General features: G+C 66.3%; 181 protein-coding genes, 1 tRNA gene, 4 other RNA genes, 3 pseudogenes and 1 riboswitch (1 of these 190 only partly in view). Of the genes and pseudogenes, 80 read left to right on the top strand and 109 right to left on the bottom strand.

The features are described from left to right. Positions 1-110, bottom strand: partial view of a cytochrome P450 gene (locus tag DYQ94_RS04635; RefSeq protein WP_126966264.1) — the 5' end (the start) only. Its footprint begins 1,084 nt before the window's first position; the window shows 110 of its 1,194 coding nt (coding positions 1-110); the start codon lies at positions 108-110; the stop codon falls past the left edge of the window. Positions 111-556: 446 nt separating this feature from the next. Between DYQ94_RS04635 and ybaL the strand changes: the two genes are divergently transcribed. The 8 genes from ybaL (at position 557) to DYQ94_RS04595 (ending at position 12,849) form a co-directional block, all read left to right on the top strand. Continuing rightward, positions 557-2,254 carry a YbaL family putative K(+) efflux transporter gene (ybaL, locus tag DYQ94_RS04630; RefSeq protein WP_126966265.1) on the top strand — a complete coding sequence of 566 codons (1,698 nt, stop codon included), beginning with the start codon at positions 557-559 and terminating at the stop codon, positions 2,252-2,254. A gap of 215 nt (positions 2,255-2,469) precedes the next feature. After that, complete coding sequence (locus DYQ94_RS04625) at positions 2,470-3,231, top strand: HpcH/HpaI aldolase family protein (RefSeq protein ID WP_126966266.1); 762 nt, start codon at positions 2,470-2,472, stop codon at positions 3,229-3,231. Further along, the gene (locus DYQ94_RS04620; protein ID WP_126966267.1) at positions 3,232-5,364 is read left to right on the top strand and encodes a TonB-dependent receptor family protein; all 2,133 of its coding nucleotides are present in this window, start codon (positions 3,232-3,234) and stop codon (positions 5,362-5,364) included. Positions 5,365-5,597: 233 nt separating this feature from the next. Continuing rightward, on the top strand, positions 5,598-6,824 hold the full coding sequence (locus DYQ94_RS04615) for an ATP-grasp domain-containing protein (RefSeq protein WP_126966268.1): 1,227 nt from the start codon (positions 5,598-5,600) through the stop codon (positions 6,822-6,824). Further along, positions 6,821-8,623, top strand: a complete 1,803-nt coding sequence (locus DYQ94_RS04610) for an IucA/IucC family protein (RefSeq protein WP_126966269.1) — start codon at positions 6,821-6,823, stop codon at positions 8,621-8,623. Before DYQ94_RS04615 ends, DYQ94_RS04610 begins: the two co-directional genes overlap by 4 nt. Beyond that, positions 8,620-9,816 (top strand): MFS transporter, encoded by a 1,197-nt coding sequence (locus DYQ94_RS04605; RefSeq protein ID WP_102256030.1) that lies wholly within the window; start codon positions 8,620-8,622, stop codon positions 9,814-9,816. The genes DYQ94_RS04610 and DYQ94_RS04605 overlap by 4 nt, the downstream gene beginning before the upstream one ends. Further along, positions 9,794-11,563, top strand: coding sequence for an IucA/IucC family protein (locus DYQ94_RS04600; RefSeq protein WP_126966270.1), 1,770 nt, complete (start codon positions 9,794-9,796; stop codon positions 11,561-11,563). Before DYQ94_RS04605 ends, DYQ94_RS04600 begins: the two co-directional genes overlap by 23 nt. Next, a complete protein-coding gene (locus DYQ94_RS04595; RefSeq protein ID WP_160954772.1) occupies positions 11,560-12,849 on the top strand; it encodes a type III PLP-dependent enzyme in 1,290 nt (429 codons plus the stop codon). Before DYQ94_RS04600 ends, DYQ94_RS04595 begins: the two co-directional genes overlap by 4 nt. Here DYQ94_RS04595 and DYQ94_RS04590 read toward each other — a convergent pair. The 13 genes and pseudogenes from DYQ94_RS04590 to DYQ94_RS04530 all read right to left on the bottom strand — a co-directional run bounded on the left by DYQ94_RS04590 (position 12,753) and on the right by DYQ94_RS04530 (position 29,760). Then, positions 12,753-13,664 carry an AraC family transcriptional regulator gene (locus DYQ94_RS04590; protein ID WP_237474916.1) on the bottom strand — a complete coding sequence of 304 codons (912 nt, stop codon included), beginning with the start codon at positions 13,662-13,664 and terminating at the stop codon, positions 12,753-12,755. The two genes, DYQ94_RS04595 and DYQ94_RS04590, sit on opposite strands and share 97 nt — an antisense overlap. A gap of 76 nt (positions 13,665-13,740) precedes the next feature. Further along, positions 13,741-13,942 (bottom strand): annotated as a pseudogene (locus DYQ94_RS04585) (histidine phosphatase family protein); the annotation flags it as partial. After that, positions 13,939-14,985 (bottom strand): nicotinate-nucleotide--dimethylbenzimidazole phosphoribosyltransferase, encoded by a 1,047-nt coding sequence (gene cobT, locus DYQ94_RS04580; RefSeq protein ID WP_024940845.1) that lies wholly within the window; start codon positions 14,983-14,985, stop codon positions 13,939-13,941. The pseudogene DYQ94_RS04585 and the gene cobT, both read right to left, overlap by 4 nt. Further along, positions 14,982-15,132: pseudogene (locus tag DYQ94_RS04575) on the bottom strand (bifunctional adenosylcobinamide kinase/adenosylcobinamide-phosphate guanylyltransferase); the annotation flags it as partial. The pseudogene DYQ94_RS04575 and the gene cobT, both read right to left, overlap by 4 nt. A 44-nt stretch (positions 15,133-15,176) precedes the next feature. Continuing rightward, the gene (gene btuB, locus DYQ94_RS04570) at positions 15,177-17,054 is read right to left on the bottom strand and encodes a TonB-dependent vitamin B12 receptor (RefSeq protein WP_126966272.1); all 1,878 of its coding nucleotides are present in this window, start codon (positions 17,052-17,054) and stop codon (positions 15,177-15,179) included. Between the two features lie 116 nt (positions 17,055-17,170). Beyond that, positions 17,171-17,393: riboswitch (cobalamin riboswitch) on the bottom strand. 780 nt (positions 17,394-18,173) lie between these two features. Then, positions 18,174-19,460, bottom strand: a complete 1,287-nt coding sequence (locus DYQ94_RS04565) for an O-acetylhomoserine aminocarboxypropyltransferase/cysteine synthase family protein (protein WP_104568089.1) — start codon at positions 19,458-19,460, stop codon at positions 18,174-18,176. Positions 19,461-19,670: 210 nt separating this feature from the next. Continuing rightward, a complete protein-coding gene (clpB, locus tag DYQ94_RS04560) occupies positions 19,671-22,256 on the bottom strand; it encodes an ATP-dependent chaperone ClpB (RefSeq protein ID WP_024940653.1) in 2,586 nt (861 codons plus the stop codon). A gap of 198 nt (positions 22,257-22,454) precedes the next feature. Beyond that, on the bottom strand, positions 22,455-23,258 hold the full coding sequence (locus tag DYQ94_RS04555) for an ATP-binding cassette domain-containing protein (protein ID WP_160955276.1): 804 nt from the start codon (positions 23,256-23,258) through the stop codon (positions 22,455-22,457). Continuing rightward, positions 23,255-24,049, bottom strand: a complete 795-nt coding sequence (ssuC, locus tag DYQ94_RS04550) for an aliphatic sulfonate ABC transporter permease SsuC (protein ID WP_126966275.1) — start codon at positions 24,047-24,049, stop codon at positions 23,255-23,257. Before ssuC ends, DYQ94_RS04555 begins: the two co-directional genes overlap by 4 nt. Positions 24,050-24,176: 127 nt before the next feature. After that, the gene (locus tag DYQ94_RS04545; protein WP_184429073.1) at positions 24,177-25,160 is read right to left on the bottom strand and encodes an aliphatic sulfonate ABC transporter substrate-binding protein; all 984 of its coding nucleotides are present in this window, start codon (positions 25,158-25,160) and stop codon (positions 24,177-24,179) included. 11 nt (positions 25,161-25,171) lie between these two features. After that, positions 25,172-26,212 (bottom strand): L-glyceraldehyde 3-phosphate reductase, encoded by a 1,041-nt coding sequence (gene mgrA / locus DYQ94_RS04540; RefSeq protein WP_160955274.1) that lies wholly within the window; start codon positions 26,210-26,212, stop codon positions 25,172-25,174. A gap of 16 nt (positions 26,213-26,228) precedes the next feature. Continuing rightward, positions 26,229-27,557 carry an LLM class flavin-dependent oxidoreductase gene (locus tag DYQ94_RS04535; protein WP_160955273.1) on the bottom strand — a complete coding sequence of 443 codons (1,329 nt, stop codon included), beginning with the start codon at positions 27,555-27,557 and terminating at the stop codon, positions 26,229-26,231. 64 nt (positions 27,558-27,621) lie between these two features. Continuing rightward, complete coding sequence (locus DYQ94_RS04530; protein WP_160955277.1) at positions 27,622-29,760, bottom strand: TonB-dependent receptor; 2,139 nt, start codon at positions 29,758-29,760, stop codon at positions 27,622-27,624. Between the two features lie 390 nt (positions 29,761-30,150). Here DYQ94_RS04530 and DYQ94_RS04525 point away from each other — a divergent pair, with 390 nt between their 5' ends. Together DYQ94_RS04525 and DYQ94_RS04520 are read left to right on the top strand one after the other, a co-directional pair. Next, positions 30,151-30,459, top strand: a complete 309-nt coding sequence (locus tag DYQ94_RS04525; protein ID WP_039525859.1) for a GIY-YIG nuclease family protein — start codon at positions 30,151-30,153, stop codon at positions 30,457-30,459. 45 nt (positions 30,460-30,504) lie between these two features. Beyond that, on the top strand, positions 30,505-31,212 hold the full coding sequence (locus tag DYQ94_RS04520) for a glutathione S-transferase (protein ID WP_160955272.1): 708 nt from the start codon (positions 30,505-30,507) through the stop codon (positions 31,210-31,212). Positions 31,213-31,345: 133 nt separating this feature from the next. Here DYQ94_RS04520 and DYQ94_RS04515 read toward each other — a convergent pair whose 3' ends face one another. From DYQ94_RS04515 to DYQ94_RS04495, 5 genes are all read right to left on the bottom strand, one after another. Beyond that, complete coding sequence (locus tag DYQ94_RS04515; protein WP_160955271.1) at positions 31,346-32,161, bottom strand: DUF3014 domain-containing protein; 816 nt, start codon at positions 32,159-32,161, stop codon at positions 31,346-31,348. A gap of 823 nt (positions 32,162-32,984) precedes the next feature. Beyond that, complete coding sequence (locus DYQ94_RS04510; RefSeq protein ID WP_184429075.1) at positions 32,985-34,154, bottom strand: lysozyme inhibitor LprI family protein; 1,170 nt, start codon at positions 34,152-34,154, stop codon at positions 32,985-32,987. After that, entirely contained in the window at positions 34,151-35,752 is a 1,602-nt protein-coding gene (locus tag DYQ94_RS04505; protein ID WP_102251449.1) for a SulP family inorganic anion transporter, read from the bottom strand. Before DYQ94_RS04505 ends, DYQ94_RS04510 begins: the two co-directional genes overlap by 4 nt. A 135-nt stretch (positions 35,753-35,887) precedes the next feature. Beyond that, positions 35,888-36,805 (bottom strand): XAC2610-related protein, encoded by a 918-nt coding sequence (locus DYQ94_RS04500; RefSeq protein ID WP_425519421.1) that lies wholly within the window; start codon positions 36,803-36,805, stop codon positions 35,888-35,890. Continuing rightward, positions 36,772-37,245: a DUF3574 domain-containing protein gene (locus DYQ94_RS04495; RefSeq protein ID WP_160954846.1), complete on the bottom strand. Its 474-nt coding sequence runs from the start codon at positions 37,243-37,245 to the stop codon at positions 36,772-36,774. Before DYQ94_RS04495 ends, DYQ94_RS04500 begins: the two co-directional genes overlap by 34 nt. Positions 37,246-37,474: 229 nt before the next feature. Here DYQ94_RS04495 and DYQ94_RS04490 point away from each other — a divergent pair, with 229 nt between their 5' ends. The 6 genes from DYQ94_RS04490 to DYQ94_RS04465 all read left to right on the top strand — a co-directional run bounded on the left by DYQ94_RS04490 (position 37,475) and on the right by DYQ94_RS04465 (position 49,431). Further along, positions 37,475-39,910: a TonB-dependent receptor plug domain-containing protein gene (locus DYQ94_RS04490; RefSeq protein ID WP_039525848.1), complete on the top strand. Its 2,436-nt coding sequence runs from the start codon at positions 37,475-37,477 to the stop codon at positions 39,908-39,910. A gap of 127 nt (positions 39,911-40,037) precedes the next feature. Beyond that, positions 40,038-40,796 carry a trehalose-phosphatase gene (gene otsB / locus DYQ94_RS04485; protein ID WP_160954845.1) on the top strand — a complete coding sequence of 253 codons (759 nt, stop codon included), beginning with the start codon at positions 40,038-40,040 and terminating at the stop codon, positions 40,794-40,796. Between the two features lie 48 nt (positions 40,797-40,844). After that, on the top strand, positions 40,845-42,623 hold the full coding sequence (locus DYQ94_RS04480; RefSeq protein ID WP_104623789.1) for a glycoside hydrolase family 15 protein: 1,779 nt from the start codon (positions 40,845-40,847) through the stop codon (positions 42,621-42,623). After that, positions 42,620-43,987 (top strand): alpha,alpha-trehalose-phosphate synthase (UDP-forming), encoded by a 1,368-nt coding sequence (otsA, locus tag DYQ94_RS04475; RefSeq protein ID WP_024939412.1) that lies wholly within the window; start codon positions 42,620-42,622, stop codon positions 43,985-43,987. Before DYQ94_RS04480 ends, otsA begins: the two co-directional genes overlap by 4 nt. 610 nt (positions 43,988-44,597) lie before the next feature. After that, on the top strand, positions 44,598-47,036 hold the full coding sequence (locus DYQ94_RS04470) for a membrane-bound PQQ-dependent dehydrogenase, glucose/quinate/shikimate family (protein WP_184429107.1): 2,439 nt from the start codon (positions 44,598-44,600) through the stop codon (positions 47,034-47,036). Between the two features lie 526 nt (positions 47,037-47,562). Then, positions 47,563-49,431, top strand: a complete 1,869-nt coding sequence (locus DYQ94_RS04465; protein WP_160954843.1) for a methyl-accepting chemotaxis protein — start codon at positions 47,563-47,565, stop codon at positions 49,429-49,431. A 756-nt stretch (positions 49,432-50,187) separates the two neighbouring features. On the opposite strand, the gene DYQ94_RS04460 is transcribed toward DYQ94_RS04465, so the two are convergent. From DYQ94_RS04460 to rluD, 4 genes are all read right to left on the bottom strand, one after another. Beyond that, positions 50,188-50,613 carry a thiol-disulfide oxidoreductase DCC family protein gene (locus DYQ94_RS04460; protein ID WP_160954852.1) on the bottom strand — a complete coding sequence of 142 codons (426 nt, stop codon included), beginning with the start codon at positions 50,611-50,613 and terminating at the stop codon, positions 50,188-50,190. 70 nt (positions 50,614-50,683) lie between these two features. Continuing rightward, a complete protein-coding gene (locus DYQ94_RS04455) occupies positions 50,684-51,208 on the bottom strand; it encodes a DUF4166 domain-containing protein (RefSeq protein WP_184429109.1) in 525 nt (174 codons plus the stop codon). Between the two features lie 2 nt (positions 51,209-51,210). Further along, positions 51,211-52,026: a peptidoglycan editing factor PgeF gene (gene pgeF, locus DYQ94_RS04450; RefSeq protein WP_184429077.1), complete on the bottom strand. Its 816-nt coding sequence runs from the start codon at positions 52,024-52,026 to the stop codon at positions 51,211-51,213. Between the two features lies 1 nt (position 52,027). Beyond that, positions 52,028-53,023, bottom strand: a complete 996-nt coding sequence (gene rluD / locus DYQ94_RS04445; RefSeq protein ID WP_054592204.1) for a 23S rRNA pseudouridine(1911/1915/1917) synthase RluD — start codon at positions 53,021-53,023, stop codon at positions 52,028-52,030. Positions 53,024-53,143: 120 nt separating this feature from the next. Between rluD and DYQ94_RS04440 the strand changes: the two genes are divergently transcribed. After that, complete coding sequence (locus tag DYQ94_RS04440) at positions 53,144-54,025, top strand: outer membrane protein assembly factor BamD (RefSeq protein ID WP_024939405.1); 882 nt, start codon at positions 53,144-53,146, stop codon at positions 54,023-54,025. A 325-nt stretch (positions 54,026-54,350) separates the two neighbouring features. Next, a complete protein-coding gene (locus tag DYQ94_RS04435; protein ID WP_160954840.1) occupies positions 54,351-55,337 on the top strand; it encodes a glycoside hydrolase family protein in 987 nt (328 codons plus the stop codon). Positions 55,338-55,346: 9 nt separating this feature from the next. Here the strand turns inward: DYQ94_RS04435 and DYQ94_RS04430 are convergent, their stop codons facing one another. From DYQ94_RS04430 to DYQ94_RS04420, 3 genes are all read right to left on the bottom strand, one after another. Then, entirely contained in the window at positions 55,347-56,987 is a 1,641-nt protein-coding gene (locus DYQ94_RS04430; protein WP_160954839.1) for an NAD+ synthase, read from the bottom strand. Positions 56,988-57,189: 202 nt separating this feature from the next. Further along, positions 57,190-58,011, bottom strand: coding sequence for an MBL fold metallo-hydrolase (locus DYQ94_RS04425; RefSeq protein ID WP_237474924.1), 822 nt, complete (start codon positions 58,009-58,011; stop codon positions 57,190-57,192). A 213-nt stretch (positions 58,012-58,224) separates the two neighbouring features. Continuing rightward, a complete protein-coding gene (locus DYQ94_RS04420; protein WP_126966292.1) occupies positions 58,225-58,869 on the bottom strand; it encodes a DsbA family protein in 645 nt (214 codons plus the stop codon). An 80-nt stretch (positions 58,870-58,949) separates the two neighbouring features. On the opposite strand from DYQ94_RS04420, the gene DYQ94_RS04415 reads away from it, so the two are divergent. Beyond that, positions 58,950-59,891: a LysR family transcriptional regulator gene (locus DYQ94_RS04415; protein ID WP_126966293.1), complete on the top strand. Its 942-nt coding sequence runs from the start codon at positions 58,950-58,952 to the stop codon at positions 59,889-59,891. 205 nt (positions 59,892-60,096) lie between these two features. On the opposite strand, the gene sucD is transcribed toward DYQ94_RS04415, so the two are convergent. Further along, entirely contained in the window at positions 60,097-60,972 is an 876-nt protein-coding gene (gene sucD, locus DYQ94_RS04410; protein WP_011038208.1) for a succinate--CoA ligase subunit alpha, read from the bottom strand. 24 nt (positions 60,973-60,996) lie between these two features. Then, complete coding sequence (gene sucC, locus DYQ94_RS04405) at positions 60,997-62,166, bottom strand: ADP-forming succinate--CoA ligase subunit beta (protein ID WP_016901264.1); 1,170 nt, start codon at positions 62,164-62,166, stop codon at positions 60,997-60,999. A gap of 231 nt (positions 62,167-62,397) precedes the next feature. Here sucC and DYQ94_RS04400 point away from each other — a divergent pair, with 231 nt between their 5' ends. After that, positions 62,398-64,011: a sensor histidine kinase gene (locus DYQ94_RS04400; protein WP_104553676.1), complete on the top strand. Its 1,614-nt coding sequence runs from the start codon at positions 62,398-62,400 to the stop codon at positions 64,009-64,011. Between the two features lie 192 nt (positions 64,012-64,203). Then, the gene (locus tag DYQ94_RS04395; RefSeq protein WP_016901261.1) at positions 64,204-65,598 is read left to right on the top strand and encodes a sigma-54-dependent transcriptional regulator; all 1,395 of its coding nucleotides are present in this window, start codon (positions 64,204-64,206) and stop codon (positions 65,596-65,598) included. A 220-nt stretch (positions 65,599-65,818) separates the two neighbouring features. Here DYQ94_RS04395 and pilB read toward each other — a convergent pair whose 3' ends face one another. From pilB to DYQ94_RS04380, 3 genes are all read right to left on the bottom strand, one after another. Further along, positions 65,819-67,555 (bottom strand): type IV-A pilus assembly ATPase PilB, encoded by a 1,737-nt coding sequence (gene pilB, locus DYQ94_RS04390; protein WP_126966294.1) that lies wholly within the window; start codon positions 67,553-67,555, stop codon positions 65,819-65,821. 85 nt (positions 67,556-67,640) lie between these two features. After that, entirely contained in the window at positions 67,641-68,048 is a 408-nt protein-coding gene (locus DYQ94_RS04385) for a pilin (RefSeq protein ID WP_305803661.1), read from the bottom strand. Between the two features lie 138 nt (positions 68,049-68,186). Continuing rightward, entirely contained in the window at positions 68,187-68,639 is a 453-nt protein-coding gene (locus DYQ94_RS04380; protein WP_104600101.1) for a pilin, read from the bottom strand. Positions 68,640-68,992: 353 nt separating this feature from the next. On the opposite strand from DYQ94_RS04380, the gene DYQ94_RS04375 reads away from it, so the two are divergent. Genes DYQ94_RS04375 through DYQ94_RS04360 form a run of 4 tightly spaced genes read left to right on the top strand, consistent with a single transcriptional unit; the run spans position 68,993 to position 72,069 of the window. After that, positions 68,993-70,246, top strand: coding sequence for a type II secretion system F family protein (locus DYQ94_RS04375; RefSeq protein WP_104608920.1), 1,254 nt, complete (start codon positions 68,993-68,995; stop codon positions 70,244-70,246). A gap of 7 nt (positions 70,247-70,253) precedes the next feature. Further along, the gene (locus DYQ94_RS04370) at positions 70,254-71,117 is read left to right on the top strand and encodes a prepilin peptidase (RefSeq protein WP_016849610.1); all 864 of its coding nucleotides are present in this window, start codon (positions 70,254-70,256) and stop codon (positions 71,115-71,117) included. A 13-nt stretch (positions 71,118-71,130) separates the two neighbouring features. Further along, positions 71,131-71,754, top strand: coding sequence for a dephospho-CoA kinase (gene coaE / locus DYQ94_RS04365; protein WP_126966295.1), 624 nt, complete (start codon positions 71,131-71,133; stop codon positions 71,752-71,754). Between the two features lie 9 nt (positions 71,755-71,763). Further along, a complete protein-coding gene (locus DYQ94_RS04360) occupies positions 71,764-72,069 on the top strand; it encodes a SymE family type I addiction module toxin (RefSeq protein WP_425519005.1) in 306 nt (101 codons plus the stop codon). A gap of 44 nt (positions 72,070-72,113) precedes the next feature. Here the strand turns inward: DYQ94_RS04360 and DYQ94_RS04355 are convergent, their stop codons facing one another. The 4 genes from DYQ94_RS04355 to rimK all read right to left on the bottom strand — a co-directional run bounded on the left by DYQ94_RS04355 (position 72,114) and on the right by rimK (position 75,722). Then, entirely contained in the window at positions 72,114-73,448 is a 1,335-nt protein-coding gene (locus DYQ94_RS04355) for a sensor histidine kinase (protein WP_016904089.1), read from the bottom strand. Then, the gene (locus tag DYQ94_RS04350; protein ID WP_006448355.1) at positions 73,441-74,118 is read right to left on the bottom strand and encodes a response regulator transcription factor; all 678 of its coding nucleotides are present in this window, start codon (positions 74,116-74,118) and stop codon (positions 73,441-73,443) included. Before DYQ94_RS04350 ends, DYQ94_RS04355 begins: the two co-directional genes overlap by 8 nt. Before the next feature lie 31 nt (positions 74,119-74,149). Beyond that, the gene (locus DYQ94_RS04345; protein WP_202397473.1) at positions 74,150-74,620 is read right to left on the bottom strand and encodes a hypothetical protein; all 471 of its coding nucleotides are present in this window, start codon (positions 74,618-74,620) and stop codon (positions 74,150-74,152) included. 226 nt (positions 74,621-74,846) lie between these two features. Further along, on the bottom strand, positions 74,847-75,722 hold the full coding sequence (gene rimK / locus DYQ94_RS04340) for a 30S ribosomal protein S6--L-glutamate ligase (RefSeq protein ID WP_016904091.1): 876 nt from the start codon (positions 75,720-75,722) through the stop codon (positions 74,847-74,849). A 516-nt stretch (positions 75,723-76,238) separates the two neighbouring features. Between rimK and glgX the strand changes: the two genes are divergently transcribed. After that, positions 76,239-78,371, top strand: coding sequence for a glycogen debranching protein GlgX (gene glgX / locus DYQ94_RS04335; protein ID WP_065032736.1), 2,133 nt, complete (start codon positions 76,239-76,241; stop codon positions 78,369-78,371). 657 nt (positions 78,372-79,028) lie between these two features. Here glgX and DYQ94_RS04330 read toward each other — a convergent pair. From DYQ94_RS04330 to DYQ94_RS04315, 4 genes are all read right to left on the bottom strand, one after another. Continuing rightward, positions 79,029-79,421, bottom strand: a complete 393-nt coding sequence (locus tag DYQ94_RS04330; RefSeq protein WP_023904915.1) for an H-NS histone family protein — start codon at positions 79,419-79,421, stop codon at positions 79,029-79,031. Between the two features lie 88 nt (positions 79,422-79,509). Further along, complete coding sequence (locus tag DYQ94_RS04325; RefSeq protein WP_115042509.1) at positions 79,510-79,896, bottom strand: hypothetical protein; 387 nt, start codon at positions 79,894-79,896, stop codon at positions 79,510-79,512. Positions 79,897-80,305: 409 nt separating this feature from the next. Further along, positions 80,306-80,379, bottom strand: a tRNA-Gly gene (locus DYQ94_RS04320). Positions 80,380-80,483: 104 nt separating this feature from the next. Further along, a complete protein-coding gene (locus tag DYQ94_RS04315) occupies positions 80,484-82,301 on the bottom strand; it encodes an autotransporter outer membrane beta-barrel domain-containing protein (RefSeq protein ID WP_505414763.1) in 1,818 nt (605 codons plus the stop codon). Between the two features lie 157 nt (positions 82,302-82,458). Here DYQ94_RS04315 and thiS point away from each other — a divergent pair, with 157 nt between their 5' ends. The 4 genes from thiS to DYQ94_RS04295 all read left to right on the top strand — a co-directional run bounded on the left by thiS (position 82,459) and on the right by DYQ94_RS04295 (position 86,372). Continuing rightward, the gene (gene thiS, locus DYQ94_RS04310; protein WP_016903326.1) at positions 82,459-82,659 is read left to right on the top strand and encodes a sulfur carrier protein ThiS; all 201 of its coding nucleotides are present in this window, start codon (positions 82,459-82,461) and stop codon (positions 82,657-82,659) included. A gap of 49 nt (positions 82,660-82,708) precedes the next feature. After that, complete coding sequence (locus DYQ94_RS04305; protein WP_104593854.1) at positions 82,709-83,503, top strand: thiazole synthase; 795 nt, start codon at positions 82,709-82,711, stop codon at positions 83,501-83,503. A 173-nt stretch (positions 83,504-83,676) separates the two neighbouring features. Continuing rightward, positions 83,677-84,435 (top strand): tRNA (guanosine(46)-N7)-methyltransferase TrmB, encoded by a 759-nt coding sequence (gene trmB, locus DYQ94_RS04300; protein WP_126966296.1) that lies wholly within the window; start codon positions 83,677-83,679, stop codon positions 84,433-84,435. Between the two features lie 74 nt (positions 84,436-84,509). After that, positions 84,510-86,372, top strand: coding sequence for an SLC13 family permease (locus DYQ94_RS04295; RefSeq protein WP_024940321.1), 1,863 nt, complete (start codon positions 84,510-84,512; stop codon positions 86,370-86,372). Positions 86,373-86,391: 19 nt separating this feature from the next. On the opposite strand, the gene DYQ94_RS04290 is transcribed toward DYQ94_RS04295, so the two are convergent. Continuing rightward, positions 86,392-86,733 (bottom strand): Rieske (2Fe-2S) protein, encoded by a 342-nt coding sequence (locus tag DYQ94_RS04290; RefSeq protein ID WP_126966297.1) that lies wholly within the window; start codon positions 86,731-86,733, stop codon positions 86,392-86,394. 248 nt (positions 86,734-86,981) lie between these two features. Here DYQ94_RS04290 and DYQ94_RS04285 point away from each other — a divergent pair, with 248 nt between their 5' ends. From DYQ94_RS04285 to DYQ94_RS04265, 5 genes are all read left to right on the top strand, one after another. After that, on the top strand, positions 86,982-87,257 hold the full coding sequence (locus tag DYQ94_RS04285) for a hypothetical protein (RefSeq protein ID WP_053045694.1): 276 nt from the start codon (positions 86,982-86,984) through the stop codon (positions 87,255-87,257). 216 nt (positions 87,258-87,473) lie between these two features. Next, complete coding sequence (locus DYQ94_RS04280; protein ID WP_126966298.1) at positions 87,474-88,187, top strand: fumarylacetoacetate hydrolase family protein; 714 nt, start codon at positions 87,474-87,476, stop codon at positions 88,185-88,187. Positions 88,188-88,247: 60 nt separating this feature from the next. Continuing rightward, positions 88,248-88,679, top strand: a complete 432-nt coding sequence (gene mscL, locus DYQ94_RS04275) for a large-conductance mechanosensitive channel protein MscL (protein ID WP_024940317.1) — start codon at positions 88,248-88,250, stop codon at positions 88,677-88,679. Positions 88,680-88,788: 109 nt separating this feature from the next. Then, the gene (locus DYQ94_RS04270) at positions 88,789-90,207 is read left to right on the top strand and encodes a M28 family peptidase (RefSeq protein WP_126966299.1); all 1,419 of its coding nucleotides are present in this window, start codon (positions 88,789-88,791) and stop codon (positions 90,205-90,207) included. Between the two features lie 189 nt (positions 90,208-90,396). Then, the gene (locus tag DYQ94_RS04265; protein WP_039525778.1) at positions 90,397-91,449 is read left to right on the top strand and encodes a LacI family DNA-binding transcriptional regulator; all 1,053 of its coding nucleotides are present in this window, start codon (positions 90,397-90,399) and stop codon (positions 91,447-91,449) included. 236 nt (positions 91,450-91,685) lie between these two features. Here DYQ94_RS04265 and DYQ94_RS04260 read toward each other — a convergent pair whose 3' ends face one another. Together DYQ94_RS04260 and DYQ94_RS04255 are read right to left on the bottom strand one after the other, a co-directional pair. After that, the gene (locus tag DYQ94_RS04260) at positions 91,686-94,622 is read right to left on the bottom strand and encodes a TonB-dependent receptor (RefSeq protein ID WP_160954837.1); all 2,937 of its coding nucleotides are present in this window, start codon (positions 94,620-94,622) and stop codon (positions 91,686-91,688) included. Positions 94,623-94,763: 141 nt separating this feature from the next. Next, a complete protein-coding gene (locus DYQ94_RS04255; RefSeq protein ID WP_160954836.1) occupies positions 94,764-98,234 on the bottom strand; it encodes a glycosyl hydrolase 2 galactose-binding domain-containing protein in 3,471 nt (1,156 codons plus the stop codon). Between the two features lie 219 nt (positions 98,235-98,453). On the opposite strand from DYQ94_RS04255, the gene DYQ94_RS04250 reads away from it, so the two are divergent. Then, positions 98,454-100,418: a glycoside hydrolase family 97 protein gene (locus tag DYQ94_RS04250; protein WP_160954835.1), complete on the top strand. Its 1,965-nt coding sequence runs from the start codon at positions 98,454-98,456 to the stop codon at positions 100,416-100,418. A gap of 84 nt (positions 100,419-100,502) precedes the next feature. Here the strand turns inward: DYQ94_RS04250 and DYQ94_RS04245 are convergent, their stop codons facing one another. The 8 genes and pseudogenes from DYQ94_RS04245 to cysD form a co-directional block, all read right to left on the bottom strand. After that, positions 100,503-102,017 carry a carboxylesterase/lipase family protein gene (locus DYQ94_RS04245; RefSeq protein ID WP_160954834.1) on the bottom strand — a complete coding sequence of 505 codons (1,515 nt, stop codon included), beginning with the start codon at positions 102,015-102,017 and terminating at the stop codon, positions 100,503-100,505. Beyond that, positions 102,014-102,937, bottom strand: a complete 924-nt coding sequence (locus DYQ94_RS04240) for a TrmH family RNA methyltransferase (protein ID WP_126966304.1) — start codon at positions 102,935-102,937, stop codon at positions 102,014-102,016. Before DYQ94_RS04240 ends, DYQ94_RS04245 begins: the two co-directional genes overlap by 4 nt. 320 nt (positions 102,938-103,257) lie before the next feature. Beyond that, a pseudogene (locus DYQ94_RS04235) lies at positions 103,258-103,440 on the bottom strand (GNAT family N-acetyltransferase); the annotation flags it as partial. Between the two features lie 69 nt (positions 103,441-103,509). Continuing rightward, the gene (locus DYQ94_RS04230; protein ID WP_126966305.1) at positions 103,510-106,185 is read right to left on the bottom strand and encodes a M1 family metallopeptidase; all 2,676 of its coding nucleotides are present in this window, start codon (positions 106,183-106,185) and stop codon (positions 103,510-103,512) included. Between the two features lie 299 nt (positions 106,186-106,484). After that, positions 106,485-109,610, bottom strand: coding sequence for an efflux RND transporter permease subunit (locus DYQ94_RS04225; protein WP_024940307.1), 3,126 nt, complete (start codon positions 109,608-109,610; stop codon positions 106,485-106,487). Next, entirely contained in the window at positions 109,607-110,680 is a 1,074-nt protein-coding gene (locus tag DYQ94_RS04220; RefSeq protein WP_046344036.1) for an efflux RND transporter periplasmic adaptor subunit, read from the bottom strand. Before DYQ94_RS04220 ends, DYQ94_RS04225 begins: the two co-directional genes overlap by 4 nt. 260 nt (positions 110,681-110,940) lie before the next feature. Beyond that, positions 110,941-112,917: a sulfate adenylyltransferase subunit CysN gene (gene cysN / locus DYQ94_RS04215; RefSeq protein WP_160954833.1), complete on the bottom strand. Its 1,977-nt coding sequence runs from the start codon at positions 112,915-112,917 to the stop codon at positions 110,941-110,943. Continuing rightward, entirely contained in the window at positions 112,917-113,825 is a 909-nt protein-coding gene (cysD, locus tag DYQ94_RS04210) for a sulfate adenylyltransferase subunit CysD (protein ID WP_160954832.1), read from the bottom strand. Before cysD ends, cysN begins: the two co-directional genes overlap by 1 nt. A gap of 179 nt (positions 113,826-114,004) precedes the next feature. Between cysD and DYQ94_RS04205 the strand changes: the two genes are divergently transcribed. From DYQ94_RS04205 to DYQ94_RS04195, 3 genes are all read left to right on the top strand, one after another. Further along, positions 114,005-115,852 (top strand): assimilatory sulfite reductase (NADPH) flavoprotein subunit, encoded by a 1,848-nt coding sequence (locus DYQ94_RS04205; RefSeq protein ID WP_160954831.1) that lies wholly within the window; start codon positions 114,005-114,007, stop codon positions 115,850-115,852. A gap of 105 nt (positions 115,853-115,957) precedes the next feature. After that, entirely contained in the window at positions 115,958-117,679 is a 1,722-nt protein-coding gene (gene cysI, locus DYQ94_RS04200; RefSeq protein ID WP_160954830.1) for an assimilatory sulfite reductase (NADPH) hemoprotein subunit, read from the top strand. Next, the gene (locus tag DYQ94_RS04195; protein ID WP_024940721.1) at positions 117,676-118,401 is read left to right on the top strand and encodes a phosphoadenylyl-sulfate reductase; all 726 of its coding nucleotides are present in this window, start codon (positions 117,676-117,678) and stop codon (positions 118,399-118,401) included. Before cysI ends, DYQ94_RS04195 begins: the two co-directional genes overlap by 4 nt. Before the next feature lie 129 nt (positions 118,402-118,530). On the opposite strand, the gene DYQ94_RS04190 is transcribed toward DYQ94_RS04195, so the two are convergent. The 3 genes from DYQ94_RS04190 to DYQ94_RS04180 form a co-directional block, all read right to left on the bottom strand. Beyond that, positions 118,531-120,141 carry a PepSY-associated TM helix domain-containing protein gene (locus tag DYQ94_RS04190; protein ID WP_160954829.1) on the bottom strand — a complete coding sequence of 537 codons (1,611 nt, stop codon included), beginning with the start codon at positions 120,139-120,141 and terminating at the stop codon, positions 118,531-118,533. Beyond that, positions 120,141-122,144 carry a TonB-dependent receptor gene (locus tag DYQ94_RS04185; RefSeq protein WP_160954851.1) on the bottom strand — a complete coding sequence of 668 codons (2,004 nt, stop codon included), beginning with the start codon at positions 122,142-122,144 and terminating at the stop codon, positions 120,141-120,143. The genes DYQ94_RS04190 and DYQ94_RS04185 overlap by 1 nt, the downstream gene beginning before the upstream one ends. Before the next feature lie 195 nt (positions 122,145-122,339). Further along, positions 122,340-122,774, bottom strand: a complete 435-nt coding sequence (locus DYQ94_RS04180) for a DUF2946 family protein (protein ID WP_160954828.1) — start codon at positions 122,772-122,774, stop codon at positions 122,340-122,342. Positions 122,775-123,067: 293 nt separating this feature from the next. Between DYQ94_RS04180 and DYQ94_RS04175 the strand changes: the two genes are divergently transcribed. Beyond that, complete coding sequence (locus tag DYQ94_RS04175; protein ID WP_024938175.1) at positions 123,068-124,264, top strand: GAF domain-containing sensor histidine kinase; 1,197 nt, start codon at positions 123,068-123,070, stop codon at positions 124,262-124,264. Positions 124,265-124,800: 536 nt separating this feature from the next. On the opposite strand, the gene DYQ94_RS04170 is transcribed toward DYQ94_RS04175, so the two are convergent. Together DYQ94_RS04170 and DYQ94_RS04165 are read right to left on the bottom strand one after the other, a co-directional pair. Further along, entirely contained in the window at positions 124,801-125,082 is a 282-nt protein-coding gene (locus tag DYQ94_RS04170; RefSeq protein ID WP_104593870.1) for a hypothetical protein, read from the bottom strand. Positions 125,083-125,361: 279 nt separating this feature from the next. After that, the gene (locus tag DYQ94_RS04165; protein WP_024938173.1) at positions 125,362-126,345 is read right to left on the bottom strand and encodes a LysR family transcriptional regulator; all 984 of its coding nucleotides are present in this window, start codon (positions 126,343-126,345) and stop codon (positions 125,362-125,364) included. A 163-nt stretch (positions 126,346-126,508) separates the two neighbouring features. Between DYQ94_RS04165 and cobA the strand changes: the two genes are divergently transcribed. The 4 genes from cobA (at position 126,509) to DYQ94_RS04145 (ending at position 130,176) form a co-directional block, all read left to right on the top strand. Then, positions 126,509-127,714, top strand: coding sequence for a uroporphyrinogen-III C-methyltransferase (gene cobA, locus DYQ94_RS04160; RefSeq protein ID WP_160954827.1), 1,206 nt, complete (start codon positions 126,509-126,511; stop codon positions 127,712-127,714). Positions 127,715-127,730: 16 nt separating this feature from the next. Beyond that, positions 127,731-128,690, top strand: coding sequence for a cysteine synthase A (gene cysK / locus DYQ94_RS04155; RefSeq protein ID WP_016902280.1), 960 nt, complete (start codon positions 127,731-127,733; stop codon positions 128,688-128,690). Between the two features lie 240 nt (positions 128,691-128,930). Next, positions 128,931-129,437 (top strand): methyltransferase family protein, encoded by a 507-nt coding sequence (locus DYQ94_RS04150; RefSeq protein WP_104568064.1) that lies wholly within the window; start codon positions 128,931-128,933, stop codon positions 129,435-129,437. Between the two features lie 199 nt (positions 129,438-129,636). Further along, on the top strand, positions 129,637-130,176 hold the full coding sequence (locus tag DYQ94_RS04145; protein ID WP_024938170.1) for an O-acetyl-ADP-ribose deacetylase: 540 nt from the start codon (positions 129,637-129,639) through the stop codon (positions 130,174-130,176). A 162-nt stretch (positions 130,177-130,338) separates the two neighbouring features. On the opposite strand, the gene DYQ94_RS04140 is transcribed toward DYQ94_RS04145, so the two are convergent. The 7 genes from DYQ94_RS04140 to gap form a co-directional block, all read right to left on the bottom strand. Next, complete coding sequence (locus tag DYQ94_RS04140; protein WP_160954826.1) at positions 130,339-131,343, bottom strand: class I fructose-bisphosphate aldolase; 1,005 nt, start codon at positions 131,341-131,343, stop codon at positions 130,339-130,341. Between the two features lie 292 nt (positions 131,344-131,635). Continuing rightward, positions 131,636-133,102: a pyruvate kinase gene (pyk, locus tag DYQ94_RS04135; RefSeq protein WP_024938169.1), complete on the bottom strand. Its 1,467-nt coding sequence runs from the start codon at positions 133,100-133,102 to the stop codon at positions 131,636-131,638. A 343-nt stretch (positions 133,103-133,445) separates the two neighbouring features. Beyond that, on the bottom strand, positions 133,446-134,093 hold the full coding sequence (locus DYQ94_RS04130; RefSeq protein WP_054592162.1) for an HAD family hydrolase: 648 nt from the start codon (positions 134,091-134,093) through the stop codon (positions 133,446-133,448). Beyond that, positions 134,090-135,265 carry a phosphoglycerate kinase gene (locus DYQ94_RS04125; RefSeq protein ID WP_047127138.1) on the bottom strand — a complete coding sequence of 392 codons (1,176 nt, stop codon included), beginning with the start codon at positions 135,263-135,265 and terminating at the stop codon, positions 134,090-134,092. The genes DYQ94_RS04130 and DYQ94_RS04125 overlap by 4 nt, the downstream gene beginning before the upstream one ends. 322 nt (positions 135,266-135,587) lie before the next feature. Further along, positions 135,588-136,946, bottom strand: a complete 1,359-nt coding sequence (locus DYQ94_RS04120; protein ID WP_184429079.1) for a DUF3999 domain-containing protein — start codon at positions 136,944-136,946, stop codon at positions 135,588-135,590. Further along, on the bottom strand, positions 136,943-139,711 hold the full coding sequence (locus DYQ94_RS04115; RefSeq protein WP_425519425.1) for a DUF2339 domain-containing protein: 2,769 nt from the start codon (positions 139,709-139,711) through the stop codon (positions 136,943-136,945). Before DYQ94_RS04115 ends, DYQ94_RS04120 begins: the two co-directional genes overlap by 4 nt. A 426-nt stretch (positions 139,712-140,137) precedes the next feature. After that, entirely contained in the window at positions 140,138-141,139 is a 1,002-nt protein-coding gene (gene gap, locus DYQ94_RS04110; protein ID WP_016902270.1) for a type I glyceraldehyde-3-phosphate dehydrogenase, read from the bottom strand. 489 nt (positions 141,140-141,628) lie between these two features. Between gap and DYQ94_RS04105 the strand changes: the two genes are divergently transcribed. The 9 genes from DYQ94_RS04105 to DYQ94_RS04065 all read left to right on the top strand — a co-directional run bounded on the left by DYQ94_RS04105 (position 141,629) and on the right by DYQ94_RS04065 (position 148,301). Beyond that, on the top strand, positions 141,629-142,141 hold the full coding sequence (locus DYQ94_RS04105) for an SgcJ/EcaC family oxidoreductase (RefSeq protein ID WP_160954823.1): 513 nt from the start codon (positions 141,629-141,631) through the stop codon (positions 142,139-142,141). A 287-nt stretch (positions 142,142-142,428) separates the two neighbouring features. Then, the gene (locus DYQ94_RS04100; RefSeq protein WP_160954822.1) at positions 142,429-143,052 is read left to right on the top strand and encodes an OmpW/AlkL family protein; all 624 of its coding nucleotides are present in this window, start codon (positions 142,429-142,431) and stop codon (positions 143,050-143,052) included. Positions 143,053-143,171: 119 nt separating this feature from the next. Further along, entirely contained in the window at positions 143,172-143,786 is a 615-nt protein-coding gene (locus DYQ94_RS04095) for an OmpW/AlkL family protein (protein WP_160954821.1), read from the top strand. An 89-nt stretch (positions 143,787-143,875) separates the two neighbouring features. Further along, positions 143,876-144,691: a S1/P1 nuclease gene (locus tag DYQ94_RS04090; RefSeq protein ID WP_160954820.1), complete on the top strand. Its 816-nt coding sequence runs from the start codon at positions 143,876-143,878 to the stop codon at positions 144,689-144,691. 13 nt (positions 144,692-144,704) lie between these two features. Continuing rightward, entirely contained in the window at positions 144,705-145,529 is an 825-nt protein-coding gene (locus DYQ94_RS04085) for an MBL fold metallo-hydrolase (RefSeq protein ID WP_160954819.1), read from the top strand. A gap of 75 nt (positions 145,530-145,604) precedes the next feature. Continuing rightward, on the top strand, positions 145,605-146,381 hold the full coding sequence (gene modA / locus DYQ94_RS04080) for a molybdate ABC transporter substrate-binding protein (protein WP_160954818.1): 777 nt from the start codon (positions 145,605-145,607) through the stop codon (positions 146,379-146,381). 15 nt (positions 146,382-146,396) lie between these two features. Beyond that, positions 146,397-147,083: a molybdate ABC transporter permease subunit gene (modB, locus tag DYQ94_RS04075; protein WP_179465302.1), complete on the top strand. Its 687-nt coding sequence runs from the start codon at positions 146,397-146,399 to the stop codon at positions 147,081-147,083. Further along, entirely contained in the window at positions 147,083-147,697 is a 615-nt protein-coding gene (gene modC, locus DYQ94_RS04070; protein WP_016902262.1) for a molybdenum ABC transporter ATP-binding protein, read from the top strand. The genes modB and modC overlap by 1 nt, the downstream gene beginning before the upstream one ends. A gap of 46 nt (positions 147,698-147,743) precedes the next feature. Then, positions 147,744-148,301, top strand: a complete 558-nt coding sequence (locus DYQ94_RS04065; protein WP_102255951.1) for a flavin reductase family protein — start codon at positions 147,744-147,746, stop codon at positions 148,299-148,301. Positions 148,302-148,317: 16 nt separating this feature from the next. Here the strand turns inward: DYQ94_RS04065 and DYQ94_RS04060 are convergent, their stop codons facing one another. From DYQ94_RS04060 to DYQ94_RS04010, 11 genes are all read right to left on the bottom strand, one after another. Next, positions 148,318-148,911 carry a hypothetical protein gene (locus DYQ94_RS04060; RefSeq protein WP_104544009.1) on the bottom strand — a complete coding sequence of 198 codons (594 nt, stop codon included), beginning with the start codon at positions 148,909-148,911 and terminating at the stop codon, positions 148,318-148,320. Next, a non-coding RNA gene (locus DYQ94_RS04055) (sX9 sRNA) lies at positions 148,900-148,975 on the bottom strand. The genes DYQ94_RS04060 and DYQ94_RS04055 overlap by 12 nt, the downstream gene beginning before the upstream one ends. A gap of 70 nt (positions 148,976-149,045) precedes the next feature. Then, entirely contained in the window at positions 149,046-150,338 is a 1,293-nt protein-coding gene (locus DYQ94_RS04050; RefSeq protein ID WP_160954817.1) for a TonB family protein, read from the bottom strand. Further along, on the bottom strand, positions 150,328-150,696 hold the full coding sequence (locus DYQ94_RS04045) for a BlaI/MecI/CopY family transcriptional regulator (RefSeq protein ID WP_046344076.1): 369 nt from the start codon (positions 150,694-150,696) through the stop codon (positions 150,328-150,330). The genes DYQ94_RS04050 and DYQ94_RS04045 overlap by 11 nt, the downstream gene beginning before the upstream one ends. 100 nt (positions 150,697-150,796) lie before the next feature. After that, positions 150,797-152,158 (bottom strand): ATP-binding protein, encoded by a 1,362-nt coding sequence (locus DYQ94_RS04040; RefSeq protein ID WP_160954850.1) that lies wholly within the window; start codon positions 152,156-152,158, stop codon positions 150,797-150,799. 17 nt (positions 152,159-152,175) lie between these two features. Continuing rightward, positions 152,176-152,877: a response regulator transcription factor gene (locus DYQ94_RS04035; protein ID WP_046344078.1), complete on the bottom strand. Its 702-nt coding sequence runs from the start codon at positions 152,875-152,877 to the stop codon at positions 152,176-152,178. A gap of 22 nt (positions 152,878-152,899) precedes the next feature. Further along, positions 152,900-153,562: a tetratricopeptide repeat protein gene (locus DYQ94_RS04030; protein ID WP_054592152.1), complete on the bottom strand. Its 663-nt coding sequence runs from the start codon at positions 153,560-153,562 to the stop codon at positions 152,900-152,902. Beyond that, entirely contained in the window at positions 153,543-154,382 is an 840-nt protein-coding gene (locus tag DYQ94_RS04025; protein ID WP_102255948.1) for an SDR family oxidoreductase, read from the bottom strand. Before DYQ94_RS04025 ends, DYQ94_RS04030 begins: the two co-directional genes overlap by 20 nt. Next, positions 154,382-155,056, bottom strand: a complete 675-nt coding sequence (locus DYQ94_RS04020) for an iron-containing redox enzyme family protein (RefSeq protein ID WP_024938151.1) — start codon at positions 155,054-155,056, stop codon at positions 154,382-154,384. Before DYQ94_RS04020 ends, DYQ94_RS04025 begins: the two co-directional genes overlap by 1 nt. Further along, positions 155,053-156,552, bottom strand: coding sequence for an AMP-binding protein (locus tag DYQ94_RS04015; RefSeq protein ID WP_160954816.1), 1,500 nt, complete (start codon positions 156,550-156,552; stop codon positions 155,053-155,055). The genes DYQ94_RS04020 and DYQ94_RS04015 overlap by 4 nt, the downstream gene beginning before the upstream one ends. Then, positions 156,549-157,196 carry a thermostable hemolysin gene (locus tag DYQ94_RS04010; protein WP_064485040.1) on the bottom strand — a complete coding sequence of 216 codons (648 nt, stop codon included), beginning with the start codon at positions 157,194-157,196 and terminating at the stop codon, positions 156,549-156,551. Before DYQ94_RS04010 ends, DYQ94_RS04015 begins: the two co-directional genes overlap by 4 nt. 175 nt (positions 157,197-157,371) lie before the next feature. Between DYQ94_RS04010 and DYQ94_RS04005 the strand changes: the two genes are divergently transcribed. The 5 genes from DYQ94_RS04005 (at position 157,372) to DYQ94_RS03985 (ending at position 165,510) form a co-directional block, all read left to right on the top strand. After that, positions 157,372-159,330 (top strand): acetyl-CoA hydrolase/transferase C-terminal domain-containing protein, encoded by a 1,959-nt coding sequence (locus DYQ94_RS04005; protein ID WP_160954815.1) that lies wholly within the window; start codon positions 157,372-157,374, stop codon positions 159,328-159,330. Positions 159,331-159,461: 131 nt separating this feature from the next. Beyond that, positions 159,462-160,637 (top strand): phosphatidylinositol-specific phospholipase C1-like protein, encoded by a 1,176-nt coding sequence (locus DYQ94_RS04000; RefSeq protein ID WP_425519422.1) that lies wholly within the window; start codon positions 159,462-159,464, stop codon positions 160,635-160,637. A 134-nt stretch (positions 160,638-160,771) separates the two neighbouring features. After that, positions 160,772-163,486: a TonB-dependent receptor gene (locus DYQ94_RS03995; RefSeq protein WP_160954813.1), complete on the top strand. Its 2,715-nt coding sequence runs from the start codon at positions 160,772-160,774 to the stop codon at positions 163,484-163,486. A 363-nt stretch (positions 163,487-163,849) separates the two neighbouring features. Next, the gene (locus tag DYQ94_RS03990; RefSeq protein WP_184429111.1) at positions 163,850-164,779 is read left to right on the top strand and encodes a L,D-transpeptidase family protein; all 930 of its coding nucleotides are present in this window, start codon (positions 163,850-163,852) and stop codon (positions 164,777-164,779) included. A gap of 2 nt (positions 164,780-164,781) precedes the next feature. After that, a complete protein-coding gene (locus DYQ94_RS03985) occupies positions 164,782-165,510 on the top strand; it encodes a M23 family metallopeptidase (RefSeq protein WP_160954811.1) in 729 nt (242 codons plus the stop codon). A gap of 55 nt (positions 165,511-165,565) precedes the next feature. Here DYQ94_RS03985 and DYQ94_RS03980 read toward each other — a convergent pair whose 3' ends face one another. Further along, the gene (locus tag DYQ94_RS03980; protein ID WP_160954810.1) at positions 165,566-166,327 is read right to left on the bottom strand and encodes an SDR family NAD(P)-dependent oxidoreductase; all 762 of its coding nucleotides are present in this window, start codon (positions 166,325-166,327) and stop codon (positions 165,566-165,568) included. 98 nt (positions 166,328-166,425) lie between these two features. On the opposite strand from DYQ94_RS03980, the gene DYQ94_RS03975 reads away from it, so the two are divergent. Further along, positions 166,426-167,397 (top strand): LysR family transcriptional regulator, encoded by a 972-nt coding sequence (locus DYQ94_RS03975; protein ID WP_160954809.1) that lies wholly within the window; start codon positions 166,426-166,428, stop codon positions 167,395-167,397. 101 nt (positions 167,398-167,498) lie between these two features. On the opposite strand, the gene DYQ94_RS03970 is transcribed toward DYQ94_RS03975, so the two are convergent. The 15 genes from DYQ94_RS03970 to DYQ94_RS03900 all read right to left on the bottom strand — a co-directional run bounded on the left by DYQ94_RS03970 (position 167,499) and on the right by DYQ94_RS03900 (position 187,179). Further along, a complete protein-coding gene (locus DYQ94_RS03970; protein WP_255419554.1) occupies positions 167,499-167,627 on the bottom strand; it encodes a hypothetical protein in 129 nt (42 codons plus the stop codon). 61 nt (positions 167,628-167,688) lie between these two features. Continuing rightward, positions 167,689-169,875 carry a ferric-rhodotorulic acid/ferric-coprogen receptor FhuE gene (fhuE, locus tag DYQ94_RS03965; protein ID WP_160954808.1) on the bottom strand — a complete coding sequence of 729 codons (2,187 nt, stop codon included), beginning with the start codon at positions 169,873-169,875 and terminating at the stop codon, positions 167,689-167,691. Positions 169,876-170,335: 460 nt separating this feature from the next. Then, positions 170,336-172,336: a transketolase gene (gene tkt / locus DYQ94_RS03960; protein ID WP_043087982.1), complete on the bottom strand. Its 2,001-nt coding sequence runs from the start codon at positions 172,334-172,336 to the stop codon at positions 170,336-170,338. Positions 172,337-172,578: 242 nt separating this feature from the next. After that, entirely contained in the window at positions 172,579-173,859 is a 1,281-nt protein-coding gene (locus tag DYQ94_RS03955; RefSeq protein ID WP_102253528.1) for a dicarboxylate/amino acid:cation symporter, read from the bottom strand. Positions 173,860-174,823: 964 nt separating this feature from the next. Further along, positions 174,824-176,563 (bottom strand): BatD family protein, encoded by a 1,740-nt coding sequence (locus DYQ94_RS03950; protein WP_126966774.1) that lies wholly within the window; start codon positions 176,561-176,563, stop codon positions 174,824-174,826. Beyond that, a complete protein-coding gene (locus DYQ94_RS03945) occupies positions 176,560-178,413 on the bottom strand; it encodes a VWA domain-containing protein (RefSeq protein WP_160955208.1) in 1,854 nt (617 codons plus the stop codon). The genes DYQ94_RS03950 and DYQ94_RS03945 overlap by 4 nt, the downstream gene beginning before the upstream one ends. Continuing rightward, on the bottom strand, positions 178,410-179,417 hold the full coding sequence (locus DYQ94_RS03940) for a vWA domain-containing protein (RefSeq protein ID WP_126966772.1): 1,008 nt from the start codon (positions 179,415-179,417) through the stop codon (positions 178,410-178,412). Before DYQ94_RS03940 ends, DYQ94_RS03945 begins: the two co-directional genes overlap by 4 nt. Further along, positions 179,414-179,875, bottom strand: coding sequence for a DUF4381 domain-containing protein (locus DYQ94_RS03935; protein ID WP_126966771.1), 462 nt, complete (start codon positions 179,873-179,875; stop codon positions 179,414-179,416). The genes DYQ94_RS03940 and DYQ94_RS03935 overlap by 4 nt, the downstream gene beginning before the upstream one ends. A gap of 2 nt (positions 179,876-179,877) precedes the next feature. Beyond that, positions 179,878-180,840: a DUF58 domain-containing protein gene (locus DYQ94_RS03930; RefSeq protein ID WP_160955207.1), complete on the bottom strand. Its 963-nt coding sequence runs from the start codon at positions 180,838-180,840 to the stop codon at positions 179,878-179,880. A 22-nt stretch (positions 180,841-180,862) separates the two neighbouring features. Then, positions 180,863-181,882, bottom strand: a complete 1,020-nt coding sequence (locus DYQ94_RS03925) for an AAA family ATPase (protein ID WP_065032777.1) — start codon at positions 181,880-181,882, stop codon at positions 180,863-180,865. A 307-nt stretch (positions 181,883-182,189) separates the two neighbouring features. After that, positions 182,190-184,136, bottom strand: a complete 1,947-nt coding sequence (locus tag DYQ94_RS03920) for a type IV pilus secretin PilQ (protein ID WP_102251376.1) — start codon at positions 184,134-184,136, stop codon at positions 182,190-182,192. A 19-nt stretch (positions 184,137-184,155) separates the two neighbouring features. Beyond that, entirely contained in the window at positions 184,156-184,689 is a 534-nt protein-coding gene (locus tag DYQ94_RS03915) for a pilus assembly protein PilP (RefSeq protein WP_024938133.1), read from the bottom strand. Further along, on the bottom strand, positions 184,686-185,351 hold the full coding sequence (locus DYQ94_RS03910; protein WP_024938132.1) for a type IV pilus inner membrane component PilO: 666 nt from the start codon (positions 185,349-185,351) through the stop codon (positions 184,686-184,688). The genes DYQ94_RS03915 and DYQ94_RS03910 overlap by 4 nt, the downstream gene beginning before the upstream one ends. Next, the gene (locus DYQ94_RS03905) at positions 185,348-186,121 is read right to left on the bottom strand and encodes a PilN domain-containing protein (protein ID WP_024938131.1); all 774 of its coding nucleotides are present in this window, start codon (positions 186,119-186,121) and stop codon (positions 185,348-185,350) included. Before DYQ94_RS03905 ends, DYQ94_RS03910 begins: the two co-directional genes overlap by 4 nt. Continuing rightward, on the bottom strand, positions 186,121-187,179 hold the full coding sequence (locus tag DYQ94_RS03900; RefSeq protein WP_039423791.1) for a pilus assembly protein PilM: 1,059 nt from the start codon (positions 187,177-187,179) through the stop codon (positions 186,121-186,123). The genes DYQ94_RS03905 and DYQ94_RS03900 overlap by 1 nt, the downstream gene beginning before the upstream one ends. 214 nt (positions 187,180-187,393) lie before the next feature. On the opposite strand from DYQ94_RS03900, the gene DYQ94_RS03895 reads away from it, so the two are divergent. After that, a complete protein-coding gene (locus DYQ94_RS03895; RefSeq protein ID WP_160955206.1) occupies positions 187,394-189,811 on the top strand; it encodes a penicillin-binding protein 1A in 2,418 nt (805 codons plus the stop codon). Positions 189,812-190,033: 222 nt separating this feature from the next. Then, entirely contained in the window at positions 190,034-190,684 is a 651-nt protein-coding gene (locus tag DYQ94_RS03890; protein ID WP_065046260.1) for a hypothetical protein, read from the top strand. 102 nt (positions 190,685-190,786) lie between these two features. Here DYQ94_RS03890 and DYQ94_RS03885 read toward each other — a convergent pair whose 3' ends face one another. The 11 genes from DYQ94_RS03885 to kdgD all read right to left on the bottom strand — a co-directional run bounded on the left by DYQ94_RS03885 (position 190,787) and on the right by kdgD (position 205,158). Continuing rightward, the gene (locus DYQ94_RS03885) at positions 190,787-192,076 is read right to left on the bottom strand and encodes a citrate synthase (RefSeq protein WP_024938127.1); all 1,290 of its coding nucleotides are present in this window, start codon (positions 192,074-192,076) and stop codon (positions 190,787-190,789) included. 229 nt (positions 192,077-192,305) lie between these two features. Next, positions 192,306-192,548 (bottom strand): type B 50S ribosomal protein L31, encoded by a 243-nt coding sequence (locus tag DYQ94_RS03880; protein ID WP_024938126.1) that lies wholly within the window; start codon positions 192,546-192,548, stop codon positions 192,306-192,308. A 71-nt stretch (positions 192,549-192,619) separates the two neighbouring features. Beyond that, positions 192,620-193,558, bottom strand: a complete 939-nt coding sequence (locus tag DYQ94_RS03875) for a nucleoside hydrolase (protein ID WP_126966769.1) — start codon at positions 193,556-193,558, stop codon at positions 192,620-192,622. Between the two features lie 138 nt (positions 193,559-193,696). Next, complete coding sequence (gene recG, locus DYQ94_RS03870; protein WP_126966768.1) at positions 193,697-195,844, bottom strand: ATP-dependent DNA helicase RecG; 2,148 nt, start codon at positions 195,842-195,844, stop codon at positions 193,697-193,699. 29 nt (positions 195,845-195,873) lie between these two features. Next, on the bottom strand, positions 195,874-196,254 hold the full coding sequence (locus DYQ94_RS03865; RefSeq protein ID WP_126966767.1) for a RidA family protein: 381 nt from the start codon (positions 196,252-196,254) through the stop codon (positions 195,874-195,876). 610 nt (positions 196,255-196,864) lie between these two features. Next, positions 196,865-198,406, bottom strand: coding sequence for a galactarate dehydratase (gene garD / locus DYQ94_RS03860; protein WP_126966766.1), 1,542 nt, complete (start codon positions 198,404-198,406; stop codon positions 196,865-196,867). Between the two features lie 35 nt (positions 198,407-198,441). Beyond that, positions 198,442-199,713, bottom strand: a complete 1,272-nt coding sequence (locus tag DYQ94_RS03855) for an OprD family porin (RefSeq protein WP_104568040.1) — start codon at positions 199,711-199,713, stop codon at positions 198,442-198,444. A 76-nt stretch (positions 199,714-199,789) separates the two neighbouring features. Further along, complete coding sequence (gene gudD, locus DYQ94_RS03850; RefSeq protein WP_081008578.1) at positions 199,790-201,145, bottom strand: glucarate dehydratase; 1,356 nt, start codon at positions 201,143-201,145, stop codon at positions 199,790-199,792. 19 nt (positions 201,146-201,164) lie between these two features. After that, positions 201,165-202,544 carry an MFS transporter gene (locus tag DYQ94_RS03845; protein WP_046344127.1) on the bottom strand — a complete coding sequence of 460 codons (1,380 nt, stop codon included), beginning with the start codon at positions 202,542-202,544 and terminating at the stop codon, positions 201,165-201,167. 116 nt (positions 202,545-202,660) lie between these two features. Continuing rightward, complete coding sequence (locus tag DYQ94_RS03840) at positions 202,661-204,241, bottom strand: aldehyde dehydrogenase (NADP(+)) (RefSeq protein WP_046344128.1); 1,581 nt, start codon at positions 204,239-204,241, stop codon at positions 202,661-202,663. Continuing rightward, positions 204,241-205,158 (bottom strand): 5-dehydro-4-deoxyglucarate dehydratase, encoded by a 918-nt coding sequence (kdgD, locus tag DYQ94_RS03835; protein ID WP_104568037.1) that lies wholly within the window; start codon positions 205,156-205,158, stop codon positions 204,241-204,243. Before kdgD ends, DYQ94_RS03840 begins: the two co-directional genes overlap by 1 nt. A gap of 296 nt (positions 205,159-205,454) precedes the next feature. Between kdgD and DYQ94_RS03830 the strand changes: the two genes are divergently transcribed. Both DYQ94_RS03830 and DYQ94_RS03825 read left to right on the top strand, forming a co-directional pair. Continuing rightward, positions 205,455-206,324: a LysR family transcriptional regulator gene (locus DYQ94_RS03830; RefSeq protein WP_046344132.1), complete on the top strand. Its 870-nt coding sequence runs from the start codon at positions 205,455-205,457 to the stop codon at positions 206,322-206,324. 133 nt (positions 206,325-206,457) lie between these two features. Further along, a non-coding RNA gene (locus tag DYQ94_RS03825) (sX9 sRNA) lies at positions 206,458-206,534 on the top strand. 4 nt (positions 206,535-206,538) lie between these two features. Here the strand turns inward: DYQ94_RS03825 and DYQ94_RS03820 are convergent. From DYQ94_RS03820 to DYQ94_RS03805, 4 genes are all read right to left on the bottom strand, one after another. Next, positions 206,539-208,710: a RelA/SpoT family protein gene (locus DYQ94_RS03820; RefSeq protein ID WP_024938122.1), complete on the bottom strand. Its 2,172-nt coding sequence runs from the start codon at positions 208,708-208,710 to the stop codon at positions 206,539-206,541. Positions 208,711-208,837: 127 nt separating this feature from the next. Further along, positions 208,838-209,137 carry a DNA-directed RNA polymerase subunit omega gene (gene rpoZ / locus DYQ94_RS03815; RefSeq protein WP_002812428.1) on the bottom strand — a complete coding sequence of 100 codons (300 nt, stop codon included), beginning with the start codon at positions 209,135-209,137 and terminating at the stop codon, positions 208,838-208,840. A gap of 127 nt (positions 209,138-209,264) precedes the next feature. Then, positions 209,265-209,876 carry a guanylate kinase gene (gene gmk / locus DYQ94_RS03810; RefSeq protein ID WP_016903572.1) on the bottom strand — a complete coding sequence of 204 codons (612 nt, stop codon included), beginning with the start codon at positions 209,874-209,876 and terminating at the stop codon, positions 209,265-209,267. A 151-nt stretch (positions 209,877-210,027) separates the two neighbouring features. Then, positions 210,028-210,888, bottom strand: a complete 861-nt coding sequence (locus DYQ94_RS03805; RefSeq protein WP_046344146.1) for a YicC/YloC family endoribonuclease — start codon at positions 210,886-210,888, stop codon at positions 210,028-210,030. Positions 210,889-210,997: 109 nt separating this feature from the next. On the opposite strand from DYQ94_RS03805, the gene rph reads away from it, so the two are divergent. The 8 genes from rph to DYQ94_RS03765 all read left to right on the top strand — a co-directional run bounded on the left by rph (position 210,998) and on the right by DYQ94_RS03765 (position 218,687). Further along, positions 210,998-211,723 carry a ribonuclease PH gene (gene rph / locus DYQ94_RS03800; protein ID WP_024938119.1) on the top strand — a complete coding sequence of 242 codons (726 nt, stop codon included), beginning with the start codon at positions 210,998-211,000 and terminating at the stop codon, positions 211,721-211,723. Continuing rightward, positions 211,720-212,112 carry a VOC family protein gene (locus DYQ94_RS03795; protein ID WP_016903569.1) on the top strand — a complete coding sequence of 131 codons (393 nt, stop codon included), beginning with the start codon at positions 211,720-211,722 and terminating at the stop codon, positions 212,110-212,112. The genes rph and DYQ94_RS03795 overlap by 4 nt, the downstream gene beginning before the upstream one ends. Further along, positions 212,109-212,708, top strand: a complete 600-nt coding sequence (gene rdgB, locus DYQ94_RS03790) for an RdgB/HAM1 family non-canonical purine NTP pyrophosphatase (RefSeq protein WP_016903568.1) — start codon at positions 212,109-212,111, stop codon at positions 212,706-212,708. Before DYQ94_RS03795 ends, rdgB begins: the two co-directional genes overlap by 4 nt. A gap of 16 nt (positions 212,709-212,724) precedes the next feature. Continuing rightward, positions 212,725-213,882, top strand: a complete 1,158-nt coding sequence (hemW, locus tag DYQ94_RS03785) for a radical SAM family heme chaperone HemW (protein WP_126966765.1) — start codon at positions 212,725-212,727, stop codon at positions 213,880-213,882. A gap of 222 nt (positions 213,883-214,104) precedes the next feature. After that, positions 214,105-216,525: a DUF1631 domain-containing protein gene (locus tag DYQ94_RS03780; protein WP_160955205.1), complete on the top strand. Its 2,421-nt coding sequence runs from the start codon at positions 214,105-214,107 to the stop codon at positions 216,523-216,525. Then, entirely contained in the window at positions 216,522-216,869 is a 348-nt protein-coding gene (locus DYQ94_RS03775) for a PilZ domain-containing protein (RefSeq protein WP_024938115.1), read from the top strand. Before DYQ94_RS03780 ends, DYQ94_RS03775 begins: the two co-directional genes overlap by 4 nt. A 65-nt stretch (positions 216,870-216,934) precedes the next feature. Beyond that, a complete protein-coding gene (gene pepQ, locus DYQ94_RS03770; RefSeq protein ID WP_160955204.1) occupies positions 216,935-218,260 on the top strand; it encodes a Xaa-Pro dipeptidase in 1,326 nt (441 codons plus the stop codon). A gap of 28 nt (positions 218,261-218,288) precedes the next feature. Beyond that, complete coding sequence (locus tag DYQ94_RS03765) at positions 218,289-218,687, top strand: XVIPCD domain-containing protein (RefSeq protein WP_024938113.1); 399 nt, start codon at positions 218,289-218,291, stop codon at positions 218,685-218,687. A 177-nt stretch (positions 218,688-218,864) separates the two neighbouring features. On the opposite strand, the gene DYQ94_RS03760 is transcribed toward DYQ94_RS03765, so the two are convergent. Continuing rightward, a complete protein-coding gene (locus DYQ94_RS03760; RefSeq protein ID WP_160955203.1) occupies positions 218,865-220,205 on the bottom strand; it encodes an aminopeptidase P N-terminal domain-containing protein in 1,341 nt (446 codons plus the stop codon). 13 nt (positions 220,206-220,218) lie between these two features. Continuing rightward, entirely contained in the window at positions 220,219-220,761 is a 543-nt protein-coding gene (locus tag DYQ94_RS03755) for a YecA/YgfB family protein (protein WP_024938111.1), read from the bottom strand. 236 nt (positions 220,762-220,997) lie between these two features. On the opposite strand from DYQ94_RS03755, the gene DYQ94_RS03750 reads away from it, so the two are divergent. The 8 genes from DYQ94_RS03750 (at position 220,998) to DYQ94_RS03715 (ending at position 225,392) form a co-directional block, all read left to right on the top strand. Beyond that, positions 220,998-221,219 (top strand): TIGR02449 family protein, encoded by a 222-nt coding sequence (locus tag DYQ94_RS03750; RefSeq protein ID WP_024938110.1) that lies wholly within the window; start codon positions 220,998-221,000, stop codon positions 221,217-221,219. Further along, positions 221,216-221,515, top strand: a complete 300-nt coding sequence (locus DYQ94_RS03745) for a cell division protein ZapA (RefSeq protein ID WP_016903560.1) — start codon at positions 221,216-221,218, stop codon at positions 221,513-221,515. The genes DYQ94_RS03750 and DYQ94_RS03745 overlap by 4 nt, the downstream gene beginning before the upstream one ends. 96 nt (positions 221,516-221,611) lie before the next feature. After that, a non-coding RNA gene (gene ssrS / locus DYQ94_RS03740) (6S RNA) lies at positions 221,612-221,796 on the top strand. Positions 221,797-222,053: 257 nt separating this feature from the next. Then, complete coding sequence (locus DYQ94_RS03735; RefSeq protein ID WP_160955202.1) at positions 222,054-222,644, top strand: 5-formyltetrahydrofolate cyclo-ligase; 591 nt, start codon at positions 222,054-222,056, stop codon at positions 222,642-222,644. Then, positions 222,641-223,111, top strand: a complete 471-nt coding sequence (locus DYQ94_RS03730; protein ID WP_016903558.1) for an EVE domain-containing protein — start codon at positions 222,641-222,643, stop codon at positions 223,109-223,111. The genes DYQ94_RS03735 and DYQ94_RS03730 overlap by 4 nt, the downstream gene beginning before the upstream one ends. Before the next feature lie 98 nt (positions 223,112-223,209). After that, the gene (rpiA, locus tag DYQ94_RS03725; RefSeq protein WP_016903557.1) at positions 223,210-223,857 is read left to right on the top strand and encodes a ribose-5-phosphate isomerase RpiA; all 648 of its coding nucleotides are present in this window, start codon (positions 223,210-223,212) and stop codon (positions 223,855-223,857) included. Between the two features lie 163 nt (positions 223,858-224,020). Next, positions 224,021-224,470, top strand: coding sequence for a DUF192 domain-containing protein (locus DYQ94_RS03720; protein WP_046344162.1), 450 nt, complete (start codon positions 224,021-224,023; stop codon positions 224,468-224,470). Positions 224,471-224,510: 40 nt separating this feature from the next. After that, positions 224,511-225,392, top strand: coding sequence for a SirB1 family protein (locus tag DYQ94_RS03715; RefSeq protein WP_046344164.1), 882 nt, complete (start codon positions 224,511-224,513; stop codon positions 225,390-225,392). Positions 225,393-225,496: 104 nt separating this feature from the next. Here the strand turns inward: DYQ94_RS03715 and DYQ94_RS03710 are convergent. After that, positions 225,497-225,573, bottom strand: a non-coding RNA gene (locus DYQ94_RS03710) — sX9 sRNA. Between the two features lie 60 nt (positions 225,574-225,633). Continuing rightward, entirely contained in the window at positions 225,634-225,873 is a 240-nt protein-coding gene (locus DYQ94_RS03705) for a rubredoxin (protein WP_024938106.1), read from the bottom strand. 23 nt (positions 225,874-225,896) lie between these two features. Between DYQ94_RS03705 and thiE the strand changes: the two genes are divergently transcribed. Further along, positions 225,897-226,520: a thiamine phosphate synthase gene (gene thiE, locus DYQ94_RS03700; protein WP_126966761.1), complete on the top strand. Its 624-nt coding sequence runs from the start codon at positions 225,897-225,899 to the stop codon at positions 226,518-226,520. 688 nt (positions 226,521-227,208) lie between these two features. Here thiE and DYQ94_RS03695 read toward each other — a convergent pair. Beyond that, positions 227,209-230,385: a TonB-dependent receptor gene (locus DYQ94_RS03695; RefSeq protein WP_160955201.1), complete on the bottom strand. Its 3,177-nt coding sequence runs from the start codon at positions 230,383-230,385 to the stop codon at positions 227,209-227,211. Positions 230,386-230,686 lie beyond the last annotated feature (301 nt).

Raw genomic sequence — 230,686 nt, 5'->3', positions numbered from 1 at the left:
ATCAGCCGCCCGTCTGCCACCTGCACCAACGCGCCTTCGGCGCGCAGGCGCGCGTAGGTCGGATAGGGATCGTGCCGGAACTGGGGTGTTGCCAAATCGCTGAGATGCATGGCCTGGCTCGTGTGGCGTCACCCGCAACAGGGGCGATGCATGCGTGGGCCTGCCGAAGGACGCAGGCGCTCCACTGGTAGCCCGGATTGTCGGCCGGCGCCGCGCTGCGACCTTGCGCAGGGGCGAAGCGGTGTCGTCAATGTTGAATCGGCGTGCCGGACTTGCGCCCTGCGTCGCAACTCGCACGCGCACGTGCGAGCCACAGCGGTTTACGCGCGGCGTCTGACCCATGGATCGGCCTGCGCGCATGCGCGGCGTGTCGCATCGCGTTAATCAAGCGCTGTGTACTATGGGCGTCCGGCCAACCGGACCAGCAACGCGGTCCCGGTTCCCCCGCGCCGGACTCCAGCCATGACCACGCAATGCCCGCAGGCGACGCCCGGCGCAGTGCCGTTGGCTGGTCGCGCCCGCGACGCTCTCTCGGACACTCTCACAACGGATTGGAATGCATCACGACACCAGCCTCATCGACATCATCGCCGTCGGCCTCGCGGTCGCTTTCGTGCTGGGCACGCTCGCACAGAAAGTGAAACTCTCGCCGCTGGTCGGCTATCTGCTGGCCGGCGTCTGCGTCGGGCCGTTTACGCCGGGCTTCGTGGCCGACCAGACCATGGCCAACCAGCTGTCCGAGCTGGGCGTGATGCTGCTGATGTTCGGCGTGGGCCTGCACTTCTCGCTCGACGATCTGATGGAAGTGAAATGGATCGCCATTCCGGGCGCGTTGGCGCAGATCGTGGTCGCCACGCTGCTTGGCTGGGCGCTGGCCTGGAGCATGGGCTGGCCGTTGATGCATGGGCTGGTGTTCGGCCTGGCACTGTCGGTGGCCAGTACCGTGGTGCTGCTGCGTGCACTGGAAGAACGCCGCCTGCTGGAAACCCAGCGCGGCCGCATCGCGGTGGGCTGGCTGATCGTCGAAGACCTGGTGATGGTGATCGCGCTGGTGATGTTGCCGGCCCTGGCCGAGGTGCTGGGCACCGCCGCGCCGGCCGCGGCGCATGCCGGCGAATCCACCTCGCTGCTGGCCGCGCTGGGCCTGACACTGTTCAAGATGGTGGCGTTCGTGGCGGTGATGCTGGTGGTCGGGCGGCGGGTGATTCCGTGGTCGCTGGAAAAGGTCGCCGCCACCGGCTCGCGCGAGCTGTTCACCCTGGCCGTGCTCGGCATCGCGCTGGGCGTGGCGTTCCTGTCGGCCACGCTGTTCGGGGTGTCGTTCGCGCTGGGCGCGTTCTTCGCCGGCATGTTGCTGAAGGAATCCGAGCTCAGCCACAAGGCCGCCAGCGATTCGCTGCCGTTGCGCGATGCGTTCGCGGTGCTGTTCTTCGTCTCGGTGGGCATGCTGTTCGACCCGATGATCCTGGTCGAGCATCCGTGGCAGGTGCTGGCCACGTTCCTGACCGTGACCCTGGGCAAGTCGCTGGCCGCATTCGTGATCGTGCGTGCATTCGGCCACCCCACCGGCACCGCGCTGACCATTTCCACCAGCCTGGCGCAGATCGGCGAGTTCTCCTTCATCCTGGCCGGGCTGGGCGTGCAGCTGGCGATCCTGCCGGAAACCGGGCGCGACCTGATCCTGGCCGGCGCGCTGCTGTCGATCATCGCCAACCCGTTCCTGTTCTCGTGGCTGGACCGCTGGCAGGCCAGGCAGGCGCAGGACGCCCCGGCCGCGGCGGAGCCGGAACTACCGCCCGGCCCGCCGCTGCCGCTGGATGGCCATGCCATCGTGATCGGCTACGGCCGCGTCGGCAGCGCGCTGGCGCAGCTGCTGCGTAGCCGCGGCGTACCGGTGCTGGTGATCGACGACAACAGCGATCATGTGGCCAAGGCGCATGCGGCCGGCATTCCCGGTATCCGCGGCAGTGCGGCGGCCGACCGCGTGCTGGCCGAGGCCCGCCCGGAGCACGCCAAGATCGCGATCCTGGCGATCCCGCAGCCGCTGGAAGCCGGCGAGGCGCTGGCCAAGCTGCGCGCGATCAACCCCTCGCTGACGCTGCTGGCGCGCGCGCACAGCGACACCGAGGTCAAGCACCTGCTCGAACACGGCGCCGACGGTGCGGTGCTGGCCGAACGCGAGCTGGCCTATTCGCTGGCCGAGATGGTGATGTCCACCCCGCCGTATCGGGCATTGCGCGTACCGGCGTCGTAACCGCAAGGCGGGGTAGCGCAGCGCTGCAAGACACGAAAACCCGCCGGCAGCGCCTGCGGGTTTTTTGTTGCCCGCCGGTGCTTCAGTGCAGAACGGCTCGCAACCGCGCATTGATCGAACTGCGACCAGGGCACCGAAAACTGCCCACCAAATCCACTTGATAATCATTCCCATCCGGAGCAGGATGAGCGCCCGTTTCCTTGGCGGCCTCATCCATGACGTTTGCGGTTGGCGTTCTCAACGCAGTGCCAAGCGTGCAGTTGTGCGAGCTGCTGGGCCGCATCGGCTACGGCTTTGTGGTGCTCGACCTGGAACATGCGCTGCGCGCGCCGGACGAACTGGAACACGCCATCCGCGCCTGCGAGCTGTCGGGCTGCGAGGCCTGGGTGCGCGTGCCGGAGGTGGACGAAAAACTGATCGGCCGCGTGCTGGATGCCGGCGCGCGCGGGATCGTGATTCCACGCGCCGAATCGGCCGCGCAACTGGCCGATGCCATCGCCGCGGCACGGTTCCCGCCACTGGGCCGGCGCGGCATCACCGGCGGGCGCGTCACCGGCTTCGGCAATGTCGACCTGCCCACCTACATCGCGCAGGCCAATCGCGATATCCGCATCGTGCCGATGATCGAAAGTGCGGCCGGCATTGCGGCAGTACCCGAGCTGCTGGCGCTGCCCGGCGTGGCACTGGTGATGGAAGGCGCGCTGGATCTTGCGCTGGACCTGGGCCTGGGCCCGCAACCAACCCATCCACAGGTGTGGGAGCTGCTGCTGCAACTGCATGCGCACTGCGTTGCGGCCAACGTGCCGTTCTGCCCCAATCCGCGCACCGACGCGCAACGCGCGCACTGGCTGCAACAGCCGGACCTGCGCTGGCTGCTGGCGGGCGAAGACCGCGCGCTGATTCAACGCGCACTGCGCGGCCACCTGGCCAGCTTCTCCGCACCCACTCCACCACCCGCCTGCAGGAGCACGCCGTAGATGTCGACGTTCCGTTTCCACGCCCTGACCATCGCCATCGCTGCGGCCACGTGGGCCCTGCCGCCGTTGGCGTTCGCCACCGAGTCGCCGGATGCGGCAGCCACCGATGCGCAGACGCCGATCCGTGCGCTGGACACGATCCAGGTGCAAGGCAGCCTGCTCGGGCGTTCCAGGCCCGACGACGTGCAGCGCTATGCCGGCAGCCGCCAGGTGATCGACCGCGAGCAACTGCGCAATGGCGGCAACCGCTCGCTGGACGATGCCCTGCAGCGCGTGCCGGGCATCAAGATCTTCGACGAGACCGGCACCGGGGCGTTGCCGCAGCTGATGCTGCGCGGCCTGTACGAAAGCCGCAGCGGCCGCGTGCAGGTGCTGGAAGACGGCATTCCGCTGGCACTGGCGCCGTACGGGCAGACCAGCCTGTCGTTGTTTCCGGTGGGACTGAACCAGATCGACCGCATCGATATCGTGCGCGGTGGCGCGGCCGTGCAGTACGGGCCGAACAATGTCGGCGGGGTGATCAATCTGGTCAGCAAGGAGATCCCCAGCGAGTGGAGTACCACGCTGGCGCACAAGGTCACCGCCGGCGGCCAGGGCCAGTTCCTGCAGGACAGCGCGCTCAGCAGCGGCGGCTACCTCACCGACAACCTCGGCCTGCAGGTCGATGCCAATCGCACTTACGGCGAGTACTGGCGCGCGCACAGCGATACCGATATCAGCAATCTGCGCGTGCGTGCGGAGTGGTGGCTGGACGACACCAAGTTGCTCAAGGCCAGCGTGCAGCGCTATCTGGTCGACATGGATCTGGCCGGCGCGCTCAGCCCCGACGATTACCGGCGCGACCCGCGCCAGTCCACGCGCCCGCTGGACAGCTTCAATGGGCGTACCACGCGTGCGTCGTTGAGCTATGAGCAGTTGTTCGGAGACTGGGGCCCGTTGAAAGATGTTCGGTTGTCCTGGACCAATTTCAGCGCGCGCAGCAGCCGCAACTTCATCGTCGGCATGCGCCAGGCCGCCACCGAAACCTGGCGTTCGGACCTGCCGCCGCAACTGCGCCAGACCGCACCGCGCGACTTCCGCGTGGTCGGCAGCGAGCCGCGGCTGAGCTGGAGCATGGGCGATGCCGGTGGCGTGCGTCAGCAGTGGACCACCGGCGTGCGTGCGGTGCACGAGGACATCGATTTTTTGGTCGGCAATCTGCGCCTGCGCGATGGCCTGTTCACCAGCGTGCGTGACTGGCAGTTCGAAGACCGTGCCCTGGCCGCCTACGTCAGCAATGCCATCACCCTGCCCGACGAACGCCTGACCATCACCCCGGGCCTGCGCTACGAGCGGCTGGATTCGCGCTATTTCAATCGCGCCACCGGCCTGCGCACGCGCAACCAGACCCGCGATGTATTGCCGGGGTTGACGGTGGGTTTCCAGGCCAACGCAGAATGGTTCTTCTACGCGGACGGGCAGCGCTCGCTGCGAGCGCCGCAGGTCACCCAGATCATCTTCGGCAACAACCTGGATGCCGAACTGGCATGGAATTACGAAGCCGGCACGCGTTACCAGCCCAACGACCGCACCCGCATCCAGCTAGGTGCGTATCTGATCGATTTCGATCAGCAGATCCAGCTGGACAACACCACGCGCGTGTTCCGCAACCTCGGCAAGACCCGCCATCAAGGCGGCGAGCTGGAACTGCAATGGAGCCCGGAAAACCTGCGCGCGCTCACCCTCAACGCCGGTTATGCGTATCTGGATGCCAGCCAGGAATCGGGCGCATTCCGCGGGCTGCGCGTGCCCTACACCTCGCGCAACCAGATCATCCTGGGCGGCAACTACACGCTCGGTCACACCACTGTCGCACTGTCGAGCTACTACTTCAGCAAGGCCTACAGCGACGCGGCGAACACCGTGCAGGAGAACGCGATCGCCTCGGTCGGCGAGTTGCCGTCGTACTGGGTATGGAACACGCAGGTGAGCCATACGCTGTTCGAACGCGATGGACAAAAATTCAGCGCGTCGCTGGCGATCAACAACCTGTTCGATCGGCAGTACTGGTTCCGCGGTGTGGATACCAGCCCGTGGGGCCGCCAGGCCGCGCCGTCGCGCACCGTCACCGCCGGGCTGGAGTACACGTTTTAGGCCTTCGACCCGGCACATGCCGTAGCGACCGACGTACAGGGGCGTCGGTCGGCTGACGGCAACGGCGCTCGCGCTGGCGGGCGCCGCAGACAACACGGCGTGCATGACGCACGTCTCCCTGCCGCAGCATGCGGCATGCGATCACCGTATCGCAGGCCACCCAACGCCCCTGCGGCGCCAGGCAGCCCGTTTCAGTACCGGTTTTTCCACCGTCCTGTTGAACGAGAGCTGCCATGACTGCCACATCCGCTGCACCGTTGGTGATCCTCACCCATGTCTGCCATCCGGCCATCACCGAAGGCTTTCTTCCGGCCGCGCATGCGCTCGGCCTGCCGGTGTGGCTGCTGACCGACCACCGACTCGATCACCTCAGCCATTTCCGCGAGCATCCGGCGCATGCACCGCAACGGGTGATCGAATGCGATGTGTTCAATCCGCTCGGCGTGCTGGATGTACTGCACGATGCCGATGTATCGCCGCGCGCGGTGTTCAGCAACAGCGATCATCTGCAGACCAGCACCGCGCTGGTCGCAGCGGGTCTCGGCCTGCCCGGCAAGGACTGGCAGGTCTGCTATGCGGCCAAAAACAAGGCGGCGATGCGTCAGCGCCTGCGTGCGCGTGGGCTGCCGTCGCCGTGGTTCTGCACGCTGGCACCGGGCGCTGCATTGCCGGGCGATATTCCGTGGCCGGTGGTGGCCAAACCGCGCGAGGGCGTTGCCAGTCTGGACGTGCGCCACTGTGCAGATGCCGCGCAGTTGCAGGCCTATCTGGACGATGTGTGGCAGCGCCATCCGCAGCGCACCGTGCTGCTGGAAGGCATGCTGGAAGGGGCGCTGTTCACGCTGGAAACGCTGGGCAACGGCCACACGCTGCAGGCGCTGGGCGGCTTCAAGGTGCGCCTGTCGCCGCCGCCGCACTTCGTGGAATGCGAGGCGCAGTGGGATGCCCGCGTGGACACGCCGGTGATTGCGCAGGCGCTGCAACAGTTGCGCAGCTTCGGGGTCGGCTTCGGGCTGTGCCATAGCGAATTCATCCTCACCAGCGACGGCCCGGTGCTGGTGGAGATCAACTACCGCAGCATCGGCGACCGCCGCGAGTTCCTGCTCGACGACATGTTCGGCAGGCAATGGTTCACCGCCGCGCTGGCGCCGCATCTGGGCCTGCCGCTGCCGCAGCTGCGCTGCGATCGTGCCCATGCCTTGCTGCGTTACTACGTCGCCGAGCAGGACGGCGAGCTAGTGACCGCCAGCGAAGATCGCCGCCACCACGATGCGCACAGCGATGTGCAGTACCGGCGGATGCGCGCGCCCGGTGAACGCATCCGCCTGAGCCATTCCAACAAGGATTACCTGGGCGTGCTGAGCGCGGTGGCCAGCGATGCACAGGCCCTGCAACAGGCGGTGGTGCATGCCGAAGCGGGGCTGCAGTGGCGGATCGATGGCGCGGAGCTGCGCGCATGAGCAGTGCCGCCGACCAACGCTATATCGCCACCCGCATCATCGATGCCTGCCTGCGCGAGGATCTGCGCGGTATTGCCAGCCGCGGCAGCGCCGCAATACCCGAGGCAGGCGTGCTGGCGGCATGGACCGACCCCAGCCCGGTGGAGGGCTGGTGGCGCATCGCGCATCTGCCCGACGGCACGCTGTGGTTGCCGATCCATCGGCAGGGCTATCTTCAGGACATCAGCGCCTGCGGCGACAGCTGGATCGTGCAGGGCGCCGATGGCGCGCATGTCGAACGCGGTGCGCAGGCCTGGCTGCAACGCATGAGCGCGCAGCTGGACAGCGAGACGCAACAGCTGCATCGCGCCTACGCCGAAGAAGCCGAGTGCGCTGCCGCCCACCTGGGCCTGGCGCGCCAGGCCTACGACGCGCAGGCACCTGCGCTGCTCAACGCATTGCAGCATGCAGATGCGGCCGAGCGTGCATACCGCTGCGATCAACTGGCCAGCTATCGCGATCATCCGTTCTATCCCACCGCACGTGCCAAGGCCGGGCTGGATGCCTCGGAACTGCGCGATTACGCACCGGAATTCGCGCCCACCTTCGCGCTGCGCTGGCTGGCGGTTCCACGTGCGCAGGTCAGCTGCACCAGCGCGCCGCCAACCGAACTGTGGCCGGACTTCGCCACGCTGGGCCTGCCGCCCGCACTGGCCGACACGCATGTCGCCTGGCCGGTGCATCCGCTGGTGTGGGCGCGGCTGGAGCAGGACGGGTTTGCACTACCGCCAGGCACACTGCGCGCGCCGCAGGCCTGGCTGGAGGTGCGCCCCACCCTGTCGGTCCGCACGCTGGTGCCGCTGCAGCATCCGCAGCTGCATCTCAAGCTGCCGATTCCGATGCGCACGCTGGGCGCGCTCAATCTGCGCCTGATCAAGCCCTCCACGCTGTACGACGGCCACTGGCTGGAGCGCGCACTGCGGCGCATCGATGCGCTGGATCCGGCCCTGCGCGGCCGCTGCGTGTTCGTGGACGAATCGCATGGCGGGCATGTGGGACAGACCCGTCATCTGGCCTATCTGCTGCGGCGTTACCCACCGCTGGACGCCACCACGCTGGTGCCGGTGGCCGCGCTGTGCGCGCGGTTGCCCGATGGCCGGCCGATGGCGATCCATCTGGCCGAGCGCTTTGCACAGGGCGATCTGCTCGGCTGGTGGCGCGAGTACACCGAGCTGATGCTGGCGGTGCATTTGCGCCTGTGGCTGCGCTACGGCGTTGCGCTGGAAGCCAATCAGCAGAACAGCGTGCTGGTCTACGCCGATGGCCAGGCGACGCGGCTGCTGATGAAGGACAACGACGCCGCGCGTATCGCGATGCCGCAGTTGCGCGCGCAGCTGCCGGATCTGGACGCGTTGGGCCCGCTGCACGACGCGCGCATCGCGGTGGACCAGCCGCAGGCCCTGGCACAGATGTTCTGCACCATCGTGCTGCAACTGGATCTGCAGGCAGTGCTGGAAGGCCTGGCCGAATGGCAGCCGGCGCTGCGCGCGCCGCTGTACACGCAGTTGCAGACGCAGTTCGCCTTGACGCTGGCGCAGCTGGATGTCGATGGCATCGATACTGCTCCCGCACGTCGCCTGCTGGCCGCACCGCGGCTGCCGGTGAAGTACCTGCTCAGCGCCGGCAGCCTGCTCAGCAAGCAACTCACCGGTGCGAGCGACATCAACAAGTTCTACGGCGATAGCGCGCCCAATCCCTTCGGCGATGCCTTCGCTGGCGCGCAGCACAGGCCGCGTCGGCAGGCGGGTGCCCAGCGATGAAACGCATCCTGGGCCCGGTGCTGGCCGCGCATTACCTGGCCGCCTTCACCGCACTGGGCATGCCGCTGTTTCTGCCGCAGGTGCTCGCCGAACTGGCACCGTCTGCGGCGGTTGGCTGGAGCGGCGTGCTGTACGTGTTGCCGACGCTGTGCACCGCGTTGACGGCCGGCACCTGGGGGCGCCTGGCCGACCGCTATGGACGCAAGCGTTCGTTGCTGCGTGCACAGCTGGGGCTGGCGCTGGGCTTTGCGATCGCCGGCTTCGCGCCGTCGCTGAGCTGGCTGGTGATCGGCCTGATCGTGCAAGGCACCTGCGGCGGCTCGCTGGCGGCGGCCAATGCGTACCTGGCCAGCCAGCCGCAGGCCGGCCCGCTGGCGCGCGCGCTCGACTGGACGCAGTATTCGGCGCGCCTGGCGATGGTCAGCGCGCCCGCGTTGCTGGGCCTGGCCGTGGCGCTTGGCCCGGCGCAGTCGCTGTATCGCGCGCTTGCGCTGCTGCCGCTGCTGGCGTTCGCGCTGACCTGGCGTCTGCCCGCCGACCGGCCTGCGCCGCGGCCGACCGCGTCCCCTGCGCAGTCCACACCCTCCGGGCGCGCGGCTACGTCGGCGCCATCGGCGTCAGCACCGGCCAGCGCACTGTGGCCTGCGTTGCTGATCGCGCAGTTCCTGTTCTGCTTCGCGATGGTGGTGACCTTCCCCTACTTCATCCCGTATGCGCTGGCGCGCGGCGCCGGCCACGACGCGCTGGCTGGCCTGCTCTACAGCCTGCCGCACCTGGTCTATCTGGTGGTGTTGCCGTGGTGGCGGCGCGGCGATGGCGAGGCCTGGCTGGTGCCCGGCCTGGCGCTGTTCGCGCTGGCCTGCCTGTGGCAGGCGCTGCTGCACGACGCCATCGCATTGGCAGCGGCACGCCTGCTGTTCGGGTTCGGCATGTTGTTCGGCCTGCGTGGGCTCAACCGCAGCCTGGCGCTGCTCGCCAGCGGGCATGGCGCCGGGCGCCTGTTCGGCCGCTTCGATGCCTGCGGCAAATGGGCCGGCGTGTTCGCCGGTGCCGCTGCCGGTGCGCTGGCCCAGGCGGCCGGCCCTGCCACCCCCTTCCTGGCTGCCGCGCTGGCTGCGGCGGCCGCTGCGCTCACCGTTCTGGTGCGCTTCCCTTCGAGGAGATCCGCCGATGTCGCCGCACACGATGCATGACCCCTGGTACGACAGCATGGCCGACGCGCAGGCCTGCAGTTGCTGGTTGAACTGCTACCTGCGCGAGTTCGCGATTCCGCAGCGCGCAGCGGACTTCGATTACCGCGGGCTGGATCGCCCCGGCCCGCGCGTGGCCGAGCAGCGCTGGCTGCGGATCGATCTAGGCGACACCGGCGCGCTGTGCGTGCGCATCGCCTATGCCGATCGCCTGGGCCGCTGCCGCTTTGCCTCCACGCCGTTTCTCAAGAGCGCCGGCCAACCGTGGCAGAGCCTGGACGCGCATGCCTTGGCGCGTTGCCTGCTGCAGGCGCTGGGCAGCACGCAGGCGGTCAACCCGGAACTGCTCGCGCAAAGCGCCAACAGCGTGGCGATCACTGCCGCACTGCTGCGCCAGGCACAGGGCACCGCCGCGACCGGCGAGGCGATGATCGACGCCGAACAATCGATGCTGTGGGGGCATGCCTTGCATCCCACGCCCAAGAGCCGCGAAGGCGTCGATCTGGCGCAGGTGCTGGCCTGCGCGCCGGAAGCGCGCGCCGCGTTCCAGCTGTTCTGGTTCCGCATCGACCCACGGCTGCTGCGCATGCAGGGCCGCGATGTACGTGCCAGCCTGCGGCAGCTCTCCGGCGGCGAGGCGCTGTATCCCTGTCATCCGTGGGAAGCGCAGCGATTGCTCGACGACCCGCTGCTGCGCACACTGCAGGCGCGCGGGCTGATCGAGCCTGTTGGCATGCTCGGCGAGGCACTGCGGCCCACCTCGTCGGTGCGCACGCTGTACCACCCGGAACTGGAGTATTTCCTCAAGTGCTCGGTGCATGTGCGGTTGACCAACTGCGTGCGCAAGAACGCCTGGTACGAGCTGGAAAGTGCGGTCGCGCTCACCGAGCTGCTGGCACCGAGCTGGCGTGCGCTGGCCGTGCAGGTGCCGGGCTTCGATGTGATGCTGGAGCCGGCGGCCACCTCGCTGGAGGTCGCCCAGGTCGATCCCGCCTTGCACGACGCCGACCCGCTGGCGGCGCGTGGCCTGTCGGAGAGCTTCGGCATCCTGTACCGGCAGACCCTGCCCGCCGCGCAACGCGCGCGTTGGCAACCGCAGGTGGCCGCCGCGTTGTTCACCTGCGATGCGCAGGGCAATAGCGTGTGTGCGTCCAGGCTGCAGGCACTGGGCGGCGCGCAGATGGATCGCCACACCGCCACGCTGCTGTGGTTCCGCGCCTATGCCGGCTTGCTGCTGGACGGGGTGTGGAGTGCCTTGTTCCAGCACGGCATTGCGCTGGAACCGCACCTGCAGAACACCGTGATCGGGTTTGCCGATGGCTGGCCGACGCGAGTATGGATCCGCGACCTGGAAGGCACCAAGCTGCTCGCACATCACTGGCCCGCCACGCGCTTGCAGGGCGTGGGCGAACGCGCGCGGCAATCGCTGTACTACACGCCGGAACAGGGCTGGAATCGGGTGGCGTATTGCGCACTGGTCAACAACCTGGCCGAGGCGATCTTCCATCTGACCGAAGGCGATGCCGCGCTGGAAGCGCGCCTGTGGCAATGCGTGGGCGAGCTAGCCGCACGCTGGCAACAGCGCCATGGCCTGCAAGCCGCGCTGCAGGGCCTGCTCGACGGCGCGCCGCTGCCCGGCAAGAACAACCTGGGCACGCGGCTGTGGCAACGCGCCGATCGCCAATCCGATTACACCGCGCTGCCCAATCCGATTTCACGCATCGCAGCGGCACAGCGGGTGGCGGCATGAGCCTGCGCATCGATATGGACGCCGTGATGCAGGCATTGCCGGGCATCCGCGGCCAAAGCGATGGCCCGCTGTGCGCCTACGTTTACGACCTGCCCGCACTGGATGCGCACGCGGCCTGGATGCGCGCGCAACTGCCGGCCGACTGCGAGCTGTTCTACGCGGCAAAAGCCAATGCGGAGCCGCCGATCCTGCACACGCTCGCCCCGCACGTGGATGGTTTCGAGGCGGCCTCCGGCGGCGAACTGTCCTGGCTGCACACGCAACAACCCCGGGCTGCGTTGTTGTTCGGCGGCCCTGGCAAGCTCGATAGCGAACTGGCCCAGGCCGCCGCGCTGCCCGACTGCACCGTGCATGTGGAAAGCCTGGGCGAACTGGAACGCCTGGCCGCGATCGCGGCGCAGGCCGGCCGCTGCGTGCCGGTGTTCCTGCGCATGAACATCGCCGTGCCCGGCGCGCAGAGCACGCGCCTGATGATGGGCGGCCAGCCCTCGCCGTTCGGCCTGGACCCGGACGATCTGGACGCGGCGATCCAGCGGCTGCGTGCCAGCCCCTCGCTGCGATTGGAAGGCTTCCATTTCCATCTGATGTCGCACCAGCGCGATGCCGGCGCGCAGCTGCATCTGATCGCCGCCTACCTGCGCACCGTGCAGCAGTGGCGGCAGAGCTACGGACTCGGCCCGTTGCGGGTGAATGCAGGCGGCGGCTTCGGTGTGGATTATCTGGCGCCGGAATCGTCGTTCGACTGGGCCGGCTTCTGCGCCGGCTTGCCTGCCTTGCTACGCGAACACGGCCAGGCGCTGCGCCTGCGGCTGGAACCCGGGCGCTATGTCAGCGCCAGCTGCGGCTGGTATCTGATGGACGTGCTGGACCTCAAGCGCAGCCACGGCGCGTGGTTTGCGATCGCCCGCGGCGGCACCCACCACTTCCGCACCCCGGCCGCGCAAGGCCACGATCATCCGTTCCGTGTGTTGCGTGGCAGGCATGCGCCGGTGCTGCGCGACACCCCGGTCACCCTGGTCGGGCAGCTGTGCACGCCCAAGGACGTGCTGGCGCGCAACCAACCTGTCGCAGCGCTGGCGCCAGGCGACTGCCTGGCCTTCCCGCTGGCCGGCGCGTATGCGTGGAATATCTCGCACCAGCAGTTCCTGATGCATCCGCCGCCGCAGATGGTGTTCCTGCCGGTTGCGGCTCAGGCGGCGGCATCGGCGTGCGTCGCGGGCCGGACCGGCACACGGATGTCTGCACGCAACTCGGTTTCGTCCACTGTTTCGGGATCGTCCAGGTAGAGGTAATGCAGCGGCGCATCGCGCAGCACGTAGCCGCTGTCGGGCAGCCATTGCGCGAGCACGCGATCGAGCGCGTCTTCGATACCTGCATAAGAGCCCACATGGCGCAGCACCGCGTGCGCGCCGCCGTCGAGCTGGCGCAATTGCAACGGTGCGGGCGGCGACAGTGCAGGGTCGAAGACCATGCCGCATTCGAACAGATGCCGATGTGCCGGCACATCGCGGTGGTCGCTGAGCGGCAGGCCGATCAAGGCCTGCAGTTGTTCGATCGCACCGGCGCGCTCGGCCCAGGCCGCGATGCGGCCGAAGCCACGGTCCAGATCGTCGAAGGCGCCGCGCTGGCGCAGCACCACCACTTCCAGCGGATCGAGCATTTGCACCAGCACCTGCAAGGGTGCGCCTGACATCTGCGGCGGCAGCGAGGGCATGGCCAGCTGCTGCAATTTCTGTGCGCGCACCGCGGGCGCGTTGCGCAAGCTGCTCGGGCTGGCCTGCAACAGGCTGCGGAACGCGCGTGCCAGCGCCTGCGGGGTTTGATAACCCACCGCCAGCGCCACCTCGGTCACCGTGCTCGCCGACTCGCCCAGCAGATGCAGCGCATAACTCAGCCGCAGCCGCGCGATGGTCTGTCCCAGGGTTTCGCCGGCCAACGCGCGATAGACCCGATGGAAATGATGCGGCGACTGCTGCGCGACTGCCGCCAATGCGGCCAGGTCCGGCAGTGCTTCGCCGGCGCGGATGCTGGCCTGCAGATGTGCGACGACGCGCTCGACGCTGCGCTGGCGATTGAAGACGACCGAAGCGGCTGCTGGCATGGGGCGACTCCTGTTGGACAGCCCCAGCATCGCGCAGATCGGCTGGGCCTGCGGTCCCGATCTTGCGCAATGTCGCTGGCGCGTCCGGCTGCATACAACCCGGTGGCGAACCAGGTGCAGGTGTTACAGCGTCGAGGCCACCACCGCGTCCCATGCGCCGTCGGCGGTGGCCGCGCGCAGTTGCTGCCAACCAGTTAAGCGAGCGGGTCGTCGAGCTGACCGCGGTCGCTGCGCTGGCCGGTGTCGCCGTGCCACAGCAGGCTGATCTGCACACTCATGCGTCGGACACGCCGGCTTCGGCAAAGGTGGCCATGCCGTTGTGCAAGGCGCAGGCGTGACGCAGCAGCGGAATCGCCACCGCTGCGCCGCTGGCCTCGCCCAGCCGCAGGTCCAGTTGTAGCAACGGCTCGGCATCCAGTGCGCGCAGCAAGGCGGCATGGCCGCGCTCCTGCGAGCGATGGCCGAACAACAGCCATTCGCGCACGCCGCCATTGAGATGGGTGGCGACCAGCGCCGCGGCGGTGCTGATGAAGCCATCCACCAGCACCGGAATCCCCGCCTGCGCAGCGGCGATATAGGCACCGACCAGGGCGGCGATCTCGAAACCGCCCAGCCGGCGCAACCGCTCCAACGGAGTCGCAGCATCGGCATGCAGGGCCAGCGCACGGGTGATCACGGTGGCCTTGTGGGCGATGCCCTCGGCATCCAGCCCGGTGCCGGCGCCGGCCATCGCCTGCGGAAACTGCGACAGCAACGCGCAGCCCAACGCCGCGGCCGAGGTGGTGTTGCCGATGCCCATTTCGCCGCCGACAAACAGCTGCGTGTCGCAACTCTTTGCCTGGGCGACGCTTTCGGCGCCCGCGGCCAACGCGTCGCGCAACTGGGTGGAACTCATCGCCGGCTGCTCGCAGATGTTGGCACTGGCCGGGGCGATCCAAGCACGCCGCACCCGCGGCAACTCGCCCGGGTCGTTGACCACGCCGAGATTGACCACTTCCAGGCGCGCACCGAGCTCGCGCGCCAGCACCGCAATGGCGGCGCCACCGCGGGCGAAATTGCGCACCATCTCGCCGGTGACCGCCTGCGGAAACGCAGACACGCCCTCGGCGGCGACGCCATGGTCGGCGGCATACACCGCGATCCAGACCCGCTGCACAGTGGGGTGCTCATTGCGCTGCCAGGCCGCCAGTTGCACTGCCAGCTGTTCCAGCCGGCCCAGCGCGCCGTGCGGCTTGGTCAGTTGCTCCTGCCGCGCCAGCGCAGCCGCGCGCACGCGCGCGTCCGGCACCGCACAGGCACCATGGATCCAATCGCTTGTCACACCGCCTCTCCCGTCAGAACCATCGGCAAACCTGCCATCACCAGCACCACACGCTCGCACTGTAGCGCCAATGCCTGGTGCAGCCGGCCTGTCGACAAATCGAGGCGTGAGTTCGCCCAGCGGCACGACGCCCTGCCCCGCTTCGTTGCGCGCTCACCCCACAGTGCGCATGCCCGGCGCAACAGCCGCGCTTACTGCGCGGCCTGATAACGCAACGTCAGCAGATAATTGCGCCCGGGCTGCGCGTACCAGCGTGCGGTTTCGTACTGGCGATCGAACACGTTGTTGGCGGTGAGCGAGACCTTCCAGTCCGCAGTCACGGCATAGCTCACGCGCAGATCCAGCAACCCGTAACCGGCCAGCTGCTCGGTGTTGGCCAGATCGTCGAAGCGCTTGCCGGACCCGAACAGGCTCGCGCCGACGCCGAATGCACCGAAGCTGCGGTCCGCATCGATGCGCCCGCTCTGCCGCGCGCGCCGCGGCAACCAGTTGCCGTTGTTGACCTCGCCATCGGCCTGCGGCTGCAGCCAGGTCAAGGCGCTGCGTACGGTCCAGCCGGCCAGCTCGGTGTCGTAGCCGGCTTCCACGCCGCGGATGCGCGCCTGATCGATATTGTTCGGCTGCCCGAACGGATGCGCCGCATCCACCAACGACGCGTCGTAGGCGATCAGATCGTCGATGCGGGTCTGGAACGCGCTCACCGTCCAGGTGCCCCAGTCGTAGCTGCCGCGCAGGCCGAGCTCGGCGCTCTTGGAAGTTTCCGGCCCCAGCAACGGATTGCCGAAATCGGGGTAATACAACTCGTTGAAGGTGGGTGCCTTGAATGCGGTGCCGTAGCTGGCGGTCAGGCGCAGATGCTCGGCAACATCCCAGCCCCACAGCAGGCTGCCGGTGGTCTTGCCGCCGAACTGGCTGTTGTCGTTGCGACGCAGGCTGGCCTGCAAGGACTGCGCACCGAAGCTCTGTTGCCACTGCGCGAATGCGGCGCGGTCGATGCGGCTGTCGGCATCGTAATTGTCGCTGCTGGCGATGGCGTCGCGCTGCCAGTCGAAGCCGACCGTGAGCAGGCCCGCGCCGGCAGCGATATCGGCCTGCAACGCGCCCTGCTTGCGGCGGGTGTCATAGGTGGACAGATACGCGCCGTCGTAATACGCATCGCTGAAGTCGGAACTGCTGCCGACGCTGGCGGTGAGCTTGACCGCATCGGTGGGCGCGTAACGCACACGGCCACCGACCGCCTGCTGCACGCCCTTGGACAGGTTGCCGCCGAAGGCCGAGCCGTCGTATTCGTTGCGGCTTTGCGCGCGCAAGGCATGCACGTCGGCATCCCACTGGCGATTGAAGCGCCAGCCACCCTGCACGCTCAGCGAATCGTTGCGGTAGCCATCGCGATCCGGGTCGTAGTCGCTGGAGCTGGTGTCCAGATACGCGTTGATGCCATCGGTTTCGTCATGCACCGCGTTGGCCGAATACCAGCCGCCGCTTTCGCTCAGATCGCCTTCACTGCGCCCGGCCAGGCCCGCGCTATAGCGGCGCGCATTGTCGCTGCCGGCCGCCGCGCTGAAGGTGGGTACGAAGCGGCCTTGCGGGCGCCGGGTAAAGATCTGGATCACCCCGCCCAGCGCCTCGGAACCGTACAGGCTGGAGAACGGACCACGCACGATTTCGATGCGCTCGATCTGCTCGATCGGCAGATCCTGCAACGCCGCCCCGCCCGAGGTAGCCGAGCCGATGCGCACGCCATCGATCAGCACCACCACCTGATCGGACTCGGTGCCGCGCAGGAACAGCGAGGTCGGCTTGCCCGGGCCGCCGTTGTTGGCCAGCGCCACCCCGGCTTCGCCACGCAGCAGGTCCTGCAGCGAATTCACCTGGCGACGCTCGATCTGCGCGCGGTCGATCACGGTGACCGGCGCCAGCGTCTGGTCCTGGGTCTGCGCAGTACGCGAGGCGGTGACCACGACCTGGTCGAGATCGAGGGCGGCCTCGGCATGGGCCAGGGTGGCCACGCACACCGACAGCCCCACGGCCAGCACCGCACGACGCGGCAAAACGGAAGAAACGGACATCGACTGCTGCTCCTGGAACCGCGCCTACCCGCGCGGGGGCAATGGGGGCGGCAGGCAGCAACGGGCCAGGCGTCCAACGCGGCAGCGCCAGACGATCAAGGCCACGCCCACCGCGTGCCGGTTCAATCCCTCAGGCCGGTCTCCGGGCTCGCGAGTGGAAGCCTGCGCCTCCGATGCCGCGCCTTCCCATGCGACTGCAAAGTGGCGTGTTGCGGCATCTGACCTCGCCCACCGTTGCGGGGGCAGCTCCGGCATTGCAGTTCGCCAAGGCGATCCGCGCACCGGATTCCCGTTTAAACCACCGGCAAACCGGCAGTCACCTCAGGGGCGCGCATGGTAGCAGGATTGGTCAGAGGCGCTTCCGAGGTCTGTGGCAGGCGGCCAAGCGCAACGCGTCGCCACGCACCGGGGGGACCAACCCCTTCTCCCACCGGGAGAAGGTGGCGCGCAGCGCCGGATGAGGGTACGGAGCGAAGCCTCATGCCATGGATGGAAGCAGCATGCCGGGACTACCGGCATGGCCGCATGCCTGCCACCGAGCGTCATCTCGCACATGCGAGTGGGCTTCGCCCCCGTACCCTCACCCCAAGCCCCGCTCCACGCCCCGGCCCGCGCTTGCGGCGCGGGCGCTCCAAGGCACGCGCGCCCATGGCGCGCCAGCTGTGCCTCCTCGCCCCGACGGGAGAGGGGCTTCGGGCAACTTCGTCATGACCGCGTTCAGCATTTTTCGAAGTCGCGGCAACTCGAAGTCGCGGCAACAACGTGCCGAGGCGGCAGCGGGGCCGGGGATTGGCGGAGAGCGGCACAGGGATGTGCCGCGACGGCGAGTCAGACAGGATGTCTGCCGAGCCGAAGAGCCGATCCCCGGCCGCGCTGACGCCCTGACCGAAGCCAGAGACAGACGGCGTACTTGGCGGTGCCTGGAGAACCCGTACCCTCACCCCCCCCCCGCTCCGCGCCCCGGCCCGCGCTTGCGGCGCGGGCGCTCCAAGGCACGCGCGCCCATGGCGCGCCAGCTGTGCCTCCTCGCCCCGACGGGAGAGGGGCTAACCGTCTTCCGCAGGAGAGGGGCTAGCTCGTCCCTTCCCGCACTCCTGCTCAGTTCACGGCTATCAAACCTCACGCCCCCTGCAGCGCCTGCTCCAGATCCGCCAACAGATCGTCGATGTGCTCGATGCCGATCGACAGCCGCACCGTGTCTTCGCTGACCCCGGCATGTTCCAGTTCGGCCGGGCCCAGCTGACGGTGCGTGGTCGATGCCGGATGCGTTGCCAGCGACTTCGCATCGCCGATGTTCACCAGCCGCGTGAACAACTGCAGCGCATCCAGAAAACGCGCGCCGGCCGCGCGCCCGCCGGGCAGGCCGAAGGTCAGCACGCCCGAGCCATGCCCGCCCAGATACTTCTGCGCCAACGCATGCTCCGGATGATCCGGCAGCGCGGCGTAATTGACCCAGGCGACCCGCGGGTGCTGCTGCAGATACGTCGCAGTCGCCAGCGTGTTGGCATTGATGCGCTCCATCCGCAACGGCAGCGTTTCGATGCCTTGCAGGATCAGGAATGCGTTGAACGGCGACAGCGCCGCGCCGGTATTGCGCAGCGGCACCACGCGCGCACGGCCGATGTACGCCGCCTCGCCCAGCGCTTCGGTGTAGACCACGCCGTGATAGCTCACGTCCGGCTCGTTGAGGCGTGGAAACCGCTGCTTGTGCGCCGCCCACGGGAAGCGCCCGCTGTCCACGATCGCCCCGCCGATGCTGTTGCCATGGCCGCCCAGATACTTGGTCAGCGAGTGCACCACGATGTCGGCGCCGAAGTCGATCGGCCGCAGCAGCGACGGCGTGGCCACGGTATTGTCCACGATCAGCGGCACGCCATGCGCATGCGCCACCGCGGCCACGGCCTCGATATCGGTGATGTTGCCGCGCGGATTGCCGATCGACTCGACGAATACCGCCTTGGTACGTTCATCGATCAAGCCGGCAAACGCCTGCGGATCGCGATAATCGGCAAAGCGCGTGCTGATGCCGAACTGCGGCAAGGTGTGCGCGAACAGATTGTAGGTGCCGCCATATAAAGCACTGGAAGAGACAATGTTGTCGCCGGCCTCGGCGATGGTCTGGATCGCATAGGTCACCGCGGCCTGCCCGGAGGCCAGCGCCAATGCACCGATGCCGCCTTCCAGCGCAGCCACGCGCTGCTCCAGCACGGCGTTGGTTGGGTTCATGATGCGGCTGTAGATATTGCCCTGCACCTTGAGGTCGAACAGGTCCGCGCCATGCTGGGTATCGTCGAAGGCGTAGGCGACGGTCTGGTAGATCGGCACCGCCACCGCCCGCGTGGTGGGATCGGGCTGGTAGCCGCCGTGCACGGCGATGGTTTCGGGCTTCCACTGCGGATCGGTCATGGCGCGGCTCGCTCGGACAGGAGTGCCGACCATAGCCGGCCCTGCACGCGTGTCTGCAAACCAGCGGTGATGACCTTATGCCGCCGCGTTGTGAGCACGGACGATACGCCGCATGCGCCATCCCCCTCATGCAAACGGGCACTGCCTGCGCAGTGCCCGTTGCTTGCTTCAACCGCTGCCAGCGATGCGGCGCACAACCGGCGCCGCGTCTCAGCCCTTGCCAAACACCAGCCGCCCACCCTCGGCACGCACGCGCACGGTGTCGCCGCCGAGGTACTGGCCGGACAGGATCTGCTGGGCCAGCGGGTTTTCCACCTGCGACTGGATCGCACGCTTGAGCGGGCGGGCTCCATACACCGGATCAAAACCGACATTGCCCAGCAATTCCAGCGCGGCATCGTCCAGGTCCAGCTTGAGGCCGCGCTCGGACAGGCGTTTTTCCAGCCCATGCAACTGGATGCGCGCGATCGACTTGATCTGCGCCTTGTCGAGCGGATGGAACACCACGATGTCGTCGAGCCGGTTGATGAACTCCGGGCGGAAATGCGCCTGCACCACGCCCATCACCGCTGCCTTCATCTGCGTATAGGCCTCGGCACTGCCGTCGCCGGACAGCTCCTGGATCTGGTGCGAGCCCAGGTTGGAGGTCATCACGATGACGGTGTTGCGGAAGTCCACCGTGCGGCCCTGGCCATCGGTCAGGCGGCCGTCGTCGAGCACCTGCAGCAGGATGTTGAAGACATCGGCATGCGCCTTTTCCACCTCGTCCAGCAGGATCAGCGAATACGGGCGCCGCCGCACCGCCTCGGTCAGATAGCCGCCTTCCTCATAGCCCACATAGCCTGGAGGCGCGCCGATCAACCGCGAGACCGAATGCTTCTCCATGAACTCGCTCATGTCGATGCGAATCATCGCCTCGGTGCTGTCGAACAGGAAATCCGCCAGCGCCTTGCACAACTCGGTCTTGCCCACGCCGGTCGGGCCCAGGAACAGGAACGAGCCGCTCGGACGATTGGGATCGGACAGGCCTGCACGCGAACGCCGCACCGCGTCGGAGACGACCTTGATCGCCTCGTTCTGGCCGACCACGCGCTGGTGCAGCTCGTCTTCCATGCGCAGCAGCTTGTCGCGTTCGCCCTCGAGCATCTTGTTGACCGGGATACCGGTCCAGCGCGACACCACCTCGGCAATTTCCTCGGCGGTCACGCGGTCCTGCACCAGCTTGAAGTCGTGATGTTCGACCTCGTTGGCCAGCGCCATCTGCTTTTCCAGCTGCGGCAGCACGCCGTACTGGATCTCGCTCATCTTGGCGTAGTCCTGGCGCCGTTGCGCGGCTTCCAGCTCCAGCTTGGCGTGCTCGATCTGCTCCTTGACCTTGGTGGTGCCCTGCAGCGCGGCCTTTTCCGACTTCCACAACTCGTTGAGGTCGTAGAACTCGCGCTCGAGCTTGTCGATGTCGGTTTCCAGATCGGCCAGGCGCTGACGCGAGGCGTCGTCCTTTTCCTTCTTCAGCATCTCGCGCTGGATCTTGAGCTGAATCAGGCGGCGCTCCAGGCGATCGAGTTCTTCCGGCTTGGAGTCGATCTCCATGCGGATGCGCGATGCCGCCTCGTCCATCAGATCGATCGCCTTGTCCGGCAGCTGACGATCGGTGATGTAGCGGTTGGACAAGGTGGCGGCGGCAACGATCGCCGGGTCGGTGATCTCCACGCCGTGATGCACCGCGTAGCGCTCCTTCAGCCCACGCAGGATCGCGATGGTGTCTTCCACCGTCGGCTCGCCCACGAACACCTTCTGGAAGCGCCGCTCCAGCGCCGCGTCCTTTTCGATGTACTTGCGGTATTCGTCCAGTGTGGTGGCGCCGATGCAATGCAGCTCGCCGCGCGCCAGCGCCGGCTTGAGCATGTTGCCGGCGTCCATCGCGCCATCGGCCTTGCCGGCGCCGACCATGGTGTGCAGCTCGTCGATGAACAGGATGATCTGGCCTTCGTTCTTGGACAGGTCGCTGAGCACCGCCTTTAGCCGCTCTTCGAACTCGCCGCGGAACTTGGCGCCAGCGATCAGCGCGCCCATGTCCAGAGACAGCACGCGCTTGCCGCGCAGGCCTTCGGGCACTTCGCCATTGATGATGCGTTGCGCTAGGCCCTCGACAATCGCGGTCTTGCCCACGCCGGGCTCGCCGATCAGCACCGGGTTGTTCTTGGTGCGCCGCTGCAACACCTGGATGGTGCGGCGGATTTCTTCGTCGCGGCCGATCACCGGATCGAGCTTGCCGCTCTCCGCACGTGCGGTCAGGTCGATGGTGTATTTTTCCAGCGCCTGGCGTTGTTCCTCGGCGTTTTCCGATTGCACGGTCTCGCCGCCGCGCAGCTTGTCGATGGCGGCTTCGATCTTCTTCTTGTCGCCGCCGGCCGCGCGCAAGGCCACGCCCAGCGGGCTGGCATCGTCGGCGGCGGCCAGCACGAACCACTCGCTGGCGATGAAGGCATCGCCATGTTGCTGGGCCAATTTGTCGGTCTGGTTGAGCAGGCGGTTGAGATCGTTGCCGATCGACAGGTTGCCTTCCTGCCCGGAGACCTTGGGCAGCGTGTCCAGCGCCTCGCCCAGCCGCTCGCGCAGCAGCGGCACGTTGACGCCGGCCTGTGACAGCAGCGGGCGCGTGCTGCCGCCACTCTGGTCGAGCAAGGCGGCGAGCACGTGCACCGGCTCGATGATGTTGTGGTCGCGGCCCACGGCCAGCGACTGCGCGTCGGCCAGCGCCTGCTGGAACCGCGAGGTGAGCTTGTCCATCCGCATGGGGATAATCCTCTGAACTGGTGGCCGGCGACGCCGACGATACCGTGCAGATGCGGCTGCCGTGCGGGGTTTCAAGGTTTGGCGGCTGCGCAGGTGCCGATGCGGTGCAGCAGGATCGGCTCACACGCGGTGGCGCCTGGGCTGGGCGGTGTGGGCTCGCCCACTGGCCTGGACCACCCCAGGCCGACGGACATGTCGTTAGACGATCCGCCGCAGCGGCAGCGACGCAGGCGCCGCGGCAGGATTCTCCGCAGCCGCTGGCGCCGGCACGTACGATGCCCCCAGCAGACGCGACAGCACCTGCGCCTGGATTGCCGCCAGGGCCGGCGCGCCGGGGGCACGCGGATGCGGCACCGGCACCGGCAGGTCCAGGCCGACCTGGCCATGCTCGATCAGCACGATGCGATCGGCCAGCGCACTCGCCTCGGCCACATCGTGGGTCACCAGCACCAGGGTGAAGCCGTACTGCCGCCACAACTGCACGATCAGCTGCTGCATCTCGATGCGCGTCAACGCATCCAGTGCGCCCAGCGGTTCGTCTAGCAACAGCAGCCGCGGCCGATGTACCAGTGCGCGCGCCAGGGCCACGCGCTGGCGTTGACCGCCGGACAGCGCCGCCGGCCACTCACCACCGCGTGCACCCAGCCCCACCGCATCCAGCGCCGCCTGTGCCTGCACACGCCCGGCACGCCCCAGGCCCAGCGCCACGTTGTCGATCACGCGCTTCCACGGCAGCAGCCGCGCGTCCTGGAACATCAGCCGCACTGCATCGCGCTGCGCTGCCAGCGCTGCATGACCGCTGTCGACGGTGCCGGTATCGGCTGCTTCCAGCCCGGCGATCACGCGCAGCAAGGTGCTCTTGCCGCAGCCGCTGCGCCCGACCACCGCCACGCAGGCGCCAGGCGCGATCTCAAGGTCGACGCCACGCAAGACCTCGCTGTCGCCGTAGCGCTTGCCGATGCCGCGCAGGCTCAGCGGCAGGCCGGTGTCGGCCGCGCTCACCGGCGCAGCTCCGCACGCTGTTGCTGCGCCGGATGCCAGCCCAGCCACCAGGCTTCCAGCCCGCGTGCGGCCAGATCGGCCAGCTTGCCGAGCAGCGCGTACAGCACGATGGCCACCACCACGATGTCGGTCTGCAGAAACTCGCGTGCGTTGGTGGCCAGATAGCCGATGCCGGAACTGGCGGAAATGGTTTCGGCCACGATCAGGGTCAGCCACATCAGGCCCAACGCAAAGCGCAAGCCGACCAGAATCGACGGCAATGCGCCGGGCAACAACACATCGACAAACAGCTGCGGGCCGCGCAAGCCGTAATTGCGCGCCATCTCGATCAAGGCCGGGTCCACGCTGCGGATGCCATGGTAGGTATTGAGATAGATCGGGAAGAATGTGCCCAGCGCCACCAGGAACAGCTTGGCGCCCTCGTCGATCCCGAACCACAGGATCACCAGCGGAATCAGCGCCAGATGCGGCACGTTGCGCAGCATCTGCAAGGTGCTGTCGAGCAGGCGTTCGGCCATACGCGACACGCCGGTGAGCAGGCCCAGCGCAAACCCGATGCTACCGCCGATGGCCAGGCCCACCGCCGCACGCCAGCTGCTGATCGCCAGGTGTTGCCACAACTCGCCGGTTTGCACCAACGTCACTGCGGCACGCAATACCGCATCCGGTGCGGGCAGGATGCGCTGCGGCAACCAGCCGCCGGAGGCTGCGACCTGCCAGGCCACCAGCAAGGCCAGCGGCACTAGCCAGGGCACCAGCACGTTGCCTAATCGCTGCGAGCAGCGACTCATCGCGCAGCCTTGTTGGTTGGGCGATGCAGCGAAACAACGGCGTGCGCCTGCCCGCTCACGGGTGCTGAGCACGCGTTCTGGCCTGCGCATGCGCTACTGCTTGCGGGTGTAGTACTGCTGGCGTGCATCACTTGCCCACCGCCTGCTTGCCTGCCGCTGGCACCGCGGCAACCGCGGGCGCACGCCACACCGCCGGCGCCACCAGCACGCGTTTGGGCAGCAGGCGCTGCGCGTAGAACAGATCGGCAGTGGCCTGCTGCGCCTTGATGACCTCGGCGCTGAGCGGTTGCACGCTGGCTGGCGGGCGATGCGTCAGCGTGCGCTCGACCACCGCAGGCGACAGCCCGCTGACCTGCGCCAGCACCTTGATGCTGCCGGCGCGGTCGCGCTCCAGCAAGCCATCGGCCTGGTTGAGCTGCAGCATCACCTGCTGCACGAACGGACCCCACGCGGTGGCGTAGCGCCGCGAAGACAGAAAAAACCCGCCGGTCAATCCCAGCCCTTCGCCATTGGCCAGCAGGCGTGCGCTGCCATCCAGCGTCAATGCCGAATACCACGGGTCCCAGATCGCCCAGGCATCCACCTGCCCGGCCGCGAATGCCGCACGTGCGTTGGCCGGCGACAGATACAACGGCGTGATGTCGCGCATGCTCAGGCCGGACTTGGCCAACAACCGCAGCAGCAGGTTGTGCGCGCTGGAACCCTTCTGGAAGGCCACCCGCTTGCCCTTGAGGTCGGCCACGCGCCGCAGCGTGCTCTTGGCCGGCACCAGAATGGTCTCGGCCTTGGGCGTGGGCGGCACCCAGCCCACGTACAGCAGATCGGCACCGGCGGCCTGCGCGAACAATGGCGGAATATCGCCCGCACCGCCCAGGTCGATGCTGCCCACGTTCAAGGCTTCCAGCAGCTGCGGGCCGGCCGGAAACTCGACCCAGCTGATTCTGGTGCGCGGGAAGCGCTGCTCCAGCAACCGATGCTGCTTGGCCAGCACCAGGCTGGACACCGCTTTCTGATAGCCGATACGCAGCTGCGCCGGCTCGGCCGCCGCTGCGGGTTGCAGCCATGCGAGGCCGGACAACAGCAACGCAGCAATCAAAAAGCGGTAGCGCATCGGAGCGTTCCTCATTGCCAATCGGTGGACGGTTTTTCCCAGAGGTTGACGCCACCCTCGACCGCAAAGCGGTCGATCTCGGCCAACTCGTCCGCACTGAACGCGGGCGTCTGCAAGGCCGCGACGTTTTCGATCAACTGCTCCGGGCGGCTGGCGCCCAGCAATGCCGAGCTCACCCGCGGGTCGCGCAATACCCAGGCCAGGGCCAGCTGCGCCAGGCTCTGCCCACGCCGCTGCGCGATCGCATCCAGCCCGCGTGCGCGCTGCAGGTTGGCCTCGGCCAGATGTTCCGGCCGCAGCGAGTCGCCACCGGGACGATTCACGCGCGCATCGCTGGGTACGCCATTGAGGTACTTGCCGGTCAACAGGCCCTGCGCCAGTGGCGTGAATGCAATCACCCCGGCGCCGACCTCGTCGGTCGCATCGAACAGCTCATGCTCGGCCCAGCGATTGAACAGGTTATAGGCCGGCTGGTGGATCAGCAGCGGCACCTTCCACTCGCGCAGCAACCCGGCGATCTCCCGCGTGCGCGCCGCCGAATACGACGACACCCCCACGTACAGCGCCTTGCCCTGCTGCACCGCACTGGCCAATGCGCCGGCGGTCTCTTCCAGCGGCGTGTCCGCATCGAAGCGGTGCGAGTAGAAGATGTCCACGTAGTCCACGCCCAGCCGCTGCAGGCTCTGATCCAGGCTGGACAGCAGGTATTTGCGCGAACTGCCGCCCTGCCCGTACGGACCCGGCCACATGTCCCAGCCGGCCTTGGTGGAGAGGATCAATTCATCGCGATACGGCTTGAAGTCTTCACGCAGCAGGCGGCCGAAGTTGATTTCCGCGCTGCCATACGGCGGGCCGTAGTTGTTGGCCAGATCGAAATGGGTGATGCCCAGGTCGAAGGCGGTCCGCAGCAATGCGCGCTGCGTGTCGATCGGTGTGCTGTCGCCGAAGTTGTGCCACAGGCCCAGCGACAGCGCAGGCAGGACAAGGCCGCTGCGGCCGACACGGCGGTAGGCGATACGGTCGTAACGATCGGGATGTGCGAGATAGGTCATCAGGGTATCCGGTGAGTCAGCGTGTGCTGAAGCGATTGACGGGGCGTGCCAGCCCCAGATGATCGCGCAGGGTGCGCCCTGCATATTCACGCCGGAACAGTCCACGCCGCTGCAGCTCGGGCACCACGTGCGTGGCCACATCGGCCAGGCCGCCGGGCAGATGCGGCACCAGCACGTTGAAACCGTCCGCGGCCCCGCCTTCGAACCAGGCCTGCAGCTCGTCGGCAATCTGTGTCGGCGTGCCGATCAGGCTGTAGTGCCCGCGTCCGCCTGCGATGCGCCGACCGAGCTGGGCAATGCTCAGCTGCTCCTGTCCGGCCAGCTCGGTGAACAACTGCTGGCGGCTGCGCTGGCCGGTTTCGGTGAGCGGCAATTCCGGCAACGGGCCATCGGGCGGATAGCCGGACAGGTCGAAGTTGCCCAGCATGCGCGACAGCAGCGCGATGCCGACCTCCGGCTCCACCAGCTGCTGGAACTGCGCGAACTTGTCCTGCGCCTCGGCCTGGCTCTGCCCGACCACGATGAACACCCCCGGCATCACCTTCAACGCATCGCGCGCGCGCCCGAACTGCTCCAGCCGCCCCTTGATGTCGGCATAGAACGCCTGCGCCTTGGCCAGCGACGACTGCGCGGTGAACACCACCTCGGCGGTTTCCGCAGCCAGCGCGCGCCCGGGCTCGGACGAGCCGGCCTGCACCAGCACCGGATGCCCCTGCGGCGCACGCGCGATGTTGAGCGGGCCGCGGACCTGGAAGTGCGCGCCGCGATGATCCAGTACATGCAGTCGCGCCGGATCGTAGTGCACGCCCGCCGCGGTGTCGGCGATGAAGGCATCGTCGTCCCAGCTGTCCCACAGGCCCGCGACCACCTGCTGGAATTCGCGCGCCCGCGCATAACGCTCGGCATGCACGTAATGCGCGTCGCGGTTGAAGTTCAATGCTTCGTCGGCGGCATCGGACGTGACCAGATTCCAGCCGGCACGCCCACCGGACAGATGATCCAGCGAGGCGAACTTGCGCGCCACGTGATACGGCTCGTTGTAGCTGGTGGTCATGGTGGCGATCAGGCCGATGCGCTCGCTCACCACCGCCAACGCGCTCAGCAGCGTGAGCGGCTCGAACAGGCTGGAACGCGCCATCCGCGACGCCACCGGCCCACCAGCTGCAGCCAGGCTGTCGGCGACGAACACCGTATCGAACTTGGCGGCTTCGGCGATGCGCACCATCTCGCGATAATGGTCGAACACCAGCGGGTCGGCACTGGCCTGCGGGTGCCGCCACGCGGCCACGTGATGGCCGGTGGCCATCAGGAACGCACCGAGCGAGAGCTGCCGTGCAGCGCTCATCGCAGCCCACCGTGCGGTGCGCCTGCATTGCTCGAATCAGTATCAACAAACATCACGGACATCGTCAAAAATCCTTGTGCAGTTGCAGCCCGACATAGCGCTGGTCGTCGCGCGGCACCAGCCGGAACACGTTGCCGGTGGCATTGGCCAGCAACGGGGCGTATGAGCGGTCGCCGAGATTGCGGCCAAGCACCGCCACGCGCCAACCATGCACATCGTCGGCCAGTGCGATGCTGGCATTCCAGATCGCGTACGGTCCCTGGATGGTCTGCGGGGTCTGGCTGAGGTCGTACTGCACGCTGTCCTGCCAGCTCACGTCTCCGTTGAATTCCAGTGCCAGGCTGCCGCGCAGCGGCACCCGGTAACCGGCGCGCAGATTGCCCTTCCAGTCCGGCGAAAACGGCAACGGCCGGCCATCGACATTGCAGTTGGCCGCCGCTGCGGTGGGGCAGGCAAACCGCTGGATGCGCGCCTGCGTGTAGGCCAGCGAGGCGGCCAGGCTGAGCCGCTCGGTGGGCCGGTAGTCCAGATCCAGTTCCAGGCCCTGCGTGCGCACCTGCCCGGCGTTGATCAGGCGCGTCACCACCTGCCCGGCCACGGTGTCGAAGAAGTTGGCCTGGTAGTTGGCGTAGTCGGTATGGAACAGCGCCACGTTCGCACTGAGGCGATCGTCCAGGGCGCGCGCCTTCAGGCCCAGCTCCCAGGCATTGGAGGTCTCCGGTTTCAGCGCCGGCGTATCGCGCGGCTGCATGTTGAAGAACACGTTGTAGGCCGGGCCCTTGTAGCCGCGCGAATAGGTGATGTAACCGGTGGTCCGCGCATCAAAGTCGTATTGCAGGCCGGTGCGGCCGGACACGCCGTTTTCTGCGGTGCTGCCGCTGCTTGCGGTGGACGGCTGGATGCCGGTGACTGCGGTTGCCGAGCTGGACAGGCGCTGATGCCGGTAGTCGAGCGTGTCGCGGGTGAAGCGTGCGCCCAATAGCGCACGCAGATCCGGGCGCCAATGCCAGGTGGCCTCGCCGAAGGCGGCATAGGTTTCCGCGCGGGTGGCGTAATCGGCCACGCCCACGTTGCTGGCGGTCGGCGTCGTCACCGTGCGGCGGTAGGTTTCGTCGTTGCGCGCATGCAGGTAATACAGCCCGGCGACCGCCTCCACCGCACGGTCGCGCGGGGTCTGGATGCGCACTTCCTGCGAATACTGCGTGTAGCCCAGGTCGCCACGGTCGTGCAAGGACGGAAACGCCGCGCTGCGTTGCGCGGTGCGATCGCCATCCTGGAACTGGGTGTTGTCCCATTGCCGCCACGCGCTGATCGAGGTCAGCAGCGCATCGCCGAGCTGCTGGTCCAGCTGCAGCGAGGCGCCCTTGTTGATGTCGTCCAGATACGTGCGGTAATCGCTGTTGATCTGGCGGTTGTCGTCCCTGGCGACGACCGGTGCCAGCGCCGCGGCGAAGTCCGCACGCGTGCTGTCCACCACCACACCGCTGGGCGCGTCACTGTGCGATTGCAGGTAGTCGGCGAGCAGCGTCGCGTTCAAGTCCGGGTTCGGGCTCAGGTCCAGCCGCAAGCGCGCGCCGGCGCGCCGGTAGCCATTGACGGTCTGGCCGTCGGCCACGTTGCGCACGTTGCCGCCGTATTCGGCCCACAATGCCGACACGCTGGCCTTGAGCAGCTCCGGCACCAGCGTGCCGCCGACGCTGGCACGCACGCGGTCTTCTTCGCCGCCACCGAAGTGCGAGTAATCCACATAGCCGCCGAACAGCTCCGGCGCCGGGTTGCTGACGATATTGAGCACGCCGGCGGAGGCATTCTTGCCGAACAAGGTGCCCTGCGGCCCGCGCAGGACTTCGATGCGTTCGACATCGAGCAGGTCCAGCGTGGCCTGGCCCGGACGCCCCAGCACCACGCCGTCGATCACCGTCGCCACGCTGGGCTCGACGCCTGGCGAGGTGGAGATGGTGCCCACGCCACGCAGGAACAACGAGGTGTCCTTGTTGGAGGCACCGTTGCGAAAGCTCAGGCTGGGCACCAGCGCCGGCAGGTCGGCCACGCTGTTGCGGTTTTCGCGCTTCAGCGTCTCGCCCTGCACCACCGATACCGCCACCGGCACCTGCTGCAAGGTGGTTTCGCGGCGCGTGGCGGTCACGGTGACCGCGCCCAGGGTTTGCGCGGCGTGCTCCGGCGTCGCAGCAGCCTCGCCCATTTCATCGGCCAGCACCGGCGCACATGCCCACACCAGACTCCACGCCAGCACCTGCGGCCTGGCCAACCATCTCGAAGCAGCGAGGATCCTTGCAGGGGTCCGGTGTCGCGCAGGCATGTACGTCCTTTCGTGGCGTCGGCTGTCGTGCAGCAGCGTGGGGAGATTTTTTGCGAATTGGCCAGCGCCGTGCATGCACGGCGACCCGGCCGCAGCGCAGGCCGACACGGCGCTGCAATGCAGTAGCGCATGCTGTTTGCAGCGGCCGCGAGCGTCAAATAACCAATGTTTAGGTGGTTATTCACTCACGCGCCGCCGCGTGTCGACCACCCGTGCCCAGCGCTCGCCAAGATCTTCGCTGCACGACACCAGGCCAATGGCGATAATGGGCCCATGGATGCACCCAAGCCCTGGCACCTCTATCTGCTGCTGTGTCGCAACGGCAGCTATTACGCCGGCATCACCAACGATCTGGAGCGGCGCTTCCAGGCGCATCAGCGCGGCACCGGCGCGCGCTATACCCGCGCAAACCCGCCGCTGGAGCTGCTTGCCAGCCATCCGTATGCGGACCGCGCCGCCGCCTCGCGCGCAGAGTGGCAGCTCAAGCAGCAACCGCGCGCGCGCAAGCTGGCCTGGCTGCTGGCGCAGCCGCACGACGGCACCGGGTCACAGCCCGCTGACGCTTCGATCACGCCCGCCTAGCCGCGCGGTTTCTACGCTGTAGCGCCATCGATCGCGGAGCAGCGCATGCACTATCAGCTCTATTACTGGACCGGCCTGCAAGGCCGTGGCGAATTCGTCCGGCTCGCACTGGAAGACGCCGGCGCCGACTACACCGACGTGGCGCGTGTCGAAGGCGATGAGGTGATGAATGCCTTTCTGGAAGGACACCAGGCCGGCGCGCAGCCGTTCGCGCCGCCCTTCCTCAAGGCCGGCGATACGGTGGTTGCGCAGGTGGCGGCGATCCTGCATGTCATCGGACCGCAACTGCAGCTGGTGCCGGATTCTGACGCACAGCGCATCCAGGCATTGCAGTTGCAGCTGACCATCGCCGACCTGGTGGCCGAGGTGCACGACAGCCATCATCCGATCGCCACCGGCCTGTATTACGAAGACCAGAAAGCCGAGGCAGCCAAGCGCGCCAAGGATCTACGCGACAACCGCCTGCCCAAGTTCCTGGGCTACTTCGAGCAGGTGCTGCAACAGGCCGGCGGCACGCATGTGCTTGGCATGCATTCCTATGTGGATCTGTCATTGTTCCAGCTGATCAGCGGGCTGGAATACATGTTCCCCAAGCGCATGAAGACACTGTCAGCCGCTCTTCCCGGCCTGAAGGCCTTGCAGGAGCGCGTGGCCGCCCGCCCGCGCATCGCGGCCTATCTCGCCTCCGAACGACGCGTGGCGTTCAATACCAACGGCATCTTCCGCCACTATCCGGAGCTGGATGCGGCGTAAGCGATGGCGGCGTGTGATGCACCGCGTGCCGCCGAAGTTGCGTTGTTTCCCTGCTGGGCTGGCGCACGACGCTGCATCCATGCATGCAAGGCCGCATTCGGGCGGCCTTCTCCTCACGTCATCACACGCTGCGTCAACGTCCCTGCAGCAACGCCGCCCGGATCCGCTGCAACTGCGCCTTCACTGCAGCCGCTTGCGCAGGCCCCAACCGCAGCAGCGCCTTTTGACCGACCGACAGCGACTCCAACGCGGGATCGACAAAACGATAACGGCCACGCTCGTCGCGCTGCACCTTGATCGGCTGTACCCGATCGGGCGTGCGCAGCAGATGATCGATCACGTCGATCACGCGGTCGTTGAAGTAGCGGTCTGGCGCACCAAGATCGGCATAGGCCTGCTGGAACAGCGGATAGAAACGCACATAACTGCGCACCAGCGCCTGCGCATCCACCTGGGTGAACGCCGCCACATAAGGCGCATACCGGGCCGCATTGGCCTGATCGATCACCACACTGCCGCTGGCATCGGACACTGCCAACTCGCCCGTCACCGGCTGCAGCACCGAGGCGCGACGGCTGATGCTGGGCTGGGTGAGATTGTCGATCATCACCACCACGCGTTCGATCAGGTGCTTGCGCAGCACGATCGACAAGGCGCCATCGTCCTGCACCAGTTCCAGCAAGGCCTGCCACGCAGCGGCATCGCTCTGTGCCAGCGCAGGAATCGCGGCGTCGGCGGCATCGGCCGAGGGCTGCTGCACCGGATGGCGCGGCCCGGCCGGTGCCGGCGGCGCGGGGGTCACCGCCGCTGCCACGGCGCTGGCGGTCTGGCTGATCGGCGCAGGCAACGTGCCCGGCGCCGTGGGTGACCCGCTGAATAGCCACCAGGCGGCGCCAGCCACCACCGGCACCGCCAGCAGCCACGGCCAACGCGAAGACTTGGATTGCATCGTGGAACTCCTTACATCGACGACATCCATGGTGTGACAACCAGATATCGCGGTGGTTCCATCGATGTGCGGCGATGACGCGATCAAGAAGACCATGTGCATCGCACAAGAGCGATTGGCCGCGAGGATGCCTGCCTCTGGCAGGAAACGCTGGCTGCAGCGCTAGAACTGGCAACGACATACCTGTGACCACCCTTCTCATTGCGAACCGATCACGCGCGCAGCGAAGTCCGATGCAGTCACAACTCAGTGATCGAGGGGCGCGATGCCCTCACCGCTCGCGGGACACGCCGTGAAGCCGTCCGTGGAGGCTCCTTGGCGGCATCCGCCAAGGGTCCCGCAACCGGCAAGGACACCGCGCCAGGAGGTTGGTTGGTGGTCGAATGAAAAGCTGCCTGTTGCGATTGCAAGTCTTGCGTCGGGACGCTGAAAAGTTTGCAGGTTGCTTTGTTGAGCCGCTGCCGTTACTCGGTCTGCGCTGGAAAGCTGATCGAACGCACGGTGATCCGAACAACGCACACCATGCTTTGCTTGCAACCAAACCACCGACCATCTCGACAGGTCCTTGCCGGCCCACCGTCGCGGGACCTTACGCGGCATGGATGCCGCGTAAGAGCCTACACGGACGTACTTGCGGCGTGTCCTGCGAGGGTGGGCGGGCAAGGGCACTGCAGCCAGGCCACAGATCGCATGCTCCAGCTCTGGTTTGGCTTTGGCTCTCGCTCACCCACATCGCCAACGCTCGAACCAGAACGCCCAGCATCGCCGCATCAAACGACAACGCCGCCCGCCCGATGGCCGCGAGTGGCTGTCTCCGCCGCTCTCAGCTTGCGAAATCCAGCCGCGCGTTCACCCAGGCCGCCACGATGGCGGCGGCCGCCTGCTCGGCCTGCTTCGCAGGCAGGCGCTTCTCGCGCACCAGCCATGCGGCCGTGTCGGCGCGCACCTTCGGCAGCAACGCGCGCACGGCCTTGCGCTGTGCCGCCGGCCAGTCGCTGTCTTCCCCGGTCCAGGCGGCAATCGCCTTGTCCGGATCCTCGCCGTAGCGCTTGCGCAATGCCGGTGTCAGGTAGAGCAATGGCGATACCGACGCGCGTAATGCGATGATTTTCCACTCGGCGTAACTGGCATAGCGAATGGTGCCGGCGTCCTTGCTCAGGGCCTCGATCAACCCGTCGAAGCCGGCATCCAGCTGCTTCCAGCTGGCCAATGCAAACAGACCGCCCGGCGGCTCGCAGATCGGCGCGAACCCGTCGCGTGTCGAGCCATACAGCGACCCGAACGCCTCATACGCCGGCTCGCCCACTGCAGCAAAGATGAAGCAATGCACGTAAGGACGATGATCGCTGTTGTCGCGTTCGATCCACATCCGCAGCAATGTCAGCACGCGTTCCTGCGCCTGCATGGCGGGCATGCCATCCACATCGTCGAGCAAGGATGCGGCGAAGTCGTCGACCTTGCGCAGCGCCTTGCGCGCACTTTCAAACCGCGCACTCGCCAGCTTTGCATCCACGCCCGCGGCGGGGACAAACTGATGCAGATACGCCAGCCACGCCGAAGCCAGCGGCGTGTCGTAGCCCTGCAACTGGCGCGCGGCGTCGGCAGGCGCAGTGGGAATCAAGGCGATGATGCGATCCAGCGCCTGTTGCTGCACAGTCAGCGCCTTGGCCAGCACATCGGCCCTGGCCTTCAATGTGCGTTGCAGGCAGTCGTCCGGCTTGGCGTCCTGCGCGCAGGCATTGCGCTGCCGCAGCCAGGCGCGTTGCTGATCACGCACGCCTGCAACCGCGGTACGCGGCGTGGTGTCCAGCAGCGCCCGATAGGACTCGTCCAGCTGATCGTCCAGATTGCCCAGCGCCGGCACCGCGCACAGCCGTTTTTCGACCGCCGTGGCTGCCTGCTTGCAGTCGAACGACGCCGCCCAGGCACCGCCGGCGCCAAGCAACAGTGCGCCACCGATGATCACCCGCAACATGCTGGAGCAGGCTGTCATTGCACTGCCTCCTTACGTGCGGGCAGCAGCGAGAGCAGCAGCAGGGTCACCGCCAGCGCGACATAGGCACCCACGAACTGCCAGCTGATCACGCGCGCCAGGCCGTGCAGCGACCATGGCAGATAGATGCCGCCGCGCGGGTCCACCGAATGGATCAGGCCGAACAGCGTCAGCCCGGCGGCCACCAGCAGGAACACCGCGCCACGGCGCAGGCGGCCATCGATCATCGCCGCCACGGCGGCGATCCACAACATCGCGGTGATGATGAAGCCATTGCCCAACGCGAAGATCACCGCCAGCTCCGGCAGGCCATGCCCATCGAGTTTGGTGGTGAGTGCGACCAGTTGATCCGGCGCAATCCAGCCTGGTGCCTTGATGGTCAGCAGGTACGCCACCGATGGCAGAAAGCCCAGCACCATCGCACCGGCGTGCTGCCTGGGCGTGGCCTGGAACGCCTGCGTGGTGATGTCGATCGACACGTACACGATGATCGGCGCCAGCACCGCCAGCGGCAGCCATTGCACCAAGCCGGAGATCACACCGAGCATGCCGCCGATGCCGACGAACAAGCCGGTCAGCAGCGTGTAACCGGAGCGCGCGCCCATGTGCTTGTAGGCCGGCTGGCCGATGTAGGGCGTGGTCTGCGCCACCCCGCCGCAGACGCCTGCGACCAGCGTCGCCAAGGCTTCCACCAGCAGGATGTCGCGGGTGCGGTAGTCATCGCCCGCGGCGCGTGCGCTCTCGCTGACATTGATGCCGCCTACCACCATCAACAGGCCGAACGGCAGCAGCAGCGGCAGGTACGCCAGCGTGGCGGGCAGGCCGTCGATGAAGCCCAGGTTCGGCAGCGGCAACACGATCTGCGGCGGCGTCCATGCCGGCACCGCGAAGCCCGGTGCGCCCAGGCCAGCCAGTCCTAGGCCGTAGTACAGCGCAGTGCCGATCACGAATGCCACCAGCACGCCGGGCAACTTGGTCGGCAACCGGCCCTTGGCCAGCAGCACGTACAGCAACAAACCCAGCGTGACGAAGCCAGCCACTGGCGAACGCAGGGTTTCCAGCAGCGGCAGCAGGCCCATCAACACCAGCGCGATGCCGGCGATGGAACCCAGCAAGGCCGCGCGCGGCAGCGCGCGCGTGACCGCCTCGCCAACGAACGACAGCACCAGCTTGAGCAGGCCCATCACCACCAGCGCGGCCATGCCGAGTTTCCAGGTGGCGATGGCAGCCGCCTGCGGGTCCAGCCCCTGTGCCTTGAAGCCGACGAACGCCGGGCCCAGCACCAACAGCGCCATGCCGATGCTGGTCGGCGCATCCAGGCCCAGCGGCATCGCGGTGACGTCGTCGCGCCCGGTACGTGCAGCCAGCCGCCGCGCCATCAAGGTGTAGAGCAGGTTGCCCACCAGCACGCCGAACGCGGTGCCGGGAAACATGCGCCCGAACACCACCTCGGCCGGGAACTGGAACATCCCGACCAACGCCATCGCGATGAAACCAAGGATGGAGAGATTGTCGACGACCAGGCCGAAGAAGCCATTGAGGTCGCCGGCGACGAACCAGCGCGGCGATGCCGCAGTACGCGAGGAAGGGGCCGACATGGGAGCCAGGAAGCGTGGGGATCGACCGATGGTAGCCGCTGCTCCGCACGCGCGACAGCTGCGTGGTGGATCAGAGCGTGTCGCCGCGATTGCGCCGGTCTGTTCCATGCCAGGCGGCTGCGTGGCGGAACGGCCCTACTTCATCGCCGCAGCAACCTCGATCCAGCCGACGATGTCGCCACGGCCGGCACTGCGATAGCGCACCTGCACGCGCGTGGCATCGGCACTGACATCCAGCGCGTCGGCCCGATCGCCCTGCACCAGATAGCGCTTGGTGCTGGTCGCCGTAGGGGTGGCGTAGAGCGGCAGACGCGCCACCTGCACGCGCAGTTGTACCGGCATCGGCGCGTCCAGGGTGGTGCCGATCTCGCTTGAAACCTTCGCTCCGCGCGCGTCGTAACTGGGCCACACCGAGAGCGGCATGCCATCGCCGGTGCCTGGATCCAGCAAGGTCTGGATGTCGGGCGAGGCGATCGGCTGCTGCGTCCTGGCCACATACAACCGCCCATCGGCCGCGTAGCGATACACATCGGCGTACCACATCGGCCCGCTGCGGCAGGAACTGGTCAGGCTGCGCTGCTGCCTGTCGGGCGTCAGATTGAAGAAACCCTCGCACTGCACTGCCGGGCGCGTGGGCGCGGTCAGCGCACGAAAGCGCCGTTGCGCCGGATCGAACACAAATACCAGCACCGCTTCGTTGACCTGGCCAAGCATCGCCGACACCGCCAGATCCGGATGTCCGTCGAAGTTGTAGTCGTCGCTGTCCACACCGGCGCCGCCTTCGCCCTCGTCCAGGTTCGCGTCGAACCATTGCTCCTTGCCGCCCGGGCCCAACACCACATGCAGGCGCGCGCCGACCAGTGTGGCGGTCGCCTGCGTGTTTGCGTCCAGCGACACCTGCACGCTGGTGTCGCGCGCAAAGCACGCAAACGACAGCCCGCCCAGTGCGGCGAACAGCAGCTTGCGTGCAGCGCTCACGTGCAGCCGGTGCGGATGTTCAAGCCGCATGGTCGCCAGACTCAGAACGACACCTCCACCGCCTGCCGCGACCACAGCACCGACTGGTGGCCGGTGGCCTGCTTCCAGGCCAGGCGAATCGCCTCGATGTCGTTGCGCCGCTGCAGGGTGTCCTCGTGCAGGATCACCAGCACCTTGGTGCCCAGCCGGTTCGGCTCCTTGGCACCGCGGAACAGCCACTGGCCATAGGCGTCGAACACGGTCAGGCCGTCGGGAAAGCGCGGGGTCACTTCCTTGTCCAGAAACGCCCGCCATTGGGTTTCGTCGATGGTACGGGTCTGCGGGCGATCGGCCGGGCCGGTTTCCTCGCCCACGCCGAAGTACAGCTCGCTGCGCACCCAGCCGCGCGCCGCCGCCGGCCGCGCCGCATCGCCCTGCAGGCTGGCAGTGGTCGGGCCCGGCGCGCCGCCGGGGGTGGTGGCGCAGGCGGACAGCGCCAGCATGGCGGCAAGCAGGCAGGACGGCAGCAACTTCATCGACTTCTCCACAACGGGTACGTTTACGACGGATCGGGGGCGGGCTCATGCAGGGCCGGCATCAGCTGATGCCGGCGTGCGCGCACTGTGCCATCTCGCACGCGCCTGAACAACGCGATAATATCTCTCCATCCGGATGAATGTGGACGATCCGAACCCCCTTTGCGCCCCTGCCCGGCCGGATGCCGTCCGCGCGGCGCGTTCGCAGTTGCTGTCGCAGGAGAGAGAGATGACCCGCCCCACCCTTTCGGCTATCGGCCTGGCCGTGGCCGCCGTGTTGAGCGCCAACGCCCAGGCCCAGCAGGCCGCCCCCGGCGCCACCACGCTGGACACCGTGATCGTCACCGGCACCCGCGCCAGCGACCGCACCGTGCTGGAATCGACCGTGCCGGTGGACGTGCTCACCGCCGAGGACATCCGCAAGGCCGGCGTGGTCAACGGCGAGCTGGGCAGCGCGCTGCAGGCGCTGCTGCCCTCGTTCAATTTCCCGCGCCAGTCCAACTCCGGTGGTGCCGACCATATCCGCGCCGCGCAGCTGCGTGGGCTCTCGCCCGACCAGGTGCTGGTGCTGGTCAACGGCAAGCGCCGCCACACCTCGGCGCTGGTCAATACCGACAGCAAGATCGGCAAGGGCACCACGCCGGTGGATTTCAACTCCATCCCGATCAACGCGATCAAGCGCATCGAAGTGCTGCGCGACGGTGCCGGCGCGCAGTACGGCTCGGACGCGATCGCCGGCGTCATCAACGTGATCCTGGACGACAACCCCGAGCGTGGCGAGCTGGAAGCCAGCTTCGGCGCCTACAACACCGACGTGGAGCCGATCAATCGCCGCGTCACCGATGGCCAGACCAGCTACGCCAGCGCCAAGGTCGGCAGCCTGCTCGGCGATGACGGCGGCTTCTTCAAGGTCGGCCTGGAGCTGAAGAATCGCGAGGCGACCAACCGCGCCGGCTTCGACCAGATTCCGTCGTTCGAGGAGCAGACCCCGGCCAACCTGGCGCTGGCCGGCAAGCGCAATTACGTGCTCGGGGATGGCGCCACCAAGGGCCTGAATGCCTGGCTCAACACCAAGGTGCCCTTCAGTGCCACCGGCGAGTTCTACGCCTTCGGCACCTACAACCAGCGCGACACCGAAGGCGCCAATTACTTCCGTTACCCTGATGGCAGCGCCAACTGGCGTGAGATCTATCCCAACGGCTACCGCCCGATTTCCGAAGGCGAGAACCGCGACCTGCAGGTCGTCGCCGGCGCACGTGGGCAGCTCGGCAGCTGGGACTACGACGCCAGCGTCAACTACGGCCGCAACGACTTCACCTACCGGCTGCGCAACTCGCTCAACGCCTCGCTCGGCCCGGGCAGCACCACCCGCTTCAAGACCGGCGATTTCGCCTTTGCGCAGACCGTGGGCAATCTGGATCTGACCCGCGTGTTCGATGCGGCCGGCGCCACCCACACCTTCGGCACCGGTGCCGAATTCCGCCGCGAGCAATACCGCACCCATGCCGGCGACCCGGCCAGCTATGCGGCCGGCCCGTTCACCGATCGCCCCACCGGCTCGCAGGCCGGCGGTGGGCTGACCCCGCAGGACGAGGCCGACCTGTCGCGTAACGTGGCCAGCGCCTATGCCAACGTGTCCAGCCAGTTCGGCGACAAGTTCTCCACCGACCTGGCCGGCCGTTACGAGCATTACCAGGATTTCGGCAGCCAGTGGACCGGCAAGCTGGCCGCGCGCTATGCCTTCGCCCCGGCGTTCGCGCTGCGCGGCGCGGTCTCCAACAACGTGCGTGCACCCTCGCTCAGCCAGATCGGCTACGAAGCCACGTCCACCGGTTATGACGCCGCCGGCCGCCTCACCCAGGGCCGCCTGCTGTCGGTCAACAACCCGATCGCACGCGCGCTCGGTGCCACTGACCTGAAGCCGGAAAAGTCGCTCAATTACAGCCTGGGCTTCACCAGCCAGCTGGGCGATCACTTCGACCTGTCGCTGGACTTCTTCCAGATCGATATCGACGACCGCATCGCGCTGTCCGAAGACATCACCGGCACCACGCTGACCGACTTCGTGCAGCAGAACTTCGCCGTCGCCGGCGTGCAGAGCGCCAGCTATTTCCTCAACGCCGCCGACACCCGCACCCGCGGCGCCGAGCTGGTCGGCAACTGGCGCCAATACGCCTTCGGCGGCGACCTGCTGCTGACCGGCACCTACAGCTACGCCAAGACCGAGTTGAAGAACGTCATCGGCACCCCGGCGCAGCTGCTCGCGCTGGACCCGGACTACGTGCTGTTCGGTGTCGAAGAGAGCAACACGCTCACCGATGCCGCACCACGCACGCGCGCCGCGCTGGCCGCCAACTGGAACAACGAACACTGGAACCTGCAGACCCGGGTCAATCGCTACGGCAGCGCCACGCGCGTGTTCGACTTCGGCGGCGGCTTCGTGCCACGCCAGACCTATGGCGCGGAATGGCAGCTGGACCTGGAAGCCGAGTACCACCTGGGCACGCAGTGGACGCTGGCGATCGGCGGCCAGAACATTCTCGACAACTATTCGGACCGCTCCATCGACGACATCGCCTACTTCGGCAACCTGCCCTACGACGTGCTCTCGCCGATCGGCAGCAACGGCGCGTATTGGTATGGCCGGGTGCGCTACTCGTTCTGACGCCGGGATGGGTGGATCGGGGATTCGGGATTGGCAAGTGGGGCGCATCGCCAATCCCCACCCCCGAATCCCCACTCCCCGCTGTTGCATAACCTGAATATCACATCGCCTTGCGCACACTAGCGCAATGGCAGACGTGCACTCCCCCCTTCCGTCGCCGCCATTGCTGGACGATGCCTGCGCATTGTTTCTGGACGTGGACGGTACCCTTATCGACTTTGCCGACAGCCCCGAGGCTGTGCGGCTCCTGCCCGAGGTCCGCGCGGCCATCGGCCAGCTAAGTGACCGTCTGCAGGGCGCCGTGGCACTGGTCAGCGGCCGACCGCTGTCGCAACTGGACGCCTTGTTCGCGCCGTTGTTGCTTCCGGCCGCCGGCCTGCACGGACACGAACTGCGCAGCGACATCGCCGCACGCGCGGCGATGCCGCAGGACACCTCCGAGTGGCTGCATGGCCTGCATCAGCGTGCCGCCGCACTTACGCACCGGCACCCCGGCGTGCTGGTCGAAGACAAGGGCGTCAGCGTCGCGCTGCATTGGCGCGCACAGCCGCTGGCCGGCCCCGACGTGCTCGCCTTTGCGCAGCAGGAAATCGCCCAGCTTTCCGGGTACCGCCTGCAACCGGGCGACCACGTGATCGAATTCGTCCCCGAAGGCAGCAACAAGGGCCTGGCGGTCGAACAGTTAATGCAGCAGGGCGCATTCGCCGGCCGCACGCCGGTGTTTGTCGGCGACGACCTCACCGACGAATTCGGTTTCGAAGCAGCCAACCGCCTCGGCGGCTGGAGCGTGCTGGTCGGCGATCGCGCCCAAACCAGCGCGCGCTTCCGCGTCGACGGCACCGCCGACGTGCATGCGTGGCTGCAACGCAACGCGCGCCAGGCCTGAGCGCGGCGCGCCTTCCCCTCTTCTCTTCAAAAGGATCGTTCGCACTCCATGACCGAGCCAAACCTGGATCTGGGCGTCATCGGCAACTGCAGCTTTGGGGCATTGGTCGATCGGCAGGCACGCGTGGTGTGGAGTTGCCTGCCGGCCTTCGACGGCGACCCGGCGTTCTGTTCGCTGCTCTCGCCCAAGCGCGAAGGCGGTGACTTTGCCGTGGAGCTGGAGGACTTCGCCAGCAGCGAGCAACACTATCTGCCCAATACCGCTGTGCTGCGCACCGTGTTGCGCGACCACCACGGCGGCGAAGTGGAAGTCATCGACTTCGCACCGCGCTGGCGCAACAACGGGCGCTTCTACCGGCCCGTCAGCATCATCCGGCAGATCCGCCCGCTCGCCGGCAACCCGCGCATCATCGTGCGCGCCCGCCCGCTGGCCGACTGGGGCGGACGCAGCCCGGAAACCACCTGGGGCAGCAATCACATCCGCTGGGTGCTGCCCGAATTCACCCTGCGCCTGACCACGGATGTGCCGGTGCGCTTCGTGCGCGACGGCCTGCCGTTCGTGCTCAGCCACCCGGTCAACCTGGTGCTGGGCGTGGACGAATCGCTGACCCGCTCGCTCACCGGCTACGTGCAGGAAGCGCAGGAACGCACCGAAGAATACTGGCGCGAATGGGTGCGCTACCTGTCGATTCCGCTCGACTGGCAGGAAGCGGTGATCCGCAGCGCGATCACGCTCAAGCTGTGCCAGTACGAAGACAGCGGCGCCATCATCGCGGCGATGACCACCTCGATCCCGGAAGCGCCCAACACCCCGCGCAACTGGGACTACCGCTATTGCTGGCTGCGCGATGCCGCGTTCGTGGTGCGTGCACTGAATCGCCTGGGCGCCACCCGCACGATGGAGCAGTTCATCGGCTACATCTTCAACATCGCCACCGCCGACGGCACCATGCAGCCGCTGTACGGAATCGGTTTCGAATCGCAATTGGAAGAGCACGAAGTCGAGACGATGGAGGGCTACCGCGGCATGGGCCCGGTACGCCGCGGCAACCTGGCCTGGATCCAGCAGCAGCACGATGTCTACGGCAGCGTGGTGCTGGCCTCCACCCAGCTGTTCTTCGACCTGCGCCTGAAGGACCAGGGCGATGCGGACACCTTCCGCCGCCTGGAGCCGCTGGGCGAGCGCGCCTTCGCGCTGCACAACGTGCCCGATGCCGGCCTGTGGGAATTCCGCGGCCGCGCCGAAGTGCATACCTATACCGCTGCGATGTGCTGGGCCGCCTGCGATCGCCTCTCCAAGATCGCCGACCGGCTGGTGCTGCCCGAGCGCAGCGTGTACTGGCGCGAGCGCGCCGACACCATCCGCGAACGCGTGCTGGGCGAGGCCTGGAGCGAAGAGCGCGGCCATTTCACCGATACGCTGGGCGGTCATCGCCTGGACGCATCGCTGTTGCTGCTGGCCGATATCGGCATCGTCGCCAACGACGACAGCCGCTTCGTGCGCACGGTCGAAGCGGTTGGCCGCGTGCTCAAGCATGGCGATGCGCTGTATCGCTACATCGCACCGGATGACTTCGGTGAGCCGGAAACCAGCTTCACCATCTGCACATTCTGGTACATCGACGCGCTGGCCGCGATCGGCCGCAAGGAGGAGGCGCGTGAATTGTTCGAGCGCATCCTCTCGCGCCGCAATCACCTCGGCTTGCTGTCGGAGGACCTATCGTTTGAAGACGGCGAAGCCTGGGGGAATTTCCCCCAGACCTATTCGCATGTGGGCTTGATCATCGCAGCGATGCGCTTGTCGCGGAGCTGGCAGGAGGCGTCATGAGTCGTTTGGTGGTGGTATCCAACCGCGTTGCAGTGCCCGGCGAAAACCGCGCCGGCGGGCTGGCGGTTGGTCTGTTGGCTGCACTTAAGGAGCGCGGCGGTGTGTGGTTCGGCTGGAGCGGCAAGACCGTCCGCGGCGACAGCGGCGGCATGCACGAACAGACCGAAGGCGACATCAAGTTCGTCACCATGGACCTCAACAAGCGCGACATCGATTCGTACTACAACGGGTTCGCCAATCGCACGCTGTGGCCGCTGCTGCACTTCCGCCTGGACCTGGTCGATTACGACCGCGCCACCCGCGAAGGCTATATGCGCGTCAACCGGCTATTCGCCGAAAAGTTGGCGCCATTGTTGAAGGACAGCGACACGCTGTGGATCCACGATTACCACATGATTCCGCTGGGCGCGATGCTGCGCGAGCTGGGTGTGGGCTGCAAGATGGGCTTCTTCCTGCACGTGCCGATGCCTTCGGCCGACCTGATGCAGGCGATGCCGGATCACGCGCGCTTGTTCAGCACGTTCTATGCGTACGACCTGGTTGGCTTCCAGACTCAGCGTGATGCCGAGCGCTTCAAGGCCTATGTGCGTCTGTTCGGCGGTGGCCGCATTCTCGACGGCGACATCGTCGAAGGCCCCGGCGGGCGTCGCTTCAGTGCCGCGGCGTTCCCGATCGGGATCGATACCGACCTGATCGCCAACCAGGCCAAGGCCTCGGTCGGCAAGCAGGCGGTGCGCGACCTGCGCGAAAGCCTGCGCGGCCGGCAACTGGCGATCGGCGTGGACCGGCTGGATTATTCCAAGGGCCTGCCGGAACGCTTCCAGGGTTTCGAGCGCTATCTGGAGCGTTATCCGGACCAATCCGGCAGCCTGACCTATCTGCAGATCGCGCCGGTATCGCGCGGCGACGTCAACGAGTATCGCCAGTTGCGCGGGCAGCTGGAGCAGATCGCCGGCCACATCAACGGTGGACATGCCGAGCCGGATTGGACGCCGCTGCGTTACGTCAATCAGAACTTCAGCCATGCGACGTTGACCGGTTTCTATCGTGCGGCCTCGGTTGGCCTGGTCACGCCACTGCGCGATGGCATGAACCTGGTCGCCAAGGAATTCGTCGCGGCGCAGGATCCACAGAATCCGGGTGTCTTGGTGCTGTCGTTGCTGGCCGGTGCAGCGGACGAAATGAAAGAGGCACTGCTGGTCAATCCGCACGATCTGGACGGCGTGGCCGACGCGATCGCAACGGCAGCAAGCATGCCGCTGGCAACCCGCATCGAACGCTGGAGCGCGATGATGGATCATCTGCGCAAGAACAACATCAATCACTGGCGCCAGCGCTACCTGCAGGCACTTGCAGATATCTGACTCCGGTGTCCGTAACGCAGGCTGCCAGCACCACGCTATCAGCACAGACGCGCTGCGCACCGGCAGCGCCCCCGTTCTCCCCTCGGAAGAAGGTGCCCGAAAGACGGATGAGGGTACGCGTGTACGTACAAGTGAAAATGTCCGAAGCGCGAACTCCCAGCTTCTACAAATCTCCACTCCCGAATGCCAAATCCCCGCCTCACCGCTTGAGTCAATAACTCAATAGAACTACTGCAGGATCCTGCATTTGTCGCCACATGCGAATGCACCCAACACCGCCTGACACCCACAGCAATCTTCAGCCGCATCGAATTTGAGTAATTCCAGCGCCTCAACCGCATGGCCTGGAACGTTGGTTCTCATTCCGTCACGGACACAAGCGTCATTGCGGTCTAAAATATCTGCATGAGTAGCGCTGAGGACCCTGGGAGGGGCTGCGCGTTCATATCCGGACGTTCTGCTTTAGGACGTTTTTGTTGGATCCAAGGCCGCCCTTTGCCAGCCTGTGATCTTGCTCCCTCCACGACTCGCCACCGCCTGCCGGTGCCTGGGTCCTTCCTGACATCTCAAAATGACTGATCAATCCTCAAAACGTGGACTAGGCACCTGGTTGCTGGTGGTCTATGCCGTGGTGATCGCCGTGCTCGGTGCGGTGCTTGCCTACGAAGGCGGCCGCCTGGTCGCCGTCGGTGGCTCCTGGTATTACCTGCTGGCGGGCATCGGCCTGTTCCTGGCCGGCGTGTTGCTGGCGCTGGGCAAGCGTGCCGGCCTGTGGCTGTTTGGCGCCACGCTGGCGGCCACCATCGCCTGGGCGCTGTGGGAAGTGGGCCTGGATGGCTGGGGCCTGGTCCCGCGTCTGGCCTGGATGTCGGTGCTGGGGCTGGTGCTGCTGCCGTTCTGGGGCGTGGCCCGTCGCCGTATGCAGCCGCTGTCGGGGCTGGGCTATGTGCTGGTGACTGGCGTGCTGCCGATCCTGGGCGCGACGCTGATCCTGTGGCCACTGCTGGTGCCGCGCAATGTCGAACTGGCCGATGCCTCCAAGCTGCCGGCCGAGAATGCGACGCCGTTCAGCCGCGCCAACGTGCCCAGCCCGGACGGTAACGTCGCGGCCAATCACGATGCCAGCAACTGGACCTCGTACGCCGGCTCCAACCTGTCCAACCACTACACCCCCGGCGCGCAGATCACCCCGGAGAACGCCAAGAACCTGAAGGTGGCCTGGGAGTTCCATACCGGCGATCTGAAGCCGGCCGGCTCCAAGCTGGGCTACGCCTTCCAGAACACCCCGCTCAAGGTCGGCGAGCTGCTCTACATCTGCACCCCGACCCAGAAGGTGATCGCGGTGGAAGCGGCCAACGGCAAGGAGCGCTGGCGCTTCGACCCGCAGACCAATCCGAAGGCGATGGCCGGCGTTGCCGCCACCACCTGCCGCGGCGCGTCGTACTACCAGGCGCCGCAAGGCACCGCCGAGTGCCCGACGCGGATCTTCTGGCCGATGGTCGATGGCCGCCTCGGCGCGCTGGACGCGCAGACCGGCAAGCTGTGCACCAGCTTCGGCAACAACGGCTTTGTTGATCTCAATGCCGGCACCGGCAACACCAAGCCGGGCTTCGTCGGCCCGACCTCGCCGCCGGTGGTGATGCGCGGCGTGGTGATCCAGCCCACCGGCCAGGTGCGCGACGGCCAGGAAGGCGATGCGCCGTCGGGCGTGGTGCGCGGCTTCGATGCGCTCACCGGCCAGCTGCGTTGGGCCTGGGACCTGGGCAACCCGGCGATCACCGCCGAGCCGCCGGCCGGGCAGACCTATACCCGTTCCACCCCGAACGTGTGGTCGCTGATGGCCGCCGACGACGAACTGGGCCTGGTGTATCTGCCGACCGGCAATGCCTCGGGCGATTTCTTCGGCAAGGGCCGCACCCCGCAGGATGAGGAATACACCGCCTCCCTGGTTGCCGTGGATGCGGCCACCGGCAAGGAGCGTTGGCACTTCCGCACCGTCAACCACGACCTGTGGGATTACGACATCGGCCCGCAGCCGAACCTGGTCGACTGGCCGGTCGCCGGCGGCGCTACCCGCCCTGCGGTGATCCAGGCCACCAAGTCCGGTCAGGTGTTCGTGCTGGACCGCGCCACCGGTGCCCCGCTCATGCCGGTCAAGCAGATCGCCGTGCCGCAGGGCACCGATCATGGCGACTGGACCGCGGCCACCCAGCCGATCTCGCCGGGCATGCCCAATACCGTGGGCGCACCGAGCCGCGAGTACGAAACCATCGTCGAATCCGACGCCTGGGGCATGACCCCGTTCGACCAGCTGGCCTGCCGCATCCAGTTCAAGCAGCTGCGCTACGAAGGCATGTTCACCCCGCCGACCCTGCAGGGCTCGCTGGCCTTTACCGGCAACCACGGCGGCATCAACTGGGGCGGCGTCTCGGTCGATCTGCAGCGCGGCATCATGGTGATGAACAGCAATCGCCTGCCCTACACCCTGCAGGTCTACACCCGCGAAAAGATGAATGAGCTGGGCGTGGTGTCGGTGTTCGACGGCAAGAGCAAGACGCCCGGCTACATGGCACAGAAGGGCCTGGCCTACGGCGCCCGCAAGGAGCCGTGGATGTCGCCGCTCAACACGCCGTGCGTGGCACCGCCGTGGGGCTACATCTCCGGCGTGGACCTGCGCACCCAGCAGGTGCTCTGGCGGCGTCCGCTGGGCACCGGTTACGACCAGGGCCCGATGGGCATCCCGTCCAAGACCAAGTTCGAGATCGGCACGCCTAACAACAGCGGCTCGCTGGCCACCGCCGGCGGCGTGACCTTCATCGGCGCGACCCTGGACGACTTCATGCGCGGCTTCGACACCCGCACCGGCAAGCAGGTCTGGGAGACCCGCGTGCCGGCCGGCCCGCAGGCCGCCCCGCTGAGCTACACCATCGACGGCAAGCAGTACATCGTGGCCGCCGTGGGTGGGCACGACCGCATGGAAACCAAGTCGGGCGACAGCGTGATCGCCTGGGCGCTGCCGGATGACGCGGGCGCCAAGCCGGCGAAGTAAGCCGGTGTAACGTCAGCTAGTTGGGCATCGATAGACCGGTCATCGTGAGATGGCCGGTTTTTTTTTGGGGAATCGGGAATCGGGATTCGGGAATGGGAAAAGCGCTTTGCTGTCGTTTTTATGGGCTGGGCTTGATCGAAGACGCGCTTGATTCCCGATTCTCCATTCCCGATTCCCCGCGCTTCGATGCGTGTTCGTTGCCTCGCACTGATGACGCCACTGGTCAGTCTTGATCGCGTGGAGTCGCGGTCTACGAAGTGTTTACGGAGCCAGCCCATATTTCACGTGAAATTTACAATTGCAAGACCGGTATCCGGCCGCAAACCACGGTTCCGCAGTGCCTAGCACCACACTGAAACCGCTTCCAAATCAACTACATCGGTGTTTTCGGGGATCTGGTCGACTTATTCCGACGAACGGTGATTTCACGCCGTCATGATTCGGGCTCGGCCGCCGATACCCCATAGCAGCCCATGCAGCGCAGGACGCCGCTCCCCACTCCGAATCACTCAGTTGGACTCAGCCTATGTCGCCCTCACCCGATGCCACCGCCGTCTCCCGCCCGCCTTCCGGCCGGAACCTTGCGCGTGCCAGCACGGCCGCATGGCTGCCTGCCGCTGCACAGATCGGGCTGCTGGGCTTGCTGACGCTCTACGCCGCCACGCTGCTGCCCGGCGGTGTCTGGACCGGCTTGGGCCGCTTGCTGCCGGCGCTGCTGGTACTGGGCGCGGCAAGTGCCGGGCTGTGGTGGTGGGCGCGCCGTCGCGGTCTGGCGCAACTGCAACAGGCGATCGGCACGGTGACCGCCATCGGTGAAGGGCGCTTTCAGCGCCTGGATCTGCGCACCGCCTCCGGCGAACTCGCGCCATTGCTGCACGCCCTGCAGGCGACCCAGGACAAGCTGGCCATCCGCATCGATGTGATGGAACAGGGGCTGCGCCACGGCCAGTTCGTGATCAAGGCGCTGGACGATCTGGACACCATGATCCGCATCGCCGACGACGACGGCCAGGTGCTGTTTGCCAACCGCAAACTGCTGGCGATGCTCAAGCTGATCGAGCCGGATGTGCAGAGCTTCCGCCCCAGCTTCCATGCCGAAGGCTTCGTCGGCGGCAGCATCGGCGACATCTATCCCGACAGCCAGGCCGCGATCGACCGCATGCGTGCGCTGACCGCCTCCAAGGCGGTGCGCGCGCCGTTCTTCGGCCGCCAGATCGACTTCGTCTACAGCCCGATCATTGCCGCCGACGGCACCAAGCTGGGCACCATCGCGCAGTGGATGGACGTCACCGCGCAGGTCAACGCCGAGCAGGCGCTGATCCAGATCATCGATGCCGCCGCGGCCGGCGATTTCAGCCGGCGCATGCAGATCGACGGCATGGACGGCGTGCTGCTGTCGCTGGCGCAGGGCATCAACCGCATCTACGACTCGGTGGAAACCCACCTGGCCGCCTTGGCGCGGGTGATCGGTGCACTGGCCGAAGGCGACCTCACCCAACGCGTGGAGGGCGATGCGCACGGCATCTTCGCGCGCCTGCGCGACGACACCAACCAGACCGTGACCCGGCTGACCGAGATCATCGGCGACATCCAGATCGCATCGGACACGATCCGCCGCGCGGCGGTGGAAATCGCCGCCGGTAACGCCGACCTGTCCGAGCGCACCGAGCAACAGGCCGCCAATCTGGAAGAAACCGCCAGCTCCATGGAAGAACTCACCTCCACCGTGAAGCAGAACGCCGACAGCGCGCTGCAGGCCAACCGGCTGGTGGTGGGCACCGGCGAAGTCGCGCACAACGGCGGCCAGGTGATGGACGATGTGGTGTCCACCATGGGCCAGATCAGCACCGCCTCGCGCAAGATCGGCGAGATCATCGGCGTCATCGACGGCATCGCCTTCCAGACCAATATCCTGGCGCTCAACGCTGCGGTGGAAGCGGCACGCGCCGGCGAACAGGGCCGCGGCTTTGCGGTGGTCGCCTCGGAAGTGCGCGCGCTGGCGCGACGCTCGGCCGATGCGGCCAAGGAGATCAAGACGCTGATCGCCGACTCCACCGACAAGGTCGAACTGGGTTCGGGCCTGGTGCACCGCGCCGGCGCGACCATGCGCGAGATCGTCGGCTCGGTCAAACACGTCACCGACATCATGAGCGAGATCACCGCCGCCAGCGCCGAGCAATCCAGCGGCATCGAACAGGTCAACCGCACCGTCGCGCAACTGGACGAAGTCACCCAACGCAATGCCGCGCTGGTGGAAGAAGCCACCGCCGCCGCGCGCAGCCTGGAAGAACAGGCCGTGGAACTGGCCGATGCGGTGTCGATCTTCCGCCTGCAGCCTGCGCACAGCGGCAGCCCGAAAGCAGCGCCCGCAAGCTTCAAAAACGCAGCCGCGTAAGCCGCCGTCACGGAATCACCGTAGGAGCGCACCCGGGCGCGACGAAGCTTTCCCGGTAACGCCGCATCGCGCCCAGGTGCGCTCCTACACAAAGCAGGCATGCCTGTCCGCCACCAAAGATCCAGCACACGCGGCCGAACAGCACTCCGTATCGACAAGCCATCATAGAAATCAACGCGCAGTCGTAGGAGCGCACCTGGGCGCGACGAAGCTTTCCCGGTAACGCCCATCGCGCCCAGGTGCGCTCCTACACAAAGCAGGCGTGCCTGTCCGCCACCACAGATCCAACGCACGCGGCCGAACAGCACTCCGTATCGACAAGCCATCATAGAAATCAACGCGCAGTCGTAGGAGCGCACCCGGGCGCGACGAAGCTTTCCCGGTAACGCCCCATCGCGCCCAGGTGCGCTCCTACACAAAGCAGGCGTGCCTGTCCGCCACCACAGATCCAGCACACGCGGACGAACAACACTCCGTATCGACAAGCCATCATAGAAATCAACGCGCAGTCGTAGGAGCGCACCCGGGCGCGACGAAGCTTTATCGGTAACGCCGCATCGCGCCCAGGTGCGCTCCTACACCGAGCAGGCGTGCCTGTCCGCCACCACAGATCCAGCACACGCGGACGAACAACACTCCGTATCGACAAGCCATCAGAGAAATCAGCGCGCAGTCGTAGGAGCGCACCTGGGCGCGATGAAGCCTTCCCGGTAACGCCCATCGCGCCCAGGTGCGCTCCTACGTCTAGCTGGGGCGCTAGTCGAGAAACCGCTCGCGCTGCTCCGGTGTCGGCAGCATGCAATGCTCGCTGCGACCGAACCAGCGGTAGCGATGACGTGCGATCAGGCGATAGCCGATGTCGCGCGCGCGACGCGGCACCACGCGCAACACCGTGGCCAGCCGCCAGAAGCCGCCCAACCCGGCCAGCACCCGCACGATCGCGTCGCTGTCGGTCCACGCACCGCGGTCATCCACCAACAGAAACGACAACGGGTCGTCCGGATCCAGCCCATGCTGCTGCAACAGCGCACGTCCGGCCTGGCCCTGCATTGCGGCAAAGCGATAACGCCCGCGTCGATCATGACGCAGCAGGAACCTGACCCAGCCATTGCACAGCAGGCACACGCCATCGAACACGATGGTCGCGGGCACAGCACCTGGCTGACGGCCGGGCGGCTCCACGCGCGACGGCTTCAAGTGAGGAGTCTCCAACCGAGACGACTCCAGCTGAGACACGTCAACGAGCGGTGGATCAACGCGGTTCAAGCCAGCCCTCGTAACGAATGAACGGGCCGACCAGCGGCAAGTGCACGTCGACCAGGAATCCGTAACACCCGGCGTCGGCATGCTCGCGGCAACGCACCTGCTCGAACCAGCGCGCAGGCAACCGGATCCAGCCCAATGCCCATACCCGCGTAGCCTGCCAGTACAGCGATTGCGCGTCGGCGCGCAGCGCGAATTCAAACCGCACCGCGCCCAGATGTTCGCGCAAGCGCGTGCCCTCGCGCCACAGGCGCGAATGCATCGGCAGGCCGCCGAACCGGCGATGCCAGCGCTCGCCCGCCGCGTCTGCAAGAAACTCTACTTCGACCTCCACCTCGCCACTGCGCGGCAAGCGGCTCAGCAGCGCCAGTAACGGGACCAGCGCATGCGTCCCGCGTTGAATCCTTGCCCGGCCGGCGAAGGTCTGCCGCTGCTGCACCGAATGCAGCGCGCGCACCGGCGCAGGCAGCTGCGCGAACGCGTCCTGCCCCAGCACCTGCGCAAATAACGGCACGCTCAGGGCGCGATCCATGCCAGCGTGGCCATGCGTCCGCTGCGACGGTCGCGACGATGCGAGAAGAAACGTTGCGGCTCGGAAATGGTGCACAGCCCGCCGCCATGGATGGCGCTGGCCGGCACACCGGCATGCTGCAGGCGCTGACGCGCCAACGCATACAAGTCCACCCGCCAATGCCCCGGACGGGTCGCGACAAACGCGCGTTGCGCCTGCGCATCGTGCGCGACGAAGGCGTTGAACACGTCTTCACCGATTTCATAGGCCTGCGGCCCCGCTGCCGGCCCCAACCATGCCAACACCTGCTGCGGCGGCGTGCGCATCGCCGCCACGCTGCGCTCCAGCATGCCGTCGGCCAGGCCGCGCCAGCCTGCATGCGCGGCGGCCACTTCGCTGCCATCGGCAGCGGCGAGCACGACCGGCAGGCAATCGGCGGTGAGGATCGCCAGCACCACGCCGGGCACGGCGGTCACCGCTGCATCGGCGACCGGTTCCTGCGCGCCTGGCGCGACAGTGCCCGCTGCAGGCGGCTGTTCGCCGGGCTCGAGCACGGGCGCGTCGACACGCAGCACCTCCACCCCATGCACCTGACGCAGCCACTGCGGGGTACCGGGCAGTACCAGCGCCTCGACCAGCAGCGCCCGGTTGCGTTCCACCTGCTCCGGCGCGTCGCCATCGGCACTGTTGCGGTTGCCGAGGTTGAGCGTGTCGAACGGCGCCAGCGAGCCGCCCAGGCCGTGACGCAGCGTGGTCAGCGCATGGATGCGTGGTGGCGCCGGCCAGTCGGCCGGCAGCACGAAGGGCGCGGCGGCGTCCACGTCAGCGGCGTGCCAGCTCGGCGGCGCGTGCGCTGTCTTCGCGCAGGGCCGTCATCAGCCGCTGCAGGTCGGCCGGCACCGGCGCGCTGGCGCGCACCGGCTCGCCGCTGACCGGGTGCAGGAATTCCAGGGTTTCGGCATGCAGCGCCTGGCGCTTGAAGGTGCGCAGCTCGTGCACCAGTTCGTCGGTGGCGCCCTTGGGCAGCTTGAGCGCGCCGCCGTACAGCGGGTCGCCGACGATCGGCGACTTCAGATGCGCCATGTGCACGCGGATCTGGTGAGTGCGCCCGGTTTCCAGCCGGCATTCCAGCGCGGTGTGCGCGCGGAAGCGCTCGCGCAGGCGGTAATGGGTGACCGCATCGCGGCCGTCGTCACGCACCGCCATCTTCAGCCGATCGCGCGGATGGCGGTCGATCGGCGCGTTGGCGGTGCCGCCGGAGACCAGCGCGCCCACCACCACCGCCAGGTATTGGCGATGCACATCGCGTGCGGACAGCTGTTCCACCAGCGCGGTCTGCGCCTGCACGGTACGCGCCACCACCATCACCCCACTGGTGTCCTTGTCCAGCCGGTGCACCACGCCGGCGCGCGGCACCGCCGCCAGCGCCGGGTCGCGGAACAGCAAGGCGTTGACCAGGGTACCGTCCGGATTGCCCGCGCCCGGGTGCACCACCAGCCCGGCCGGCTTGTCGATCACCAGTACCTGGTCGTCTTCGTACAACACGCTCAGCGGGATGTCCTGCGGCGCGGCGTGGGTCTGGGTTTCCAGCACCACCTGCACCTGCACGCTCTCGCCGCCGCGCAAGGTGTCGCGCGGGCGCGCCATTTCCCCGTTCAGCAGCGCATCGCCGGACTTGATCCACTCAGACAGGCGCGAGCGCGAGAATTCGGGGAACAGCTCGGCCAGCACCGCGTCGAAACGGCGTCCAGCGGCGTTGTCGGGCACGATGGCCTGGCGGATGGACGGGTCGAGGGGATCGGCAGATGGGTCGGACATGGACACGGGCACTCAGGCAAAAGCGGGAATTTGGCGGTCCGGGCGGCGGGAGTCAGTCGCCGGACAGGCCACTAGGCTATCATCGCGCTCTCGTTTTCCTGATGCGTCCTGCCCAGACCCATGATCCGACGGTCCACGTTTTCCGCGCCTGCGCGCCTGATTGCCCTCATGCTGGTCATGGCGTTCGTCGTCACCGGCTGCCACCGCGGCGCCAAGGACAAGAATCCCGATGAGGGCATGCCGGTCGAGCAGCTCTATGGCAAGGGCCACGGCCTGATGGAGAAAGGCAACTGGGCCGGCGCCGAAGCCAGCTACAAGCGCCTGATCGCCCAGTACCCGTACGGCCCGTACACCGAGCAGGCGATGATCGAAACCGCTTATGCCCAGTACAAGGCCGGCAAGCACGACGACACCGTCTCCAGCGTCGACCGCTTCATCCGGACCTATCCGACCCATCGCAACATCTCGTATCTGTACTACCTGCGCGGGCTGGCCAACAGCAACCGCGATACGGTGTTCCTGCGCCGCGTGTGGTCGCTGGATCCGAGCCGTCGCGACCTGTCCTCGCCGCAGCAGGCCTACAACGACTTCAACACCGTCACCGACCGCTACCCGAACAGCCGCTACGCGCCGGATGCGCGCAAGCGCATGATCGAGCTGCGCGACGTGTTCGCCCAGCATGAACTGGACAACGCGCTGTACTACCTGCGGCGCAATGCCTGGGTCTCGGCGGCCGGTCGCGCCAACTACCTGCTGGAAACCTATCCGCAGAGCGCCTACCAATACGACGCGGTCGCGGTGCTGGCCGAGGCCTACACCCACCTGGGCAACAAGACCCTGGCCGCCGACGCACGCCGCGTGCTGGAACTCAACAGCCCGCAGCACCCGTGGCTGACCGGCGACTGGCCGAAGTATCCCTGGGCCATCCGCAAGCTCAACCCGTTCGCCGGCGAGAAGTCCGCCGCCACCGGCCAGCGCAACGCACAGATGAGCCGCGACTGAGACATCAGTCGCCGGTGTAATGAGAAAAAGGGGCCGCAAGGCCCCTTTTTATTGCGGTAACGCGCCTGCGGCGGTGACGGCGCGCCGGTTGCCGCAGGCACTCGCGATGCCTGGCGACAGTGACGCCTGATCGACCGGAAGATCGGCCGTCCCGCATTCCGCGCCAGCGTCCCACCCTCTCGCGCAACGCGGGGCGCGCCTGCCTGCGACAGCTGCGGGCACGTCGCCAGACCCGGCACCAGGTCACCGAACCGCGCCGGTGCGCTGCCTATACTCGGCCCTGAAGAAGCTCCGACTCCCCGCTGGCGCCCGCCCAGGAGGCCGCATGTCCCGCTGCATCGTCCCGTTCCTGCTCGCCCTGTTGCTGGCGGCGATGACCACCACCGCCACCGCGGCGCCGATCGTCTACGGCGTCAACGCCCACGACAATCGCCCCGGCTATTCCGTGGCCCAGGCCGAGGCCCGCTTCCAGCTGCTGGCCGCACGCAATCTGCGCAGCTACCGCTTCGATGTGGACCCGCGTGACTACGCAACGCTGGATGCGCTGGTCCCGCTGGCGCGCAAGTACGGCATCACGCTGCGCCCGATGGTCTACCCGATGTCGCGCGAGATCGGCTACCAGCTGGCACGCCGCTATGCGGCCGACATCAAGGTCTGGGAGATCGGCAACGAACAGGACCTGGTGCGCGCCGAGGCCGATGCCCGCATCGCGGCAATGACCACGATGTACCTGGGCATGCGCCAGGCCTCCAACGAACTGGGCGCCGGCCTGCGTTTCACCATCAACATCACCGCCTGCAACAGCGACGACCGCAGCGCCAACGCACGCTGCCCCGGCGATCGCAATGGCTCGCTGTGGTTCCTGGCCAAGGCCAAGGCGGCCGGCTTCAATTTCGACCACATCAGCTTCCACTACTACGCCTTCCACCAGGATGCCGGCTACTGGAGCGCGTTGTACCTGGGCCAGCTGCGCACCGCGGCGCAGACCTACAAGACCCCGGTGTTCTTCAACGAGCTCAACTGTGCGGAGATCTACACCGGCAACACCACCGGCGGTGCGGAAGGCGACCGCGGCTGCTACGACAGCCTGGCGCAGTTGCTGCGCAACGTGCGCGACAACTATGCCGACGTGGTGTCCGAGGTGAACGTCTACGAATTGCTGGACCAGACCACCATCCAGGGCGCCGAAGGTCATTTCGGCCTGATGTACGACCTGACCCGGCCCAAGCCGACCCTGGACCTGCTCACCCGCTTCGCACAAGCACCGGCCACCGCAACGGCAGCCAATGCAACGGGCGACCGACCGCAATAGCCGTTCGGGCTACTGGCCGGAATAGCCATTGGTGATCGGGTAACGCCGCTCGCGCCCGAACGCGCGCCGCGACACCTTGGGCCCGGGCGCGGCCTGGTGGCGCTTCCATTCGTTGAGCCGCACCAGCCGCAGCACGTGCTCGACCGTGTCGGCGGCATAGCCGGCCGCGACGATGTCATCGCGCGACTGCTCCTGGTCGACGTAGCGGTACAGGATGCCGTCCAGCACATCGTACGGCGGCAGCGAATCCTGATCGGTCTGGTTGTCGCGCAACTCGGCCGAGGGCGGGCGCGAAATCACGGCCGGCGGTATCACCGGCGCCCCGCCCACGGTATTGCGCCACTTGGCAAGGCCGAACACTTCGGTCTTGTACAGGTCCTTGAGCGGGGCATAGCCGCCGCACATGTCGCCGTAGATGGTGGCGTAACCCACCGCATACTCGCTCTTGTTGCCGGTGGTCAGCAGCAGCCCGCCGAACTTGTTGGACAGCGCCATCAGGATCACCCCGCGGCTGCGCGACTGCAGGTTCTCTTCGGTGATGTCCGGCTGGGTGCCTTCGAACATCGGCCCCAGCGCGGCGAGCAGGCCTTCGAACGCCGGCTCGATCGCGATGGTTTCCAGCTTGACGCCCAGCGCGCGGCATTGCTCGTCGGCCAGATCATTGGACAGGTTGGCGGTGTAGCGCGACGGCAACCGCACCGCGGTGACGTTGTCGCCGCCCAGCGCATCGACCGCCATCGCCAGCACCAGCGCCGAATCGATGCCGCCGGACAGGCCCAGCCAGACCTTGCTGAAGCCGTTCTTGCGGCAATAGTCCTGCAGCCCGCGCACCACGGCGCGCCAGGCCAGCGCATCCATGCTCTCGTCGCCATCGTCCACCCACACCACCGGGGTGAAAATGCGCTCGCCGGCGGCGTAGTCCACCACCAGCCACTGATCGACGAAGGCGGCAGCGGCCGGATGCACGGTGCCGTCGCCATCGGCCACCACCGATGCGCCGTCGAACACCAGCGCATCCTGGCCGCCGACCACGTTGAGGTAGGCAATCGCCGCCCCGCTCTCGCGGGTGCGCTCGGCCAGCAGGGCATCGCGCTGGGCGTGCTTGCCGCGCTCGTAGGGCGAGGCATTGGGCACCAGCACCAGCTCGGCGCTGGCCTGCACGGTCCTGGCCAGCGGTTCGGCAAACCACAGGTCCTCGCAGATCACCACGCCCACCTGCACGCCCTTGACCGTGACCACGCAGTTGTCGCCATCCGGGTCCACGTCGAAGTAGCGGCGCTCGTCGAACACTGCGTAATTGGGCAATTCGCGCTTGCGATACGTCGCCTCGATACGCCCGTCGCGCAACACGCTGGCGGCGTTGTAGACCACGCTGCCGGCACTCTGCGGCCAGCCGACCACCGCCACGATGCCGCGCGTACTGGCGGCGATGCGCGCCAGCGCTTCCTGGCAATGGGCGAGAAAACCGGGCCGCAGCAGCAGATCTTCCGGCGGGTAGCCGCTGATCGCCAGCTCGGGAAACAGCACGATGTCCGCATCGAACTCGTCGCGCGCTGCCGCGATGAAGTCGATGATGCGATCGGTATTGCGCGCCACGGCGCCGACCGGGAAGTCGAACTGCGCCATGGCGATGCGGAGCGTCTGGGACATTGGAAGGCCTATGCGAATGCAGCGGGGAAGGCGTGGCTGCGCCGCATCCCGCAACAAACCGGGATGCAGACCGGCGTCGCCGCCAAGCCTGCATTATTCCAGAAGCGCAGCGGCGTGCAGGGATCTGGCGCTGCGTCGGTGTTGCGCGTCCACTGCATGCACGGCGCCTGCGCGGATGGTGTCCGGCTGCGCCGTCATCGCATCAGCCCCACTGCATCTCGCCGGTGGCGACCTTGGCGCCGATCTGCAATGCCACCGTCATGCCGGCATCGGGGTAGCGCGCGGTCATGGCCTTGATCAGGTCGGCACTGTTGCTGTGCCTGGCCAGCTCTTTCTCGAAGGCCAGCAGATAATCGCGCGTGTAGGCGATGGCCGAGGCATCGGTGGGCGCGCCCGGCAGCAGATGGCCGGCTACCACCACCGATGGCGAACGCGCCGCCATGCTGTCCAGCGTCTTGCGCCAGGCGGCACGGCCTTCGGCGCCGTGCGTATCGGCGGTCCACACATGCGTGCCGGAGAACACCAGCACGCCACCGAAGATCGCCTTCAGTGCAGGCACCCAGATATAGCGTCGGTTGGCCAGACCGTCGGCCTCCACGATCTCCAGCGCGTGGCCTTCCAGTGTGAGCGCAGGGCCATCGAAGGCCTCCGGCATCACGATGTCGGCCAGGCGCTGCGGGCCGTTTTCCTTCAGCTGCGGGCCCCAGGTGGCCAGTTTCTTTTCGACATTGCCCTTGATCGCCGCGATGGTGGCCGAGGCGGCGATGACGCGTGCCTTGGGGAAGGCAGCCTTGATCGGCGCCAGGCTGAAGTAGTAATCCGGGTCGCTCTGGCTGATGTAGATGGTGGTCAGCGTCTTGCCGCTGGCGCGGATCGCCTCGGCCAGCGCCTTGCCGTCGGGCAGGGTGAAGCCGCCATCGATCAGCACCGCATCGCGCGCGCCGGAAATCAGCACCGGCGCGCGGAAGAAACCGTGCTCGCCGGCGGGGAAATGTTGATACGTCAGTGCGGTCGGTGCAGCCATGCCGGTATTCGCTCCAGGGAAGGCGGTTGCGACACTCGCAACGGCCAGTTTTTTGATGACGTCTCGTCGGGTTGGCATTGTTTTGGCCTTTGGGGATAGCGATGGTTGGGGTGAGGGTGCGGCAGAAGACAGCCAAGTCACCGGAGACGTGTGTGGGGAAAGGTCAGCTGCAAGAAAGCCAACCCCATGGCGAGAAACCAGTCACCCAGATGCCTAAAAACGCCCGGCATCCAACTGCCGCAGGACGACATCGGGGTTGCTATAAGCCGCCCCGACATCCAGCAACCACCGCTTGCCGGACGACTGCGCAACCAGCGTCGGCACGCCGCGCACATCGAATTCCTGCAACAGCTCCAGCGCGGTGTCGATGCGCGCCTGTGTCAGCGCAAGCAGCTGCGCATCCGGCGCGGCGATCTGCTTCGCGGCCTGCTCCAGCCCAAGCGATTGCAGCAGGCCCACCAGCGTGTCCAGCGCGGTCACATCGTCGCCTTCGACATAACGCGCCCGCTGGATGGCCCCCAGCACCTGCACTTCGCGCGACGGATCGACACGCGCTACCGCCGTCAGTGCCAACGTCGCCGGACCGCTATCGAAGCGCTGCTGACGATCGCCGAGCACGCGTTGCCGATACTGGGCGCTGAAACCCTGGCCGGTTAGCTGCGCAATGCGTTGGTCGTTGGACCAGGCGTAGCCGGCGAAGGTGTCGTCCATCGCCCTGGCGCCCGCGCCCAGAAACAGCCCGGCTGGCAGCAGTTGCAGCGTGACATCGGCCCGTGCCTGCAACGCCGACACCACCGCGCTGGCGCCATAGCACCAGCCGCACAGCGGGTCGTAAATGTAGTGAACGGTAGTGGACATGTCAGCGGCATCCGGTGGCGAGGAAGGCATCCTAGGCCCGCGCCGTTGATTCTTAAATCCATCCGCCATAAACATACCGTATGCCAAAGACACACAATCGAAGCGAGACCGGGCCAGGCGGCCTGGGCAATCTGCGCCGCCTGGCCTACTTCGTCGCAGTGGTGGACACCGGCTCCTTCACGGCGGCCGCCGAGCGCCTGGGCATCACCAAGGCGGTGGTGAGCCAGCAGGTCGCCCGCCTGGAGCGCGAATGCCGCACCTCGCTCTTGGTGCGCACGACCCGCAGGGTGCGCACCACCGAACTCGGGCAGGCGTTCTACCAGCGCTGCGCGGCCATCCTGCGCGATACCGACGACGCCTTCGACGCACTCACCGACACCGCCGCCGAACCGTCCGGCCTGCTCCGGCTCACCGCCCCGCTGGACTACGGCGTGCGCGTGGTGGTGCCGGCGATCGCGGCCTTCACCCGGCGCCATCCGGCCTGCAAGGTCGACGCAATCCTCAGCGACCAGACCCTGGACCTGATGACGGCCAACATCGAGCTTGCGATCCGCGTCGGCTGGCTGGCCGAAAGCAGCCTGCAGGCACGCAAGATCGGCGCGTTTCGCCAGTTGCTGGTCGCCCCTTCCACGATGGCCGCGCAGCTGGCCCGAATCGCATCGCCGCAGGACGTCGCCACCCTACCCTTCGTGGCGAACACTGCATTGCGCGATCACCAGCGCTGGCAATTCGCGCACGCCACGCATGCGCCGCAGAGTGTGGACGTGCAGCCGGGCATCTTTCTCGACGCCACCCTCGCCGTGCGCGAGGCGGTGTGCCAGGGTGCAGGCATCTCGGTGCTGCCCGATTATGTGGTCGCCGACGATCTGGCCGCCGGTCGCTTGCTGCATGTGCTGCCGCAGTGGCAGTTGCCGTCCGGCGGCATCCACACCGTGTTCCCGGCAACGCGCTTTCGACCGGCAAAGGTGCGCGCGTTCGTGGAGCTGTTGCTTGAGCACAATGCACAGCAGCACGAGCCCTGAATCGAACGCTGCAAGCCGATCGAATCCACCGCCAAGTCGCGACAGGCAACGGCGGCCGGCGAAGGCGCTGGCACAGCCAGCCATTGGCCAGCGGCAATGGCCACGTCGGCCATTGCCACAAACGGCTAGCTGCGAATGGCTAGCCACAAAAAAGGCCGCCCGAAGGCGGCCTCTCCGACGCTACGCGCTTGCGCGCGCGGCGTGCTTACTTCACCAGCGCAGCAATCGCCGCACCCAGATCGCCCGGCGAACGGACGGTCTTGACGCCAGCAGCTTCCATCGCCGCGAACTTGCCTTCGGCGGTGCCCTTGCCGCCCGATGCGATCGCACCGGCGTGGCCCATGCGCTTGCCGGCCGGCGCCGACGCACCGGCGATGAAGCCGACCACCGGCTTCTTCACGAACTGCTTGATGTACTCGGCACCGGCCTCCTCGGCGTCGCCACCGATCTCGCCGACCATGATGATGCCTTCGGTCTGTGGATCTTCGTTGAACAGCTTGAGGCAGTCGACGAAGTTCAGGCCGTTGATCGGGTCGCCACCGATACCGATGCAGGTGCTCTGGCCCAGGCCCACTTCGGTGGTCTGCTTGACCGCTTCATAGGTCAGGGTGCCCGAACGCGACACGATGCCGATCTTGCCCGGCTTGTGGATGTGGCCCGGCATGATGCCGATCTTGCACTCGCCCGGGGTGATCACGCCGGGGCAGTTCGGCCCGATCAGCACGGTGTCCGGATGCGAGCGGGTCAGCACGTTCTTGACGCGCAGCATGTCCAGCACCGGGATGCCTTCGGTGATGCAGACGATGACCTTGATGCCGGCAGCGGCCGCTTCCAGGATCGCATCGGCCGCGTACGGCGGCGGCACGTAGATCACCGACGCATCGGCGCCGGTGCTCTGTACGGCATCGGCCACGGTGTTGAACACCGGCAGGTCGATATGCGTGGTGCCGCCCTTGCCCGGCGTCACGCCGCCGACGACCTGGGTACCGTACTCGATCATCTGAGTGGCGTGGAAGGTGCCCTGCTGGCCGGTGAAGCCCTGCACGATCACCTTGGTGTTCTTGTTAATCAAAACGGACATGGATAGTTCCTTCGGTGTCGTGGATCAGGCGGCGTTCTTGACAGCTTCGACGACCTTCTTGGCACCGTCGTTGATGTTGTCGGCCGGGATGATGGCCATGCCGCTGTCGCGCAGCAGCTGCTTGCCTTCTTCCACATTGGTGCCTTCCAGGCGCACCACGACCGGGACCTTGACGCCCACTTCCTTGACCGCAGCGATGATGCCCTCGGCAATCATGTCGCAACGGACGATGCCGCCGAAGATGTTGACGAAGATGCCTTCGACCTTGTCCGAGGACAGGATCAGCTTGAACGCCTCGATGACGCGCTGCTTGTTGGCGCCGCCGCCCACGTCCAGGAAGTTCGCCGGCTCGCCGCCGTTGAGCTTGATCACGTCCATGGTGGCCATGGCCAGGCCCGCGCCGTTGACCATGCAACCGATGTTGCCGTCCATGGTGACGTAGTTGATGTCCAGCTCCGAGGCGGTCACTTCGGTCTCGTCTTCCTGCGTCTTGTCGCGCATGGCGACCAGCTGCTTCTGACGGAACGCGGCGTTGTCGTCGCTGTCGAACTTGCCGTCCAGTGCGTACAGGTTGCCGTCGTCCAGGATCGCCAGCGGGTTGATTTCAACCAGCGCCAGATCCTTTTCGTTGAACAGGCGGTACAGGTTCACCATGATGCTGGCGAACTGGCCGGCCTGCTTGGCGGTCAGGCCGAGCTTGAAGCCGAAATCGCGGCCGTGGTAGCCCTGCACGCCTTCGACGAAATCGACGTTGAGCGAGTGGATCAGCTCCGGCGTCTCGGCGGCGACCTGCTCGATCTCCACGCCACCCTCGCTGGAGGCGATGTAGGTGATGGTCTTGGTGCCGCGGTCGACCAGGATCGACAGGTACAGCTCCTTGACGATCTCGCCGGCGGTGGTCACCAGCACCAGGTTGATCGGCAGCTCGACGCCGGCGGTCTGGTAGGTGGACATCTTGGTGCCGAGCATCTTGGCCGCTGCGGCCTTCACGTCGTCGGTGGTCTTGCAGAACTTGACGCCGCCAGCCTTACCGCGACCGCCCGCGTGAATCTGCGCCTTCACCATCCAGGGGCCCTTGCCCAGGGAATTGGCGACTTCAACCGCTTCGTCCGGGGTCGCCGCGACCTTGCCGGCCGGAACGGGGATGCCGTACTCGGCAAGCAGCTGTTTTGACTGGTATTCGTGGAAATTCATGCGTCACCGTGGGAAAAGGAAACGACCGCTGCGTGCAACGCAGACCGCCTGGGCGGCACGTCAAGAGACGCGAACGGGCCGCCTATTGTGGCCGACCACGCCGTGCGGCGCAAAAGTCGGCGCGCGCGGCCCGTCGTTTGCACCGCTTGCGTGCAGCCCGGCAGTGTGCGCAAGCGCAGCGCGGGCCGCGCACCTGCCTATACTCGCGGCTTGCTCCAGCGGGGAATCGGCTTGCCATCCAGCCCATCGCTTATCGACCGGATCCAGTCCGCGCCGCAGCGCGAGCTGTACTTCTTTTCGCTGTACCGGGTGCTGGTGGCCGGGCTGATCGCCGCCCTGGTGTTCAGCCCCCTGTCCGACGCGATCCCGGAGCCGCGTTACCCGCGCCTGGCGGCCGGCGTGGCGATCGGCTATCTGTCGGTGGCGATCCCGCTGCTGTTCTGGGGCCGCAGCGAGCGCCGGCTGACCACCACCGTGTTCTGTTCGGTGCTGGCCGACATCGCCGCCGCGACCCTGGCCACGCATGCGCTGCCCGGCGCCAGCGCCGGCATCGCGATGATGCTGCTGTTCAATGTCGCCGCTGCCTCGATCCTGCTGCGCCTGCGCTACGGCATGAGCATCGCGGTGCTCGCCAGCGGCGCCATCGTGCTGGAATACCTGTGGACCCTGCTCGAAGGTGGCGGCGCCGCCCGCCCGGTCGCGGAACTGGCGATGTTCGCCACCAGCTACGTCGCGGTGGCCTTCATCTGCGAACAGATCGGCTCGCGTGCGCGCCGCAATCAGGTACTGGCCGAAGAACGCGGCGCGCAGGTCGCCAACCTCTACGAGATCAACGAACTGATCATCCGCCGCATGCGCACCGGCGTGCTGGTGGTCGATACGCACAACCGCATCACCCTGGCCAACGAGGCGGCGCTGGCGCTGCTCGGCGACGGCGACCAGCGCAACGCCCCGGTCGACCTGTCGCTGGCCGCGCTCACGCCCGAACTGTTGCGCCGCCTGCAGCGCTGGCGCAGCGGCTGGCGCGAGGAAGAGGCTCCGCTGCAACTGGGCGCCGACCGCCCGGAAGTGCAGCCGCGTTTCGTGCGGCTGCTCGCCGACAGCGACCTGGTGCTGGTGTTTCTGGACGATGCCAGCGTGGTGTCGCGGCGCGCCGAATCGCTCACGCTGTCGGCGATGGGGCGCTTTTCGGCCAGCCTGGCACACGAGATCCGCAACCCGCTGGCGGCGATCAGCTACGCCTCGCAGCTGCTGGAAGAATCCCCGGACATCGGCGATGCCGACCGCCGCCTGCTGCAGATCATCCACCAGCAATGCCAGCGCACCAACGGCATCGTCGAGAGCGTGCTCGCGCTGGCCCGCCGCGAGCGCGCAAGCCCGGACAACCTGGATCTGGCCGCCTTCGTGCGCCGCTTCGTGGTCGAGTACCGGCAGACCCTGTCGATGGAGACCGACATCCTGGAGGCCAGCATCCAGGGCAATGCCGTGCATGCCTTGATCGACCCCAAGCACCTGCACCAGATCCTGACCGCGCTGGTGCACAACGCGCTCAAGTACGGCCGGGTCATGGACGAACCGGCGCGGGTGAAACTGCGCGTGGAGCGCATGGAGCGCATGGCGGTGATCGACGTGGTCGACCGCGGCCCCGGCATCCCGGAGACGGTGGCCGCGCAATTGTTCCGCCCGTTCTACACCACCTCCGAGCACGGCACCGGGCTGGGCCTGTATATCGCCCAGGAACTGTGCCGCGCCAACCAGGCGCAACTGGACTACGTGTCGGTGCCGGGCGGCGGCGCCTGTTTCCGGATCCTGTTGCAGGGGCCCAATAGCCTGCGCGGGAAATAAGCTGGATCGTCGCTTCATGCCAGCAGCAAGCCAATGGCGCTGTGGCCTGCGCTAGCGCTGCGATCGTGTCCGTGCAGCCAGCCGCTGCGCATCGTGCTGCGCCCGCGCACCATCCTGTGATCGCGTGAATCGTTACGCCCGGACCCGGCCGGCAATTGTCGACGGTCATCGCCGTGGGCTATCGTGCGCCACATGAACGAACCGAAAAGTGCCCTGGTTGTCGATGACGAGCGTGACATTCGCGAACTGCTTGTTCTCACCCTGGGCCGGATGGGCCTGCGCATCAGCACCGCCGCCAACCTGGCCGAAGCGCGCGAGCTGCTGGCCAACAATCCCTACGACCTGTGCCTGACCGACATGCGGTTGCCTGACGGCAACGGCATTGAACTGGTTACCGAAATCGCCAAGCACTATCCGCAGACCCCGGTGGCGATGATCACCGCGTTCGGCAGCATGGACCTGGCGGTGGAAGCTTTGAAGGCCGGTGCCTTCGACTTCGTCAGCAAGCCGGTGGACATCAGCGTGCTGCGTGGCCTGGTCAAGCACGCGCTGGAATTGAACAACCGCGACCGCCCCGCCCCGCCACCGCCGCCACCGGAACAGGCCAGCCGCCTGCTGGGCGATTCCAGTGCGATGGAAAGCCTGCGCGCCACCATCGGCAAGGTCGCGCGCAGCCAGGCGCCGGTCTACATCGTCGGCGAATCGGGCGTAGGCAAGGAGCTGGTCGCGCGCACCATCCACGAACAGGGCGCACGCGCGGCCGGCCCGTTCGTGCCGGTCAACTGCGGCGCCATCCCCGCCGAACTGATGGAAAGCGAGTTCTTCGGCCACAAGAAGGGCAGCTTCACCGGCGCACATGCCGACAAGCCAGGCCTGTTCCAGGCCGCGCACGGCGGCACGCTGTTTCTGGACGAGGTGGCCGAATTGCCGCTGCAGATGCAGGTCAAGCTGCTGCGCGCGATCCAGGAAAAATCGGTGCGCCCGGTGGGCGCGTCCAGCGAGTCGCTGGTGGACGTGCGCATTCTCTCGGCCACCCACAAAAACCTGGGCGACCTGGTCTCCGACGGCCGTTTTCGCCACGACCTGTACTACCGCATCAACGTCATCGAACTGCGCGTGCCGCCGCTGCGCGAACGCGGGGGCGACCTTCCGCAACTGGCCGCGGCCATCATCGCGCGCCTGGCACATAGCCACGGCCGGCCGATTCCGCTGCTGACCCAGTCCGCGCTCGACGCGCTGGACCAGTATGGCTTCCCGGGCAATGTGCGCGAGCTGGAAAACATCCTCGAACGCGCCCTGGCCCTGGCCGAAGACGACCAGATCAGCGCCACCGACCTGCGCCTGCCCGCCCACGGCGGCCATCGCCTGGCCGCCACACCGGGCAGCGCCGCCGTCGAACCCCGCGAAGCGGTGGTGGACATCGACCCCGCCTCGGCCGCCCTGCCTTCCTACATCGAGCAACTGGAGCGCGCCGCGATCCAGAAGGCGCTGGAAGAAAACCGCTGGAACAAGACCAAGACCGCCGCGCAGCTGGGCATCACGTTTCGGGCGTTGCGTTATAAATTGAAGAAGTTGGGGATGGAGTAAAAGGCCGGGAGTCAGGAATCGGGATTGGGGAATCGGGAATCGTAAAAGCACAGGCGCCGCTTCGATGGTTCTTGCGGGAAACAGCGCGATGGATTGGCTCATGCATCACCTCGCGGTGGCCCGCTGCAATCCTTGACGATGTTGTCCAAACAAAAAAGCCTGGGAAGTACAGGCCCCAGGCTTTTCCGATTCCCCAATCCCGATTCCCGATTCCCAGCACTCAGTCCTTCGTCACTCGGTTGATCTCGGCCAGGCTGGTTACCCCGTGCGCGGCCTTGACCAACGCCGATTGGCGCAGGTCGCGGATGCCGATACTCTGTGCCGCCTCGGCGATCTGCATCGCGTTACCGCCTTCCAGCACGATCGCGCCGATCTCGTCGGTCATCGGCATCACCTGGTAGATACCGGTACGGCCCTTGTAGCCTTCGGTGCATTCGTCGCAGCCGACCGCCTCATACAACTCGATACCGGCAGCGATCTGCGCCGGCGTGAAGCCTTCGGCCAGCAACGCGTGCTCGGGCAAGGTCGATTTGCGCTTGCAGTTGTTGCACAGGCGCCGCGCCAGACGCTGCGCGATCACCAGGGTCACCGACGAGGTGATGTTGTACGGCGCGATGCCCATGTTCATCAGGCGCGCGATGGTCTGCGGCGCATCGTTGGTGTGCAGCGTGGACAGCACCATGTGACCGGTCTGCGCGGCCTTGATCGCAATCTCGGCCGTCTCCAGGTCGCGGATTTCGCCGACCATGATGATGTCCGGATCCTGGCGCAAGAACGAACGCAGCGCCGCGGCAAAGGTCATGCCGCGCTTGTTGTTCTGCTGCACCTGATTGACGCCAGGCAAGCGAATTTCAACGGGGTCCTCGGCGGTGGAGATGTTGCGCGTCTCGTCGTTGAGGATGCCGAGTGCCGTATACAGCGACACCGTCTTGCCCGAACCGGTCGGCCCGGTCACCAGCACCATCCCGTAGGGTTTGTGGATCGCCTCCAGGAACAGCTTCTGCTGGTCCGCCTCGTAGCCCAGCTTCTCGATGCCCAGCTTGGCCGCGCTGCCGTCCAGGATACGCAGCACCACCTTCTCGCCGAACAACGTCGGCAAGGTGCTCACGCGGAAGTCGATCTGCTTAGTCTTGGACAGGTTGAGCTTGATGCGCCCGTCCTGAGGCACCCGCTTCTCGGCGATATCCAGCTGCGACATCACCTTCAGACGCGCCGCGATGCGCTGGTTCAGCTTTACCGGTGCCTTGGCAACATTCTTCAGCAGCCCATCGATGCGCAAGCGCACCCGATAGTCGTCTTCGTACGGCTCGAAGTGGATGTCGGAGGCTCCCCGCCGGATCGCATCCACCAGCACCTTGTTGACGAACTTCACCACCGGCGTGTCGTCGCCCTTGGCATCGACCCCGGAATCCCCGCCGGCGCCCATGTCCTCGTCCCCGGCCGACACGTCCAGGTCGCCCATCCCCTCATCATCGTCCCCGAGCGACGAGCCAAGCGCCGCATTGCTGGCTTGCCATTGCTCCAAGGTGCGACGGATCTGGTCCTCGTCGACCAGGATCGGCTCGACCACCAGGTTGGTATGGAACTTGATGTCGTCCAGCGCCCGGGTCTGGGTCGGGTTGCTCACCCCCACGAATAACCGGTTGCCGCGCTTGAACAGCGGCAGCACCTGGTACTTCTGGAGCAACTCTTCACTAACTAGCTTAATGGCGTTTTGGCTGGCGTCGAAGACGGAAACGTCCATTAGAGGCATGCCGAACTCGACTGCATTAGCCGCCGCAAGTTGTGCCGCGGACACCAGCTTCCTGTCCGCGAACCATTGCGGGAGGGGCACCTTCGCTTGCGCAGCCTGATCCATTGCAGCACGGGCCGCCATTTCATCAAGAGCACCATCTTGCACAAGACGACGCGCCAGCCCAGTGATACCGACCAAGTTGGTGCTGATTGCGATGCTCATAGAATTTCAAGATCCTGTGGCGACGTACATACCGTACAGTCCAACCCATGCTTGCACAAAAAAATTTGTATCTACAACCTCCACCTTATTTGCAATGCCCTTGTCCGTCACGGAAAGCCCGCCTAGCATCACAAGTGGTCCCTGTATTCGTCCAGTCAAGTTGAACTCCTACAGACAATGAGGGAGTATCTATGATCGTGAGTTGCGCAGAGCCATCTACAGATGTGGCACCAGTAGTTGCTCGAATCACTCCATCTTGTATGGTGAAAGGCGCAGGCAAGTTTCGCGTATGTGTTGAAGGCGCTATAGGTACACCGTTAAATCCAGAACTACACCCAACTAGTGACTGTTGTTCGGTTGCACAAAGACCTATTGCAGTCCGATAAGCACCTAGTTCCGACATCGCAGCCGCCGCTCTAGTCCTAGATACATAGTCGCTATACAGCGGAATTGCTAGTGAAGCCAGTATTGCTATCACCGCAACGACGATCATCAATTCTATCAGGGTGAAACCTGCGACTGATCCTTTGCGGTCCATACGCTCCCCCTCAGACTTTCCACAAGAGATTTACAGCGCAAAAATAAAGAGCCCTGCAAAGCAGGGCTCTAAGTTACATCAGCATGCACCGAATTACGGGCAACCACCTTGACCAGGCTTGAAGCCACGCGTCGGATTGCAAGAGGTGCCGCTATTCTCCCAAGAGATGACACCTGCGTTAGAAGTCGGAGTCAGCACATAAGTCAGGTTGGCACCGCCGCTCGAAGCGGTGGCGCCAGTCGTGGCCGTGATGACACCGTCCGCAACGCTAGTGATGTTAGTCACGTTCTTAGTACGAGGAAACGCAGCAGCAGTAATCGCCGGAATACCGTTGGTACCAGCGCTACAACCCGTTGCAGTCTGCGTTTCAGCGATGCAAGACGAAACTGCAGTCTTGTACCCAGCGAGCTCTGCAGCAGCACCAGAGGCACGGGTACGCGAGACATAGTCTTGGTACTGCGGAATAGCGATTGCCGCCAGAATCGCAATGATTGCCACAACGATCATCAACTCGATGAGCGTAAAACCTTTCTGCATTTTGTTCATCTGAAATCCCCTAGAGGTAATTAAATCTCGAGACAGGCGTCCCGAACCGGACAGCAGTTGCTTCGTGTACAAATTTAAGCAAGCAGGATGCGTGCCAAGTCAGACCACCCCCTCGAAACGCCCTGATCGAATGATGCACCATCTTCAGCGAGCTTGGCACAGCGCGAGTTTCGTTCTGAGACACCATCTACATCGGGCCCCGCCTGGTCAGAAGGTGACAAATAAGGTCACATTCGCCCGCTCGCTACAAAAATCGCCCTGCTCCGCAACTCAATCGAACGCCGTGCTTGATACGAAAGAAAGAGGTACCATCAGACATCTTTCGCCTGGGGACGGCGGATTGGGGATAGAACATGGCAGCAACAAGCGGCACTCTCAAAAGCAAACCGGGCGGCAAGGCAAGCCAGCTACAAGTCTATGTGTGGGAAGGCTCCGATCGTCGTGGCGTCAAGATGAAGGGCGAACAGAGCGCGCGTAACGTCAACCTGCTGCGAGCCGAGTTGCGCCGCCAGGGGATCACCCCAAGTATAGTCAAACCTAAACCGAAACCCTTGTTTGGCGAGACTGGCAAAAAAATCACGCCGAAAGACATTGCCTTCTTTAGTAGACAGATGGCGACAATGATGAAGTCAGGCGTACCTATAGTCGGCGCGCTGGAAATCATAGGAAGCGGACACAAGAATCCGCGCATGCGCAATTTGGTGGGTCAAGTTAGAACCGACATCGAAGGCGGCTCATCGCTCTATGAGGCCATGAGCAAACACCCGGTTCAATTTGACGAGCTATATAGAAACCTAGTCAAAGCCGGCGAAGGCGCGGGCGTACTTGAAACGGTCCTCGATACCGTTGCGACTTACAAAGAAAATATTGAAGCACTCAAAGGAAAAATAAAAAAAGCGCTTTTTTACCCTGCCATGGTTATTGCAGTAGCTATCATAGTGAGCGCGATTCTATTAGTATTTGTAGTACCCCAATTTGAGGACGTCTTTAAAGGGTTTGGCGCTGAACTACCTGCATTTACTCAGCTAATAGTATCCGCATCGCGCTTTATGGTCGCTTATTGGTGGCTAATACTTTTCACGAGCATAGGATGCGTCGTAGCATTTTTGTACGCTTACAAGCGCTCACTTCGCCTACAACACCTGATAGATAGGCTCACTCTCAAAGTGCCCGTCATAGGGCAAATAATGCACAACAGCTCAATTGCGCGCTTCTCAAGAACGACGGCGGTGACCTTTAAGGCCGGCGTTCCGCTAGTGGAGGCTCTCGGCATTGTAGCCGGAGCTACTGGCAATGCCGTTTATGAGGACGCCGTTCTGCGTATGCGGGACGATGTTTCAGTGGGTTATCCGGTCAATATGGCCATGAAACAGGTAAATTTATTTCCACACATGGTCATCCAAATGACAGCGATCGGCGAAGAAGCGGGTGCGCTAGACGCCATGCTCTTCAAAGTGGCCGAGTATTACGAGCAAGAAGTCAATAATGCCGTGGATGCCTTGAGCAGTTTACTTGAGCCTCTGATTATGGTCTTTATTGGAACAATCGTTGGCGGAATGGTTATCGGCATGTATCTACCAATCTTCAAACTCGCCTCTGTGGTTTAAATCAAGTATGGCATTTCTCGACCAGCATCCCGGTCTCGGCTTTCCTGCCGCGGCCGGACTGGGACTGCTGATCGGCAGCTTCCTGAACGTGGTGATCCTGCGCTTGCCCAAGCGCATGGAGTGGCAATGGCGGCGCGATGCGCGCGAGATCCTGGAGCTGCCGGATATCTACGAGCCGCCGCCGCCAGGCATCGTGGTGGAGCCGTCGCACGACCCGGTCACCGGCGACAAGCTCAAGTGGTGGGAGAACATCCCGCTCTTCAGCTGGCTGATGCTGCGCGGCAAGTCGCGCTACAGCGGCAAGCCGATCTCCATCCAGTACCCGCTGGTGGAGCTGTTGACCTCGATCCTGTGCGTGGCCAGCGTCTGGCGGTTCGGCTTTGGCTGGCAGGGCTTCGGCGCCATCGTGCTGAGCTGCTTCCTGGTGGCGATGTCGGGCATCGACCTGCGCCACAAGCTGCTGCCGGACCAACTGACCTTGCCGCTGATGTGGCTGGGCCTGGTCGGCTCGATGGACAACCTCTATATGCCGGCCAAGCCCGCCCTGCTGGGTGCCGCGGTTGGCTATGTCTCGCTGTGGACAGTGTGGTGGCTGTTCAAACAGCTCACCGGCAAGGAAGGCATGGGCCACGGCGACTTCAAGCTGCTGGCCGCGCTCGGTGCGTGGTGCGGGCTGAAAGGCATCCTGCCGATCATCCTGATCTCCTCGCTGGTCGGCGCCATCCTCGGCTCGATCTGGCTGGTGGCCAAGGGCCGCGACCGCGCCACCCCGATCCCGTTCGGCCCCTACCTGGCCATCGCCGGCTGGGTGGTGTTCTTCTGGGGCAACGACCTGGTGGACGGCTACCTGCACTTCGCAGGCCTGCGTTGACCGGGGCACGGCGATGAGCGACTTCATCGTCGGCCTCACAGGTGGCATCGCCTCCGGCAAGAGCGCCCTCGCCGCCGAGTTCGAGAAGCTTGGTGTGCCGGTCATTGACGCGGATGTTGTTGCGCGGCAGGTCGTGGCGCCTGGCTCCATTCTCGACGCCATTACCGAGCAGTTCGGCCGCGAGATTCTGTTACCGGATGGAACGCTGGACCGCCAAGCGCTGCGCAAGATCGTCTTCGCCGATCCAGTCCAACGGAAAGCGCTGGAAGCGATCACCCACCCGGCCATTCGCGCAGAACTGCAGCGCGCCGCGCTGGCAGCCGTGGGCCCTTATACGATCGTCGCGATTCCCCTGCTGACCGAAGCGGGCGGACGAGCGACCTATGCCTGGCTAAACCGCATTCTCGTCGTCGATGTGCCGGTGTCGCTCCAACATGCTCGCCTGATGCAACGCGACGGGAGCACATCGGTGCTTGCCGATCAGATGATTGCCGCGCAAGCGTCTCGCGAACAACGATTGGCCATTGCCGATGACGTAGTCAGCAACGAAGGCGACACGGACCGATTGGCGCAACAAGCGCGAAGCCTGGATGCGAGCTACAGGGCAGTTTTACAAACGCATCCAATCGGGCGCTGACATCTACGGGTGCGCACTCAAAATACTGCCATGGACAGTCGGCTGCCGTTACCGCCGGCGAGATCGTTAGCACACGAAGCGTGGCATCCATTACTCCCTTACTACGATGCAGAATCTGGCCGGCCGCACAGCCAGCGGATTCCCAGCGTGCGCTTGCGCGGGATTTGGCTGGAGCAGTTGGGATTTGCGGTTGGGTGCAAGCTGCAGATCACTGCGCGTGCGGGCGAGTTGGTGGTGACGGTGGTGAGCGCTGAGCTGGGTTTTGGGTGCGGATGTTGTTTGGATGCCCTGCAGTGGGAAGGACGATACGTGTAAAGCCCTCGCGCCCGGGTGCGCTCCTACGGGAGTGCGGGTGGTGGTTAGCGATGGAAGGCTAGTGTCGCGATGACGCCGCGCTGCTGGCCTGGGCGCACGCTGACGCGCCAGCCGTAGAGGTCGCACAGCCGGCTGACGATCGACAGGCCGATGCCGCCGCCTTGCGAGTGGCCGGCGTGGGTGCCGCGGTAGCCGCGCTGGAACAGTTTGGCGGCGTCTTCCTCGCTCAGGCCGGGGCCGGAGTCGATCACTTCCACCGCATCGCCAAGCACGCGCACGCGCACCTGGCCGTCCTGGGTGTACTTGACCGCGTTGCCGATCAGGTTGCCCAGCGCCACCGACAAGGCAGATTCGGGCGCGTCGATGACCAGGTCGCGCTCGCCTTCCAGCAGCAGCTCCAGCTGTTTGCCGCCCAGCTGTGCGCGGTGCGCGTCGATCAGTTGCTCGGCCACCTTGGCGACATTGCTGCTACCCTGCCCGCGTTCATTGCGCGAGAGCAGCAGCAGCGAACCGATCAGGTCGCTGCACTGCAGTTCGGCGCGCTGGATGCGCTGCAGGCGTTGCAGCATCTTTTCGTCGAGGTTGGGCTTGGTGAGCAGCAGTTCGGTGGCGCCGCGGATCACCGCCAGCGGGGTGCGCAGTTCGTGGCTGACGTCGGCATTGAATTCGCGGTCGCGCTGTACCACTTCGGTGAGGCGGGCCGAGTAATCGTCCAGCGCTTCGGCCAGCTGGCCAACTTCGTCGTCCGGGAAGTGCGCGGCCAGCGGCTTGGGCTCGCTGGTGCCGCCGCGGTAGGCGCGCAGGCGTGCGGCCAGGTCCGACACCGGGCGCATGACCTTGGACGCCGACCACCAGCCAATCAGCAGCGAGAAGCCGCTGAACACCAGCACCGAAAGCATCAAGGTGCGCTTGAGCTGGATCTCACCCTTGATGGTCTGGGTCATGTCGTAGGCGAGGAAGAACCACTCGCTCGGCGTCTTGCGCACCGCCAGCTTGTACGAATACGCGTTGCCGTTCTCGTCCACGCCGGAGATGGTGTGGATGCCGTCCGGGAACTGATACCACTCCGGCTGTTCCAGCCGCAGCGCTTCGAACTTGTCGCTTTTGACCACCCGCCCACGCATCTGCTGCACCGGCAGGTCGGGGTTGCGCAGCGGGTCGGAATAGAAGCGCTGCGCAAAGGCGTCGATGTTGCGGTTCATCACGTCTTCCACCAACTGGTTTTCCACGCGAGAGCGCGCCCAGTTGGTGGCGAAGGCGAACAGCGTGGTCAGGCAGAAGCCCAACAACACGAACGACAGGATGATGCGGCTGCGCAGACGCCGCCGGTAGCGGCCGCGCCTGCGGGCGGGCCGCGCGCCGTTATTGCTTTCAGGCATCGGGCGAGGCGATGCGATAGCCGATGCCGTGACGGGTCTGGATCATCGGCACATCGAAAGGTTTGTCGACCACCGCACGCAGGCCGTGGATATGCACGCGCAGCGAGTCCGAATCGGGCAGCTCCTCGCCCCAGACGCGGGTTTCCAGCTCCTGTCGGGTGACCACGGCCGGCGAGGCCTCCATCAGCGACTGCAGGATCTTCAAGGCAGTGGGGTTGAGCTGCAGCAGCTTGCCGCGGCGACGCACTTCCAGCGTGTCCAGGTTGTATTCCAGATCGCCGGTCTCCAGCACGCGGGTGTGCACGCCCTTGCCACGACGCGACAGCGCGTTGAGCCGCACTTCCACTTCCTGCAGCGCGAACGGCTTGATCAGGTAGTCGTCCGCGCCGGAGTCGAAACCGGCCAGCTTGTTGTCCAGCGAATCGCGTGCGGTGAGCATCAGCACCGGTGTCTGCTTGCGCGCTTCGTTGCGCAGCTTGCGACACACCTCGATGCCATCCATGCCGGGCAGGTTGAGGTCGAGCACGATGGCGTCGAACTCGTGCACCACGGCCAGGTGCAGGCCGGTCACGCCGTCGGCGGCAAAGTCCACCGTGTGGCCGCGGTCTTCGAGATAGTCGCCCAGATTGGCGGCGATATCGCTGTTGTCTTCGATTACTAGAATTCGCACTGAAACCTCAATAACTATGGTCGGGGTGGACTTAGGAGCCCGGGTCGGTGGCCTTGTGTCTCCGCTGCATGGAGCTCATGTCACGCTCGCCGCTGTCACGCAAGCGTCTGCGTTCGGCAACGGTTTTGCAGATCGAAGTGGTGTGATGAGAACCCGTCGCCTTTTCACGCGTACAAACAAGGCGACTTTCCTCACCCGCCCTCGTCAAAATTGTATTGATGAGCTCCTGGTCGTTGTAGACCGCTGCCTTTCGGTCCGGCGTCAACGCCTGTGCATCACCATTTTCTGCCACTGCAATTTCTATTCTCGTGAGCGCAGAAAGCACCTTAGCGCGGTCTTCCTGACTGATCTCGGAGTACTTGGTGCCGCCATCCAGCTCTTTGCGCACTTGAGCGGCCTGCTGGGCGAAAGGCTTCTTGACGTCTACTGTTGCCGAGGCATCCGCAACATTTGCTAGCAAAAACACAGACAAAGATGCCGCATAACAGAAAGCCTTAAGCATGATCGTTCCTTGTTCCATCGTCCGTTTAACATTTCCTCACTTTAGACTCGACGTCGCTGGTGGAGCAAGCGTGCCTAAGTAAAAAGGCCCAAGTGCGACAACGCACTTGGGCCAAAAGTTCATCCCGATCACCGTCACTGCCGAGAGCGGAGCTACGGTCGGGTGAGGCTAGCGAGGAAAGGATTAGATTTTCGTTAAATTTTTGCTAACAACACTCCCGGCCCGATCAACGGATCGACTGCTCCAGGTGCTGGATGATCGCCGCCGCCACGTCCACCTCGCAGACCCCTTCCACGCCCTCCAGTCCGGGAGTCGAGTTGACCTCGAGCACCAACGGCCCGCGCCTGGAACGGATCAGGTCCACACCGGCCACCGCCAGGCCCAGCGCGCGCGCCGAGCGTACCGCGACCTCCTGCTCCTGCTCGGTGGCCTGGGCCACCGCAGCGCTGCCGCCCAGATGCAGGTTGGAACGGAAGTCGCCCTCGGCCGCCTGCCGGCGCATGGCGGCAACCACCCGGTCGCCGACCACGAAGCAGCGCAGGTCCGCGCCCTCGGCCTCGCCGATGAATTCCTGCACGATGAAGTTGGCATAGAGCCCGCGCAGCGCCTCGACCACGCCGCGCGAGGCGCTGGCTTTCTCGGTGAGGATCACCCCGGCGCCCTGCGCGCCCTCGTTCAACTTCACCACATGCGGCGGCGGGCCCAGCATCGAGAGCAGATCCTGGGTGTCGTCCGGGTTGTCGCCGAACACGGTCACCGGCATGTCGATGCCTTGCGCGGCCAGCAACTGATGCGCGCGCAACTTGTCGCGCGAGCGCAGGATGGCGTCGGACGGGTTGGGCGTGTAGGTGCCCATGAATTCGAGCTGGCGCAACACGGCGGTGGCATAGCGCGTGACCGAGGCGCCGATGCGCGGAATCACCGCATCGAAGCCGGTGATCGGCTTGCCCTTGTAGTGCAGGCTGAAACCGTCGGCGGCGATGCGCATGTAGCAGCGCAGCGGGTCGAGGATGCGCACGGTATGACCACGCTTGCGCCCGGCCTCGATGAGCCGCCGGGTCGAATACAGCTTGCTGTTGCGGGAAAGAATGGCGATTTTCATCGCGGCAGGTGTACGGCGCGGCCTGGACATGGTCGGAGTCTGATGACGGAGTGACCCAAGTCCGTAGGTCTGCCGGCCGATTGCACGCGCGGGCAGCGTCCCTGCCCTGCACGTTGCGTTCGACGGGTGTGCGACGGCCCCGAGAATGGGAGGTGGAAGTGACGCAGCAAGGCAGCTGTAAGACTGCACGCGCGGCGTGGCTGCGACGGCCCGGATGCTAGCAGGGCGGCTGCGCAGCGCTCAAGCGCGCTGACGTACCTCGGCACAGGTGATGCACGGCGCAGGTTTGCCCGCGACAGTCGCGCAGACAACCCAGCAGACATGCGCGACTCGACGTCTCAGCTCCATCCGCGTCAGCGCGCGCGCTTCCGTCACCTCGGGCGGAATGACCGGCCGCCGCGTACCGCATCGACCGCCCTCACGCCGCCCCCCTGTCGTCGTGACGCAGTTTGCACAGCGCAACCCGCAATGCTTGAGTTCCCTCATGCCGGCATGCCGGCGCACCCGAGACTCTCAATGCGACGTCCAGCAAGCGCGGCTTACGCCAACCCCTCCCGCATCCGTCAAGGACGCCCGTTTCCGCGCGGTGCCGTCTTCGATGGCCAGGGCACCAATTTTGCGTTGTTTTCCGCGCATGCCACGCGCGTGGAGCTGTGCCTGTTCGACGAACAGGGCACCGAAGTGCGGGTGGATCTTCCGGAATACACCAACGAGATCTGGCACGGCTACCTGCCCGACGTCAAACCCGGCCAGCGCTACGGTTACCGCGTGCATGGCCCGTATGAGCCCACCGAAGGCCACCGCTTCAACCACAACAAGCTGTTGATGGATCCGTATGCACGCGAGATGGATGGCGACCTGATCTGGGCAGACGAACTGTACGGCTATACCGTGGGTCACCCGGATGGCGATCTGAGTTTCGACGAGCGCGACAGCGCGCCGTTCATGCCCAAGTGTGTAGTGGTCGAAGACACCTACGACTGGGAAGACGATGCGCGCCTGCTCAAGCCCTGGAACGAGACGGTGATCTACGAAACCCATGTGCGTGGCTACACCATGCGCAACCCGCAGGTACCGGAGGCCGTACGCGGCACCTTTGCCGGCCTGGCGCAGCCGCAGGTGCTGCAATACATCAAGGACCTGGGCATCACCGCAGTGGAGCTGTTGCCGGTACATGCGTATCTGGACGACCAGCATCTGCTGGACAAGGACCTGCGCAATTACTGGGGCTACAACACCATCGGCTTCTTCGCGCTGAAGTCGCGCTACCTGTCCAGTGGACATCGCGATGAGTTCCGCGACATGGTCAAGGCCATGCACAAGCAGGGCCTGGAAGTGATCCTGGACGTGGTCTACAACCACACCGCCGAAGGCAGCGAGCTGGGACCGACGCTGTCGTTCAAGGGCATCGACAACGCCAGCTATTACCGCCTTGCCGAAGACAAGCGTTACTACATCAACGATACCGGCACCGGCAATACGCTCAATCTGAGCAACTCGCGGGTGATCCAGTTCGTCAACGACTCGCTGCGCTATTGGGCCGGCGAGATGCATGTGGACGGCTTCCGCTTCGATCTGGCCACGATCCTGGGACGCGAGCCGAGTGGCTTCGACCAGCGTGGCGGTTTCCTGGATGCGTGCAACCAGGATCCGTTGCTATCTGAGGTCAAGCTAATTGCCGAACCCTGGGACTGCGGCCCCGGCGGCTACCAAGTCGGTCACTTCCCGCCGGGCTGGTCGGAATGGAACGACAAGTTCCGCGACAACGCGCGCGAGTTCTGGAAGGGCGAGGATGGCAAGCTCGCCGAGTTCGCCACGCGCTTCACCGGTTCGGCCGATCTGTTCGATCGTCGCGGTCGCCGCCCGTGGGCGTCGGTCAACTTCATCACTGCGCACGATGGATTCACCCTGCGCGACCTGGTGAGCTACAACGAAAAGCACAACATCGCCAATGGCGAGGACAATCGCGACGGTTCATCCAACGATGGTTCCTGCAACTACGGTGAGGAAGGCGATACCGACAACGCGGACGTGCTGCAGATCCGCGAGCGGCAGATGAAGAACCTGCTCGCCACGCTGCTGCTCTCGCAAGGGACGCCGATGATGCTTGCCGGTGACGAGCGTGCGCAGTCGCAGGGCGGCAATAACAACACCTATTGCCAGGACAACGAGATCACCTGGCTGGACTGGGAAAACGACCCGACCGATGGCCGCCTGACCGACTTCGTCAAGGCACTGACGCAGTTGCGCAAGCGCTATCCGATCCTGTCGCGCGGCCGCTTCCTCAACGGCCAGTACAACGAGGAGGCAGGCCTGCGCGATCTCACCTGGCTCAATCCGGGTGGCACCGAAATGGACGACGCGCACTGGACCGATGCCGGCGCGCGCTCGGTGGGACTGCTGCTGGAAGGCAAGGCACAGACCTCCGGTGTCAAGGAGCTGGCCAACGACGCCACCTTGTTGATCGTCATCAATGCCTACCACGAAGGCGTGACCTTCACCCTGCCCTCGGCCGACGAACCGGTGCACTGGAAGCTGGCGCTCTCGACCGACGAAGCACTGGAAGTGGACATGATGCCGGCCGGCGCCAGCGAATTCCTGGCCCCGCCGCGCAGCGTGTCGGTGTTCGAGTGCAAGAACGACCAGTAACACTGATGCGGTAACACGAACTCGCGGCCTGCCGGAAACCCGGTAGACCGCGAGTTTTTTATTGCTTCGACATCGGCGACGGAGGCTACGGCTTTGACAGGATCTGCGCTATCGATTCATGGATGCCGATGCAGCAGTCAACCCTGAAGGTGACAGCCAGACTCTGCGTCGAGCGCGCGGAAGCAGAATCGCTGCCGGCGCGCCGCAATCGCAGATAGAGCTGCAATGGCTTTGCTTGCCAAAGCGCTTGGAGCAGTGGTTTGGTCTCTAGTGACGCGCGTGGCGATGCGGCCTGGTGCGGTATTTATCAAGTTACCGCTCGCCTTTATCGATAGCCGATCAACCAACTTAAAAAAGCCGAAACAGCCGCACCCGGCAATCACGCATTTCGAGTACATCTATCGAAAAACTCGCCGGTCAATCGCGACGCAATGCACTGAAACAATCACATCACCGCAGCAAGCTGGACGCGCAATTCTCCGTCTCCGGTCTAAAGCACGGCGACATCGGAAAGCATGCTCACATCCAGCTTTGATTGCACGATCCGGCAGCGCATCGAATGCACTGCAGCAATTACGGCGGTAACACCAAAATGCGCGACGGCCGTGAATCGCTAAACGCTAACGAGCCCTAGCAAGACCTTGAATACGCAAAAACTCAGCCCGGATACAGCGGAAATCGCTTGTCCGGATGATTGGCCTTCCATTCCTTGTAGGAGCTGGTGCCTTCCCAGGCCTTGAACGCACGCGGCGTGCGACCACGCCCGGACCAGGTCTCGCCGGAATGCGGAATCCAGTACTTGGCCACCACTTCGCCTGTGGACGACAACGGCCCCTTGGATTTGCCAGTCATTGCCAGCGAGGCAATCTGGGACTTCTGCTTGGCATTGAAGCGGCTGCCGAATTGGGTCAGCACCTCGACCACCTGGTCGAAGGCTTCCAGCGTCTGGGCGTACTTCAGCTGGGCTTCTTCCTGCTCGAGCTTGCGCAGCTCTTCCAGCAATTGGGCTTTGGCGGCGGCAGAGGGTGAAGCGGGCGGAACCTGGCGCATTGGCAAAACTGAGGTTGGACGGGTCAGCGAGTATTGCCGTTGCGCCGGCTAGCGTAAAGCGGCAGGACGCGCCCGAGTCTGGCTGCGCTCAGCGATGGCGCAGCAAGGCATGCTCGCGGGCCATGGTCAGCACCGGCCCGATGCGCCCGGCCCGGATCAGCTCACGGCAGTGCTTGCCGACAAACTCGACCCTGGGCACAGAAAACCACTGCACCACCCGATCCAGCTCGCCGGCGTTGATGGACCAGGCATGGCAGACCGCCTCGCCCAGTTCTTCCACGCCCACCAGCCCCAGCTCGCGAATCTGCTCGGAATCCAGCGCGAACATCTCCAGCACCTTGCCAGCATCGTCCGGCGTGCCGTAACCAAAACGCATCTGCTCGGCGCGGTGAGCAACCGAGGCTGCCCGCGCGGATTCGGCGCGTCGTATGCCCTTCAGAAGTGCGCCGATGAGTTGAGGATGCGTGGCGGTCATGGTGCTCGCTCGATGATGGCTGCCACTATGCCCATCGCCGCGAGCCCGCTCAATCAGGAGGTTCCTGACCATGGGCAAGGAAATAGCGAAGCGCGCAACTGGCGTTATTCGCCGCGGCGCGCTGCAATGAATGCCGGTCCAAACACTAAATGTTATATACGGCTGCATTGTCGCAATCGGTTGTAGCCGACGAAAACACCCCATCCATGGTTAAAAAGCCGATAGCTGAAAACCAATCGTTGCCATCGACTGCGGAGGCCTGAGCTGCGCCCTGAAATGGCATGTCAGGGGATAAGTGCAATCGCGCTGCGACCGACCCAGAAGATAAGCGATTCAGTTAGGACGGATCGGATATCGAGCAATCCGCGCTGGCCCAGCGGACAAGGTCGTCAGAGGCTCCTGCCGGGCATGGAGCGGGCGATGGGAATCGAACCCACGTCAGTAGCTTGGGAAGCTACAGCTCTACCATTGAGCTACGCCCGCGCGGCGTTGCGAGAGTTTAGGCGGGTGCGGGGGCCGGGCGCAATGCGTAGATGTGACGAGGGCCGGTTGCCCGGCCCTCGCTTGCAACGCGTGTGGTGCTTGGATCAGAAGTTACCGCTGAAATTCACGAACAGCGTCGCGTCGCGGGCGCTGCGCTGGGCGGTGGTGGTGCTCAGGCCGATGTTGCTTTGCAGGCCCCACAGGCCGGTGCGGGCGCCCAGCACGACAGTCGCGTAGTTGCGATCGAAGTTCTGCCCGGGGACGGTGTACATGCCCACGTCCGGCATCGACTGCAGCCAGGCGCTGGCTTCGGTGCCGTCCTTGAACTCGTGGTCGTAGGTCGCCTGCAGGTACGGCTTGACCATTGCACCGTCCAGGCGCACCTGGAAGCCGATGCGGCCGACCATCGAGTCGATGTCCTGATCGGCATAGCCCAGTGCGGTGGAGCTTTCGTTGCTCTCGGTGTAGCCGTCGAGCTTGAGCTTCTGCCAGGTCAGGCCGACCACCGGGCCGTACTTGACGTTGCCTTCGCCCAGCGAATAGCCGGCGTTGACCGCGGCGGTGAGGTTGCTGCCGTCCGGCGAGCCGCTGTGCACGCGGGTGGCCGGCCCGAGCTGCACTTCGCGGTCGACGTCGTAGCTCAGCCAGCTGTAGCTGACCTGCGCATTGACCCAGACCGGGCCGGTGTACCAGCCGAAGAAGCCGCCCAGCGTGGTGTCGTCCTGCTTGAAGCTGCCGTTACGGTTGCCGAAGTCGGCGTCCATGCTGCCGAAGCCGGCAAAGCCGCCAAACACCAGGTCGCCCGCAGTCCAGTCCACACCGAACAAGCCGGCCGGGGCCATGCCGTCGTACAGATCGGCATGGTCGTAACGCTGCATGTCGCCACGCACGCTGCCCCACCAACGCAGGCCATCGGCATCCGGCTTGCCGTCCAGATGCCAGGCCACCTGGTCGGCGCGCGCGCGGCCAATCGCCTGCGCCGAATGCGTGAGCACCTGCTGCAGGCGCGGGGCTTCCAGCAGCGAGATGGCGTACTCGCCCAGGATCTGGTGGGTGGCGGTGGTCGGGTGGATGCCATCGGCGAACACATAGGTGTTGGGCGCGTTGGCGGCGACCAGGCTGGTCGGGTTGCAGGCCGGCAGCGGCACGGCCGGGTTGCAGGCGGTGCTGGTGACGTTGCTGAAGCCGTAGGTGCCAGGATTGGCGACCACTTCCTGCAGGATGTGGAAGGTGTCGACCGGGATCACGCGCAGGCCGGCCGACCGCAGGCCATTGAACAATGCGGTGTTGTAGGCGGTTGCCGCAGCAGTGCCCTGCGCCATCGCGGCGGCACCGCCGGCACGGAAGCGCGGGGTGATGCCCACGTCCGGAATGGTCGGCACCATCACGTAGCGCGCGCCGGCGGCCTGCAAGGCGCCGACTGCACCGACCTGCGCGGTGACCGCGTTGCCGATGATGGCCTGCGCCTGGGCCGGCACGGCTGCAGCGGCGAGCAGATCGTTGGCGCCGCCCCATACGGTGTAGAGCGCATTCGGGTTGGCCTGGCCGCCGTTGGCGCTCAGGTAGGTGTTGATCTGGCTGGTCACCGAAGGCGCGGCACCGAGCACGCTGGTCGAACCGGCCTGGATGCGGGCACCGCCGGCGGCGTAGTTGTCGCCGGTCTGGCCATTGCCGTTGGGCGCGGCATTGGTGCCGTAGTGATCGGCGACGTACTCGGCCCAGACCCAGCCCGGGTTGGTGGTGAACTTGCCGGTGACCGCGCGCGAGGCGGCCGGCAGCAACGGGTTGTAGTAGCCGCTGTCGGTGAGGCTGTCACCGAAGAACACGGTCTGGTCGAACGCAGACGCGGCCATGGCCGGGGTGGCCGCAATGGCGATGGCCACGGCCATCAGGGAACGGATCGGGCGAAGGGTTGAAGCCATGGGAGTGCCTGCTCAAGGTAGTGTGGAACTGGACCGGACCTGCTGACGTACGCCGGCGAATGGCACATGGTTTCACCCTCGCCGCCCGCGCTCACGCTGCATTGCCGCATAACGCAAAAACGCGCGCCCTGGCGGCACGCGATGCCACAATGATGACATGAACATTCAACTCAACGGCACCCCGCGCGACATTCCCGACGACCTGCTGCTGGCCACCCTGCTGGAGCAGGAAGGTCTTGCACAACGGCGCGTGGCGGTGGAGATCAATGGCGAAATCGTGTCGCGCGGGCGGCATGCCACGCACCGGTTGCGTGCCGGCGATGTGGTGGAGATCGTGCACGCGCTGGGCGGCGGTTGATGCGGCACACAGGCCGGCGCAGCTGCGCGCGATCGGTGATAATTGCCTGATGACCAATACCGCCCCCTCTGATGCGCTGATTATCGCCGGCAAGCCGTACCGTTCGCGCCTGCTGACCGGCACCGGCAAGTTCAAGGACCTGGACGAGACCCGCCTGGCCACCGAAGCGGCCGCCGCGCAGATCGTCACCGTGGCGATCCGCCGGGTGAACATCGGCCAGGACCCCAACGCGCCCAGCCTGCTCGATGTGCTGCCGCCGGATCGCTACACGCTGCTGCCCAACACCGCCGGCTGCTACACCGCCGAAGACGCGGTGCGCACCTGCCGGCTGGCGCGCGAGCTGCTGGACGGCCACAACCTGACCAAGCTGGAAGTGCTCGGCGACGAGCGCACGCTGTATCCGGACGTGGTGCAGACGCTCAGGGCCGCCGAACAGCTGGTTGCCGATGGCTTCGACGTCATGGTCTATACCTCCGACGATCCGATCCTGGCCAAGCGCCTGGAAGAGATCGGCTGCGTGGCGGTGATGCCACTGGCCGCGCCGATCGGCTCCGGGCTGGGCATCCAGAACAAGTACAACCTGCTGGAAATCATCGAAAACGCCAAGGTGCCGATCATTGTCGATGCCGGCGTGGGCACGGCATCGGATGCGGCGATCGCGATGGAGCTGGGCTGCGACGGCGTGCTGATGAACACCGCCATCGCCGGTGCGCGCGATCCGATCCTGATGGCGAGCGCGATGCGCAAGGCGATCGAGGCCGGACGCGAAGCCTTCCTGGCCGGGCGGATTCCGCGCAAGCGGTATGCCTCGGCGTCGAGTCCGGTGGATGGCGTGATTGGATGAGTGGGTGGGCTGCGTTGACATTGCCGTCGATGCGCACCGCTCGGCCGTGTGACGTGCCGAATGTGGCCGTTGCTGGATCGCGCGTCGCTGCACGTGCTCCCTTACGCCGTACCCTCACCCCAACCCCTCTCCCCAAGGCAGAGGGGCTTTTGTTTTTTGATGTGACTTAACTCATGACTGATCCTTTCACCAGCGACGGCGCCAAGATGCCGCCCAAGCCCTTCACCATCGAAGAGGGCCGCCGGCAGGTGCGCAGCTTCGTGCTGCGCCAGGGCCGCTTCACCCCGGCGCAGCAGCGCGCGTTCGACGAGCTGTGGCCACGCTTCGGCCTGGACTACAGCGGTGCGCCGCGAGATCTCGATGCGGCCTTCGGCCGTCCCGCACCCAAGGTGCTGGAGATCGGGTTTGGCAATGGCGCGGCATTGCGCTTTGCCGCGCAGCAGGACCCTAACCGCGATTACATCGGCATCGAGGTGCATGCGCCCGGCGTCGGTCGCCTGCTCAATGCGCTGGACGAGGATGGCAGCACGCATGTGCGCCTGTATCACCACGACGCGGTGGAAGTGCTCGAACACGAGATCGCCGATGGCGCGCTTGACGAGGTGCGCATCTACTTCCCCGATCCGTGGCACAAGAAGCGCCACAACAAGCGCCGCCTAATCCAGCCGGCGTTCGCGCAGCTGGTGGTGCGCAAGCTGCGCGATGGTGGCCGCTTGCATGCGGCCACCGACTGGGCCGATTACGCCGAACAGATGTGGGACGTGCTCGACGCCACCCCGGGCCTGGTCAATCGCGCCGGCCCGCGCGGCCACGTCGAACGCCCCGCCTGGCGCCCGCAAACCCACTTCGAAACCCGCGGCCAGAAGCTCGGCCACGGCGTGTGGGATCTGGTTTATGACCGGAATTCGGGAGCGGGGATTGGGGATTCGTAACAGCGCTACCCCGCATACTCGACGCCGCAGTCGCCTGACCAATCCCCACTCCCGAATCCCGAATCCCTGCCCCGATGGACACCGCGCTGACACTGACCAACGATATGAAGCTCGTCCTCGGGCTGGTCGGTTTCACGATGGCGATGTTTTTGTTCGAGCGCATCCGCGCCGACGTGGTGGCCTTGATCGTGCTGGTGGTGCTGGGCGTCACCGGGCTGGTGGCGCCGGAAGAACTGTTCGGTGGTTTTTCCGGTAACGCGGTGATGAGCATCATCGCCACCACCATTCTCGGTGCGGGGCTGGAGCGCACCGGTGCGTTGAATCGGCTGGCGACCTGGTTGCTGCGGCGCTCGCACGGCAGCGAACAACGCCTGATGATGATGACGCTGGCCATCTCCGGTTTGAATTCGTCCTTCATGCAGAACCCGTCGGTGATGGCGTTGTACCTGCCGGTCGCCTCGCGGCTGGCCACGCGCACCGGGCTGACCCTGCAACGCATGCTGCTGCCGATCGCCGCAGCCATCGTGATGGGCGGCGCGCTGACCATGGTGGGCAATTCACCGCTGATCCTGCTCAACGATCTATTGGTCTCCGCCAACAACAACCTGCCCTCGGGCATGGCCAGCATCGAGCCGTTGACGATGTTCGCGCCGCTGCCGATCGGCGTGGCCTTGCTGATCGCCGCACTGCTGTACTTCCGCTTCTACGGCGACCGCAAGCTGATCGAAGAAGAACGCCTGATCAACGAAGGCGTCACGCCCTCGCGCACCGAAAGCTATTTCGCCAAGACCTACGGCATCGACGGCGACGTGTTCGAGCTCACCGTCAGCGCCGAAAGCCCGTTGGTGGGCATGACCCTTGGCGAGGCCGAAGCGCTGCACGACGCGCCGTTGTTGCTGGCCCTGAAGACCGGCAACGACACCCGCCTGGCGCCGCCGGCCGACATGCGCATCTGGGTCGGCAGCGTGCTCGGGGCGATGGGGCCGCGCCAGGAAGTGACCGACTTTGCGCAGAACCAGTTCCTGCGCATGTCCTCGCGCCTGCGCAACCTGGGCGATCTGTTCAACCCCAGCCTGGCCGGCATTTCCGAAGCATTGATTCCGCCCAACTCGCGGCTGATCGGCAAGACCGCGGCCGAGTTGCGCCTACGCAAGCAGAGCGGCATCAGCCTGCTGGCGATCAACCGCGACAAGCAGGTGATCCGCGAGGACGTGCGCAACGTGCCGCTGCGTGGCGGCGACATGCTGGTGTTCCACAGCATCTGGCAGGACCTGGCGCAGGCGGCGGAAAGCCGCGATTTCGTGCCGGTGACCGACTTTCCCAAGGGCGAGCAGCGCCCGCACAAGTTCAAGATCGCCATGGCGATCTTCGCCTTCACCATCCTGATCGCGCTGACCTCGCGCTTGCCGGTGGCACTGACCTTGATGACCGGTGTGGCCTGCATGCTGGTCAGCGGCGTGCTGCGCATGGACGAGGCCTATGCCTCGATCAACTGGAAGACCATCTTCATGATGGCCGGCCTGATTCCACTCGGCTGGGCGATGGACAGCAGCGGCACCGCGGCCTGGGTGGCGGGCCATACCATCGACCGCCTGCCCGAAGGCATTCCGGTATGGGCGCTGGAAATCAGCCTGGCGCTGCTGACCACCGCGTTTTCGCTGGTGATCAGCCATGTCGGCGCCACCATCGTGATGGTGCCAATTGCGGTCAACCTGGCGCTGGCCGCCAACGGCAACCCCACCGCATTCGCGCTGATCGTGGCGCTGTCGGCGTCCAACAATCTGATGACGGCCTCCAACCCGGTGATCTCGATGGTGGCGGGCCCAGCCAACTATCAGCCGCGCGAGCTGTGGCGCGTGGGCGCACCGCTGTCGCTGATCTACATCGTGGTGATGGTGTCGATGATCAACCTGATGTTCTGGTGGGCAGCGCGCTGAGCCGCACCACCTTCAGCAGTCACCCAAGCACCACCTGCTCACCCTCGATGCGCGCCGGCACCGCCAGCAGCGACTGACCGCGGCACGGGCCGCTGATGCATTCGCCGCCGGTGAGCTCGAACGCTGCGCCATGCGCTGCGCACACCAGATGGCCGTCCTTGGTCCTGAGGAACTGGCCCGGCGCCCAATCCAGCCGGCGGCCGGCGTGCGGGCAGACGTTCAACCAGGCACGCACCTGGGCGCCGTCGCGATACAGCACCAGCGACTCCGGGCCGCCGTCCCAGACCGCTTCGACTTCCAGAAATCCGGCGTCGGGAATCTGCGCCAGTTCGACACGCGTGGTGGACGATGACGAAGACATGCAGTCTGCTGTTCGAGAACGGACTGCGATTGTGGCATGCGCCTGCAGCGCTCCGACGCCACGCAATGGCTACGGTCCGCGCATTTGCTGGCCCGTGTGGGCGCTCCGGGCCGCCAAGGCGACAATCGCGCAACACATCGGATGTGATGGATTTAACAAATCGGGCTAACGTTTAACGAAGTTTTCACTCAATGACATGAAACCGCAACGATACTGCCTGCCTGTTTCCTGCCCGGCAGCCCACCGCCATGCCTGCACGCATCTTCCAACTCGGTAACCTCCACCACCTGTTTGCCCCGCGCAAGCCGCGTCACCCGCTGGTGCGCGTGGCCGCCGGCCTGGCTGGTCTGGTCATCCTTGCGGTGCTGATCTTCTTCAGCGTGTTCGTGGGCGCGGCGATGATCCTGGGCGGCATTGCCTGGAAGCTGCTGAGCAAATCGAACCGTCGCACGCCGCAGCACACCCGCGTGGTCGAGGCCGAATACCGCGTGGTGCGCAAGCCTGCGCTGCCGTTGTCGCACTGAGGCGCCAGTCCACCGCCTCCAGCGCGGTGAACATCCAACCCCGAATCAGTCGCGCAGGTATTGACCGGTCTGCGCGAGTTTGCGTGCGCCGATGCAAGCCGTGATCGCAGACCTGCCAGCCAGACGTTGCGCCGCACTGCACGCTGCAGCACGGCGGTTCCGTCATGCACGGGCAAACGGCTAGACTCACGTGCCCCGTTCCCCAAGGATGCGTGCATGACCCACGATGTGATTCCCGCCGCCGATGTTCCGCGCATTCCGGTGGTTGGTGGCGGTAACTTTCCGGTGCACCGCATCTACTGCGTCGGCCGCAACTTTGCCGATCACGCGCGCGAGATGGGCGCCACTGCGCCTGCCTCCAAGGCCGAGCGTGGCCACCCGACCTTTTTCATGAAGCCTGCCGATGCGATCGTGGTCGGCCACGGCGACCACATTCCGTACCCGCCCGGCACCAAGGAACTGCACCACGAAGTGGAACTGGTGGTGGCACTGGGCAGCGATGCGCCGGCCGGCGAGTTGCCGGTGGAGCAGGCAGAGGCGCTGATCTACGGCTACGGCGTGGGCCTGGACCTGACCCGACGCGATCTGCAGGCAGCGGCCAAGGCCAAGGGCCTGCCGTGGGACATCGCCAAGGGCTTCGACCACTCCGCGCCGATCAGCGAGCTGGTGCATGCCGGCGAAGTGGGTGCGCTGGAGGCATTGAACCTGTCGCTGGAGGTCAACGGCCAGGTGCGCCAGCAGTCGTTGCTGGATCAGATGATCTGGAACGTGCCGGAGATTTTGCATGAGCTCTCCAAGCTCTATGCATTGCGCGCGGGCGACCTGATCTTCATGGGCACGCCGGCCGGCGTCGGCCCGCTACTGCCGGGCGATCAGTTCAGCGCACGCCTGGAAAACGTTGCCGAGCGCCACGGCATCATCGCGGGCTGACACGCGGCCCGCTACGATCACCCTGCGGCAGTTGGTCCGCGACCGCATCTGGAGTGCGCTATGGGAATGGTCAGCGAATTCAAGCAATTCGCGATGCGTGGCAATGTCATCGACCTGGCGGTCGGTGTGGTCATCGGTGCAGCGTTCGGCAAGATCGTCACTGCGCTGGTGGAAAAGATCATCATGCCGCCGATCGGCTGGGCCATCGGCAATGTGGATTTCTCGCGCCTGGCGTGGGTGCTCAAGCCAGCCGGCGTCGATGCCACCGGCAAGGAAATTCCGGCAGTGGCGATCGGCTACGGCGATTTCATCAACACCGTCGTGCAGTTCGTGATCATCGCCTTTGCGATCTTCATGGTGGTCAAGCTGATCAACCGCCTGACCCACCGCAAGCCGGATGCCCCCAAGGGCCCGAGCGAAGAAGTGCTGTTGCTGCGCGAGATCCGCGATTCGTTGAAGAACGACACACTGAAGACACCGGGCGTGCCGTAAGCGGACACATCCGCTGCGCAACTTCGCGCAGGAGGATGACCTTTCGCACGCAGACGGAGGACCTCGCGCTGATAAGCTCGGGGTCCCCTTGTCGTTGGAGCCGCCCTGCATGCGTCGCCTCGCTGTTGCCATCTCTGCCCTACTCGCCTGCACACCCGCGCTTGCCGCACAGACCACCATCGCCGATGGTGCGCTGCGCACCGCCGCGCAGCTGCGCGAGCAGGCCCTGGCCGACACCACCGGCTTTGCGGTGGTGGAATCGTTGACCACCGAAGTGGGCCCACGCATTGCCGGTGGCGAGGCCGATCCGCGCGCGGTGGCCTGGGCCAAGGCCAAGTTCCAGTCGCTGGGCTTCGACAAGGTGTGGACCGAGCCGGTGAGCTTTCCCAAGTGGCAGCGGCGCAGCGAACAGGCGGCGGTGATCGGTGCGCATGCGCAGCCCCTGCATATCACCGCACTGGGAGGCAGCCCGGGCGGCACCGTCGAAGGCGAGGTGGTGCGCTTCGACAACCTGGCCGCACTGCAGGCCGCACCGGCCGGCTCGCTGGCCGGCAAGATCGCGTTCGTCGATTACCAGATGACCAAGGCGCGCGACGGCAAGGATTACGGCAATGGCGGCGCGGTGCGCAGCAAGGGTCCGTCGGAGGCGATCCGCAAGGGCGCGATCGGCTTCATGATGCGCTCGGCCGGCACCGACTCGCACCGCGTGCCGCATACCGGCATCACCCGTTTCGATGAAGGCGTGACGCCGGTACCGGCGGCGGCGTTGTCGGTGCCCGATGCCAACCAGCTCGCGCGCCTGACCGCGCTGGGCAGCACGCGTGTGCGGCTGGCGCTGGATTGCGGCTGGGACGGCACCGCGACCTCCTACAACGTGATCGGCGAAATCACCGGACGCAGCAAGCCGAAGGAAGTGGTGGTGATCGGCGGGCATCTGGATTCGTGGGATCTGGGCACCGGCGCGATCGACGATGGTGCCGGCGTGGCGATCACCATGGCCGCGGGCCACCTGATCGGCCAACTCAAGCAGGCGCCCAAGCGCAGCATCCGCGTGGTGGCCTTCGCCAACGAGGAGCAAGGCCTGTACGGCGGCAAGGCGTATGCGGCCGCGCACGGCAAGGATGCCAAGGACATGGCGCTGCATCAGATCGGCGCGGAGAGCGACTTCGGTGCCGGGCGCATCTATGCGTTCAACACCGGCTCGGCGGCACCGGACGCGTCGCGCGCAGCGACCAGACAGATTGCCGAGGTACTCGCGCCGTTGGGCATCGCGTATGAGCCGAGCAAGGGCGGCCCCGGCCCGGATGTCGGGCCGATTTCCGCCAAGGGTGGCGCCTGGGCATGGCTTGCGCAGGATGGCACCGACTACTTCGATCTGCACCACACCGCCGACGACACGCTGGACAAGATCGACCCCAAGGCGCTTGCGCAAAACGTCGCGGCCTACACGGTGTTTGCGTACCTGGCGGCCGAAGCCGATGGCGATTTCGGCAGCCGCGCAAAAAGCGTGCAGCCGCCGAGCGAATAACTGCATTTGCAGACGTCGCGGGCACTCCTCGGTTGAGTGCGCGCGGCACAGGGCACGCGCACGCTGCGCGTTGTCTGTGCCGATACCGACATCGCAGCGACGATCGCCAGCGGCCAGGCACGTCCTGGTCGCTGCAGGCCTCAAGCACGCCACCTGCCTTTCGCTTCCACTCCAGGACGAGCACACACAATGGCGGCCAAGCGCCAACGCAGTGCGAACAACGCGGCAACCCTGCTGGATGTCGCCAAGCACGCCGGCGTCTCGCCGATGACCGCTTCGCGCGTCATCAACCGCCACCCGCATGTCGGCGAGGAGATGCGCGTGCGGGTGGAAGCCTCGGTCCAGGCATTGGGGTATCGCCCCAACCTGGCCGGCCGTTCGTTGCGCACCAGCGGCCTGTTGCGCATCGGCGTGCTGTACAGCAATCCCAGCGCGGCCTATCTCAACCAATTCATGCTCGGGCTGCTCGAACAGAGCAGCCTCAATGGCAGCCAGGTACTGGTGGAAAAATGCGGCGCCATCCGCAGCCAGCGTGCCGCCACCGAGCGTTTGCTGGCGGCCGGTGTGGACGGCGTGATCCTGCCGCCCCCGCTATGCGATTCGCGCCAGACCATTGCCGAACTCGATGCACGCGGCATCCCAGTCGTGGCGGTGGCGAGCGGTGCACCGATGGCGCAGATCAGCTCGGTGCGCATCGACGATTACCAGGCCGCGCGCGCCATCGTCGATCACCTGATCGAACTGGGCCATCGCCGCATCGCCTTGATCAAGGGCGACCCCAAGCACACGCCCAGTGCATTACGTGCCAATGGCTATCTCGACAGCCTGCAGGCTGCCGGCCTGCCTGTGGCCGAAGAGTTGATGGCAGACGGTCTGTTCACCTATCACTCCGGCCTGCTCGCCGCGCGCAGCCTGCTCGCGCAGGCGCAACCGCCTACCGCCCTGTTCTGCAGCAACGACGATATGGCGGCAGCCGCCGTTGCGGTCGCACACGGCCTGGGCCTGCGCGTGCCCGAAGATGTATCGGTCGCCGGCTTCGACGACACCCCGGTCGCCACCACCATCTGGCCCGAGCTCACCACCGTGCATCAACCGGTCACCGCGATGGGCCGCGCGGCGGTGTCGCTGCTGGCCGATGCGATCCGCCAGCGACGCAAGGGCGATCCCGCGCAGGGCGTGCATCAGGTGATGAAGTACACCGTGGTCAAGCGCGGTTCGACGGCGGGGCCACCGGCGCGCTAAGCGCCGCATCGATCGGCATCGTGTAACGCCTGCGGCATCACGCTAAAAAAACGGCCACATCGCTTCCCGACGATGCGGCCGAATGGGAGGGTGCCCGACGTTGCCGTCAGGCGTACTGCAGCGCCGCACTCAGCGGCGACGGGAAGAAAGCGCAATGACCGCTTGGAGAGCGACAACAGCGAAACATGCGCGACCCAGCGCGGGGGTGCGCTGGGTCGCACAACGGTGCAGCCGGATCAGAAGCGCAGACGCAAGCCCGCGTAGTAACGACGCTCGAAGATGTTCTGGTCGTAGTAGTGGTTGGTCCACTGCGCGTAGCGCCGCTCGCTTTCGCCGGTCAGATTGGTCGCCTGGGCGTACAGGGTCAGGTGATCGTTGACGTCGTAGCTGAAGGACGCATCGAGGTAGCCAACGTCGTCGTTCCAGATCGCCAGCTCGTCGCCCCAGGCACCGCTGTTGACCTGACTGAAGCGCTTGCTGCGCCAGTTGTAGGCCACACGCGCCTGCAGCTTGTCCTTCTGGTACCACAGCACCGCGTTGGCCTGATGCTTGGAGTTGTCGCCGATCGGCAAGGTGTTGCCGTCGATATCGGTGTTGTCGGTGTCGGCGTCGGAGAAGGTGTAGTTGATGTTGGTACCGAAGCCGCTCAACCAGCCGGGCAGGAAGTCGAAGGCTTGCTGATACCCCACTTCAAAGCCCTTGATCTTGCCGCCACCGCCGTTGACGATGCGCTCCACCGGGCCACCCAGCCGCGCCACGCCATCGGCGTCGGGCAACAGCTCGATATTGGTCACCGTGGTGGGGAACGACTTCACATCGATCAGGAACGCACCCACGCTGACCAACGATGCATCGGAGAAATACCATTCCCACGAGGCGTTGTAGTTGGTGGCGCGATACGGATCGAGATCCGGATTGCCGGAGCGGCCATTGAGGAACAGCACCGCATCCGAAGGCAACGCGGGGTTGCGCGGTGGCGTGCCATTGACCGCATAGAAGCTCACCAACCCGCGCCCGAGATCGGGCAGGTCCTGGCGCGCCACCGCCTTGTTGTAGGCAAAGCGCAGCTTCTGCGCATCGGTGATGTCTAGCGACAGGTTGGCGGTGGGCAGCACGTCGGTGTACTGGCGGTTCAGGCGATTGGTACCGATCGCCGGGCTGACGCCGTTCCATTCGACATTGCCGATGAACACATTGCCGCTGCTCAGGTACTGGTCGATCGCCAGCTTGGTCTGCACGATGCGCGCGCCGATGTTGGCCGTCCACGGGACCGCGCTGCCGGTACCGCCTTCCAGATTGGCCAGAAAATACGCTGCGGTGCTCTTTTCGGTGACCTTGTACGAATCGGCGGCCTGCTGGTAGGCCACGTTGCCGGGGTACAGGCTGTTGAGATAGCCCACCGGGTCCTTCATGACCTGCGGGTTGATCGCCGGCAGGCCCTGGCTGCCCAGGCCGGTGACCTTGAGCGGATCGAAGTCGTTGAAATACGCCCAGTAACCGGGAATCGAATTGAACGGCAGCAGGCGCGCTTCGGAGACGCCGCTGCAGGTGTCCACGATCAGCGGATCCTTGAAGTAATACAGCGAGCGGTTCGGGTCGGCGCAGCTGGTCGATACCGGCGACAGATAGCGATAGGTATCCAGCTTGACCTCGCGCTCGCCGTAGCGGATGCCGAACTGGAAGCCGCGCACCACGCCCTCGTCGAACTCGAAGGTGCCATCGGCGCGGAACGCGTCCATCGTCGCTTCGATCTTGTTGCCCTGCGCCCAGGTCGACATCAGCTGCCAGTTGTCCGGGTTGGATACGTCGGTGCCGAGGTTGACCGCCGGATAGGTGCCACGGAAATCCACCGAGGCATCCACTGTCGGCAAGCCGTTGGCGTTTGCCCACTGCGTGACGCCGCCGGCGCGCGTGATCTGGTCGCCACGCGTCACCACCGCATCGGCACGCGCTTCGTCGTAGGTGCGCTGCGCATCGCCATGCACCCACCGGAACGAGGCACGCAAAGGGCCACCATCATCGAAGCGCAGCTCCAGATTGGTGTTGAGCGCGTCCGAGTCGGCAACGCCGGCCATCGAGTGGGCCTGGAAGCGGTTGTAGCGGAACTGGCCGTATTCCAGCACGCCGTTGGAATCGACCACCGACCCGGGCTGCAACTGGTTGGTGGCCCAACCGGTGTGCAGCTGCGCGGCGACCGAGGTGTCCTGGTCTTCGAGCTTGGTGTAGGCCGCATCGGCCAACACCGTCCACGAATCGTTGATGTTGAACTGGAACGAGCCGTTGATGCCGGTGCGCTGGCGATCGGTGCTGCGGTTGTCCAGTTCGGTGGCGACCCAGTTGTAGAAATAATCGCGCGGCAGATTGCTGGGGTCGGTGTTGCTGCCGATGCGCCCGTCGCCGTTGAAATCGAAGCCCACATTCTGCTCGGTGGATTTCTGCGCGCCATTGGAATACACGCTGGGGTGCTTGTTCTCCAGCGTGGCGTCGGAGTACGACACGGCCAGCAACGCGCCCCAGCGCTCGGTGCGGAAGCTGGCCAGCCCCGAGTACAGCTCGTTGAGTTCCTGCACGCGGTCGCCGTAGGAGCCTTCGGCCTGGCCGCTGAAGGTCCAGCCTTCCGGCAGGTCGAACGGGCGCCGCGTCTTCAGCGAGACGGTACCGCTGATGCCGCCATCCAGATCGGCGGCGGTCGGCGACTTGATCACATCCACGCCACTGAACAGCGTGGGCGGGATATCGACGAAATCCGGCTGTGCGCGGCCGATGTTCGGCTGGCCGTATTGATCGCCGCCACCGGCGCTCAGGTACAACTCGCCGTTCATGGTGGTCTGCACCTGCGGCATGCCGCGGATATTGAGCTGCGAGCCCTCGCCGGCCGAACGCCGGATCTGCACGCCGGGCACGCGCTGCAGCGAATCTGTGATGGTGACGTCGGGCAACTTGCCGATGTCTTCGGCAGAGATCGAGTCGATGATCTGCGCGGCGGTGCGCTTGTTCTCGATGGCCTCGGCCTGCGCGCCGCGCACGCCCTTGACCATGACCTTGTCCAGGTCGGTGACCCCGGCGGCATTGCTGACGTCCTGTGCGCCTGCGCTGCCGGCAAGTAGGGTAAGTGCAGCCGCGAGTGCTGCGGCCAGTGGGGTGTGGCGGGTGTTCGAATGCAGCTTGTTCATGGTCCCCTCCCAGGGATGACGACAATCCACGACCGTTTCGAATGGCATTGCAGCAACGGCAATGCGGTATTGGCTGACGCGCAATCGGCGCGTCAGTGCGAACGCCGTGCGGGGGCACGGCGCGGCAACGCGCTGGCGCCGCTACGGAGGCCCGTTGGCAACGCCTGTTGATGGTTCGACATTCCAGCCGCGCACCTGCAGCGTGGCATTGCGCAGGCTCGCCGCGGACGGGCCGCGGATCTCGATCTCGCGCTGCTCGCCCGGCACCAGGCTGAGGTAGTTGTCGCTGTAGTACGCCGGCAGGATGCGTTGGCCTTGCGCATCCACCAGGGTCAGCTTGGTGTTGAGCGCAACCTGCTGCGAGGCATTGCGCACGCTGGCGCGCAGCACCGGTTCGGCGCCCTCCTGCAGCTGCGTGCTGAGCTGCACCGGCACTGCCGCCAGCGCATCCAGACCGCGCATGGCCGCCGCATCGCGCGCCACCCAGTAGAAATTGCGCGAACGCACGACCGCGTCGCGATCGAGCAATTGCAGCCGCACAAAGCCCAGGCCATTGGTGTCCTTGAGCAACGGCGCCAGTTGCAGCACCGGTGCCGACACCGAAACCGCCGCGGCCTCCAGCGCTTGCTCGCGCTGCTGCAGCAACTTTCCGTCGGCGGCATAGACGTCTGCGCGCACGCGCAGGCCGCTCACCGGCTCGGCCGCATTGTTGACCACCACCACCTCGTGGCCGGGCAGGTTCATCTGCACATGCAGCATCTCTGCCGCATTGCGCACACCGTAGTAGGCCGCGTGGGTGTCGTAGTCGTGGCTGTAGATCTGCCACATGTTGCTGGGCCAGGCCGGATGGCTCATCCATAGCAGCCGCCCGCTGTTCTTGCTCCACAGCTGGGCGTTGAAGCCCTCGAAGATGGCGCGATGCGTTTCGTAGTTGAGCAGCTGCGCCTTGCGTTCGAAGTCGGCCAGGCTGGTCGGCGCGCCGAGCTTGTCGGTCAGCGAGCGCATGAAACTGGCGGTGTCGCCGTTACCGGACTGGTGCCAGTCGTGATACGCCCAGACATCGCTGATCGGCCACTGGTCCTGCGCCGCAGGTACCGATGCCTGGAACGACTCCAGGGTGGAGAACGAGGGCGTGCCCACCTCCACCGAAAAGCCCTGCGCCAGCTTGTTGAAGTACGCCACCGGCTCGCGGTAGTTATACGGGCCGCTGCCCTGCAGATTGATCTCGTTGGAACTGCCGGTATACCAGCGCGTGCCATCGAGTTCGGCCACCAGCTGGTCCAGGCCTTCGTTGAGGATCGGCGCCGGCACGCCTTCGTTGCGTCCGAACCACAGCACGATGGAAGGATGATTGCGGAAGCGCTTGATCACCTCGGCGGCATTGTCCAGGAACAGCGCCGCGTCGGCCGGCTCCATGTTGTAGTTCTGGGTTGACTGCCAGAAGTCGTTGAGCACCAGCATGCCGTATTCGTCGGCCAGCTCGAAGAAGCTGGCTTCGGTGTTCTGCCCCACCCAGTTGCGCACCACATTGAAATGCGCGTCGCGCTGCAGGCGGAAGTATGGCTCCAGCCGCTCGCGCGCGACCCGCTTGCGCCAGTCGTCCATGCCCCAGTTGCCTCCCTTCACCGCAATACGCACACCATTGATGCGCAGTGCCAGATGCGGGGCCAGGCTGTTGTCGTCGAGCTGCTGCACCGCCGGCGAGGACAAGGCGCCGGGATACAGGGATTGCGCATTGCCGCCGGGTACCGGACGGATCGCTGCATGCCGCACGTCGACGATGCGCTCGCCGCGTTGCCGGGCCTGATTGAGATCGACCAGGACGCGGCGCAGCGCGCCATCGTCGTCGAATAACGACAGTTCGTAGGTCACCTCACGAATACCGAAGCGCAGCTGCTGCGCGTCCGACGGCGTACCGGCCACTTCGACACTGGCCTGCAAGGTATACAGCGCCGGCTCGCCATAACCGTTTGGCCACCACAGACGCGGATTGGCGACGACCAACTGCGGCGTATCCGCAGCAGTGAGCTTGAGCGTACTGCCACCGGCCGGCACCGTGACGTCGCGCTGGATGCGTACATCGCCAAAGGCCAACTGCAACGTGCCCTGCACTGCTGCGGCAGTGTCGTTGCGCAATGGCACGTTGATTTCGAGTTCCGCGCGGTGATGATCCGGTGCCAGCTTCGCGGTGATCACTTGCGTATCACCGAGCGCCACTGGACCGGTGGCATGCAGCTGCACGTCCTGCCACAGACCGGCATTGCGATCGCGCACCGCCGGAATCCAGTCCCAGCCTTCGCTGGCGATGAAGGTCGGCCCGTCCAACGCCTGCATGCCGCCATTTTCGCCGACACCGGCCGTCATCGACTGTTCGTGCGCGATGCCGGGATGTGGCGGCGGCGACACCCGTACCGCGACGACGTTCCTGCCCGGCTTGAGCTGCTTGCTGACATCGAAGCGACCGCGTGCGAATGCGCCGCGGGTGCGGCCGACCTGGGTGCCATTGACCCAGATCTCGCCGGCGTAGTTGATGCCGTTGAACAACAGCTCCAATCGCTTGCCTTGCAGTGCTGCAGGCAGATCGAAACTGCTGCGGTACCACCAGTCCTGCCGGCTCAGCGATTCGGGAATCGCCATGTTGTTGAGGCCGATATCCGGATCCGGATACACGCCACGATCGACCAGCGTGGTGAGTACCGTGCCCGGCACGGTCGCGGCGCGCCAGCGGGTCTTGCCGGCAGCGTAATCGCTACGCGACAGCGTCGCACCGCTGGCCTGACCGAGCTCTGGTGCCGCAGCGAGTTGCCATGCACCGAGCCGCCATGCGGCAGCATCCAGCGGCTGCAGCGCAGGCGCTTCCGACACCGGCCTGGCGACCGGCACCGGGAAGGGCGCGGCACTGCGCGGCAGGGTCGCCGCCGCTTGCGGTGCGAGTTGCCCTGCCATCTGCTTGACCTGCACGCGCCAGCCGGGCGATGCGTCTTCAAAGCGCTGCAGCGCAGGATCCGGCGCCTGTCCGGCAAGCCGTGCGATGGCTGCCGCATCCAGCGCACCGGACTGCGCGGTGAAGCCTGCAATCTCGCCGCCGAAGTGCTGCGTATACGCCGCCGGTTGCTGGCGCGGACCGAACACCAGCGTGGGCGCGACCGCAGTTTGCTGCACGTTGCCGCTGGCCACCTTGCGGCCATTGGCATACAGGCTCAGGCGCGTGCCCTGCGCAATTGCGGCAACCTGCGTCCAGACACCGGCGCGCAGCGGCTGCTTGCTGCGCAGCACATGCTCGGCACCTTGGGCGAAGCCCAGCAGGCCGTTGTCGATGACGAAGAAACGGCCAGCCGCCTGCGGATCACCGAGCCCGGCAATCAAGGCCGGGCCGGTGGTCCCGCTGGAGGGCCGCACCCAGGCGGACACGCTCCAATCCGCATCGGCGGCCAGCAGTGGTGTTCCGGCAGCGAGCTTCTTGCTCAGCCCGAGACCGCCCGCGAGCACGCGCACGTCGTAGGGACCGGGCGGATCGGCATCGGCAGGTGCAGCCTCCACTGCAGTCCAGGTGATGCAAGCACACAACAACCACAGCGCTCCACGGCGGAACGCCTTGCGAACCATCAGCATTAGAGGCCTCTCCCAAGCTCTACTGCCAAGCAACGGTGCACACCACATCGACGCAACCGCCAAGGCGACGCGTCGTCGCCTTGTCATTGCATCTGTCGTGATGCCGCCCGTGGCTGCCGCCCCTGTTTCAGCGGCCATGGTGCGAGGTAACGTTACCCCAGGTGGATATCGACGACAACCGTTCTGCGTTAGGGTTGGCGCTCCCAGGAGGAGGGACCCATGCGAAACCTGATCCAGTCCGCATTACCGGCGGCGTGCGCGCTGCTGTGTTCGATCGCGTTGCCTGCAGCTGCGCAGCGTTTGCAGGTGCAGTCGCCCGACGCACGTACGCAGGTGGAATTCACGCTGCGCGAGGGCGGCGTGCCGACCTATCGCGTGCTGTATCGCAACAAAGTCGTGCTCGACGACGCTCCGCTCGGACTGGATCTGGGCCGCGCCGACACGCTCGGCAAGGCGATGACGTTGCAGGGCAGCACCAACGAAACACATGACAGCCGCTTCGCCCTGGCCGTGGGCAAGACGCGTCAGGCACGCGATCACTACCGCCAATTGCGCGTGCAGTTGTCAGACCCCAAACAGCGACGCCTGACAGTGGAATTGCGCGCCTACGACGACGGCGTTGCGCTGCGTTATGTGCTGCCCGACGCCGGTGAGGTGCGGATTCGCAATGAGCTCACCGGCTTTGCATTCCCCAGCGATTACGCATGCTGGAGCTTGAACCTGGGCCGCTTCGGCACCAGCCATGAGGGCGAATACGATGCGATCGCCGCATCCAGGCTGCGCCCGCACAATCTGCTCGAGTTGCCGCTGGTGTGCCAGACCGATGCCAGCGGCACCACGCTGGCAATTGCCGAGGCGAACCTGCGCGATTATGCCGGCCTGTATCTCAGCGGCCGCGAGGATGGCAGCCTGGGCGTGTCGGCGAAATTATCGCCACGCCTGGACGACCCCACGCTGGCCGTCAGCTTTGATGCCAAAGGCCGCGATTTCGCCACGCCGTGGCGGGTGATCATGCTGGGTGACAGCCCGGCCAGCCTGATTGAATCCAATCTGATTTCCGCACTCAACTCACCGCCGGCCTTCGATGCGAGCTGGGTGCGCGCGGGCAAATCGGCATGGGATTGGTGGTCCGGCTCACTGGCCAGCGGCGTGGCACAGCCGGGCATGAATACCGCCACGATTGAGCGCTATATCGATCACGCGCAGCAATTGAAACTGCAATACATGCTGATCGACGATGGCTGGTATTTCGGCAGCACCGGCGATGGCCAGTACAACGTCGATGCCGATATCCGCCGGCCGGTGGAGCAGCTCGACCTGCCGGGCCTGGTGGCCTACGCACGGCAGCGCGATGTCGGGCTGTGGCTATGGGCGCATTGGCGCGCGCTGGATGCGCACATGGACGAAGCACTCGCCTGGTATCAGCAACTCGGCATCAAGGGCATCAAGGTCGACTTTATGGACCGCGACGACCAGCAGATGGTGGATTTCTACCACCGCCTGTTAGCCAAGGCCGCCGAGCACAAACTGCTGGTGGATCTGCATGGCGCCTATCACCCGACCGGCCTGACCCGCACCTATCCCAACTACCTCACGCAGGAAGGCGTGCTCGGCGCCGAGTACAACAAGTGGACCACGCGCATCACCGCCACCCACAACCTCACGCTGCCGTTTACGCGCATGTTGCTCGGCCCGATGGATTACACACCGGGCGGCTTCCGCAATGTGCGTCCGGCCGAGTTCAAGATGCAGCACATCGCGCCGCAGGTGATGACCACACGTGCGCAGCAACTGGCGATGTATGTGGTCTACGAAAGCCCGTTCGCGGTGGTCGCCGACAGCCCGGAACAATACGAAAACGTGCCGGCAGCGCAGTTCCTGCGCGATGTGCCGGCGAGCTGGGATGAAACGCGCGCACTCGATGGCGCGATCGGCGAGCACATCGCGCTGGCGCGGCGCAGCGGCAAGGACTGGTACGTGGGCGCGATGACCAACGAGCAGGCACGCACGCTGAGCTTGCCGCTGGCATTCCTGGGCAAGGGCAGCTGGACCGCCACCATCTATGCCGACGGCGCGGCCCCGACGGAGGTGCGTATCGATACGCGCAAACTCACCTCCAACGACAGCCTGCAGCTGCCATTGGCTGCAAACGGCGGCGCCGCCGTGCGACTGCAAAAAAAATAAGCTCGGCGGGACGGGCTGCGTCCGCTGAGTTGAGCCAAGTCGAGTTGAGTCAAGCGCGCGTACCGTGGCGGTACGCGCGATCGATTACGGCAGGTCCACGCCTGCGCACACCGCCGGGCGTGCATCCTTGAGCGGGCGCACGCCACTGGCGTCGAACTGCAATGCCGCATGCTTGGGCGCAAATGCCGGCCAGGCCGGCAAGCCCTTGGTGTTGGGATTGCCACGCTGCACAAACGCGGCCCAATAGCGCTGCAGACTCACCGGCGGCTGGCCGATCGGCAGACCCTTGAACAGGAACGGCAGCTCGGCGCTATGCGTGACCCGCCCGCCCGGTGCGGCGGTATCGAACACGTAATGCCACACCGGCACGCCGAGCGCGGCCTGATGCTGGGCCACGGTCACTGCCGGGCAACGGAAGGTCAGATCGGTGGACAGCTGCATCGCTGCGTCGCCCTGCCGTGCGGCACGCTGCGCCGCATGCGTGCGTTGCGCCTGCAGCACGGCATCGGCCTGCGCCGGATAGTCGCGACGCAGCCGCGCCTGTGCACCCTGTTTGCCGCCGTATTCCAGCTCCTGCACCACATAGCCGATCAACAGCGGCACCTTGGCCTGTGCACCGTCGGCCAGCAACGCGGCCGGCGCACGCGGCAGCACGCGCCCATCGACGACCGCCTGCAGCCAGATGTAGCCATCGTCATCCAGTGCCGGCACGTCGACACCCTGCCCGGCCTTGATCAGCTGCTCCACCGGCAGCGCGCGCAGCTGCGCCAGACGCGTGGTGGGGTCATCGATACCTGCACGCTTGGCGATCTCCACGCCCAGGGCGCGATTGTCTTCCAGCGAACGCGCCGGCAATCCGAACCCGGCGGTGCCGCTTTGCTCGATCGCCGCCGAAAACAGACCACGTGCCAACGGGCTGAGCATCAGCAAGCCCACATCCTGGCCACCGGCCGACTGCCCGGCGATGGTGACCCGCGCGGGGTCGCCACCGAACTGCGCAATGTTGTCGCGCACCCACTGCAGCGCGGCGATCTGATCGAGCAAGGCGTAGTTGCCGGCGGCTTGATGGTCGCCATCGCGCAGTTCCGGCAGCGACAGGAAGCCGAGCGCACCGAGCCGGTACTGCAGCGTCACCACCAGCATGTCCTGTGCGACCAGGTTGGTCGGCAGATGGCCATCGGCGCCGCCGGCCACATTGGCGCCGCCGTGGATCCAGACGAACACCGGCAGCGGCTTGGCCGGCTGCAGCGTCGGCGTCTGCACTTCGACGTAAAGGCAATCTTCCGTACCGCGGCTGGCCATGGCGTCGTTCCAGCCCAGCGCCGGTTGCACGCACGGCGTGGCGGCCTGGGTCGCATCGCGCACGCCCGACCAGGCAGCGGCCGGTTGCGGCGGCTGCCAGCGCAGCGCGCCCAGCGGCGGCGCGGCAAACGGAATCGCGCGGAACACCGCACTGCCGTCGTCCTGCCACTGCCCGCGCACCAGGCCGTGATCGGTGCGCACCTGCGGCGGTGCGGCAGGCGTGGATGCCGCTGCGGCATGCGCGCTGACGCTCAACGCACAAGCGGCGGCAAGCAGACCGGCACACAGGCGCATCACGACTCTCCACCCAACGCACGGGCACGCCAGGCGGCCTGGAACACGGCGGTGGCCGAGGCCACGTTGAGGCTTTCGACCTTGCCGCTGCCGCGGATCGACAACTGCAGGTCGCAATCGCGCGCGAACTGGCGGTCCATGCCCTCGCTCTCCGCGCCCATCACATACACCAGCCGTTGCGGCAGCGCGGCGGCGAACACGTCCTGGCCGCCCTCCACCAGCGTGGCCGCCACTGCGAAACCGGCCTGACGCAGCTGCGCCATCGCCGTTGCGGTGTCGGGCAGTTGCACCAGCGGCACCGCTTCGGCGCCACCTTCGGCCACGCGCGCGGCTGCGCCGGACAGACCCAGCGTGGAGCCGGCAGGCAGCAGCAGGCCGGCCACCCCGAAGTGCGCGGACGAGCGCAGGATCGCGCCGAAGTTGTGCGGGTTGCCCACGCCATCCAGCCACAGCGCCAGCACTGGCCCCTGCGGCAACGCGGCCAGCCAGTCCTGCAACGGCTGTGGGGCGACGCGCAGCACATCGGCCACCACACCCTCGTGGTGGGCGCTGGCGGCGAGCTTGCTGAGATCGGCTTCCTCGACCACGCGGTAACCGATGCGCTGGGCCACGCACCAGGCCAGCAAGGCCTTGAACTGCGGAATGCGCGCCTCGCTTAGATACAGCTTGCGCACCGCCTCCGGGCGCGCCTTGAACACGGCCTGCACTGCGTTGATGCCGTACAGCCGCAGCTCGCGCGCATTGCCGCCGGACGACGAAGCCGCGGACTGCGCAGCAGCAGGCGTGTACGCCGTTGGCGCCTGTCGTGCCGGCGGGCGCGCTGCCGGTGTGCGCGGCGCGGCGCGGCCCCAGGGATTGTGCGAGGCGCCGGAGCTGCCGCCATCGCGCGGCGGTCGTCCGCCACGTCCATCATGCTGTGTCATCGTCGTATCCAGGGTTCGTGTTGCTTGCCGGCGCTACGGGGATCGTGTCCCCCTTTTGCCACCAGCGTTGCTCGTCATCCTGCAGGCCGGCGCAGCCGGCGGTGCAGACGCATTGGCGACGATGGTAAGCCACTGGCGCAACGAGCCGTATACGAGGTAGCCGAGGCGCTGCTTTCGAGGCCCTGCAACACAGGGACTCAGGTTGACGTTGACGCTATGCAGGACACGCGGATCGGTGCCGATGCCGGTGTTGGATCTGCGCCAACCCGCCGCGTGCAAATGCGCCTGGCCCACGCGTTCGCCAGCGCAGATGGCCGAGGTCAGTCCAGATCGGCCGGCACCCTCACCCGCGCGAACACGCGCAAATTGTGCAGCCCATCCGGCCGCATGATCGCGCCGCGGCTGCAGCCTTCTTCGACAACGCCGTTGCGCAGCAGCACCCTGGCCGATGCCGGATGGTCCCGCCGCGCCCGACTGGCGGAACATGCAGTTGCCTGTAGCCGTTCCTGATGCGATGTGCGCGGTATCTATCGCCACTGCCGATACCGCGCACCCGGGCCGCAGGCCGCGGCTCAGCGCTTGGTGGTTTGCGCCTGCTTGAGCGCGGCGCACAGGCGGATGGTCTCGCCGGTCTGCGCCATACCGCGGTCGGCGCCGCTGAGCGTGGCCAGGCGCGGCTTGAAGAACGCATCCAGGCGGTCGGCTTCTTCCACGCTGCAACCGCCGGACGCGCCCAGCGCCGGCAATCCGCCGCCGTCGAACGAACCACTGCGCTGCACGATACGGTCGAAGTTGGCGGTGAACCACGGCCACATCGACGCGTGCGAGGCCTCATAACTGTGACCGCGCATCAGCAGGCTCTTCATCTCGCCCACCTTGATCGCATCGGTCAGCGCGAAATCACGCACCTGCTTGAGCAGCGCCGGGTCCTGCAGCGTGCCCAGGGCGGCGATCATGGCGTTGCGCTGCGCCGGGTCGGCATGCGTGCGCAATGCGTCGATCAGGCTCTGCACTGCCGGTGCGCCGCGCTCCTGCGCGGTCACTGCCAGTGCGGTGCCGAGCAGATCCGGATTGGCTTTGGAGAAGTCCAGCGCGCCGTTGCCGCCGGCCAGGACCGCATCGCCCTGCGCCAGCAGTGCCTTGCGCACCTCCGCGTTCTGCAGGCGCAGCGCGAACAGCCCGGCCAGCGCCGAACGCAGGCTGGTGTCGTCGATCGACTCGCCGCTACGCCGCGTGTAACCCAGCTGACGCAGACGCGGCAGATACGCCTGTTCGGCCACCTTGCGCAGTGCGTCGCGCTGGGCCTGGCTGGTGGCCTGGTAGCGCCAGATCCACACGAAGCGGTTCAGCAGCGCGGTGGACACATCGGCCGATTCGGACGGCGCCAACTGCTTGAGCGCTGCCAGCACGGCGTCGCCGTCGGTATCGCCGTGGCGGTAGGCCGCATCGATCGCATCGGCATAGGCCAGTTGTTCGTTGTCGTCGAGCTGGCCGACCTGCTTGCCCAGTTCAGCCAGCTGCTTCTTGGGCAGGCTGAAACGGTAGTAGCCGGCGCCACGCGCGTTCGGGAACACCCAGGTGTTCTTGCCTGCGCCATCCAGCACGATGCTGCCGCTGCCGTCGGCGAGCATCTGGCAGGCGGTGCCGACCTGGTTCTTGCCCTTGCCGTACTTGACGCACACCGGCACGCCCCATTGCTGCGCAGTGGAGCCGGTGGAACCGAGCGGCAGATAGCGCTGCTGCTGCAGCTTGACCACGGTCTTGCCGCCTTCGCGGGCGAGCTGGGTCTGCAGATACGGCACGCCCGGCTGATTGAGGAAGCTGCGGAAGGCGGCCTTGAACTCCTCGCCCTTGCCGGCGGCATCGGCGATCGCATCGACCAGATCGTCGGCGGTGGCGCTGCCGAACTTGTGCTTGGCGATGTAGGCGCGCATGCCCTGGCGGAACACGTCTTCGCCGACGAAAGCCTCGAACATCGCCAGCACCGCCGCACCCTTCTGGTAGGTGATGCCGTCGAAGGCGGTCTCGATATCGCCGTTGCCGGTGATCGGCTGGCGGATCTTGCGCGCGCTGACCAGGCTGTCGTTGTCCATCGCGTACTGCGCGCCGCCGATGCGGTCCAGATTGGCGCGATATTCCGGGTGCAGCTGCATGGTGATCTTCTGCTGCATCCAGGTGGCGAACGCCTCGTTCAACCACAGGTCGTCCCACCATTCCATGGTGACGGCGTCGCCGGTCCACTGGTGGGCCAGCTCATGCGCGTTGGTGTTGAAGGAGCGCTGCACGTTCTCGGCCGGCGAGTCCTTGTCCAGCAACAGCAGCCAGTCGCGGAAGGTGACAAACCCGGGGTTTTCCATCGCACCGGCGCTGAAGTCCGGCGCGGCGACCAGATCGAGCTTGTCGAACGGATAGCCGAAGGCGTAATAGTCCTCCAGTGCGGCGATGATTGCCGGGGTCTGGTCCAGCGCCGGAGTGATGCGCGGGCCCTGGCCCTTGGCGGCGATGCCGCGCAACGGGGTCGGGTTGGGGCGCTGCGGGGTGGCCGGCATGGCCGGCACGTCCACCACATCCCATGGGCCGGCGGCATAGGCGACCAGATAGGTCGGCAGCGGCACGGTCGGAGCGAAGGTCACCGTCTTCCAGCCCTTGCCGGCCGGCTTGGTCGAGGTGGCGATGGTGTTGGCCAGCGCCTGGTCGTCGGTGGGTACGGTCAGGCTGAGGTCGAACGGAGTCTTGAACGCGGGTTCGTCGAAACCGGGGAACGCGTAGCGCGCGCTGATCGGCTCCATCTGCGTCATCGCATAGGCCTGGCCCTGGTACTTCACCTGATACAGGCCCTGCAGCTGCTGATTGAGCGGCGCGCTGTAGACGATGTCCACGGTGAGCGTCTGCGGCTGCAGCGTGCGGCCGAAATCCAGGCGCACCACACCGGCCTGCGCATCGGCTTGCACGTAGCGTGCGGTCAGCGCCTTGCCCTTGACCGGCTTGACCGTGACCTTGCTGACCTTCAGTTCCTTGCCGTGCAGCCAGAGGTGATCGGAGGGCTGCTTGAGCTGCACGCGGATGCTGGTGCGGCCGCTGAACTCGCTCTGGTCCGGATCGATCTTGAACGACAGGCTGTAGCGCTCGGGCACTGCCCAGGTCGGCAGGCGGCCATTGGGCACCGGCTCGCCGGAGGACTGCGCCAGCGCGGTGCCGCAGCACAGCGCAAGGAGAGAGGGAGCAAGCAGGCAGGCAAGACGACGCATTGGCGATTCCGGTCAGGGCAACTGCGGGAGTCGACCACAGCCGGGCATGACTGTCATGTGACCTTAGTCATTGCACGACCGATGCGGTGAGCGCGCCGCCCCCAGAGGCAACCGGCCGCGCTGCGGCGTCGCATCGATCGCGCTGGCCTGGTGCTGCCGCGCTCAATGGACACAGCATGCGCCCCGATGTTTGGGTTTTGTTTGCGATGCAGCCAGATGCAAACACCGTGATCAACGCCGATGCCGCAGCATTCCCGCGTCGTCGACCACCGGCAGCAGCGCACCGCTGCCGGTGTCACTCAGGCATGACCGCCTACCGACGGCGTCTGCGCCTCCAGGGTTTCCAGCTCACGCGCCACCGCTTCGGGCGACTTGGTGAATGGCGCAATCAGGCTGTAGAACGCCGGCACCACGTACAGCGACAGCAAGGTGGACAGCGACACGCCGAAGATCACCACCACGCCGATCGTGGCGCGGCTGGCCGAGCCGGGCCCGCCGGCCACCACCAGCGGAATCGCGCCGACCACGGTGGCGATCGAGGTCATCAGGATCGGACGCAGGCGCACCGATGCCGATTCCACGATCGCCTCATGCACGCTGCGGCCTTCGTCGCGCAACTGATTGGCGAACTCCACGATCAGGATGCCGTTCTTGGCCGCCAGCCCCACCAGCATCACGATGCCGATCTGACTGAACAGGTTGAGCGTGCCGCCGGTGACCCACAACCCGACCAGCGCGCCCAGCACCGCCAACGGTACCGTGAGCATGATCACCAGCGGATGGGCGAAGCTTTCGAACTGCGCGGCCAGCACCAGATACACCACCAGCAAGGCCATGCCGAAGGTCAGCAGCACCGCACTGCCGGACTGCTGGTATTCGCGCGACTCGCCCTTCCAGTCCACCTGCGCATACTCGGGCAATTCCTCGCGTGCAGTCTGCTGCGCCCAGGCGATCGCCTCGCCGAGCGGGTAGCCAGGCGCCAGGCCGGCACTGATGGTGATCGCACGCAGGCGGTTGAAGCGATTCAGGGTGCCGGCTTCGGCCACTTCGCTGAGCGTGACCAGGTTGGACAGCGGAATCAGCTCGCCACGTGTGGAACGCACGCGGATGGCGGTGAGGTCTTCCGGCGCCATGCGGCCTTCGCGGCCGGCCTGCAGCATCACGTCGTATTCCTCACCGTTGTCCACGAACGTGGTCACGCGGCGCGAGCCCATCATCGCCTCCAGCGCGCCACCGATCGCGGTGACCGGCACGCCCAGATCGGCCGCACGCAGGCGGTCGATGTTGACGCGCATCTGCGGGCGGGTTTCCTTGTAGTCCGAGTCCGGGCCGACCAGGCCGGGATTGGCTTCCATGCGCTGCAGGATGCGATCGCGCCACTGCGCGATCTCCGCATAATCCGGCCCGCCCAGCACCAGCTGGAACGGCTGGCCACGGCTGCGCACCAGGCCGCCGCTCACCTGCGTGCGCGCACGCACGCCGCTGAGCACGTTGAGCTTCTGCTGCAGTTCGTCGGCCACTTCGGTGGTCGGGCGCGTGCGTTTTTCCCAGTCCTGCAGGAACACGCTGACCCGGCCGGTGTGCATTTCCTCGCTGCTGCCGAAGCCGCCGGGCACGCGCGGGTTGGCCCGCACGATGGGCTTGTCCGGGCCCACGTAGGGGCCAAGGATCGCCTCGACCTGATGCATCTGCCCCACGGTGTAATCGAAGCCGGCGCCTTCGGGCCCGTCGATCATGATCTGGAAATTGCCGCGGTCTTCGGCCGGCGCCAGCTCGGAGGGGATCCGGCCCATCAACCACGCGCTGGCGCCCAATGCCAACAGCATCAGCAGCGCGAAGATCCAGGTGCGATGCACATGCCGCTCCAGCGAGCGCCCGTACGCCCCGGACACGGCCTGCATGCGGCCATCGAACCAGCGATGGAAGCGGTTGGGCCTGGCCTGCCCGTGCGAGCGCAACAGCTTGGACGACATCATCGGCGTCAGCGTCAGCGCCACGAAGGCCGAGATCGCCACCGCCGCGGCCAATGCCACCGCCAGCTCGCGGAACAGGCGCCCGGTATTGCCTTCCAGAAAGCCCACCGGCAGGAACACCGCCACCAGCACCGCGGTGGTGGCGATCACCGCGAAGGCGACCTGGCCGGTGCCGCGCTTGGCCGCCACCAAGGGCGGCTCGCCCAGATCGATGCGGCGCTGGATGTTCTCCACCACCACGATGGCATCGTCCACCACCAGGCCGATACACAGCACCAGCGCGAGCAAAGTCAGCAGGTTGATCGAAAAATCGAACGCGTACAGCGCGATGAATGCGGCGATCAGGCACACCGGCACCGTCACCGCAGGAATCAGCGCCGCGCGTGCGCTGCCCAGAAACACCCAGATCACCACCAGCACCAGCACCACCGCTTCGATCAGCGTGTGATACACGCGCTCCACCGCCGCATCGATGAAGGTCGTGGTGTCGAAGGCGACGAAGATGTTGGTGCCCTGCGGCAGCGATTTCTGCACTTCCTCGGCCTGCGCGCGCGCCTCGCGTGCAACGTCCAGCGCGTTGGCGGTGGAGTTGCGCACGATGCCCAGGCCCACATTGGGCACGCCGTTGCTCTGGAAGTAGGCGCGGCGCTCGGCCGAGGTCAGCTCGACCCTGGCCACGTCGCCCAGACGCACCACATAGCCGCCCTCGCCCTTGCTGAGCGGCAGCTTGGCGAAGTCCTCGGGCTTGAGATAACTGCGCTCCACGCGCAAGGTGAAATCGCGCTGCGCCGATTCGATGCTGCCAGCCGGCAGCTCCACGTTCTCGTTCTGCAGCGCCGCTTCCACGTCGGCCACGGTCAGTTCGCGCGCGGCCAGTTGATCGCGGTCCAGCCAGATCCGCATCGCATAGCGCTGGCGCCCGCCGATACGCACCTGCGCCACGCCGTCCAGGCTGGAGAAGCGGTCCACCACATAGCGCTCGGCATAGTCGGACAGCTGCAGCGTGTCCATCGTGCTGGAGCTCATGTTGAGCCACAGGATGGGGTCGGCGTCGGCCTCGACCTTGGAAATCTCCGGCGGGCGCGCCTGGTCGGGCATGCGGTCGGAGACGCGGCTGACCGCATCGCGCACGTCGTTGGCGGCCGCTTCCACATCGCGCGACTGCACGAACTCGATACTGATATCGGAAGAGCCGTTGCGGCTGCGCGCCTCGATGGTCTCGATGCCTTCGATGCCGGCCAGTGCGTCTTCCAGCACCTGGGTGATGCGGCTTTCCACCACCGCCGCCGAGGCGCCGGTGTATTCCACGTCCACCGACACGATTGGCGGGTCGATCGCCGGCAACTCGCGCAAGGTCAGCCGGGTGAACGACATCACCCCCAGCACGATCAGCAGCAGGCTCATCACCACCGCCATCACCGGGCGGGTAATGGACAGGTCGGAGAGTTTCATCGTGCTGCCTGCGGGCGCGCCGCTGCAGATGCAGGCGCGGCCTGATCGACCACCTTCAGGCCCGGACGCAGCTTGCCGGTGCCGTCCACCACGATGCGCTCACCGGCCTTGACCCCGTCGAGAATTTCCACCTTGCCGTCGCGGCGCTCGCCCAGGCGCACGTCGGCGCGCTCCACGCTGCTGTCGGGCTTGACCCGGAACACGTAGGACTCGCGCCCCACCTGCACCACCGCAATCTCCGGGATCACCACCGCCTGCCGCGCCGGCTGGAACAGGCGCACATCCAGCAACATGCCCGGGCGCAGGCGACGATCGCCGTTGGGGAAGTCCGCCCGCACCGTCACCGAGCGGGTGGTCTCGTCGATGCGCGAATCGATCGCCGCCACCACGCCTTCGAACTGCTCGCCCGGATACGCCGCCGCGGTGCCATTGACGGTATTGCCGAGCTGCACCAGGCCGAACTGCGACTCCGGCACCTGGAAGTCCACGTACATGCGCGCCACATCGTCCAGCGTGGCGATCACCGTGCTGGAGGTGATCAACGAGCCCGGGCTGATCTGGCGGATGCCGAGCACACCGGAGAACGGCGCGCGCACCTCGCGGTCGGTGATCTCCGCGCGCATCTGCTGCACGCGTGCCTGCGCTGCATCGCGCAGCGCGCGTTGCGTATCGACAGTGGATTTGGCCACCAGTTGCTGGCCAACCAGACTCAACTGGCGCCGGTACAGCTGATCGGTTTCCTCGAAGGTGGCCTGCGCGGCCGTCAGTGCCGCCTGCTGCGAATTGCCGCGCAGCCGCAGCAGCAGCTGCCCGGCCTTGACCTCGTCGCCGCTGTCGAAATTGACCTGCTCCACCACATCGCTCACCGCCGCGGTCAGCGCCACCGATTCGCGCGCACGCACAGTGGCGATCGACTGCACGGTCGAGTTCCAGGGCTGGGTGGTCACCGCCTGCACAGAGACCGGGATGGGTTTGGCGGCGGCCGGCGCGGCGGCCTCACGGCTACAACCGGCCAGCGCGACGGCCAACAAGAGCGCTGCGCCGAAACGCGCGCTGGGTCGAACAAGCATCAGAACATCCTGGCGGGGTACGTCGAAAGTTTAACGACCTAGCCGCCATGGAGTTGACAGAAAGGGCGTGCTTTGCACCATGACCAAAGACCCTTGCTGTCGTCGGCGCGATGCGCTGGCCAGCGCAGCCACCGACACGGCGGCGTGGCTGCCGGACGGGTGCGGCCACCGCTCGGCCGCTGCATGTACGCATTCATGCATTGCGGCTTCGCGTTGCCCACACCCGCCTGACGCCTGCCGCTATGTCCTGTCAGCCCCGCTCAGCGTTCCAGCCCGAGAAACTCGAGCACATGACGCGCCAGCGCCTCTACGTTCTCACCATCGGCGTGAAGATGGACCTCCGGCGCCTCAGGCGCCTCGTAGGGCGAATCGATGCCGGTGAAATTGGGAATCTGCCCGGCCCGCGCCTTGCGGTACAGCCCCTTCACATCGCGCGCTTCGGCGACCGCCAGCGGCACGTCCACGAATACCTCGACGAACTCCCCGGCATCGAAGCGCTCGCGCGCCAGTTGCCGCTCGGCGCGGAACGGCGAGATGAAGCTCACCAGCACGATCAGGCCGGCATCGGCCATCAGCCGCGCTACCTCGGCCACGCGGCGAATGTTCTCCACGCGGTCTTCGTCGGTGAAGCCCAGGTCGCGGTTGAGCCCGTGACGCACGTTGTCGCCGTCCAGGATGAAGGTGTGATAGCCCAGCGCATGCAGGCGCTTGTCGACCAGGTTGGCGACCGTGGATTTGCCCGCGCCCGACAGGCCGGTGAACCACAGCACGCGCGGGGTCTGGCCCTTGATACGCGCGCGCGCGGCGCGATCCACGTCCAGATGCTGCCAGTGCACGTTGCCGGCACGACGTAGCGCGAACTCCAGCGTGCCGGCGGCTACGGTGGCATTGCTCTGCCGGTCGATCAGGATGAAACCGCCCAGCACGCGGTTGCGCGCGTACGGCGAGAACGCGATCGGCTCGTCCAGCGCCAGATTGCAGTAGCCCACCTCATTGAGCTCCAGCCGCTTGGCGGCTAACCGCTCCTGCGTGTTCACATCGACCTTGTGCTTGATCTCGCTGATGCTCGCGGTAACCGTGCGCGTGCCGATCTTCAGCCAGTACGGGCGCCCCGGCAGCAAGGCCGCATCGTCCATCCACAGCAGATGCGCGGCGAACTGGTCAGCCACTTCCGGCGGGTCGTCGACGGCGGCAATGATGTCGCCGCGGCTGATATCGATCTCCTCGCGCAAGGTCAGCGTGACCGCCTGGCCGGCGCGTGCGCTGTCCACCTCGCCATTGGCATCCAGCACAGATGCCACCTGCGTGCGGCGCCCGGACGGCACCACCACCACGGCATCGCTCACCCGCACCTGCCCGGCCGCGATGGTGCCGGCGTAGCCACGGAAGTGCTGATGGGGGCGATTGACCCACTGCACCGGCAAGCGGAAGCCGCTGCCGGCTTCCGGCGTCTCCACGTGCACCGTGTCGAGATGCTGCAGCAGATGCGGGCCGCGGTACCACGGCATCTGCGCCGATGGGCTGGACAGATTTTCGCCAGCTAGGGCCGACAGCGGAATGCACTGCACATCGGCGATGCCCAACTGCGCGGCCAGCGCGCGGTAGCCCTCGACGATATCGGCGAAGACCTGCGCGTCGTAGTCCACCAGGTCCATCTTGTTGACCGCCAGTACCACATGTCCGATGCCCAGCAACGACACGATGTAACTGTGCCGGCGCGTCTGCGCCAGCAAGCCCTTGCGCGCGTCCACCAGCACCACCGCGACATCGGCAGTGGATGCGCCGGTGGCCATGTTGCGCGTGTACTGCTCATGCCCGGGGCAGTCGGCGACGATGAACTTGCGCTGGTCGGTATCGAAATAACGGTACGCCACATCGATGGTGATGCCCTGCTCGCGTTCGGCGGCCAGCCCGTCCATCAACAATGCATAGTCGATGCCCTCGCCCTGCGTGCCATGCCGCCGGCTATCGCTCTCCAGCGCGGCAAGCTGATCGTCGAACAGGCGCTTGCTGTCGTACAGCAAGCGCCCGATCAAGGTGCTCTTGCCATCGTCCACGCTGCCGCAGGTGATGAAGCGCAGCAGCGGTTTGGCTTCGTGTTGATGCAGGTAGGCGCTGATCGCGCCGGGATTGGGGAGTGGGGATTGGGGATTGGCAAAGGCAGCTGCTTCCTCCGTTCCGTCCACGGCGAACCGCTGTTGCGAATCCCCAATCCCGAATCCCGATTCCCTGCCCATCAAAAATACCCCTCAAGCTTCTTCTGCTCCATCGACGCGCCTGGCGCATGATCGATCATGCGGCCCTGGCGTTCGGAGCTGGTGCTGACCAGCATTTCGGCGATCACCGCTTCCAGCGTGTCTGCGGTCGATTCGATCGCGCCGGTGAGCGGATAGCAGCCCAGCGTGCGGAAGCGCACCGAGCGCAGCTGCGGCGTCTCGCCGTCGTGCAATGGCAGGCGGTGGTCGTCGACCATGATCCAGGCGCCGTCGCGCTCCACCACCGGGCGCGGCGCGGCGAAGTACAGCGGCACCACCGGTATCCGTTCGCGGTAGATGTACAGCCAGATATCCAGCTCGGTCCAGTTGGACAGCGGAAACACGCGCACGCTTTCGCCGGGTTTGGTGCGCGCGTTGTACAGATTCCACAACTCCGGGCGCTGGTTCTTGGGGTCCCAGCGATGACGCGCGTTGCGGAACGAGAACACGCGCTCCTTGGCGCGCGATTTCTCCTCGTCGCGGCGCGCCCCGCCGATCGCCGCGTCGAAGCCGCCCTGCTCCAGCGCCTGCTTCAGGCCCTGGGTCTTCATGATGTCGGTATGCACCGCCGCGCCGTGGCTGATCGGGCCGACGTCCTGGGCGATGCCGTCGGGGTTGATGTGCACGCGCAGGTCCACGCCGGTCTCGGCAGCACGCTGATCGCGGAAGGCGATCATCTCGCCGAACTTCCAGCGCGTGTCCACATGCAGCAGCGGGATCGGTGGCGGCGACGGCGCGAACGCCTTGAGCAGCAGATGCAGCAGCACCGAGCTGTCCTTGCCCACCGAATACAGCATCACCGGGGCCCGGAATTCGGCGGCGACCTCGCGCAGGATGTGGATGCTTTCGGCCTCGAGCCGATCCAGGTGTGACAGGGGCAGCAGAGTCATCAGGGTGTCGTGGGCGTCGGCGGGCAGACCAGCCGATGGTAGGGCAAGGCGCCGCAGTGTGTGGCGCGGGCCGCCCGCACCCAAATAAGCGGCCGGCATAACGCGATAACGGCTCATCCTTTCTGGCCGCGGCAACGCTTCCCTACCATCACTGGTCTCATCAACCGCCCTGGATCCGAATGACCGCCGCCAGTTCCGCGCTACCGCCCAGCCCCTTGCCCGACGAGCGCAAGGCGCTGCTGGAACGGTTGGTCGACGGCCTGGATGCCGCATCGCTGTGGTGGCTGTCCGGCTACACCGCCGGGCTGGCACAAGGCCAGCCGCCGCGCTCGCTGGCGGTGTTGCCGGGCGGCCAGCCGCACGCGCCGACGCAAGAAAGCCAGCGCCTGACCGTGCTGTACGGAAGCCAGACCGGAAATGCACGCCGGGAAGCCGAGCAACTGGCGGCCGAGGCCGAGGCCGCCGGACTGAGCGTGCGTCTGTTGCGTGCCGACCAGTACCCCACCCGCGAACTGGCCAGCGAGCGACTGCTCTACGTGGTCATCAGCACCCAGGGCGAAGGCGACCCGCCGGACGATGCGATCGGGCTGGTGGAATTCCTGGCCAGCCGCCGCGCGCCCAAGCTGCCCGAGCTCAAGTACGCGGTGCTTGGCCTGGGCGACTCCAGTTACGCCGATTTCTGCGGCATCGCACGCCGCATCGACGATCGCCTGGCCGAACTTGGCGGCAGCCGCGTGCAGCCACGCGGCGAAGCCGATCTGGATATCGATAGTGTCGCTGCGCCCTGGCGCACGCAGGCGCTCAAGCATGCACGCGAGCAGCTCAGGAGCGGCCCGCCATCGGCCACCATCACGCCGTTGCGCAGCAGTGCAGCCGCACCGGTGTGGTCGCATCAGCAGCCCTTCCCTGCAGAATTGCTGGCCAACCAGATCGTCAGCGGGCGCGACTTCAAGGGCCCGCAGTTCCGCGTCTACGCCTTGCCGAGCAAGCGCGTGCGCCATCTAGAATTTTCGCTGGAAGGCAGCGGGCTGAGCTACGAGCCCGGCGATGCGCTAGGCATCCGCCATCGCAATCCGCCGGCGCTGGTGGATGCGGTGCTGGAGACGCTGCGTCTGGATGGTCATGCCGCGGTCACCGTCGGCGAAGAGACTCTGGCCCTGCACGAGTGGCTGGCCACCCGGCGCGAACTGACCAAGCTGTCGCGGCCGCTGCTGGCCGCACATGCCGAGCGTGCGCGCGCCGACGAGCTGCAAGCGCTGCTCGCCCCGACCCAGACCGCCGGCCTGGCGTCTTTGCTTGCCGATCACCAGCTGATCGACGTGCTGCGACGCTGGACGGCGGATTGGGACCATGCCGGCCTGCTGGCCGCGCTGCGTCCGCTCACCCCGCGCCTGTACTCGATCGCCTCCAGCCGCAAGCGCGTGGGCGAGGAAGTGCACCTGGTGGTGGACGAACTCACCTACCAGGCGCACGGGCATGCGCACCTGGGCTCGGCCAGCGGCTTTCTGGCCGCATTGCGCGAAGGCGATACCGCACCGGTCTACATCGAGCCGAACACGCGCTTCCGGCTGCCGGCCGATACCGATCGCGACATCCTGATGATCGGCCCGGGCACCGGCGTGGCGCCGTTCCGCGGCTTCGTACAGGAGCGCGCCGAAACCGGCGCCAGGGGCCGCAACTGGCTGTTCTTCGGCGCGCAGCATTTCAATACCGATTTCCTGTATCAGGCCGAATGGCAACAGGCCTTGCAGCGCGGCGAACTGCACGCACTGGAAGTCGCGTTCTCGCGCGACCAGGCCGAAAAGATCTACGTGCAGCACCGCCTGCGCGCACGCGGCGCCGAGGTCTACGCCTGGCTGCAGGGCGGTGCGCATCTGTACGTATGCGGCGCCATCGGCATGGGCAAGGACGTGCACGCCGCCCTGCTTGAGATCGTCACCACCCACGGCGCCGTGGATGCAGAAGCCGCCGCGGCGTATCTCACCCAGCTGCAAGTGGAGGGGCGGTATGCGCGTGATGTCTATTAGTGCCGGGATTGGGGAGTTGGGATTAGGGATTCGTAACTGCGGGTTCCCCGGGTCTGGTTGTTGTCGTGCTGCTGCTTGTTTGTTTTTGCCAATCCCCAATCACCAATGCCGAATCCCGTCATGAGCCACTCCGTCGAAGACATCAAATCCGAAAGTCGCCGTCTGCGCGGGTCGCTGGAACAGAGCCTGGCCGATGCGGTGACCGGTGCGTTGCGTGAGGACGATCAGACCCTGATCAAGTACCACGGCAGCTACCAGCAGGACGATCGCGACATTCGCGATGAACGGCGTCGGCAGAAGCTCGAACCGGCGTACCAGTTCATGATCCGCACCCGTACGCCGGGCGGGGTGATCTCGCCCACGCAGTGGCTGGCACTGGATGGCATCGCCACGCGGTACGCCAATCATTCGCTGCGCATCACCACGCGCCAGGCGTTCCAGTTCCATGGCGTGATCAAGCGCGAGCTCAAGGCGACCATGCAGGCGATCAACGCCACCTTGATCGATACGCTGGCCGCCTGCGGCGATGTCAATCGCAACGTGCAGGTCGCGGCCAATCCGCTGCTGTCGCAGGCGCATGCCACGCTGTATGCCGATGCCGCGCGGGTGTCCGAGCACCTGTTGCCCAATACCCGTGCGTATTACGAGATCTGGCTGGACGAAGAGCGCGTGTCAGGCTCCGGCAACGAAGAAGAGCCGATCTACGGCGACCGTTATCTGCCGCGCAAGTTCAAGATCGGTTTCGCCGCGCCGCCGCTCAACGATGTGGACGTGTTCGCCAACGACCTGGGCTTCATCGCGATCCTGCACGACGGCGAGTTGCTCGGCTACAACGTCAGCATCGGCGGCGGCATGGGCGCCAGCCATGGCGATGCGGAAACCTGGCCGCGCGTGGCCAATGTCGTCGGGTTCGTCACCCGCGATCAGTTGCTGGAGGTGGCCACCGCCGTGGTCACCACCCAGCGCGACTTGGGCAACCGTGCGGTGCGCAAGCGCGCGCGCTTCAAGTACACCATCGACGATCACGGCCTGGACACCATCGTGGCCGAGATCGAACGCCGTGCCGGCTTTGCGTTGCAACCCGCCAGGCAGTTCGCGTTCGAGCACAACGGCGATCGCTACGGTTGGGTCGAGGGCGACGATGGTCTGTCGCATCTGACCCTGGCCCTGCCTGCCGGGCGCATTGCCGATACCGACACCGCTGCGCATCTAAGCGGCCTGCGCGCGATTGCGCAATTGAACGTCGGCCAGTTCCGCATGACGCCCAACCAGAACCTGGTCATCGCCGGCGTGCTGGCCAGCGAGCGCGCGCGCGTCGATGCCCTGGTCGCGCAATACGGCCTGGATGCCGGCAATCGCGCGCCCACCGCGCTGGCACGCGGCGCAATGGCCTGCGTGTCGCTGCCGACCTGCGGGCTGGCGATGGCCGAGGCCGAACGCTACCTGCCCGATTTCAGCGCGGCCCTGCAGCCGGTGCTGGAGCAACACGGGCTGGCCGACACCCCGATCGTGCTGCGCCTGTCCGGCTGCCCGAATGGCTGCTCGCGCCCGTATCTGGCCGAGATCGCGTTGGTGGGCAAGGCACCCGGCCGCTACAACCTGATGCTGGGCGGCGACCGCCGCGGCCAGCGCCTGAACACGCTGTACCGCGAAAACATCACCGAAGCGGACATTCTCGCCGCACTGGAACCGCTGCTGGCGCGCTATGCGGCCGAACGCGATCAGGCCGGCGACGAAGGCTTCGGCGATTTCCTGCATCGCAGCGGCCTGATCGCGCTGCCGCCCTACCCCACACACCGTCACCTCGACCTGGAATTGCTCGCATGACCGCGCTGCCCGCTGCATCGATCACTGCGTCCGCGCTGGACGACCTGGACGCGCTCAACGCGCAACTGGAAGGCCTGCGCGCCGACGAGCGCGTGGCCTGGGCACTGCAACACGGCCCGCAGGAGGCGGCACTGTCGTCCAGCTTCGGCGCGCAGTCGGCGGTCACGCTGCATCTGCTCACCCAACAGCGCCCGGACATTCCGGTGATCCTGATCGATACCGGTTACCTGTTCCCGGAAACCTACCGGTTTGCCGACGCGCTGGCCGACCGGCTCAAGCTCAACCTCAAGGTCTATCGCCCGCTGGTCAGCCGTGCCTGGATGGAAGCGCGCCACGGTCGCCTGTGGGAACAGGGCATGGTCGGCATCGACCAGTACAACAACCTGCGCAAGGTCGAACCGATGCGCCGCGCATTGGACGAGCTCAACGTAGGCACCTGGTTCACCGGCCTGCGCCGCAGCCAGTCCGGCGGCCGCGCACAGACACCGATCGTGCAAAAGCGCGGCGAGCGCTACAAGGTCAGCCCGATCGCCGACTGGACCGACCGCGACGTGTGGCAATACCTGCAGGCGCACGACCTGCCCTATCACCCGCTATGGGAACAAGGCTACGTGTCCATCGGCGACTTCCACACCACACGCCGCTGGGAGCCGGGCATGCGCGAGGAGGACACGCGCTTCTTCGGGTTGAAGCGCGAATGCGGCATCCACGAGGACATCTGAGCGCGGCGCAGCGCGCGCTCATTACGAAGCGGGCCTGCACCACTACGCGTCGAGTTTGCCGGTGGGCACACTGCCGGGCGCGTCTCTGCCTCGGCGCGTCCGCAGCGCATTGAGGTGACGCGCACGTGCTCATGGCACGGGAACAGGTGCCTGATTGCGCTGCATCCAGTAGCGGTCGAACAGCCACATCAGCAACAACGACACCCCGACCAGCGGGAAGATCAGCCCGCAGATCACCAGCAGCACCAGCAGACCGCGCAGCGTGCGCGGATCGGCCGGCAGCGGCGGCACGCCCAGGCCGCCGACCGGGCGACGCTTCCACCACATCACCGCCGCGCTCACGCACAGCAGCACGATCGCCGCGCAGGCCAGCAACAGGATCACCTGATTGGCAGTGCCGTATTGCTGGCCCAGATGCACGTTGATGCCCCATTCCAGCGCGCGCCCCACTGGCCCGTAATCGCGGTAGCGCATGTCCAGCAGCACCGCGCCGCTGTATTGATCCAGATGGATCACGCGCTGGCGCTGCAGGTCGGCCGGATAGACCGAGGCGGTATACACCCCGGTGGCGCCACGCGGTGGCGAGACACTGTAGCCCGGCACGATGCCGAGCGCATCGAACCGCGCCATCGCCGCATCCAGCCCGATGGCACCGTGACCGGGCGCAGCGACGTTGCCGGTGCCGCCGTGTGCGGCATGTTCCGACTGCACCGCATGTTCTGACCGGCTTGGCTGTTCCGCGTGTTCCGCGTGTTCCGCGTGTTCCGCGTGTTCCGCGTGTTCCGCGTGTTCCGAATGTTCCGAATGTTCTGAATGTTCTGAATGTTCTGAATGTTCCGCACCCGCCAGCGTCACACCCACCCGCCCGTCATGCAGACCCTCATCCACCCCCGCGGCTCCACGCCCAGGCACCGCTGACTCCGGCACACGCGCCTGCCGCAACGACCATGCCGGATCGGTCGTCTCGGACAAACGCTGTTGCGACATCGGCTGCTGCACCCGCACACCGGCCGGATACCCGAAGTCCTGCCCGTTGACCCAGCGATTGACCTGCGCGCCCCACAGCCACGACCACGGCATCCCGGTCAGCGCCAGGAACAGCAACACTGCACCGACGCCGGCACCGGTGACCGCATGCAGATCGCGCCAGAACAGCCGCTGCCGCGGCGTGCCGCGCACGCTGACCACCCCGCCGCGGCGCCCGCGCGGCCACCACAGATACACACCGGTCAGCACCAGCACGATCGCCCAGCCCGCCGCCATTTCGATCAAGCCGCGCGCAAACGGCCCGATCAACTCGAGACTGTGCAGCCGGCGAATCGTCCAGGCCAGGGTGCCGCGCTCGGGCAGCACGCCGAGCACGCGTGCGCGATACGGGTCGACATACACCACCTGCCGCACACCGTACGTGTCGACCAGCCCGATCTCGGCACTGGCATCGGCGCGTGTGGGCGTGGTGTAACGAAACAAGCTGCCGCCATACCTGCGCTGCGCCGCATCGACCAGGCGTTGCGCAGACACCCGCAGCTCGCCCACCGGCACCACCTTCAAGCCATGGTGCACGCTGCGGTCGATCGCCTCCTGGTACAGGAACGCCGCACCGGTCAGCGCCAGCCAGATGATGAAGGGCAGCACCAGCAACCCGGCATAGAAGTGCCAACGCCACACCGCGCGATAAAAGCGCCAGCGGCCATTCCGGCGCGGATCGGTGACGCGGCCATCGCCCATGATTGCGCCCATCAGAAGCTCCAGTCCCAGGACAGCGACAACGCACGTCCATCGCCCGGCGAATAGCCGGAACTACCGGTGTCGTACCACGCATACACGTACGCGCGATCGGTGACATTGCGCAGCTGCAGGCTGAGCGCGTTGCGTGCGTCCAGGTTCCAGCGCGCGCCCAGATTGAGCAGGGCGTAGCCACCGGTGCGCCCCAGCGTATTGCTGCGCTCCAGATAGTAATCGCCTTGCGCATTGCCCCAGGCGCTCAGCTGCACCGCCGCGGTGAGCTGCCATTCCAGCCCGGCGGTAGCCAGCCAGTGCGGCACGTTTTCGATCTCCTTGCCGCGCGTGGTCGGCGCACTCGGGTCCGGCGTGGCGATGCTGGCCTTCTGCCGCGAGTACGACATCCAGGCCCGCCAGTGCTCGGCCGGCTGCAGGTTCAGTTGCGCATCCCAGCCGCGCCGCAGCGTGCGCCCGACATTGGCCACATCGCCGACACCGGCCACGCCATTGACGCCCAGGATGGTGGCGACTTCGCCGGAGGCGCGTTGCTCCCAATACGCCAGGCGGCCGTCCATCACCGCCGATGGCGCGAACTTGAACCCGGCCTCCCAGCCGTCGTTGATCGACGGGCCGAGATTTGCCGGCTGGCGCCGGTACGCGCCATCGCCGCTGCCGATCTGGAAGCTGCGCCCCCAGTTCGCATATACGCTGTTCTGCCCAGCCAGCCGGTAGCTGGCACTGAACTTGGGCTGCTTGATGGTGCCGTAGTCGTACGTCGGTGCGTAAATGCCGGCACGCACATCGTGCAGCTGCCCATCGACACGGTCGATGCGATAGCCCGGCACCAGCTGCAGCCGCTCGATCGGGCTCAGCACCGCCTGCACGTAGGCCCCGCGCGTGCGTAGGTCGTAATCCCAATCGCGCAATTGCGCGCCGCGCACCCGTGCCACGGTGCGGTAGCGCTGCGACTGATTGTCCTGCCACTGCGCATCCACGCCGGCTTCCAGATTGGCCGCCAGCGCGCCCCAATCCGGCTGCCAGTTGCCGCGCAACAGCAGGCCGCGATGGGTCTCGTCGGTATCGCGTTCCTGCTGCAGGCCGGCTGCGGAAAAGCGCACCCAGCGCCGATTGCGGTAATCGTTCTGGTAGGCCTTGGCGCTCCACTGCGCAGCTGCGCCCAGCGTGCCGTCCGCGTGCAACGCGGTCTGCCGCAGCTGGCGTTCGCTGCGATCGTCCTGCGCATACGCCGGCGAACTGCGTGGCGCCGCGCGTGCGCTGGCCGCATCCAGATAGCCGGCTTCCAGTGCGTGATTGTCGTAGTAACGCGTGGTGAGCCCGGCACGGAAGCCGCCATCGGGGTCGGTATAGAACCACTTGCCGGCCACGCTGCGTTTGCGCGCGTCGGCGTGTTCGCGATAACCATCGGAATCGCGCCAGGCCAGCACATAGTTCTGGCTCCATGCGCCATGTTCGAAGCCCTTGCCCAACTGCACCTCGCGCGCACCGAAACTGCCCGCCGTCACGCTCAGGCGGCCATCGTTGCCGCCGGTACGGGTCAGCACATCCACGCTGCCGGCGATCGCATGCAGACCGTAGCGTGCGTCGTTGGTGCCGCGCACGATCTCGATCGCGCTGATGTCCTGCGCAAACACCGCATCCAGATACGGCATGCCGCCGGCATTGTCGTTGCTGGGGATGCCGTCGATCAGCAGCTTCACCGCGTTGATGCGCCCCTCGCCATTGAAACCACGGAACGAGAACCGCCCCGCATCGGTGCCCATGCGGAACTGGGTGACCTGCACGCCCGGCGCACGCATCAACAGCTCCCAGCTGTAGTCCACGTGCTGATCGTGCAGCAGCTCGCCACCGATCACATCCACCGAACTCAGCACGCGTGCCGTGCTCGGGCTGCGCTGGGGTTGCGCGCTCACCTGCACCTTGCCCAGGGTCAATGCCGCATCCTGCGCCTGCACAGTGCAGGCAGGCCCCCACACCAGCGCCAACGATGGCGCATACCACAGCGTTTTCAATAATCGCAACCGCATGACCAACCCTTCGCCGTGCCGGCACGGCAACACCGCCGTGCGCCGCGGCAACACAGCGGGCACAGGCATCACTTCAGGAGAGCGGGTCGTCCATGCAACTGCGTGCGGGCGCGCCGGAAGATCGGGCACGCAATCGCTACAACGCAACGGACGCCCGCGATGGGGCCAGACTCACGCGTACAGCGGCGGCCCACGTGCCCCGAGTGCGGCCCAGCGCAGTATCGATGCTGCGCGCACCTGCCTGTGCACCGGCGCCGGCGCCGGCCGCGCTTGCAGCAGGCACAGCACCAGCAACGCCAGCCACGGCAGCAGGCGCGCGGCCAGCACGCAGTAATCGCAGGCTTCACCATGCGCGCCTGCGTGTTCGCCGGTGTGCGGCTTGGCGGGCGATGCAGCGGCGTCGTGATGGTGCGCGGCCGTCTGCGCCGGCAGGGCCTGATGGTCCGCACGCAGCGAACCGCCCGTGTCCAGCACCGGCCCGCTCATGCACATCGGCTCGGGCGACTGCGCCTGGCTCCAACGGCTGACCAGCGGCGCCACCAGCATCAGCAGCACCGCCAGACAGGCAAGCAAGTGCCGGCAAGGGTGGCGGCGGAGCGAAGGCATTGCGCAAGTGTAAGCCGCCGCATGCCGTAGGGGCGATGGTGGCGGCCGGTGCGCGACCGCATGTCGCACCCATCGGCAACGGCCGCCTTGCCCGCCAGGCTGAGCAGTGGCGGAATCTACCGATCAGGCACCCTGCAGGCGCGCAGACGCGAGTACAGACGAAGTCCTGAAGGGTCGATGCACGACCGTTGTCGAGGTCGGTAGTCACAGTTCCAGCAGTGGACGTGACAGCGCGCACATGGCAGGCCCTGGCATGCCCTATGCTTATACGTCATCCATCCACCTGCGCGCGCATGAGCACCGTCCTGTCCGACCCAGCGGCCGAGCCCCTTCCCTGTGCTGCCAAGCCGCCGAGCGAGGCATTGCGCCTTCAGGCGCTGCGCAGTTACGGCATCCTCGACACGCCGCGCGAGGCCGCCTTCGAAGACATCACCAGGCTGGCCTCGATCATCTGCCAGACGCCGATCGCGCTGATCAGCCTGGTGGATGCCGAGCGGCAGTGGTTCAAGAGCGAACGCGGCATGGGCGAGCGCGAGACGCCGCTGTTCAAGTCGATGTGCGCGCATGCGCTGCTCGACAGCGACGTGCTGGTGGTGCCGGACACCCGCGAGGACGTCCGCTTCGCGCGCAATCCGTTGGTGACCGGCGAGGCGCCGTTGCATTTCTATGCCGGCGCCGTGCTCAAGACCAGCGAAGGTCTGCCGCTGGGCACGGTTTGCGTGCTCGACCGCCAGCCGCGCCAGCTCAGTGCCGAACAGGTCGATGCGCTGCGCGCACTCGCACGCCAGACCATGGCACAGCTGGAACTGCGCCGCGCGCTGCAGGTGGCCGAAGAATCCGACCGCTACCGCAGTCGCCTGATGGCCATCGCCGGGCACGACCTGAAGACCCCGCTGCGCACCGCCGCCTACGCCATCGACAAGATGCGCCGGCATGCCAATGTCGATTCGGTGCCGACCCTGGTCACCGCGCGCGATGCGATCAATCTGGTGGCGCGCAACCTCGACGAGCTGGCCACCCTGGCGGCCGCCAGCGAGACCGCCACGCCGGATCTGCAGCCGCTGGCGCTGGAAGATGTGCTGCATTCGGTGCTGGGTGTGTGGCGGCAACCGGCGATCGACAAGTGCCTGGCCTTGCGCCACGTGCCCACCTCGCTACGCGTGCGCAGCCATCCCACGCTGCTGACCACCTTGCTCGGCAATCTGATCGGCAACGCGGTCAAGTACACCGAACGCGGACGCGTGCTGGTCGGCGTCCGGCGTCGCCCCGGCCACGCGGTGGTGGAAATCATCGACAGCGGCATCGGCCTGAACCTGGACCACCCCGAACAGGTGTTCCAGGCCTTCCGCCAGGCCGACCCGCGCAGCGACGGGCTGGGCATCGGCCTGTGGATCGTGCACCGCACCGCCGAGACCCTGGGCTGCGAAGTGGATGTGCGCCCACGCCCGGGCGGCGGCACCTGCTTTTCGGTACGCATTCCGCTGGCCTGACCAGCGAGCTCGGTAGCGCAGGGCCAGACCGAGTCTGCGCAGCAGGTGGGCGCTGCTTGCCGGCATTGCGCAGACCGGCAATGCCATGCAGCCGATGCCACGCAAAAAAAGGCGGACCCGGGCTCCCGACCCGGATCCGCCGCCAAGCACGCCAGGTCTCTCCCCAGGGACCCGGGTGCGCCAGTCGCACCATTGCGCAGCCTCGCGCAATGGTGGTGCGACAGCGCTAGCAACCGCTTGACGACACCGACAGACAAACCGGCGATGCGATGTGCCGCATCGCCGGTCCTGCGCCGTCCACCCCTAGACGTCCGAGAGTGTCGCGTGATGGTTGCTATAAGGATTTACGACAGCGCAGGGCGCAACTTGATGCGGCCACACCACCCCGCCGCCACGGCCCTGACAGCTGTAGGGAGAATCACCGACAGCGCGCATTTTGGCGAGCGCGCGCCGCTTCCCAAGTGATTGATAGAAGAAAGTTTTTCTAGAAAGCGGACGCTGCAGCGCAGCATTCCGATGTGCGTTCGCAGGCTGTCTCAGAACCCGGAATCGGCCGCATCCTGGCGCGCGAACCAGTCCGCTGAATGCACCTCTTCCGCCGCAACCTCCAGCAGCTGGCGCAGCACCGCCAGCGGAATCTGCACCTGGGTGCCATCGGCCTGCAGTTCCACCCACAACGATTCGTCCCGGGAATCGGCCAGCACCGTCAGTACCGCATGCTCGCGGCCCTCGACGCGTGCCGACAGCTGCAAGGCCATGCCGCCGTCCTGGTCGGGCGACCACAGCCGGCTGAGGGGTGGACGCAGTGGCTCGGTCATCGGTGGCAGTGCCTCACAGTGGCGAACAGGGACCGCGCGCGCAGCCAAGCGGAATCGGTACGCCCGGCGCGCAGGTCGCAGTGTACGGACAGTCGTCATCGATTCCGCACACTGACCTCCAGCATGACGCAGTTGCACAGTTGCTACGTGGACGTACTTGCGGCGTGTCCCATGCCGGTACGCGTGCAGGCGCCCCTCAGTGACCGAAGCCCTCTCGCAAACACCGCAGACGTCATGAGCAAGCGTGCTCGATGCGCGCTGCAGTCTTCGGCAGCCAGCTCAGCTGGTAATGGTCTGGGTCAGCGATTCCCAGGTTGGCGGCAGCGGCCAGGCCGGGGCCTGGTTGCCGTCCAGCACGCGGCGCAGGTCGCGCTTGTCGATCTGCGGCGCCAGCACGTGCACCAGGTCCAGGGCGTAGTCACGCAGCACGCGGTCGCGCGGCAGCACTGCCCAGGCAATGCACTCGGCGATCGGCGCCGGTGCCGGCCAGGCGCGCAGGTCCTCGTCGCTGGCGCTGACCGCCATCTCCGCCACCAGCCCGACGCCCAGCCCGGCACGCACATAGGTCTTGATCAGGTCCGCATCCAGCGCGGTCAGCGCGATACTGGGCTCCAGCCCGACTTGGGCGAACGCGCGCTGCAGCGACGAGCCCGGCCGCGTGGAGGATTCGTAGCTGATCAACGGGTGCTGCGACAACGCCTGCATGTCCGGCGCGGTGCGCGCCTGATCCAGCGCATGGCCGCGCGGCACGATCACCAGCCGGCGCCAGCGATACAGCGGCACCGCGATGCCGGCGCTCGGTTCGCCGCCGGCGGTGCTGACCACTGCGATATCCGCATCGCCCTGGCTGAGCAGATCCAGCGCCGCGCTTTCGGCGGCCTGCTGCAGGTGCACGCTGACCTGCGGATAGGCGTGTTTGATCTGCGCCACCGCCGGCGGCAGCACGAAGCGCGCCTGGGTGTGGGTGGTGGTCAGGGTCAGCTGGCCCTGGCTCTCGCGGCGCTGGTTGGCCGCGTAGGTGCGGATGTTGTTGGCTTCCGACAGCACCGAGCGCGCGCGCTCGATCACTTCCACGCCGGCCGGCGTCACCGCATCCAGGCTGCGCCCCTTGCGCACGAACAGCAGAAAGCCCAGTTCGTCCTCCAGCTGCTTGAGCTGCTTGGACAGACCGGGCTGGGTCGCATGCACACGCGCGGCGGCGAGCGTGATGTTGAGCTCGGCATCGGCGATGGCGACCAGATAGCGAAGTTGGGTCAGCGTCATGGGCTTATATCCAAAAAAGCGCGAGGCGCCACGAAGGACTCGACTGTAGAGGAGTTCTGCGGGCCAGCTTATAACCGAACGCTATTTTCAGGGTGTATGAAGTCATTTCCGACCGCTATATGCCGGCGTTACGGTCTGGCCCTCCCCTCTCGATGCGCTGGCCGTGCCCTCTGTGTTTCCGCTTCTTGCCGACCTGCGTGGCCGTGCCGTCCTGGTGATCGGCGGCGGCGCCGAGGCCGAGCACGCCACCTCTGCGCTGCTGCAGGCCGGCGCCGTCCCCTTGGTCGGCGCGCTGGAATTGAGCCCGCAACTGCGCGACTGGGCGCAGGCCGGGCGGCTGCGTTGGCTGGTGGGACGGTTCGAGCCGGCATGGCTGGAGCTGCCCGATCAACCGGTCTGGCTCACCATCGCCGCCAGCACCGCGCCGGACCTCAACGATGCCTTGCGTACTGCGGCCAGCGCACGCCGCCTGCTTACCCACGACGCCGCGCCCGCCGCGTCGGCAGCGCCACCTGCACGGTCCCCGGCGCCACGCACCGCGGTCGGCCGGCTCTCGCCCGGCAGCGTGACCCTGGTCGGTGCCGGCCCCGGCGACCCCGGCCTGCTCACCCGGCATGCCTTGCGCGCGCTACGGCAGGCCGATGTGCTGCTCTACGATCGCCTGGTCAGCCCGCAGATCCTGCAACTGGCCCGACGCGACGCGCTGCGCGTGGAAGTCGGCAAGGCCGCCCAGGGCCACAGCACGCGCCAGGAGCAGATCCACGTACTGATGCGCGAGCACGCGCGCGCCGGGCGCCGCGTGGTGCGGCTCAAGGGCGGCGACCCGTTCGTGTTCGGCCGCGGCGGCGAAGAGCTGGAATTCCTGCGCGACCACGGCATCGGCTTCCAGGTCATTCCCGGCATCACCGCCGCGATCGCCTGCGCCGCCTATGCCGGCATTCCGCTCACCCACCGCGACCATGCGCAATCGCTGCGGTTGATCACCGCGCACTGCAAGGATTCGCTGGACACGCTGGACTGGCAGGCGCTTGGCCAGGAACGCCAGACCCTGGCGTTCTACATGGGCGTGGCCGGCCTGGACGGCATCCAGCAACGCCTGCTGCAGGCCGGCCGCGCACCCACCACCCCGTTCGCGCTGGTGGAAAACGGCTCGCGCCCGCAGCAACGCGTGATCACCGGCACCCTTGCCAGCCTGGCCGCCACCGCGCAGCAGCACGCCGTGCGCGCCCCGGCGTTGCTGATCCTGGGCGAGGTCGCCGGGCTGGCCGCCAGCCTGCACTGGTTCGGCGCAGCGCCGCTGACCGCGCAGCCGCCCCCGCACTCACCCATCGCAACGCCCGACGCGCCCACACTCGCCCACGCAGCCTGATTCCGACGGAGACCCCATGGCCCTGTACGACAACATCCTCGACACCATCGGCCGCACCCCGGTGGTCAAACTCAACCGGCTCGCGCCCGAGCACGTGACCCTGTACGTCAAGGTCGAGTCGTTCAATCCGGGCGGCTCGGTCAAGGACCGCCTGGCGCTGGCGATCATCCTCGATGCCGAACAACGCGGCCTGCTCAAGCCCGGCGACACCATTGTTGAAGCCACCTCCGGCAATACCGGCGTGGCGCTGGCAATGGTGGCCGCCGCGCGCGGCTACAAGTTCGTCGCCACCATGGTGGAAACCTTCTCGATCGAGCGCCGCAAGCTGATGCGCGCCTACGGCGCCAAGGTGATCCTGACCCCGGCCGCCGAGCGCGGCAGCGGCATGGTGCGCAAGGCCAGGGAGCTGGCCGAGCAGCATGGCTGGTTCCTGGCCAGCCAGTTCGCCAATCCGGCCAATCCGGCCTATCACCGCAACACCACAGCAGCCGAAATCCTGCGCGACTTCGCCGGCCACCGGCTGGACCATTTCGTCACCGGCTGGGGCACCGGCGGCACGCTCACCGGCGTGGGCGAAGTGCTGCGCGTGGCCCGCCCGGAAGTGCGCATCACCGCCACCGAACCGGCCGGCGCCGCGCTATTGCAGGGCCAGGACTGGAAGCCGCACAAGATCCAGGGCTGGACCCCGGACTTCGTGCCGGAAGTGCTCAACCGCGAGGTCGCCCACGAAGTGCTCAGCGTGGAAGACACCGACGCGATCAGCGTGGCGCGCCGCCTGGCCGCCGAAGAAGGCATCTTCACCGGCATCTCCGGCGGTGCCACCGTCGCCACCGCCTTGCGCGTGGCCGAAAGCGCGGTGCCCGGTGCGGTCGTGCTGGCGATGCTGCCGGATACCGGCGAGCGCTATTTCTCCACGCCGCTGTTTGCCGACATCAACGAAGGCTCCGACGACGACTGGCTGGCCGGTCTGCCCTGACCGATCACACAGCGTTGGTTTGCACGCACAGGCCGCGCCCACAGCGCGGCCTGTGCGTTTGTGGTCGTCCAGTCATTGCGCAGCTGCCCGGTGTGCTCCCGCGTGCCGGCGCGAACATGCCAACGTCGCGGCACTACGCCTGCGTGGATTTTCGTTCGCGTGCGGCGGACTCTGGCGTGCGCATACTCCCCTCCGCGTCAAGGAAACGTTAGGATGGCGGCCGACACAGGGAGAACCGTCGTGAGCAACCGGCCGTATGGATACAGCGACACCCGCGTGTGGCGGGCGCCATGGCTGGTCAAGATCACCTCGCCTGCGCACTTCGCGCTTGCCCTGGGCGTGGGCGCCTGGCTGCAGAGCGCACTGCAGCTGCCATTGCCTGCACCGACGCCACTGGCCTGGATCGAGCTGGCCGGCGGTGTGATCGCCTGTCTGGGGCTGGCGCTGGCGGTGAGCTGCTTCATCCTGTTCGCGCGCCGGCGCACCACCATCATGCCCAGCGGCCATCCCTCACGGCTGGTGCTCGATGGCCCGTATCGCTTCACCCGCAACCCGATGTACCTGGCGCTGGTGCTCAGCTATGTGGGCCTGTGCCTGCAGCTTGGCCTGCTGTGGGCAGTCGTCTTGCTGCCGCTGCCCTGGCTGGCCCTGCAGCGGTATGTGATTCCATTCGAAGAGGCGCGTCTGCGCAACGAATTCGGCCGCCAATACAGCGCCTATTGCGCACGCGTGCGGCGCTGGCTGTAAGTCGCCAATCGTGGCGACATCGCTGCTCGGCGATTGAGCGGATCGATCGCAGCTTGCGGGTTCGCATGCTTCCCGCCGCACGACCGCCACAGCCGTTCCCGGCAATCGCAGCAGATGAGATGAATGGGCGCTAGCGTGCCTGTTCCGCAACGCGCGCCCCATCACGCGTTCCTCATGCAAATCCCATAATTATCTCGCCATGAAGATCGAAGTCTGGCAAGGCGACATCACCGAACTCGACGTTGACGTCATCGTCAACGCCGCCAACGAATCACTGCTGGGCGGTGGCGGCGTGGATGGCGCCATCCACCGCGCTGCCGGCCCGCGCCTGCTGCAGGCCTGCGAGGCATTGCCGCAGGTGCGTCCAGGCGTGCGCTGCCCCACCGGCGAAATCCGCATCACCGACGGGTTCGATCTCAAGGCGCGGCACGTCTTCCATACCGTCGGCCCGGTGTGGCGCGACGGCAAGCACAACGAGCCGGAGCAACTGGCCAACTGCTACTGGCAGTCGTTGAAGCTGGCTGAGCAGATGATGCTGCATTCGATCGCATTCCCGGCCATCAGCTGCGGCATCTATGGCTATCCGCTGTACCAGGCCGCGCGCATCGCCGTGACCGAAACGCGCGACTGGCAGCGCTCGCACAAGGTGCCCAAGCACATCGTGCTGGTGGCCTACAACGAGGCCACGTTCAAGGCCTACCAGCAGGCGCTGGCTGCGCAGGAAACCGCTGCCGCCTGACGCCTGTGCAAGGCAGAGGTTGGAGATGACGAGCGCCGCAAGGCGCTCGTTGCGTTTAGAAAGTCGTGCGGGCGCGTGGCAACCCACACAAACAAAAACGCCGGCATCGCTGCCGGCGTTTTCGCTAGGTGTGCTCTGGCCATGAAGCGGCCGGCATGCCGATCAACCCTTCCACTTGCCCAGCGCGGCCAGGCCGTTTTCCTTGGCACGCTCATAGATGACCTGCTGCGCCTTGGCGAAGTTGCCGGTCATGTCCTTGACCCACAGCTTCAGTGCGGCCTGCTGCATTGCGCGGCCGTAGGAGAAGCTCAGCGGCCACGGCAGGTTGCCGAGCTGGTGCATCTCGTTGAGGTGCGCGGTGGACTGCTCGTCGGTCTGGCCGCCGGACAGGAACACGATGCCCGGCAGGATCGCCGGCACGGTCGACTTCAGGCACATCACGGTGGACTCGGCCACTTCCTCGACGCTGGCCTGCTCTTCGCAGCCCTTGCCGGAGATGACCATCGAGGCCTTCAGGATGGTGCCTTCGAGCACGACATTCTGCTCATACAGTGCGCCGAACAGCGAACGCAGCGTGGCTTCGGTGACCTCGTAGCAGGTCTCGATGTCGTGGTTGCCGTCCATGATCACTTCCGGCTCGACCATCGGCACCAGGCCCTGCTCCTGGCACAGCGCGGCATAACGCGCCAGCGCATGCGAGTTGGCCTCGATGCAGGTGCCGGACGGGATGTCCTCGCCGATGTTGATGACCGCACGCCACTTGGCGAAGCGTGCGCCCAGCGTGTAGTACTCCTCCAGACGCGCGCGCAGCCCGTCCAGGCCTTCGGTGACCAGCTCGCCCGGCATGCCGGCCAGCGGCTGCGCACCCTTGTCGACCTTGATGCCCGGGATGATGCCGTGGGCGGTCATGTATTCGGCGAACGGCACGCCGTCCTTGGTCTTCTGACGGATGGTCTCGTCGAACAGGATCGCGCCGGAGATGTAGTCGCTCAGCTTGGGCGTGGTCAGCAGCAGTTCGCGGTAGGCGCGACGGTTTTCTTCGATGTTCTCGATGCCGACGCTGGCAAAACGCTTGGCGATCGTGCTGGTCGATTCGTCGATGGCGATGATGCCCTTGCCCGGGGCGACCATGGCCTGGGCGGTTTCGGCAAGCTGTTCGATGCTCATGTAGTTCCTGTGGCAGCTGCGGGGGAGAACGAAAGTATAGCGACGAAAGTTGCAGACATTCCTTCACGGAATGCCTGCAACCGATTACACGTGTCCGGCATGGCGGATGTGTGGCGCGGCTCCCAGCGTGATGCGCACGCTGCGGGCTGCGTGCCCCGCGGGCGCACTCGCACCGCAGACCCTGTCCCGCACAGCACAACGGCGACCCGCAGGCCGCCGCTGTGTCTGTACGCAACGATGTGGATGCAGCGCGCGTGTCGACCGACGACGCACGCGCTGCGCAGGGCGTGCGTTACAGCTCGCCCAGACCGCTGGCGCGGCCGTCTTCGCCCACTTCCAGCAGACGCAGCGTGTTGGTGGCGCCGTGGGTTTCCATATGCTCGCCGCTGGTGAACACCACGCGGTCGCCAGGTCCCATGCGCTCGTTCTCCACCAGCAGGCGGATTGCCGCACGTGCGGCCTCGCGCGGGGTCAGGCCACGGCTGTCGAAGCTGATCGGGAACACGCCACGCATCATCGCCATGTGGCGGCGCGCGCCATCGTGACGGGTGAAGGCGTAGATCGGCATGTTGGAACGGAAGCGCGACAGGTACCGCGGCGTGCCGCCGGACTCGGTCAACGCGACCACGCCAGCCAGACCGATGTGCTCGGACAGGAACATGGTCGCCATCGCGATCGCCTGGTCGGCGCGCTGCAGATTGCGTTGCGCCGCTTCGAAGTCGGTGTCGAACTCGAACTGGCGCTCGGCGCCCAGACAGATGCGCGCCATCGCTTCCACCGCACGCACCGGGTAGGCACCGGCCGCGGTCTCGGCCGAGAGCATCACCGCGTCGGTACCGTCGATGACCGCATTGGCCACGTCCAGCACTTCGGCGCGGGTCGGGATCGGGCTTTCCACCATCGACTGCAGCATCTGCGTGGCGGTGATCACCACTTTGTTCTGCGCCAGCGACTCGCGGATGATCTTCTTCTGCAGGCCCGGCAATTCGGCATCGCCGATTTCCACGCCCAGATCGCCACGCGCCACCATCACCACGTCGGAAGCTTCGACGATTTCGACCAGGTTCTCGATCGCTTCGGTGCGCTCGATCTTGGACACCAGCGCGGCATCGCAGCCGTGCTGACGGGCGATGCGGCGCGCGTCATTCATGTCTTCGGCGTTGCGGCAGAACGACACCGCGATGAAGTCCACGCCGATCTTGGCGACGATGCCGATCAGCTCCTTGTCGCGCTCGGTCAGCGCGCCCAGCGACAGGCCGCCGCCCTGCTTGTTCAGACCCTTGCGATCGGACAGCACGCCGTCGTTGAGCACGGTGGTGACGATGCGCTGCCCCTGCACTTCGGCCACCTGCAGCTGCACCAGGCCATCGTCCAGCAGCAGCACGTCGCCGGCGGCCACGTCCTGCGGCAGGCCGAGGTAGCTGACGCCGACCTGGTGCTGGTCGCCGGCAGGCGCATTGGGGTCGGCAACCAGGTCGAAACGCTCGCCGGTGGTCAGCTTGACCTTGCCTTCGGCAAAGCGTTCGACGCGGATCTTCGGGCCCGGCAGGTCGGCCAGGATGCCGACTTCGGCACCGACGCGCACGGCCGCTGCGCGCACTTCGGCCGCGCGCTTGGCCTGGCCGGACGGGTCGCCATGGCTGAAGTTGAGGCGCACCACGTTGACGCCCGCCTTGAACAAGGCTTCCAGCACACCGGGCGGATCCGTCGCCGGTCCGAGCGTGGCGAGGATCTTGGTGCGGCGTTGACGTTCTTTCATGATGGCCTCCCTGTAAAAGCCGCGAAACTTAACACACGCGTCACCTACCGAGGATGGCATTGCGGCATAGCCACCCTCGTATTCCGGCATGTCCTAAAGACAGTGCGGGACAGTACGTACGCTTTCCGCAGCGCGCTGACGCACCGCGGGATGTTGCTATGGGCTGCCACCCTAACGCGGCAGCGGTGAAGGTCCTACGGGTTGCAGCGGCGGTCGGATGACGGCGAGCGGTCGTCGCAGCGCGGATGCTGCAAGACCCTCGCCGCATCCGCGTGCTGCCACCCAACGACGAGCGCCGGCTGCGCTCGCCTGGCGATGCGCGCAGCTGCTCTGTTTATCACTCCTACGACTGGATCAAGGCGCGCAACCCGGCAGGCGTGTGCGCGATCGCGCCGGCACCGGCGGCACGCAGCTCGGCTTCGTCGCCGAATCCCCACAACACGCCGATGCTGTGGATGCCGTGGTGGTTGGCGCCATCGATGTCCATCCGACGGTCGCCGATCATCACGCAACCGGTCTTGGCGATGTCCAGCCGCCGCAGCGCTTCGGCGATCAGGTCCGGCTTGAAGCGGCGTTCGCCGTCTTCGCTGGCCCCGATCACGTTCTCGAAGCAGGCCCCGAACGGCAGATGCTCGACGATGCGGCGCGCGTAACGCTCGTTCTTGGAGGTCACCACCGCCAGGCGATGGCCGGCGCGGTGCAGGTCGACGACGACCTCACCGATACCGTCGAACACGCTCAGTTCGGTCCAGCCGACCGCGTCGTAACGCCCGCGATACGCCGCCAGTGCGCGCTGCACCAGCTCCGGATCGTCGGGAAAGCAGTCGGTGAAGCTGTCGCGCAGCGGCGGGCCGATCCACGCGCGCAGGGTCTGCGGCGACGGACGCGGCTGGCCCACCGCGTCGAAGGCGTGCACGATGCTGGCGACAATGCCCGGCTCCGAATCGACCAGGGTGCCGTCCAGATCGAAGAACAGCGTGGCTGCACTCACTTGCCGCGTGCCTCGAGCGCCGCCACCGCCGGCAAGGTCTTGCCTTCCAGGAATTCCAGGAAGGCGCCGCCGCCGGTGGAGATGTAGGTGACGTCCTTGGCGATGTCGTACTTGTCCACGGCCGCCAGGGTGTCGCCGCCACCGGCGATCGAGAACGCCTTGGAGCTGGCGATCGCACGCGCCAGCGTCTCGGTGCCATGACTGAAGGGCTCGAACTCGAATACGCCGACCGGCCCGTTCCACACCACGGTGCCGGCGCTGGCGATCAGCTCGGCGTAGCGCGCGGCGGTCTGCGGGCCGATGTCCAGAATCAGGTCGTCGGCCTCCACGGCGTCGAGCGCCTTCACCGTCGCTTCGGCATCGGGCAGGAACTGCTTGGCAACGACCACATCGGTGGGCAACGGAATCTCCGCACCGCGCAGCTTCGCATCGGCGACGATCTGATTGGCGGTGGGAATCAGATCCGGCTCGCTCAGGGACTTGCCGACGCCATGCCCGGCTGCGGCAATGAAGGTGTTGGCGATGCCGCCGCCGACGATCAGCTGGTCGACCTTGTTGACCAGGTTGGACAACAGCTCCAGCTTGGTGGACACCTTGCTGCCGGCCACGATCGCCAGCAGCGGCTTGGCCGGATTATCCAGCGCCTTGGCCAGCGCATCGAGTTCGGCCATCAACAGCGGACCACCGGCAGCCACTGGCGCAAAGCGAATCACCCCATGCGTGGAGGCCTGCGCGCGATGCGCGGTGCCGAAGGCGTCCATGACGAACACATCGCACAGCGCCGCGTACTTGCGTGCCAGCGCCTCGTCGTCCTTGCCCTCGCCGACATTCATGCGGCAGTTCTCCAGCAGCACCACCTGGCCCGGCGCGACGTCCACGCCGTCGACCCAGTCGCGCACCAGCGGCACGTCCACGCCCAGCAGCGCAGTCAGGCGCGCGGCCACCGGCGCCAGCGAATCTTCTTCGCTCCAGCTGCCTTCCTTGGGCCGGCCCAGGTGCGAGGTGACCATCACTGCGGCGCCCTTTTCCAGCGCCAGCTTGATGGTGGGCACCGACGCGGTGATGCGCTGCTCGGAGGTGATCTGGCCGTTGTCGATCGGCACGTTGAGATCCTGGCGGATCAGCACGCGCTTGCCGGAGAGATCGAGGTCGGTCATGCGGACGATGGACATGGGGTCAGCTCGCTAGGTCTGGGGATTGGGGAATCGAGAATCGGGATTGGGGAATCGAAGAAGCAGCTGCTACACGTCGCGCCGATGCCTGGGCGCTGAGCGGATGGATGGCTTGGGGCAGCCGTTGCACGCTGGCGTTGCGCCCGCGTGCAGGTCGCGGAGATTGCAGCTTGCCTGCCGCGCATGTCGCTGCCCATACGGCTGGCGTTGCGGGGGATGCTCGGTCGAAGACGACGGGCAATGCGGCTGCCTTGGCGACGGGGGATGCCCATTGTCGGACCTTCGCGCCGCAGCGGCAAACCGCGGTGCGATGCGCGGGTCGTCAGGGGCTGCGATCGGTCGCCGAGTTGCGCAGCAGACTCACTGCAAAACCACCGACCAGCAAGGCGCCGCCGACCAGCAGCGCCCATAGCAACCAGCGCTTCCAGTCGCGCGGTGTGGCGGCCGGCTGCAGCGCGGCATCACCGGCCAGCGGCTGTGCCTGCGCGGCGATGTTGGCCTGCGCCGGTTGCCATTGCGCTCCGCGTTCGCGGCGCAGTGCCTGCAGCATCGAGGCCAGCGGCGCATCGCCACGTTGCTGCCGCGCGCTGCCGGCGACCACCGCATACGGCGGCTGCCCCTGGGCGAGGAACATCATCCGCTCCGGCTGGTAGCCCACGCGCAGCGTCGGCAGCGCGGTGCTGCGTCCTTGTGCGGCGAGCAATCGCCACTGACGGTCGCGCACAGGCGCTGACAGCTGTTGCGGTGGCGACGCGGCGGCGGTGCCAGTACCCAGGCGATACGCCAACCACGGCCCGGCACGTTGCAGCCATGGCGCGTCATCGGCATCGCGGCTTGCCACGGTCCATTCGACCGCCTCGGCCTGACCGCCGCTGACATCGACCTGGGTGATCGGAAAGCGCCCAGGCAGGGCATACACCACTGCCTTGTCCTGCGCGGTGCCCGGCAATTCCAGCCACTGCGATTGCGGCGGCGTCGAGACGCCGTCCAGTTCCGCATCGACCACGCGCAAGGCCGGCAACTCGCCGGACACCGGCACGATGCGCAGATAGCGCGCGCCCGCGTCCAACGCGATGCGGCGCTGCTGCAGACGCTGCGCCTGGTTGTCCAGCGCCATCACGGTGGCATCTGCAGCGAGCAGGTGCCAGTCGCGCAGATCGTCGCTGCCTTCCACGCGCAGCCGGGCCTGCACCGGCATGTTGCCGTCCCAGTCCAGCCACAGCGCGCGCGGACGATCGCGCAACGCGCTGGCATCGATCAGCCAGCTGTCACCGGCGCCTGCAACGGCAGCGGTGCCGGTGGCGAAACGGCCTTCCAGCCGACGCACCGCGCCACTGGCATCGCGTTCGGCGATCAGCTGCAGATCGCCGTTGGCAGGCGCCGCACCGGCCGGCAGCGCGAACAAGGGCAGGCGTTGCCGACGCGGCGCGGCAGCCGGCGCGGCATCCACCGGCAAGAGCGCGGCCGGCATCTCCTCGCCACGCGCATCGATCACGGTGACATCGCGCAGCCCCGGGTCATGGGCGCTGCGATAGATCGCCGCATTCAAACGTAGCTGATACATGCCGGCGTCCGCGCCGGTTACCTGCAGCGGCCACTGTTGACGATAGTCCTGGCGCACATCGGCTGCCTGCGCCAGCAGCGGCACCAACAGCAGCCATCCCCATTGCCTCGATTTCATGCCTGATCCTTGTCCACGCCATCGTCTCCGCCAGCCTGCTCTTCGGCCACCGGCTGGCGCGGCGGTGCCGGTGCCAGATAGCCCACCACGGTGCACAACAGGCCATAGGCCATGAACGAGCCGATGCCGAGCAGATTGCCCAGATGCTGGCGGTCGACCAGCACCAGCTTGGCCAGCACCAGACCCATCAACAGCGCACCACCCAGCCACAGTCCACGCTGACCGCGCCGCGAGCCGATCACCCAGCCCAGCACGCCCAGCACGCTCCACACGATGGTCAGGCTGGTCTGCGACAGGGTCGCGCCGATCAACCCGGCATCCCACGCCACGCCACCCCAGTGATGCACGCTGTGCAAGGTGCTGCCGGTGATCAAGGCCCAGCCCGACACGCCCAGCGCAGTCACCCGCCACCGTTGCACGGCCAACGGCGACTGCGCAGACCAGGCCCAACGCGCCAGCAAGGCCAGCACCGCCAGTTGCGCCAGCTCGGCCGGATTGAGCACGGGCAGCCATGGCAATGGCGCCGCGCTCACCGGGTCCAGCAGCACGATCAACCAACCGATGCCCAGCACCGCGAACACACAGCCCAGCAAGGCATTGCGTGCCCGATCGAAACCGGCACCCTGCGGCCACGCCAGCCATGGCCAGCGCAACAGCCCCACTGCCGCCACGATCAGCCAGGGCGCGGCCAGCAAGGCGCAACGCCAGCCATTTGCCAGCACGAACGTATCGGCCAGCCAGGCCACGCCCAACGACACCACCAGCGGCCACAGCAGCCACCAGACGAACTGTGCGGCCACCGCGCCGGCGCCGTGCTGCCTGCGCAGGCACCACAGCGCGCGCGTGCCGGCCACGGCGAACGCCAGCCAGGCCAGCGCCCCCCAATGTGCGAACGGTTGCGTATGCGCATGGCTCTGCCACAGCGCCAACGGCGCGGCCAGCGCCAGCCCGAACATCGCCGTCCACACCAGCGCCGTTGCCGGGCGACGCCGATGCACCTCGGCTGCCAGCCACACGCTGAGCGCGACAAAGCCCAGCAGCAGATCCGGCTCGCTGCGCAGATCGCCGGCAAAGCGCAAGATCTCGTGCACACCGCACAGCGCCCACCAGCCCAGCCCCCACAGATACGCCACCAGCGCGCGGCGCGGCTGCCCTGCATCGCGTAGGAACCAGGCACTGGCCCAGCCGGCCAATGCAAGCAGCAAGGTACTCATGCAGGTAGCGTTGGCAACGGCCACTGTGTCGTGGCGCCACGCATCCACACCGAAGGCGACCCCGACCGCCGCCAGCAACTGCAACGCCACCCCGCTGAACTGCGGGATGCGACGCTGCTGCCGCAGTCCCAGCCACAGCAAGCCGGCGCCTTCGAGCGCGAAGACGCTGGCAGTGGCGCGCGCCGACAATGCCAGCGGCACCGCCAGGGTCGCAAAACCGACCGCCAGCATCGCGTGCGCCTGGCCCAGCAGGCGCGTGGAGGCACGTCGCAGCAACCAGCTGGCCAGGCCGGCGTACAGCGCCGCCACCGCCAGCGCACACAGCGCCAACGGCAGGCGATCGCCATCCAGCAGGCGCGCCTGCAATGCGAAGGCCACCAGCGGGGTGCCGAACAACAGGCTGCCGTCGATGAGCTTGCCCGCGCTGCCATCGCCACGCCGCGCGTGCAGTACCGGAATCGCCACATACATGGCGAAGAACAACAGCAGGAACGGCTCGGTCGTGGCGAATTTCGCCGGGGCGTATTGCAGCGCACCCCACAGCGTGCCGATGCCGAAGGTGAAGGCGAATCCGAGCAGGTTCAGCACCCGCCACGGACGCGTCCAGGCGATTGCCACGATGCCGGCGTTGAGCACCGCGTAGTACGAAAACAACGCGACATGATTGCCGCTGCCGGTGGACAGCCAGATCGGCGCGAGAAAGCCGGCCAGCACGCCCAGCACCGCCAGCGTGCGCGAATCCTGCACCACCGCCAGCACGCACATGCCGGCAATCAGCACCACGCTGATGCCCATCGCAAGACCCGCGCCGAGCAGCCCGTACAGCTTGAACGCGGCGAATACCGTCAGCAGCAAGCCGCCGATGGCGCCGCCCTGCAACGCCAGCGCAAAGCCCGGCCGCTGCAGCCGTTGCTTCCAGCCGAAGACCAGGCCAACCAGCGCCAGCACACTGATGCCGGCCAGCCGCAGCTCGATCGGCATGCGCATCCAGCCCTGGTCGCTGGCGTACTTCAACAGCGACGCCACGCCGGCCAGCAGCACCAGCATGCCGACCTTGACCGGCACATTGCCCTCGGTGAACCAGCGCTTCGCTGCGCCAGCCACGCGCGCCAGCGGGCCCGGCCCGGAGGGCACGTGCGCTGGCTGCTCGAACTCGGCAGGCGCAGCGGTCAGGGGCGGCGCTTGCACTGCGCTGCGCGCCGCAGACGATGCGGAAGCTTCTGCCGGCAATGCTGGCGGCACTGGCAGTGGTGCAGTCGGCGACGGCGCCGGCGCGGCTTGCAGATCTGCTGCGAGAGGCAGCTCAGGCTCGCCATACGCAGGCATGCCGACGTCGGACGCCTCTTGCGGCTCCCACGCCCCGGCAGGCGATGGCGTTGGCGCTGACCTGTGCACCGCCGCCGCGTCCGCACCTGCTGCGCCGCTGGCCTGCCATTGCGCAAACCGCTGTTCCAGCGCATCCACGCGCCGCCGCAGCCCGGCGATCCACACCAGGGCGATCACCAGCCCTACCGGCACCGCAAGCAGCAACAGCACCACCGTCACAATCATCGTTTCCAACGCACAACCCCTGAGTCGGCATCCGGCCGACGCTAGCGCCATCATGCTACTCGGCGCGCCGACGAAAGTCGCAGGCATAACAGACGTAGCGAGTGGTCGTCGGGTGGGTGAAGGCGCCAGGCGGACACGCAGCCGTTTTTGTTGGCCACTCCTGGAGTGGCTGATCCGAGGACACCGCCTACCGACGCGCATGACCAAGTCGTCAGCCGGCACCCCCGCCAGCAGCAACGCCCCCGGATCGTCTGGTCATCGACCGATCGCGCGCAACACATACGCCACGTCGCGTGATCGCGCAGAGGATGCACGGCCCCACTCTATCCATTCCTGCCCGGCGGCACGCTTCAAGGCGCTACAGCACGCATAAAAAAAAACCCCGGACCAGCCGGGGTTCTTTTCTTCGACCGAGCGGCGCGAGGTTTACTTCGCGACAACCCGCACCATTTCCAGGCACTTGTTGGAATAGCCCCACTCGTTGTCGTACCAGGACACCAGCTTGACGAAGGTCGAGTCCAGCGCGATGCCGGCGTCGGCGTCGAACACCGAGGTGCAGGTTTCGCCGCGGAAGTCGGTGGCCACGACCTTGTCTTCGGTGTAACCCAGCACGCCCTTCAAGGCGCCTTCGCTCTGCGCCTTCACTTCGGCACAGATCTCGGCGTAGGTGGCCGGCTTTTCCAGTTCGACGGTGAGGTCGACCACCGACACGTCCGAGGTCGGCACGCGGAAGCTCATGCCGGTCAGCTTCTTGTTGAGCTCGGGGATCACCACACCCACGGCCTTGGCGGCACCGGTGGAGGACGGGATGATGTTCTCCAGGATGCCGCGCCCACCGCGCCAATCCTTGTTCGACGGGCCGTCCACGGTCTTCTGCGTCGCCGTGGCCGCGTGCACGGTGGTCATCAGGCCGCGCTTGATGCCCCACTTGTCGTTGATCACCTTGGCCAACGGCGCCAGGCAGTTGGTGGTGCACGAGGCGTTGGAGACGATCGCTTCGCCCTTGTAGGTCTTGTCGTTGACGCCGAACACGAACATCGGCGTGTCGTCCTTGGACGGTGCCGACAGGATCACCTTCTTGGCGCCCGCGTCGAGATGCTTCTGCGCGGTTTCCTTGGTCAGGAACAGGCCGGTGGACTCGATCACCACGTCGGCGCCGACTGCATCCCACTTGAGGTTGGCCGGGTCGCGTTCCTGGGTCAGGCGGATCTTGTTGCCGTTGACGATCAGCGTGTTGCCGTCGACCGATACATCGGCCTTGAAGCGGCCATGCACCGAGTCGTACTGCAGCATGTAGGCGAGGTAATCGGGCTCGAGCAGGTCATTGATGGCCACGATCTCGATGTCATTGGCGAAGTTCTGCACCGCAGAGCGCAGCACGTTGCGGCCGATGCGACCGAATCCGTTAATGCCAACCTTGATTGCCATGTTCACTAGCTCCTGCGGCCGCGATGGCGCGGCGGATGGAAAGGGACCGCCATTCTAGCAGCGTCGCACTCGCGCAGCCGTGCTGCGGCCAGTGCTGCGGCATGTGGCGCTAGGACGTTGTGCCGTGGTGCATGCGTGGTGGGGATTGGGGAATCGGGAATCGGGAATCGGGAATCGAAAGGTGGGCACGCTGTGTGGGTGCCGTCAATTGACACTGTGATGAGCATCGGTGCTGCCGGAGCGATGCGGTGGGGCTGACGCCTGCCTGACTTGAGGGCCCGCGACGATCTCAGGAGCGGCACGGACGCGGCAATCGGAAATACGCCTGATTTTTCGATATATCCATTCCAATTCAATTACTTAAGTTTTATATCGATACGCTGAAAGGCGTATCGAGGCATATGCCGAACAGCGGAATTTCGGCGCTCCGTGGATTTCGATACTGGCCCTGCCTGCTGAGGCACCCATCCATCACAACGGAGATTCCCCATGCGTCGCACCCTTCTCTCTCTGGTTCTGGCCCTGGCCGCCACCCCGGCGCTGGCTGGCGGCGTGATGCACTACACCGAAAAGGCCGCGCTGCCCGCCGATGGCGAAGCGCGCGAAGTCGCTGCGCTGTTCGATACCTGGAACGCGGCGCTGGCCACCGGTAACCCGCACAAGGTGGCCGACCTGTACGCGCCGGACGGCGTGTTGCTGCCGACCGTCTCCAACGAAGTGCGCGCCTCGCGTGCGCAGATCGAAAAGTACTTCGAGATGTTCCTGACCAAGAAGCCGCAAGGCGTCGTCAACTACCGCACCGTGCGCGTGCTCGATGACGACAGCGCGGTGGATGCCGGTGTCTACACCTTCACGCTGACCGACAAGGACGGCAAGAAGAGCAAGGTGCAGGCGCGCTACACCTTCGTGTATGAAAAGCGCGACGACAAGTGGCTGATCATCAACCACCACAGCTCGGCGATGCCGGAAGTGAATGCGCCCACGCTCGCCAAGGTCAAGTAAGTGCGCGAGCGCTGCAGCCACCTGCTCGCTGCCTGCTCCACCGCGCACGCAGGCGGCGGCGTTCCTCCCCCGCCGCCGCCTGCGCCAGGCGCATCGCGTTGCAGACCGGACGCGATGCGCCGGTGCGATCACCGGCATGGCGCAGATCGCTGCTGTCGCTGCCGGTGCCTGCTCGCATCCGCGCATGACCCAAAGCGTCGTTGCGTGGATGGATTGATCAGGATCAAGGCATCCAGCGGGCAAACCATCAAGACTTCTCCCATCCCCTGCACACAACGAGAGTTTCCATGCGCATGCGCTCTACCCTTCTGCTCGCCGGCCTGGCCGCCGGCTTCGCCAGCGTCCCCGCACTGGCTCAATCCAAAGGCGACTGGACCGTTGCCGTCGGTGCCCACCAGGTCGCTCCCAAGTCCGATAACGGCCGCCTGGTCGGCGGCACGCTCGAGGCGGACGTCGGCAAGGACATCAAGCCGACCTTCACCGCCGAATACTTCATCGCCGACAACCTGGGCATCGAAATACTGGCTGCGCTGCCGTTCGAGCACGACATCGCGCTCCGTGGCCTGGGGCGTGTCGGCAGCACCAAGCATCTGCCGCCGGTGATCTCGCTGCAGTACCACTTCAACAGCCAGGGCAGGCTCTCGCCGTTCGTTGGCGCGGGCATCAACTACACCCGTTTCTTCAGCACCGACACGCGCGGCGCGCTGGCCGGCAGCGAGCTGGAACTGGACGATTCCTGGGGCCTGGCCCTGCACGCGGGCGTGGACTACAAGCTCAGCGACCGCGGCGCGCTGCGGGTGAACCTGCGCTGGATCGACATCGACACCGAAGCGCGCCTCGACGGCAACCGCATCGGCACGGTCAACATCGACCCGCTGGTCTACGGCGTGGCCTACGTGCACCGCTTCTGAGCCCGGCAGCGTGCGCGATGCATCTCTGGCACACTTGGCGTCCAGGGACGTGAATCCACCGCCGGAGTTGCGGACAGGTTGGTCACGTCGACCGCCTGTCCGACCTATCCGGGGATTCCATGAGCATGCTGATCCGTACCGCCCTCGCCATCGCACTGACCGCCTCGGCCGCGCCCGCCCTTGCACAATCGGCCGGTCACTGGACCACGGGCTACGGCGCCGGCTATGTCTCGCCCAAGTCCGACAGCGGCAGCTTCGGTGGCACGCGTGCCGAGATCAAGGGCGCCCCGGCGCTGTCGTTCACCTACGAATACTTCCTGCGCAACAACCTCGGCATCGAGGTGCATGCCGCGGTCTCGGGCAAGCACGATCTGGAGCTCGAGGGTGTCGGCAAGGTGGGCAGCTACTGGTCGGTGCCGCCGAGTGTGCTGTTGCAGTACCACATCAATGGCTACGGCACGGTGTCGCCGTTCGTGGGTGTCGGCATCAACTACACCACGTTTGTCGGTGAGGACGTCGATGACGCCTTCGGCAATGGCGACCTGAGCTTCGACGACTCGGTGGGCGCCACCGCGCATGTCGGTGTGGACTTCATCTTCAACGATCGCAGCGGCCTGCGGGTGGATGCGCGCTGGACGAATTCGCGCAGCAACGTCGACTTCAATGGCAGCCGGCTGGGCAAGGCGCGGATCGATCCGCTGACCTATGGCGTGTCGTACCTGGTGTACTTCTGAGCATGCCGCAGACGCCACGCTGAGCCGTGGCTGTGCTTCGCCCGGGGACGGCCATCAAACCGTCCCGGACCGATGCGTACAATTGCCGGATGAAGACCTTCTCTCCTCGCATCCTCCTTCTTGCCGCAACCGTGGTCGCGGCCCTCCAGCCCATCAGCGCCTTCGCCTGGGGGCCGCAAGGCCACCGCCTGGTGGCGCGCATTGCCGAGACCGAACTGAGCCCGCAGGCGCAAGCGCAGGTGGCGCAATTGCTCAAGGGCGAAGCCAACCCGACATTGGCCGGTGTCGCCAGCTGGGCCGACGAGCTGCGCGAGCACGACCCGGAGCTGGGCAAGCGCTCCGGGCCCTGGCACTACGTCAATCTTGGCGAGCATGACTGCACGTATGCGCCGCCGCGCGACTGCCCGGACGGCAACTGCGTGATTGCCGCGCTCGACCGGCAGACCGCGCTGCTTGCCGACCGCAGCCAGCCGCTGGACGTGCGCCGGCAGGCCCTGAAGTTCGTGGTGCATTTTGTCGGCGACATCCATCAGCCGATGCATGCCGGCTACGCGCACGACAAGGGCGGCAATGAATTCCAGCTGCAGGTCGCCGGCAAGGGCAGCAACCTGCATGCGCTGTGGGACAGCGGCATGCTCAACGACCGCCATCTTGATGACGATGCGTATCTGCAACGCCTGCTGGCGTTGCCGGCGACCGCTGCGACATCGCCGGTGTTGCCACCGCCGGCTGCGGCATGGGCGCAGGCCTCCTGCAAGATCGCGGTCACGCCCGGCATCTATCCGAGCAAGCACGTCTTACCGGACGACTACATCGCGACCTATCGTCCGCTTGCCGAGACCCAATTGCGCGAGGCCGGCGACCGACTGGCCGCCGTGCTCAATGCGGCGCTGGCCGCGCCCTGAGATGGAGACGCCGATGCAGCCCGAGGTGCTTGCGTTCTTTCACGCCGACAGCAACACCTTCACCTATGTGGTCGCCGACGCGGCGACCGGGGCGGCAGCGGTGATCGATCCGGCGCTGGACTATGCGGCCGACACCGGCAAGGTCGGCACGCGCGCCGCGCAAGCCATCGTCGATGCCGTCGCCCACCACTGCTGGCAGGTGCAGTGGTTGCTGGAAACCCATGCGCATGCCGATCACCTGTCTGCCGCGCAGTGGCTGAAGCAGCACTGGCCGCAGGCACGCATCGGCATCGGTGACGGTATCCGCGATGTGCAGCAGACGCTTGCGCCACGTTGTGCGTTACCGGACGACTTCCGTGCCGACGGCTCGCAGTTCGATCACCTGTTCGCCGATGACGAGCGCTTCGAGCTCGGCACGCTGCAGGTACGTGTCATCGCGGTGCCCGGGCATACCAGCGACAGCATCGCGTACCTGATCGGCGATGCGCTGTTCCCCGGCGATTCGTTGTTCATGCCGGACGCCGGCACCGCACGCTGCGATTTCCCCGGCGGCGATGCACGGCAACTGTTCGCCTCGATCCAGCGCATGTACGCGCTGCCGGAAGACACACGCGTGTTCGTCTGCCACGACTACGGCCCGGGCGGCCGTGAGGTGGCGTACCAGACCAGCATCGGCGAGCAGCGGCGCAGCAATATCCACGTGCGCGACGGCGTGGAGATCGAGGCATTCGTGGCGCAGCGCCAGGCCCGCGATGCCACGCTGCCCGAGCCCAGGCTGATCCGGCCGGCATTGCAGACCAATCTGCAGGCCGGCCGCTGCGACGGCGTGGTTGACTGATAGGTCAACGTAGCCACCACGCGGCGCATGACGCGCAGCCGCTATGATCGCTGCCTGACCTTGCTGGAGCTTCCCATGCGCACGATCGGTTTCTGGCAGCGCGTGTTCTGCGTGCTGATGCTTGCCCTGCCCGTCCTGGCCACTGCGCAAACGGCGCCGGTGACGGTGTTTGCTGCAGCAAGCCTGAAGGAATCCATGGACGAGGCCGCGGCCGCTTACGAAAAGGCGACCGGCACGCCGGTGCGCGTTTCCTACGCCGCCAGCTCTGCACTGGCGCGCCAGATCGAGCAAGGCGCACCGGCAGACGTGTTCTTTTCGGCCGACCTGGAATGGATGGACTATCTGCAGCAACGCGGCCTGGTCGTGCCGGCGCAGCGTCACAACCTGCTCGGCAATACCCTGGTGTTGATCGCCCCGGCCACCAGCAAGCTGCGCGTGGATCCGCGCCAGCCCGGCGCGATTGCCAAGGCGCTCGGTGACAGCGGTCGGTTGGCGCTTGGCCAGACCAACAGCGTGCCGGCCGGCAAGTATGCCGCCGCAGCGCTGCGCAAACTCGGTCAGTGGGATGGAGTAAGCAATCGCCTGGCCGAGTCGGAAAGCGTGCGCGCCGCATTGATGCTGGTCTCGCGCGGCGAAGCGCCGCTGGGCATCGTGTACGGCTCGGATGCGCGCGCCGAACCCAAGGTCCGCGTGGTTGCGACCTTCCCCGCCGATAGCCACGACGCCATCGTGTATCCGGTGGCTGCGTTGAAGAACAGCAGCAATGCCGGCACGGCCGCGTTCGTGCAATGGCTGGGCAGCAAGCCGGCCAGGGCGATCTTCGTTCGCCGTGGTTTTTCGTTGCAGGATTGAGGCGCGCCGTTGTCGATGTTCACCCCACAGGAGCTGACCGCGATCGGCCTGAGTCTCAAGGTCGCCATCGTTGCGGCCGTCGCCAGCCTGCCGCCGGGCATCGCCTGCGGCTGGCTGCTGGCGCGGCGGCGCTTTCCGGGCAAGGCGCTGCTGGACGCCCTGCTGCATCTGCCGCTGGTGATGCCGCCGGTGGTGACCGGCTACGCGCTGCTGGTGGTGCTGGGCACGCAGGGGCCGGTCGGCAGCTGGTTGCTGGAACATCTCGGTATCCAGTTCGCGTTCCGCTGGACCGGCGCGGCGCTGGCATGCGCGGTGATGGGATTTCCGTTGATGGTGCGCGCGATCCGCCTGTCCATCGAAGCGACCGATCGCCGCCTGGAAGCAGCCGCCGCCACGCTCGGTGCGGGCCCGTGGCGGGTGTTCTTCAGCATTACCTTGCCGCTGGCCTGGCCGGGCCTGGTCGCCGGCATGGTGCTGGCATTCGCCAAGGCCTTGGGCGAATTCGGCGCGACCATCACCTTCGTGTCCAATATTCCTGGCGAAACCCAGACCTTGTCGTCGGCCATCTACGGGCTGATGCAGGTGCCGGGTATGGAATCGGGCGTGTGGCGGCTGGCCGGCGTTGCGTTGGCGATCTCGCTGGCGGCGCTGCTGCTGTCCGAGTGGCTGGTGCGCAGGCCGCATCCGCGCGAGGACGGCTGATGCTCGATATCGACCTGCAGCTGCAGCGCGGCAATTTCCAGCGGCATCTCCACATCCAGGACCAGGCGCGGGTGGTGGCCCTGGTCGGCCCTTCCGGTGCGGGCAAGACAACGGTGCTCAATGCCATCGCCGGGCTGGTGCAGCCACAGGCCGGGCATATCCGCATCGACGGGCGCTGCCTGTATGACGCCCGGCAAGGCATCAACCTGCCCACGCACAAGCGCAGGATCGGCTATGTGTTCCAGGATGCGCGGCTGTTCCCGCATCTGGATGTGCGCCGCAATCTGCGTTACGGCCGGCATGCGCGTGGCACGGCGCCATTCGGTTTCGACGATGTGGTGGCGCTGTTGGGGATTGGGCCGTTGCTGCAACGCCGGCCGCGCAATCTGTCCGGAGGCGAAGCGCAGCGCGTGGCGATCGGCCGCGCCTTGTTGTCGCAGCCGGCGATCCTGTTGTTCGACGAGCCTTTGTCGGCACTGGATCAGGCGCGCCGCGAAGAACTGATTCCCTACCTGCAACGCGTGCGCGACGAGATCCGCCTGCCGATGCTGTATGTCAGCCACAATCCCGACGAAGTGCAGCGCATCGCCGATAGCGTGCATGTGCTGGAATGAGCGCATCGGCACCGGTGATCACCGCATTCAACCAGCTGGCGTGTCCATGAAACAGTATCGAAAGCACGCATTCCCGGTGGAGCAGGCGCGCCGCTTCCTGGAACCGGGGCCGGTGGTGCTGGTGAGCTCGGCCCACAAGGGCCAGCGCGACATCATGACCATGGGCTGGCATATGGTGCTGGAGTTTTCGCCCTCGCTGATCGCGTGCTGCATCGCCCCCGGTAACCACAGTTTCGAACTGGTCCGGCGCAGCAGGCAATGCGTGATCAACCTGCCGACAGCCGAGCTGCTCGACACCGTGATCGGCATCGGCAACAGCAGCGGTGCACAGATCGACAAGTTCGACCACTTCGGGCTGACCGCCGTGCCCGGCCAACGGGTCGCAGCGCCGGCCATCGCCGAGTGCTACGCCAGTTTCGAATGCCGCCTGCACGACGGCCGGCAGATCAACCGCCACGCGCTCTTTGTCTGGGAGGTGGTGAGCGCGCAGGTGGCCAAGCGGCCCGCGCTTCCCAGGACGGTGCACTACCGCGGCGATGGCCGCTTCATGCTGTCCGGCGACGAAGTCTCGCGGCGGCGCCTGTTCGCCCCCGACATGCTCTGATCGCAGCGATGCGCGCTCAACGCGCCACCTTGCCGGTGCGCACGCTGACCTTGCCCTGCCGCACTTCGAAGGTGAACGCGAACGACAGCGTCACCGGTACCGGCTGCTGGCTGATGGCGCCGCTGCAATCGTCCAGCGCGGCCGGCTGCGCCACGCCTGCGGCAAACGTACACAGCGCGGCCGGAACGAACTGCCATTGCTGCACCGTGGTACGCACCGACTGCACCAGATCGGCATTGTCCGGCAGCAGACCGGCCGCACATTCGTCGCGATCGGACATGGGGTCGACGCGCTGTACCGCGCCGTCGGCGGTCAGGATCACATGCGCGCACACGGTGGTCGGCGGCAAGCTCTGCCGCGGCGAATCGGCCGGCAGCACCGGCGCATCGCTGCGCAGCGCGCGCGGCATGCGAAAGCGCTGTGCTGGCGCCAACGTGTAAGACTGGATGGAGCCGCCACCGTTGCCACCCGGTTGCGCGCTCAGCATGCGCTGGTCCACCGAATCTTCGCGCTGGCTGCGCTGCTGTTCCTGCACCCCTTGCGTTGCACATGCGCCAAGCGACAGCGCCAGGATTGCGGCGCAGGTCGGCGCAAGGACGGCCGACAACACGTGGCGAGCAGTTGTCGGGTGGGCGTGGCCAGCGCGCAGAAACCGGCGAGTATGCGCGGCACATGCCAATCCCGGACACCCGGCGCGCCCGCCAGACAGTTGTGCAGTCGTTTTGCTGGTTGCGCTGGATTGCATCACGGCCTCTCCCGCCTTGCGCAGCCCGCTGAAGCACAACCGGCAAGGCGGTTGGACGCTGGCGCCTCCGAGCGCGCGGCGGCGGCATCGGTAGACGTTTGCTCCGGCCCATCCAGTTCGAACTTCACCGGCACGCGCACCGTGGAAGCAATCGGCTTGCCATGTGCATAAACAGGTTTCAGCCGCCACTGGCGCGCTGCCTCCAGCACCGCTTGATCGAACACGCCGGCCGGCCTGCTCTGCACGACGTCGATATGCTGCGGCACGCCGCCAGGGTCGATGTCGATCTGCAGTTCGACAAAGCCCTCGATACCGCCGTCAAACGCGGCTGCCGGATATCTCGGCGGTTGCATCGTGGCGAAATCCACCGCGTTGCCGGCCGCCAGCGCCGGTTGTGCCGCTAACGCAATGCGTGCCGGCTGCAGCGCCCAGGCGGCTGTACTGATCGTCGCCGCCAGCAGCAGGACCATCGCCACGCGCCAGCGCGCACGCCCGGCAGCAACGGGGGAACCGCGCAGCGCCGCGATCCGCTGCGCCAACGGATTCGATGCAGCCCAATGACAGGCGAGCGGCGTAAAGTCGCGTCCAAGCTGGGTCTTCAGCATGGCGGTGGCGTAACTGCGGCGCTTGCCCGGATGTCGCGCCAGCACGGCCGCATCGCAGGCCAGCTCCTGATCCAGCCGGAACGCACGCCAGGCCAGATGCATCAGCGGGTTGAACCAGCCGATGCAGAGCATCAGCGCCGCCAGCAGGTTGGCGTGCAGGTCGCCGCGGCGCAGATGCATGCGCTCGTGCGCCAGGATCAGGGCGCGCTCATCGGCGGTGTAACGGACATTGAAATCCGCCGGCAGCACGATGCGCGGACGCCAGAGTCCCAACGATGCAGGAAGACCGGCATCGCGCGCGGCCGACCAGAGCCGGTCGTCGAGCCGGTGCAACGTCCCCAGGCTGCGCATGAAACGCCGTTGCCGCGTCCACAATCCGATCGCCATCACCACCGCGCCGCCCAGCCACGCTGCTGCCAGCCATGTTGCCCACGCACGACCTTCGCCATGCACGCTGGAGAGCGCCGGCATGGCGGTCAGCGCCGGCAATCCTGGCACTGTGATGCCCAGAGACGGGCCGGGCAACAAGGCCGCCACCAGCGCCAGCGGGACGCAGGACCAGATCGCATACGCCGCGGCGGCACCCGCCCGCTTGCGCAGCGGGCGACGCAGGAGCAGGCAGACCAGCAGCGCAGCGGTGGTGTACAGCGTTGCGCGCGACAACAGGACCCAGGCCTCAGGGTTCATCGTCCAGCTCCTTGAGCAGTTGTTTCAGTTCCGCGATATCGGATGCGCTGAGTTTTCCGCGCTCGCTGAAGTGCGCCACCAGTGGCGCCACCCGTCCGCCGAACAGGCGCTGCAGCAATCCCTCGCTCTGTTGCTGCACCCACTGCTCGCGCGCCAGCACCGGCGAATAGAGATAGCGTCGCCCTTGCTTCTCGGCACGGATGGCGCCTTTGCCAAGCAGGCGGTTGAGCAAGGTCTTGACGGTGGGCTCGGCCCAGTCGCTGCGGCCTGCCAGCGCGGCGACCACCTCGTCGGCGCTGCGCGGCGCCGCATCCCAGAGCACCTGCATCACCACCGCTTCGGCGTCACTGATCGACATGCGATTACATCCGTAATTTTTATCGATTACACGCGTAATTAGAATCTATGTCAAACAGTATGCGCGGGTGCGTCGGCAGCCTCGCCCCGCGGATCGCCCTTCAGCCCGTCGCGTTGCCGGCAAAGTGCACGCTGACGCGCAAGCCGCCCAGCGTAGGTGCGTCATCCAGCTGTACGCGCGCCGCATGGGCCACGGCGATGTCGTGCACGATCGACAGGCCCAGCCCGCTGCCTTCCACACCGGTGCCCAGCTCCCGATGGAAGCGGTGGAAGACGCGCATGCGCGCGCCCTCGGGGATGCCAGGGCCGGAATCTTCCACGACCAGGGTCGGTAGCGGTGCGCATTGCGTGCTGACCCGGATGCGGCCACCCACCGGTGTGTAGCGCACGGCGTTTTCCAGCAGGTTGCGCAGCAGCAGCGAGAGTGCGGTTTCCTCGGCAACCACCAGGACCGGTTGCAGGGCCAGTTCCACGGTCTGCTGTCGCTGCATTGCAACTGCCAGCACGTCTTCGGACTCGCTTCGCACCAGGGTGTCCAGGCTCACGCTGCGCCGCGGCAGCGCGGCCACCGCTTCCACCCTGCTCAAGGCCAGTAGCTGCGCGACCATGCGTTCGATGCGGAGCACGTTGGCGTCGAGTTGCTGTTGCGATTCATCGCGTTCCTGCGCGTCGGCCGCCAGGCGCAGATTGGCCGCATGCACTTTCAGCGCGGCAATCGGCGTACGCAGTTCATGCGCGGCATCGGCGATGAAGCGACGTTCGCGTTCCAGCCCAGCCTGCACACGGTCCATCAACCCGTTGACTGCGCGCACCAGCCCGTGCACCTCGCGCGGCATATGCTGCGGTTGCAGTGGCTGCAGGCGCCTGGGATCACGCTCGCCGATCTCGTCGGAGACACGCACCAGCGAGCGTGTGGCCCAGTTCACCACCGCCCAGATCAACAGCCCCATCAACGGCAGGGCCATCACCAGCGGCACCAAGGTTCCCAGCGCGATGTCTTCGGCAAGCTCCTGACGAATGTCGGCGCGTTCGGCCGACTGAAACCAGCGCCCACCCGGCGAGCGCAGCGTAAAGGTGCGCCATTGGCCATCGGCCAGTTGCACGTCCGCATAGCCGGCACGCAACGGCGCCATCGGTTGCGCCGGCGCGCTGTCCGAGCGCAGGACCAGCGCACCGGCCGCGTTGCGCACCTGAAATGCCAGTTTGGTTTCGTAGGCATGGCCGTCCTTGAACGCCAGCGCCTCGCCCACGCCTTGCGCCTGCCCGTGCCACCCACGGATCACGATCGGCTCGCCTTGCGGCAGATCGCCCAGAGGTTGGTCCACCAGCGACAGCAGCACGCGCGCCGATTGCACCAGACGCGCATCGAACATCTCGCCAGCTTCCTGCAGGCCGGCACGATAACTGAAACCGGCTGCGGCCAGCATCAGCAACGACAGCACGCCCAGCAAGGCCAGCAACAGCGCGCGGCGGATCGAGTTCATTGCGGCGCTTGCGGCGGCAGCGCCGCGGCAGCCTGTGCGGCCTGCTCGTCCAGTGCATAACCAATGCCGCGAACGGTGCGGATCACCGCCGGCGACAGCTTGCGACGTAGCTGATGCACATGCACGTCCACCGCATTGCTGGCGACGTCTTCGTCCCATCCATAGAGATGTTGCTGGATGCGTTCGCGACCGATCGGCCGGCCACGTTGCTCCATCAGCAGCCACAACAGTGCGAACTCGCGGCGGGTCAGGTCCAGATCGCGGCCATGCCAGCGCACCGACATGCCGGCCGGATCCAGCTGCAGCGCACCAGCCTGCAGTACCGGCTGCGCACGCCCGGCCGAGCGGCGCAACAATGCCCGTGTGCGCGCCAGCAGCTCATTGGTGTCGAACGGTTTGCCCAGATAGTCGTCGGCGCCGACATCCAGGCCGAGCGCGCGGTCGGCTGCACGCTCGCGTGCACTGAGCACCAGAATCGGGGTATCCAGCGCACGTGCGCGCGCCTTGCGGATGACCTCGATGCCATCCATGCGCGGCAAACCCAGATCCATGATGACCAGATCCACGGTGGCTTCCTGCAAGGCCATCAACGCACTGACACCGTCATGCACCCAATCCACTGCATAGGCGGCACGCCGCAATGCAGTGCGGATGCCCTCGCCCAGTGAAAGATCGTCTTCGACCAGCAGGATGCGCATATAGGCCAGTCTGGAAGTCGGCTCACGGCTTGGCAAGCTGCGCCCGCACATCTGCCAGCTTGGTGGCCACTTCCTTGCGGCGACCGGCATCGGCCAGTTGACGTCCCGGGCGTGGCGGCGCAGCGGCAGCCTTCTCGAACGCCGCTGCCGCGCCCGCCCAATCCTTCTGGTCGCGCAGGAAATCGCCGACAAAGTAGTTGCTGTCCAGTCCGTCAGGGTCGATCGCCAGCCCCTGATACAGCAATGCGCGCGCCTTGGCGTCGTCGCCGAAGCCGATCGGCCAACCGGGCACCTGGTAATACAACGCGCCCAGGCTGGTGTACGCCGCGCCGTCGAGCGCGCGCGGCGCGCGCTTGATCGCTTCTTCGAAATCGCTGCGTGCGCGTTTGACCTCCGCCAGGGCGCCCAGGCCGCCTTTTTCCGCGGCCAGACTGGAGCGCACGATACCGTCCCAGATCAAGGCATCGGCATCGTCGGGCAGGGCGTGGCGCACCTGATCGGCCTGCTGTGCGAGTGCTTCCAGCGCGGCGAGCCGCTGCGGTTTCGGAATCTGGTAGCTGATCGCCGCCCAGCGGTCCTGCACTTGCGCTACCTGCGGCTGCATGCCGGCTGCGCATGCGGCGCCGGCGACCAGGCACAGCCCGAGCATGGTGAAAAGACGCGAATTACGGTAATTGCGGTTCATGGGAAAGCTCCTGCGAGGCGACGCCGCCGCCGTGCCGCGCGTGGCGGCGGATGGTGGATAGCTGTTTGCGTAACGCGCGGTCGACCAGTTCCGGCAGTAGCCCGTTGAGCCGGGCAAAGGCCTTTTCCGGCCATCCCAACTGACGTCGCCTATCGCCGCGCACGATCGACTGCAGCAGCGCTGCTGCCACGTCTGCGGCACGATCCACCGCCGTGCCCAACTCCGCATTGAGCGCGTCCACCGCGGCAGGATTGAACGCAGTGGCCGTGGCACGCGGCGACAGATACTGGAAACGCACCCGCGTATCGGCATGCTCGCGCGCCAGGGCTTCGAACAGACCACGCAGACCGAACTTGCTGGCGCTATACCCGGCAAATCCGGCGAACCCCAGGCTGCCGAAGGTGGATCCGAGTGCCACCATCGCTGCCTCCGGCTGCCGCGCAAACGCCGGCAACAGCGCCTGCACCAGCAGCATCGGCACGGTCAGATTCAGATGCACCATGGCGCTCAGGCTGGCCGGATCCTGATCCTGCAACAGCCCGAACTGGCTCTGCGCATGCGCAAGCACCAGCACCGACGGTGCCGGACGCATCGCATGCACCTGCGCCAGCAGCAACGCACGGCCCGCCTCGCTGGCCAGATCCGCCGCCACCGGCACCACGCGGCCGGGTGGATGCGCGGCAACCAGCCCTTGCAAGCGCCCGTCCGTACGTCCCACGGCCATGACCGTTGCGCCCGCCTCGACCAGGCCGGCGCACAGCGCGCTGCCGATGCCGCCGCTGGCGCCGGTCAGGATGACGCACTTGCCGCGCAGATCCATCACGCCGCCTCCGCCAGACGCGAGCCGTCGCTGCGCAGGGTGCGAAACAGGTCGCCGTACAACACGTAGAAACGCTTGGCGGCATGCACCACCGCGTGCTGGTCTAGCGGGTCGTCGAGCCGGTTCATCAGCGTCTCGAAAAAGCCGGCATGCTCCACGTCCAGATCGCCATGCGACAACAGATAACTGAAGGCATTGGGCGGCAGCGCCAGCGTTTGCGCGATGCTGTTGGCCGCGCGCGTGGCCAGTGCCACGCTGGTGCCCTCCAGTACCAGCACCATGCCGAAGAAGCCGACCGGGTTGCCGCGCTGGATGGTGTCGTAGGCGTAGCTGATCATCAGCTCGGTCGCCAGCGACGGGCCGGCGAGCACCGCCGCTTCGCGCACCTGCCCGCACGCCACCAGATCGTCCAGGATCCACTCCTGGTGGCCCATTTCTTCTTCGATGTATTCGCCGATGGCTTCGCGCAGCCATTCCAGCCGCGCCGGCAGACGCGCGCCGCAAGCCATCAGCAGCGGCACCGTGTGCCGCACGTGGTGATAGGCCTGGCCGAGGAACGCCACGTAATCGTCGCGGGCGATGTTGCCGGCCAGTGCCGCCTGGATGATCGGTACCTGGGTCATGCGCTCGCGTTCGGCCTGGGTCTGCGCCAGCAGGGATGTGTAAAACGTCATGGAGAAATGCCTTGAGAGAGGACAGTGGCCGGCAATCGATAACTGCGATCGATGGCGGAGTGATAACGCGCGAGGATCGCGTCACGGCGGGGGCGCCCGTTGGCCGTGAGCAGGCCCTCGTGTGCGCTGAACGGTGCATCGGCACGGACAAAGCGCGCCACGCGTGCGTAATCGGGCAAACCGGCATTGACCTCGGCCAGCGCCTTGGCGATTGCCGCATCGTCGCTGCCAGGCCGACGCGGCCACAGCACCGCCACGTTGTCGGCCTGCGCCTCGCCCCACACCACCGCCTGCGCGAGCAATGGATGCTGCAGCAATTCGCTTTCCACCCATTCGGGCGAGACGTTGCGGCCGAAGGCGGTGATGAAGACATGCTTGCGGCGCCCGGTGATGTGGACGAACCCCTCGCCATCCACATGGCCCAGATCACCAGTGCGCACCGGCCCTGGCGGCATGGCCTGCTCGCCCAGATATCCGAGTGCGTGTACGCCGTCGACCTGGATCTCGCCATCGACGATCGCGACCTGCGCATGCGCCAGCGGCTGGCCGACACTGCCGGCACGCACGGCACCCGGCCGGTTGAGACAGACCACCGAGCCGCATTCGGTCAGGCCGTAGCCTTCGAATACCGGCAGCCCCGCCGCAGTTGCGCGCGCCAGCAGACTGGGGCCGACATGCCCGCCACCAACGGCGATGTAACGCAGCGATGCCGGCAAGGCCACGCCCTGCTCGGCAGCGCTGACCAGGGCGAGCAACAGCTGCGGCACCAGGATGACGCTCTCGGGCTGATAGTGCTGCAGGCAGCGCAACAGCGTGGGCACATCTAGCCCGCTGGCGCCGGTGTAACCGATCTGCGCCAACGACGGCAGGGCCACCTGCGCACCGGACAACAAGGTCGCATAGAGCCCGGCCACGTTTTCCAGCAAGGTGGACAACGGCATCAGGCACAGATGACGACGCGGCGCGATGGCAGCCGAGGCCTCTATCAGCGAGGTGGCCACCGTGAGCAAACCGTCCGCCGACAGACACACCCCCTTGGGGCGGCCGGTCGTGCCGGAGGTGTAGGTGATGCAGGCAGTGGCGTCCGGCAATGCGGGCCGCGCTGCGACCGCTTCGATCCGCCAGAACCGCAGCGCCTCGTGGTGCAGCGCCGGCAGCGGGCCGCTGCTGCCGGCCGGCGCAGCGGCGGCGGCGTCGGTCACCACGCATTGCGCGCCGCTGGAGGTCAACGCGTGCAGTACCTGGGGGCCGGAAAAGAAAGTCGGCAACGGCACGTGCACGGCATCGATCAGACGTAGCGCCAGATCCAGGATCAACCAGTCCGGGCCGTTGTCCAGCCGGCTGGCAACCCTTGTCAGCCCTGCGGTCTGCAACTGCGTTGCCAGTCGCGCGACAGCATCGGCCAGCGTCTGCGCGTCCAGGCTTCCCGCGGCGGTCAGCACCCGCGGCGCATGCGCGTGCGGCTCACCGAGCAATTGGGCGAAACATGTGCTCATGCGCCCACTCCCATCTGGTACGCCATTGGCTCGACGCCCTGACGCGCGGCCTGCGGATACAGCGCCTGCCGCTCCAGCAAAAATGCATGACCGGCGGCGACATCGCCGCACACCACCTGCGGTTGCGTGGCGTAGTAGCTGCCCCAGTCGGTGTCGTCATCGCGCAGGCGTGACTGCAAGGCAGGCGCCAGCACCACCGGCTGCAGCTGTAGCCGGTCGAAGGTATTGCGCAGGCCGCGGGTCGCGGTAAACAACACCCAGCGCACGCCGGCGTTGTGCAGCGCATGGGTCATCTGCGGGATCAGCGCGCGTGCGCTGCCGGAGCTGATCGCCGCGAAGTTGCCCACCTCGGCCAGGCCCGAGCGTGCGACCGGTGCGGCCATGCGCCCGGCCAGCGCCGACTCGGCGGGCTCGTCCAGGTACTGCTCCACGAACAACCCGCCAGCGCTGCCAAGCCGCATCCCGACTGCCGCCATCAGCGTGCCGTGGGCATCGCGGTAGACCAGCAACTGCGGCAGGAAGCTGCGCAGCTGCGCACCGTAGCGGCGCAGGTAGACCGCAGCGATGAAGCGTTCCGCCTCCTGGCGCTGCGGGTGACCAGCCTCGACCAGGCTGGCACTGGCAAATCCAGGACGGGCATACAAACGGGAAGGCGTGGAGGTGATCATGCAGCGCATGCTGGGCCGGCTCGATTAAGTGACCATGAGCCGTGTGTTACCGAGTTGTAAGTTCTGCCGTAGCAATTCGTTGCGTGGCGTCAGGCATCGCCTGACAGCTGTCGGTGCCTGCACCACAGCGCTTTCGGCTACGCTTTCGCGCATGAGTACACATGTCACTGAATTGAGCGCTGCGGTTGCGCACATCCTGCAACGCCTCGATGGCCCGCTGCGCGTCGGCGCGCCGTTGGGCATCGGCAAGCCGCACCGGTTGTTGAACGCGTTGTATGCGCAGCTCAAGCACACGCCGACCCGGCCACTGGCGCTGTACACGGCGCTGTCGCTCAATCCGCCCAAGCCCGGCGCGGGACTGGAGGCACGCTTTGCGGCGCCGTTCATCGCGCGCCATTTTGGCGAGGATTTCCCGCGTCTTGCCTATGTCGATGACATGCTGCGCGATGCGCTGCCGGCGCATGTGCAGGTGGAAGAGTTCTACATGCAGTCCGGCGGCCTGCTGCACTCCACCCAGGCGCAGGCCGACTATACGAGCCTCAACTACACCCACGCTGCTGCGGCGGTGGCGCAGCGCGCGCCGAACCTGATCGTGCAGAAGGTGGCGCGCGAACCGGGCGGCACGCGGCTGTCGTTGTCGTGCAACAACGACATCACCCAGGACACGCTGGATGCGGTGCAGGCGCTCGGCCTGCCGCGCCCCATGCTGGTGGCGGAAGTGGACACGCAACTGCCGTGGATCGGCGGAACCGCGGCAGTGGAGGAGGCGTTCTTCGATCTGGTGATCGACCTGCCCGGTCCGTCGCCGCGCCTGTTCGGGTTGCCCAGGCAGCCGGTAACCAGCGTCGACTACGCCATCGGTCTGTATGCCAGCGCGCTGGTCCGCGATGGCGGCACCTTGCAGATCGGCATCGGCACCCTGGCCGATGCACTGAGCCATGCGCTGGTACTGCGACATACCGACAACGCCACCTATCGGCGCGTGCTGCAGGCGCTGGACCCGCAACTGGAACAGCATCCTGCGGTGCGCGCCAGCGGTGGCCTGGCACCGTTCGAGATCGGCCTGTACGGCTGCAGCGAAATGCTCAACGAAGGGTTCAAGCAGTTGGTGGACAGCGGCGTGATCCGCCGCAAGGTGCACGATGATCTGGCGCTGATGCAGCGCATCGCCGACGGCAGCGCCGATGCGGCCGATCACGCGCGCCTGGCCCGCGAAGGCGAGTTTCTGCATGGGGCGTTCTATCTCGGCTCGCCGGATTTCTACCAGTGGCTACGCGAGCTGGATGCGGACACGCGCGATGCCATCGGCATGCGTCGCATCAGCGAGATCAACCAGCTGTATGGCGGCAACGAAGCGCTGGAGCGGCTGCAACGCCGCGATGCGCGCTTCTTCAACTCCTGCATGATGGCCACCGCGCTCGGCGCGGCGGTGTCCGACGGGCTGGAAGATGGCCGTGTGGTTTCCGGCGTGGGCGGCCAGTACAACTTCGTGGCGATGGCGCATGCCTTGCCGCAGGCGCGCAGCGCGTTGATGCTGCGGGCCACGCGCGATGCCGGTGCACACGCAGCGAGCAATGTGCGCTGGAACTACGGGCACACCACCATTCCGCGCCATCTGCGCGATCTGTACATCACCGAGTACGGCATCGCCGACCTGCGCCACCAGACCGATCAGGATTGCGTGCTGGCGATGGCCGGCATCTGCGATGCACGCTTCCAGGGCGCATTGCTGGCAACCGCCAAGGCATCGCGCAAGCTACGTGGCGACCCTGCACTGCCTGCGCGTGCGCAACGCAACACGCCGCAGGCACTGGAACAGGCGCTGGCGCCGTTCCGCCGCGATGGCAGCCTGCCCGACTACCCGCTCGGCAGCGACTTCACCGGAGTCGAGCAACACCTGCTGCGCGCCCTGAGCTGGCTCAAACGCGCCACCGCCGGCAATAGCGCAAAGCTGATGACCGTCTGGCGCGCACTGCTGTCACGCAAGAGCGACGATGCATACGAAGCCGCCGGTCTGCAACGGATGGCACTGGATGCGCCACGCAGCATCGCCGAACGGGTGCAGGCACGGCTGCTGGCGTATGCCTTGCAAAAGACCAGAGTGCACTGACGCGCCGGTGTCGCGAAAAGCGATGCCATGGCGCGTTTTTCGCACTGTGACGCACGACGGCAACACGGCGGAAAGCCTTGCGTCAAATTTGGCCCGGATGATGGCGACCACCTTCTTCCCGGCCCGGCTGCATGCGCTGCTTATTCGTTGTTTCGGCTGTGAATCCAGGCGATGACCGCACAGCGAAGTCATCACGCGCAAGGCGAAGCAATACACGTAGCGCTACATTCCTTGGCCTGCTGATGCTGGCCGGCGTGACCGCGCATGCCGCGCCTCGCCTCACCGATCTGCAATACATCGGCAGCCACAACAGCTACCACGCCGGCTTCGCCCCCAGCGAGGCGACGCTGCTGCAACGACTGAGTCCGGAGCTGTTCGCGGCACTGGATTACCGCCATCCACCGCTGAGGCAACAACTGGACGATGGCGTCAGACAACTCGAACTGGATGTCTTCGCCGACGCCAACGGTGGTCGCTACGCACACCCGGCCAGCGTCGCGCAGATCGCCAAGGCCGGCTTGCCGCCCGCACCGCCCAGCGCACCGGCCGGAGTGATGGACAGACCCGGCTTCAAGGTCATGCACGTGCAGGACGTGGACCAGCGCAGCACCTGCCAGCCCTTGATCGCGTGCCTGCAGCAAGTGCGTGCGTGGTCGAAGCAGCACCCCGGGCATGTGCCGATCTTCATCCTGCTGGAAACCAAGCAGGCGCCGGTGCAACTGGCGTTTCCGACCGTGCAGCCGGAGCCGTTCGATCCGGCGGCGATGGATGCATTGGATGCCGAACTGCGCTCGGTGTTTCGACCCGGCGAGTATCTCAGCCCCGATCAGGTCCGTGGCAACGCAGCCACGCTCAACGCCGCAGTGCTTGCGCATGGCTGGCCGTCGTTGAGCGAGGCACGCGGCAAGGTGGTGTTCCTACTCGACCAACGCACGGCCGGTGCCAGCTACCTGCGCGGGCATCCGTCGCTGCGCGGACGCGTGTGCTTCACCAATGCCGTGCCTGGCCAAGACGATGCCGCGTTCACCGAACTCAACGATGGCCCCGCCGAGACGATCACCCAATTGGTGAAAGCCGGCTACCTGGTGCGCACGCGTACCGACGCCGACCTGAAGGAAGCACTGCAACACGACACCACCCGCCGCGACCGCATGCTGGCCAGCGGCGCGCAGTTGCTCAGCACCGACTTCCCCGCACATGAGCCGGCCGGCAACGGTTACGTGGTGCGCTTCGAAGGCGATGCGGTCGCACGCTGCAATCCGCAGCTGGCGCAGGCGCACTGCAAGGGCGTCGACCTCAGGCACTGAGTCCGGGTCACTGCCGTCGTCGCAATCTCCGCACCACACACAGACCTGTCGCAACGGAAGGCGTCGGCGATGCACACCCGCACCCGCAGTAAGGGGCCGGGCACTCCATCTTCTCCAACCACGCGAGCCATTGCATGCAGTCCCCACGCACCACCCATCGCCTGACCTGCGCCATCGCGCTGGCACTGTCCGCGCCGGCGTTTGCCGAGACGCCGGAGCTCGGCACCACCACGCTGGATTCGGTCAACGTGCAGGCCAAGCACGCCGCCGCACCGGGATCGCTCAACGAACAGCGCCTGTCCAGCAGCGTCAACAGCGTGATGAGCAAGCAGCAGATCGATGCGATCCCTTCGGGCGGCATCGCCGATGTCGTGTCGCACATGCCGGGCCTATCCGCGTACAGCGATATGCACCTGGGCCAGGCCACCACCGGCGAAAACGCCTACGTCAGCATTCGCGGCATGGACGCCAGCTACAACGCCTACACGCTCAACGGCTTCGGCATGCCGGAAACCGATTCATCGACGCGCGCAATCTCGTTGAACATGCTGGCGCCGTTCGGCATCCAGTCGGTGCAGGTGTCCAAATCCCCGACGCCCGACATGCCCGGCGATGCGATCGGCGGCGCGATCGACATGCGCACGCCAAATGCCTTCGACTTCGGCCAGGATGTCTACGCCAAGAGCACCGCGCAGGGCCAGTTCAATGCGCTGGCCTCGGAGCTGGGCGGCAAGGACAGCGGCGGCACCTTCCAGCAGGAGCTGGCCTGGAAGTTTGGCGATGGCCATGCCTTCGGCCTCTACGCATCGGCGTATTACGGCAGGAACAACAACATGGCGCAGGCGCCGGCGCCCAACAGCAAATACGTGCCGGCCGATCCCGCCCTCGCCACTGCAACCGACCTGCGCGATGTCGGGCCGTTGATCAGCACCCGCTACAAGTACAGCCTCTACACCAGCCAGATCGAACGCTACGGCGGCAATCTCTCGCTGGATTGGCAAGGCGACAACAGCGCGCTGTACGCGCGTGCGATCTACGGCAGCTACGGCGTCACCGGGCAGCAGGACCAGTCCAGCGCGCGCCTGGAAACCTATCGCAACCAGCCCACTGCCGTGCGTGGCGGCTACTTCAATACGCACGATATCGACGAAAAACTGGCGACGCTGCAATTGGGAGGCCAGACCACGCTGGGCCGCTTGCGCTTCGACTACGGCAGCTCGGTCGGTCGCGGCACCCGCAGCCGCCCGGACTACGTATCGGCAAGCCTGTATGGCTTTACGCCCGGCAGCTTCGCCTTCGACCTCAGCAACCCCCGCTATCCCAGCATCGCGCCAAGCACGCCTGCCTTGCAGGACTTTTTCTACAACCTGGATTCGTCGTTGCTGTGGAAGGTGCAGGGGCACGACGCCGGCAGTCACGACAACCGCATCAATGCGCACACCGATATCACCTACCAGGTCGATGGCGATGTGTTGGACAGCGTCAAGCTCGGCCTGTCTGCCGACCACTCCGACCGCGGCGCCTACGATCACCCGTTCTTCCACAAGGACGGCAACTTCGTCACCAACGGGCCGTATTTTGGCGGACCCAATTACGCCTTCCCCACCGCAGGCGGGCCGCCACTGAGCGCGATCCCGGGCCGCGTCACCTATCACGCCTTCGACGGCCGCTACGCCGGCCCGTTCAAACTGCTGGACCGCAACTGGATGCTTGCGCAGGCGCTGCCCTACAAGTACGTCGACGATCCCAACGGCGCAGGCGTCTATACCGCCAACGACTACAACGCCAACACCACCTCCAGCACCGAGGCGATCTATTCCGGTTATGCAATGGCCGCGCTGCATGTCGGCTCGGTGAGCGTGCTGCCCGGCGTGCGCTACGAGTTGACACGCTATGCGGCCGAATCCTGGCAATCCAGCGGCGATGGCAGCACCGGCAGCTTCGTCGGCACCGGCAGCACCTATGGGCAAGTGCTGCCTGGCATCAGCATCAACTATCGGCCGGATGATCTCACCGTGTATCGCGCTTCGTTGCGGCGCAGTTTCAGCCGCCCGGCGTTCGGCCTGATCTCCGGCGAGACGGTGTACACCATCGACGATACCCAGAAGGTGGTCGGCATCTCCAGGCCCAATCCCGATCTGCAGCCGAGCAAGGCCGACAACGCCGACCTCTCCGCCGAGTTCTACGATCACAGCGGCGGCGTGCTCAGCGCATCGACCTATTACAAGCGCATCACCGGCTTCATCTACACCTCGCAATCGGCGACCAGCAACGACAGCACCCTGGGCGGGCTGGTACCAACCGGCACCACCTTCGAAAACGGCGTGCCAGTGACCATGCCGCAGAACGGCGGCACCGCCAAGCTCTATGGACTGGAGCTGGCAGCGAGCAAGCGCCTGCAGGAGTTGCCGGGCCTGTGGAGCAACGTCGGCGTCACCGCCAACCTCACGCTGCAGCACAGCGAAGCAGACAGCAGACGCAGCGATCAACCGGAAAAGACCTGGCTGCCGCGCGCACCTGAGCGCATCTACAACCTGGATCTGTTCTACGACGACACGCACCTGCGCGCCGACCTGAGCTACAACTACACGGGCCTGCAATTGCTGGGGCTGACCAGCGACCGGCTCAACTATTATTTGCAACCGGTCAAATCACTGGACTTCACTGCGACCTATCATCTGCCGCACCACGTCGATGTCGGTGTGTCGGCCAAGAACCTGCTCAATGCAGCCACGTTCTACGAAACCCAAGGCAAGTCAAAACGCTACATGGCCTACGACCCTGGCGCCGACGGCGCCTATGTACAGACCGGGCGGGTGTACATGCTGACGGTGGGCTACACCTACTGACGGCAGACCTGCAGACAGCTGCGGCGCAATGTCTGCAGCTGCAGGGAGCGGGTCTGCACCAATCCGTATCGATCGCCTGACTGACATGCAGGCGATCGATTACGGCGTGGTGCACGACTCTCTCTGCCGCTCGGGTAGAAGCGGCAGGCAGCGGCATCTATGGCAGCCGTGCGGAGGCGAGATGACAGGTATCCACTCCTGACCCGCATCGCGACTGCGTCCCCAGTCAGTCCCGGTGCAGCCATTTCACGCAGACCACGCAGGCGGCTCGGGCAAGGTGCGCGCATGCCTCTTCCGGACCTGCTCATGCCACCACGCATCTACGCTCGCGCCTGCTTGCTCGCCCTTGCTCTGGGCACCTCCCTGTCCGCACTGGCGCAAGCGCCGCAGCCTGCGGCCGCACCTGCGCCGGCATCTGCAGCAGCTCCCGCTGCGACGGTCGTACCGACCGGCCCGCGTTCGGACCTGCATGCGCAGGTGCTGCTGGATCGCGCGCATTTCTCGCCGGGGGAGATCGACGGCGAGCGCGGCTCCAACCAGAAGCGTGCGGTGTCCGGATTTCAGGCAGCGCACCAGATCAAGGTCACCGGTGAGCTGGATGACGCCACCTGGCAGGCCTTGCAGGCCGACACCACGCCGGCGCTGGTGCAGTACACGTTAACCGATGCCGATGTGGCCGGGCCGTTCCAGCCGATTCCGAAAGGACCGGCCGAACAGGCCAAGCTGACGTCGCTGGGCTACACCTCGGTGGACGAGGCGCTGGGCGAGCGTTTCCATGCCGCTCCGGAACTGCTGCGCCAGCTCAACCCCGGCGTGGATTTGAGCAAGGCCGGTGGCGTGATCCAGGTGCCCAACATCGACGGCGTCCCGCCACTGGCCAAGCCGGCCAAGCTGGTGGTCGACAAGTCCGAGTCGACGCTGCGCCTGTTCGATGCCGACGGCAAGGTGTATGCGCAGTTCCCGGTGTCCTCCGGCAGCAAGCACGACCCGCTGCCGATCGGCCGCTGGAAGGTGTTGGGCGTAGCGCGCGACCCGGTGTTCAAGTACAACCCCAAGCTGTTCTGGGACGCGAAGAAGGGCGATCAGAAGGCCACCCTGCCCTCCGGCCCGAACAATCCGGTCGGACGCGTGTGGATCGATCTGTCCAAGCCGCATTACGGCCTGCATGGCACGCCGGAACCCGGCCATGTCGGCAAGACCGAATCGCATGGCTGCGTGCGCCTGACCAACTGGGACGTGGTCAATCTGGCCAGCGTGGTTGGCCCGTCCATGCCGGTGGTGATGCAGGAGTAAGCATGAAACTGCTGATGATGCTGGTGGTCGGTGTCTTGCTCGGTGCAGCCGGCTATTGGTGGCTGGAACGCGAGGCGCCACAGGCGGCGCTAGCACCGGCGTCCGCAGCTGCACCCGCGGTGACAGCGCAGTCTGATGCGTCAGAGGCGGCAATGGCAGCGCCTTCTGCCGCTCCAGCGGTTGCCGATCCAGCCGTTGCCGCATCGTCGCCATCCACCGAGGTGATGCCCGCCGCAAATACGCCAGCCGCGCCTGCGTCTGCAGCCGCTCCTGAAGCTGCCAATTCAGGCAGCGGCCTGCTGATTCCGGTGCAAGGCATCAGCAGCGGCCAGCTGCAGGACACCTTTACCGACGCACGCAGCGAAGGCCGCGTGCACGATGCCATCGACATTCTTGCGCCGACCGGCACACCGGTCATTGCAGTTGCAGACGGCACGGTCGAGAAACTGTTCAACAGCGAGCGCGGTGGCCTGACCGTCTACCAGTTCGATCCGAACGGCACGTACTGCTACTACTACGCACACCTGGAACGGTATGCCGATGGTTTGGCAGAGAAACAGGCAATCAAGCGTGGCCAGATCATCGGTTACGTCGGCAGCACCGGCAACGCCGACCCTGCCGCACCGCATCTGCACTTCGAGATCCACCGCCTGGGGCCGGAAAAACAATGGTGGAAGGGAGAGGTCTTGAATCCCTACCCCGTCTTGCATGGCGACCAGACCCTGCAGTGATGCACCAGGCGGTGATGCAGACACAGGCCTGCGCGTGATGCGCAGGCCTGTGCATTCAGATCAACATGCCGCCCGATACCTCGATGCGTTGCGCATTGATCCAACCGGTTCCCGGCGCGAGTAATGCAGCGACCACAGGCCCGATATCGTCCGGCAGCCCTGGGCGCCCCAGTGCCGTGACCGACGACACCATCGCATTGACCTGTGCGTTATCGCGCACGCTGCCGCCGTTGAAGTCTGTCTCGATCGCACCCGGCGCCAGCGTATTGGCACGAATGCCACGCGCGCCCAGTTCCTTGGCCAGATAACGCGTGAACACCTCCACCCCGCCTTTCATCATCGCGTAAGCCGAGGCACCGGGCAGTGCGAAACGTGCCAGGCCGCTGGATACGTTGAGGATGCGTCCGCCGTCGGCGATCAACGGCAGCAACGCCTGGGTCAGGAAATACGGCCCCTTGAGATGGATGTTGACCAGGGCGTCGAACTGCGCCGGCGTGGTGTCGGCGATGGCCGCGTGCAGCCCGGTACCCGCATTGTTGACCAGCGCATCGAACTGCGTGCGGTCCCAACCGGCCAGCACCTGCTTCAACTGCTCGGCGAATGCCGCGAACGACTCGGCGTCGGCAACATCCAGCGGCAGTGCGTGCGCGCGGCGGCCGAACTTGTGGATTTCGGCGACCACCGCAGCGGCCTCATCTGCCTGGCGGCGATAGGTCAGCACGATATCGCTGCCATCCGCAGCGAGCGCAAGCGCGGCATTGCGGCCCAGGCCGCGGCTGCCGCCGGTGATCAGGGTGATCGGTGTGGTGGTCGACATGATGGACTCCGTTGCGTGTTGGGATGCGATTTGGCGATCACCACAGGCGGTGCATGACCGCGGGGCGGGCGTGACGTTGTCTGACCGCGCCAAGACTATTGCGCTTGCCGCGCCACATAAATCGGTCCAACCTGATTGCACCGTTCAAAAACGTCGACCAATCGATGGATACCCTGGAGTCGCTGCGCGCCTTCCTGCGCGTCGCCGAGCTCGGCAGTTTCACCCGCGCCGCCGAAACGCTGGGCCTGCCCAAAGCCAGCGTCTCCACCGCCGTACAGCGGCTCGAGGCATCACTCGGCACACAGCTTTTGCATCGCACGACGCGCCGCGTGCAACTCACCGGCGATGGCACCGCGTTCTACCAGCGCAGCCGCGATCTGCTCGACGACATGGACGAGTTGCAGAGCATGTTTCAGCGCGAACGCAGCCAGCTGCGCGGGCGCCTGCGGGTGGACATGTCCTCCGGCATCGCGCGCAATTTCGTGATTCCCGCGCTGCCCACGTTCCTGGCGCAGCACCCGCAGCTGGAGGTGGAAATCAGCGGCACCGACCGCCGCGTCGATGTGGTGCGCGAAGGCTTCGATTGCGTGTTGCGCGTGGGCACGCTCGAAGACACCAACCTGGTTGCACGACCGCTCGGCGTGTTTCGCATCATCAACTGCGCCAGTGCCGACTACCTCGCACGACGGGGCACGCCGCAGCGCCTGGACGATCTGGCTCACCACGACCTGGTGCACTACGTGCCGACGCTGGGCCAGCGATCGTCCGGCTTCGAGTACCGCGGTGGACAGGCGTACCAGCTACTGCCGATGCGCGGCCCGGTGACGGTCAACAACGGCGATGCCTATCTCGCCGCGGCATTGGCGGGCCTGGGCATCATCCAGGCGCCGGCCAGCCCGTTGCGCCCACACCTGGACAGCGGCGCCTTGATCGAGCTGTTGGCCGCCATCGCGCCGGAACCGATGCCGGTCACCTTGCTCTACGCGCAGCGCCGCCACCTGCCGCAACGCGTAGGCGCGTTCATGGACTGGGTTGCAGAGGTGATGGCGCCGTATCTGGAACCGCTGTAGCGCCGTGCCACCATCGATGCGATTGCAGGCACGTCTTCGCGCGCGCGCGTGCGTAGGCAGAAGTGTTTCTGTAGCGCGCCGACATTGGCGGAAAGCATCAGTTACTTGCGCGTCACTTCGATACCACCGAAGCAAACCGATACCAGCAGGTAGCGCAGGCAGTGCGGCACGCGCCGCAGATCCACGATCACTCCGCTGGCGCCAGACACAAAAACAGGCACCTTCTGCAAGGTGCCTGCATCGTTGCAACAACAGGCCAGGCGCTGACATCGCGCCCGCCCTTGTCTGCGATCAGAACGTGTAGTTGAAGGTCAGCATGCCGTTGCGCGAGGCGCCCCATGCGCCATAGCCACCGTTGAACTGCGCGTAGTAGCGCTTGTCGAGCAGGTTGTCGACATTGAGCTGCACCGAGAACTGCGGCGACAGCCGGTAGCGCGCAAACGCGCTGACCAGTGCGTAAGCACTCTGCTGAAAGGCGCCGTAGACCGGGTCCACATAGTACGAGCGGTTCTGCCAGTTGACACCACCACCCACGGTCAGATCGCTCCACGCACCTTGCGGGGTGTAGCTGTTGAACAGCTTGAGGGTGGTGCGCGGCAGATGCGTATTGATCGAGGTGCCGCTGTCATCGCGCGCGGTGTAGTGCGAGGCGCCGAAGGTGGTGTTCCAGCTCTCGGTCACCCGCCCGGACACCTCGAAATCGAAGCCTTCGCTGACCACGCCGTTGGCGGCCTCATACGCGAAGTCGCTGCTACCGGGGACGAAGCCGCCGGTGGCCACGCCCAGGTTGTCCTGCTCGATGCGGAACACCGCAAGCGAGGCGTTGAGCCTGTCGTCGAACCATGCTGCCTTGACGCCGGCTTCGTAGCCCTTGCCGGTCAACGGATCCAGGTAGCCGCCATTGGCATCGCGCAGGGTCTGCGGGTTGAAGATTTCGGTGTAGCTGACGTACGTCGACCACACATCGTTGATGTCGTAGACCAGACCGGCGTACGGGGTGACTTCGGTCTGGCTGTCGGAGAACGGCACCAATTGCTGCGTAGCGGAGTCGAGATTGCGGCCATCGATCTGCCAGTCGGTGTAGCGCGCACCCACCAGCAACTTCAGCGAATCGGCCAGCGAGAAGCGTGCAGCCACGTAGGCCGCCTTCTGCTTGATGGTGCCGGTGCTCTGTACCGTGCGCGGACTCCAGTTGGGTTCCGGGTAGGCACCGGTCCAGCCGAGATAGCTGTCCAGCGGCGCCGGGAAATCGAAGGTGCCGTTATTGACGTACTCGCGGCGGTTGTAGCTGGCGCCGGCAACCAGCTGATGCTCGCGGCCGAACAGCTGGAACGGACCTTCCGCATAGACGTCGGCACCATCGGCCTTGCGCTCGGTCAGGTAGTTGCCCGAATACGGCACCACGCCGCCACCGGTGGCACGGTCGAACCCGAAGATCGTATAGAACGGATAGAACAGGTGATTGGCCGCTTCGGTCTTCTCGTGGCTCAGATTGGCCTTGAGGGTCCAGCCGTTGTCGAAGCTCTGCTGCAGGCTGGCAAAGGTGCGCTGCAGGCGCGTGTCCCAGAACGTCCAGTCGGCCGCCGGGTTGAACGAGCGATCGTAGTTGGTGCGGGTGCCATCGCTGTAGAACAGCGGGAAGCCGCCCCAGGTGACATCGTTCGATTCCTTCTTCTGGTACTCGTAGCCCACGCTCAGCAAGGTGCTGTCGGTGAGATCGGCATCGATGATCGCCGAGCCGATCTTCTTGCGCAGGCCGTAGCGGTCCATGTCCGACTCGCCGTCCTGGTACACGCCGATCACGCGCGCACGCACGGTGCCTTCGGGGCTGAGCGGCACGGTGACATCGGCCACGCTGCGGGTCTTGTTGAAATCGCCGCCACCCACCGACACGGTGCCGGTGAAGTCGCGGCTGAGCGCATGCTTGCGCACCAGGTTGATCGAGGCCGACGGGTTGCCCGAGCCAGTCAGCAGGCCGGTGGCGCCACGCACCACTTCCACACGGTCGTACAGCGCCACGTCCAGCGCCGAGTCGCCATAGCTCCAGGCCTGCTCCATGTAGGCCGGGATGCCGTCGAACTGGTAGTTGTCGATGTAGAAACCACGTGCATAGAACTCCAGCCGCTCGCTGTCGCTCTGCGCCACCGAGATGCCGGTGACGTTGTTGAGCACGTCAGTGATGCTCTGCAGGTTCTGGTCGTCCATGCGGTCGCGGGTGATCACGGTGACCGACTGCGGGATCTCCCGCAGCGACAGGTCCATGCGCGTACCGGCGGTGGTCTTCTCCACCGTATAGCCCTTGGCCTGCTCGCCCTGCACGATGAGCCGGTCCAGGGTGGTGACCTCGGCATCGCCGGCCGGCGTTTCAGCCAGCGCCTGGCCTGCCGACAACGTGCACAGCGCGGCGAACACCGCATGCGACAGCGCGCGCGGACGCTGCGCAATGGGAAGAAGACGCATTACGGTAGGACGATTCATCACAGCTCCAGCACAGACAGTCGAGGGCACCGGTCGCGGCAAGGCTGCCCGACGGCGAGACAAGGGGGAGGACGTGCCACGCGACCGTGGCAACGCGCCATTTTAATGGGAATGATTTACATTTTAAACAGGTAATTCAGGCCGCCCTGCATCGCGATGGCGGGGAGCGAACGCCACAGCGACCTCCGGCCGCGACCCGGCGGGCAAACGCCTGCGCACCGGCCACCCGGGCGACGCGCGCTGAGGAAGCCGCCTGCATGCCACCAGGCACGTCGGCTTGCCCGACCTTCCGGACAAGTCCGGCCAGGTGATCCTCACGCAACACGCCAGGCACCTTCCCACCCCCGCAAGAACCGCGGTTTCCCCGACCGAGGCGATACGTGCATGCAAGGTCGCCACGTGCAGCGCAAACAAAAACGCCGGCTTTCGCCGGCGTTTCATTGGAAGCCACTCGACGCTTTTACAGCGCCTTTGCCGCCTGCACCACATGCTCGGCGGTGATCTTGAAGTATGCGTACAACTGATCGGCCGGTGCCGAGGCGCCGAAGGTGTCGATACCGACCACATCGCCATCCAGGCCCACGTACTTGCGCCAGAAGCCGGTCACGCCCGCTTCTACCGCCACGCGCTTGCGCACCGCATTGGGCAGCACCGACTCGCGATAGGCCGCATCCTGCCGATCGAACACATCGGTCGACGGCATCGACACCACGCGCGTCTTCAGCCCGGCCGCGTCCAGGGTCTGCTTGGCTTCCACCGCCAGCCCGACTTCCGAACCGGTGGCGATCAGGATCACGTCGGGCGTGCCGCCTTCGGCATCGGCCAGCACATAACCGCCGCGCTCGATCAGCTTGAGCTGCTCATCACTGCGCGGCTGGTGCTGCAGGTTCTGGCGACTGAACACCAGGCAGCTCGGGCCGTCCTTGCGGGTGATGGCGGCCTTCCAGCTCACCGCCGATTCCACTGCATCGCCCGGGCGCCACACATCGTTGTTGGGGATGTAGCGCAGCGAGGCCAGGTGTTCCACCGGCTGATGGGTCGGGCCGTCCTCGCCCAGGCCGATCGAGTCGTGCGTGTACACGTGGATGGCATGGGCCGGATTCAACGCGCTCATGCGCACGCCGTTGCGCGCGTAATCGCTGAACACCAGGAAGGTGGCGTCGAACGGAATGAAGCCGCCATGCAGCGCCAGGCCGTTGGCGATGGCAGTCATGCCGAACTCGCGCACGCCGTAATAGACGTAGTTGGCATCCGGATCATCGGTGGCCACCGACTTGCTGGCCTTCCACAAGGTCAGGTTGGAATGCGCCAGGTCGGCCGAACCGCCGATCAGTTCCGGCAACAACGGCGCGAACGCTTCGATCGCCAGCTGCGAGGCCTTGCGCGAGGCGATGGTCTGGCCGTCCTGCTGCGCCTTGGCGATGTAGGCATCGGCCTGGGCGATGAAGTCGGCCGGCAGCTCGCCGTGCGAGCGGCGGGTCAGCTCGGCAGCTTCGGCCGCGTACTGCTTGCCGTACTTGTCGAACAGCTGCTCCCACTCGGCCTGACGCAGGGTGCCGGTGCCACCTGCGCGCCAGCCGGCGTAGATCTCTTCGGGAATCTCGAAGGGGCCGTACGGCCACTCCAGCGCCTTGCGGGCGCCCTCGAGTTCTTCCTTGCCCAGCGGTGCGCCGTGCGAGGATTCCTTGCCGGCCTTGCTCGGTGCGCCGAAGCCGATCTTGGTGCGGCAGCAGATCAGCGTGGGCTTGTCGGTGTTCTCCAGCGCGGTCTCGATGGCGGCCTTGATCTTCTCGGCGTCATGTCCGTCCACATCGCGGATCACGTGCCAGCCATAGGCCTCGAAACGCTCCGGGGTGTTGTCGCTGAACCAGCCGGCGGTGTTGCCGTCGATGGAAATCTGGTTGTTATCCCAGAACGCGACCAGCTTGCCCAGGCCCCAGGTACCGGCCAATGAAGCGGCTTCATGGGAAATGCCTTCCATCATGCAGCCATCGCCCATGAACACCCAGGTACGGTGGTCGACGATTTCCAGCTCCGGGCGGTTGTAGCGCTGCGCCAGCAACTTCTCGGCCAGCGCGAACCCGACCGCATTGGCAAAACCCTGCCCGAGCGGGCCGGTAGTGGTCTCCACGCCGGGGGTTTCGCTGCGCTCGGGGTGACCGGCGGTCTTGCTATGCAGCTGACGGAACTGCTTGAGCTGCTCGATCGGCAGGTCGTAGCCGGACAGGTGCAGCAGCGCGTACTGCAGCATCGAGCCGTGGCCGTTGGACAGCACGAAACGGTCGCGGTTGAACCACTGCGGGTTGTTCGGGTTGTGCCGGAAGAAATCGTTCCACAGCACTTCGGCGATATCGGCCATGCCCATCGGCATGCCGGGATGGCCGGATTTGGCGGCTTCGACCGCATCGGCGGCGAGAAAACGGATGGCGTTGGCCAGCTGGCGGCGGGTGGGCTGGGTCATGGGCGTCTATGGAAGCGGAGGGGAACACCGCTGGAAGCGGAGACGCTTATTCTCCCACAGAGCGCGTCAGGGAGCCGGGATTGGGGATTCGGGATTCGGGATTGGTGAAGCCGGAGCCGACCTTGGCAGACTCGTCCGCTGGAAGCGATGCAATCAGTGTCAGACACCGTCGCAACATCGCAAGAACCAACCTGGCGCCTGACGATCGCAGCCCGCTGTGACGAATCCCCAATCCCGACTCCCTACTCCTCGCCCTTGGCAACCAAGGTCGTCAGCGCCAGATCGCCGGTCACGTTCAGCGCCGTCCGGCACATGTCCAGGAAATGATTGACGCCCAGGATCATGCCAATGCCGACCGGGTTGACCCCGACCATCGCGCAGATCAGCGCCACCACCGGCAGCGAGCCGGACGGCACGCCGGCGGTGCCGATGCCACCCAGGATGCAGACCAGCATCACCATGAACTGCTGGCCGATGCTCAGGTCCACGTTGAAGAACTGCGCCAGGAAGATCACCGTCACCCCTTCGAACAAGGCGGTGCCGTTCTGGTTGGCGGTGGCGCCCACGGTCAGCACGAAACGCGACACCCGCGGCGGCAGGCCCATCTCGTCGGCCACGCGCAGGGCGGTCGGCAGGGTGGCGTTACTGGAGGCGGTGGAGAACGCCATCATTGTGGCCTCCTGGGTCTGCCTGAAGAAGCCGATCGGCGAACGCCCGGCAAACTTCACCGCCAGCCCGTAACTCACCACCATGTGCAGGCCCAGCGCCAGCACCACCACGCCTACATAAGCGCCCAGGCGGATCAGCAGATCGAAGCCGAACAGCGCGGCCAGATTGAACATGAAACAGGCCACCGCATACGGCGCCAGGCGGATCACCAAGCCGATCAGGGTCATCGAGATTTCGAAGATGCCCTCGATGCCGCGCTTGAGTGTGGCCACTTTTTCGTCGGCGGTCAGCACCATGCCCACGCCGAACATCACCGCAAAGAACATCAGCGACAGGATCGCGCCGTTGCTGGACGCTGCCGCGATCACGTTGCTGGGCACGATCGACAACAGCATGTCCATGCCCTGCGGCTGGGTGCCGGAGCTGGAGATGATCTCGCGGGTACGCTCGGCGTTCTGCTGGATCAACTGGTTGGCCAGCTGCGGGTCCACGCCGGCACCAGGCTTGAGCACATTCACCAGCACCAGCCCCAGCAACACCGCCACGCCGGACAGCACGACGGTGTAGCCCAGGGTGCGCCAGCCCACGCGCCCGAGCGCACGGATGTCGCCCATTTCGGAAATGCCCATCACCAATGCCGAGAACAGCAGCGGCACGATCAGCATGAAGATCAGATTGAGGAAGATCTGCGAGAACGGCGTGGTGACGTATTTGGTGACCACGCGCACCCAGTCGGCATCGCTGCCAGCCAGGTAGTAGACAGCCAGACCCAGCAGCAGACCGACGGCGAAGCCAATGCCCATCTTCCAATGCAGGGGCAGGCCCGGGCGGCGTGCGGCGGGGGATGCAGTCATCTGGTCGGGCCTTGATCTGGACACAAGCCCCGGAGCTTAACAAACGCCATCGACGCGGCCACCTACCCGGCCTGCCGCCGTGCGCCTGCCCGAGGGTAGGTGCACCTCCCCATGTCAGCCGATACGGGCGTTGGAGCGCTCAACACATCTGGCGCGCTCGCCGTGGGCAGGCAGAGCGGATGCGTGAGCCGCCTGTACCGGGGCGCGATGCCCAACCGCTTTGGGAACACGCCATGGAATCAGTCCCTGAGCTCTTGCTTGCAACCATGCACACCAACCATCCCGACTGGCCCTTGCCCGCTCACCGTCGCGGGACCTTACGCGGCATGGATGCCGCGTAAGAGCCTACAAGGACGTACTTGCGGCGTGTCCCGCGAGGGTGGGCGGGCAAGGGCCCTGCAGCCAAGCCGTAGGGCAGCCGCTCTACAACTGATCCCTCCACACTATCCAAGCGCATCATGCTCTGCTTGCAACCGACCACACCGACCATCTCGACTGGCCCTTGCCCGCTCACCGTCGCGGGACCTTACGCAGCATGGTCGCCGCGTAAGAGCCTACAGGGACATACTTGCGGCGTGTCCCGCGAGGGTGGGCGGGCAAGGGCCTTGCAGCGAAGTCGCAGATCCGTCGCTCTGCAACTGATCTCTCCACACTGTCCAAGCGCATCATGCTCTGCTTGCAACCGACCACACCGACCATCTCGACTGGCCCTTGCCCGCCCACCGTCGCGGGACCTTACGCGGCATGGATGCCGCGTAAGAGCCTACATGGACGTACTTGCGGCGTGTCCCGCGAGGGTGGGCGGGTAAGGGCCCTGCAGCGAAGTCACAGACCCAACGCCGCGCTTCAGGCTGCACAGGTGAAGAAGTCAGAATGCAACCGGAATCAACACGTCAACGCGAGGCGCAGCATGCTGTTCATGCAGGACCTGCCCCTGTCCCCGCTGCCAATGCAGCGAAACCGATCAAGGCGCCGGCGGATACAGCGGCGCCAAGACCTCCGGCTCCGCAGCCGTGGCATGCCGCCAACGCGGGCCCTTGGCAAAGGCCTCGCGCAATGCCGAACGTGCACTGGTCACGTCGCCATCGCCGCCCCAGCGGGCGCGCTGCATCTGCGCCACCGCCGCCTGCTGCGCCGGGTCGCTCAACGCTGCCAGCACGCTGTCGATATCGGTAACGCCGGCCATGCCGCACAGCACCGCGGCCACGTCGTCCATGCCGCCGGTGTCGAGCGCGCGTCGCAGCTCGGCCACACCGTGCGTCACACGCCGGCCGGGCGCAGCTGCATCGCTGGCATTGATCACCGGCGCGCCATGCGAACCGCCGCGACGCCGTAACAAGGCCCACACCAGGGTGGCAATCCACAGCAGCCCAAAGCCGATCGCCGCAGCGATCCAGCCCCAAGGCCGTTGCGTGGCCGCAGCCTGCTGCAGACTCAGCGTGCCAGCCGCAGCGGTTGGCGCAGCGTTATCCGGTGATGGATTGGCTGCAGGCGTTGGCGCGGGCGCGGGCGCCGCAAACGCGCCGCTGCCTGCCGCCACGTCCAGTGTGAGGTCCGGCAACGCCGCGGTCTTGGCTGCCGCTGCACCCACATCCCACCACGCCACCTGCAAGCCGGGCACCACCAGCGGGCCGGCGCGGTTGGGCACGATCGAATAGCGGCGGGTCAGCCGCAGCTGCGGCGAGCCATCCACGAAGCGTTCTTCGTATTGCGGCGGCTCGGCGAACACCTGCGCGTCGGGCACGCTCGGGGTCGGCAATTCGGGGAACTGCGCCTGGGTGGCGCCGCGTGCGCTGGCCTCCACCACGAGCTGGGCCGCTTCACCGGCGGTGGCGCGCTGCGGCGTGGTCGTGTAGCGCAACTGCAGGCTGCGCAGCGGCAACCACGGCTGCGGCGCGTTGGCCGGTTGTGCGCGTACCTGCAGCGGGATGCTGGCGCTGCGTGCGCTCAGCTCGCCATTGCCACGACCGAAATAGTCGTCGAAGAAGCCGCCGACCGAGCGACCATTGAAGCGCGCCGACGGCAACACCAGCCGGCCGCTGCGCTCGGGCACCAGCAGATAGCGCCGCTCGACCACGTTGTATTGGCGGTTATTGAGTACCTTGACCGAACTGACGTCGTCGCCGATGCGCTGCAGCGATGCACCATCGGGCGCTTCCAGATCCAGCTCGCCGGACGCCAGCTGCGTGGCGAAATACAGCCGCACCACCACGCCCACACTTTGCTGCACATAAGGCTGAGGATCGTCCACCTGCGTCTGGACGAAGGCATCCTCGTTGCCTTGCGCCGCCGCTGCTGCGCCGGACGCGCTGCTGCCGGCATCGCTTGCCGACGCGCCCACCTGCAACCGCAACGGTTCGGTGCGCTCGTTACCCACGCGGATCGCCGGCACGATCAGCTCGCCGCTCTTGCGCGGCGTCAACACCACACCGAACAGCGCGCGCACCGTCACCGACCCATTGGTCACCTGCATCTGCTGGTTAGCGCTCTTGGCCCCCAGCGCGAAATCGTTGCGCAACGGCGTGTAATCCGGATCGACACCGCGTTGATCGGTTTCGATATTCAGCATCACCACGTCGCCGGCATTAGCGCTGTCGCGATCCAGCCACGCGCGCGTGACGGCACCCACGGGTGCACAGGTGAGCAGCATCACGCTGGTCAACATGCCGATCGCCGCGCGGCGCAAATGGTGTGTGCCGATCATCGTCCGTCCCGTTGCCTGCGTTCGTGTTCCAGCCTGAATTTGGTACGCAGCAGACTGCCCGGGTCGTCCGGCACCCGCCGCAACCAGGCATCCACTGCCTGGCGTTGCTCGCGTTGCTCCGGCGTTTCGTTCGCCGTTGCTGCAGCGGCCTGCTTGCCGTTTGCATCGGCACCCTTGTCGCCAGCCTGCGCCATCGCCTGCTGCATCTTTTGCCGCTGCGCGGCATCGGCCTGCTGCTGCGCCTTGGCGTCGGCCGATTGCGGCGCTGCGTCCTGCTTGCTCTGCTCGCCCTGGCCGTTTTTGGACTGCTGGTCCTGCGAGGCTGCGTCCTGCGGCGTCTGTGCAGACGGCTGATCCTTGCCGTCCTGTCTACCCTGCGAGTCCTGTTTGCCTTGCCCGTCCTGGCCGGGCTTTGGATCGTTCTGCTTGTTCTGCCCGGACTGATTCTGGCCGGAGTCATTCTGACCGGATTGTTTCTGGTCGTCGGACTGGCCCTTGCCGTCCTTGCCCTTGCCGTCCTTGTTGTTCTGCTGCTGGCGCTTACGCGCCGCCTCCACCGCCGCACGATTGGCGATGGCGTCGTGCTGATCCGGATGTTGCTTGAGCGCCCGGTCGTAAGCCGCAATCGCTTGGTCGTACTGGCCCTGCCTGGCCAGCGCATTGCCGAGGTTGTACAAACCCTCATCGGTGGGCACATTTTCGAAGGCTTTTTGTGCCGCGGCGAAATCGCCCTTGCGATACGCCTGCACGCCGGCATCCAGGCGTTGCTGCTGCACCTGATCGGCGCGTTGCCACAAGGTGCCGTCGGCAGCATGCGCGGGTTGGGCCAGCGGCAACACGCACACCAGGGCCAGAATCGCCACAACCGTACGCCGCCGGAACGCCAGCAGTGCCAACAGCATCACCGGCAGCAGCAGCCAGTAGCCCTCGTCCAGCCAGGTCTTGCCGCCGGTGGACTCGGCAGCTTCATCGGCCAGCGGCTGTTGCGCCGGGTCGAGCACGCCCAGCGCACGCAGGTCCGCATCGTCGGCGGTGATGCGCGCATAGCGACCACCGCCCTGCCCGGCAAGATCGCGCAGGCTGCCTTCATCCAGTTTTGTCTGCGCAATCTCACCGGTCGTGGTGCGATAGGCCGCGCCGCGCGTGCTCCCCACGCCGAGCGCGGACACGCTGAATCCACGCGAGCGCGCCAACCGTGCAGAACTTCCGGCCGCGCGATCGGCGCTGTCGCTGACCAGCAGGATGTCGCCCTGCTTGAAACCCGCCTGCAGCAGCAACTGCGTGGCCGCGTCGATCGCCGCATCGGCGCGCTTGCCGTCCACCGGCATCACCGATGGCGACAGCGCATCCAGAAACAACGCCACGTTGGCGGTGTCTTCGGTCAACGGCGCAACGGTGAAACTCTCGCCCGCATAGACCAGCAATGCGACTTCGCCACCGGCCCGCTTGCGCAACAACGTGGCCAACTTGGCCCGCGCCTGCAGCAGACGCGATGGTGGCAGGTCGTTGGCGGTGATGCTGGAAGACAGGTCCAGCGCCACCACCAGCGGCATGCTGGAGTGATACACCGGCCGCTCGGTCTGCCGCCAGCTCGGCCCGGTCATCGCCAGCACCGCCAGCGCATAGGTCAGCGCAGCCAGTACGAATCCCAGCCATCCACGCCGACTGCCGGACACCAGCAAGGTCGGCAACAGATGCGCATCCACGCTTTGCCGCCACACGTCCGCATCCCGTCGACGCAACTGCCACAGCACTGCCGCCGGCACGATCGCCAGTAGCGCCCATAGCAACCCCGGGCGCAGCAGATGCAGCGACTGCAGCCAGCCTGCCAGTTCGGTCAGCGCGTTCATCGCCATCTCCGCGGCAACACATAGGCCAGCAGCGCAATCACGATGGCAGCGCCCAACGGCCAGTAATAGCGTTCCACGCGCGGCTGCACCGAGGGGCCGAGCGCCTTGACCGGCTCCAGCCGATCCAGCTCGGCATAGATGCCTGCCAGTTCTTCGGTATCGCGGGCACGGAAAAAGCGCCCACCTGTTTGCGCGGCGATCTTGCGCAAGCCGTCTTCGTCGATATCGTCGTTGCCCGTGGCCGGAATCGGCACGCCGAACAACGAATAGCCGCCATTGCCGCCGAAGGCGATCGTATGCACGCGCACGCCTTCGGCCTTGGCAAGCTCGGCGGCCTTGAGCGGATTGAGCACGCCTGCGGTGTTGACGCCGTCGGTGAGCAACACCACCACGCGCTGGCCCTGCTTCTGTTCGCGCAGCCGTTTGACCGACAACGCGATCGCATCGCCGATCGCCGTCTCGCGCCCGGCCAGTCCCACCACGCTGTCGGCCAACTGGTCGCGTACCGAGGTCAGGTCGGCGGTCAACGGCGTCAACGCGTAGGCGCGCTGACCGAACACCAGCAAGCCGACCCGATCGCCGTCGCGACGATCCAGAAAGTCCGACAACACCGCCTTGGCGGCGGTCAGGCGATCCACCACATTGCCGCCGAGCACCATGTCCGGCTCGCTCATGCTGCCGGACAGATCCACCGCCAGCATCATCTGCCGTGCCTCGCGCGGCGGCTGGATCACATCGCCCAATTGTTGCGGGCGCGCAAGCGCTGCGCACAGGAAAAACCAGCCCAGCCAGGCAAGCCAGCGCGGCACCCGCAGTACCGGTGTACTGTTTGCCTGCGCAACCGCATGCAGTTGATCGGCGTAAGGCACGCGCAGCGCCGCCGTATCGGTGCGGCGCTGCGGCCAGAACCACATCAGCAACGGCAGCGGCATCAACCACCATGCCCACGGCCATGCGCAGTGCGCCAGCGCATCCTGCCACTGCGACCACTGCAGCCAGTTCATCGCCGGCCTCGCATCAGACTCAGAAAACGCTGCCGCGCCAGCGCCTGCACCGCATCCAGATCGGTCACCGCCGGCGCACGTTGAAAGCCGCCGTCCAGCAGCGCGCGCCCCGGTCCCTGCGAAAAGGCCTGCGTCTTGCTCTTGCGCCCGTCCAGAAACTGCAGCCATGCCTCGCCCTGCAGCCGGTCGGCCTGCGCATCGACGCTGCGCGCTGCGCGTCGCAGCAACACCGACAACGCGGCCAGACGCTGTGCGGGAGTCGTTGCGCGCTGCAGCTCGGCATCGAAGGCCGCCCGCCAGCGCCGCTGCTGCTGACGACGGCGACGCCACCACCACCATGCGCTGCCAAGCACGACGACCACTGCGGCGATCACCAGCCACCAGCCCGGCGCCAGCGGCCACCACGGCGGCGATGGCGGCAGATGGACATCGCGTAGCGGCAGCGATTGCGGCGACATCGTCATCGACTCCGCACGGCGGCACTGCCGCCCAACCAGGCATCGCTGGCATCGTCGGTGGACAGGCGATGCAAGCGCACACCGCGTGCCTGCAGGACCGCGGTCAATTGTTCCAGCGGCGCCACGAATTCGGACTGCCAACGCGCACGTCCGGCATGCGTGGACAGATCGATCGCGATGCGCTCGCCGCGCACATCGAAGCTGAGTGCGCGGGCCGGTGGCGCCAGCTCCAGCGGGTCGACCAGCACGATCACCACTACCTCGTGATGCAGGGCCAGGCCCGACCAGCGCGTGGCAGAAATCCTGCTGGCGCTGCGCGCATCGGCCAGCACGGTCAGCCGCGCACCCGGGCGCAGCAACCGCGCGGCATGGTCCAGTGCCACCTCCAGGCCCGCATCGCCGGACGGCGGCTGCGTGTACCAGCGCGCCAATGCGTCCAGCACCGGCAACACGCCGCGTTGACCCGAGCGCGGTGCAATCGGCGCTTCGCTGGCAGTGCCACGCAGCGCGGCGATCCGGTCGCCCTGCCGCTGCGCCAGCCACGCCGCAACGGCGCCGGCACGGGCGGCCTGCACCGATTTGTAGCGCACCCGCGTGCCGAAGAAGAGCGCTGGCGAGGTATCGGCCACAATCAGGCTCAAGCGTTCGCGCTCGGCCTGGAACAATTTGGTGTGCGCGCGCCCGGTACGCGCGGTGACGCGCCAGTCGATATGCCGCGCATCGTCGCCGGCCACGTACTCGCGCGACTCGGCGTATTCCATCCCGCGCCCACGCGTTGCCGCCGGTACCGGCCCCACCAGCCCATGGCGGCCACGCCCTGGCTGCCCGCGATGGGTCGTGGTGCCACGCAGCGCGATCAGCTCCGTCAGCGTCGGCCGCAGTCCATCACCAGCGATCGACGCCGGAGCGGTGACAGGGGAAGAAGACGGCATCGAAGACATCGGATTCTGGTCAGAGGACGGCATACCTCGGCGACACGCTACCCGATCAGGGCAGCGGAATCTTTTCCAGCAAGGCGGCGACCAGGCGCTCGCCATCCCAGCCTTCGGCAGTGGCTTCGTAGCTGGGCAGCACGCGATGGCGCAGCACGTCCGGCGCGATTGCGCGGATATCGTCCGGGGTCACGTAGTCGCGCCCGGCCAGCCATGCACGCGCCCGTGCGCAGCGCTCCAGTGCGATCGACCCACGCGGGCTCGCGCCCCAGGCAATCCGCCGCGCCAGTGCCGGGTCGTAGCGCTGCGCATCGCGCGACGCGAGCACGATCTCGATCAGGTAACGCTCCAGCTGCGGCGCCAGATGCACGTCCAGCACCACCCGACGCGCGGCAAAGACATCTTCCAGCGGGATCTTGTCGGGTACCGTCTCGTGCTTTTCCAGGGTGTCGCGCGCGGCCTCACGTGCCAGACGCAGAATCTCCGCCTCGGCATCGGCCTGTGGATAGCCGATACGCACGTGCATCAGGAAGCGATCCAGCTGCGCCTCGGGCAACGGGAAGGTGCCTTCCTGCTCGATCGGGTTCTGCGTCGCCATCACCAGGAACAGCTGCGGCAGCGCATAGGTATGCCGCCCGACGGTGACCTGACGCTCGCCCATCGCCTCCAGCAGTGCCGACTGCACCTTGGCCGGTGCACGATTGATCTCGTCGGCCAGCAGGATCGGATGGAAGATCGGCCCGGGCATGAACTCGAACCGGCTGTCCTGCGGCCGCCAGATCTCGGTGCCGGTCAGATCGGAGGGCAGCAAGTCAGGGGTGAACTGCACCCGCGCAAAATCCGCCTCCAGCCGCGAGGCCAGCGCGCGGATCGCGGTGGTCTTGGCCAGCCCGGGCGCGCCCTCGACCAGCAGATGTCCGTCGGCCAGCAGGGCGATCAGCAACCGTTCGACCAGCGCGGACTGGCCCACGATGCGCTGCGCCAGCGACTCGCGCAGCAGGGTGAATTGACGATGCAACCGGTCCTGGGCGGGCGCGGCAGCGGCTTCTGGGGGCAACAGCGGCGGTGCGTTCATAGGACCAGTGTGACCGATTCGAGCGCAATTGGTTCACTCGATCATCCCTGAGCATTCAGTCAGTGACTCCGGGCATGAAACAGGTCACACAAGCAGGGACCGCAGGCATCGCGCCTTGGCAAAGCAATCAGGCCAGCACGATCACAGCACAAGGGGAACCGGCCCAGAAGCTTTGATGGTCTTGATGCAAGACAACATATCGCTTGCTTGTGACCACCTCGGCGGCCCAAACCGCCTACCGCCCTTAACGACATGCTTCACCATGGAAAAAGCCGCTTTCGCGGCCTTTTTTCGACATGGCTGCCTCTTAAGGGGTAGCACTCGCAACACGTAACACCTTCGGGGTAACGAAGACCAGCAACTCGGCTTTTTCTTTGCTGCGTCCACGTTTCTTGAACAAATTTCCGAGGAATGGAATGTCGCCCAGGAAGGGAACCTTGGAGACGCTCTCGCGATCTGTGAATTCGTAAACACCACCGATTACCACCGTCTCGCCATCACCGACCAAAACGGCGGTGTTGACCTCACGACGATTGATTTCCGGCACGGTGCCATACCCTTCCAGAATGATAAACCGCGCGACTTCGTCTTTCTTGACATTCATGTTCAAGAAAACGCGATTGTCATTGGTAATGGTCGGAGTGACTTTCAGCTCAAGCAACACTTCCTTGAACTGTACGTTGGCTTGCGCGGCCGAACCGGCAGCACCGCCGCCGCTGATTGTCACATAACCGATTTCCCGTCCCTGCTTGATGACACCCTCACGCTGATTGGCAGTGACGATTCTGGGATTTGAAACGACCTCGCCACGCCCCTCCTCTTGCATCGCCGAAAGCTCGATATCGAGATTGAAATTGGAGCCCAGCAGCGTATATGCCAAACCTGCTGCCCTGCTGTTGGTAAACCCGCTTGCACCAAGGTCCACATTCAACCCAGTCGGGAATAGATGCGACGCTAGCGTTGTGCTTGTGCCCGTGTTGGCAAGTTCATTGGCACGCTGAGCCGAAGTATTCTGGAAATTGACATTACTATCCAATGAGCCGCTCAAAATACCGCGGCCAGTTGAACCAGTGATACCAAACCGCGCACCGAGGTCACGCGCGAACGTGTCGGTCGCGATCACAATGCGGCTTTCGATCAACACCTGATCCACCGGCCGATCGATATGCGAAATCAGCTCGCGCATCTGCGCGACCTTCTTCGGAATATCGCTGATCATCAGGGTATTGGTGCGCTCGTCGGCAACCAGGCGACCGCGAGGCGACAAAAATCCATTGTCCTGCTGGCCACCTTGTCCACCTTGACCGCCGCCCTGACCACCACCACCGCCACCAATCCCCTTGGCCTCCGTCAGCGCTTTGAAGATCACGGCCGCATTGTGGTAGTTGATCTGCACGTAATCGGTGATCAGATCCTCGCGGTTCTCGATCGCGATGCGGGCGTCTTCCTTGTCCTGCTCGAACTTGGCCAGCTCCGGCTGCGGGGCGACCCACACCACGCCGCCGTCGCGGCGCTTGTCCAGCCCCTTGGCGCGCAGCACGATGTCCAGCGCCTGGTCCCACGGCACGTTCATCAGGCGCAGCGTGACATTGCCCTGCACGGTATCGGAGGCGACGATATTGAGGTTGGATTCCTCGGCGATCAGCTGCAGCACGGTGCGTACCGGCACGTCCTGAAAGTTGAATGTCACCGGGCGGCCGCTGTAACCGCGCGCAGCGATCTGCGCGGCGGCCTGGGTGACGGCTGCGGCGCTGACGCCACCGACCGCGGGCTGGCCCTTGCGCGGAGTGATTTCGACCACGTATTCGTTGCCGGTCTGGTAGGCCAGCGAATCGAACGCGCCCTTGGTCGACAGCACCAGCTGCGACCCCGAGCCGGATGGCTTGACCTCGACGCGCTGCACCGGCGTTGCAAAGTCGGTGACGTTGAGCGGGCGCTGCAGTTCGGCGGGCAGGCGTGCGTTGCTGATGTCGACCAGCACGTTGTCGCCCTGCGTGCGCAGATCCGGGCTGGCGCCCTGGCCGTCGAACTGCAGGATCAGACGGCCAGCGCCATCCTCACCACGTTTGAAATCGATCTTGGACACCGCCAGGCTCGCCGGAGCGGTCTTGGCCGGGTCCTGCACAGGCTGCTTCAGTGCCGCCGCCGAGAACGCGCTACCGCTCGCCAGCGCCAGCGCGAACCCCATCGCGCAGGCCTGGAATACCGCGTGGCGTCGAACCGGACGCAGCCGCCGGGCATTGGAAAACGTCATCGTGCTATCCCCTATCACTTTATTGATCATCCAATGCGAGCGCGGCCGGCCGTTCAAGCCATCCGCCCGCACCGTCCGGCACAAGTTCAATCAGCTCGATGCGGTCTTCGTAGACCCCGGTGACCCGGCCATCGCTCTGTCCCAGATACACGCCCGGCCGCACCCGGTAGGTCACCTTGTCGGGTGCCATGACCAGCGCAACCAGGCCCGAGCCACCGCCAATGGTCCCCACCATGTCGAGGGCGTCGAGCGGATAGGCTTCCAGCGGCTCCTTGCGCCGGTTCGGATCCGGACGCGTGCCGTTGCCGCCTTCGGCGCTGACCCAGGCATCGCTGAACGGGTCGCGCATCGACTGCGCCGCATATTCGAACGTCTCGAACTGCTGCATCACCGGCAATGGCTCCAACGGCGGCGCCGGCCGTGCGCGCACTTCGGCGACCCAGGCTTCCAGGTTCGGCGCATCGCCCGGTGTGCTGGTCACCCCGCGCGTACACGCCGGCAATACAGCAATTAGCGCCACGCAGGACAGGATCTTGAGCAGTTTCATGGTCATTGGCCGCCCTTCTTCGCAGCGTCGGCCGCGGCCTTCTCCTGCTCTGCCATTTCCTCATCGTCAAGATAACGATAGGTCTTGACCGTGCCGGACAGTTCCAGCGCCCCGCGCGGGGTGATGCCGGCCTTGGGGTCCCTCGGCTTGAGGTTGATGTCGTGCATGGTCAGGATCACCACGCGCGGCAACGACGCCACACCGCTGACGAAGGCACCGAACTGGTGATAACTGCCCACCATGCGCAAGGCGATCGGCTTTTCGGCGTAGAACTCCTTCGGCGATTCCGGGCCCGGCTGGAACAACTCGTTGGACAGGCCGCTGGACAGCGCGGTCTGCGAGATGTCGATGATCAGATCGGGCATTTCGGTCTTGCTGGGCAGCTGCCGCAGCATCTGCTGCAGCACCTGTTCCATCTGCGCGAGCTGCTGCTTGAGCGGCTCCAGATTCACCGCGCGACCCTGCTGGGTCTCGAACTCGGTGCGCAGCTGCGTTTCGGTGCCTTCCAGGCCTTCGAGTTCATCGCGCTTGCCGCTGATCAACAGGAACCAGGCCAGCACCATGATGAACAGGCCGACCACCACGCAGAACACGATGCGTGCCTGCTGCGGCCAGCCGCCGATGTTGTTGAAATCCAGATCGCTGAGCTTGAATGCTTTCTTACTCATGACGCCGCCCCCTCCTGCGGCCGATTGGCGGACGCCGGCGCTGGCTGCACGGGTGCAGGAGCAGCGGCCGGCGACGTGGCAGGCGCAGGTGCTGCAGGTGCCGCCGCTGGCGCGCCCGCAGGGGCCGTACCGGCTGGCGTTGCACCCGGCGCTTGCGCATCGACCGGTGCGGTGCCGTTCTTGTCGGCCTCGTTCGGATTGGCCAGCTTGACCTTGAGCGTGAACACGTACGGCAGCGTCTTGGTGTCCATCGACGGTCCCGCGGGCTGCCCAGCCTTGTCCTGGCTCTTGGCCTCGATGATCGACAGGTCCGGATTGGTCATCCAGCCCGAGCCTTCCAGGTTGCGCATATAGGTACTGACGCGCGCGTTGGACTGCGAACGCCCTTCCAGGGTCAGGATGTCGCCGTCCTGCTTGATGTTGGTCAAGGCCACGCCATCGGGGATGGTGCGCACCAGCGAATCGAACAGATGCACCATCTGCGAACGATTGGCCTGCAGCTCCTCGATCACCTTCTTGCGCGCGAGCAGGCGGTCCTTCTTCTTGTCGAGCTCCTTGATCTCTTCGTTCTGCGCCTTGACCTTGTCGATCTCGGCGGTCAGGAACGCATTGCGCTCGGTCTGGCCGCTGATCTGCGCGTCGTAGTAGAACCAGATCAGGACCGACAACAGCACGCCGCCCAACGCGGCGAAGCCCAGCATCGAATAGAACTCACGCTCGCGCGCCTTCCGGCGCTCGGCGCGCCAGGGCAAAAGATTGATTCTTGCCATCAGTCAAAGCTCCTCAGGGCCAGGCCGGTGGCGATCATCAATGCAGGTGCATCCAGCGCCAGCGCATGCGCCTGGACCTTCGGGCCCAGCGTCATCTGCGCGAGCGGGTTGGCGACCACGGTGGTCACGCCGAGCTGCTCTTCCACCATTTCCGGCAGGCGCGACAGCGCAGCGCAGCCGCCGGCCAGCACGATGCAGTCGACGCGATTGAATTCGCTGCCCGCGTAGAAGAACTGCAGCAAGCGGCTGATCTGCTGCACCGTCGCCTCCTTGAACGGCTCCAGCACTTCGACCTCGTAGCTCTCCGGCAAGCCGCCCTGACGCTTGGCCAGGCCGGCCTCCTCGTAAGTCAACCCGTAACGGCGCATCACCTCGTCGGTGAGCTGCTTGCCGCCGAAGACCTGCTCGCGGCTATACAGGCTGCGACCGGAGCGCAGCACGCTCAGCGTGGTCATGGTCGCGCCGATGTCCACCAGCGCAACCACCGCATCGGCGGCCACCGGCAACTCGCTGGCGACCAGGGCGAAGGCGTTCTCGACCGCGAAGGCCTCCACGTCCATGACCTTGGCGGTCAGGCCACCGAGTTCCAGCGCGGACTGGCGCAGTTCCACATTCTCCGAACGCGAGGCGGCCAGCAGCACCTGGACCATGTCCGGGCTGTTGGGCATCGGGCCGAGCACCTCGAAGTCGAGATTGACTTCCTCGATCGGGTACGGAATGTAGTTGGTGGCTTCCAGTTCGACCTGGGCTTCCAGATCGCTGTCGTCCAGATCGGCCGGCATCGGGATCAGCTTGGTGATCACCGCCGACCCGGCCACCGCGGCTGCGGCGTTCTTGGCCTTGCTGCCGGAACGGTTGATGGCGCGACGAATCGCTTCGCCGACCGCCTCGACCTCGACGATGTTCTTTTCCACGACCGCATTCGGCGGCAACGGTTCCACCGCGTAATGCTCCACGCGGAAACGGTTCCCGCTGCGCGACAGCTGCAAGAGCTTGACCGCAGTGGAACTGATATCGACACCAATCAGTGGCGATTGACTCTTGGGTAGAAGCCCCACGGAAACTCCCCTGCCGATGGGCACTTGGACGCTTGTCTGCGCCCTCGTATTAATAATTAAATTTTAACAGGTGACAAGCCCTTCACGCGCATGGCAATGGCCCCGCGACGTGACCCCAGTGCTGTTTCCTGCGATCCCCAGAGTTCGGCCCCAGCCAAACCCGGCGTCATCTATACTCTGTGACCAAGAAATCTGCAATCGGAATCTCTCTTACATGCCCCGTATTCGCCGTTGGCTGGGCTGGATCCTGGCCGCGTTCGTGGTGCTCGCCCTGCTTGGCGCTATTGCTGCCGGCGGCCTGTATTACGCCATTTCCTCCAAGTTGCCGGACGTGCAGTCGCTCAAGCAGGTCGAGCTGCAGGAGCCGATGTACGTCTATTCCAGCGACGGCCGCCTGATGGCCGTCTATGGCGAGACCCGGCGCTACCCCATCCAGATGAAGGACGTGCCGCTGCGCCTGAAGCAGGCCTTCCTGGCGACGGAGGATGCGCGCTTCTACGAACACGGCGGCGTGGACTACAAGGGCATCGCCCGTGCGGTGTGGCTGCTGGCCAGCACCGATGCCAAGCGCGTGCCGGGTGGTTCGACCATCACCCAGCAGGTGGCCCGGCAGTTCTTCCTCAGTTCCGAATACAGCTACACCCGCAAGCTCGCCGAGATCCTGCTGGCGCGCAAGATCGAGAGTGAGCTGAGCAAGGACGAGATCTTCGAGCTGTATCTCAACAAGAGCTTCTTCGGCAATCGCGCCTACGGCGTCGGTGCTGCGGCCGAGTACTACTACGGCAAGAAGATGAGCGAGTTGAGCCTGGACGAGATGGCCTCGCTGGCCGGCATCCCCAAGTTCCCGTCCAGCGGCAACCCGATCAGCAATCCGGAACGCGCGCAGGAGCGCCGCGATTACTATGTGCTGCAACGCATGGCCGACCTGGGCTTTGTCAGCCAGGCCGAAGCCGACGCCGCCAAGGCGGTGCCGATGCACGCCAAGCCGCACGAGCCGCCGGTCGAGGTCTACGCCCCGTACGTGGCCGAGCTGGTGCGCCAGGAAATGATCGCCAAGTACGGCGGCGATGTGCTCAACAAGGGTTACCACGTCACCACCACCATCGATGCCACGCTGCAGACCGGTGCCGATGCGGCGGTTGCCGAAGGTCTGCGCCTGTACGACCACCGGCATGGCTGGCATGGGGTGGAGCAGCATTTCGATGTCGCCGCCGATGCGGATGCCGCGGCACTGGCCAAGCACCTGTCCGGCGTGTTCACCCAGGGCGGCCTGCGCGCGGTGATCGTGGCACGCACCAATGCCGACGGCGGCGTGACCGTCGTGCAGAGCGACAAGACCGAGCTGACCCTGCCGGCCAGCGCCAGTCGCTGGACCAACAAGACGCCGGCCAAGCTGCTGACGCGCGGCGACCTGACCCGCATCCGCGCCGGCGAGAAGGACGGCGAGTGGATCATCGACCAGTTGCCGCGCGGCCAGGCCGCGCTGGTGTCGCTGGATGCCAACAGCGGCGCCCTGCGCGCGCTGGTCGGCGGTTTCAGCTTCGCCGGCAACAAGTTCAATCGCGCCACCCAGGCACGCCGCCAGCCGGGCTCCAGCTTCAAGCCGTTCGTGTATGCGGCCGCGTTCGAGAAGGGCTTCAACCCGGCCTCGATCGTGCTCGATGCGCCGGTGGTGTTCCGCGACCGCCGCGGCAAGACCTGGTCGCCGCAGAACGACGGCGGCGGCTTCCGCGGCCCGATGCGCTTGCGCGAGGCGCTGGTGCAATCGCGCAACCTGGTCTCGGTCCGCTTGCTGGACGCGATCAGCGTCGATTTTGCGCGCAAGTACATCAGCCAGTTCGGCTTCCAGGAAGCCGAGCTGCCGCCCAACCTGTCGATGTCGCTGGGCACGGCTTCGCTGACGCCGTTGTCGGTCGCGCGTGGCTATGCAGTGTTCGCCAATGGCGGCTCGCGGGTGGAGACCTGGATCGTGGACGAGGTCAAGGACCGCGACGGCAATGTGGTCTTCAAGGAAGTGCCGGCGGTGGCCTGCCGTACCTGCGCATTGCAGGGCGGCAATGTCGCGCCGGTGAGCCAGGTGGTGGACGGCTTCAACTTCGGCGCCCCCGCGCTGCCCAAGTCGATCGAACCGACCCCGGCGACCCCGGCGGAGACCGCCCCGGCAGCCACTGCCGAAACCAAGATCGCGCCGCGCGCCATCGACGAGCGTACCGCCTACCAGTTGGTCTCGATGATGCGCGACGTGGTCCAGCGCGGCACCGGCACCGCGGCCAAGGTGCTGGGGCGCGAGGACGTCGGCGGCAAGACCGGCTCGACCAACGATCACCGCGACGCCTGGTTCTCCGGCTTCGGCGGCCCCTACGCCACCACGGTGTGGGTGGGTCGCGACGACTTCCGTTCGCTTGGCTATCGCGAGTACGGCGGCAAGGCGGCACTGCCGATCTGGATCGACTACATGCGCGTGGCGCTGAAGGACAAGCCGATCGCCGCCAACGATCCGCCCGACGGCATGACCCAGGCCACCATCAATGGTGCGGTGGAATGGGTGAAGAACGAGGACCTGGATCGCCTGCAGGACTACGACTACGGCCTGCAGGAACAGCAGGACGAGAAGGCCTTCGATATCTTTTGAGGGCCGGGATTGGGGAATCGGGATTCGGGATTGGGGAATCGGAACGGCTTCGTCCGCCCGATTCCCCGATCGGGTTCGTGGCATCGACTGTTTCCGGTTGCAGCAGAAGGGGCCGGGCAATCGCCATTGCGTGATTGCCCTTGCAGGGAGACACCGGGGCATTCGCCACCTCTTCATGCCGCTGTTGTAGAGTCGAACCAGGTTCATTAGGGGAGCCCGGTCATGCATCACGCGCGCGAACACGCCGATACGCGAACCCGAGAACGTCGCCATCGCCTGGCGCACGAAGCGGCCCGGCTGATGGCCGAGGGTGGCATCCGTGATTTTCATCAGGCCAAGCTCAAGGCGGCCAGCCGGCTGGGCATCCACGACGACGCATCGCTGCCGCGCAACCGCGAGATCGAAGATGCGTTGCGCGAGCACCAGCGCCTGTTCGCCGGGCCTGCGCACGGGCTGCGGCTGCGCCAACGCCGCGAAGCCGCATTGCGCGCGCTGGAGTTTCTTAGCCCGTTCCAGCCGCGCCTGGCCGGCCCGGTGCTCGATGGCACGGCCGACGCCAATGCGCCGGTGCAGCTGCAGTTGCACAGCGACGATGCCGACGCCGTGCAGCGCTTCCTGGAGGAACACCGCGTTCCGGCCGAATCGCGTACGCGCCGGCTGCGCCTGGACCGCGAGCGCACGGCCGAGTTCCCGGTGTGGCTGTTCAGTGCCGAGGAACTGACCTTCGACCTGACCGTGCTGCCGTACGATGCCTTGCGCCAGGCACCGCTGTCGCAGCTGGACGAAAAACCGATGCAGCGCGCCTCGGCCGCCCAGTTGCGTCAGTTGTTGGCAGAAGAGGATGGTGGCCACGCCCTGCCGCGCACGCGCTGAGCGCAGCGCGCCATGACGCGTGACCACTGACCACAACGCCAACCCGCAAAAGCAAACGCCCCGCAATGCGGGGCGTTCGTTCAAGCAGACAACCGCAGGCGCTTAGCGCTGGCCGGCGTCGGTGTAGTCGCGCTTGTCGTAGCCGGTGTAGATCTGGCGCGGACGGCCGATCTTCATTTCCGGGTCGACCTGCTGCTCCAGCCAATGCGACACCCAGCCGGCGGTGCGTGCGATGGCAAACATCACGGTGAACATTTCCACCGGGATGTTCAGTGCCTTGTAGATCAGGCCCGAGTAGAAGTCGACGTTCGGGTACAGCTTGCGCTGCACGAAGTAGTCGTCCTTCAGCGCGGCTTCTTCCAGCTTCAGCGCCACTTCCAGCAGCGGATCGTTGACGCCCAGTTCGCCCAGCACCTTGTGGGTCATCTCGCGGATGATCTTGGCGCGCGGGTCGAAGTTCTTGTAGACGCGGTGACCGAAGCCCATCAGGCGGAACGAGGAGTTCTTGTCCTTGGCCTTGGCCACGGCGGACTCGACGTTGTCGGCGGTGCCGATCTCTTCCAGCATCTTCAGCACGGCTTCGTTGGCGCCACCGTGTGCCGGGCCCCACAGCGCGGTGATGCCCGCTGCGACCGAGGCGTACGGGTTGGCACCGGTCGAACCGACCAGACGCACGGTCGAGGTCGAGGCGTTCTGCTCGTGATCGGCATGCAGGATGAACAGCAGATCCAGCGCCTTGGCCACCACCGGATTGATCTCCAGCGGCTCGCTCGGCACTTCGAACATCATGTGCAGGAAGCGGTCGACGTAGTTGAGGTTGTTGCGCGGGTAGCGGATCGGCCAGCCGATCGAATAGCGGTACGCGGCAGCAGCCAGGGTCGGCACCTTGGCGATCAGACGGATGGCGGCCTGGCGGCGCTGCTCCGGATCGTTGAGGTCCAGGGTGTCGTGGTAGAACGCCGACAGCGAGGCGACCGAACCGGCCAGCATGGCCATCGGGTGGGCGTCATGCCGGAAGCCACCGAGGAAGTTCTTCAGCGACTCGTGCATCATCGTGTGATGCGTGACTTCGTGGTCGAACTTCTTGAATTCGTCCGCGGTCGGCAGCTCGCCGTTCATCAGCAGGTACGAGACTTCGAGGAAGCTGGACTTCTCGGCCAACTGTTCGATCGGGTAGCCGCGATACAGCAGCACGCCGTTGTCGCCATCGATGTAGGTGATGGCCGACTTGCAGCTGGCGGTGGCGGTAAAGCCCGAGTCGTAGGTGAACAGACCGGTTTCTTTGGTCAGCTTTGAAATATCGACGCAATCATTGCCAAGCGTGGGCTTGAGAACCGGCAGAACGACCGACTTGTCGCCGGCGTTGAGCGTGACCTGATCAAGATCGGACACTGTGTACGCTCCTTCAGTGGAAGGCGCCTGTCACCAAATGGGCAGGCACGTGATGGAAGTCCAGGGCATCGCCCCGGATCACGTCATTATCGCACAGCAACATTTTGGCCGTCGCTTGGACAGAAGTCGTAGACGCCCCGTCGACGGCGTGAAAACGAAGTTGCCGCCGCCCCAAAAAACAACGGCCGCGCAATGCGCGGCCGCTGCCGGTACAGCCCGTCCTGCAAGCTCAGCGCGCGTAGCGCTTCTGGAACTTGTCGATCCGGCCGCCGGTGTCGATCACCTTGTGCTTGCCGGTATAGAACGGGTGCGAGGCCGAGGAGATATCCACCTTGATCAGCGGGTATTCCTGGCCATCTTCCCACTTCACGGTCTCTTTCGAGCTCATGGTGGAACGGGTCAGAATCTTGAAATCGGACGTCACGTCGTGGAAGACGACGTCGTTGTAGCTGGGATGAACGTTATCTTTCATGGACTTGGCGCCGGGCTGCCTGGATAAGCCGGGCATTATAGCGGCCTCCAGACGCCCGGCGCAAGATCGCCTTACCCCGCCGCCAGCGCCGCGGCGACCAGGCCGAAGAATTGCGGGCGATCGTAGTCCAGCAGCAGGTTGGCATTGTCGGGGGTGCCATCCCGGCGCTCCCAGTCCACCAGGGTCATGCCGCGGGTGTGCGTACCGGTCAGCTCGATATGCACCGGCCGCTGCTCCAGCCGCTGCGCGCCCTCCGGATGCAGCGCGAACGCCATCGCCAGCGCGTCGGCGGCGTACCAGTGCTCGCCACGGCTGTCTTCGGACCACAGCCGGGTCTTGCGCGAAATCTCTTCGTAGAACCGCGCCTGCGCGGAGTCGGCCGCCAGCCATTGCTCGACATCGCGATGCAGCAGCCCGTGCGCGATGGTGGCTTCCCAGTCGGCCACGTCGAACTGCGGAAAACCGCGGAATACGATATGTGCCGCTTCCGGGTCGAAGCCGATATTGAATTCGGCCGCGGCGGTGATGTTGCCGTGCCCGGTCAGCGCCCCGCCCATCACCACCAGCCGCGCCACGCGCTGCGGCAGGGTCGGATCCAGCGTCAGGGCCAGGGCCAGATTGGTCAGCGGACCGAGCGCGACCAGCAGCAGCTCGCCGGCGTATTCGTGCGACAGGCGCAGGATGGCCAGCGCGGCGTGCTCGGTCTCGGCAGTGCGCTTGGCCGGCGCCAGGCCGACATCGCCGAAGCCGTCGATGCCATGCACATGCGCCGCGTCCACCGAGGGATGTAGCAGCGGCTGCGGGCAGCCCGCATAGACCGGCACATCGTCGCGCCCGGCAATCTCGCACACCTTCAAGGCGTTGCGCACGGTGTGCTCCAGGCCCACGTTGCCGGCGGCGATGGTCAGCCCAACGACCTCATGCCGGGTGTCGTTGAAGGCCATCAGCAAGGCCAGCGCGTCGTCCACGCCCGGGTCGGTGTCGATCAGCAGCGGTATCTTTTTGGTCATAGGATCGGAGATTGGTCATTCGGGATTCGTTGCCGCATCTTCGCAAGGATCGGCGAGGCACGCGAATCGGTTACCCATCCAGATCGCAGCGACCTAGCTCTGACGAATCCCCAATCCCGAATCCCCAATCCCCGCCACTCAAGCCGCGGCATAACGCACCGCGCTGCCGATCCAGCGCGCGACCACACGGTCGGCAATGTCCGGCGCTTCGGCCAGCAGCCGTTCGGCGAGTACCTGCACGCGCGGCAGCAGCCCGGCATCGCGGGTGAGATCGGCGATGCGGAAAGTGGCCAGGCCGGTCTGCCGCGTGCCCAGCAATTCGCCGGGACCACGCAGCTCCAGATCCTTTTCTGCGATCACGAAGCCGTCGTTGGTCTGGCGCATGGTTTCCAGGCGTTGCCGCGCCATCATCGACAACGGGGCCTGATACAGCAGCACGCAGCTGGACGCGGCCGCGCCGCGACCGACCCGGCCGCGCAACTGGTGCAACTGCGCCAGACCCAGGCGCTCGGCATTCTCGATGATCATCAGCGAGGCGTTGGGCACGTCCACGCCGACCTCGATCACCGTGGTGGCGACCAGCAGATCGGTAAGGCCCTGCTTGAAATCCAGCATCGCCTTCTGTTTTTCCGCCGCTTTCATGCGCCCGTGCACCAGCGCCACGCGCACGCCGGGCAATTGCGCGGACAGCGCTTCGAAGGTGGCCTCCGCCGCCTGGGCCTCGATCCTCGGCGGGCCACCGGGGGGCGCGCCCTTACCGGGCTCTTCGCTTTCTTCGATCAAGGTGCAGACCCAGTACGCCTGACGCCCTTCGGCGCAGGCGGCGCGGATGCGCTCGACCAGGTCCGGCCGGCGCTCGGCACTGAGCACGATGGTCTGCACCGGCGTGCGCCCGGGCGGCAGCTCGTCGATGGCCGAGACATCCAGATCCGCATAGGTGGACATCGCCAGGGTGCGCGGGATCGGCGTGGCGGTCATCACCAACTGATGCGGCACGCTGCCGGCGGCCGCACCCTTGTCGCGCAAGGCCAGGCGCTGATGCACGCCGAAGCGGTGCTGCTCGTCGATGATGGCCAAAGCCAGATCGTGGAAGACCACCGCGTCCTGCATCAGGGCGTGGGTGCCGACCACCACCTGCGCCTGGCCGGAGGCCACCTCGGCCATTGCCGCAGCGCGTGCCTTGCCGGTGACCTTGCCGGCCAGCCAGACGATGCGCACGCCCAGCGGTTCCAACCAGCCACGCAGATTGGTCAGGTGCTGCTCGGCCAGCAGCTCGGTCGGCGCTGCCAGTGCGACCTGCTTGCCCTGCTCCACCGCCAGCATCGCCGCCAATGCGGCGACCACGGTCTTGCCGCTGCCGACATCGCCCTGCACCAACCTAAGCATCGGCGACGGTTTTGCCAGATCGCGGGCAATCTGCGCGAACACGCGCTGCTGCGCACCGGTAAGCTGGAACGGCAACGCCGCGCGCAGTTGCCGCACCAGGGTGCCGTTGCCAGGCAGCAGCGGTGCGCGGAAGCGCTGCAAGGCGATGCGCTGGCGACGCAGGCTGAGCTGATGCGCCAGCAGTTCTTCGATCGCCAAACGCTGCTGGGCCGGATGCCCGCCTGCGAGCAGTTGCTGCGGGTCGGTGTTCACCGGCGGGCGATGCATGGTCAGCAGCGCGCTGCGCAGCGAGGGCAGTTGTTCGTCCTGCAGCCAGTGCGGCGGCAGCAGTTCCAGCGCGGCCTCGGCCGGCAAGCGCTCCAGCGCCTGGCCGATGAGTTTGCGCAACGTGGCCGGGCCCACGCCTTCCAGCATCGGATAGACCGGATCCAGGCTGTCGCCCAGCCCGGCATCCTCGCCCGGTGCCAGCACGCGGTAACTGGGGTGCACGATTTCCCAGCCGTTCTGTCCCGGCTTGGGCGTGCCGAACACCCGCAGCCGCGTGCCCGGTGCGAACTGCGCGACCTGCGCCGCGCGGAAATGGAAGAAGCGCAGCACCACGCTGCCGTGCGACTCGTCCGAGACCGCCACCCGCAACACGGGCCGGTAACGGAAGCCACGCTCCACCGCATCCACACGCCCTTCGATCTGCGCCGGCACGCCGCTCTGCAACTGCGCGATCGTGGTCAGCCGCGTGCGGTCTTCGTAGCGCAACGGCAGATGCAGCCACAGATCCTGTAGCGTCGAGATGCCGCGCGCAGCGAATTTCTCGGCCACCTTGGGGCCGACGCCGGGCAGGCTGGCAAGCGAGGCCTGGCCTGCGACGGCCAGGCGCGGGGTGACGGTCGCTGCGCGCGGCACGGCAGGGCGCTCGGGTCAGCCGAGCTGGATCAGTCGAGCACCATCACCGCGTCGACCTCGAAGCCGGCACCCTTGGGCAGGCCGGAGACCTCGATGGTCGAACGCGCCGGGAACGGCGCCTGGAAATACTCCTGCATCACTACGTTGACGGCGGCGAACTGGCCGAGATCGGTGAGGTACAGGCCCAGCCGCACGATCTTGTCGAGCGAGCCACCGGCGGCTTCGGCCACCGCCTTGAGGTTGTCGAACGCGCGGCGTGCCTGCACGCCGACATCGCCCGGCACGATCTCGCCGGTGGCCGGATCCAGCGGGATCTGCCCGGAGAAATACACCGTGTTGCCGGCACGCACGGCCTGCGAATAGGGGCCAATGGCGGCAGGCGCCTGGTCGGTATGGATGATCTGGGACATGGCGACTCCATCAACACTGAAAACGAACGCGCATTGTATCGGCGCCTGCCATTGACGGGCGAATGGGGCGTAGCGGTGACGGTGCGCAGGCGTTGGCCGTCGGCGTAGCGGCGTGTTGCCCGATGGGCTGAGCATCTTGCAATGGGCTGGTGTCTGCCTGCGCGCGCGCGATGGCGTGGTGAGGCTGTGCGCGTGCGCCGCTAGAGGCCGCGCGACGGAGCACGGGGCTGCGCACGTCCCCTCATCCGCCCCGACGGGGCACCTTCTTCCGAAGGAGAAGGGAACGGCGCGCCCCTCTTTTGCTGGACGCTAGCCCCTCTTCCGCTGGAAACGCTGGCCACTGTCCTGCGAAACAGGGCTTGGGTGAAGGCCCGGGCGAAGCCACGCCAAATGCGTTGCACTGTGGTGCGGCAGCGCTGCGGCGCGCGATGCTCCGGGTGCGACCTGTGGCGCGGGGTCGTCACGACGCACGGGAGCGGTCACGACACCAAGAGACGTGCAACGCCGCATCATTGCTACCGACTCGGGAACATCGCCCCCTGCGCGGCGGCGCAACAGTCGGCCTGCGCTGCGCCACCTAGCGGCCCGCCACTGCGGAAAACCGGCAGGGCTAGGTGATCGGCGCCGGATTGAACAAGGCCAGATCGTTGTGCAGGCGGTGTTGCTCGGTCCAGGTGCGCTGGCCGCTGGCCACGTCCAGATAGCGCCGGAACAACTCCCAGCCCAATTGCTCCAGCGTCTTGGCGCCGGTCGCCACGCCGCCGGCATCGATGTCCATCAGGTCGGACCAGCGCTGCGCCAATTCGCTGCGGGTAGCCACCTTGATCACCGGCACCATGCCCAGGCCGTAGGGCGTTCCGCGCCCGGTGGTGAAGACGTGCAGGTTCATGCCCGCCGCAACCTGCAAGGTGCCGCAGACGAAATCGCTGGCCGGGGTGGCGCAATACTGCAGCCCGCGCCCCTTGACCCGCTCGCCGGGCGGCACCACGCCGTTGATCGCCGAGGAGCCGGACTTGGCGATCGAGCCCATCGCCTTCTCCACGATGTTGGCCAGCCCGCCCTTCTTGTTACCCGGGGTGGTGTTGGCGCTGCGGTCGGCCTGGCCGCGCGCCAGGTAGGCGTCGTACCAGGCCATTTCGCGTACCAGCGCCCTGGCGACATCGGCATTGGCCGCGCGCGGCACCAGCAGATGGATGCCATCGCGCACTTCGGTGTTTTCCGAAAACATCACCGTGGCACCGGCGCGTACCAGCAGGTCCGCCGCCACGCCCAGGCCCGGGTTGGCGGTCACGCCGGAAAACGCATCGCTGCCGCCGCATTGCATGCCTACCACCAGTTCGCTGGCCGGCACGGTTTCGCGCCGACGCAGGTCCAGATGGCGCAGGCGTTCTTCGGCCATGGCCATGATCGAACCGACCATGTCGGCAAAGCCCAGGCTGGCTTCCTGCAGACGGTAGACGCCGCTGTCGTCGGCGCTGGCATCGTCCGGCAGCAGGCGCTCGGGCGCGAGTTTCTCGCAGCCCAGGCCCACGATCAGCGCCTGCCCGCCGAAGTTGGGGCTGCGCGCGATATTGCGCAGCGTGCGGATGGGGATGATGGCCTCCGGCGCGGTGATTGCCACGCCGCAACCATAGACGTGATTGATCGCCACCACATCGTCGACATTGGGATACTTGGGCAGCAGCTCGGTGCGGATGCGCTCCACCGCGTGGCCGAGCACGCCCACCACGCACTGCACGCTGGTCATGATGCCCAGGATGTTGCGCGTGCCGACACTGCCATCCCGGTTGCGATACCCCTGGAAGGTGTAGCCATCCAAGGGCGCGGGTGCGGGTGCCGGCTGCAGGGACAGATCCAGCGCGGCCAGATCGGGCGCTTCGGGCATCGCCAGCAATTGCTCGCTCACCCAGGCCCCGCGTGCGATGTCGGCATTGGCAGTGCCGATCACCGCGCCCAGGCGGATCACCGGCGCGCCGGCGGCCAGGTCGCGTAGCGCCATCTTGTGCCCCTGCGGAATGTGTTCGACGGCGGTGAGCCCATCCGGAAAGGTGGCGCCGGCCGGTGCGCCGTCATCGTTGACGACGATGGCGACGTTGTCGCGCGCGTGGGCGCGGATGCTAAGCCAACGGGTGGGTTGCTGGGTTGCGGACATCGTGGGGCTACCTTGCAGGCGTGGGGTGGAGTGCATTACCGGTCGGGGCTGTCGAACTGACGGCGGTACTGCAGGATCAAGCGGTTTTCATCGACATTGCGCTGGTAATTTGAGCGAAAGGTGCCGTTGAACCAGATGACGCTCAAGTGCTTGAAGCGCTCGCTCTGGAATTGATAGGTGGTCAAGACATCCCGGGCCCACTCGCGGCCTTGGCCGGCATAGGTGGCCGGCTGCGCATGGTCGCCATTGATGTAGCGCGCCATGACGCTGAGACCGGGGATGCCGATGCTCTTGCCATCGATGCTGTAACGCAGCTGCCAGCTGCGCTCGCCGCGTTCGAGAAAGTCGTTGATGAAGGTCCAGTTGAAGACATTGCCGTCGGTGCCGCCCGGCCAGGGCATGGCGCTGGGGCCGGACAGGCGTTGATAGCCGGCGCCGAATTCGTGCCCGCCCGTGCGCCAGGACAGCATGCTGCTGAACATGCGGTTGTCGATCGGCCCGGCCAGCGACTGGCCGATGTCATCGGTACGGAAATACCGCAGATCCACACGCAGCTGGTCCTTGCCGAAGGTGTGCGTCTGGATGAGGTTATAGAGCTGCTGCCGGTAGATGTCTTCCATCACCGCGCCCTGATAGCGCAGTTGCGTGCCGGGCACGACGCTGTAGGTTGCCGAGAGCAGATTCAACGCATCCGAATCCGGCGTGCCCAGAAAACGGCGATTTTTGTTGGTCAAGGTGATGGGGACGCGCGAATCGCCATCGCGATACCAGGCGCTGGTGAAGCGCGCGAGCAGCAGATCGAGCTTTGGCACGTCCTTGGATTCCAGCGTCACGCCCTGGAATGTTTCCGGCATGATGCGGGTGATGCTGGCGCGCACCAGCGGCTCGTTGGGAATGAAGCTGCCCCACTTCACTTCGGTTTGCGAGGCGCGCAGTTTGAGCGTGGGTGCCACCCGCGTCAGCGCATGTTGCGCAGTACCGTCGTCGTTGCTGGGCAGCAGGCCGGTGCCGCCTTCGGCGCGCACGCCATCGAGCTTGAAATCGCCGATACCCAGCAGATCCAGGCCCGCGCCGACCGGCCCGCGGGTATAGCCGCTACGGGCATCGACCACAAACCCCTGCGCCCACTCGGCACGCTTGCCCTGCCCTTCGCCGCTGCGGAAATCGCGGTTGTAGTAGAAGTTGAGTGCGGTGACTTCGGCCGTTGCGCCATTCCAGAACCCCTCATCGGGTTGTTGCGCACGCGCACGCCCGGCCGCGCCGACCGCCAGCAGCGCAGCGCCGCTGATCGCCATCATGCTTTTCATTACTCGGTTCTCCACCTGCGGTGAACTGGCGGCCGTACGCTGCTGCCGGCGCTCCGGCGGCAGGCATCGGGGCGCTTCAGCGCACCAGACAGGGCCGCTTGTTGTCGAAGGTCCAATTGGGGATCAGCGCCTGCATGGCGGCGGCATCGTCGCGCGCGCCCAGGCTCAGGCTTTGATAGGTGCGATGCGCGGCCTCCAGCGCGTCCATGTCCAGCTCCACACCCAGGCCCGGCTTTGCCGGCACCTGGATCTGGCCGCCGACGATCTGCAATGGGTCGTGGGTCAGGCGTTGGCCGTCCTGCCAGATCCAGTGCGTATCGATCGCGGTCACCCGCCCAGGCGCTGCGGCGGCGACATGGGTGAACATCGCCAGCGAAATATCGAAATGGTTGTTGGAATGCGAGCCCCAGGTCAGGCCCCAGTCGCGGCACAGTTGCGCCACTCGTACCGAGCCCTGCAACGTCCAGAAATGCGGGTCGGCCAGCGGGATATCCACCGACTGCAACTGGATGGCGTGGCCCATCTGCCGCCAGTCGGTGGCGATCATGTTGGTGGCGGTCGGCAAGCCGGTGGCGCGACGGAATTCGGCCATGATCTCGCGCCCGGAATACCCATCCTGCGCACCGCACGGATCTTCGGCGTAGGCCATCACGCCGTGCATGCCGCGGCACAGGGCGATGGCCTGATCCAGCGACCACGCGCCATTGGGATCGAGGGTGATGCGCGCCTGCGGAAACCGCGCGTGCAACGCGACAATGGCGTCGATTTCGTCTTCGCCGCGCAGCACGCCGCCCTTGAGCTTGAAATCGCGGAAGCCGTATTTCTCGTAGGCCGCTTCGGCCAGGCGCACCACCGATGCCGGCGTCAAGGCCTCCTGGTCCCGCACAGCCTCCCAGTCATCGCGGGCACCGCTGCCGTCGCGATAGTCGAACGCAGTCTTCCGCCGGTCGCCGATGAAAAACAGATAGCCCAGCACATCCACGGCGCTGCGTTGCTGGCCTTCACCGAGCAAGGCAGCGACAGGCTGGTCGAGGAATTGCCCGAGCAGATCCAGCAACGCCGACTCGATGGCCGTCACCGCATGGATGGTGATACGCAGATCGAAGGTCTGCAGGCCACGGCCGGCGCTGTCGCGGTCGGCAAAGGCGGTGCGCACCTGATTGAGGATGCGCTGATACTCGGCGATGGAGCGGTCGCGAATGAGCGGCGCTGCTTCCTGCAGCAAGCCGGCGATGGCCGCGCCACCAGGCACTTCGCCCACGCCGGTGCGTCCGGACGAATCGCGCAGCACCAGCACATTGCGGGTGAAGTACGGCGCGTGTGCGCCACTGAGGTTGAGCAGCATGCTGTCCTGCCCGGCGACGGGCACCACGCGGATGTCGGTGATGCGCGGCGTGGCGCCGATGCTTGCAGGTGCGGTGTGGATAGTCATCGAAAGTCTCCCAGGACGGTCACAGCGTTGCGGGCACGGGCATGGACGGGCCGCCGGGCGGCGCCTTGAGTTCCACGCGCTTGATTTCGCCCACCACCACCAGATAGGACACCACCGCCAGCAAGGCATTGAGCCCGACGAAGACCAGCGCCCACTCGAAGGTGCCGGTGGTGGAGACGATGTAGCCGATGACGATCGGCGTGGTGATGCCGGCGATATTGCCGAAGGTATTGAACAGGCCACCGGACAGGCCGGCGATTTCCTTGGGCGAGGTGTCGGCCACCACCGCCCAGCCGAGTGCGCCGATGCCCTTGCCGAAGAAGGCCAGCGCCATCAGCCCGACCACCATCCATTCGGCCTGCACATAGTTGCAGCCGATCATCGTCACCGACATCAACATGCCGACAACGATCGGCGTCTTGCGCGCGACGGTGAGCGAGTAGCCGCGCCGCACCATACGGTCGGACACATAGCCACCCAGCACGCCACCGATGAAACCGCACACCGCCGGCAACGAGGCCACAAATCCGGCTTCCAGGATCGACATGCCGCGCTCCTTGACCAGATACACCGGAAACCAGGTCAGGAAGAAATACGTCAGCGTGGTGATGCAGTACTGGCCGATGTACACGCCCAGCAACATGCGGTTGCACAACAACTGCTTGGCGTAATGCCATTGCGTGCCCTTGGGCTGGCGGCCGGGCTTGTTGCCCTGCTCCATGTCCACCAGCGCGCCGTTGCGCTGGATGTAGTCCAGTTCCTGCGCGCTCAGGCGCGGATGTTCGCGCGGGGCATAGATGGTCTTGCGCCACACCAGCGCCAGCAACACGCCAGCCGCGCCCATCACCAGAAACACATGCTCCCAGCCCCAGGCATGCACCAGCCAGCCCATCAACGGCGCGAACGCCACCGTGGCGAAGTACTGCGCGGAATTGAAGATCGACGCAGCCAGACCGCGCTCTGCAGTGGGAAACCAGGCCGCCACGATGCGGCTATTGCCCGGGAACGACGGCGCTTCGGCGATGCCGACCAGAAAGCGCAGCACGAACAGCGTGGTGACCGCCCAGGTCACCGGCACCCAGTCGATAAAGCCCTGCAAGGCGGTGAACAGCGACCAGATCAGCAGCGACAGGCCGTACACGCGCCGCGAGCCAAAGCGATCGAGCAACCAGCCGCCGGGAATCTGCCCGGCCACATATGCCCAACCGAACGCAGAAAAAATGAAGCCCATCTGCAGCGCGTCGATGCCCAGCGCATCCTGGACCGCGGAACCGGCGATGGACAAGGTGGCGCGATCGGCATAGTTGATCGTGGTGACCACGAACAGCATCAGCAAGATCAGGTAGCGCCTGCGCGGAACCGTCGTTGAACCGACCGTTTTTGAATCGATAGCCATCATCGTTCCTCACCTATGACGATGGAAGCGCACTGCGCTTCGGTACTCCACGTTGCGCCTGCGGATGGCGTACCGGACCCTCCTCCGGCACGCCTCAGGCATCGTTGCTGCGGCAGCCGTCAGTCGTGTCCCAGCGCGCCATCGACGCGTCGCCATAGCCCGAGCGGGTTGTCGTGCGCGACGGCGGCAGGCAACAGCGCAGCCGGCAGATCCTGGTAGCAGACCGGGCGCAGGAAGCGATCGATCGCCAGCGTGCCGACCGAGGTGCTGCGGCTGTCGGAGGTGGCCGGGAACGGGCCGCCGTGCACCATCGCGTGGCAGACCTCCACACCGGTGGGCCAGTCGTTGACCAGGATGCGTCCGGCCTTGCGCTCCAGCACCGGCAGCAATGCGGCGGCCAGTTCGGTATCGCCCACCTCCATGTGCAAGGTGGCGGTGAGCTGGCCTTCCAGGTGCTCGCTCAGCGCACGCAGCTGTTCGATGTCCCTGCAACGCACCAGCAGCGACGAGGCGCCGAAGACTTCGGCCTGCAGCGCTTCATCGGCCAGGAAGGCATCGGCGTCGGTGCCGAACAACGCCGCCGGACAGCGCCCGGCGTCCGCCGCAGCGCCGCGTGCCAGCGTGCTGACCTGCGGGTGCGCGGCCAGACGCTGCACGCCTTGCGCGTAGGCCTGGCCAATGCCTGCGGTGAGCATCGCTGCCGGCGACACGGCCTGCAGCGTTTGCGTTGCGGATGCGACAAATGCATCCAGCGCCGGCGAATCGATCGCCAGCAGCAAGCCGGGATTGGTGCAGAACTGCCCGCTGCCCAGGGTCAGCGAGCCGACGAACGCTTTGCCCAGATCCGATGCGCGCGCCTGAAGCGCCTGCGGCAACAGATACACCGGATTGATCGCGCTCATCTCCGCATACACCGGAATCGGCTCGCGGCGTGCGGCGGCAATCTTGACCAGCGCCATGCCGCCGGCCCGCGAGCCGGTGAAACCCACCGCCTTGATGCGCGCGTCGGCGACCAGTCGTGCACCGATCTCGATGCCGGCGTCGAACAGCAGTGAGAACACGCCCTCGGGCAGGCCGCATTGCGCCACCGCCGCCTGGATCGCACGGCCCACCAATTCCGAAGTCCCCGGATGCGCGCTGTGCGCCTTGACCACCACCGGGCAGCCGGCCGCCAGTGCCGAGGCGGTATCGCCACCGGCCACCGAGAATGCCAGCGGGAAATTACTGGCACCGAACACCGCCACCGGCCCCAGCGCGATATGCCGCTGCCGCAGATCCGCACGCGGCAATGGCGTGCGTTGCGGCAGCGCCGGGTCGATCCGCGCCTGCAGCCAGCTTCCTTCGCGCACCACGTTGGCGAACAGGCGCAGCTGCCCCACCGTGCGCCCCCGCTCGCCTTCCAGGCGCGGGCGCGGCAGGCCGCTTTCGTGCATGGCGCGTTCGATCAAGGCATCGCCCAATGCCAGGATCTGCTCGGCGATGGTTTCCAGGAAGACTGCGCGCGCGTCCAGCGTCGTTTCGCGGTAACGATCGAACGCCGCCCGCGCCAACGCACAGGCCTGTTCCAGATCCTGTGCGCTCACCGAGCCGAATGCCGGCTGCAATGCCGCACCGCTGGCCGCATCCAGCGCATGAAATTCCTCCCCTGCGCCGCGCACGTCGCGCTGCCCGATCAGCGATTGGCCCGTGATGCTGTGCATCAGCGGCGTCCTCCAATCAGTTGCTTGAGCTGGGCGAATTCGTCCTCGTTGAGGTCGGCCAGCGGCGTGCGGACCGGACCGGCCGGGCGGCCGACCGCGCGCATGCCGGCCTTGACGATCGACACCGCATAACCGGCGCGGCGATTGCGCAGCACGGTGTACGGCAACACGAAGTCATTGAGCTCGCGGTAGATGGTGACGTGGTCGCGCGCACGCACCGCTGCATAAAACGTCAGCGCCCACTCGGGCAGGAAATTGAAGATGGCCGACGAATACGTGGTCACGCCCATTTCCAGATACGGCAGCGCGAAGGTTTCGGCGGTGGGCAGTCCGCCCACGTAGAGCAATCGGTCGCCAAGGCGTGCGTAGATGCGGGTCATGCGATCCACATCGCCGATGCCGTCCTTGTAGCCCACCAGGTTGGGGCAACGCTCGGCCACCCGCGCCAGCGTCACGTCGTCGAGCTTGGCGTTGGCGCGGCCGTAGACGATCACGCCCAGCCTGGTCGCCTTGCAGACGCGCTCGACATGGTCGGCCACGCCATCGGCATCGCACTCGGTGAGGTACGGCGGAAACAGCAGGATGCCGTCGGCAGCATTGCGCTCGGCAGCCTGCGCCATCTCCATGGCGATCGCGGTGCCGTAACCGGCCGGTGCGATGACCGGCATGCGGCCGGCGGTCTGGGTCACCGCTGCTCGCACGGCGCGATTCACTTCATCCAGCGTCAGCGAAAACAGCTCGCCGGTGCCGCCGGCGGCAAACAGCCCGGCGGCCGGGTGCGAGGACAGCCAGTCCAGATTGCTGCGGTAGGCGGATTCATCAAAGGCCAGGTCGGCGTCGAAATGGGTCACCGGAAACGACAACAGCCCGGCGCCAAGCGCTTGGGCCATTTCAGAAGGGGTGTATCTGCTGCTCATCGGACAAACGCTCCTGGGCGGGGGATGCGGTTGATCCTAGAAACGCAGATCGTTGCCGGTCCAAACCAAAGGACGTATTGTTTGATACACAAGTTGAATCAATCGCGTCATCGATCGATGTAGTGCGCCGCAAATGGCTGCTTTGCAACGCTTTTTCGACAGTGCGTAATTATGGCCGGCTGCGCCCGCCAACGTGGTCGTTGGCGTGGCAGCGCCTATTCATCGGCGCTGGCGGCGGAAGGATGTTGCGGGTGCAGCATCAATTCACCTGTTTTGCCATGCGAGGCCCGTCCCCCATGTTCGATCTGCAGCAACTGCGTTGCTTTGTCGCCGTCGCCGACGAACTGCACTTCCGTCGCGCGGCCGAGCGCCTGAACATGACCCAGCCGCCGCTCAGCCGGCAGATTCAGCTGCTGGAGCACAGCGTCGGCACCGCGCTGCTAGAGCGCAACAGCCGGCATGTGCGGCTGACCCAGGCCGGGCGCAGCCTGCTTGCCGAAGCGCGCGCGATCCTGCGCATGGCCGAAAACGCCGGCCTGCGCGCGCGCCGGATCGGCACCGGCGATGCCGGTAACGTGTCGGTGGGTTTCACCGCCGGTGCCAGTTACCGCTTCCTGCCCGAGGCCATCGCGCGGTGGCGCAGGCAAGCGCCGGATGTGGATCTGCAACTCAAGGAGATGGTCAGCCTGGCGCAACTGGACGCACTGGATGCAGGCCGGCTGGATATCGGTCTGTTGCGCCCGCCGATCCAACGCCAGGGCCTGCACAGCCGCTGCGTGGCACGCGAACCGCTGATCGCCGCGCTGCCGGAAGACTCGCCGCTGGCGCACCGCGACAGCCTGCGTCTGCAGGATTTCCACGGCCAGCCGCTGGTCAATTACGCACCGGACGAGGCGCGTTATTTCTACGATCTGCTGGCGCAATTGTTCGGTGCGCGCGGCATCGCGCCGCGCTCGGTGCAATACGTCAGCCAGATTCATTCGGTGCTGGCGCTGGTACGCGGCGGCATGGGCATGGCGCTGGTGCCCGAAGGCGCCAGCGGCCTGCGTTACGCCGGCATCGTGTACCTGCCGCTGCGCGAGGAAACCCCTGCCACGCCGGTGGAGCTGCACCTGGTGTGGAAACAGGATAACGACAACCCTGCGCTGGGTCGTTTGATCGCCTGAGCCGGGCAAGGCGCGCGCGCTGTCACAGACGCACGGCAGCGCAGCCACTGTCCAACGCCAGGACCGGATTCGAAGCAACTGGCAACACGACTGTGCGCACCGCCGGGCGGGTGCGGCCGGTGCCCGGCGCGGCATGGACCACGCGTACACGCCGGCTTTGAGCGCGACGCCGACAGCCACCTGACGACTGCTCGCTACGGTCTGCTCGCCGCTTCTACTGCCGCCCCACGCTCTGCACCACATGCAGGCGCCGCAGCCGGCGCATCACTTCGGCCAGATGGCGGCGGTCGCGGACCTGGATGTTGAAGCGCAGCACCGCCGCGTTGAAATCGCGGTCCAGGTAATCCACGCGCTCGATATTGGACTGGCTCTGCGCAATCGCCGCAGCCAGCTGGGCCAGCACGCCGGTGCGGTTTTCCACCTCGACGATCAAGGCGGTGTCGTAGTCGCCACTGACGCTGGAATCCCAGTCGATCGGCACCCAGCGTTCGGGCGATTTGCGCAGCTCGGCCAGGTTGGGGCAGTCCAGACGGTGCACCACGATGCCCTTGCCGGCGGTGTGGTAACCCATGATTTCGTCGCCGGGAATCGGCTGGCAACAGTTGGCGAAGCTGATCACGCCGCGCTCGCTGCCGTCGATCAGGATCTTTTCGTGCGAATGCTTGGAGTGGCCGCCACCGCGCAATTCGGCGTAGGCCATCAGCGCCTGCGCGGCCTGGGTCGGCATCCAGTTGCCCAGCGCCACGTCGGCCAGCAAGGCTTCCAGGCGTGGATAGCGGTGCTCGGTGAGGAAGGCGTCCAGGCGGCCCTTGGGCAGCCGCTCCAGCGAGCTGTCCATCGCTTCCAGCGCGCGATCGAGCATGCGGTGGCCGAGCTGCACGGCGTCTTCGTGTTCAAGCTGCTTGAGCTGGTGGCGGATCGCGGTACGCGCCTTGCTGCTGACCACAAACTCCAGCCACTGCGGCTTGGGCGTGGCCGAGCGCGCGGTGATGATTTCCACCGCCTGCCCGCTGACCAGCTTGGTGCGTAGCGGCACCAGCTTCTTGTCCACCCGCGAGGCGACCGCGCGGTTGCCCACGTCGGTGTGCACCGCATAGGCGAAATCCAGCGCGGTGGAGTTGCGCGGCAGCGCCAGGATCTTGCCCTTGGGCGTGAACAGATAGACCTCGTCCGGGAACAGGTCGACCTTGACGTTGTCCAGGAACTCCAGCGACGAGCCCGCCGCGCGCTGCGAATCGATCAGCTCCACGATCCAGTCGTGCGCGCGGCTCTGCGCGCTGTTGGGCGAGGCCGAGCCGACCTTGTAGGTCCAGTGCGCAGCCACCCCGCGTTCGGCGATCAGGTCCATCTCCTCGGTGCGGATCTGCACTTCGATCGGCGAGCCATACGGGCCGAACAACACGGTGTGCAGCGACTGATAGCCGTTGGCCTTGGGGATGGCGATGAAATCGCGGAAGCGCCCGTCCAGCGGCTTGAAGGTGGCATGCACCGCACCCAGCGCGTGGTAGCAATCGGCCACCGAACGCACCACCAGGCGGAAGCCGAACACATCCATCACCTGGTCGAAGGACTTGTTCTCTTCGTGCATCTTGGAATAGATGCTCCAGGGCGTCTTGATGCGGCTGACCAGGCGGTGCTCCAGCCCTTCCTTGGCCAGCCGCTGCGACAGCTGCACTTCCACCTGCGCCATCGATTCGCGCCGCACCACCGGCTGGCTGCGGATATGTTTTTCGATGATGGCATGACGCCACGGATACAGCGCGCGGAAGCCCAGGTTCTGCAGTTCGGACTTGATCAGGCTCATGCCCAGGCGCTGAGCGATCGGCGCGTAGATCTCCAGCGTTTCGCGCGCGATGCGGCTGCGCGCCTCGCTGCTCTGCGCACCCAGCGTGCGCATGTTGTGCAGGCGGTCGGCCAGCTTGATCATGATCACGCGCAGGTCGCGCGACATCGCCAGCAGCATCTTGCGGAAGCTCTCCGCCGCCGCTTCCTGGCGGTCGCGGAACTTGAGCTTGTCCAGCTTGGTGACGCCATCGACCAGCTCGGCCACCGCTTCGCCGAATTCCGACGCCAGCTCTTCGCGGGTCAGCGGGGTGTCTTCGATGGTGTCGTGCAGGATCGCGGCGATCAGCGATTCCATGTCCAGGCCGAGCTCGGCGAGTACGCCGGCCACCGCGACCGGATGGGTGATGTACGGCTCGCCCGACTTGCGGGTCTGGCCGGCATGCGCGCTGGCGCCCACTTCCCAGGCACGGCGCAGGATCGGCAGCTGCTCCTTGGGAAGGTAGCTGGCCGCGCGTTCGAAGTGCAGGACGTAGTCGGGGATGGCCTGGTCGGAAGACGGAGACGTCACGACGGTCGCCTGGGCAGTGGGGCCTGGGTTCATGCCGGAAGACTATGCCAGCAACGCAGTCACGGCAAACGTTTGCACACTGCAGGCACCAAAGCGGGCCTGAAACGAAAACAGCCCGCGCGTGGCGGGCTGTTCAGATCGATCGCAGCGATGCGAACAATCAATCGTCGTTCTTGGACATGTCTTCGTCGGCAACCACTTCGGCAGCGGCCCATTCCAGCGCTTCGCGTTCGGCGCGCTCGCGCTCGGCCTTCTCGACTTCGTCGATCAGCGCGTTGTCGATCCGGCGTGCGGCGATCTCGCGCAGTGCCATCACGGTGGGCTTGTCGCTGGCGTCGGCATTTTCGATCAACGGCTGCACGCCGTTGGCGAGCTGACGGGCGCGCTTGGACGCCATCATGACCAGCTCGAAACGGTTGTTCACGACTTCCAGGCAATCTTCTACGGTAATGCGGGCCATGCGGGCTCCCGGCGACCAGCAACGGCCGCGCATCGAATGAGGGAAAGGGGGCGGAGTGTACGCCCGGGCCGCCGTCACGGCAACCTGGGCCCATTCAGTTTCCTTTGGAATCAGGGATTTGAGCAGCTCAGTCCAGCAAGGCCCGGATCAACGCCGCGTGCCGCTGCTGTTGCGCCTGCCGGCGCAGCCGGCTGGCGGTGAAGATCGCGCACATCTCCGAGACCGCGGTGTCGAAGGTCTCGTTGATGATGACGTAATCGAACTCCTCGAAATGCAGCATCTCTTCGCGGGCAGCGGCCAGACGCTGCGCCATCACGTCCTCGCTGTCCTGGCCGCGCTTGCGCATGCGCTCGTCCAGCGCCTGGCGCGACGGCGGCAGGATGAACACGCTGACCGCGTCGGGCACCTTCTGGCGCACCTGGCGCGCGCCCTGCCAGTCGATCTCCAGCAGCACGTCGTGACCGGCGGCCAGCTGCGGCTCCACCGACTGCCGCGCGGTGCCCTTCCAGTCGCCATGCACCAGCGCGTATTCGAAGAAGTCGCCGGCTTCGATCATGCCCTGGAACTCGTCGGCGGAGACGAAATGGTAGTGCTCGGCATGCCGTTCGCCCGGCCGCGGCGCGCGCGAGGTGAACGAGATCGACAAGGCGATCTTGGGATCACGCGCCAGGGTGGCGTTGACGATGCTGCTCTTGCCGGCGCCGGAAGGGGCCGCAACGATATAGAGGGTGCCGCGCATAGGGTCAGGGATTCGGGCTTGGGGAGTCGGGATTCGCGAACGGGCTGCGGACCGGTACCACCGGGGTCGATATGCTACCGGTATTGGCCGCGCCCCGCTGAAACCCGGGATGGCCGTCGACCAATCCCGAATCCCCAATCACCACTCCCGGCTACTCGATGTTCTGCACCTGCTCGCGGATCTGGTCGATCAGCACCTTCAGATCCACCGCAGCGTTGGAGGTGCGGCTGTCCACCGACTTGGAGCCGAGCGTATTGGCTTCGCGGTTGAATTCCTGCAGCAGGAAGTCCAGGCGGCGGCCGACCGGCTCGCGCTGCCTGAGCACGCGGCGGATCTCGGCGATGTGGCTGGACAGGCGGTCGAGCTCTTCGTCCACGTCCAGTTTCTGCAGCCACAGCACCAGTTCCTGCTCGGCGCGCCCCGGGTCCACCGGATGCGGCAGATCGGCCAGCCGGGCGGCCAGCTTGGCACGCTGCCCTTCGCGGATGACGGGAATCAGCGTACGCACCTCGGCGGCGATACGTTCGATCGCATCGACCCGCTCGCTGATCGCATCGGCCAGCTTGGCGCCTTCGCGCTCGCGCGCGGCGACGAAACTGTCCACCACCTCGTCCAGCAATGCCAGGGCCTGCGCCTGCAATGCCGGTGCGTCCACGTCCTGCACCTGCAGCACGCCGGGCAGCTGCAGCAGATCGGTGAAGCCGACCTGCAGCTTGGGGAACATGCCGTCAAGGCGCGTGGCCAGTGCGCCCAGTTCCTGCAGCAGCGATTCGTTCACGGCCAGGGTCTGCGCGTTGTCCGGCGCGCGCAGGCGCAGCGCCAGATCCAGCTTGCCGCGGCTGTTTTTCGCCGCCACGCGCTCGCGCAGCAGCGGCTCCAGCGCACGCAGTTCTTCGGGCAGGCGCACGCCCACTTCCAGAAACCGATGGTTGACCGAGCGCAGCTCGCAACCGAGCGTGCCCCAGGGCGTGATGCGTTCGCCACCAGCAAACGCGGTCATGCTTCGAATCATCGTCAGTCCCGTGCCTTCAAAGCGCGAATGGTACCCTAGCGGCCCGCGCTGGCTGACCGCCCCGCCACGCGCCGACCCAGACCCACCTCCCGACTTCCGGACTCATCGCATGACCTTTTCCCGTCCCAGCGGCCGCACGGCCGACCAGCTGCGCCCGGTGCGCATCGAACGCGCCTTCACCCGTCACGCCGAAGGCTCGGTGCTGGTCAGCTTCGGCGACACCCGCGTGCTGTGCACCGCCAGCGTGGAAAACCGCGTCCCCGGATTCCTGCGCGGCAAGGGCGAAGGCTGGGTGACCGCCGAATACGGCATGCTGCCGCGCTCCACCCACACCCGTTCCGATCGCGAGGCCGCACGTGGCAAGCAGGGCGGACGCACGCTGGAGATCCAGCGCCTGATCGGCCGCGCACTGCGCGCCTGCGTGGATCGCAATGCCCTGGGCGAGCGCACCATCACCCTGGACTGCGATGTGCTGCAGGCCGATGGCGGCACCCGCACCGCCGCAATCACCGGCGCCTACGTGGCGCTGGCCGATGCGGTGAACCTGCTGCTCAAGCGCGGCGACATCAAGAAGCACCCGCTGATCGGCGCCGTGGCCGCAGTGTCGGTGGGCATCTATCGCGGCGAGCCGGTGCTGGATCTGGACTACCCCGAAGACAGCGACTGCGACACCGACATGAATGTGGTGATGAATGACGGCGGCGGCTTCATCGAGCTGCAAGGCACTGCCGAAGGCCACGCCTTCCGCCGCGACGAACTCAATGCACTGCTCGCACTCGCCGAACAAGGCATGAGCGAACTGTTCGCCCTGCAACGCGCTGCACTGGCCGGATGAGCAGGCGCATCGCCCTGACCACCCTGCTGGTCGCCGATTACGACGCGGCGATCGCCTGGTACACCGGCGCGCTGGGCTTCCAGGTGCTGGAGGATCGCGCACTTGGCGACGGCAAGCGCTGGGTGGTGATCGGCCCGGGCAGCGCGCAGGACGCCGGCTTGCTGCTCGCGCAGCCGGCCGACGCCGCCCAGCGCGCGCGCATCGGCGACCAGACCGGGGGGCGGGTGGATCATTTTCTCTACACCGACGACTTCTGGCGCGACCACGCGGCGATGCAGGCGTTCGGGGTGGAATTCCTGGAAACCCCGCGCGAGGAACCGTACGGCACGGTCGTGGTGTTCCGCGATCTGTACGGCACCAAGTGGGACCTGCTGGAGCCCAAGCAATGAAACAACTGGTCCTGGCCAGCGGCAACGCCGGCAAGCTGGAAGAACTGCGCGCCATGCTCGCCGACCTGCCGCTGCGCATCGTGGCGCAAGGCGAGCTCGGCGTGGACGATGTGCCGGAAACCGGCCTGACCTTCGTCGAGAACGCCTTAATCAAGGCACGCCATGCCAGCGCGGTCACCGGCCTGCCGGCACTGGCCGACGACTCCGGCCTGATCGTCGATGCGCTCGGCGGCGCACCCGGCCTGTACAGCGCCCGCTATGCCGGCAGCCCGACCGATGCGCAGGCCAACAACGCCAAGCTGCTCGACGCCATGCGCGCCGTGCCGGCCGAGCGCCGCAGCGCGCGGTTTTACGCGGTGATCGTGCTGCTGCGTCACCCGGAAGATCCGCAGCCGCTGATTGCCGAAGGCAGCTGGGAAGGGGTGATCACCACCGAACCGCGCGGCACCGGCGGCTTTGGCTACAACCCGGTGTTCCTGGATCCGGTGCATGGCCTGACCGCTGCGGAGATGGATACCGCGCTGAAGAACCGGCTGAGTCACCGTGCGGTGGCGCTGGCCACGCTGCAGCACAAGCTGCACGCCCTGTCGCTGTGAACCATGGCCTGACGCAGTGCCCGACCTGATTCCACCGCCGCTGTCGCTTTACGTGCACCTGCCCTGGTGCGTGCGCAAATGCCCGTACTGCGATTTCAACTCGCATGCGGCCAAGGGCGTGCTGCCGTTCGAGGACTACGTGGATGCGTTGATCCGCGACCTGGATGCGGATCTGCCGCTGGTGTGGGGGCGCGTGGTGCATTCGGTGTTTTTCGGCGGCGGCACGCCGAGCCTGTTTCCGCCCGAAGCCATCGACAGATTCCTGCAAGCCGCCGCCGCGCGGCTGCGCTTTGCACCGAATCTGGAGATCACCCTGGAAACCAATCCAGGCACCGCCGAGCATGGCCGCTTCGACGGCTATCGCGCCGCCGGCGTGAACCGCCTGAGCTTCGGTGTGCAGACCTTCGACGATGTGGCGCTGCAGCGGCTGGGTCGCATCCACGACAGTGCCGAGGCCGAGCGTGCGATCAAGCTGGCGCAGGATGCCGGCTACGACAATTTCAATATCGACCTGATGTACGCGCTGCCCGAGCAGACCCTGGCACAGGCCGAGCGCGATCTCGAACGCGCCTTCGCGCTGCAGCCCACCCACATGTCGCATTACCAGCTCACGCTGGAGCCGAACACGGTGTTCTTCGCGCGGCCGCCCAAGGGCATTCCCGACGACGATGCGGCCTGGGACATGCAGGAGCATTGCCAGCGCCTGCTGGCCGAGGCCGGCTACGCGCAGTACGAAGTGAGCGCCTACGCCAGGCCCGGGCGGCAATGCGCGCACAACCTCAATTACTGGCGCTTCGGCGATTACCTGGGCATCGGCGCCGGGGCGCACGGCAAGATCAGTTCCGGCGCCGAACAGCATGTGCTGCGACGCTGGAAGCACAAGCACCCGCAGAGTTACCTGGCCAGCGCCGGCAGTGCGGCGTCGATCGGCGGCGACGAGATCGTGCCGCGCGAGCGGCTGCCGTTCGAATACATGCTCAACCTGCTGCGCCTGCACGAGGGCTTCGCCCTGCGCGACTTCGAAGTCTCCACCGGCCTGGACGCCTCGGTCATCGAGTTGCCTGTGGCGCGCGCGATTGCGCAAGGCTGGATGACCGCGCAGGACGGACGCGTGGTGCCGACCGAGCTGGGCCGCCGCTTCACCAATGACGTGGTCGAGCTGTTTCTGGCCTGATCGCGGCGATCGCGGCGCGGCACCGCAGCCAGCACGCCGCGCCATGATCGATAGCGCACACGACAGCATTGGCGCGCGGATCCAGCGAGCCGCGCCACGCGCGCCGTCCGCGTCCGGGTGGCGACCGAATCTGGCCAGGCACGTCTTGCGCCCGCGCGGTCGCTGCCCGGCGGAAAAACATGCTACATAGCTCACGCCTCGCACCGAGCCTGCCTCCCCCGGATGTCCACTCCCGCCTCCTCCCTGCAGCACACGCTCAGCGGCCCGATCGCCGATGCACCGGTTTCCGCGCGCGGACGGCGCCTGCTCGCCGCGCTGCATGCGCATTGCGTGCAGGCGCTCAGCGGGCCGCTGCGGCTGACCATCGTCGAGCTGGAACGCGAGCTGCTGCATCAGGCCGAGCATGCCCGCAACAGCCAGATCCAGGCCGAAACCTATGCGCAGACACGTGACCTGCGCGACCACATCGATCGGTTTCCGCAGGCGTTCCTGCAGCAGCTGGCGCAGGACCTGGCCACGCTGCGCGATCGCCCGTCGCTGATGCCAGCAGCCGATGCCTCAGCGCATCCGCAGATGCTCACCCTGGTGGAGGACACCGATATCGATCGCGATATCGTGCTCAGCGAGATTGCGCGCCGCGAAACCTCCCGCCGCGCCGATGCGCTGCAATTGCTGGCGCAGCGGGTGGCGGTGATCGGCGCGGTGGCCGAGTTCGAACTGGAAGCAGTGCCGCTGGGCCCGTACGCCTTGTGCCGCGTGCTGCGCCAGTGCGGCGAAACGCTGGGACTGAGCCTGGATGGGCAGCTGACGCTCTACCGCGTGTTCGAGCGTCAGGTCATCGAGCGTTTGAACGATCTGTACGAGCGCGCCAACGGCACGCTCGCGCAGGAAGGCATCCTGCCGGGGCTGATCTATCACCCGTACCTGGTCAAGCCCACCCAGGTGCAGACGCGGCGCGCACCGCCTGCAGCAGCCACCGCACCGAAGGATGCTGCGGCCGCCAGCACGCGCGCGCTGCCGCCGCGCAACGGGCGGCCTGCAACTGGCTGGAGCGGTCAATCGGCACCGACACCGTGGCAGAGCGCCCTGCTGGATCCGCCCGCCATGCCGATGACACTGGCAGCGGCGACCGACGGTGAGCAGGCAGCACCTGCCCTGAGCGATGCAGTGCAGGCGCTCGGCGGACTGATGTCGTCGGCGCGCCGGTCGCAGGCGGCGGGCAACGTAGGCGCAGCGGCGAATCAAAGCTCTGCAGATCACGGCGCAGCGCCTGCAAGCAGCGCCCAGGCAACACTCGAGAAACCATCTCCCCGGCTCGCCGCCTCGGCCGTGCCCAAGGCCGCCGTCAGCGACGCACTGGCCAGCCTGCAGGGCACGCTGGCGGCACAGGCGGCGGCGCAGTCCAGCGGCATCGATGCGGTGCAGCGCCAGGTACTGGCGTTGTTGCGGACGCAACACGGCCCCGACGCCGCGCTGTCGCCACAGGACACCGACACCTTCGATCTGCTCGGCCTGCTCTACGCGCAGATGCAACGCGAAGTGCGCGAGCAGACCCCCGCGCAGGCCCTGCTCGCCAAGTTGCAGGTGCCGGTGGTGCGCGCGGCCTTGGCCGATACGCATTTCTTCGTGCGCGACCAGCACCCGGTGCGCGAATTGCTCAACACCGTGGCCGAGTCCGGCGCGGTCTGGCTGGGCGACGACGATGTCGACCCGCAGTTGCTGCACAAGCTGGGCAGCGCGGTGGACCGGATCGTCAACGACTACCAGGGCGACGAGGCCGTGTTCGCCGCGGCTAACGCCGATATCCAGGCGCATCTGCGCGCCTTGGCGCGCAAGGCCGACCTCGCCGAGCGCCGCCATGTGGATGCGGCGCGCGGCAAGGAGCGGCTGGAGTCGGCCAAGCAGCAGGCCGAGGCGCGCATCGAGCAGCTGTGCGAGCAGAGCGTTCCGCCACGCTTCGTGCAGGCGCTGCTGCGTCAGGCATGGTCGGACGTGCTGACGCTGACGCTGCTGCGCCAGGGCGAGCAATCGCCCGAATGGGACGAGCGCCAGGCACTGACCGCGCGCATCGCCGAAGTCACCTGCCGCAGCAAGGGGCAACCTGCCGACATCGCGCTCGGCACCGAGATCGAAACCGCGCTGCTGCAGGTCGGCTATCACCACGATGAAGCGGCGGCGATCGCGCGGCGCCTGTCCACGCCCGGCGGCGAGGACGAGACGACCTCGCGCACCGAGCTCGCCACCAGGCTCAAGGCGCGCACGCGGCTGGGCGACCAGGGCGACAGCACACCGCGCAAGGACATCGCCGGCCCGCGTTCGCCGACCGAAGAGGCCTGCTACACGCAGCTGCGCAGCCTGCCGTTCGGCAGCTGGTTCGAGTTCGTGATCAACCAGCAGGGCGACCTGCGTCGGCAACGGCTGTCCTGGTACAGCCCGATGACCGGCAACGCGCTGTTCGTCAATCAACGTGGGCAAAAGGTCGCCGAGCACTCGCTGGATGGCCTGTCGCGGCTGATGGCCGGTGGCCAGGCACGCCTGCTGGTCGAAGAGAAATCGCGCCTGATCGACCGCGCCTGGCATGCCACCGTGCGCACGCTGCGCAGCCTGGCCGGTCAGGCGCCCATTGCAGAGGTCAACCCATGATCCAGGACACCCGCCGCGCACCGCGCCGCCAGCCGTCCGACCTGATACCGGTGACCGACATGCTCAGCGAGGCGCAGATTGGCCGGGTCGGCAATGTCTCGGAAACCGGCATGCTGCTGCTGGCCTCGGTTCCGCTGCATGACGACGCCCTATATCAATTGCGCTTCAGCCTGCCCGAGCGCATCGGCCGTGCCACCGAGATCGATGTCGGTGTGCATCTGTTGTGGACCGAAGCCGCGCACGCACCCGGACAGGCCTGGGCCGGCTTCCGCTTCCTGACCATGTCCGAGCCGCATCGCCAACGCCTGCGCGCCTGGATCGCCGAAGAACACATGCTGGGCTGAAGGACAGCATCACCACGATTACGGCAAAATCGCGACCTGTCTTTGCATCGCCGATCGAGCCCCGCATGCCCCAGCCGTCCTTGAGCCACCTGTATTCCGACCACCTGCGCACGCTGACCGCGCGCGCCGACGAGGCGCTGCAGCGCGGCGGCTTCGACCACCTGGTGGTGCCCAGCGGCAGCCTGCATTACCAGGTGTTCGACGACCGCGACTATCCCTACGCGGTCAATCCGCAGTTCAAGGCCTGGGTGCCGCTGACGCGGGTGCCCAACAGCTGGCTGGTCTACACCCCGGGCAAGCGCCCAATGCTGATCTTCTGCCAGCCGTTGGACTATTGGCATGTGGTGCCCGAGGCGCCCAGCGGCTGGTGGGTGGAGCACTGCGACATCCACATCATCCGCACCCCGGACCAGGCCCTGGCGCTGCTGCCCAGGCAGATCGACCGTTGCGCCATCCTGGGCGAGGCGCAGAGCGCGCTCGGTGCGTATGTGCCCAACAATCCGCAGCCGGTGCTCGATTATCTGGACTACCAGCGCGCGTTCAAGACGCCGTACGAACTGGCCTTGCTGCGCATCGCCCAGCAGCTGGCAGTGCGCGGCCATCGCGCCGCCGAGGCGGCCTTCCGCGCCGGCCAGAGCGAGTTCGGCATCCATATGGCCTACTGCGCCGCCGTCGGTCAGGACGCCAACGAACTGCCCTACGGCAACATCATCGCGCTCAACGAGCACGGCGCGGTGCTGCACTACACCGAACTCGGCCAGCAGCCGCCGCAGCCGCTGCGCAGCTTCCTGATCGATGCCGGTGCTTCCGCCTACGGCTATGCCAGCGACATCACCCGCACCTACGCCGCCGACCCCGGCAGCGAATTCCAGGCCCTGATCGATGCGGTGGATGCCGCACAGATCCGCATGGGCCAGGGCGTGCGCAGCGGCGTGGATTACAAGCAGTTGCACGTGGATGCGCATCTGGCCCTGATGGGCATCCTCAAGGACTTCGGCATCCTCACCGTGTCGCCGGAAGCTGCGCTCGCCACCGGCGTCAGCGCCGCATTCTTCCCGCACGGGCTGGGCCATCTGATCGGCCTGCAGGTGCACGACGTGGCAGGCTTTGCGGCCAGCGACCGCGGCGGCCGCATCGAGCGCCCCGCCGGCCACCCGTATCTGCGGCTGACCCGCGTGCTGGAACCGGGCATGGTGGTCACCATCGAACCGGGCGTGTACTTCATCGACATGCTGCTGGACGAAGTGAAGAAGAACGGCCACGCCGCCAGCGTCGACTGGGCGCGCGTTGCGCAGTTCAAACCCTACGGCGGCATCCGTATCGAAGACGAGGTGGTGTGCACCGATGGCGCGCCCGAAAACCTGACCCGCCCGGTGTTTGCCGCCCCTTGAATCCTTCCGCACCGCAAGGAGCATTGCCATGAACGATCCACGCCAGTCCTCGCACCCCGACCATCCGATGTATCAACAGATCCAGCGCGGCGTGCATGCAATCGATGCGGCACATGGACGCACACCCGACCAGACCAGCGACCGGCTCAGCGCCGCCCTGTTGCCGCTGGCCAAGGAAGGCGGCCTGTCGCGCGTGGATCATGTGCTGATGAGCGAGGCCAACAATCGCGGCGTACACGGTGGCGAAAACGTGTTCGTGGTGCAGGGCGACCCGGCCAACCCGGCGCATCTGCGCGCGCACATGAAGACCGAGCAGGCATTGAGCACGCCGGAAGCGCAGTCGTTCGCACGCGCACAGCAACTGGCGACGCCAGGCGAACAGGTCCAGCAGCCCGAACGCACCCAGACACCACAACTCGGCCAGTAGAACGGCCCACAGCAAAGCGTCCGGGCGCCTCATGCCTGCAAGGCGCCCGGCGCGGCCCGAGCGCCGCCGCCCTCAGCCGGATACGCCGCGCAATCTCAACCAAACCGGCAATGCGCGTGTTGCTCGCAAGGCAATGCACCGATCCAGGTCACGGCCGCTCATCGCGGCATGACCGCGCTATGCGCGCAACGCGTCGCGGTCCGCCATCTCCGCTTCGATCTCGTCGGCGCTGCGCGCCAGCGCATCGGTCAGCACCCGATGGCCGTCGGCGGTGATCAGCACATTGTCTTCGGTGCGGATGCCGATGCCGCGCCACTTGGCCTCCACCGTGGTGTCGTCAGCGGAGATATAGAGTCCCGGCTCGATGGTGAACACCATGCCGGGCTCGAGCAGACGCGAGTCGCCAGCCAACCGGTAGTCGCCCACATCGTGCACATCCAGCCCCAGCCAGTGGCCGGTCTTGTGCCGATAGAAGCGCTTGTAATGGCCGTCGGCGATATTGCGCTCCAGCTTGCCCTTGAGCAGGCCCAGCTGCAGCAGCCCCTCGGTCAGGGTCTGCACCGCGGCCAGATGCCCGGCTTCGTAGGGCAGGCCAGGGCGCGCCTGCGCCAGCGCGGCAGCCTGCGCAGCGCCGACCAGATCGTGCAGCGCACGCTGCGCCGGGGTGAAACGGCCGTTGACCGGAAAGGTGCGGGTGATATCGGCCGCGTAGCCGCGGTACTCGGCGCCGGCATCGATCAGCACCAGTTCGCCATCGCGGCTGCGCGCATTGTTGGCGCGGTAGTGCAGCACGCAGGCATTGCTGCCGGTGCCGACGATGCTGCCGTACGCCGGCCACGCATCGGCGGCGCGGAACGCGCACTCCACCTCGGCCTGCAGTTCGTACTCGTGCACACCCGGCCGCGCCAGCCGCATGGCGGCGCGATGCGCGCGCACGCTGATGTCGGCGGCGTGCTGCATCAAGGCGATTTCGTCGCGCGACTTGAACAGCCGCTGCTCGTGCAGCAGATGTCCCAGCTCGAGGAATTCGTGCGGCGGCTGCGCGCCATGACGCACCTGCTCGCGCACGCGCTTGAGCCAGCCGATCAGCTTGAGGTCGAAGTCGACATCGCGCCCGAAGTGGTAATAGACGCGGCTGCGCCCTTCCAGCAGGCCCGGCAGGATCTCGTCGACATCGTCGATGGGGTACGCATCGTCCATGCCGTAGCGCTCCACTGCACCTTCCTGGCCCTCGCGCGGGCCATCCCAGGCTTCGCGCTCGGCATCGCGCTCGCGGCAGAACAGGATCGCCTCGCCATGCTTGCGGCCCGGCACCAGCACCAGCACCGCTTCCGGCTCGGGGAAACCGCTCAGATACCAGAAATCCGAATCCTGCCGATACGGGTAGTGGGTGTCGTGGCTGCGCACCCGCTCGGGCGCCGCCGGCAGGATCAGGATGGCCTGATCGCCGGCCATCTGCATCAGCTGCTTGCGCCGACGCGCGTACTCGGCCGCGCCGATCCCGGTGAGTTTTTTCATGGCGGTCGTGCGGTCAGTTCAGACGTTGGCGGAAGCGCGGCCCCATCACGCAGTCGCCATGCAGCAACAGCACCGCCACGCGCACGAACTCCTCGATCTCCGCCAGGGCGGTGTCGTCTTCGTCGGCCGCATCGAAATCGTCGCTGGACGCCTGCGCCAGCCGCGCCAGGTCCTGCAGCGCCTCTTCGCCCTCTTCGGTCAGTGCCGGGCGCTGCTGCGCCGCCAGGCCGAAGCCACCCAGAAAAGCACGACACCAGTCGAACAAGGCATCGGTGCGCGCCGCCAGCGGTGCGCCGTCGTCGATCAGCAGCAGTTCGAAGGCGAAATCGCGGTCTTCCAGCTGCGCCACCGTGGCCTGCCGCATCTGGTCCAGCGCCCCGCCCTGCCTGGGCGCCACCTGCGCGGTGTCGGCCAGGATGCGCGCCAGCCAGTCGCCGCTGTCGGCACCCCCACCGGAGAGCCACCCGCACAGCCCGCCATGCAACTCCGCTGCGGAGGAAGCCAACTCCAGCTGGCGACTTTCGTTTTGCACAGCGGTTACATCGGGCAGATCCATCGGGTCATCCAGGCTGGGAACAGGAGGTGCCGGCACATGGGCCGGCGATTTGACTTCCCAGTGTATCAAGGCACCCCGCGTCGGCCGCCAGCGGCGTGTTCCCTACGGGGTCCACGCGCGTGACGCCGGCTGCGCCGGGCGCAGCGCAAGCCCTTGTCGGGATTGGCCTGACGGCGGGTAAGCGGGCTGCAATCGGGCGCTTGACCGCCGCGCGCACGCGCCCCTATCGTGAGCGCATGGACAACGCCGCTGCCCTCGCCCAGATCCGCGCACTTGCCGCCCGTGTGGAGGCCCTGGTCGAGCGCAGCCAGCGGTTGACCGACGAGAACCGCAGCCTGCGTCACCAGCAGGAACAGTTGATCGGCGAGCGTGCGCAATTGCTGACCAAAAACGAACAGGCGCGCTCGCGCGTGGAAGCGATGATCGTGCGCTTGAAATCCCTGGAGCAGCACACGTGAGCAACAACGAGCCGGTCAGCGTGCGTATTCTGGATCGTGAATACACCGTTGGCGTCACCGCCGACGAACGCGAGAGCCTCACCGCTGCGGCGCGCCTGCTGGATCTGCGCATGCGCGAGATTCGCGGCAGCAATCGCATGGCAGCGGTGGACCGCGTTGCGGTGCTGGCCGCACTCAATCTGGCGCACGAATTGCAGCAGCTGCGCGATCAGCAAGCGTTGTACGACCGTGAACTGGCCAACACGCTGGACAGCTTGAATCGCCGCCTTGACAGCGTGTCCGACACACCGCGTTGAGGTGCAGTTCGCACTGTCGTCGCAAATATGAACTTTCAATTGCGCCGGCCGACGAATGGGCTAGCCATCGCGCAGCAGAGGTCTATACTTCACCTGCGTTCTCTGCTGTAAACGACAGCGTGCAAAACATTCGCCTTGTCCCTTAATTACGACCACGGGGGCGCGACGAAGCCGGGAGTGCAAGTCCGCCTTGTAGCGGGAAGCCCGATGGCCTCACAACGTCCCCACTTGAACCCCGGGTTCAAGGTCGTTTCGCCCGCATCGTTCACGGCGGAGAATGCAAATCTGAAACGGCGCCTTCGGGCGCCGTTTCTTTTTGCGTGTCTGAAACGCACGGCACGCGCAGTTCGGCGGCGCCGCTGTTGTAATGACTACGCCAAGACATGCGTGCGTGCGCCGCAACGTTGCCAGTGCTGCACGCACGCGCTCAGCGACAGGCGAGAGACTTGCCGGCACCGGCGATCGGTGGGACACACGCAGCTAGGCAGGCGCGTCCACGCCATCGACAATATCCCTCCGCCTATCGCTGCGAGACGCCATGACCGACGACCGAGACGCCTTGCGCCAGCAGTTGCGTGCGCTGCGCCGCAGCCTGCCCGCAGCCCAGCGCATGGCAGCCGCGGATGCGCTGGCCGAGCGCCTGCTGGCGCTACCGTTCGCGCCGCAGACCGGTGCGGTGGCCGGGTATTGGGCGATGGATGGCGAAATCGCGCTGCATCGCTGGCAACTGAGCCTGCCGGCCGGCGTGCGCTATTGCCTGCCGGTGCTGGACGGGCGCGTCCTGCGCTTTGCGCCGTGGCGGCCGGGCCAGGGGCTGGTCAGCAACCGCTACGGCATCCCCGAGCCGGACGTGGCGCGCACCGCACTGCTCGCACCCGAGGAGATGGCGCTGGTGGTGACGCCGTTGACCGGCTTCGACGCGCAGTGCCGGCGGCTGGGCATGGGAGGCGGCTGGTATGATCGGAGCTTCGCGTTCCGGCACCGCCAGACGCCGCCGCCCTGGCTGGTCGGCGTCGGCTTCGCCGCGCAGCAGCTACCCGCCCTGCCCACCGAATCCTGGGACGTGGCGGTGGATGCGATCTGCACCGAACACGCCACCTTCCTGAAAGACGACGCCGTTTCCGTATGACTGCCCGCAAGCGCTACTGGTTGATGAAGTCCGAGCCGGACACGTTTTCCATCGATGATCTGGAACGCGTCGGCACCGAACCGTGGAACGGCGTGCGCAACTACCAGGCACGCAACTTCATGCGCGACGGCATGCATGTCGGCGACGGGGTGTTGTTTTACCACTCCAACTGCAAGGTGCCGGGCATTGTCGGCATCGCCAAGGTCGCCAGCGCCGCATATCCGGACGACACCCAGTTCGATCCCAAATCCGACTACCACGACCCCAAGGCCACCCGCGAAGATCCGCGCTGGATGCTGGTGGACGTGGCCTTCGAGCGCAAACTCACGCGCACGATCGCACTGGACGAAATCAAGCAGCAGGCCGACGCACTGGGCGAAGGCTTCCCGCTGATCGCCCGCGGCAACCGCCTGTCGATCCTGCCGGTGACCGCCGCGCAGTGGAAATTGTTGCTGGCGATGGAGTAGCCGGGAGTAGAGATTCGGGATTTGCGATTTGCAAATCCCGCTCAGCCCAGCCGCTCTTGCGATTCCCCAATCCCGATTCCCCAATCCCGAGCCCCAAAATGTCCGAAGCAAAACGCCTGGCCGCCGAAAAAGCGATCGATTACGTGGAAGACGGCATGATCGTCGGGGTCGGTACCGGTTCGACGGTGGCCTACTTCATCGATGCCTTGGGCCGCATCAGCCACCGCATCAAGGGGGCGGTGTCCAGCTCCGAGCAGAGCAGCGCGCAGCTCAGGCGCCATGGCATCGAGGTGCTGGATCTCAACCACACCGGCAATCTGTCGCTGTACGTGGATGGCGCCGACGAGTGCGACCCGAACCGTTGCCTGATCAAGGGCGGCGGCGCAGCGTTGACGCGAGAGAAGATCATTGCCGAAGCCAGCGAGCGCTTCATCTGCATCGTCGACCCGAGCAAGCAGGTGCCGGTGCTGGGCAAGTTCCCGCTGCCGGTGGAAGTGATTCCGATGGCGCGCAGCCTGGTGGCCCGCCAGATCCTGGCGCTCACCGGCGGTCAGCCGGTATGGCGCGATGGCGTGGTCACCGACAACGGCAACGTGGTGTTGGACGTGCACAACCTGCAGATCACCGACCCGGTGGCGCTGGAGCGCAGCCTGAACCAGATTCCCGGCGTGGTCTGCGTGGGCCTGTTCGCGCGTCGCCCGGCCGATGTGGTGATTGTCGGTGGCGAGCCGCCGCGGGTGATCTGAGCGATCGCGTGCAAGCACGCGCATACGCAGTCGCGGCCCGCGTTGCGAAGCGACAGCGGGCCGGACTCCCGTTACCTGCGATGACGGTACGCGGCACGACAGCAGCTTGACGCACGCGGCCGCTTGGCAGATGGTGCGGCATCCCCGCCCACTGGTATGCCGCATGCGCCGTCTTTGCTTCCTCGCCCTTGCGTTGTTGATCCTGCTCAGCGGCTGCGCCAGCAGCGGCGGCAGCTGGGTGGAACTGGCCGGCACGCGCTACCAGGTGGAGCTGGCGCAGAACGATGCCGACCGCGCCAAAGGCCTGATGTTTCGCGATGCCATGGCGGACGATCACGGCATGCTGTTCGTCCACGACCGCCAGGAACCGCTGGCGTACTGGATGAAGAACACCAAGATCGCGCTGGATATCCTGTATTTCGACAATGAGCGCCGGCTGGTCTCGCAGCAGCGCGACGTGCCGCCGTGTTCGGCCGGCGATGCCTGCCCGCCCTACCCCAGCAAGCGCCCGGCCCGTTACGTGCTGGAACTCAATGCCGGCCAGGCCGCCAGGCTCAACCTGCAGGACGGCGCCAGCCTGACCCTGAGCCCGGATATCCCAAAGCTCAAGTGAATCTCACGCGACAGGCCCTTCCTGTCAGGAAGTACCGGACTTGAACCACGCGCCGCTTGCCGACACTCTTGGCAGCATGGTCGACATGCTCCCACTTCCCCATTGGACCGCGCTCGCCAGCCTGGACGACGACGCAGTGCCGTTGATGTCCACCGCGCTGCTGATCGCGCGCGACGAGTATCCGCAACTGGACGCCGAGCTGTACGACACGCTGGTGCAAAGCCATGTCGAGCATCTGCGCCGCGAGGTGGAGGCGATCGACCTGTGGCCGCTGAAGATGGCCGCGGTCAATCGCTACCTGTTCGACGAGCTGGGCTATTCGGGCAATCACGACGAGTACTACGACCCGCGCAACAGCTACCTCAACCAGGTCTTCGAACGCCGCCTGGGCAACCCGATCTCGCTGGCGATGGTGCAGATCGAAGTGGCGCGCCGGCTGGGCATTCCGCTGGCGGGCGTGTCGTTTCCCGGGCATTTCCTGGTGCGTTTGCCGGTGGACGACGGCGTGCTGGTCATGGACCCGTTCAACGGCGGCCGCCCGTTGGGCGTGGACGAGCTGCGCGAGCGCGCGCGTCCGCACCTGGGTGGCGAGATCCCCGACGACCGCGCCCTGGCGCAGATCCTCGACCCCGCACCGCATCGCGCGATCCTGATCCGCATCCTGCGCAATCTGCACGGCGTCTACGCCGATGCCGAGCACTGGGACCGCGCCGCGCGCAGTGCCGACCGCATCCTGAAGCTGGTGCCGGACCAGCCCGAGGCGCTACGCGATCGCGGCATGGCCTATCTGCACCTGGGCCACCGCAACGGCGCACGTCACGATCTGTCGCGTTATCTGCAGCTCAATCCCAGTGCGCAGGACGCGGCCAATCTGCACGAACATCTGGTCGAACTGAACAGTCAGCGCGCGCGCGCGCACTGAAAACACAGCCTGCAAGGCCCTCGCCAGCACCGTGCGAACGTGTGCCGGCGATGTTGTGGCGCGAAAAACGCAGCAACCCAGCTGAGCCGCCAAGGCACTAGAGCGGCGAATAAAACGTAGCGAGCGGTCGTCAGGTGGGTGCGGACGGCGCGCTCAGAGCCGGAGTGTACGAGTGGTACATGCCGATCCCGCGCACCGCAGCGCCCGCCTGACGGCGGCGCAGTAGTTTTGTTAGCCGCTCTCAGTCGATCTCGACCATCTCGAAGTCGTCCTTGGTCACGCCGCAATCCGGGCAGGTCCAGGTGTCGGGAACGTCCTGCCAGGCGGTGCCCGGGGCGATGCCCTCTTCGGGGATGCCGTCGGCCTCGTGGTAGAGAAACCCGCAGACGACGCACATCCAGGTGCGGTAGGTGGTCGTGGATGTCTCGCTCATCGGATAATCGCGGTCACGCAACGGTGGGGCTGCATTGTCCCATCCCACCCACCGCTTCCGGAAGCGCTGCCATGTCCGACCTGCACAACGCCCGCGGCGTCTACCTCATCACGCCCGACGAACCCGACACCGCACGCCTGATCGCGCGCACCTTGCCGCTGCTGCCCGCTGTCACCTGGCTGCAGTACCGCAACAAGCAGGCCACTGCGGCGCTGCGCCTGGAACAGGCCAGCGCGCTGCGCGAGGCGTGCGCTGCGCACGATGTGCCGTTGATCATCAACGACGATGCGCAGCTGGCACGACAGGTGGGCGCGCAAGGCGTGCACCTGGGCGAAGACGATGGCGAGGCGGCCGCGGCGCGTGCGCTGTTGGGCGAACAGGCCATCATCGGGGTGTCGTGCTACGACGAGATTGCGCGCGCGCGCGCAGCGGTCGCGGCCGGCGCCAGCTATGTGGCCTTCGGCGCGTTCTTCCCGACCACCACCAAGGTGACGACACGTCGCGCCACGCCGGCGTTGCTGCAGCAAGCCGCAGCGCTGGGAGTGCCGCGCGTGGCGATCGGTGGCATCGCGGCTGCGCAGGTGCCCGGCTTGGTGGCTGCAGGTGCCGAGTTGATTGCAGTGGTCAGCGGCGTGTACGCCGCGCCGGACTCGCTCGCGGCAGTGCAGGCATATCGGGCCGGGTTTGCACGCTAGCGTGGCTGGCAGACGACAGACGTTACCCGCGACACGCGCAAGCGAAGACTCAAGAGACCGAGACTCGAGTCGAAGCGTTGTTTATTAGATGCAGTCAAAAGTCTCGGTGGGTCGAGGGCGCAGTGCCCTCACCGCTCGCGGGACACGCCGTGAATCCGTCCGTGGAGGCTCCTTGGCGGCATCCATGCCGCCAAGGGTCCCGCAATCGGCAAGGACACCGCACCAGGAAATTTGCCGGCTATTTTCTTGAGAGCTTGTTGCGCGGCTTACAGTGGCAGATGAGGCGCTTGCAGGTCGCGTGTTGAAAGCTTGTCCACTGATCGGCTTGCGATAGGGAGGTGGCGGGAAGCTGGCTGACGCATAGTGATTCGACCAGCGCACGCCATGCCCTGCTTGCAACCACGCACACCGACCATCCCGACAGGTCCTTGCCCGCCCACCATCGCGGGACCTTACGCGGCATGGATGCCGCGTAAGAGCTACACGGACGTACTTGCGGCGTGTCCTGCGGTGGTGGGCGGGCAAGAGCCCCGCAGCCAAACTGCAGATCAACCGCTTTACGACTGATCTATGCGCGCGACCAATCCTCCATCAGCGCATACGAATGGCGACGTGACGTACAGACAACAAGGCAGCGACGCGTGCCATCACGCGTCGCTGCCTGGACCGACCTTACCGCCTGGCGCGATTAGAAGTCGTAGCTCAATGTCACCCGGCCCGAGCGCGGTGCCTGGTAGGCCACGACCTGATCCCAGAGCGGATTGGTGGTGTTGTCGGGCAACTGCGAGAACGGGTAGATGTTGGTTGCGGTCTGCTCGTTGGTGATGTTGAACACGTCAAAGCGCAGTGCCAGCTTGCCGGCGGCAAATGCCGGCTTGTAGGTCACGCCCATGTCGAGCTGCGCGATCCAGCCCAGCCGCCCCTGCGAGCCAGGAGGCGACGCCACGCCGGTGCCGGTCTCCGGGTTGTAGCAGTAGTGGTAAGGACCGCCGGTGATCGCGCTGCCACCGTAGCCGGCCGGGTCGGTGCCGGTGTAGTTGTCGCCGTAGTAGTTGCCCAGGCAATTGTGCGGCGCGCCCGAGATCAGGCTGAAGTTGGCCGACGCACCCCATTGCGGAGTGAACTGGTAGAAACCGAACAGCTTGAGCTGATGACGGTGATCGTTGGATTGATCGCCGTTGAAGTGTTCCATCAGCGCCGCGTGGTCCCAGCTCTGCGTGGTGGAAACCGAGGCCTGGCCCTGGTAGCTGCCCAAAGCGCCGCCGGTGCGCCACAGGTCAGAACGCACCTGACCTTCGGTGGTGCCGTAGCTATGCGACCAGACGTAGTTGACCTTGGCGTACCACTTGCCGTCGAACGGACGTTCCAGATTGAATTCGACCGCCGAGTAATTGCGCTTGAACTTCGGGAAGCCGGCCGCCTCGCGGCTCACCGACACCTCATGGAACTGGCCATCGGTGCCGATCACGCCCCAGGTGTTGGTCTGGCCCGGATTGATCAGCGATGCACCGGCAACCTGCGAGAAGTCGATGGTCACGCCCTGCGCGGCCGCAGCGGCGATCAACGCCGTATTGGAAACGTCGTAGTTCTGATCGTCGATCCCCGCATTGAGGCGGCGATGCGTGCCGCGCACGCCCAGCACCCAGCCGGTGTCCAGCTGCTTGGTGAAACCGAGGATGACCTCGTCCTGGTTCTCGCCCTCGATGTCCTTGACCACCGCGGTGCGCACGTCGGCGATGCGGCCGAAACGCGAGTTGGCCGACACGGCCGACCCCAGCTGCTGCGCCAGGATCGGCGTGCCATCGGCGTTGATGCCGCTGTAGGTGAAGTAGGTATCGGTGGTGGTGGCCGGGGTGAACAGGCTCACTGCCGACAACGGCAGGCCGAGGTAATAACGGCCCACGTTGCCGAACACCTTCAGGCTGGAATCGCCGTTGACGTCCCAGCTGAAGCCCAGCCGCGGCGCCCAGGCGTTATCCACTTCGATGTAGGGGTCGCCGAACGGGGTGTAGTTGGTGAACTCGTCCTTGCGCAGGCCGATGCTCAGCAGCAGGTTGTCGGTGACCTGCCACTTGTCTTCGATGTAATAGGCGCGTTGCTTGGCCTCGTACGAATACAGGCTGGTGTTGATGTTGCGCACCACGTAATAGCCGCTGGACCCGTTGACCGGATCGACCAGGCCCGGGCTAGGTGCGCCGATGCCGCCGGCTTCGTTGGCCGACTGGCTGACCAGCCCGCCCGTCCGCAGGCCATTGGGATCGTTGGTCTGGCCATAGGTCCATGCAAAGCCCGGGCCGGACAGCACCGAGCCCACATCGATACCCTCGGACTTCTGGTTATCGATACCGAAGTTGAGCGTGTGGTGGCCGATGCGCCATTCCAGATTCAGGCGTTGATTGTCTTTCTTGTATTCGCGATCCGGTGAACTGACCGAGGTGACCAGCTGATTGCCGATGCGCGGTGTGCCGCCGGTGTAGGCCGGATTCTGCAGCGCGGCACTGTTGATGACCGGCCCGCCGGCCGCGTTGTAGTTGAAGGGCGTCAGCTCATCGGGCGTTTTCATCTTGCCGTACAGCGCGGTCACGGTGAGGTTGTCGCTGAGGTAGCCGGTGTACTTGCCGGTGAACAGGGTCGGGCCGGTCTTCCAGGTGGACTCGTCGGTGAAATAGCTGCCACGCTGGCGATTGACGTAGTCGTAGCGGTAGATCGAACCGTTGGTCTCTGCCTCGTCGCTGGCGCCGGTCACCTCGATCAGGTGATTGTCGGTGATGTTCCAGTCCACCTTGGCGTACCAGCGCTTCTGCTTGTAGTCGTAGTCGGTGAGACCGCCGGTGCGGCCGTTGTCAGTGTCGCGATTGGTGCCGACGCGTACGCCGTCCGAATCCACCTGTTCGGCGGCCAGGAAGAAGAACAGCTTGTCCTGGATGATCGGCCCGCCGACGTAGGCGCTGTAGGTGGTCTGGTTGGCTTCGGCCTCGCTCGCCGGCTGATACAGGCCATTGGCCGAGCGCGCGTAGCGATAGGCGGCGTTGTTGATCGTGCTGCCCTGGCTGTCCGGGCGCCAATAGATGTCGCGCTGATTGGCCTTGAGACCGTTCGGCTCCCAGATCACCGCCGCGCCGAACTTCCACTCATTGGTGCCGCGCTTGCCGATCTGGTTGATCACGCCGCCATTGGCGCGGCCGTACTGCGCGCCGTAGCCGCCGGTGAAGATTTCCTGCTGGTCGATGGCGCCGTACGGCAGGGTCAGGCCGCCCAGATTGTTGCTGATGGTGGTGGTGTTGAAGCCGTTGAGGTAATAGGCGTTTTCGCTGGCGGCCGAGCCGCCGAAGCTGGGCAGCGAGCCACCGAGCGGGCCATTGTCGAAACCGCCGCTGTTGACCACCACGCCCGGTGCGAGCAGCGCGATTGCCTCGGCGGTGCGGCCCAGCGGCAGCTGCTGCAGCTGCTCGGCGGTGACCACGGTGCGGGTGTCCACGCTGCTGACGTCGATGGTGGTCAGGCCTGCGGCGGTGACGGTCACGCTGTCCAGGGTCTGCATGCCGCTGCCCGACGCGGCAGCGAACGAGACGTCGGTGTTGGCGCCGACGGTGATCGCGACGTTCTCGCGCGTCTCCACCACCGCGCCGTCGCGCTTGACGGTGACCTTGTAGGTGCCCAGCGGCAGGTTGCCGGCGGTGTAACGGCCGCGCGCATCCACCGGTACTTCGCGGCTGAACCCGCTGTTGTTTTCCACCAGCACGCTGGTGCCGCTGCTCTGCCCCACGCTGCCGACGATGCTGCCGCTGGTGGACTGCGCGTGGACGCTCCCCATGGCCATGACCAGCGCCAACGCCAAGGCACGCTTCTGGATACTACGGTTCATGCTGTCTCCCCCAAGTCTGGAACTGTCGGCAACGCGACAAAAATGAACGGCGCCAATGGCTACCGGAATCACACTCTCTGAACATCCGCCGCAGGAGGCCAATGACCGCAGGTCATCTGCTCATGCCAAACCGTCGATACCGTCCCGTTCGATCATAGGCAGCCGGGTTGCCCTACCCGCCCGCTCCGACGGGTAGGCAGGCACCTGGTGGGTAGGCGGACAGGGGCCGCAAGCCTGACAATGGCGAATGCGCTGCCCGCAGTCGGGCTGCGCCGCCCCCACTCGGTACCACTCAAGGATC

This window comes from Xanthomonas sp. LMG 8993 (assembly GCF_009835065.2).
Classification (GTDB): Bacteria; Pseudomonadota; Gammaproteobacteria; order Xanthomonadales; family Xanthomonadaceae; genus Xanthomonas; species Xanthomonas arboricola.
Note: the sequence above shows the minus strand (reverse complement) of the source record. Positions and strands in the feature narration are given on the sequence as shown.

Coding starts and splice junctions, on each gene's coding strand:
- DYQ94_RS03875 (WP_126966769.1), bottom strand. CDS start 193,558: ATGACCAAAAAGATACCGCTGCTGATCGACACCGACCCGGGCGTGGAC.
- modC (WP_016902262.1), top strand. CDS start 147,083: ATGCTCGATATCGACCTGCAGCTGCAGCGCGGCAATTTCCAGCGGCAT.
- ybaL (WP_126966265.1), top strand. CDS start 557: ATGCATCACGACACCAGCCTCATCGACATCATCGCCGTCGGCCTCGCG.
- DYQ94_RS04230 (WP_126966305.1), bottom strand. CDS start 106,185: ATGCGTCGTCTTGCCTGCCTGCTTGCTCCCTCTCTCCTTGCGCTGTGC.
- DYQ94_RS04430 (WP_160954839.1), bottom strand. CDS start 56,987: ATGTCCCAGACGCTCCGCATCGCCATGGCGCAGTTCGACTTCCCGGTC.
- DYQ94_RS04480 (WP_104623789.1), top strand. CDS start 40,845: ATGACCGAGCCAAACCTGGATCTGGGCGTCATCGGCAACTGCAGCTTT.
- DYQ94_RS04030 (WP_054592152.1), bottom strand. CDS start 153,562: ATGAACCGCAATTACCGTAATTCGCGTCTTTTCACCATGCTCGGGCTG.
- DYQ94_RS04280 (WP_126966298.1), top strand. CDS start 87,474: ATGACCCACGATGTGATTCCCGCCGCCGATGTTCCGCGCATTCCGGTG.
- DYQ94_RS04000 (WP_425519422.1), top strand. CDS start 159,462: ATGCGCTGCTTATTCGTTGTTTCGGCTGTGAATCCAGGCGATGACCGC.
- rpiA (WP_016903557.1), top strand. CDS start 223,210: ATGTCCGAAGCAAAACGCCTGGCCGCCGAAAAAGCGATCGATTACGTG.
- DYQ94_RS04425 (WP_237474924.1), bottom strand. CDS start 58,011: ATGGCTGCACCGACCGCACTGACGTATCAACATTTCCCCGCCGGCGAG.
- cysN (WP_160954833.1), bottom strand. CDS start 112,917: ATGGGCAGGGAATCGGGATTCGGGATTGGGGATTCGCAACAGCGGTTC.
- DYQ94_RS03985 (WP_160954811.1), top strand. CDS start 164,782: ATGAAACTGCTGATGATGCTGGTGGTCGGTGTCTTGCTCGGTGCAGCC.
- DYQ94_RS04175 (WP_024938175.1), top strand. CDS start 123,068: ATGAGCACCGTCCTGTCCGACCCAGCGGCCGAGCCCCTTCCCTGTGCT.
- btuB (WP_126966272.1), bottom strand. CDS start 17,054: ATGTCCGTTTCTTCCGTTTTGCCGCGTCGTGCGGTGCTGGCCGTGGGG.
- rph (WP_024938119.1), top strand. CDS start 210,998: ATGACCTTTTCCCGTCCCAGCGGCCGCACGGCCGACCAGCTGCGCCCG.
- DYQ94_RS04145 (WP_024938170.1), top strand. CDS start 129,637: ATGAAGATCGAAGTCTGGCAAGGCGACATCACCGAACTCGACGTTGAC.
- DYQ94_RS04015 (WP_160954816.1), bottom strand. CDS start 156,552: ATGAGCACATGTTTCGCCCAATTGCTCGGTGAGCCGCACGCGCATGCG.
- DYQ94_RS04295 (WP_024940321.1), top strand. CDS start 84,510: ATGGACACCGCGCTGACACTGACCAACGATATGAAGCTCGTCCTCGGG.
- sucC (WP_016901264.1), bottom strand. CDS start 62,166: ATGAATTTCCACGAATACCAGTCAAAACAGCTGCTTGCCGAGTACGGC.
- DYQ94_RS04205 (WP_160954831.1), top strand. CDS start 114,005: ATGACCGCCGCCAGTTCCGCGCTACCGCCCAGCCCCTTGCCCGACGAG.
- DYQ94_RS04050 (WP_160954817.1), bottom strand. CDS start 150,338: ATGAACCCTGAGGCCTGGGTCCTGTTGTCGCGCGCAACGCTGTACACC.
- DYQ94_RS04225 (WP_024940307.1), bottom strand. CDS start 109,610: ATGAAACTCTCCGACCTGTCCATTACCCGCCCGGTGATGGCGGTGGTG.
- DYQ94_RS03945 (WP_160955208.1), bottom strand. CDS start 178,413: ATGAACGCGCTGACCGAACTGGCAGGCTGGCTGCAGTCGCTGCATCTG.
- rimK (WP_016904091.1), bottom strand. CDS start 75,722: ATGAAAATCGCCATTCTTTCCCGCAACAGCAAGCTGTATTCGACCCGG.
- DYQ94_RS03855 (WP_104568040.1), bottom strand. CDS start 199,713: ATGAAAAGCATGATGGCGATCAGCGGCGCTGCGCTGCTGGCGGTCGGC.
- DYQ94_RS04285 (WP_053045694.1), top strand. CDS start 86,982: ATGCCTGCACGCATCTTCCAACTCGGTAACCTCCACCACCTGTTTGCC.
- DYQ94_RS04375 (WP_104608920.1), top strand. CDS start 68,993: ATGGCAGCAACAAGCGGCACTCTCAAAAGCAAACCGGGCGGCAAGGCA.
- DYQ94_RS03830 (WP_046344132.1), top strand. CDS start 205,455: ATGTTCGATCTGCAGCAACTGCGTTGCTTTGTCGCCGTCGCCGACGAA.
- DYQ94_RS03780 (WP_160955205.1), top strand. CDS start 214,105: ATGTCCACTCCCGCCTCCTCCCTGCAGCACACGCTCAGCGGCCCGATC.
- DYQ94_RS04095 (WP_160954821.1), top strand. CDS start 143,172: ATGAGCATGCTGATCCGTACCGCCCTCGCCATCGCACTGACCGCCTCG.
- tkt (WP_043087982.1), bottom strand. CDS start 172,336: ATGACCCAGCCCACCCGCCGCCAGCTGGCCAACGCCATCCGTTTTCTC.
- DYQ94_RS03695 (WP_160955201.1), bottom strand. CDS start 230,385: ATGAACCGTAGTATCCAGAAGCGTGCCTTGGCGTTGGCGCTGGTCATG.
- coaE (WP_126966295.1), top strand. CDS start 71,131: ATGAGCGACTTCATCGTCGGCCTCACAGGTGGCATCGCCTCCGGCAAG.
- DYQ94_RS04105 (WP_160954823.1), top strand. CDS start 141,629: ATGCGTCGCACCCTTCTCTCTCTGGTTCTGGCCCTGGCCGCCACCCCG.
- DYQ94_RS04265 (WP_039525778.1), top strand. CDS start 90,397: ATGGCGGCCAAGCGCCAACGCAGTGCGAACAACGCGGCAACCCTGCTG.
- DYQ94_RS03865 (WP_126966767.1), bottom strand. CDS start 196,254: ATGTCCCAGATCATCCATACCGACCAGGCGCCTGCCGCCATTGGCCCC.
- DYQ94_RS04355 (WP_016904089.1), bottom strand. CDS start 73,448: ATGCCTGAAAGCAATAACGGCGCGCGGCCCGCCCGCAGGCGCGGCCGC.
- DYQ94_RS04005 (WP_160954815.1), top strand. CDS start 157,372: ATGAGTACACATGTCACTGAATTGAGCGCTGCGGTTGCGCACATCCTG.
- DYQ94_RS04510 (WP_184429075.1), bottom strand. CDS start 34,154: ATGACAGCCTGCTCCAGCATGTTGCGGGTGATCATCGGTGGCGCACTG.
- DYQ94_RS03760 (WP_160955203.1), bottom strand. CDS start 220,205: ATGAAAAAACTCACCGGGATCGGCGCGGCCGAGTACGCGCGTCGGCGC.
- pilB (WP_126966294.1), bottom strand. CDS start 67,555: ATGAGCATCGCAATCAGCACCAACTTGGTCGGTATCACTGGGCTGGCG.
- DYQ94_RS03765 (WP_024938113.1), top strand. CDS start 218,289: ATGAACGATCCACGCCAGTCCTCGCACCCCGACCATCCGATGTATCAA.
- DYQ94_RS04255 (WP_160954836.1), bottom strand. CDS start 98,234: ATGCTGATGGTTCGCAAGGCGTTCCGCCGTGGAGCGCTGTGGTTGTTG.
- kdgD (WP_104568037.1), bottom strand. CDS start 205,158: ATGAGCAGCAGATACACCCCTTCTGAAATGGCCCAAGCGCTTGGCGCC.
- trmB (WP_126966296.1), top strand. CDS start 83,677: ATGACTGATCCTTTCACCAGCGACGGCGCCAAGATGCCGCCCAAGCCC.
- DYQ94_RS04600 (WP_126966270.1), top strand. CDS start 9,794: ATGTCGCCGCACACGATGCATGACCCCTGGTACGACAGCATGGCCGAC.
- gudD (WP_081008578.1), bottom strand. CDS start 201,145: ATGACTATCCACACCGCACCTGCAAGCATCGGCGCCACGCCGCGCATC.
- cysI (WP_160954830.1), top strand. CDS start 115,958: ATGCCGAATCCCGTCATGAGCCACTCCGTCGAAGACATCAAATCCGAA.
- DYQ94_RS04180 (WP_160954828.1), bottom strand. CDS start 122,774: ATGCCTTCGCTCCGCCGCCACCCTTGCCGGCACTTGCTTGCCTGTCTG.
- DYQ94_RS04515 (WP_160955271.1), bottom strand. CDS start 32,161: ATGCAATCCAAGTCTTCGCGTTGGCCGTGGCTGCTGGCGGTGCCGGTG.
- thiE (WP_126966761.1), top strand. CDS start 225,897: ATGTCCGACCTGCACAACGCCCGCGGCGTCTACCTCATCACGCCCGAC.
- DYQ94_RS04605 (WP_102256030.1), top strand. CDS start 8,620: ATGAAACGCATCCTGGGCCCGGTGCTGGCCGCGCATTACCTGGCCGCC.
- DYQ94_RS04620 (WP_126966267.1), top strand. CDS start 3,232: ATGTCGACGTTCCGTTTCCACGCCCTGACCATCGCCATCGCTGCGGCC.
- DYQ94_RS04525 (WP_039525859.1), top strand. CDS start 30,151: ATGGATGCACCCAAGCCCTGGCACCTCTATCTGCTGCTGTGTCGCAAC.
- rluD (WP_054592204.1), bottom strand. CDS start 53,023: ATGTCCGACCCATCTGCCGATCCCCTCGACCCGTCCATCCGCCAGGCC.
- DYQ94_RS04545 (WP_184429073.1), bottom strand. CDS start 25,160: ATGCGCTACCGCTTTTTGATTGCTGCGTTGCTGTTGTCCGGCCTCGCA.
- DYQ94_RS03925 (WP_065032777.1), bottom strand. CDS start 181,882: ATGAACGCACCGCCGCTGTTGCCCCCAGAAGCCGCTGCCGCGCCCGCC.
- DYQ94_RS04590 (WP_237474916.1), bottom strand. CDS start 13,664: ATGCCAGCAGCCGCTTCGGTCGTCTTCAATCGCCAGCGCAGCGTCGAG.
- DYQ94_RS04085 (WP_160954819.1), top strand. CDS start 144,705: ATGCAGCCCGAGGTGCTTGCGTTCTTTCACGCCGACAGCAACACCTTC.
- DYQ94_RS04610 (WP_126966269.1), top strand. CDS start 6,821: ATGAGCAGTGCCGCCGACCAACGCTATATCGCCACCCGCATCATCGAT.
- gap (WP_016902270.1), bottom strand. CDS start 141,139: ATGGCAATCAAGGTTGGCATTAACGGATTCGGTCGCATCGGCCGCAAC.
- DYQ94_RS03940 (WP_126966772.1), bottom strand. CDS start 179,417: ATGAACTGGCTGCAGTGGTCGCAGTGGCAGGATGCGCTGGCGCACTGC.
- DYQ94_RS03880 (WP_024938126.1), bottom strand. CDS start 192,548: ATGAAAGATAACGTTCATCCCAGCTACAACGACGTCGTCTTCCACGAC.
- DYQ94_RS04535 (WP_160955273.1), bottom strand. CDS start 27,557: ATGAGCGCTGCACGGCAGCTCTCGCTCGGTGCGTTCCTGATGGCCACC.
- DYQ94_RS03820 (WP_024938122.1), bottom strand. CDS start 208,710: ATGAACCCAGGCCCCACTGCCCAGGCGACCGTCGTGACGTCTCCGTCT.
- DYQ94_RS03955 (WP_102253528.1), bottom strand. CDS start 173,859: ATGACTGCATCCCCCGCCGCACGCCGCCCGGGCCTGCCCCTGCATTGG.
- DYQ94_RS04195 (WP_024940721.1), top strand. CDS start 117,676: ATGACCGCGCTGCCCGCTGCATCGATCACTGCGTCCGCGCTGGACGAC.
- DYQ94_RS04315 (WP_505414763.1), bottom strand. CDS start 82,301: ATGGCTTCAACCCTTCGCCCGATCCGTTCCCTGATGGCCGTGGCCATC.
- DYQ94_RS03905 (WP_024938131.1), bottom strand. CDS start 186,121: ATGGCAAGAATCAATCTTTTGCCCTGGCGCGCCGAGCGCCGGAAGGCG.
- DYQ94_RS03995 (WP_160954813.1), top strand. CDS start 160,772: ATGCAGTCCCCACGCACCACCCATCGCCTGACCTGCGCCATCGCGCTG.
- DYQ94_RS04520 (WP_160955272.1), top strand. CDS start 30,505: ATGCACTATCAGCTCTATTACTGGACCGGCCTGCAAGGCCGTGGCGAA.
- DYQ94_RS04565 (WP_104568089.1), bottom strand. CDS start 19,460: ATGACCGATCCGCAGTGGAAGCCCGAAACCATCGCCGTGCACGGCGGC.
- DYQ94_RS04025 (WP_102255948.1), bottom strand. CDS start 154,382: ATGGATCTGCGCGGCAAGTGCGTCATCCTGACCGGCGCCAGCGGCGGC.
- DYQ94_RS04625 (WP_126966266.1), top strand. CDS start 2,470: ATGACGTTTGCGGTTGGCGTTCTCAACGCAGTGCCAAGCGTGCAGTTG.
- DYQ94_RS03980 (WP_160954810.1), bottom strand. CDS start 166,327: ATGTCGACCACCACACCGATCACCCTGATCACCGGCGGCAGCCGCGGC.
- DYQ94_RS04045 (WP_046344076.1), bottom strand. CDS start 150,696: ATGTCGATCAGTGACGCCGAAGCGGTGGTGATGCAGGTGCTCTGGGAT.
- DYQ94_RS04170 (WP_104593870.1), bottom strand. CDS start 125,082: ATGACCGAGCCACTGCGTCCACCCCTCAGCCGGCTGTGGTCGCCCGAC.
- DYQ94_RS04495 (WP_160954846.1), bottom strand. CDS start 37,245: ATGAAGTTGCTGCCGTCCTGCCTGCTTGCCGCCATGCTGGCGCTGTCC.
- DYQ94_RS03910 (WP_024938132.1), bottom strand. CDS start 185,351: ATGAGTAAGAAAGCATTCAAGCTCAGCGATCTGGATTTCAACAACATC.
- otsB (WP_160954845.1), top strand. CDS start 40,038: ATGGCAGACGTGCACTCCCCCCTTCCGTCGCCGCCATTGCTGGACGAT.
- DYQ94_RS04125 (WP_047127138.1), bottom strand. CDS start 135,265: ATGTCCATCGTCCGCATGACCGACCTCGATCTCTCCGGCAAGCGCGTG.
- DYQ94_RS04370 (WP_016849610.1), top strand. CDS start 70,254: ATGGCATTTCTCGACCAGCATCCCGGTCTCGGCTTTCCTGCCGCGGCC.
- pyk (WP_024938169.1), bottom strand. CDS start 133,102: ATGAAAGAACGTCAACGCCGCACCAAGATCCTCGCCACGCTCGGACCG.
- DYQ94_RS03775 (WP_024938115.1), top strand. CDS start 216,522: ATGATCCAGGACACCCGCCGCGCACCGCGCCGCCAGCCGTCCGACCTG.
- rpoZ (WP_002812428.1), bottom strand. CDS start 209,137: ATGGCCCGCATTACCGTAGAAGATTGCCTGGAAGTCGTGAACAACCGT.
- DYQ94_RS04325 (WP_115042509.1), bottom strand. CDS start 79,896: ATGACCGCCACGCATCCTCAACTCATCGGCGCACTTCTGAAGGGCATA.
- DYQ94_RS03935 (WP_126966771.1), bottom strand. CDS start 179,875: ATGTCGCCGCAATCGCTGCCGCTACGCGATGTCCATCTGCCGCCATCG.
- modB (WP_179465302.1), top strand. CDS start 146,397: ATGTTCACCCCACAGGAGCTGACCGCGATCGGCCTGAGTCTCAAGGTC.
- garD (WP_126966766.1), bottom strand. CDS start 198,406: ATGTCCGCAACCCAGCAACCCACCCGTTGGCTTAGCATCCGCGCCCAC.
- DYQ94_RS04440 (WP_024939405.1), top strand. CDS start 53,144: ATGATCCGACGGTCCACGTTTTCCGCGCCTGCGCGCCTGATTGCCCTC.
- DYQ94_RS03915 (WP_024938133.1), bottom strand. CDS start 184,689: ATGACCATGAAACTGCTCAAGATCCTGTCCTGCGTGGCGCTAATTGCT.
- DYQ94_RS04260 (WP_160954837.1), bottom strand. CDS start 94,622: ATGAACAAGCTGCATTCGAACACCCGCCACACCCCACTGGCCGCAGCA.
- fhuE (WP_160954808.1), bottom strand. CDS start 169,875: ATGAATCGTCCTACCGTAATGCGTCTTCTTCCCATTGCGCAGCGTCCG.
- DYQ94_RS04240 (WP_126966304.1), bottom strand. CDS start 102,937: ATGACACAGCATGATGGACGTGGCGGACGACCGCCGCGCGATGGCGGC.
- modA (WP_160954818.1), top strand. CDS start 145,605: ATGCGCACGATCGGTTTCTGGCAGCGCGTGTTCTGCGTGCTGATGCTT.
- DYQ94_RS04165 (WP_024938173.1), bottom strand. CDS start 126,345: ATGACGCTGACCCAACTTCGCTATCTGGTCGCCATCGCCGATGCCGAG.
- clpB (WP_024940653.1), bottom strand. CDS start 22,256: ATGCGGATGGACAAGCTCACCTCGCGGTTCCAGCAGGCGCTGGCCGAC.
- DYQ94_RS04250 (WP_160954835.1), top strand. CDS start 98,454: ATGCGAAACCTGATCCAGTCCGCATTACCGGCGGCGTGCGCGCTGCTG.
- DYQ94_RS04065 (WP_102255951.1), top strand. CDS start 147,744: ATGAAACAGTATCGAAAGCACGCATTCCCGGTGGAGCAGGCGCGCCGC.
- sucD (WP_011038208.1), bottom strand. CDS start 60,972: ATGTCCGTTTTGATTAACAAGAACACCAAGGTGATCGTGCAGGGCTTC.
- DYQ94_RS03750 (WP_024938110.1), top strand. CDS start 220,998: ATGGACAACGCCGCTGCCCTCGCCCAGATCCGCGCACTTGCCGCCCGT.
- DYQ94_RS04100 (WP_160954822.1), top strand. CDS start 142,429: ATGCGCATGCGCTCTACCCTTCTGCTCGCCGGCCTGGCCGCCGGCTTC.
- DYQ94_RS04305 (WP_104593854.1), top strand. CDS start 82,709: ATGACCAATACCGCCCCCTCTGATGCGCTGATTATCGCCGGCAAGCCG.
- DYQ94_RS04220 (WP_046344036.1), bottom strand. CDS start 110,680: ATGCTTGTTCGACCCAGCGCGCGTTTCGGCGCAGCGCTCTTGTTGGCC.
- mscL (WP_024940317.1), top strand. CDS start 88,248: ATGGGAATGGTCAGCGAATTCAAGCAATTCGCGATGCGTGGCAATGTC.
- DYQ94_RS03895 (WP_160955206.1), top strand. CDS start 187,394: ATGCCCCGTATTCGCCGTTGGCTGGGCTGGATCCTGGCCGCGTTCGTG.
- gmk (WP_016903572.1), bottom strand. CDS start 209,876: ATGCGCGGCACCCTCTATATCGTTGCGGCCCCTTCCGGCGCCGGCAAG.
- DYQ94_RS04530 (WP_160955277.1), bottom strand. CDS start 29,760: ATGGGCGAGGCTGCTGCGACGCCGGAGCACGCCGCGCAAACCCTGGGC.
- DYQ94_RS04415 (WP_126966293.1), top strand. CDS start 58,950: ATGCCAAAGACACACAATCGAAGCGAGACCGGGCCAGGCGGCCTGGGC.
- DYQ94_RS03755 (WP_024938111.1), bottom strand. CDS start 220,761: ATGGATCTGCCCGATGTAACCGCTGTGCAAAACGAAAGTCGCCAGCTG.
- mgrA (WP_160955274.1), bottom strand. CDS start 26,212: ATGACCTATCTCGCACATCCCGATCGTTACGACCGTATCGCCTACCGC.
- DYQ94_RS04270 (WP_126966299.1), top strand. CDS start 88,789: ATGCGTCGCCTCGCTGTTGCCATCTCTGCCCTACTCGCCTGCACACCC.
- DYQ94_RS04615 (WP_126966268.1), top strand. CDS start 5,598: ATGACTGCCACATCCGCTGCACCGTTGGTGATCCTCACCCATGTCTGC.
- DYQ94_RS04020 (WP_024938151.1), bottom strand. CDS start 155,056: ATGACGTTTTACACATCCCTGCTGGCGCAGACCCAGGCCGAACGCGAG.
- rdgB (WP_016903568.1), top strand. CDS start 212,109: ATGAAACAACTGGTCCTGGCCAGCGGCAACGCCGGCAAGCTGGAAGAA.
- DYQ94_RS03720 (WP_046344162.1), top strand. CDS start 224,021: ATGCGCCGTCTTTGCTTCCTCGCCCTTGCGTTGTTGATCCTGCTCAGC.
- DYQ94_RS03950 (WP_126966774.1), bottom strand. CDS start 176,563: ATGATCGGCACACACCATTTGCGCCGCGCGGCGATCGGCATGTTGACC.
- DYQ94_RS04380 (WP_104600101.1), bottom strand. CDS start 68,639: ATGAACAAAATGCAGAAAGGTTTTACGCTCATCGAGTTGATGATCGTT.
- DYQ94_RS03730 (WP_016903558.1), top strand. CDS start 222,641: ATGACTGCCCGCAAGCGCTACTGGTTGATGAAGTCCGAGCCGGACACG.
- cysK (WP_016902280.1), top strand. CDS start 127,731: ATGGCCCTGTACGACAACATCCTCGACACCATCGGCCGCACCCCGGTG.
- thiS (WP_016903326.1), top strand. CDS start 82,459: ATGAACATTCAACTCAACGGCACCCCGCGCGACATTCCCGACGACCTG.
- DYQ94_RS03805 (WP_046344146.1), bottom strand. CDS start 210,888: ATGATTCGAAGCATGACCGCGTTTGCTGGTGGCGAACGCATCACGCCC.
- DYQ94_RS04330 (WP_023904915.1), bottom strand. CDS start 79,421: ATGCGCCAGGTTCCGCCCGCTTCACCCTCTGCCGCCGCCAAAGCCCAA.
- DYQ94_RS04595 (WP_160954772.1), top strand. CDS start 11,560: ATGAGCCTGCGCATCGATATGGACGCCGTGATGCAGGCATTGCCGGGC.
- DYQ94_RS04115 (WP_425519425.1), bottom strand. CDS start 139,711: ATGATTGTGACGGTGGTGCTGTTGCTGCTTGCGGTGCCGGTAGGGCTG.
- DYQ94_RS04035 (WP_046344078.1), bottom strand. CDS start 152,877: ATGCGCATCCTGCTGGTCGAAGACGATCTTTCACTGGGCGAGGGCATC.
- DYQ94_RS04490 (WP_039525848.1), top strand. CDS start 37,475: ATGACCCGCCCCACCCTTTCGGCTATCGGCCTGGCCGTGGCCGCCGTG.
- DYQ94_RS03890 (WP_065046260.1), top strand. CDS start 190,034: ATGCATCACGCGCGCGAACACGCCGATACGCGAACCCGAGAACGTCGC.
- cysD (WP_160954832.1), bottom strand. CDS start 113,825: ATGACTCTGCTGCCCCTGTCACACCTGGATCGGCTCGAGGCCGAAAGC.
- ssuC (WP_126966275.1), bottom strand. CDS start 24,049: ATGAGTCGCTGCTCGCAGCGATTAGGCAACGTGCTGGTGCCCTGGCTA.
- DYQ94_RS04140 (WP_160954826.1), bottom strand. CDS start 131,343: ATGAGCATCGAACAGCTTGCCGAAACCGCCCAGGCCATGGTCGCCCCG.
- DYQ94_RS04090 (WP_160954820.1), top strand. CDS start 143,876: ATGAAGACCTTCTCTCCTCGCATCCTCCTTCTTGCCGCAACCGTGGTC.
- glgX (WP_065032736.1), top strand. CDS start 76,239: ATGCGACGTCCAGCAAGCGCGGCTTACGCCAACCCCTCCCGCATCCGT.
- DYQ94_RS03795 (WP_016903569.1), top strand. CDS start 211,720: ATGAGCAGGCGCATCGCCCTGACCACCCTGCTGGTCGCCGATTACGAC.
- DYQ94_RS04345 (WP_202397473.1), bottom strand. CDS start 74,620: ATGCTTAAGGCTTTCTGTTATGCGGCATCTTTGTCTGTGTTTTTGCTA.
- DYQ94_RS04465 (WP_160954843.1), top strand. CDS start 47,563: ATGTCGCCCTCACCCGATGCCACCGCCGTCTCCCGCCCGCCTTCCGGC.
- DYQ94_RS03840 (WP_046344128.1), bottom strand. CDS start 204,241: ATGCACAGCATCACGGGCCAATCGCTGATCGGGCAGCGCGACGTGCGC.
- DYQ94_RS04435 (WP_160954840.1), top strand. CDS start 54,351: ATGTCCCGCTGCATCGTCCCGTTCCTGCTCGCCCTGTTGCTGGCGGCG.
- DYQ94_RS03845 (WP_046344127.1), bottom strand. CDS start 202,544: ATGATGGCTATCGATTCAAAAACGGTCGGTTCAACGACGGTTCCGCGC.
- DYQ94_RS04290 (WP_126966297.1), bottom strand. CDS start 86,733: ATGTCTTCGTCATCGTCCACCACGCGTGTCGAACTGGCGCAGATTCCC.
- DYQ94_RS04120 (WP_184429079.1), bottom strand. CDS start 136,946: ATGAAATCGAGGCAATGGGGATGGCTGCTGTTGGTGCCGCTGCTGGCG.
- pepQ (WP_160955204.1), top strand. CDS start 216,935: ATGCCCCAGCCGTCCTTGAGCCACCTGTATTCCGACCACCTGCGCACG.
- otsA (WP_024939412.1), top strand. CDS start 42,620: ATGAGTCGTTTGGTGGTGGTATCCAACCGCGTTGCAGTGCCCGGCGAA.
- DYQ94_RS04505 (WP_102251449.1), bottom strand. CDS start 35,752: ATGTCGGCCCCTTCCTCGCGTACTGCGGCATCGCCGCGCTGGTTCGTC.
- DYQ94_RS04190 (WP_160954829.1), bottom strand. CDS start 120,141: ATGGGCGCAATCATGGGCGATGGCCGCGTCACCGATCCGCGCCGGAAT.
- DYQ94_RS03920 (WP_102251376.1), bottom strand. CDS start 184,136: ATGACGTTTTCCAATGCCCGGCGGCTGCGTCCGGTTCGACGCCACGCG.
- DYQ94_RS03930 (WP_160955207.1), bottom strand. CDS start 180,840: ATGCCGTCCTCTGACCAGAATCCGATGTCTTCGATGCCGTCTTCTTCC.
- DYQ94_RS04395 (WP_016901261.1), top strand. CDS start 64,204: ATGAACGAACCGAAAAGTGCCCTGGTTGTCGATGACGAGCGTGACATT.
- DYQ94_RS03735 (WP_160955202.1), top strand. CDS start 222,054: ATGACCGACGACCGAGACGCCTTGCGCCAGCAGTTGCGTGCGCTGCGC.
- DYQ94_RS04385 (WP_305803661.1), bottom strand. CDS start 68,048: ATGATCGTCGTTGCGGTGATAGCAATACTGGCTTCACTAGCAATTCCG.
- DYQ94_RS04420 (WP_126966292.1), bottom strand. CDS start 58,869: ATGTCCACTACCGTTCACTACATTTACGACCCGCTGTGCGGCTGGTGC.